Genomic DNA, 170,761 nt, shown 5'->3' with positions numbered 1-170,761 from the left:
GATGACAACGGCATCTCCATCGACGGCCACGTTGAAGGCTGGTTCACCGACGATACCGCCAAACGCTTTGAAGCCTACGGCTGGCACGTGGTGCGCGGCGTTGACGGTCACAACGCTGACGCCATCAAACGCGCGGTAGAAGAAGCGCGCGCGGTTACCGACAAACCGTCCCTGCTGATGTGCAAAACCATCATCGGTTTCGGTTCGCCGAACAAAGCCGGTACCCACGACTCCCACGGCGCACCGCTGGGCGACGCCGAAATCGCCCTGACCCGCGAAGCGCTGGGCTGGAAATACGCGCCGTTTGAAATCCCGTCTGACATCTATGCGCAGTGGGATGCCAAAGAAGCCGGCCAGGCGAAAGAAGCGGCATGGAACGAGAAGTTCGCTGCCTACGCCAAAGCTTTCCCGCAGGAAGCCGCCGAATTCACCCGCCGCATGAAAGGCGAGATGCCGTCTGACTTCGACGCCAAAGCCAACGAGTTCATCGCGAAGCTGCAGGCCAACCCGGCGAAAATCGCCAGCCGTAAAGCCTCGCAGAACGCCATCGAAGCGTTTGGCCCGCTGCTGCCGGAATTCCTCGGCGGCTCCGCTGACCTGGCGCCGTCCAACCTGACTCTGTGGTCTGGCTCTAAGCCGATCAACGAAGACGCTGCCGGGAACTACATCCACTACGGCGTGCGTGAGTTCGGTATGACCGCGATTGCCAACGGTATCGCGCTGCACGGCGGTTTCCTGCCGTACACCTCCACCTTCCTGATGTTCGTCGAGTATGCGCGTAACGCGGTACGTATGGCGGCGCTGATGAAACAGCGTCAGGTGATGGTCTACACCCATGACTCCATCGGTCTGGGCGAAGATGGCCCGACTCACCAGCCGGTAGAGCAGGTCGCTTCCCTGCGCGTGACCCCGAACATGTCCACCTGGCGTCCGTGTGACCAGGTTGAATCCGCAATTGCGTGGAAATATGGCGTTGAGCGTCAGGACGGCCCGACCGCGCTGATCCTGTCCCGTCAGAACCTGGCGCAGCAGGAGCGTACCGCAGAGCAACTGGCGAACGTGGCCCGCGGCGGTTACGTGCTGAAAGATTGCGCCGGCCAGCCGGAGCTGATCTTCATCGCCACCGGTTCGGAAGTTGAGCTGGCGGTGGCCGCGTGGGACAAACTGACTGCCGAAGGCGTGAAGGCGCGCGTGGTCTCCATGCCGTCCACCGACGCGTTCGACAAGCAGGATGCGGCTTATCGTGAATCCGTACTGCCGAAAGCCGTGACCGCGCGCGTTGCCGTGGAAGCCGGTATTGCTGACTACTGGTTCAAATACGTTGGCCTGAACGGGGCGATCGTTGGCATGACCACCTTCGGTGAGTCTGCGCCGGCTGAGCAGCAGTTCGAAGAGTTCGGCTTCACCGTCGACAACGTGGTCGCTAAAGCGAAAGCGCTGCTGTAAATCCCCACCGCTATCGCCCGGCCCGGTGTCGGGCGATACGCTCCCTGAGTAATGATCTTCCGGTCATGCGTTCGTCTTCTCCTTCCTGAACCATTTACCACTCTATTTTGTGCGTGACCGCTGATTTCTGTACGTTTTTTTGTGCAGACCGGCAAATGTAGACCAGATTCAATAGGCGCCCGCGCGATCGCGCCGCACCCCTCAATTCCGCCGGAAGTCTGCAAAGGAGACCCCGCCATGCCGTCACCGATGATTTATCAGGATCTCACCACCACCGCGCTGCTCAGCCATGCGGCGCAATACCACAGCGAGACCGAGATCGTCTCGGTGAGCGCTGGCGGTGAGAAGGAGCGCAGCAGCTGGGGGGAGGTGGCCAGCCGCGCTCAGCGGCTGGCGTCGGCGCTGGCATCATTGGGGCTGCCACCGGGCGCCCGCTGCGCCACCCTCGCATGGAACAACCGTCGCCACCTGGAGATCTATTTTGCCGTCGCCTCCGGCGGCTGGGTAACGCATACCGTCAATCCGCGGCTATCGGTTGACCATCTACTGTATATCCTCAACGACGCTGCCGACGAAGTGCTGTTCTTTGATCAGACCTTTTTGCCGCTGGTGACGCAGCTGCTGGCGCAGCTGCCGACGGTGAAACACGTCGTGCTGATGGAGCCGCGCAGCGAAGCGGCGCTCAGCCAGCTGCCCTCATTGCTGTTTTATGACGATCTGTTGCAGCAGGGGACAGTAGACTACCGCTGGCCGCAGTTGAATGAACTGACGCCGGCCTCGCTCTGCTATACCTCGGGAACCACTGGCCGGCCGAAAGGGGTGTTGAATACCCATCGTTCGCTGGTCCTGCACGCTTTGAGCGGCAATCAGCCGGACGCCGCCGGGATATCGGCCAGGGACAGCCTGTTGCCGGTGGTGCCGATGTTCCATGTCAACGCGTGGGGGACGCCGTTTATCGCCGCCATGGTCGGGGCGCGGCTGGTGCTGCCGGGGCCGCACCTCGATGGCGACAGCCTGCTGCAGCTGCTGGCTGCCGAGAAAGTAACCGTGGGGTTTGGCGTGCCGGTGATCTGGGCCGGCTTGCTGGCGGCGATGCGTCGGGCAGACGTGAGAATGCCTGAATTCAAACGTGCGCTGGTTGGTGGCTCCGCGCTGCCGCCGTCGATGGCCGAGGCCTTTCAGCGCGATTACGGCATTGCGCTGACCCACGCCTGGGGAATGACCGAAACATCGCCTATCGGCACCATCAACACGCTGTTGAGCAAACATGACGCCCTCCCGGCACAGGAGCAGCAAAAGCAGCGTACCGGTCAGGGGCGGCCTATTTTTGGCATCGAGCTGCAGGTGGTCGACGTGGATGGCGAACCGTTGCCCCGGGATGGTCAAAGTCAGGGGTATCTGCAGGTGAGGGGGCACTGGGTGGTAGAGCAATACTATGGTCAGGACGAAAGCGCCCTGACCGCGGCAGGCTGGTTTGATACCGGCGATATCGGTAAGCTCGACGCCAATGGTTATCTGGTGATCAGCGATCGGGCAAAGGATATTATCAAGTCCGGTGGCGAGTGGATCTCCACCGTTGAGCTGGAGAATATTGCCATCGCGCATCCGGCGGTACGCAGCGCGGCGGCCATCGCCGCCCGCCACCCGCGCTGGGACGAACGGCCGGTGCTGCTGTGCGTCCGCGCGGAAGGGGGGGAAGTGGAGGAGAGCGATCTGCTGGCCTGGTTTGAGAAACGGGTGCCTAAATGGCAGATCCCGGACCGGGTGATATTTGTCGATGCGCTGCCGGTCAGCGCCACGGGTAAGGTGCTTAAAAACCAGCTGCGCCAGGCCTACGGGGAAATTTTAATGAGTGAGGGACAATGAGCCACGCGCGACCCGGTCTGACGACCTGCTCTCAGTATGACGCAGCGCTGCACGCCTTGTCGGCGGCGCGCCAGCGCTGGGCGGAAACCTCAGTGAACCGTCGTCTGGCGCTCCTGCGCCAGATCAAGGATGCCCTGGCCAGCATAGCGCCGGCGTGGGTGGAGGCGGCGGCGAGGGCTAAAGGGCTGCCGGCGGGGGATCCGCTGACGGGCGAAGAATGGCTGGCGGGCCCCTGCGCGCTAATGGTCGGCTGCAACGGGCTTATCGCCACCCTGGAGCAACTGGAGGAGAAAACCTTTCTGCGGCGGATCCCGCTGAGGACGCTGGCGGACGGCCGGCTGGCGCTGCGGGTGGTGCCCGGCACGCTCTGGGATCGGCTGCTGCTCTCCGGTATTCGCGCTGAAATTTGGATGCAGCCGGGAGTCACCCGGGCCAATCTCGATCGCTGCGCGGCAGCCGCATACGACACCCCGCCGGCCGCGCGGCAGGGCAAGCTGGCGCTGGTACTCGGCGCCGGAAATGTGGCCTCTATCGCGCCGCTGGACGTGTTACACAAGCTGTTTATTGAAAATCAGGTCTGCCTGCTGAAGCTCAACCCGGTGAATGATTATCTGCACGATCTGCTGGCTCAGGCTCTGGCGCCGCTGATCGCCATGGATGCGCTCCGCATTGTCACCGGCGACGCCCGGGCGGGGGCGTGGCTGACCACCCATCCCGCTGTCGATGAGATCCATATCACCGGATCGCGGGAGAGCCATGACGCCATCGTCTGGGGCGACGGTGAGGCCGCTCGCCAGCGTCGGGCCGCCGGGACGCCGCTGAACCCGCGCCGGGTGACCTCAGAGCTGGGCGGGGTCAGCCCCACCATTATCGTCCCCGGGCCATGGAACGAGGCGGATATCGCTTTTCAGGCGCAGCAGCTGGCGACGCAGAAAATGAACAACGGCGGGTTTAACTGCGTGGCCAGCCAGGTGCTGATCCTGCAGCAGGGCTGGGAGCCGGCGTCGGCCCTGCTTAACCAGCTGTACCGGCTGATCGCCGCCAATACCCGCCAGGACTATTACCCCGGTGCGGAAAACCGGTTGACTAACTTTCGCCTGCGCGCCCGCCAGCCGCTGGAGATAGCGCGCGGCGATGCGCTGCCGTTGATTGTGGCGAACACCGAGGATGACCCCGACTTCTGCCAGCAGGAGGTCTTTGGTCCGGGGCTGTCGATCACCAGCCTTGAGGCCGACAGCGCGGAAAGCTTTCTGCGTCAGGCGATCGGCTATGCCAATCAGCGGCTGCAGGGCACGCTGGGAGCCAATATTGTGATCCACCCGCGCACCCGTAAAGCGATAGGGCGTAAGCGTTTTAACGCGCTGATCGCCGAGCTGCGCTACGGCACGGTGGCGATCAACTGCTGGAGCGGGGTAGCCTTCCTGTTAGCCCCTTGCCCGTGGGGGGCGTTCCCTGGCCATACGCTCGACGATATTCAGAGCGGGCGGGGCAAGGTGCATAACAGCTTTATGCTGGAGAAAACCGAGCGCACGGTGATTGAGGCGCCGTTTCGGCCGTTTCCGCGCAGTCTGTGGCATGGCGAACTGACGCTGATGCCTTTGCCGCCCTGGTTTATTACCCACCGGGGGCAGGAAGCGGTGGCGCAGCGGCTGGCGGATTTTTACCATCGGCCGCGCTGGCGCAAGCTGCCGGCGATCCTCTGGCGCGCGCTGAGAGGCTAAAGTGAGGGCAAAAAAAGGGCGGAACCGCGGTTCCGCCCTGCGGGATTAGCGGCCCGCTTTCAGCTTCTGGTAATACTCTTCATAAATGGTGCTGGCGCTGCCGACGTCATTCTGCCATTCGCCTTTTTCGATGGTGGCGGCGTCCGGATAGAGCGATTTATCGTTGGCCACTGCCGGGCTGAGCATTTTGCGCGCCGCCAGGTTTGGCGTGGGATAGCCGATGGTTTCCGCGACCTGTTTGGCGACATCCGGGCGCAGCAGGAAGTTAATCAGCTTCAGCGCGCCGTCGACGTTCTTAGCATTTGCCGGAATCGACAGGCTGTCCATCCAGAAGATGCCGCCTTCTTTCGGCCAGATCACTTCCAGCGGAGTACCGGCCTGGCGTGCGACGTAAGCCGAGCCGTTCCATACCATCCCGAGGTTCACTTCGCCTTCCATATACGGGTTCGCCGGGTTATCGGAGTTAAACGCCGCGACGTTGGGCATCAGTTTTTTCAGCTCGTTATAGGCGGCTTCAATCTCTTTCGGGTCGGTCGTGTTGCCGGAATAACCCAGCTTACGCAGCGCCATCTGGAACACTTCGCGTGCGTCGTCGGTTAGCAGCAGGCTACTTTTGTATTCCGGTTTCCACAGGTCGGCCCAGCTGGTGACGGTTTTCGGATCGATAGCGTCGCTGTTGACGCCGATAGCCGTCGCCCCCCAGATGTAGGGGATGGAGTAGTCGTTATTCGGGTCGAACGGTTTGTTCAGCATCTGCGGATCGAGGTTGCTGAAGTTAGTCAGCTTGCTCTTATCGATCTTCTGCAGCATACCTTCTTTGCGCATCTTGTCGACGAAGTAGGTCGACGGGACGACCAGATCGTACGCTCCGTCTTTATAGGTCTTGAGTTTGGCGTACATGGTTTCGTTCGACTCGTAGGTCGAGTAAATAACCTTGATGCCGGTCTCTTTGGTGAACTGCTCCAGCAGGCCCGGCGGCACATATTCGGTCCAGTTGTAGAAGTAGAGCGTTTTGCTGTCGTCCGCGTGGGCAGCGCTCATGCCGATTGCCAGAGCGCCCGCCGCGAGCAGGTGGCGTGACCATTTTTTCATTTTAACGTCCCCTGAGTTTTATCACGTGCAATTAACTGACTGGCGATGACCATCACCAGCGACAGAACCAACAGTATCGTTGCCAGGGCGTTCACCTCTGGCGAAACGCCGACCTTGACCATCGAATAGATCTTCAGCGGCAGGATTTCATACCCCGGACCGGTGACGAACGAGGAGACCACCACGTCATCCATCGACAGCGTGAAGCTCAGCAGCCATCCGGCGGCCACCGCCGGCAGGGCCAGCTGTAGGATGATTTTACGCAGGATGGTCATCTCGCTGGCGCCCAGATCTTTCGCCGCCTCCAGCATCCGCACGTCAAAGCCTTTCAGCCGGGAGTATACGGTGACCACCACAAACGGCAGGCAAAAGGTGATATGCGAAAACAGCAGCGACCAGAAGCCAAGCTGGACGCCAATCAGCATAAACAGCACCAGCAGGGAGATAGCCATGACAATATCTGGCGACATCATCACTACAAACAGCATACCGCTAACGAACGGTTTGCCGCGAAAGCGATAGCGATACAGCGCCACGGCGGTCAGCGAGCCGATAAGGGTGGCGAAGGTCGCCGAAAGCACCGCCATGGTCAGCGAGTGCTGGGCGGCCTGCAGCAGGCTATCGTTGTTCATCAGCAGGCTATACCAGTCGGTGGTGAACCCCTGCCAGTTGATGCCGAAGCGCGACCGGTTAAATGAGTTAACGATCAGGATAATAATAGGGATGTAGAGATACGCGTAGATGGCGGTCATAAAGCCGCCGCGCAGCAGTCGACCGATCATTCCAGCTCCACCTTTTTATTCAGCAGGCGCGCCGCGCGCCAGTAAATCAACAGCATCAGGCCCATCACCAGGGTTAAGGTAATGCTGGTTGCCGCGCCGAACGGCCAGTCGCGAATATTGAGGAACTGGCTCTTGATCACGTTGCCGATCAGCAGGTTCTTGGCGCCGCCCATCAGGTCGGAAACGTAGAATAGCCCCATCGCCGGCAACATCACCAGCAGGCAGCCGGCGATGATCCCCGGCATGGTTAGCGGAATGATGATGCGGATAAACGTCTGCAGCTTGCTGGCGCCGAGATCTTTCGCCGCTTCCAGCAGCGGACGGTCCAGTTTCTCAATGCTGGAGTAGAGCGGCATCACCATAAACGGCAGCAGGATGTACACCAGGCCGATAATCACCGCCGACGGGGTGAACATAATGCGTATCGGCGTGTCGATCACTCCCAGCCACAGGAGAAACTCGTTCAGGTAGCCTTTGGTGCTGAGGAAAATCTTCAGCCCGTAGATGCGGATCAACGAGTTGGTCCAGAAGGGAACGATCAGCAGGAACAGCAGCAGGGGGCGCACCTTCTGCGGCAGCCGGGCAAGGAACCACGCAAACGGGTAGCCCAGCGCCAGGCAGGCGAGGGTCGCCAGCAGCGCCATGTTCAGCGAATGCAGCAGCACGTCGTAATAGAGCGGATCCAGCAGCCGCGAGTAGTTGTCCAGCGTGAAGACCAGCTTGACGAAGTTAGCGTCGTCGCGGGTCAGGAAGCTGGTGGCGATGATCATCAGATTGGGCAGAAAGACAAACAGCACCAGCCAACCGACGATGGTGGCGATCACCACATTCTGGAATTTACTGGTGTTCTTCATCGGCCAGCACCACCTCCCAGCTCTCTACCCAATTGATAGACATTTTCTGATCAAGAGAGTGGTCGAAATCCGGGTCGTCTTCGTTAAAGAATTCGCTGACCATCACCATTTTGCCGTTTTCCAGCTCCACCACCGACTCGAGGGTCATGCCCTTATAGTTGCGCTCGCGGACATAGCCTATCAGGCCGTCGGCGTCGCTGTTGTGGTGGATCTCATCGACGCGCAGATCTTCCGGGCGCAGCAGGACATGCAGGCGCTGGCCGGCCTCCACCGCAAAATTGACGGTGATGTTGCATTCACGCCCTTCCACGCTGGCCCGCACGCGCTGTTCGTCGAGGCGTTCAATGACCGTGGCGTCGAAGATATTGATCTCGCCGATAAAGCTGGCGACGAACAGGTTTTTTGGCTCTTCGTAGATCTCGCGCGGGGTGCCGTCCTGCTCAATTTTGCCATCACGCATCACCACGATGCGATCGGACATGGTCAGGGCCTCTTCCTGGTCGTGAGTGACGAAGACGAAGGTGATGCCGAGCTTACGCTGCAGCGCTTTCAGTTCGTTCTGCATCTGCTTGCGCAGCTTGTAATCCAGCGCCGAAAGGGACTCATCGAGCAGCAGCAGGCGCGGTTTGTTGACCACCGCGCGGGCGATGGCCACGCGCTGCTGCTGGCCGCCGGAGAGCTGGTGCGGTTTGCGCTGGGCAAAGGCCTCCAGCTGCACCATCTTTAAGGCATCCATCACCCGCGGTGTGATTTCCGCCGCCGGGGTTTTCTGCATCCGCAGGCCAAAGGCGACGTTCTCGAACACCGTCATATGCGGAAACAGGGCGTAGCTTTGGAATACGGTATTAACGTGGCGGTTTTCCGCCGGAACATGAGTGATATCGTGATCTTCGAGATGGATCCGTCCGCTGTCGACGTTTTCCAGGCCGGCAATAAGGCGCAGAACGGTGGTTTTACCGCAGCCAGAGGGGCCAAGCAGGGTGAGAAACTCACCATTGTTGATGGTCAGGTTAAGGTTATCGATGACCGTTTTACCATCAAAGCTCTTGCGAATTCCCGCCAGATGCACCAGCGGCGAACGCGAACGCGGTTGTATATTCAATTTTTGACTCTGTCCCATGTAGACGCAACGGAAATTTCCGGCCGCTGCGGGGTTTGTGATTAACCACCTTTGGGGTTGCACGTTTTTAATAAGGGCCAGCATTCTACGGCAAACGAGGGTAATCGCCAATCCTTGATACGCCCGCATAGTCTACCTTTACACCATAACGTCGGTTCCGTTATTAAATTTCGCTTTACGGGCTAAAAATGACCTGACGCAATATTTGTCTTTTCTGGCTTATCAATAATGTTGTCACAAAAGAAGAGGGTGGCTACATGGATAAATTGCTTGAGCGTTTTTTGCAGTACGTTTCTTTGGACACGCAGTCGAAGCCTGGCGTTCGTCAGGTCCCCAGCACGGAAGGGCAGTGGAAGCTGTTACGCCTGTTGCAGGCGCAGCTGGAAGAAATGGGACTGGTCAAGGTAACGCTGAGTGAAAAAGGGACGGTAATGGGAACCCTGCCCGCCAACGTTGAGGGCGATATCCCGGCCATCGGCTTTATCTCTCACGTCGACACCTCCCCGGATTTCAGCGGCAAAAACGTTAACCCGCAGATTGTCGAAAACTATCGCGGCGGCGATATCGCGCTCGGCATTGGCGATGAGGTGCTCTCTCCGGTGATGTTCCCGGTTTTGCATCAGCTTTTGGGGCAGACGCTGATCACCACCGACGGGAAGACGCTGCTGGGGGCGGACGACAAGGCCGGCATCGCCGAAATCATGACCGCGCTGGCGACCCTGCAGGCGAAAAACATCCCCCACGGCGATATCCGCGTGGCCTTCACCCCCGATGAAGAGGTGGGAAAAGGGGCGAAGCATTTCGACGTCGAGGCCTTTGACGCCCGCTGGGCCTACACCGTAGATGGCGGCGGGGTCGGCGAACTGGAGTTTGAAAATTTCAATGCCGCCTCGGTGACCATTAAGATCGTCGGCAACAACGTGCACCCCGGCACCGCGAAAGGGGTGATGGTCAACGCGCTGTCGCTGGCCGCGCGCATTCATGCCGAAGTGCCGGCCGACGAGGCGCCGGAGACCACAGAAGGCTATGAAGGCTTTTATCACCTCACCAGCATCAAAGGCAGCGTCGATCGGGCCGAGATGCACTACATCATCCGCGATTTTGACCGCAAGCACTTTGAGGCGCGCAAGCGCAAGATGATGGAGATCGCCAAAAAGGTGGGCAAGGGGCTACATCCGGACTGCTATATCGAGCTGGTGATCGAGGACAGTTATTACAACATGCATGAGCAGGTGATCGCCCACCCGCACGTGGTCGATATTGCCCGCCAGGCGATGGTGGACTGCGATATCGAACCGCAGATGAAACCGATCCGCGGCGGTACCGACGGCGCGCAGCTCTCGTTTATGGGACTGCCGTGCCCGAACCTGTTTACCGGCGGCTACAACTATCACGGCAAACATGAGTTTGTCACCCTGGAAGGGATGGAGAAAGCGGTGCAGGTGATCGTGCGTATCGCCGAGCTGACGGCGGCACGAACAGGGAAATAACCTTCGCAACCAGACCGGTCATTCTGCTTGTCGCATAAGATGCCGGATGGCGGCTTCGCCTTATCCGGCCTACGGTCCAGCCGGTGAGCGCAGAACCCGTAGGCCCGGCAAGCGCAGCGCCGCCGGGCGGTGAACAGCAGAGCGGGCACCTGTCTACATGCCGGATGGCGGCTTCGCCTTATCCGGCCTACGGTCCAGCCGGTGAGCGCGGAACCCGTAGGCCCGACAAGGGCAGCGCCGCCGGGCGGTGAACAGCAGAGCGGGCACCTGTCTACATGCCGGATGGCGGCTTCGCCTTATCCGGCCTACGGTCCAGCCGGTGACCGCAGAACCCGTAGGCCCGGCAAGCGCAGCGCCGCCGGGCGGTGAACAGCAGAGCGGGCACCTGTCTTCATGCCGGATGGCGGCTAACGCCTTATCCGGCCTACGGTCCAGCCGATGACCGCAGAACCCGTAGGCCCGGCAAGCGCAGCGCCGCCGGGCAAAAGCAATAAGGCTAATACTGAGGAGGGAACCTCACATGTCTGATTATCGTCGCAGTTATATCCCCGGCGGCTGCTGGTTCTTCACCGTTAACCTGCAAAATCGGCGCAGCGATCTCCTGACGCGGCATATTGCTCATCTGCGTGCCGCTACAGCGTTTGTTAAAAGCAAAAAACCGTTTCTGATTAACGCCTGGGTCGTTTTACCAGAGCATATGCACTGCATATGGACCCTGCCTGAGGGGGATACCGATTATTCCGGTCGCTGGCGGGACATTAAAAAAATGTTTACCCGAGCGCTGGCGCAGCACCATATCTGGCAGCCGCGATTCTGGGAACATACCATCCGTAATGAAGAAGATTACCGGCGGCATATGGATTACGTTTATATCAATCCTGTTAAGCACGGTCATGTCCGTAGGGTGCAGGATTGGCCGTATTCGACCTTTCATCGCGATGTGCGTCAGGGAGGGTATCCGCCGGATTGGGCGGGTGAGGTAAGCGAATTTGATGCAGGCGAGAGGCGATAATGCTCGGGTAAGACATTGTCGCCATCGAAACCACAAAGTGCCGGATGGCGGCTTCGCCTTATCCGGCCTACGGTCCAGCCGGTGACTACAGAACCCGTAGGCCCGGCAAGCGCAGCGCCGCCGGGCAGGATGGAGACTCAGTCGCCAAAGAACCAGTAGCCGCTGTTGACCAGCGCCGCCAGCATGGCGAGGAAGGAAGGATCTTCCAGCGCATCGCCAAAATGGTCGGCGCGCAGCGTCAGGTGGGTAGCTAAGGCGTCCAGCGCCGGACGGTGCGGGGAGTTGATCTTCTCCCCATTGACGAACACCTCGCCGTCAATGCGCAGCACCCGCAGGCCGCCCAGGCGTTCCAGGGTATCGCCCTGCTGCAGGGCATCATAAATCTCGTCAGGCTGATACGGCGGCTCCGGCGGCGCGACGTCAAGTTCATGACGCGACTGGGTGATAAACTCGCCGAACCACTGCTTAAAGTGCTCCGGTTGGTTAATCAGCCCCAGCATCATCTCGCGCAGGCGGTCGAGTTCGGCCGGTAAAATATCCGCCGGATGGTCGCGCGACGGCACGTCCGGATCGGCGTAGCGCTGGCTGCCCAGTTCGCGCTGGAGAACGTAGTCGGCAAATCCGCTGAACAACTCGCGGGCATTCGGCGCGCGATAGCCGACCGAATAGTTGAGCGAGTTTTCCAGCGAATACCCCTCATGCGGGAATCCTGGCGGAATATAGAGAATATCCCCCGGCTCCATCTCTTCATCGATAATCGCCTCGAAGGGGTCAACCTGCAGCAGGTCCGGATGCGGGCAGTGCTGTTTCATCGGCACTTTTTCCCCGACGCGCCAGCGTCGACGGCCGGTGCCCTGAATGATAAACACATCATACTGATCCAGATGCGGGCCGACGCCGCCGCCCGGTACTGAGAAGGAGATCATCAGGTCGTCGATACGCCAGTCCGGCAGGGCGCGGAACGGATGCATCAGCGCCGCAGACGGCTCATGCCAGTGGTTAACCGCCTGCACCAGCAGGGACCAGTTGTTTTCGCTCAGGTGATCGTAGCTTTCGAAGGGACCGTGACTGACCTGCCATTTTCCATCCTGATGGCTGACAAGGCGGCTATCGACCTCGCTCTCCATGGCCAGTCCAGCCAGTTCGTCCGGGCTCAGCGGGTCGATAAAATTGGCGAAGCCGCGCTTCAATACCACCGGCCGTTTTTGCCAGTAGCGTTCGATAAAGTCGGGCCAGTTAAGCGTTAATTGATAATCCATATTGATATTCCACTGCAGGTGTCTGACAGGGATTATAACGGATGCGGCGCCCCGGCGATGCAGGCGCCGTGAAAAAACTCAACGATTAACTCTCTTTATCTTCCATCAGCTGGCGGCCAAACACCACCTCCATGCAGGCGCCGCCGAGCAGGCTCTCGCCGGCGATGATCTCCCCGTCATATTGTTCGACGATTTCCCGGGCGACGGAGAGCCCCACCCCCTGGCCGGGACGCAGAGTATCCGCCCGCTGGCCGCGGTCGAAGACGGCGCGGCGCTGGCTCGGTGGGATCCCCGGCCCATCGTCTTCCACCAGGATGTGCAGATGACTGTCGGTGGTCTGGCGCACGGAAACCTCCACGAACTCCAGACAGTACTTACAGGCGTTATCGAGAACGTTGCCCATCACTTCCATAAAATCGTTCTGCTCGCCGACAAAACTGATCTCCGGCGAGATGTCGAGCGAGATATTGACCCCCTTGCGCTGATAGACCTTATTAAGGGCGGAGGTCAGGCTGTCGAGCAGCGGGGCGATCGGGTGTAGTTCCCGGCTCAGCAGGGTACCGCCGCTGCGCATGCTGGCGCGATGCAAATAGTAACCAATCTGCTGCGAAATGCGGCTTATCTGCTCCAGCATCACCGGCTCCGCCTCGTCGACGCTGATCTTCTCGCCGCGCAGAGAGCGCAACGTGCTCTGCATCACCGCCAGCGGCGTTTTCAGGCTGTGGGTGAGATCGGTGAGGGTGGTGCGGTATTTGTCATAGCGTTCACGCTCGCTGCGAACCAGCCGGTTAAGGTTGCTCACCAGTCGGGTCAGCTCGCGGGTGGTGTTGGGATTGAGCTTCTCGCGGTGATGTTCCTCCAGCTCGCGCACCTCTTTGGCCAGCGACTCGATGGGGCGCAGGCTCCACCAGGCGGCGACCCACAGCAGGGGGATCACCAGCAACAGGTTGGCGGCCAGCACGTAGATAAACCAGCTCCACACCATATAGCTGCGCTTGAGCTCCACCGGGATGGTGTCGACCACCACGATACTGAGCTGGGGCATTTTGCTGGTGGCTGGGTAGAAGTTGATCGCCACCGAGTGGGTCATCTCCGAATCGTCGCCCTGTTCGCGGATGGCGTCCAGCTGTTCCTGAACCTCATGGTTATTGCGCAACAGCATACTGCTGCTGTCGACATCGGCTTCAATTTCATGGAAGCCATTGCGTTTCAACCAATCCGGTTGAATGCGCTTCGTCAGCCAGGGGACATCGCGCTGCGCCCACAGTAGTTTGCCCTTCTCATCGTAAATAAGGGTCACCGTCGGGCTTTCCATATTCAGATTTTCCGGGATATCGACATCAATGGCGCCGTTCTCCCATTTGGCCAGCATATAAAAGAGATTGCTCTCGCCGCGCAGCAGACGGAAGGTGGTTTTATCGAAGCTGACGCTGTAGCCCACCAGCGCCACCATGCCATAGGCCAGGGAGAGCACCAGCACCACCCCGGCGGTCGCCAGCAGGAAGCGAACCCGTAATGACAGCGGGAAAATATGCCGCAACAGTCCCTTCATCAGCGCAGTTCGAACAGATAGCCCTGGCCGCGCACCGTGGTGATGACGTCCTGCGGGTATTCAGCCTGAATTTTCTTACGCAGCCGGCCCATCAGCACGTCGATGGTATGGCTTTCACGCAGTTCGGCATCCGGGTAAAGCTGGAGCATCAGGGAATCTTTACTGACCACTTTGCCGCGGTTGCGGATCAGGGTTTCCATAATCGTGTACTCAAAGGCCGTCAGCTTGATCGGCTGATCGTTCACCGACAGCTCGCGGCGGGAGAGGTCGACCTGAAACGGCGGCAGAGAGATCACCTGCGAGGCCAGGCCGCTGTTGCGGCGCAGCAGCGCCTGCATGCGGGCGGCAACCTCTTCAATATGGAAAGGCTTAGTGACGTAATCATCCGCCCCGGCGCTCAGCACTTCGACTTTATCCTGCCATCCTTCGCGGGCGGTCAGCACCAGCACCGGCAGCGACACGTCATGGCTGCGCCAGCGACGGATCAACGATAATCCATCTTCGTCCGGCAGGCCGAGATCGACGATGGCGATATCCGGGAGATGTTCGCCCAGATAGTAATCCGCTTCCTTGGCATCCTCTGCGGCATCGACCTGATGGCCCAGCTCCTGGAGCTGAACTTTGAGGTGGTGACGCAGCAGGGCATTATCCTCAACCACGAGTACGCGCATGGCTGTTCTCCCTTGCAATTTCGAAAGTAGTCTGACGTTTATTATATACGCAAAATATAAACAGCTGTTAAATAAAGCTTTTTATACAAACGGCGTGGAGCATCGCCGGGCAGGCCGGCGTTGAGCGGCGCCTTTTGCGCAGCGGGTATGGAACTCCTTCATTCTATGCGTAATTTCAGCAAACGCCCAGCGGCTGGGCGCGGCAGTGAGCGGGTTGGTGATGTTAATTTTTTGTGTAATAGTGCTCGAATCCTCCCTCAAGAACGCCGCAGGTTATTCATTATGTCTCAGCAGCAGAGCGCGGATTGGGTCAGGCTGGCGCAATCGCCCAGCCGCACGGAGCGCATCGAAGCCTTCTTCGGCGGCCACGGCTACGAGCCGCACCGGCATGATACCTACGCCATCGGCCAGACGATCGCCGGCGTGCAGAGCTTTCACTATCGCGGCGGGCTACAGCACAGTCTGCCCGGCGGGACGATGGTCCTTCACCCGGACGAAATACACGATGGCGAGGCGGGCACCGAGGCGGGGTTTCACTACCGCATGGTCTACATTGAGCCAGCGCTGATCCAGAAGATACTCGGCGGCAGGCCATTGCCGTTTATCCCCGGCGGCCTGTCGGCGGATCCACGGCTAGGTCGCGCCGTGCAGCCGCTGTTGAAAGCGGTCACGGATACCTTCGAGCCGCTGGAGGAAGAAGACGCCCTGTACGACCTGGCGCAGACCCTGGCCGTGGTCGGCGGGCAGCGTTCCCGTCGCCAGGCGTTTGATTATCAGGCGGCGGAGAGGGCTCGGGAGTATATCCATGCCTGTTTTATGCAGGATATGACCCTCGACACCTTGTCGCAGGTCAGCGGCCGGGACCGCTGGAGCCTGAGCCGTGATTTCAGAACGCTGTACGGCACCAGCCCGTGGCGCTACGTCATGATGCGCCGGCTCGATTTTTGTCGCCAGCGGATGCGCGCCGGGGAGCGTCTGGTGGATATTGCCGCTGACGCGGGCTTTGCCGACCAGAGCCACATGACGCGCCAGTTTATCAGCCGCTTTGGCCTCTCTCCGGGGCGCTGGCTGCGGGCGATCCGCGGCTAAGGCGGCGCAGGTTGCACAATCGTTCAAGCGTCAACGCGGCGAGGCGAACTATGCTGACTGCCTTTATCACAAGGAGACAGCCTATGTATCAACTCGTTAATCTTGCTCAGAAATTTTCCCTGTTCAGCGAACAATGGCAGCCCAAAGTGGTGGCCGAAATGAATGACTATCAGTTCAAGATCGTGCGCATCGCCGGCGACTTTATCTGGCACAGCCACCCGGAAACCGATGAGACGCTGATGGTGGTGGAGGGGGTATTGCGCGTGGACTTTCGCGACGGACATGTGCTGGTTAAGGCCGGGGAGATGATCGTCGTGCCGCGCGGGGTGGAACATAAGACCTCGACGGAGACGGAAGCGAAGCTGATGCTGATTGAACCGCGCGGGGTGTTAAATACCGGCCACGAGGGCGGCGAGCGGACGGCGGTGAACGACGTTTGGATCTGATCGCTTTCCGGCGATAAAACGCCCCTCTTTCCGGCGGAAAGAGGGGCAGGGCGATTACTTCAGCTCGTCAACCATGGTGGTTGCCCGACCGATATAGTTGGCCGGGGTCATCGCTTTGAGACGCACTTTTTCCTCTTCCGGCAGGGCGAGGCTGTCAATAAACTGCTTCATCCCTTCCGCGTCCACGCGTTTGCCGCGGGTCAGCTCTTTCAGCTTCTCGTACGGTTTTTCGATACCGTAACGACGCATCACGGTCTGGATCGGCTCAGCCAGTACTTCCCAGTTGTGATCCAGTTCGTCCAGCAGGCGATCCTGGTTCAGCTCCAGCTTGCTGATCCCTTTGAGGGTGGACTGATAGGCGATCAGCGCATAGCCGATGCCCACGCCGAGGTTACGCAGAACGGTGGAGTCGGTCAGGTCGCGCTGCCAGCGGGAAACCGGCAGTTTGCTGGCCAGGTGCTGCATGACCGCATTGGCCAGGCCGAGGTTGCCTTCGGAGTTTTCGAAGTCAATCGGGTTCACCTTGTGCGGCATGGTGGAGGAGCCGATTTCCCCGGCGATGGTCTTCTGTTTGAAGTGGTTGAGCGCGATGTAGCCCCACACGTCGCGATCGAAGTCGATCAGAATGGTGTTAAAGCGCGCGATGCAGTCAAACAGCTCAGCGATATAGTCATGCGGCTCGATCTGCGTGGTGTACGGGTTCCACTGAATGCCTAGCGAAGTAACAAACTCTTCGCTGAACTGATGCCAGTCGACTTCCGGGTAAGCGGCGATGTGGGCGTTGTAGTTACCCACCGCGCCGTTGATTTTACCAAGGATTTCCACCTGGTTCAGCTGACGGTACTGGCGCTCCATACGGTAGGCGACGTTGGCCATCTCTTTACCCATGGTGGACGGTGTCGCTGGCTGGCCGTGGGTACGGGAGAGCAGCGGCACATCGCGGTACTGGGTCGCCAGATCTTTTACCGCGTCAATCAGTTTGCGCCAGTAAGGCAGAACCACTTCGTCGCGGGCGGTTTTCAGCATCAGCGCGTGGGAGAGGTTATTGATGTCTTCGGACGTACAGGCGAAGTGAATAAACTCCGACACGGCGTGCAGTTCGGCGATGTCAGCGACTTTCTCTTTCAGAAAGTACTCTACCGCTTTCACATCGTGATTAGTGGTGCGCTCGATGGTTTTGATGCGCTCGGCGTCTTCGACGCTGAAATCGGCAACGATTTTGTCAAGGAAACCGTTTGCGTCGGCAGCAAAAGCAGGAACTTCCTTGATCGCTGCGTGGGCGGCCAGTTTTTGCAGCCAACGTACTTCCACCTGAACGCGGAATTTCAGCAAACCGAATTCGCTGAAGATACCGCGCAGCGCGCTGACTTTATCGCCGTAGCGGCCGTCTACAGGGGAAACGGCGGTCAGTGAGGATAATTCCATAGATCACAACTCCGGGGTTAAATGAGCAAGAATTTGCTTTGCCTGGTTAACCAGACGATTACGGGAAAACATAAGCTGGAGACGTCCGCCGCCCACCTGATGCCAGAGCACCGCGGCGCGAATACCCGCAAGCAGCGCTGAGCGAACTTTCGCCTGCACCTGCGGGCTTTGCAGCACGGCAGGGGAGCCGGTCACCTGAATACGCGGGCCCAGCGGGCTTATCACATCGACATAGATGCCTGCCATGGCGCTGAGCAGCGTTTCGGACTGCAGGTCAAAGTGCTCCAGCTGACGGTGCAGGCCGGCGATGCGGTTGCCGAGCGTGTCCATCGCCCCTTTACTGGCGGCGAGCTTGCGCTCCAGCACCATCAGGCTCAGGGTATAGCGGGTGAGTTCCGCATTGAGGCCCTGACGGCTGCTGGTATTGAGCACCCCGAGCAGCGTTTCAAGGCCGAGGCGAAGATTGGCTTCACTGCCACCGAACACCGCCAGCGTCGACTCGGGATCGAGGTCGATGATGCTGTTCAGCGACACATGCAGGGCATCGCTGTCGCAATGTCCCTGATGCGCCAGTTGCTGAACCAGTCGCGCCGCCTGGCAAACGCCAGCCAGCGCCAGGGTGATGTCATAGTAATTCTTCGCCACACATACTCCTTGTCAGCCGCCGGGGCGGTTCGTCCCGGCGGAAATAACGCGCGTTCAGGACTGCAGAGGCAGTCGTTGTTCAATAATTCCGCCGCCGAGACACACTTCACCCAAATAGAATACCGCGGACTGGCCCGGTGTCACCGCCGCGACCGGCTCATCGAAGCGGACTTCGATACGGTCTTCATCCAGCGCGGTAACGGTGCAGGGGATATCGGTCTGGCGATAGCGGGTTTTCACCGTGCAGCGCAGGGTGCCCTGCAGCGGTTCACGGTTTACCCAGTGCAGCTGTTGGGCAATCAGACCGACGGACATCAGGCGCGGGTGGTCATGGCCCTGGGCGACGATAAGAATATTATTCTCAACGTCTTTATCGACCACGTACCATGGATCTTCGCTACCCTCTTTGGTGCCGCCGATACCCAGCCCTTTACGCTGGCCCAGGGTGTGGTACATCAACCCCTGATGGGTACCGATCTCCTCGCCGTCGACGGTGAGGATTTTGCCCGGCTGCGCCGGCAGGTAACGGCCAAGGAAATCGCGGAATTTACGCTCGCCGATAAAGCAGATGCCGGTGGAATCTTTTTTCTTCGCGGTGATCAGATCCAGCTCTTCGGCGATCTTACGCACCTGCGGTTTTTCCAGTTCACCCACCGGGAACAGGCTCTGGGCAATCTGCTCGTGGCTAAGGGTATAAAGGAAGTAGCTCTGATCTTTATTGCCGTCGAGTCCGCGCAGCAGCTGGCTTTTACCGTCTACATCGGCGCGGCGCACATAGTGCCCGGTGGCGATGTAGTCGGCGCCGAGGTCTTCGGCAGCAAACTCGAGGAAGGCTTTAAATTTGATCTCTTTATTGCACAGAATATCCGGGTTCGGCGTGCGGCCGGCTTTGTACTCTTCCAGGAAGAGCTCAAAGACGTTATCCCAATATTCGGCGGCAAAGTTAACGGTGTGCAGTTCAATGCCCAGCTTATCGCAGACCGCTTGCGCATCGGCAAGGTCGGCGGCGGCGGTGCAGTATTCCTCGCCGTCGTCTTCCTCCCAGTTCTTCATGAACAGGCCTTCCACCTTATACCCTTGCTGCAGCAACAGGTACGCGGAGACCGAGGAGTCGACGCCGCCGGACATGCCGACGATCACTTTTTTCTGGCTTTCTGACATGGAAATACTCGCTACATTGAACTTCGAGGCGGCGTATTCTAGCACGCGCTCACCGTTCATTCACCCCCTGTGAACGGCCAGTTAAATGCGCCAATCAGCGACAGCGGCTGCCGCGGGTCCTGCAGGTAGCAGCGAATGCTTTCGGCAACCAGCGGCGAGCGCAGGTTTGGCGCGTTAAGAATTTCCTCAGCACTGAGCCACAGGCAGCGATCGATATCGCTGTCGTGCGGTTCAGTGGCGCACGGATCGCTAAGTTCGATAGCGAACAGGAAGCGCAGAAACGGGGTGTTATCGGGAGCCAGCCACTGATGCATGCGGATGAAGTGCTGCGGCGTGGCGCGAATGCCGGTCTCCTCCCACAGTTCACGTTCGGCGGCCTGCAGCAGCGTTTCATTGGCCTCGAGATGGCCCGCCGGCTGGTTCCACAGTGCTTTGCCGTTAATGGTTTCTTCGACGATGAGAAATTTATCCTGGGCGTGAACCACGCAGGCAACGGTGACATGAGGTTTAAACATCGCTTTTCCTTTTCAGTTATTCGGCTTTGCGCCAGTCGCCGTTGGCCAGTCCGTCGAGTGTATAGCCGCCCATGGCGTAGCGGATCAGACGCAGGGTGGGGAAGCCGACGTGGGCGGTCATCCGGCGCACCTGGCGGTTGCGTCCCTCGTAGAGCGTAATTTTCAGCCAGCGGGTGGGAATCGATTTGCGCTCACGAATCGGCGGGTTGCGCGGCCACAGCCAGACGGGTTCCTCCACAAGTTCTACTTCGGCAGGCAGGGTGGGGCCGTCGTTGAGGGTGACGCCGTCGCGCAAGGCGGTCAGCGCCTCGGGCGTGGGTTCGCCTTCCACCTGAACATAGTAGATCTTGCCGGTGCGCTTACCCGGCTGGGTCAGCTTCGCCTGCAGTGCGCCGTCGTTGGTCAGCACCAGCAGGCCTTCGCTGTCGCGATCGAGCCGACCGGCAGCATAGACGCCCGCCACCGGAATAAAATCTTTCAGCGTGCTGCGCCCGGCCTCGTCGGTAAATTGCGGCAACACATCATAGGGTTTATTGAACAAGATCACAGTTTTTGGCTGGCGTTCTTTACGTTGTCTGGTGACTTGTTGTGTGCTGAATCGCTCAACGCGATGTTTTCTAAATGAAGTTTTCTGCATGGTATTTTCAGGCTCTATCAATTGCCGCATTATAGCCTAATTACGAATGCCTTTCATGGACGCAAACATTCAGGTAGTATTGACATGCTCATTACAAATTATTAACAAAAAATTGCTCAAACCGATTCGCACTACAGGCAGGAAGGCGACACGGACGCGATAGCTCCGGTTAGCGGGAAGACCCGGTACTCCGAAGCTGGCCGACTCAGCCAACACCAGGCTCGCGTGAAGAGGGAAGAGCAGAACCAGAAGCGCTCGAAGGAGAGGTTAATGGAAAGCAAAGTAGTAGTTCCGGCGGAAGGTCAAAAAATCACCCTGCTAAACGGCAAACTGAACGTCCCTCACAATCCGATTATCCCGTTCATTGAAGGTGACGGTATCGGCGTTGACGTTACCCCAGCGATGCTGAAAGTGGTTGATGCCGCCGTTGAGAAAGCCTATAAGGGCGAGCGTAAAATTTCCTGGATGGAAGTTTACACCGGTGAGAAATCGACACACGTCTATGGCCAGGATGTCTGGCTGCCAGCTGAAACCCTCGATCTGATTCGTGACTACCGCGTTGCTATCAAAGGTCCTCTGACTACCCCAGTCGGCGGCGGCATTCGTTCCCTGAACGTGGCGCTGCGCCAGGAGCTGGATCTCTACGTCTGCCTGCGTCCGGTACGTTACTACCAGGGCACCCCGAGCCCGGTTAAGCACCCGGAACTGACCGACATGGTTATCTTCCGTGAAAACTCCGAAGATATCTATGCAGGCATCGAGTGGAAAGCCGACTCTGCTGAAGCAGACAAAGTGATCAAATTCCTGCGCGATGAGATGGGCGTGAAGAAAATTCGCTTCCCGGAACATTGCGGCATCGGCATCAAGCCGTGCTCTGAAGAAGGCACCAAACGTCTGGTTCGTGCAGCCATTGAGTATGCGATCACCAACGATCGTGATTCCGTCACTCTGGTGCACAAAGGCAACATTATGAAGTTCACCGAAGGCGCGTTCAAAGACTGGGGCTACCAGCTGGCTCGCGAAGAGTTCGGCGGCGAGCTGATCGACGGCGGCCCGTGGGTGAAAATCAAGAACCCGAACACCGGCAAAGAGATCGTGGTAAAAGACGTGATCGCCGACGCCTTCCTGCAGCAGATCCTGCTGCGTCCGGCGGAATACGACGTTATCGCCTGTATGAACCTCAACGGCGACTACATCTCTGACGCGCTGGCGGCACAGGTTGGCGGTATCGGTATCGCCCCGGGCGCCAACATCGGCGACGAGTGCGCGCTGTTCGAAGCGACTCACGGTACTGCGCCGAAGTATGCTGGCCAGGACAAAGTGAACCCGGGCTCCATCATCCTGTCCGCAGAAATGATGCTGCGCCACATGCAGTGGTTCGAAGCCGCAGACCTGATCGTCAAAGGCATGGAAGGCGCTATCGCCGCCAAGACCGTGACCTATGACTTCGAACGTCTGATGGAAGGCGCTAAACTGCTGAAATGTTCAGAGTTTGGCGACGCGATTATCGCGAACATGTAATCCCGTTAGTGGATTAAGTTAAAGCGGGAGCCGATGGGCTCCCGTTTTTTTATCGCATTCAGGCCGTTATTTTGCCGGACGCTCGCTGCGCGGTGCCATGGTCGATTTCCCGCAACACAATGTCCATCAAAGCCATGCGCTTACAACAGGGCTAGCTCAGTTTACCGCGAGATCGCAAGTGGGTATGGATTGAACGCCAGGGGTCTTACTGATGGCCCGACCGGCTTAAACCGGTGCCGTTCGGCGAAAATGTGATGTAGCCTAAACTCAGGCTATCCACCCACCTTCAGATTAAACAGCCGGGACAGCGCCGCTCTGCCGCTATCCGTCACTTGCACTTCCCGATATCCCGGCGCACGGGTTATCCATCCTTTCTGCTCAAACAGCGCCATCAGCGCCGAACCGGCGTCGCCTCCCAGATGAAAACGTCTTTCGCTCCAGTCAAGACAGGGGCAACAAGGCTTACGTCGCGGGCGAGCGTTAAGTACCGCGCCCAGGCTTTCAAGCTGGGTTTTACCGGCTGACGTCAGGGACTGCCCATCGGCCGCCAGCCATTTTTCCCGCAGCATACACTCATAAATCTTCACCGCCAGCTCGCCCGCCAGATGATCGTAGCAGGTGCGGGCGTAGCGAAGCGTCACCGGCGTGCTGGTGGCCAGCGCCTTATGCGCCTGCATTGAGACGCCCATCAGGTTTTCCAGCAGCCCGGCGATATGCGGGCCCGCCAGGCGGTAATAGCGGTGGCGCCCCTGCGCGAGACACACTACCAGCCCGTTGCTGAGCAGCCGGGCAAGATGTCCGCTGGTGGTGGAGGCGGAGACCTCGGCGACCGTGCTGAGCTCGGTCGCCGTCCATGCGCGCCCGTCCATCAGCGCGCAGAGAATGCTGACCCTTGACGGGTCAGAGAGGGCAGAGGCCACCATCGCCATCGCGGTTTCCAGTGCCGCCTCTGGCTCACTGTCTTGCTGCGTTTTCAGGAGATTCATTCAGAAAGTATGGCCCATTTTTTGGTCACTTCCGCTGCCCGGGTGTCATCATCGGTAAGGAGAATGAGCCGGTTACGGTGGTCGCTGTACTGTACCAGAATATTAATACCGTTGCGGGCCAGGGTGTCGGCAATGTCCCCCAGCTCCCCGGGTCGTTCCTGGGGTAACTTGCGTATCAGAGGACGGCATACATCGCTGACCGTAAATCCGGCCTCGGTCAGCACCCTGCGGGCTGTCTCACCGTCTTCTACCAGAAAATGCGCATGTCCGGCATCAGGCGTGGTGAATACCCCACCACCTTCGAGACCCACACCGTTGTTGCCCAGCGCTATACCCATTGCGCCAAGCGAGCCCGGCGTGTTGCTGAGAATGACGTGAATATCATACATCTGGCTGTGCTCCCCGATCCGATGAGTAATCCCGGAACACGCGGGCAACGCGTATTCTGTAATATGAAAAAATCGATGCTTTGCCTTCGCGCTGGGCAGCCAGATGCCGCTCATTTTGCTGCCAGTTGGCCACCGATGCTTCATCTTCCCACCAGGATAGCGAAAGGATTTTGCCGGGTGAATTCAGGCTCTGAAAACGCTCGATGGCGATAAACCCCGGCGTGTCTGAAAGCAAAGGCGTCAGCCCGGCCGCCAGCTGAAGATATCTTTCCTGTGCTTCCGGTAAGGCGTCGGCCTCAAAAAGTACCGCAATCATAAGTCTGCTCCGTGGTGAATTTCCCTGCAGTCTAATGACGGCCAGAGCAGGATGCTTCGGTGTGCAGCGAAGTGTGGCTGAGGTTGGATACCCCAGCCACATTTCCTGCGCACCGGATGATCGCGCCAGAAACGAGTTACTCTGCGTTAAAGATAATAAATTCAGGCTGGTAGCTGACCGGGAAATTGACCGAGCGGGCGATAAAACAGACGTGATGGATCTGCTGATGAAGGGCCGCGGCGGCGTCGAGATCGGTACCTGGTAATACGGTGATTTTCGGCCGGAGGGTAGCAGAAATAAAGCGACCCGCGCCCCCTTTTAATACTTCGCCCGTTGCCACCGGCGAGTCCTGATATTCCATGACCGTAATGCCGGCATCTGAGGCCAGATGTAAGTACCACAGCATGTGACAGGCAGAGAGAGAAGAGAGCAGGAGATCTTCCGGGTTCATTTTGCCGGGATCGCCGCCCAGTAATGGATCATTTGAACAATGAATGGGTTCTTTTCCCTTTACCGCGATATCCCAGGTTCGTGCATAAGCCTTGTAACCCGAGGTACCCGTGCCCTGATTGCCGGTCCATGTGATATGACTGGTATAAGCGTGTTCCATTGGTTTGCCTTTCTCTATAGAGGGATGAATTTCTTCACTGCGGTATCGTCCAGTTGCATTGCCTGAACGAAGCCGCAGGTAGAATCGCAAGGTTGTCATGACGTTGGCTCGAATGGTATAATGGTATACCATTTATGAATGATGTAAAGAGAGCCAAATGAACGCTGCTACCCGTTCGACCGCCGATATCCTTGCCAGTGAGTTAAAAATCTTAATCAACAAGGGGGCATTGCGAGATGGCGACCGGCTTGTGGAGCGCGACCTGGCCTGCCAGTTTTCTGTCAGCCGTATCCCAATGAGAGAAGCGATACAGCAGCTTGAGCGCGAAGGTCTGGTTGAGATTTTCAGAAATCGTGGCGCGGTGGTGAAAACGCTGACGGCCGCAGATGTCGATGAAATTTATCAGCTGCGGGCACTCCTGGAAGGTGAAGCCATTTTTCATAGCCTGGAGAATATGGACCCGGAAACGCTTGCCCGGGCAGAGCTGGTGCATCAGCTGCTGAGTAGCGCTTCTGAACCCGAGCAGCAGGGGAGGTATAACCGGGAGTTTCATGAACTGCTGTATCGGAAGTGTAACAATCAGCGCCTGTTGAAGATGATCGGTGAATTGCGCGAGCAGATTGAAAGATATGAGCTTTTTCAGAACAGACTGCTGTCGGATACGCTGAAATTCCAGGATGAGCATCAGCAGATCCTGATGGCCTGCCAGCAAAATAATCCACAGGAGGCTCGGGCATATACTGTGAAACATATTCTTTCAGCAGGTGAAATCCTTCGCGCCTATATTGTAAGCCGTTAATGGTTGCGTAAAGCGGCTGCGTTGTTCACGCATAAATTGCCATCCGTCTCAGCTCAATGCTATAAGAAAAGAGCCGTTTTAATGGCGCTTATGTTTTATCTGTAAGGAATAAGTGAAGGTCAGATAATGATTACGTCAGTGCAGCCAACCACCACCGTCACCACCACGACCGTAACCTGCGGTGGTGTGGGCGTATCTGTGACCGGCTCCTGACAAACAGATCCTCACTCCCCGCCAATGTGGACGGGGAGAGACCTCTCCGTTCGTGACAGACTGAATGGAGACCCATCATGATTTCATCTGAGGATGCCCTGTTAATTATCGATATGCAGCAGGGGCTTTTCCGTGGCCCGGTTTCCCCGTATCAGGCCGATGCGCTTCTGGCGAACGTTTGCCTGCTGATTGAAAAAGCGAGACAGGCTGAGGTGCCCGTCTTCTTTGCCCGCCATACCGGAGCTGACGACTCTCCGTTCTCCGCGCAAAGTCCATTAACTCAACTGCTGCCTGAGATGGGTGTTAACGGCGAGCGGGATATCGTCTTTATTAAAAAGTACCCTTCCTGTTTTCAGCAAACTGACCTTGCGCATCAGCTCGCTCAGGCCGGCGTAAAACAGCTGGTTATTGCCGGGATGAAAACCGAATTCTGCGTGGACACGACCTGCCGAGCGGCATCGGCGCTGGGATTACGGACGGTGCTGATCTCAGATGCGCACTCAACCATGGATAACGAACGTTTATCAGCGCCTGACATCATTGGCCATCACATTGTCACCCTTGCCGGGCCATTTGTGACGCTGTCGACCGCCGCAGAGTGGCGCTTTTCGGCAGCGAAATAAGGATGAAGAAAGGGAGCCCGAGGGCTCCTTTTCGCTACGCCTGCTCATCCGGTTTTACTGCCCATGGCGGCGCAGGGTGGAGGCGGGGTGGCGCCGGAGCGCCTCTTCGGGACGCACCGGACGCCGCACTAGTTCGCCGCCGCAGTTCGGGCAATGGCCGTTAAGCCGCGCCGTCATGCAGTCCTGGCAAAAGGTGCACTCGAACGAACAGATAAACGCTTCGCGTGAGTCTGGCGGCAGATCTTTATCACAGCATTCGCAATTCGGGCGTAACTCGAGCATTTCCTTCCCCTGTGGTTAACGGCTGTATCAGCGACGGCCGGCCAGCGCATGCTGTTTTTATAGCACGGCGCAGACTGGCCTCCGAGGGATTTCGCTGCGTTAATCTCCGCCTCAAAGCGTTGCCTTTCCGGGCTGCATCCCCGGCACGAGGATCACTTTGCGGCATGCCTCTTCACGTTTCTCAAAGATCTGATAGCCGCGCGCGGCCTCCTCCAGAGGCATATGGTGAGTGACAATCTCCTCCGGGGTGAGCAACCCTTGCTCAATAAGCGCCAGTAGATCCGGCAACCAGGCATGGACGTGGGTTTGCCCCATTCTGAAGGTCAGCCCCTTATCAAAGGCATCGCCAAACATAAATCCGTGAATGAAACCGGCGTAAACCCCGGGCACGCTGACGATGCCGCCGCGGCGCACGGCAGCGATGCACTGGCGCAGCGCTTTCCCGCTGCTGCCCTCGATTTTCAGGGTGCTGAGGACGGTTTCCGTAAGGCTGCCTTTCGCCTCGAAGCCGACGGCGTCAATCACCGCATCGACGCCGCGATGGCCGGCGGTGTTGTCGATAATCCACTGCGCCGGATCGTCATGGTGGTCGAAGTTTATCGGGATCGCGCCATAGCGCCGCTGCGCGAAGTCGAGTCGGTAATCGTTATGATCGATGATAAATATCTGCTCTGCGCCATTGAGCCTGGCGCAGGAGGCACACAGCAGGCCAACCGGGCCGGCGCCAAAAATAGCCACGCTGCTGCCGGGTTTGACCTCGGCGTTTTTTACCGCCTGCCAGGCGGTAGGCAGAATATCTGACAGAAACAGCACCTTTTCATCGGGTAAGGTGTCCGGCACTTTAAACGGTCCGGTATTGGCTTTGGGAACGCGCACATATTCCGCCTGGCCGCCAGGGATCCCGCCGTACAAATCGCTGTAGCCGAACAGGGCCGCCGGTGGCGAAATGCCTTTTCGGTTGAGCGTCGCCCCCTGGCCGCTATTGGTGCTTTCGCAGGCGGCATATTGCTGCAGGCGACAAAAGAAGCAGTCTCCGCAGGCGATGACAAACGGGATAACCACCCGATCGCCTTTACGAACCGCGGTGACCTCGGAACCGGCTTCCACCACTTCCCCCATAAATTCATGGCCGAAAATATCACCATGGTGCGTGCCGGGGATCTTACCGCGGTAAAGGTGCAGATCGGAACCGCAGATCGCCGTCGCCGTGACGCGCAGAATAATATCGTCCGGCGCCTCAAGGGCCGGGTCGGGCATGGTGTCGACGCTGACATGATGGGGGCCATGATAAGTGAGTGCTTTCATAAAGTCTTCTCCTGGAGAGAATGGCTGATAGCAGCAGGCGAAAAGGCATTGTGACCTAACGTTATTGCCGCCGATAAACCACAGTAAAAATAAAGCGTAGAGTACTTATAATGGAACTGCGTGATATTCCACTCAGTGAATGTATTCCACGCTTCGCTTATTTAGCGGCTGGTTTGTTGAGGTTATTTTAGGTTATTTGCCTATTCCCCTTATGTATGCCAGGCTTAATCGGGCATGATATTCGCTCCGTTTTATTTTCCAGCCGCTTCCCCAGCGGCTTTTTTTTTGGCCTTAAAAAAAGAAAAAATCTGAATTTCAACCAGACTAAGGGCGTTACTGCCGCTTCGTTATATAACCCAACAGGAGTACTCCGCCGGTATAAATAATTCTTTGCCACAGTGGTGCTCTGTGTGCATTATTTCCCTGAACACAGTAAGTTAGCGGGAATGTACCGTCTGGTTATTTTTGATGTGTTTTGTAGAATTATTCCGAATTACTCCTAAAAGGCATCAAAAACACGGGATAATAATTTGACTAACCAGCATTACCCGCTAGATTTAAATATCGAGCGACGAGTGATACGGAATATTTTCGTATCGTACTGACATAACCGATATACATGAGGTGAAATATGGCAGAGCATCGTGGTGGTTCCGGAAATTTTGCTGAAGACCGTGAAAAAGCTTCTGAAGCAGGTCGTAAAGGTGGTCAGCACAGCGGCGGGAACTTTAAAAACGATCCGCAGCGTGCGTCTGAAGCGGGTAAAAAAGGCGGACAAAACAGCCACGGTGGTGGCCGCAAGTCCGATAATTCCTGATTATCCTTTTCCTTGCACCCTGAAGTGAAAGTATCTCCTGCGAGTCTGTCACAGACTCGCAGTTATTTTCTGACTCCAGAAGGTATTTCTATGAATATGAAAAGCATTGAAGATGTATTTATTCACCTGCTCTCAGATACCTACAGCGCAGAGAAACAATTAACCCGCGGGCTGGCAAAACTGGCCAGAGCGGCGTCCAGTGAAAAACTCAGCGCGGCGTTCAATGCTCATCTTGAAGAAACCCAGGGCCAGATTGAACGTATCGACCAGATTATTGAGCAGGAATCTGGTCTGAAAATAAAACGCATGAAATGCGTGGCCATGGAAGGATTGATCGAAGAGGCCAATGAAGTCGTTGAGAGCACGGAAAAAAATGAGGTACGCGATGCCGCGTTAATTGCCGCTGCGCAAAAGGTCGAGCATTACGAAATTGCCAGTTACGGTACCCTGGTTACCCTGGCGGAACAGTTGGGTTATAAAAAAGCGGTCAAACTGCTGGCCGAAACCCTGGAAGAAGAAAAGCAAACCGATGTTAAATTAACCGACCTGGCGGTAGGTAATATTAATAAAAAAGCGGAAAAATAAACGCTCCCTGACACGAGGAAATCACGATGAATCACATTGAACATTATCATGACTGGCTACGAGATGCGCATGCCATGGAAAAACAGGCAGAATCCATGCTGGAATCAATGGCTGGCCGTATCGATAATTATCCGGATCTCCGTGCCAGAATCGAACAGCATATTAATGAGACCAAACGGCAAATTACCGTGCTGGAAGAGATCCTCGACCGCAACGACATTTCGCGCTCGGTGATTAAAGATTCGATGAGTAAAATGGCGGCTCTTGGCCAGTCCATTGGCGGAATGTTTCCTTCCGATGAAATCGTCAAAGGCTCGATCAGCGGGTACGTTTTCGAGCAGTTTGAGATCGCCTGCTATACCTCTCTGCTGGCGGCCGCTGAAAAAGCGGGCGATACCGCCTCCATCCCAGCCATTGAGGCCATCCTGGCGGAAGAGCGGGAAATGGCCGACTGGCTGATCAAACATATTCCTCAGACCACGGAGCAGTTTCTCCTGCGTTCAGAAGCTGACGGCGTAGAAGCGAAAAAATAACCCAGGAGGCAGGCCTATGTTTCGTCATGTGAAACAACTGCAGTATACCGTGCGCGTTGCTGAACCCAACCCGGGGCTCGCGAATTTACTGCTCGAACAGTTTGGCGGCCCTCAGGGCGAGCTGGCCGCCGCGTGTCGTTATTTCGCTCAGGGATTAAGCGATGACGATCCCGGCCGTAAAGACATGCTGATGGATATCGCGACAGAGGAGCTAAGCCATCTGGAGATCATTGGCACCCTGGTCGGCATGCTAAATAAAGGCGCCAAAGGGGCGCTGGCGGAGGGCACCGAGAGCGAGGCGGAACTCTATCGTTCGCTCACCGCCAACGGCAACGACAGCCATATTACGTCGTTACTGTACGGCGGCGGTACCCCGCTGACCAATTCGGCGGGCGTGCCGTGGACGGCGGCCTACATTGATACTATCGGCGAACCCACCGCCGACCTGCGGTCGAACGTCGCGGCGGAGGCGAGGGCGAAGATCGTCTATGAACGGCTGATCAACGTGACCGACGATCCCGGCGTAAAAGACGCGCTGGCGTTCCTCATGACCCGCGAAGCGGCGCATCAGCTCTCTTTTGAGAAGGCGCTGCAGTCAATTCGCAACAACTATCCGCCGGGCAAACTGCCGCCCATTAGCGAGTACGCGAACACCTACTACAATATGTCTGAAGGTGGAGAAGTACGCGGCAGCTGGAACAGTGACAAACACTTCGATTATGTCAAGGATCCGCAGCCGGCCGTGGATGGCGGAGATGGCAGCGCCTCTGTCGGCCTGACGCCGGAGCAGGAAGCGCTGTGCAAAGCGATGCTGAAGCGAACAGAGTCTGACCCGCAGGGTGATCCTTTGACCGGCGCCGAACTCGGCGCCGGTAAGCAAAACACCTCATCATCGGCTAAGTGATGTTCGCATAAGCCCCGGCTGCGGCCGGGGCGTTTCATAATGATGGGTGCGGATTATGTTTGAATTTGACGCGTTTCATCTGGCCCGACTGCAATTTGCCTTTACCGTTTCCTTCCATATTCTGTTTCCGGCCATCACCATCGGCCTTGCCAGCTACCTTGTGGTGCTGGAAGGGATGTGGCTGCGAACCCGGGATAACGTCTGGCGCTCGCTCTACAACTTCTGGCTGAAAATTTTCGCCGTCAATTTTGGCATGGGCGTGGTTTCCGGATTAGTCATGTCCTATCAGTTCGGCACCAACTGGAGCGGATTCTCCCAGTTTGCCGGCAGTATTACCGGCCCGCTGCTGCTGTATGAAGTGCTGACCGCCTTCTTCCTCGAAGCGGGATTCCTCGGCGTGATGCTGTTCGGCTGGAGCAAGGTGCCGCCGGCGCTGCATTTTTTTACCACCTGCATGGTAGCCCTTGGCACCCTGGTCTCCACCTTCTGGATCCTCGCCTCCAATAGCTGGATGCAGACGCCGCAGGGTTTTACCCTCGAAAATGGCCACCTTATCCCGCAGGACTGGCTGGCGATTATCTTTAACCCCTCGTTCCCGTATCGCTTGTTCCATATGGCGATCGCCGCGTTCCTCAGCAGCGCCATGTTCGTCGGGGCCTCCGCCGCCTGGCATCTGCTGCGCGGCAACGACTCGCCGGCCATCCGCAAAATGCTGTCGATGGCGATGTGGATGGCGCTGCTGGTGGCGCCCATCCAGGCGGTGGTGGGGGATATGCATGGCCTTAACACCCTTGAGCATCAGCCGGCGAAGATTGCGGCGATTGAGGGGCACTGGGAAAACCGGCCCGGCGAGGCCACCCCGCTGCTGCTGTTTGGTCTGCCGGATATGGAGCAGGAGCGCACCCGCTATGGCCTGGAGATCCCGGCGCTCGGCAGCCTGATCCTCACCCATAGCCTGCATAAGCAGGTGCCGGCCCTGAAAGATTTCCCGAAAGAGGACCGGCCCTATTCGCCCGCCGTGTTCTGGTCGTTTCGCATTATGGTTGGGATGGGGGTGTTGATGATCGCCTTAGGGATCTGCAGCGCCTGGCTTCGCTATCGGCGGCGGCTGTACCATTCGCGTCCCTTCCAGTGGTTTGCGCTCTGTATGGGTCCCGCCGGTCTGATTGCGCTGGTCGCCGGGTGGGTGACCACCGAGATGGGCCGTCAGCCGTGGGTGATCTACGGTTTGCTGCGCACCCGGGACGCGGTGTCGTTGCACAGTACGCTGCAGATGGCTATTAGCCTGCTGGTGTTTATCGTGGTCTACTGCGCGGTGTTTGGCGTGGGGTATTACTATATCTTCCGGCTTATCAAAAAAGGGCCGCAGCCGGTGACGGAGCTGACCTCGCAAACCGCAGGCACCCCGGCGCGTCCGCTCTCGGCGGCAGAGCCGGTGCGGGATGAGGAGAACGCATCATGAGCATCGATATCTCGGTGATTTGGTTTGTCATCATTGTCTTCGCCACGTTGATGTATATCGTGATGGATGGTTTCGATTTAGGCATCGGAATGCTGTTCAGCGTGGTGCATGACGCCGAAGAGCGCGACGTGATGGTTAACAGCGTGGCGCCCGTCTGGGATGGTAACGAAACCTGGCTGGTGCTCGGCGGGGCAGGGCTGTTCGGCGCCTTTCCGTTGGCTTACGCGGTGATCACCGATGCGCTGGTTATCCCGCTGACGGCGATGCTCATCGGCCTGATTTTCCGCGGCGTGGCGTTTGAGTTTCGTTTTAAAGCGGTTCCCTCGCATCGCACCTTCTGGGACTATGCCTTCGCTGGCGGCTCGCTGCTGGCGACCTTCAGCCAGGGGATTGTTGTCGGCGCGTTTATCAACGGCTTTGCGGTGGCTGACCGCCGCTTCGCCGGCTCGACGCTGGACTGGCTTACCCCCTTCAATCTGTTCTGCGGCCTGGGGCTGGTAGTAGCCTATCTGCTGTTGGGCACCACGTGGCTGATCATGAAAAGCGAAGGCGCGTTGCAGCAACGGATGCGCGAACTGACCCGCAAGGCGCTGCTGGCGTTGATGGCGGTGATCGCGGTGGTCAGCGTCTGGACGCCGTTGGGCTGGCGCTATGTGGCGGAACGCTGGTTTACGCTGCCCAATTTCTTCTGGTTTGTGCCGGTGCCGATCCTGGTGCTGACCCTGAGCTTGTGGATCTGGCGCCTGAGCGCGCGCCCCGCAAGCCATGCTCGTCCCTTTATCCTGACGCTGGGCCTGATATTCCTCGGCTTCAGCGGGCTGGGAATCAGCGTCTGGCCGAACATTATTCCGCCGCACATCTCCCTGTGGGATGCCGCCGCGCCGCCCTCCAGCCAGGTATTTATGCTGCCGGGGGCGCTGCTGATCATCCCGGTGATCCTGATGTATACCGCCTGGAGCTATTACGTCTTTCGCGGCAAAGTGTCCGGCAGTGAAGGCTATCACTGAGCGAGATACGCGCCGGCGGCCCGGGAATGAACCAGATAGTCGCGGGCAGACCGGCGATCCGTTCCCTCCTTGCTTGGGCAGGGTGTCAATATGGGGGCGCACCGGCAGCCCGAAGCCGTCGGTCAGGTCGGCGCTTAAGATACCGATCGTTATCTTCTCCACCCGGATCACCGCGGGGTCAAAAAGGGTTCCGGGCGTGGAGACGGCGGCAAAGTTCAACAGGCGCAAGGTGTTACCCGCCAACAGGAAAGCGTACCCACGCGATGTGCGTTCAATCAGGGGCAGGCTGTGACTCCCTGCGAGCCACAGAGCCCGCATGATGCTGGCCTGACGCCCGCCGGGGAAGGCGGGCAGAGGCTTACGCTTTTGGCGACTTGATCTTAATAATAAATCGCTCATTCACCCGGGTGATCCTCGCGCCAATGTCGCCAAACTCGGTGGCGATTTTAAAAAAATCGTCTGCGGCGACGTCAAAATCGAGTTCGATTTTCTGATGTTGTCCTGTCGCCAGTAACTCATAGAAATGGTCAAGGCTGCGGGCTTTTTCGCTGGGCATCGTATTTCTCCATGGTCAACCAATCAGCAGGGCGTTTATGACTTATAGCGCATTCCGGATTATTCAGCAGAATGGTAATGGCGCCTGATATAAGATTATGCAATGACAGTAAGAGTGAGGTAGGGCGATATTATTCCGTGTTGTTAAACCGTGCGGTCGCGCGTTTGCCGGCGATACCATGACGGCAGGAACCATCCTGCGGCGTCGGCTGATGATAGACATTGTTTGATGACAATTTGATGTCAGTAAAATGAACCTGCAAGGGCTCGGGATTTCATATCGCTAAATAATTTTTAATCTGTGGCTGTTAAGGTAGTTCTTAACTACCTTATGGTGATGGGGCTTTATTTTTATGGCCAACGGCGAGGGAACAACGATGCAATTACTTGATTTATTCGCAGGCTTATTGTGGTTAAGCAGCGTTATTTTCCTGCTGTTTGTTCTTGATGTGGTCATCACCCGTTATCTTTATCGTAAATAACCGACAGAGGCGACGGCGCTGGGCATAGGGTACCGCGCCGGAGGATGATAGTATAACGCCGGGACTGATTCAGGAAGGAATGTGCAGTGCTCGGGAGAATTGATTACGATATTGAAAAATACCAGTTTACCGAAGCCGGTGAAACGTCGCGGCTGCGGGAGCAGTGGCGAGAAGTCTATCAGGAGTGCCGTCAGCTGCAGGCCGGGGCAGAGGAGCGTCTGCGCATTGCGTTGCTGAACGTCGACTATGTCACCAGCTTCGAGCTGCCTTTTCGCCTGCTGCTGGTGCGCGCGCCGCAGCTGATCGCCGACGTCCGCGAGACGTTGCAGCTCAGTCGTAAAGCCGCCGTTTTCAACGGCAAACGTTACGGCTGCGTCTACAGTTTGAAGCAGGATTTACAGGCTGTACCGGAGAGCTTTCATTACCACCTGACAAACCGTATTCGTCGCGTCGAGGCGACGGGCCAGACGGCGGCGCCGTACCAGCAGATCGCCCGGGAGATTAAACCAGCCCGGGATCGACTCCGGCAGGCATTAATCGCCGGCCTGCCGGTAACCGCGCTGGATGCCCTGTTCTGGTTCGGCTGTCAGCGGGTAGCGGCGGACATTGCCCAGCTGCGCCGGTCCGGTATGGCCATTATCACTGAGGAGGTGGAGGTCTGCGACACTCTGTTCAATACCACCCGGCGGGTACCGGTTTATCGTCTGGCCAGCGCGTGAGCGGGCCTCCCTTCGCCCAGCCGCTGCCTCTGCAGGCAGTCGACCATTGCTCCATCAAACCAGACGCACAGGCCTCTGGCGGCATGCCGCGGAGCCGGTTCCAGCCACGCGCTGGCGCTGAGCATGACTAGCATCAGCGCCAGCGGAACCCCGTATATTCTTCTCACTACCCTTTTCCCACTTCGCCTCTTTTGCCAGTAAGATAGCGGGAAAATATGACGTTTCGTTGACCCGTCTGCCTGATTTATCGCCTGCAGACGGCGTGGCAGGCGTGGCAGGCGGGCCGTGCCGGGTGATGCGTTATTGATCTTCGGCATAAAAATGCCAAAAACTGGCGGCTTGTTTTTTTCGGTTTTATTACTCCATGCTTTTTTCCCCGTAGGGAAAAAGCATGAAGCCGCAATGCCTGGTGATGGATTATTTTGTAACTGGCTGGTTTGAAACGATATTTTAATTTTGACTTAGGTGGGGATGACAGCGGTGGCAAATTTATATTAATTCACTTTACCGATCAATAAATTATATCTTGATAGCTTTTGGCTATCGAATGTTTCTTATCGATCATTTTAAACTATTTTTGTTGGCGGGAAATATATGACATGCTTTAACCCTTTCTTATTTCTGGTATTTTTTAAATGGTTAAAGAAAACGTGAAAAATACCTCTTATCGCTTCGTTCTGGAGCCCGCTATTAGCGATGATGGTGCCTACCACTCGTGGGAATTGCTCACTAAAGACATTATAGCACCCGCACAAAATAACACCTCCGCGCCCACGTTTTCTTTCTCCACGCTCACCGAACGCGACAAGCTTGCACTATTTACCCGGCAAATCGAATTGCTTTCCGTCTTTGATTTTTCCCAGGTCGATAATAAGCCGATATCGCTGAATATTGATGATTTATTAAGCCATTTTATTCTGACCGATCGCTATCTGTGTGATTTTCTGCGCGCCAGTAAATACATCGCCCTGGAAATAAATGAGAATTTTCATGAGTTTATCGCCGGTCGCGAACTGACGGCGCTGAGCACGCTGGCGGCGCTTTGTCCGGTCTGGCTGGATGACTTTGGACGCGGACGCACGACTTTCCGGCTGCTGGAGCGATTTCGCTTCGATTGCGTCAAAGTGGATAAAGATTATTTCTGGGACAAAGAAAACGATCCCGCTTTGCCTGGGCTGTTACAGGCTATTCATACCCTGACCGGGCATGTGATTGTGGAGGGGATCGAAACCGAAAAGCAAAAACGGTTAATCACTGCGGCCGGGGATATCATTGGTCAGGGCCGTTACTGGAAGGATGAATATATCTTTCTCTGCTGCTGAGCGCCACCGGGGCGAGGTTTCGGTGACCTGCCATTCTTTTCTTATCCAGTTTTAAACGAATGCTTTGTTACAGATAGGCTTTATTCCCGCGATGATAATCCCGTCTCTTTTACTTGCCTGAAGGATAACTCATTGTGAATACACGCTTGCGTAACACCCTGATCGCCATTGCGCTGACCACCTGCTTCACTGCCGCCAGCCAGGCGTCGACCTCGGCTGACGTGCCGTCTGTCTCGCAGGACCCGGTCGTCCAGCATCTGAAGCTGAGTGAGGAGCAGGTCGCCAAAATCCAGGCGCTGCGTCAGGGATTCGAAAACAATGTGAGCCAGATTAAAATCAGCGGCTATCAGGACGGCGCCCTGGCCGACGTTATTCACTCCGGGAAATGGGATGAAGCTAAAGTCAAACAGCAGCTGGCTGCTTTTGGCCAGCTGGATCAGCAGGTGCGCTACTATCGTGTGAAATACTACTTTGACGTCAGCCAGGTGCTGACTGCCGAGCAGCGTGAGCAGGTGAAAAAAGACCTCGCCGCGGCGATTAATTAACCCGGCCTTCGCCATCCGCTCCGGATGGCGCTGAATCGGGCGACAGACGCCGCGTGTCCGGCGCCAGTCGCCCAGCTTGACTGACTTACTGACCGTGGCCGTTTTCCAGACGGGCGAAATACTCCGGAGCAAACGGACGCGGGTCGACATCGGCAAACGGCGCACGCTCAAAGTGTGGCTTCAGCGCCCAGGGGACCGTGCAGTCAAAAATCGTCTTGCAGCTGATACCTTCCCCGCGGATCGACGGACTGTATTCCGGCGTCTGGGAAGGATCGAGCTGGTGACCGCGGATACCGGGGAGGGTGGTGATGCTGACATCCCCCTGCATGCGGGTGGTCATCGCCCACAGGATATCGTCGCTGTCAAAGATATCGACATCCTCATCAACCAGAATGATGTTTTTCAGTTCGGAATAGGTCGCCAGTGCCAGCAGCGCAGCCTGTCCCTGACGACCTTCGTCGGCGGGCTGACGTTTTTTCACCTGCAGGATCCCCAGAAATTTACCGCCGCCCGCGGTGTGGGCGTAGACATTTTGTAAGAAGCCCGGGATGGCAGCCTCGACGGCATTCCAGATACTGGCTTCCGTCGGCAGCCCAGCGAGGGTGGTATGCTCTTCCCCCGGTCCCACCAGCGTCTGCAGGATCGCATTGTGCCGCATGGTGACCGCTTTGACTTTGATCACCGGCAGCGACGGGTTGGCGCCGCCGCAGTAGCCGGGAAATTCCGGCATCGCGTGGCCGCTGTTGGTGTGCTGATCCTCTCTGACGCGCACGCCGGGCAGCAGTTCGCCTTCAATAACGATCTCGGCGCGGGCGATGGCTTTCTCCGGGACGCTGACGCCCTGCACCAGCTCCACCGGGCGCTGACGCAGCGCGCCAGCCACGCCCAGTTCGTTATAGCCAAACGGCGTGGTGGGGGCTTCGAAGCAGGCGCCAATATAGATGGCCGGATCGAGACCCATATTGATGGTTATCGGCAGCGGTTTTCCGGCAGCCTCGGCTTTCTGGCGAAACACTTCGATATGGCGGCCGGCGGCAAGAAACATCGACAGCTCATCCCGGCCCTGCACGCACAAGCGGTGGATGGTGACGTCGGTGAGCGAGGCGTCGTCAGGATCGCTGGCCAGCGCCAGGCCCAGGCAGAAGAAGGGGCCGGCGTCGATCGGGGTGTTGGTGGGCGCCGGGAGCAGAGTGCGCAAATCAAAGTCCGGATCGTCGGCCAGAAAGATCTGCTCCTGACAGGGGGCGCTGTCGGCCGGGACCACTACCGGCGCGACCGGTGTTTTCACCGCTTTACCCACCTCCAGCGCCAGCTGCGAAGCTTCGCAGCCCAGCAGCAGCGCTGCCCGCTGGCGGCTGGCGTGCATGCCCACCAGAATGCGCGAATGCGGATAGCCCTTAATATTGTTAAACATCATCGCCGGGCCAATGCGGGTGGGGCGCTTCACGGTGCCGCCGGCGCCGATATGGCGATAGACGCCGGCCAGCTCGGCGTTAGGGTCCACCGGATGATTGGTTTCGAGGTATTGATTGTCATGCTGTTGCAGCAGCGCGATGGCGTCGCGCAGATCCTGAATCGGTGCGGTCATGATGTTCTCCTTAGCGTGTCGATGCGCACAGTATGCTTCGCAGGCTAATGGTTATCAATTGCATCATTTATGCTTTATTGATAATATTTTTATTATCAATCAAACCCACCGGAGTCCGGCCATGTCCTTGCGAGCGTTACGCCACTTTGTGGTCGTTGCCGAAGAGTTACATATGCACCGGGCGGCGGAGCGGTTGCATATCGCCCAGCCCGCCCTCAGCCAGCAGATCAAACAGCTCGAGCAGCGTCTGGGGGTGGTGCTCTTCTCCCGCGCTAACCGCCGTCTGACCCTGACCGCCGCGGGCGAGGCCTTTTGGCAGAAGACGCGGCTGGCGCTGGAGATGGTCGACCAGGCGGCACTGGACGCCCAGCGCACCGCGCGGGGCGAGCAGGGAAGACTGCATCTGGGGTATGTCTCCAGCGCGATGTACGACAGCAAACTGCCGGGGCTCCTGCGCGAGCTGCGCGCCGACTGGCCGGGGATTGAGCTGTCGCTGGTGCATGGCGATGTGCAAATGCTCTACGAAGCGCTGCTGGATCTGCGCCTGGATATCGCCATCATCCGCGCGCCGCTGGCCTCGCCGCCGGACGCGCTGGTGGTCAGGCCGTTTGTGCGGGAAAAGCTCTGTCTGGCGCTCTATCAGCAGCATCCACTGGCAGGGGTAGGGGCGCTCAATCTGGCCTCATTGCGCGCGGATAACTGGATCTCTCTTAACGATCCGCAGGGCACCGGGCTGGAGCAGGTATTTATTGACGCCTGCCGCGTCGCGGGCTTTACGCCGCAGGTGGCGCAGCGGGTCAACGACGTCACCTCGATGATTAGCCTGGTCTCCGCCGGGGTCGGGGTGGCCCTGGTTCCGGTCTCGGCGCGGGCCTTACGCCTCGATAACGTGGTGTACATCGATCTTCAGGACCGGCTGGCGGAGAGTGAGCTGAGCATGGTTTACCACCGCCATATCCGTTCGGCGGTAGTACGGAAAGTCATCTCGCTGCTCAATGCGACTGAGCACTCACCCGGTTAACCGGTCTTCAGGCGGCCAAAGCTGACAATCCTTGAGCGGCCCAGCTCTTTCGCCCGGTACAGCGCGGCGTCCGCCGCGCGCAGCAGGCTGTCGCTTTGGGTATGCTGCGGATAGCTGGCGATACCAATCGACACATCCACCTGACCTATTTCGGTCAGACCATCGCGCAGCGTCATATTATGCACCTGGGTATAGATCTCGCTGGCGCACTGGTGCGCCTCGGCTTCGTCAATGCCGGGGAGCAGCACCAGAAACTCCTCGCCGCCGTAGCGGAAAGCCATGCCGATATCGCGCACCGCGCGCTGCACGATGGTGGCGACGCTCTTAATCACCAGATCCCCGGCCTCGTGGCCGTAGCGATCATTGATGGCTTTAAAATGATCGATGTCGATCATCAGACAGCTCAGCGGGGTGTGGGTATGGACCGCCAGCGCCATCTGTGAATGCAGCGCTTCGTCAAGATGATGGCGATTACGCAGGCCGGTCAGGGAATCGAACAGCGCTTTTTCCAGCAGGGCGCTGCGTAAACGCTGATTGGCCAGCGCCAGGCCCAGCGCTTCCGCCATCAGCTCAAGGTAGGCCCGGGAAGGGGCGTCACTGGCGGTAACGTTCTGAAAGGTCAGCAGCCCGATGGCTTCGCCCTGGGCGATAAGCGGTACGCAGAGCGACTGGCCGGCGTGCTCCTCCGGCAGATGATAGCAGGTGATATCGGGTTCGCCCTGCACCGGCGGATGGCTGAGTCCCCGACGTATCGCCCAGCAGTCGTCGGGTGAAAAGGGCGTCGTCTCCCCGGCGGGCGCCAGCCACTGCGCCACGCAGCGCATCTGCCAGGGATCGGTATCCAGAATATACAGTTTCCCGGGGATCGTCGGGGCGATATTCGGCGCAAACAGTTCTGCCACCTTAATCACATCCTCAATGGTTTCACAGCCCTGCAGCCGCTGGGTCATGCGCGCCAGCAGTTCGCGGATCGCCCAGTCGGCGTCGCGCTGCTGCTCCAGCTGCTGGCGGGCCAGGCCGTTCTCGCGAAAAATGCGGATGGCCTGGGCCATATCGCCAATCTCATCCACCTGAGTGAACTGCGGCGTCTCCACCGCATAGTCCTGGGAGGCGAGACGCTGCACCACGTCGCTCAGGCGAACCACCGGGTAGAGCACCCGGCGTTTGAGAATAAAGCCGAGGACGAACAAAAACATCAGGGCGGTCAGGCCGACCATGATTTCCGACAGGGTTCGCCAGATCCGCGAGCGGTCGGTGGCCTGGTCAATGGCAACGGCGGCGCGATTTTCGAGCATCTGGCGGAAGCGATCGATCTGCGTCTGCATACGTTCCAGCTCGGTCTCGTACGCTTTGCCATACAGTATCGCGATGGCCGCTGGCGCATCGCCGTTGGCGACATGCGCCAGGGCGGCCTGCTGTTCATCCTGAAGTTCAGCGGCAATCTGCAGGCCATCGTGCAGCAGCGCCAGCTCCTCGCGGCTGGCGCCGTTATCTTTCAATCTGGCCAGCCGCAGCTCAATGCTTTTGTCGCTCCGCTGCAGCTGCTGATACTGCTCCAGCGTCTCCGGCGAGGGCTTAACCACGTATAGCCGGGCGAGGTCAGACAGCGCCCAGGCGTCGTTTTCCACCTCGTCGGAGAGGGTATCAAAGACCTGGCGCTGCTGTACCGCCTGGCGTTCGACGCGGTCAGCGCTGGAGGCCATGAGCATGGCGCTCCCGGATGCCAGCGTCAGGCCGACGGTGATCCCGTAGGCCCAGTTGGTGATGGTGGCGATTCTCACCCTGTGTTTCCTTGCATGCAGATGAAGCGGTTTTAATTATAGAACCCGCCCCCGGTTATGACGGCGGCCCGCTTCAGGGACGGTGCTCGCTGCGGGGGTGTTCAAGGGTCTGAAGAATGATGGCGTGTAGCGTTTCCGCATGGTGGCGTAAAACGAGAAAGACATCGCGATCCAGAGCGCCATTTATAACATCCGTTTCCATAATCTGTAAGGCCTCCTGCCAGGCCATCCCTTTACGATAAGGGCGATTTTCGGTCAGGGCGGTGAAAATATCGGCGATGGAGATAATCCGGTCGGCGAGGGTCAGGTGATCCTTTTCGAGATGCAGAGGGTAGCCGCTGCCATCCAGTTTTTCATGATGATTCGAGGCCCAGTTGATAATGTCGCCAAGCTCGCTGTAGTCGCTCAGGAGATCTCCGGTCATGTAGCTGTGCTCGCGTACCTGACTCAGCTCGTCGTCATCCAGCTCCCCCTCTTTTTCCAGAATAGAAAGAGGGATATAAACTTTACCAATGTCATGCAGATAGCCGGCAACCTGTATTTGCTGGCAGGTGGGCTCTGGCAGCTGCATCCAATGGGCAAGCTGGCGGGCGATTTCCCCGACCATAATACTGTGGCTGGCGGTAAAGCTGCTGTAGGTGTCGACAATTTTGGCAATCAGCAGGCAGACATCTTTCAGACCGTCAATATCCAGATATAGCGTGTTGATGGGGGCAATAATTTCCAGCAGCCGTTGAATATGCCCGGGATGCAGGTGCTGCCAGAAGCTCGCATTTTCAGCGACCTCGCACAGGGTATCGCAGAGCAGCGGATCGATCTCCCGGTGCAGGGTGACGAACTGCTCCACCACTGCCCGCGTGGGCCACGCGGCCACGCGGCTATCCGCCGGCAGCAGCCGTTCAAAGGCATCGGCGAAATAGACAATATGCTGTTCGCGGCTGCCGCGGTGCTCCGGGCTAAAGTGGTGGTCGCGAATAAAGGGGACGATGGGCTGGAAGGTTGCTAACCCCTCAAGCATCGCCGCCCCCTGGCGCTGATGCGGATCGTGGATATTATCGATGGCATCCAGCGAATGGATGGTGCGTCTATCACCCAGTACGCCGATATCGTGCAGCAGCGCGGCGCAAAAAATGGTCTGCTGACGCTCGGCAGGCAGCTCCAGCCTTTGCGCCAGCGTCAGCGCGATTAAGGCCGTTCGTTGCATATGCCGGTGCAGTTCAGGGTTAATGATCTGAATGACGTTGGTGGTCAGCATCAGGGCCGACTTCAGGGCAATGCGCATTTCTGTTCTCCGTTCGCGTCACCTGGCGGGCATAAATGACCTTGAGGGTGACGGAAGTGTCGATAATCTGATCGCAATGCGTGTTGTGTGTTGCTGAACGGGTAAAATCTCATAATGTATGGGGTCATGGCGCCTGCCCGGTTCAGATCCAGTCATGCACCAGATTTGGGCGATGTTGAGGCGAGAACCTTATTATTGTCTGATAGTTAACCATTTACCCCCCGTAAAAGATATCAATTCTGGCAAGCCCTTTGCATTAAGCAAGCGTAAGTTTGATTAATGTCTATGAAGGGAGTGACCTGTATGAATTTTAGAGCATTACTTGCCATTGCGTTACTGACGATAAGCAGCCTGGCGTTTAGCGAGACGCGTTTACCGCATATTGTCATTTTAGCCACCGGCGGGACGATTGCCGGCTCGGCGGCCAGCAATACCCAGACGACGGGCTATAAAGCCGGGGCAATTGGCGTGCAGACGCTGATTAACGCCGTGCCGGAAATCAGTAAAATTGCCCACGTCGAAGGTGAGCAGGTGGCGAATATCGGCAGTGAGAATATGACCAGCGATATTATTCTGCAGCTCTCGAAGCGGGTGAATGCGTTATTAGCCCGGGATGATGTCGATGGCGTGGTGATCACGCATGGCACCGACACCCTCGATGAAACCCCTTATTTCCTCAATCTGACGGTGAAAAGCAATAAACCGGTGGTCTTTACCGCCGCGATGCGTCCGGCGACGGCGATCAGCGCCGACGGACCGATGAATCTGCTGGAAGCCGTCACCGTCGCCGCCGACCCGGATGCCCGCGGGCGCGGGGTAATGGTGGTGCTTAACGACCGCATCGGCGCGGCGCGCTTCGTCACCAAAACCAATGCCACCTCGCTGGATACTTTCCGGGCGTCGGAGGAGGGTTATCTTGGCGTCGTGGTGGGGGGAAAACCCCAGTTTGAAACGCGGGTGGATAAGATCCACACCCTGCGCTCGGTCTTCGATGTGCGTCAGCTGAAGGCCCTGCCGAAAGTGGTGATCATCTATGGTTACCAGGACGACCCGGAGTATATGTATGATGCGGCGATCGCCCATCATGCCGACGGTATTATTTACGCCGGCACGGGGGCAGGTTCGGTGTCGGTACGTAGCGCCGCTGGTATTAAAAAAGCGCAGCAGGCGGGTATCGTGGTGGTGCGCGCCTCCCGCACCGGCAGTGGCGTGGTGCCGCCGGACGAGAGCCAGCCCGGGCTGGTGGCCGATTCCCTCAATCCAGCGAAAGCGCGTATTCTGCTGATGACGGCGCTGACGCAAACGAAAGATCCGCTGCTGATCCAGCAATATTTCCACACCTATTGATCCTCTACGGCCAGAGCATTGTTCGCGCCCTGGCCGTGCTGTTCTCGCAATGACCCGACGCGAGTGCATACCGGCGCCGGGTCATTGTCCGTCATTCATCCCGCCTATTTTTGCGCGCGGGAGGTAAAGAAATATTTTTTTATCAGCCGGCGAGGGCGGCATTAAAATGCCTGCGCAAGGGAAGACGATTATTTTTAAAGCAGGCTTAAATAAGCCTATTCTTAATTATTCTCTTAAGGCGAATTTAATCTTCCTTATGCTGATTGATTACACATGATGCATTCCGCGGCGCACGCGCTTTATTTATCGCGTCCACAAACGACGACGCAACATTATGCACCACGCCGCTGTCCGCGCGGTTTGGCGGACGACAACGCCCCGTAGACAGGGCGTCGCCGGCGAAGGATTCGGTTTTTTCTGCTAGTAACGCGGATGATTAGCGTGAAAATGATATACATGATGAATATATTAAGAGGATATCAAGATTTAAGTTTACATTTGGTAACATTTGTGCCGCAATTATGTTTTTTTGTCAGCACGCTGTTTTTTACTTGCCGGAGGGAATTTCAGCGGATTAGTATTGTCCTACTTGCTGTACGTACCGCCTAATGATGATAAATGGATTCTGTTTTCCTTAAGCGTTACCACATAATTAATGTTTACAGGAAAAATCATGGCCTGCGTATTTAATAAACAACTTTTACACCCGCGCAACTGGCTGACCTGGTTTGGGCTCGGCATCCTCTGGTTGATTGTACAACTGCCTTATCCGCTGCTGCATTTTATCGGCACCAGCGCGGGTCGTCTTTCCCGACGTTTTCTCAAACGCCGCGAACATATCGCCCGGCGCAATATTGAACTCTGCTTCCCGGAGATGTCGCCGGCGGCGCGCGAGACCCTGATCGATCAAAACTTTATGTCGCTGGGAATGGGGCTGATTGAAACCGGCATGGCCTGGTTCTGGAGCGACGAACGGGTCAAAAAATGGTTTGATGTCGAGGGCTTTGCCAACCTTAATCATGCGCTTAGCGGCGGGAAAGGGGTGATGGTCGTCGGCGTGCACTTTATGTCGCTGGAGCTGGGCGGGCGCGCCATGGGGCTGTGTCGTCCAATGATGGCCACCTATCGTCCGCATAACAGTCCGCTGATGGAGTGGGTGCAAACCCGCGGTCGCCTGCGCTCGAACAAAGCGATGATCGATCGTAACAACCTGACCGGCCTGGTACATGCCTTAAAATCAGGAGAAGCGGTATGGTTTGCTCCGGACCAGGATTACGGCCCCAAGGGCAGCGTGTTTGCGCCGTTTTTCTCCGTCCCGCAGGCGGCAACCACCAACGGCACCTATGTGCTTTCCCGCTTATCGGGGGCGAAAATGCTGAGCATCAGCATGGTGCGCAAGCTGGATCGCCAGGGCTACAGCTTGCACATTAGCGAAGTGATGAATGACTATCCGGGTGAGGATAAGCAGATCGCCGCCGGCTATATCAACAAGGTGATTGAGCGCGAGATCCTCCGCGCCCCTGAGCAGTATCTGTGGGTGCATCGCCGTTTTAAAACCCGCCCGCTGGGTGAACCTTCCGTCTATTAACCTTCCCGCACAGGCTGCGCTTTCAAAATCCCGACAGTTGGGGTAACGTGAGCCGGATCATGTTTTAGTCGTGCGCGAAGGAGTGCAGAGTGTTCGCTGAGTTTGGTGTTCTGAATTATTTGACTTACCTGGTCGGGGCGGTGTTTATCATCCTCGTCCCTGGCCCTAATACGTTTTTTGTGCTGAAGACGGGCATTGCCCACGGCGTGAAGAAAGGCTATCTGGCGGCGGCGGGCGTCTTTATTGGCGACGCGGTGCTGATGTTTCTGGCCTTTGCCGGCGTGGCGACGCTGATTAAGACCACGCCGGTGCTGTTTAACGTCGTCCGTTACCTCGGGGCGATTTACCTGCTGTGGCTGGGGGGCAAAATGCTCTATGCGGTGCTGACCCAGCGTGACGGCCAGGCCGACGCCAGCGCAGAGCCGGCGAGCGCGATCCTCAAGCGTTCCCTGACCCTGAGCCTGACCAACCCGAAAGCGATTCTGTTTTATGTGTCGTTTTTCGTGCAGTTTATCGATGTCAACGCCAAAGCCCCCGGGGTGGCGTTCTTTATTCTGGCGCTGACCCTTGAGGTGATTAGCTTCTGCTATATGAGCTTTTTGATCCTCTCCGGCTCGTTTGTCACCCGCTACGTCAAAACCCGCAAGAAGCTGGCTAAACTTGGCAACAGCCTGATTGGCCTGGTTTTCGTTGGGTTCGCCGCGCGCCTGGCTACCCTGCAGTCCTGATCCCCACGGGCCGGTTACCCACAGACCGGCCCGCCGCCTCTTATTCTGTCCTGTAACAAAAACCCTTCATTTTTTATTGCATTGGTGTTACATATACAGCCGTTTATCGCTCAGCAAAAAGGAAGCCCGGATGATTCTGCAAAAACTCCTCAGCAATAAAAACTGCAAAAAATACTGTCTGTCGCTCGCGGCGGTGTTTGCTATCGCGCTGGCGGTGGTGGGACGGGCGACCTTTGGCGGCGTGGTGAGCGAGTACAATATGCCGTACTCGGAGTGGACGACGTCTATGTTCTTCCTGCAGGGGGCGATGGTGACAGTTTACAGCATCGTCTTTACCGCGCTCTTCGCTATTCCGCTCGGCTTTATTTTCCTCGGCGACGAGCGTCAGGATTAAGCGTCAACGGGCGAACCGCGGTTCGCCCTGTCTTATCGGCTCATCAACAGCGTGAAGCATTAATCATCGTCATGATAGTGGTGATGGTGGTGGTTGCGATGGTGGTGATACCCATCGTCAACAATGCATCCCGATAACAGCGTGCACAGCGCAATAATCAACGGTAACACGATCGGCTTTTTCATCCTTACTTCTCCCGCTATTTTTCTTTCCCCGTGGCCGAGAATGCCGCGGCGGATAACGTGAGTGTAAAGCGTTAACTTATTGATGGGATAGGACAACTCCGCAATATCGTCGCGGCGATCACCACCAGCCGAACTGGGCGCCGGCCACCGCCACGATGGCGACAACCAGCATAATAATGGTGCTTTTTTTCATTATGCCCCGCCCGGCGCCGCATAGCCGCCGACAAAAAACCAGCCGAGAAAGACGACGGCGATGATAAAGATCGCCACCGGGAAAAGAATACCCAATTTCATGATAGTGTCCCTGTACCCACGAATGATGCCCTGCATGATACTGGATATCGCGTGACTTTAGTCAATATGAATAAAATTCTCCTGCCGGCGAGACTTTTTATCCTGATACATCGCCTCATCGGCAGCGCGTAAGGCCGCTTCAACATCGATACTCTGCGGATCGCAGATGACCACCCCGAAGCTGGCGCCCTCATAGTTGATACGCTGTTCGCCGAGGAAGTAGACCCCGCACAGGGCCTGGCGCAGGGTGGTGACATACGCCTGCTGCGCTGCAGGCGGCTGGGCGCTACCGACGATCAAAAACTCATCGCCGCCAAGGCGGCCAACGATATCTTCACGGCGCGCGACGGCGGTGAGTCGTTCACCGACCTGCACCAGAAAGCTGTCGCCGCACGGATGGCCGAACCGATCGTTAATGGCTTTGAAACCGTCGAGATCGATAAAAATGAGCGCGACCTGTTGCTGCTGAGCGCGGGCGGAGGCAAAGCGTAGCGCCAGTTGCTTAAACAGCGCGCGGCGGTTAGGGAGCTGGGTGAGCTCATCGGTAGACGAGTGCAGCTCCAGCGCGACGTTTGCCGCCTGCAGCTGTTGCACCAGGGTGTCTTTTTCCACGTAGTGGGAAATGAGCTTCGCGAACAGGCCCATGACCTGTTCACCTTCAAGGTTATAAGGCTGTTGTTGCCGGCTGGTGGCGCAGAGGGTACCGAACAGAGATCCGTCGGCCAGGCGCACAGGAATGCTTAAAAAGGTGGCGATCCCCAGCTCCTGGGCGGCGATGCAGGAGTGCCAGCGACGGGCGACGTCATTGCTAAACGTACACTGATCCTCAAGGGCGCGTTTGCACAGGGATTCATCCCAGGGGACGGAAAACCCTTCCGGGATCTGCATTTCGCTGCTGTTGTGGGCGAACATGATCTGCTGCCGCTGGGCGTTGATATCGATGCGGGTAAGGTAGGTGGACTCCATTCGCGTCACCGCCTCCAGCATCTCCAGCAGCTGGCGCACCAGGGTTTCCAGGGACTGTTCCGTAGCGAGGGTTTGCGACACCCGGGCAAGAATAAAATCTGACATGAATAATACAGCTCCAGCACGCCAAACGTCACCCCAGCATATTGGGCTGCAAACGGACATCAGCGTCGAATAAACAGTGATATTTTTAAATTTATCACATCTTTCTGGGGAATACTTGTCGACTCGCCGGGAAAAAAGCCCCGTCGGGGGCGACGGGGAAAAACTCATTGATTATGGAATGATCTGTTCTCTGGTCAGTTCGAGAACAGGGGCTACTCTACGGGGGAAAAGTGCAGGCAAGATGGAGAAACCATGGAGATTCAGGCTAAAATCCCCGGGAATTGGAGAAAGGGAGAAAAGATGAAAAAGTTACTGGCTATATTGCCCCTGGCGCTGGCCGGCTGTGCCCAGCCGCAGCCCACCGCGCCGACGAAAACCATCGGCATGCCCAATCCCGCGGCGGTCTACTGCCAGCAATCCGGCGGCACCCGGGTGCCGGTGCAAACGCCGCAGGGCGTCAGCACCCAGTGCAAGCTGCCCAGCGGCGAAACCCTCGATGAGTGGGCGCTATGGCGCCGGGACCATCCGGCTAAATCGTAACCGGCAGGGCCGCCAGCCAGGCGGCCAGCACCCGGGCATGATTCTGCTCGGTGTTCTTCGCGGCGTACAGCAGCGTCAGCGTCTGGCGCTGCGCCAGCGCCGCCAGCCGCAGGCCCGTGTCGCGATGGGCGTCGAGCTCCTGACGATAGTGCTGGCTGAAGTGGTCGAAATCGATCGCCTCGCCGTGAAAGGCTTTCCGCAGCTCAGCGGACGGCGTTAACTCTTTACACCACTCATCACAGGCCAGCGCCTCTTTTTTAATCCCCCGCGGCCAGAGACGGTCGACCAGCACCCGGTAGCCGTCGCTGCTTTCCTGCGGATCGTACACCCGTTTACATTGAATCATCATCCTGCTCCCTCTGTGCCATCCAGGCGAGCAACTGCGGGATCTGCCCGTCGGAAAACACCGTGATGCCGTGGGCGCGCAGCAGCTCGGCGGCCACGCCGGCGCCCGCTTTGCGCCGCCCGCGAAAGGAACCGTCATAGATAAACTGGCTGCCGCAGGTGGGGCTGCCGTCGGTGAGTAACGCCGCCTGACAGCCCGCTTCCCGGGCGGCGCTGAGCGCCAGCCAGGCAGCCAGCTGATAATGTCCCGTGACGTCGCGGCCGTCGCTTTCCACGATCCGCGCCCGCCCGGCAAGCACATCGCCGCCGGCGCCGTCGACGATCTCCGCCGGCAGGCGGGGCGTCGGCAGACCGGCCGCCAGCTCCGGGCAGTGGATCACCAGACGATCCGCCTGCTGCCAGCGGGACAGGGTCGCCGCCAGCTGCGCTTTCTCGCTACCGTTATATCGCACCTGGAATCCCATCAGGCAGGCGCTGACCAAAAGCTTACTTTTCATCCTCTCTCCCTTTTGCGCTTGCTCCAGTATACCTCACCCGCCGGCCACGGCGGTGGGGTGAAAATAAGGATTGTGTTCCACAGAGGGGATCGCTATCCTGACGTGCCTTGTGCTGCTCGTCTCGTCCAGACATAAGGAACCTGCTATGAAAACTCCTTTACGCCTCGCCCTTGTCGGCGATTATCACCCCGATATTGTTGCCCATCAGGCCATTCCCCTGGCAATAGACGATGCTGCCGCCGTGCTGGAGCAGCCGGTGAAATATGACTGGCTCGCCACCCCGTCGATCGCCTCCGGCGACGCGCTGGCGGAGTACGATGCCGTCTGGGTCGTTCCCGGCAGCCCGTATCGTCACCCGGAAGGCGCGTTTACCGCTATCCGCTATGCCCGTGAAAACAGCATTCCTTTCCTCGGCACCTGCGGCGGCTTTCAGCACGCGGTGATTGAATACGCCCGTAACGTGCTCGGCTGGCAGGATGCCGGTCATGCGGAAACCGACAGCGAAGGGCGGATGGTGATCGCGCCCCTCAGCTGCTCGCTGGTGGAGGCTTCTGCCGTCGTCGAGCTGCGGGCGAATACGCTGATTGCCCGCGCCTATGGTCGGGAGAGCATTGAAGAGGGCTACCACTGCCGCTACGGTGTGGACAGCGCGTTTGCCGCGGAGCTGGAGCAGGGCGATCTGCGCGTCACCGGCTGGGATGAAGAGGGTGAGATCCGCGCCGTCGAGCTGGTGACGCACCCGTTTTTTGTCGCCACCTTGTTCCAGCATGAGCGCCACGCGCTGGACGGGCGTCCTGCGCCGCTGGTGCAGGCGTTGCTGCGCGCCGCGGCACAATAACCCTACCGGCAGCGCCCGCTGCCGGTCATCTTCAGGGATGAATCTCCCGGTCGCGCCCGGCGAGGGCGCCGCAGATCGCCATCACCAGCGAAATCAGCGCCACCGCCAGCAGCGGAATATGCCAGTCGCCATTGGCATCGTGGATCCTGCCCATCAGCGGCGGCCCGCAGGCGGCCAGCAGATAGCCGACGCTCTGCGCCATCCCCGACAGCGCCGCGGCCTGGTGCGCCGAGCTGGCGCGCAGGCCGATAAACGTCAGGCCGAGGATCATCGTGGCTCCGGAGCCAAAGCCGAACAGCAGCGTCCAGCCGATCGCCAGCCCTGGCAGTAGCCACAGCCCGGCGGCGCTGATGGCGCACATCAGGGCGACCAGCACCGCGATCCCGCGCTGGTCGCGCAGCCGATGCAGGATCAGCGGTATCGCCAGGCCGGGCGCAGCGGTCGCCAGCTGCAGCAGGCCATGCAGCGAGCCGGCCTGCGCTTCGCTATAGCCCATACTCTGCAGAATCGACGGCAGCCAGCCGATAATCACGTAATAGACCAGCGAGTTGATGCCGAGGAACAGCGTCACCTGCCAGGCCAGCGCCGACCGCCAGATCCCCCGGTTATGCATGGCGCCTGAGCCGGTCAGCGGGGCCTCCGCTTGACGCCGGGACTGCGGCAGCCAGCTGAGGAGCGCCAGCAGCGGAAAGATCATCAGCAGCAGCAGCGCCCCGCGCCAGCCGAATCCGGCCATCGCCACGGGGACCACCAGCGCCGAGCCTAGCGCCGCTGCGCCGCCCATCGTCAGGGAATAGGCGCCGGTCATCCGCGCGACATGCTGCGAGAAATCCCGTTTAATCAGCCCGGGCAGCAGCACGTTTCCCAGCGCAATGCCGCAACCGATCACCGCCGTGCCGATAAACAGCCATGCAGCGGAGGGCAGGGAGCGCAGGGCAATGCCGGCGCAGATCAGCAGCATCGCCAGCAACAGGCTGCGCTCCATGCCGAACCGGCGGGCAACCCCTGCCGCCAGCGGCGAGACAAGGCCAAAGGCCAGCAGCGGCAGGGTGGTGAGCAGCCCGGTCTGCGCGGTGGTCAGGCCATAGTCGCTACGAATCGCGTCCAGCAGCGGCGCCGCGCCGGTAAAGACCACGCGCAGGGTGGTGGCGATGAGCAGGATACCGGCAATCAGCAGCGCGGAGCGGCGGCCGGTGGAGGAGGTCACAGAAGACATATCATTCTCAAGGTAACTAAAGAGGGGGGTTACGATAGCGACTTTGTCCTCTGTTTAAATCAAGCTAAAATGACAGATTATCGCTAATATCGGACAACATGATGATCGGACTGGGTCTGGATGGTTATGAACCGGACAGTGGCCACGAATCGGCCATTGCCTTTCGTATTCGGGTGGTGGAGGCGGAGCAGTATATTCCGGCGCATTCCCACCGTAAGGGGCAGCTGATCCTCGCCCTGCACGGCGCCTTAACCTGCGAGGTGGAGAACGCGATGTGGATGGTGCCACCGCAGTATGCGGTGTGGGTCCCGGGGCAGCTTTCCCACAGTAACCGCGCCACCCCCGGCGCCCTGGTGTGCTTCCTGTTCATCGAGCCGGGCGCCGCGCCGATGCCGGACCGCTGCTGTACGTTAAAGATTTCCCCGCTGGTGCGGGAGCTGATCCTCGCCCTGGCGGAACGCGGCGGGGAGTCGCTGGCCGCCCCCGCCACGGCCCGGCTGGTGCAGGTTCTGTTTGATGAGCTGCCCCGTCAGCCGCAGGAGCACCTGCAGCTGCCGGTATCGAACCACCCGAAAATTCGCCAGATGGTGACGATGATGGCCGAGGATCCGGCGCGCTGGCAGACCCTGAGCCAGTGGGCGGCGGAGTTCGCGATGAGCGAGCGCAATCTGGCGCGGCTGGTGGTGCGTGAAACGGGGCTGAGCTTTCGCCGCTGGCGCCATCAGCTGCAGCTGATCCTTGCACTGCAGCTGCTGATCCGCGGGCAGACGGTGCAGCAGACGGCCCAGGCGCTGGGCTACGACTCCACCACCGCCTTCATCACCATGTTTAAGAAAGGGCTGGGGCAGACGCCGGGCCGCTATCACGGCAGCCTGGCTACGACTTCCCAATAAACAGCGAGATGATCCCGGCGGCAATCAGCGGCCCGACCGGGACGCCGCGAAACAGGGCGACGCCAAGCACCGTACCGACCAGCAGCCCGGCCACCAGATGCGGCTGGGAGCCCATCAGCGAGACGCCGCGTCCGCCAAGCCACGAGACAAACACCCCGACCGCAATCGCCAGCAGCGATTTCCAGTTCATAAAGGAATGGATCAGCGTCGATGGCGGCAGCGTGCCGCTGGCGATGGGCGCCATCACGCCGATAGTCAGAATGATGATCCCGACGGTCAGGCCCTGCTTCTCAATCCAGGGAAAGAAGGCGTTCAGCGGCGTGACGCGCACGATAATCAGCACGAGGATGGAGATTGCTACGGTGGTGTTATGACTGATAAAGCCGAGCGCCGCCAGACCCAGCAGGATCAACAGGGTGGTATCAAACATGTACAGAGGTCCTTGCCAAAAAAAGAATGCCAAAAAATATCCTGCTGACTCTACGCATCGTGGCGTGAATAAACAGGATTTTTACGCCATGCGGCGGAAATCAGGGCCGATGCCCGGTTAGCTAAGACGGCGAAAGGTCGCGATCTCCGGTCGGGCGATATGTAAATAGTCTTCGGTATCGAGAATGATCGATCGGTCCAGGCGCCCGGCGTTAAAGGCGATTTGTGGGAAGCGCTCAAACAGCAGCGGGTCGGCCACCAGCCGCAGCGCCGGATGGAAACTGAAGGGGGGAATGGCGCCGAACGCGCAGGCGGTGAGCGCTTCCACTTCCGCCGGGCTGGCCAGCGAGGCTTTGCTGCCGCCGATATGCCGGGCCAGGCTGGCGAGGTCGGCCTGCCGATCGGCGGCGAGGATCGCCAGCACATGCTGGTTGACGCCGTTTCCTTTGACTTTACAGACTAACGCTTTCGCGCCCTGGCCAAGCGCAGTGCCGCGGATCGCCGAGACGGCTTCGCACTGGCCGACCGCCTCGTGCGCCATCACCCGATAGCGCGCCTGATGTTCGTCGAGCAGCGCGCACAGCCGCTGATGGATATTACCTTCTACTGCTTCAAGCATAGCGTCCTCCTGACTTCATAAAGCAGCCAGCTTAGCGCTGTTGCGCCGGCCTGCCAACGGTGGGCCGGCAAATTCACGATTCACTCATTATTGCTTCACAGTGCTGTGGTGCAATCCCGCAGGGCTGGATGAGTTTTGTAAATAAAAAAAAGAATGATTTTCATTTTCAATCGAACTTTTTTTATTTCGCTCAGTCTCTATCGGACGACACAGAATATTAATGATTGCCGTAATGAGGTTAGGATGATGCACGATGCAACCATGCAGGGTTCCCCACGCAAGAAGTTTAATAAAATAAGGGAGCTCAACAGACGGCGAAATTACTTTACTAAGAAAGTACGTAATGCCCTGCGGGTGGGCGTGGCGAAAGCGCTCTGGGATCTCCGGCGCCGTCAGCCGGTGGATTTGTCGTCCGCGAAAACCGTCTTACTGATGCGCAATGAGGGGGCGGTCGGCGATGTGGTGGTGGATTCCGCGCTGGTGAAATGCCTGCATCAGTCAGGCTATATCGTTGATTTCCTGCTGACGACCTCTAATAGCCAGGTGATGCGTTATAACCCGCGGATCCGCTATATTTATGAAGCTGAACCGGTTACGTCCGCCGATTTTTTGCGAAAATTTAATCATAACGTTCCCCGCGATGTTATTAATGAACTGGCTAATAATAAGTACGATATTATTATTGACCCTTCGCTGTTCGATATTCCCGTGCATCGCCTGCGGCTTTTCCGACAAATAAAAGCGAAATCGGTGCTCGGGTTTAATAAATGGCCGTCGATTAAGCATTATTCCCACTCTTTTGATTTTGACTGCCAGCGCTGGCACGTGACGAAAACGTTCGAGTTGATCGCCGATTATCTCAAACTGGACACCCGCGGGCTGGACGCTTACGACCTGGCGGTGCCCGGGCCGATTATGCAGGAGGTGGCGCAGTATCTGGCGTCGCTGAGCAGAAAAGCGGTAGTGATTAATATTTTTGCCGGCCATGGCGACCGCAGTCTCTCGCAGACGCAGTTGGCCGAACTGCTTGACAAGCTGCTGGCTCGCCATCCGGGGATCGCGGTTATTCTGCTCGATCACCGGCGTGAGATCCGCATCCCGCTGCCGCCGGAGGTGGTGATTAACCCATTTAACACGTTACACCATGCGATGGCGCTGATTGCCCAGGCGGAGCTGATTATCTCCCCGGACACCTCGGTGGTGCACATGGCGGCGGCGTGGAACAAACCGCTGATCGCGGTCTACAAGGACGTTCTGCTTAATAATCGGCTGTGGGCGCCGGGCTATGACAACGCCAGACAGATTATTGTTAAATGCGGGAAGGTGCATGAGCATCGCGAACTGGTGGATAAAATTATAGCGGCGCTACCGGAGACGCTGTGAGGGCGATGAGGAAAGGTCGGCAGGCATGCCCGGGAAGCTCACCTGCTGGCCGTATGCAAGAGCCAGCAGGTGAGCGAAGGTTGCATTGCCAGTCTGCAACCGCCGCTATTGTACTGTTGCCCGTGGCTCTGCCACATCCGGGAAAGCTCTTAAAGAGGGGGGCGCCGCGACTAACGGGCGGCATTACTCTTCAGTGAGCCACATGTCCGCCTCTTCAAACATCTCCTGCACCGTGCGGCTGATCAGCTCTTTTTCATGCTTGCTGGCGTCGGTGTTGATCGCCGGCAGCGTCATCATCGGCTTCACGCGCACTTCCGCCTCCGGGAAAATGCGCTGCATGCGTTTGGTCAGCTCGTTAAGAATGGTCTCTCTGGCGCCCGGCAGCCCGGCAAAATTGCGCTTGTCATAAATCAGTTCCACAAACATCTTCTGTCCTCTGTATGCTGATCGCGGGCGTTAGTTTTACTGTATTAATGTACAGTGTCAAGCGAATGCCGCGGCGCGGCGCATCTACCACCTCGCGCGGCGGGCGGGCTGCGCGCAAAAGCAGCAAACGGTTCGCGGGCGCTGAAGAGGACCCCCATTGACATCAAGGAGTTATTTCAGTGCTGGCGATTGATAGCTGGAGCCGATATTGACCGGCAAAACAGGCAAAACTACTGTATATATATTCAGTTTTATGTGGTGGGTTAAAAAATGAACTTTTACACGCCGGTTGAGCTACGTCAGATTGTCTCCTTTCCCTTTTTTGCCGACCTGGTGCAGTGCGGCTTTCCCAGCCCGGCCCAGGACTATGTCGAGAAGCGAATCGACCTCAACGAGCTGCTGGTGCAGCATCCCAGCGCGACCTATTTTGTCAAAGCCGCAGGCGACAGCATGATCAATGCCGGCATTGACGAAGGCGATCTGCTGGTGGTGGACAGCGCGCGTAAAGCGGAGCATGGCGATATCGTCATTGCCGCCGTCGGCGGCGAATTTACGGTAAAAAAGCTGCAACTTCTGCCCCGGGTGCAGCTTAACCCGATGAACCCGGCCTATTCGCCCATCGTGGTCGGCCGCGAGGAGACGCTCGATATTTTCGGCGTGGTGACCTACATCATCAAGGCGGCGGGTTGATCATGTTCGCGCACTGTGATGTGAACGCCTTTTATGCGAGCTGCCAGACCGCCTTCCGGCCAGACCTGAAGGGGCGGCCGGTGGTGGTGCTGTCGAACAACGATGGCTGTGTGATCGCCCGCTCGGCGGAGGCGAAGCCGTTTGTGAAAATGGGCGAACCCTACTTTAAGCAGAAGGCGGCGTTTCTTCGCCACGGCGTCGTGGCGTTCAGCAGCAACTATGAGCTGTACGCCGACATGTCCAACCGGGTAATGACCACCCTGGAAGAGCTCGCCCCGCGCTGCGAAATTTACAGTATCGATGAAGCCTTTTGCGATGTCAGCGGCGTGCGCCACTGCAAAGATCTGACCGACTTTGGCCGGGAAATCCGCGCCACGGTGCAGCAGCGCACCCATCTGACGCTGGGCGTCGGGATCGCCCCGACCAAAACCCTGGCGAAGCTGGCCAACCACGCGGCGAAGCAGTGGCAGCGGCAGACGGGCGGGGTGGTGGATTTATCCTGCCCGCAGCGGCAGCGGAAGCTGATGGCGCTGTTGCCGGTGAGTGAGGTCTGGGGCATCGGGCGGCGGATCGGTAAAAAGCTCGAGGCAATGGGGATCGGCACGGTACTCCAGCTGGCGGAGAGCGATATCCGCTTTATCCGCAAGCACTTCACGGTGGTGCTTGAGCGAACGGTACGGGAGCTGCGCGGCGAGCCTTGCCTGGCGCTGGAGGAGTTTGCTCCCGCTAAGCAGGAAATTATCTGCAGCCGCTCGTTCGGGGATCGCATTACGGCCTATGAGGATATGCGCCAGGCGATCTGCAGCTATGCCGCGCGGGCAGCAGAAAAGCTGCGCGGTGAGCATCAGTACTGCCGGTTCGTCTCCGCCTTTGTCAAAACCAGCCCCTTCGCGCTGAATGAACCCTATTACGGCAACAGCGCCTCACTGAAGCTGCTGACGCCGACGCAGGATTCCCGGGATATTATCGCCGCGGCGACAAACTGCCTGGATGCCATCTGGAAAGCGGGGCATCGCTATCAGAAGGCCGGGGTGATGCTCGGCGATTTCTACAGCCAGGGCGTCGCCCAGCTGAACCTGTTCGACGAGCTTGCCCCGCGGCAGAACAGCGCCAGGCTGATGCAGGTGCTCGACCAGCTGAATGCGAAAAACGGCAGGGGGGCGCTCTATTTTGCCGGCCAGGGGGTCCAGCAGCAGTGGCAGATGAAGCGAGAGATGCTATCGCCGCGCTACACCACGCGATACGGCGACCTGCTCCGCGTCAGATAACGCGCGCTATCCCTGCACCGCAGACGGAAAAACCGCCGCCAGCCAGTCAATAAAGACGCGGAGCCGGGGCGGGACGTGCCGGTGCCGGGCATAGACAACGTGAAAAGGATAGGGGGCCGGGCGCCAGGCGCTGAGGATCTCCACCAGCTTGCCGCTCGCCAGCGCCGGTTTCAGCGAATAGGTAAAGGTCTGCACAATGCCTAAGCCCGCCTCGCCGGCGGCAATATGCGCGTTGCTCTCATTGATGCCGAGATGGTGCTCCGTCTTCAGCTCGGTGCTGACGCCGTGACGGGCAAAACGAAACGGAAACGCTCTGCCGCTGGCCGGCGACAGGTAGCTGATGAGCCGGTGGCCATGGTTCAGTTCATTCGGTGAGGCGGGCGTACCATAGCGCTGAAGATAGCCCGGGGTGGCGCAGGTAACCAGCGCCGCCTCGCCGATTTTACGGGCAATCAGCGTCGAGTCTTCCATCGGTCCGCCGCGGATGGCGCAGTCAATATTGCCGCCGATCAGGTCCGAGGGCTTATCGGCCACTTGCAAATCGATACGGATATCCGGCCAGGTGGTCATAAAGTCCGCCAGCAGCGGGATCAGCACATCGCGCGCGGTCGACCCGCCGATGGCGATCCGCAGATGGCCCTTTGGCTTATTGCGGGCGGTATTGAAGGCGGCGTCGATCTCTTCCAGGTCTTCCAGCAGGCGCCGGGCCTTTTCATAGTATTCCCGTCCTTCCGGCGTCACGGTGATACGCCGCGTAGTGCGCTGCAGGAGAGAAACCCCAAGATGCGCCTCCAGTTGCTGAATGGTTTTGCTGAGGGTGGCGTTGGGCATATTCAGCGAGTCCGCGGCGCGGGTAAAGCTGCCGGCTTCGACAACGCGGGTGAAGGCTTTAAGAGCTGAAAACCGGTCCATTATTCGCTTTATCCTGGTTACTGGAGGTGATTATCCACCGAGGGGAAGAGTGTTTTTCAGATTAGGCCATTTTTCCGCCTCGCCGGGACGATTACAGTGCTTTCCATACCCGGCGGGCGCTTTCGCGAGCCTGGCCTGTTTATACTCTAACCAAGGAAATGCACCATGAGCAAAAAACTTGCGGATAAAGTGGCGTTAGTCACCGGCGGCAGCGCCGGGATTGGCCTGGCGTCGGCGAAAGCGCTGGCGGAGCAGGGCGCGAAGGTGTACATCACCGGCCGCCGTCAGGAGGAGCTGGATGCGGCGGTAAGATTCATCGGACCCGCCGCCCGCGGGATCCGCGCTGATGCCGGCGTGTTAAGCGACCTTGACGCGGTATTTGCGACCATTGCCGACGAGTCCGGCCGGCTGGATGTACTGTTCGCCAATGCCGGCGGCGGAGAAATGCTGCCGCTCAGCGCCGTTACCGAAGCGCACGTTGACCGGATTTTTGCCACTAACGTGCGCGGGGTGGTGTTCACCGTGCAGAAAGCGCTGCCGTTGCTCACCGACGGCGCCTCGGTGATTTTGACCGGCTCTACGGCGGCGGTAAAAGGGACGGCTAACTTCAGCATCTATAGCGCCAGTAAGGCCGCAGTACGCAGCCTGGCGCGCTCCTGGGCGCTGGAGGTTAGCGACCGCGGGATCCGCATTAATGTGGTCAGCCCGGGGCCGGTACGTACCCCGGGTCTGGGAGGGCTGGTGGCGGAGGCGGATCGCCAGGGCTTGTTCGATGCTCTGGCCGCCGGCGTACCGCTCGGGCGGCTGGGCGAGCCGGAGGAGATTGGCCGGACGGTGGTGTTTTTAGCGTCGGATGAGTCGAGCTTTATTAACGCCGCAGAGATCTATGTCGACGGCGGGCTGGCGCAAATCTAAGCGCCGGCTGACGCCAGGCGAGTCGTCCCAGCGGAGACCGGGGCGGCTCGCCGTGTTGGCGATCGCTGACGCACCGTCCGGAGGCAGCTTATTGCGCGCCCAGCTGTTTCATCAGCGTCAGGTTATCTTCAATATGCCAGTTGGCGGTAATTTTACCGCCGCGGATCTGATAGATATCGGTGGCGATAAAATCGATATTTTGTCCCTTACCCTGCCGGGTGCCGAAGGTCCCGGTAAAGTGGCCATGAAAATGTAAGTGTGAGACCACCCGGTCACCGGCCACGATCATTTGTTCGACATCACAGCGTAAATCCGGCACCGCCTGGCGAAACGCTCTGGAGGCGAGGATCGCCCCTTCCGGCCCCTGTCGGCGACCTTCCGGGGGCGTTTTATCGATAAAATTCTCCGCCAGCGCCGCCCGGGCCAGCGCGGCATCACCGGTATTCCAGAACGTGGCATACTGCCTGGCGACATATTCATTGGCGGCGCGTGTGGCCGCGGGAAGGCTGCCGTCAGCGATGAGTTGCGCCGGCTTCAGCAGATCCTGTTGGGCTGCATACGCGGAGCCGGACATTGCGACAAGCAGCAGCGCGGTGGCGCAGCGATGGCGCGTGAGGCCGCGTCTGGCCAGCGTGCGGGCAACCGCGACACCACGGCCGGCAGGTAACATTTTGCGGGTCATTTTCACTCTTTATGCTCCGTATAGAAGGGATAGTCGGTATAGCCCGCCTCCGTGCCGCCAAACAGCGTGCCGGGATCGCTGACGGTAGCCAGCGGCCAGCGATGCAGAAGCCGCTGCGGCAGGTCGGGATTAGCAATAAACGTCCGGCCGAAAGCCACGAGGTCGGCGAGACCGGCGTCAAGAATGCGCTCCGCCTTCTGCTGATCGTAATTCCCGGCCACGATCAGCGTGCCGCTGAAGGTCGCGCGCAGCGCGTCGCGGAAGTGTCGGGGAACGGCTGGGGCATCGTCCCAGTCCGCCTCCGCCAGATGGATAAAGGCGATGCCCTGCTGTTCGCACCAGGCCGCCAGGGCAAGGATGGCATCGATCACCTGCGGGTCATTCATCCCGCGCTGGGTAATGAAGGGGGAAAGGCGGATGCCCGTCCGCTCGCGGCCGATTGCGTCGCCGATGGCGGTCAGCACCTCCTGGGCAAAACGGATCCGGTTGTTCAGGCTGCCGCCGTACTCATCGGTACGCTGGTTGGCGGTCCGCCGCAGGAACTGGTCGATCAGATAGCCATTGCCGCCGTGTACTTCCACGCCGTCAAACCCCGCCGCGATCGCATTGCGCGCTGCCTGACGGTAATCGGCGACAATACGCTGGATATCCGACCGGGAGAGCGCCCGCGGCGGTGAACAGTCCACCATCTGGCCCCGGCCCTGCTCATCCACCACCCAGACCTGGGCGTCCGGCGCCAGCGCCGAGGGGGCCACGGGTTGACCATCCGTATGAAAACGGGCGTGCGACATGCGTCCCACGTGCCAGAGCTGAGAAAAAATAACGCCGCCGGCCTGATGTACGGCGCGGGTCGTCAACTGCCAGCCGGCAATCTGGTCTGCGGAATGCAGGCCGGGCGTCCAGGAATACCCCTGTCCCTCGGGAGAGATTTGCGTCGCTTCCGTAACGATCAATCCCGCGCTGGCGCGCTGGCGGTAATACTCCGCCATCAGCGCGGAGGGGATATTTCCCGGCTGCAGCGCGCGCGCCCGGGTCATGGGAGCCATGACGATACGGTTTTTCAGCGGCAGCGTACCGATGCGATGACGATCAAAAAGTGAGAGCGTGTTCATAGTGGTGTCCCTTGCGAAGTGGAATGGAAATCACTTTACAGTCGGGAGCTGATTTTGATAATTAGACGAAAAATAGATTCACTTTTCGGGATATACGAAAAATGGGCAAGCTGGAAGATATGGCGCTACTGGTGGCAGTCGCCGAGGCGGGGGGACTCTCCGCCGCCGGTAGACGGTTGTCGCTTTCGCCGGCCACCATGACGGCCCGCCTGAAGGCGATGGAAGAGCGTTACCAGACCCGCCTGTTCCATCGCTCCACGCGCGCTATCACCCTGACCAACGCGGGGGAAGATTTTTATCATGCCGCGCGGCGCGTACTGGAGGAGGCGCGCCACGCCGAGTCGTTGCTGACGCAAAAAGAGGGCGTCCTGAGCGGCGATATTCGCCTTTCCGCCCCCTCCGACTTTGGCCGACAATACCTTAGCCCGGCCATCGTCGACTTTACCCGCCGTCACCCGGAAGTGACCTTTTCCGTCTACTTAGGCGAGCGTGTGGAGGATCTGGTCGCCAACCGGCTGGATATGAGCATTCGCGTCGGTAATCTGCCGGACAGCAGCCTGGCCATCCGCCACATCCGTCCTAACCACCGGGTGCTGGTGGCCTCGACGGCTTACCTTGCCGCCCGTGGAACGCCGGCTTCGCCCGAGGCGCTGCATCATCACCGCTGCCTGGCGCTGGAGCGGCATGGTGTGGTGATGAACGAGTGGCGCTTTGAGGAGGCGGGAAAAGAGCAGATCATCCGGGTGACGCCGGCGATGGTCTGCGACGATGGGGCGCTGCTGCGGCAGTGGGCGCTCAGCGGGTCGGGGATCGCCGGTAAATCATGGTGGGATGTGAAGAGGGATGTCGAGGAGGGGCGGCTTCAGGTGCTGTTTGCCGATCGCTTCACCGGATTCAGCCCCTTAGACCGCAAGGAGGTTGGGCTGCAGTTTGTCTTTCCCCAGCGAAAGCTGCAACCGCCGCAGGTGTCGGCGTTTATGGCGTTTTTTATCGACTGGCTGGAGAAGTGACGGGCAGCGCGGTTCGCCATGCTCAGGAGCGCAAAGGATGGCCCCCGGGTGTTAGACCAGCCTATAGAGTCTTGATCTCAAATATGATTAGATAGCTTTCACTTAAAACCAGTCAGTGGCTGCCATGAATCTCAGGGAAAAAATCATTAATGAATTCGGCGGGTTGTCGCCCGAGCTGCAACGCGCCGCCGAGTTCTCACTGCAAAATGCCAGTCAGCTGGTGGTGTTATCAATGCGTGCCTTCGCGGCGGAAGCCGGGGTAAAACCGGCGACGCTGCTGCGTCTGGCGCAGCGACTGGGCTACCGCGGCTGGAGCGAGCTGAAAAGTGATTTCATTGACGATCTGGGGCTGCGCAATGATACATACGTATCAAAAGCGGAAAAAATGATGGCCCGCGGGACGCAAACGCAGCTGTATAAAGAGGTTTTTCAGGCGCATCAGGCGAATCTGACCTTTACGCAAAATGAAAATGCCCAGGAGATGGAGCAGGCGGTGACCTTGCTCGATAGCGCGGAGAATGTCTATATCTGCGGATTCCGCGCCAGCTTTCCGATCGCGTGGTCGCTGTTCTATGTCTATCGACTGTTTAACCGCCAGGTGTCATTGATCGATGGCCTGGCCAGCAATATCGAAGTTTTTACCCGCGAACTAACCGCCCGGGACTGCGTCTTACTCACCAGCTTTGCTCCCTATTCACGCGAATCACTGGATGTTTTACAGGCAGCCCGGCAGGCCGGGGCGAAGATCCTCGCCATTACCGACTCGCCGGTTTCCCCCTTAGCGCAGGCGGCAGACTGCACGCTGCTGTTCTCCATCGACAGTCCGTCATTTTTCCCTTCCGTGGTCTCCGGCATGGGCCTGGCGGAGTGCCTGCTGGCGATGCTGGTGGTGCGCCACGGTCGGGAGGCGGTGAGTAAAATTGAAAATGCCGAACGCTATCTTATTGAGTCTGGCGCCTACGTGATCCCCGGTAAGTCCTGATAAATGATTCAAATGTATCAGTTATAAGAATAACGGATGCATTTATATCTTTAATTCGTTGACGTGATCCAAATGGATCCTGCAAGATACGCTCAATTCATGTAGCGGATTCAGGAGCAGAACCCAGTATGAGTCATGTCATTCACCGCAGCCTGCGTAGCACGCCGATGGTGGCTTCACGTGCGCAAGGGGCCTATATCTTTGATGCCCAGGGAAAACCGTATCTTGATGCCTGCGGCGGGGCGGCGGTTTCCTGCCTCGGACACGCGCATCCTGATGTGCTGGCGGCGATGCACCGCCAGATCGATCGGCTGGCCTATGCGCATACCAGCTTTTTCACCAGCGATGCCGTCGAGCAGCTTGCCGAACATCTCACCCGTACGGCGCCCGGCGAGCTTAACTACGCCTACTTTGTCTCGGGCGGTTCTGAGGCGGTAGAGACGGCGCTGAAGATGGCGCGGCAGTACTTTGTGGAGATCGGCCAGCCATCGCGCACCCGCTTTATCGCCCGTAAACAGAGCTATCACGGCAATACGCTGGGCGCGCTGGCGGTGGGGGGGAACGAATGGCGCCGTCGTCAGTTTGCTCCCTTATTAATGGATGTTATCCGCGTCTCCGCCTGCAATGAGTACCGCGATCGTCGGGCTGACGAGACCCAACAGCAATATACCGAGCGCCTGCTTAATGAGCTGGAGCAAGCCATCCTTGAGGCCGGCCCGGAAACGATCATCGGTTTCTGTGCCGAAACCGTGGTGGGGGCGACGACGGGAGCCACGCCGCCGACGCCGGGCTATCTGCAAGGGGTCCGCCGCCTGTGCGACAAATACGGCATCCTGTACATCGCGGATGAGGTGATGTGCGGTATGGGGCGGACCGGGACGCTGCATGCGTTTGAACAGGATGACGTGGTGCCCGATTTAGTGACCATCGCCAAAGGACTCGGCGGAGGCTATCAGCCGATTGGGGCGGTGCTGGCGAGTGAGACTATCGTCTCCGCGCTGAAGGCGGGCAGCGGGTTGTTCCAGCATGGTCACACTTACATTTGTCATGCCACCGCCGCGTCGGCAGCCCTGGCGGTGCAGCAAGTGATCGCGCGGGATAATTTGCTGGACGCCGTCAAACAGCAGGGCGCCTATCTGCACAAGGCGCTGCGCGAGGTGCTGGGGGAGTTACCGCATGTCGGTGATACGCGCGGACGCGGCCTGTTTGCGGGGGTCGAGCTGGTGCGTGATAAAGACGACAAAACGCCGTTCGATCCTTCCCTGAAGCTGCACGCTGCGATCAAAGCAAACTGCATGGCGCGTGGACTGATGGTCTATCCCATGGGCGGCACCATCGATGGCCAGTCTGGCGACCACATTCTGATTGCACCGCCGTTTATCATCACCCCGGCGCAGCTCGATTTTGTGGTCGATACCCTGAACTGCGTGATCCGTGAAGAGACGGGGAAATTATGAGCAATCGTTTACCGCCCCTGGCGGAACAGGAATGGGACGTTCAGCAGCGTCAGTTAGCGGAAGAGATTATCAACGGACCGCGCGGCGCCTTGCTGCCGCCCTTTGAACCGCTGCTGCGGAGCCCCGAGCTGATGGCCCATGCCCAGCGTATGGGGGAGTACCTGCGCTATCGCAGCGCGCTGGGCCAGCGTCTTTCTGAACTGGCGATTTTGCTGACCGCGCGGCACTGGTCGCAGCCGGTTGAGTGGGCGATCCATGCGCCGATAGCACGCGAGAAAGGGATTGCTGCCGCGGCGGTGCAGGCGATTAAGGAAAGGCGCCGGCCCGTGGATCTCCGGCCCGATGAGCAGACGGTCTATGACTTCTGTCAGCAGCTGCATCAACAGCAAAAGGTCAGCGATGAGACCTGGCAACAAGCCATTGAGTTATGGGGCGAGAAGGGCGTGGTGGATCTGATTGGAATAAACGGTTATTACAGTTTTCTCTCCATGGTGATGAACAGCGCCCAGACGCCAGCACCGGCTACCTCTGACTCTCTGTTTTCTGCATAAGTTATCGTTTTTATTCGGGCGCATAAAACTGCGCCCGGTATATCAACTCTTGTTATTGGTTCTTCCGGCGAGATATTTCGCAGGGTGACGTTCGTTGTAGGCTATCTCACTGACGCTGAGGGTAATTATGAGTGGATTATTTAAGAAATTAAAGCTGACGCTGGCATTAGTTATTTGTTCAGCCAGTTTTGTTACAGCAGCAGAAGATAAAATAACGGTGGGTGTCGATACTGCCTTTGTTCCATTTGAATTTAAACAAGGCGATAAATATGTCGGCTTTGATATCGATCTGTGGGACGCGATTGCGAAGAAAATGCATATCAGCTACGAATTAAGGCCGATGGATTTCGGCGGCCTGATCCCCGGTCTGCAGTCGCGTAATCTGGACGTGGCGATGGCGGGAATAACGATTACCGATGCGCGCAAGCAGGTCGTGGACTTCAGTGAAGGATATTATAATGCCGACCTGTTAATAGCCGTGAAAAGTAATGATAATTCCATTGTTAAATTCAGTGATTTGACCGGGAAAAAAGTCGGCCTTAAGCAGGGGACGGCGGCGGCCAGCTTTATGAAAAGCAAATATAAAGCGAATTATATCGAGTTCCCGAATATTGATAACGCTTACCTTGACCTGCAGGCCGGTAATCTCGATGCCGTCGTTCATGATTCGCCGAATGTCCTTTACTACGTGAAGACGGCGGGTAATGGCAAGGTCAAATCCACTGGTGAGACGGACAGCATTCTGCCACAGCAGTATGGCTTTGCGATGCAGAAAAACAGCAGCCTGACGCCAAAAGTCAACCAGGCCCTGCAGGCCCTGCGCGCCGATGGTACCTACGACAAGATTTACGTAAAGTGGTTTGCTAAACAGCCGAAATAACCCTGCCAGGTCGGAGCGATCCGACCTCATATTTTCTTTACGGGTAGAAGCATGAACTTTGACAGTCGCTATATTTGGGATGCATTGCCGCTGCTGATGCAAGGCTTGCAGCTGACGCTAATTATTTCGTTATCAGGTTTGTTAGGTGGATTAATCATTGGTTTGCTGGCCGGGACCTGCCGCGCATTAGGTGGGACAATATCCAAAACGGTATCGCTGGTGTTTGTGGAATTAATCCGCGGGACGCCAATTATGGTGCAGGTGATGTTTATCTACTTCGCCCTGCCGATGGTGTTGCCGGTGCGTATTGACCCGGTTCCTGCCGCCATTATCACCATTGTGATTAACTCCGGGGCTTATATAGCGGAGATCACCAGGGGCGCGATTCTGTCGATCAATAAAGGATTTAAAGAAGCCAGCCTCGCGATGGGGTTATCGCCGCGCAGCACCCTGTGGCATGTCATTATGCCGCTGGCTTTTCGGCGGATGATCCCGGCATTAGGCAATCAATGGATTATCAGTATTAAAGATACGTCGCTGTTTATTGTGATTGGCGTGGCAGAATTAACCCGTCAGGGACAAGAGATTATTGCCGGCAACTTTCGGGCGCTGGAGGTGTGGACGGCGGTGGCGATGATTTATCTGTTTTTGACATTGTGCCTGAGCTTCCTGCTAAAACAAGTTGAGAAAAGGATCCATATTTTATGAGCATGGTTGAATTTAGCGCGGTGGCGAAAAACTTCGGCGCCACTCAGGTGCTGCACGATATCAATTTAAAGATTGAAGCGGGCGAGGTGGTGGTGATCATCGGTCCTTCCGGCTCGGGAAAATCGACCCTGCTGCGTTGTATTAACAAGCTGGAAGAGATCTCCTCCGGCACGCTGCTGGTGGCGGGCATGCATATTACGGATCCGCACGCGAATGAGTGTGATATTCGCCGCGAAGCCGGTATGGTGTTTCAACAGTTTCATTTGTTCCCGCATCTGACCGCCCTGGAGAATGTCATGTTCGGTCCGCTTCGCGTGCGCAAGCAGAGCAAGGCCACAGCGCGGGAGCAGGCGCTGGCGTTGCTGGATCGCGTGGGGCTGCGTGAACGCGCTAACCACTATCCTGCCGAGCTCTCGGGCGGTCAGCAGCAGCGTGTGGCGATAGCTCGCGCCCTGGCGGTGAAACCCAAAATGATGTTATTTGATGAGCCAACATCCGCCCTCGATCCTGAACTGCGGCATGAGGTGTTAAAGGTCATGCGCTCGCTGGCCGACGAGGGCATGACGATGGTGATTGTGACCCATGAGATTGGCTTTGCCAGAGAGGTGGCTTCCCGGTTGATTTTTATTGATGGCGGCACTATTGCCGAAGATGGTTCACCTGAGCCGCTGCTCACGGCCAGCAGCAATCCGCGTCTGCAAGAGTTTTTGCAACACGTATCCTGAACATAAGTGAATAATGACAATATGAAAACAATCGCAATCCGAGGTTCCGCTTTTGCGGTCGGTCAGCAGCTTGGCGCGTTTGGTCGTGAGGCCTGGCAGACAAAAATCAGGCAAACGGCGCTGTGGCAAACGGTGGCCGCCCTGAAAACGACGGAACAGACCCAGCGCATGCGCGCAGCCGTGCAGGCTCAGTTCCCGCTGATCTGGCAGGAGCTGGAGGGCATGGCGGAGGGGCTGCAGGCGCCGGTGGATGAGGTGTTCGCCTGGAACTGTCGCGGCGATCTGGTGCGTTCGACGTCGGATGGCTGCACCACCCTGGCGGGGAGAAGCGCAGAGGGCGAGTTGATCATTGCGCACAATGAAGACGGCTTCCCGCAGCTGCGTGAAGACTGCGCCATCGTCAGCATAACCCCGGACGTGGGCCTCGCCTTTACCAGCTTCGCCTATCCCGGCTCCCTGTGCGGACATACCTTCGCAGTGAATGAGAAGGGGATAGTCAATACGGTCAACAATATTCGCGCCGTGCATCGTCCGGACGGGATGCCGCGCCAGATTCTGGCCCGCGCCTCACTGAACGCCACCACCTTAGAGGAAGCCGTCACTCTGCTGAGCGCCACGCCGCGCGCGGGCGCGTTTCACCACACCCTGGGCCAGATGGGCGATAGCCGTCTGTTTAGCGTGGAAGCCACCGGCTCCGGCAGCTCGGTGCTCGCGTTGTCCGCCACCAGCGGGCATGCCAACCATCTGATCCATCCCCAGCTTGCGGTCATTGAACAGATCGTGACCGGCAGCTCCGGCTCGCGCCAGCGGCGCCTGGACGCGTGGCTGGCGACGGACCCGCCGCTGGATGGCGTGACAGCGAAAGCGATGCTCTCCGACCAGCAGGATCCGTTGTTACCGATTTACCGGCTGTCTCCCGACGATCCTGATGAGGAAAATACGCTGGCGACGGCCATTTTTACCTTGAGCGCGACCCGCGTCGTGTGGCAGGTCTTCACGCTGGACCGTGAAAACGCGGTTTTACAGGGCAGCGTTTAGCGGCCCGAGGGCGCTTTCAGCAGAGCGATCAGCAGCGTACTGCCCACCATGATCCCCGCCGCCAGCCACACCATTCCCGACAGGCCAGCTGAGGCGATCAGCTGGCCGCCGACAAGCGCCCCGGTGCCGATGGCGGCATTAAAAATGGCCACGTAAATGGCTGACGCCGGCTGGGCGACCGCGCCCGCGCTGCGCAGTAGCCAGGTCTGTAAGCCGACGAACACAATCGCGATGCCGGCGCCCCACAGGGCTAACAGTAGCCCGCTAAAACAGAATGGCAGTGGCGCAAAACGGGCGGTACCAAGGATCGCCAGCGCGCCCCCGCTCAGCAGCAGCGCAGCGAAAATCAGCCCCTTCAGATGACGATCAATGAGTTTCCCCGCGATAACGTTACCCAGCAGCCCGGAAACCCCTGACAGCAGCAGCAGGCCGGAGAGGGCGGTCGTCGGGACTCCCTGCAGATTTATCAGCAGCGGTTCAATGTAGGTGAAGGCGGCAAAGTGAGCGGTAATGATGCATGCCGTGGCGCCATACAGGCCACCGAGCAGCGGATTGCGGAAAATATCACGATAAACGCGCAGCCTGACGGGGGCTGGGGCGGCCAGCGCGGGCAGCGTCGAGCACAGCACCGCAGCGGCGGCCAGTGACAGCAAGGCCATCGCCATAAACGCGTATCGCCAGCCCGCCAGGGTGGCGATAAAGCTCGCCAGCGGCACCCCCACTACGCTTGCCGCCGACACGCCGCCAAAAATGATCGCCGTGGCCAGCCCCAGCCGGTGCGGCGGCACCATCTGCGCGGCGACGATGCCAATTAAGGCCCAGAAGGCGCCATGCGCCAGGGCACCAATCATGCGGGCGCTCATCAGGGCGAACATCGAATAAGACCGGGTTGCGGCGAGGCAGGAAAGCGCGAGGATCAGCATCAGCCCGACCAGCAGCGCCTTGCGGGAAATACGCGCCGGCATTGCGCCGGAAAGCAGAGCCGCCAGGGCGCCCACCCAGCCATAGGCGGTGACGGCGAGACCCATGCCAGATTCAGTCTGGTGAAAATCCGCCGCCAGGGCGCTGAGCATGCCCACCGGCGCCAGTTCGCTGGTGACGATTGAAAAGGCGCAGATCCCGAGCGCAACGACGGCTATCCAGACGCGCGCCGGTGCCGGGTGGAGGGGTAAAGCAATCTCTTTCATATCAGGCGTATCCTTAGGAAAGGAGCGTTCCGCGCGGTACACGGACGTTCAGGTGAGGAGAGAGCAGGCGACCGGATGGCCTGGTTGTCTCCGCGAGTGGCGTGCAGTATCATCCCTGCGAAAATGATAAAAAAGAGTGGAAAACGGATAGCCATTTTCCATAAATGGAAAATAGATGACTGCAGAATTTAACTGGGATGATGCGCGCATATTCCTCGCCATCGCCCGGGCGGGAACGCTGAGCGGCGCCGCCGACAAGCTTAACATGGGCATTGCCACGGTCTCCCGTCGGCTGGATCGGCTGGAGCAAGCGTTGAACGTTCCGCTCTTCAGCCGCCATCAGAGCGGCTATCGCCTGACCGATGATGGCGAAGCCCTGCTCGCGCGGGCCGAGGCGCTGGAATACGCAGGCCTGGCGTTTGGCGAAGCGGCGCAACTGCAGGGGCATGTCGCCGGGGTTGTCCGCCTGGCCACCTCGGATAACCTGGCCACGCATTTTATTCTGCCCTCCCTGAAAGGGCTCCTGGACCATTATCCCGAGCTGCGGGTGGAGGTGCTGAGCGGCGTGCAGCCGGTGAACCTGCACCGTCGGGATGCCGATCTGGCGATCCGCATGGTCAAGCCTGAGGCCGGGCATTTGACGTTAAAGCGACTGGGGACGGTGGGGTTTGGCGTCTATGGCGCCGCCGGCTATCTGGCCGGTGCGGAGGGCCTGTCGCTGAGCGAGGCGGACTTTGTGGGGTGGCCGGAAACTCACCAGCACCTGCCGGCCGCCCAATGGATCGCGCGCACCCTGCGCGGCCGGCCGTGTAAAGTCGAAGCCAATACGCTCGTGGCCCAGGTTTCCGCGGTATCCGCGGGCCTCGGACTGGGCGTTCTGCCGCACTTTATGGCACGGGCCAGCGGCCTGCAGTGCCTGCAGCCGGAGATCGGCGCGGATCAGACTCTCTGGCTGGTGATGCATTCCGACCTGGCCGGGTCCAGACGCGTGCGGGTTATCGCCGACCATCTCATCACCCTCTTTGCGGCCCATCAAGATCGGCTGGCGATGCCCTGAAGGGGCGCGGCTTGGGCGTGTAGCGATACGACTGCCCGAGGCTGACGAGCCACGATTTTTTCCGCGCCAGCTAACAGCGATACTCGCCGCGCAATATTCGGCCCAATGCTGCTCCGCAGTCAAAAATAGTGCAGAGTGAGAGGATATCCCCGTCCGGCAAAATAATTTTGTGTTGTGGCCAGCGCCGCATTGTTGCGCTCCCCCAGAAATGCCTGTCGATGTTAGGGTGAGATGTTTATCACCACAGGAGAATGCAAATGATTGTCAGGACCTGGCACGGCTGTGTGCCATTGCAGCATGCTGAGGGGTTTGCCCGCCACCTCGAGCGGACCGGCGTGGAACACGCTCAGAGCATCGCCGGCAACAGAGGCGCCCTGGTGCGCCGGGAAAACCAGGGCGAATGGGCGCATTTCTTTCTCGCCACCTACTGGCAGGATCTCGCGGCGGTCAAAGCCTTCGCAGGCGAAGACTATCACGTCGCGGTCACCTATCCGGACGATGAAGTATTCGAACTCCTCTCCGACCCCTACGTGTTTCAGCATGAAGTTGAGGCCGTGTCGCCGCTGTAGACTGATGACCGGGCAGGTGGAAGATCGGCCAGCAACAGACGGTTGCTGGCCGCGTGAGATCGACTGACGTCACCGGTTAATTAACCCTGGACCGCTCAACTGCGCCAGCGTTTAACAGGTCGGGCTATGTCGAAACCGCCGATGCTCAGACGGCAAACGGCGTCAGGCGCATCAGAGGAAATCGTTTATGGTTACGTTAAGAGGTATCCTGCCTGTTCTGGGAAACGGCAAAGAGGATGTCATAAGATGCTGGCTTATATCACGATAGGTACCAATGATTTTCAGCGCTCAGTAGATTTTTATGACGCTATTTTTAATGTTCTTGGCTACTCACGTCTGCCTGCCTGGACAGACAGCTGGGCAATGTGGGGAGATAAAAATAATCCGGATAAGGCGTTCAGCTTTTGTATTTGCCCTCCTTTTGACGGACATTCCGCAACGGCGGGAAACGGGACAATGTTTGCATTCCAGGCTGATAACGCAGAGATTGTCAGACAGTTCCATGCCGCAGGCCTTCTTGCAGGAGGGCAAAATGAAGGCGCACCGGGCACACGCCCCGCCTATGGCCCCGACTTTTATGTGGCCTACCTGCGCGATCCTGACGGGAATAAGCTGGCATGCGTTTGTCAGCATTATTCTCCCGCAACTGATAAGTTCGTCAACCAGAAACAGGCGCTTCGCATATAGCATCTTACGGTTTTGCGCGTTTACAGCCCCTGACGTGAAATAGGGCGTTCCGGCGACAGCTGGCGCGGTCGGCTACAGGCCAGGAACCAACATCTATCTTGTATGGGCAGACAGCCACCGTTGGGTGAACGTGGAATGACTGCACACTCAGCGCTTGAGGGCGGCAACAATGGAAGCCTCCATTTTCTCCGGTGTCGTGAACGGCGCAAAACGCGTGAGGGGTGTGCCGTCGCGACCGATGAGGAACTTGGTGAAATTCCACTTGATCCGTCCGCCGAGCACGCCGGGCAACGCTTGTTTCAAATAACGAAACAGCGGGTGTGCAGCGGGGCCGTTGACGTCCACTTTCGCAAACATCGGGAAGCTCACGCCGTAGTTAACGTGACAGGTCTGCTCGATTTCATCCGCACCGCCGGGTTCCTGCTTGCCAAACTGGTTGCACGGAAAACCAAGCACCACCAGCCCCTGAGCCGCGTACTTTTTGTAGAGCGCTTCCAGGCCAGCATACTGTGACGTGAAGCCACAATGGCTGGCCGTATTCACCACCAGAACCACCTTGCCAGCATAGTCAGCCATGGAGAGAGGTTGGCCGCGCAGGCGGGTGGCGGTCAATTGATAAAAAGGGGTCATAGCAGGCTCCTGAGAGTGGAAACAGTGCAACGCTGACGATCGCGTGAATGTTTGAAGCAGATTAGGCAGTTATAATACACAGGGTTAGGGATTTGTACCTGGAATGTACAACATGGGGGAAAGAAGCATTTTGCGATGAGGCAGTTGCATCTATTCTGCACAAAAAATGAGCGTATTGATTAATAGAGAAATAAAAGCATTTAAAAAATAAATCAGCCAGCAGGTGACGCTAACTGGCTGATTTTATTTAACTACGCTTCACTTTTAGAGGACTGCTTGTGAAACAGTTCGCGGAATACCGGGTAGATATCCTCCTGGTCGCGAATATGCTGCATGGCGAAATTATCAAAGGTCGCCTGCAGGTGTTCATACTCGCGCCACAGGGTCTGGTGCGCCCGGCGGGTAATTTCGATATAGCTGTAATAACGCACCACCGGCAGAATTTTCTTCGCCAGCAGTTCGTGGCACAGTGGGGAGTCATCGGCCCAGTTGTCGCCATCCGACGCCTGGGCGGCGTAGATGTTCCACTGCGCCGGGTCATAACGCGCCTGCACCACCTCATCCATCAGCTTGAGGGCGCTGGAAACGATGGTGCCGCCGGTTTCCTGAGAATAGAAGAATTCGTGTTCATCCACCTCTTTCGCCTGGGTGTGGTGGCGGATATAGACCACATCGACGTTTTTATAGGTCCGGCTGAGAAACAAATACAGCAGGATATAAAAGCGCTTGGCCATGTCTTTGGTGGCCTGGTCCATCGAGCCTGAGACGTCCATCAGGCAGAACATTACCGCCTGGCTGGAGGGCTCTGGCCGTTTTTCATAATTTTTGTAGCGTAAGTCAAAGGTGTCGATAAACGGCACCCGTTCAATTTTAGCCCGCAGTTCGGCAATCTCTTTGCGCAGGCGCTCCTCCTCCAGCAGCTGCACCGGCTCGCTGCGGCTGATGGTCTCCAGATCCTCCTCCAGAGCGCGTAGTTCACGGCGCTTGCCGGCGGTCATCGCCGTCCGGCGGGCCAGCGAGTTCTGCAGCGAACGCACCACGCTGATGTTGGCCGGCACCCCGTTAGAGGTAAAACCCGCGCGATGGGTTTTAAACTCGTTTAGCTGCCGGTGCTGATTTTTCTTCAGGTTCGGCAGGGCGAGATCTTCAAACAGAAGATCCAGGTACTCATCTTTTGAAATCTGGAAGACAAACTCATCCTTCCCTTCGCCATCGGCGCTGGCTTGCCCCTGACCGCTGCCACCGCCGCCGCCGCCCCCTTGCGGGCGTTCGATCCGATCGTTTTGCACGAAATGGTCATTACCCGGGTGGACGCGGTTGCGTAGTCCGCCGCGACCCTGATGAAACATCGGCTCGTTGATATCGTCCGTCGGGATCGAGACGGATTCTCCGCTCTCAATATCGGTCACCGAGCGCTTGTTGATGGCCTCGGAGATTGATTGTTTAATCTGCGCCTTATAACGGCGCAAAAAGCGCTGACGATTGACGGCGCTTTTGTTTTTCCCGTTCAGGCGTCGGTCTATGAACCAGGTCATATGCCCTCCTGTACTGCATTAGCCAACTTTACTTATCATCATTCAGCTGCAGTTGACCCGGCGGCGCACCGCCGGGCTGGACGCATCAGGACGATTTACGAACCCGCAGGTACCACTCGCACAGCAGGCGAACCTGTTTGCGGGTGTAGCCTTTCTCCATCATGCGGTCGACAAAGTCGTCGTGTTTTTTCTGCTCATCGGTTGAGGTTTTGGCGTTAAACGAAATGACCGGCAACAGCTCTTCGGTATTGGAGAACATTTTCTTCTCAATAACCGTGCGCAGTTTCTCATAGCTGGTCCAGTTCGGATTACGTCCGCTGTTGTTGGCTCTGGCGCGCAGCACAAAGTTGACGATTTCATTACGGAAGTCTTTCGGGTTGCTGATCCCGGCCGGCTTCTCAATTTTCTCCAGCTCGGCATTCAATGATTCACGGTCAAACAGCTGGCCGGTGTCCGGATCGCGGTATTCCTGATCCTGGATCCAGAAGTCAGCGTAGGTGACATAGCGATCGAAAATGTTCTGCCCATACTCGGAGTAGGATTCCAGATAGGCGGTCTGGATCTCTTTGCCGATAAACTCGGCGTATTTCGGGATCAGATAGCCTTTGAGGAACTCCAGATAGCGCTCGGCCTGCTCCTGCGGGAACTGTTCGCGCTCAATCTGCTGCTCCAGGACATAGAACAGATGCACCGGGTTGGCCGCCACTTCAACATGGTCGAAGTTAAACACCCTTGAGAGGATCTTAAAGGCGAAGCGGGTGGAGAGCCCGTTCATCCCTTCATCCACCCCGGCATAGTCGCGATACTCCTGATAGGATTTCGCTTTCGGGTCGGTATCTTTCAGGCTCTCGCCGTCATAGACCCGCATTTTCGAGTAGATACTCGAGTTTTCCGGCTCTTTCAGGCGCGACAGAATCGAGAAGTGCGCCAGCGTTTCCAGAGTGCCCGGGGCGCATGGCGCATGAGTCAACTCGCTGCTGTTGAGCAGTTTTTCATAGATACGGATCTCTTCGGAGATCCGCAGGCAATAAGGCACTTTGACGATATAGACGCGGTCGAGGAAGGCCTCATTGTTTTTGTTATTACGGAAGGTCACCCATTCCGATTCGTTAGAGTGGGCAAGGATGATCCCGTTAAACGGCAGGGCGGAGATCCCTTCGGTCCCGTTGTAGTTACCTTCCTGAGTCGCGGTCAGCAGCGGATGCAGCACCTTGATCGGCGCTTTAAACATCTCGACGAACTCCATGATCCCCTGGTTGGCGCGGCACAGCGCACCGGAGTAGCCGTAGGCGTCCGGGTCGTTCTGCGCATAGTGTTCCAGCTTGCGAATATCCACTTTACCCACCAGCGCCGAAATATCCTGGTTGTTTTCATCGCCCGGTTCGGTTTTGGCGATGGCGACCTGTTCGAGAATCGATGGCCAGACTTTGACCACGCGGAATTTCGTGATATCGCCGCCAAACTCATGCAGGCGTTTGGCCGCCCATGGCGACATAATAGTGCCGAGATAGCGGGTAGGGACGCCATACTCTTTCTGAAGGATCTGCGCATCCTCCTGCGGATTGAACAGGCACAGCGGGTGATCGTTAACCGGGCTGCGCTCGCCGTTGGCGCTCAGTACATAGATAGGCACGCGCTGCATCAGGGCTTTCAGCCGTTCAGCCAGCGATGATTTACCCCCGCCCACCGGTCCCAGCAGATAGAGGATCTGTTTCTTCTCTTCCAGCCCCTGGGCGGCATGCTTGAGGTAGGAAACGATCTGCTCAATGGCGTCTTCCATACCGTAAAACTCTTCAAACGCCGGATAGCGTGCGATAACCCGGTTTGAAAAGAGACGGGATAGCCGCGGCTCGAGAGCCGTATCAACCATGACGGGTTCACCAATGGCCATCAACAGACGTTCTGCCGCATTGGCATAGGCACTGCGATCTTGCCGGCAGATGGTAAGAAACTCCTGCAGTGTGAACTCTTCGTCCTTGGCAGCTTCATAGCGCTGGCGATAGTGATCGAATATATTCATGGCATGCCGTCCTTTCGTTTTTTAGCACAGGTTGAGAGCCGTTCATATGAATAGTGGGGGCCCCCGGAAGACATAAGCTGAACATCGCTCTCCTGGTATCCAGCAACCCTTATGCCAGGTTGCGGGTGGGGTAGCGTGAATGTGCCCTGCAATTACACCTTCTAAATTTAAGCGTAGATGCATTTAGAAATCTTGCATGACGCAGAAAATCAATTTCAATGACATATCAATAACTCATCCTGAAAAAGACGCTTTTTGCTTCGCCGGGACGTGAAGCTGTCATCGGGCTGTCACCAGATGGTAAGAGAAGGGTGGGAAAGTGAACGATTTGTGTCATATCGGGTAAAGAATTTGAGGCATGAGACCTACGACGGTAAACTGCACGGGCTGATTATTTGACAACGGGAATATGGATTGTGACTAAAATCAAACTTCTGGCACTCGGCGTGCTGATTGCGACCTCCGCCAGCGCGGCGCATGCCGATGGGAAGTTCACGCTTGGCGCTGGCGTCGGCATCGTTGAGCATCCGTACAAGCAGTATGATGCGGATGTGTATCCGGTGCCGGTCATTAGTTATGAGAGCGATAACTTCTGGTTCCACGGTCTGGGTGGGGGTTACTACCTGTGGAATGACACCAATGATAAGCTGTCGATAACGGCTTACTGGTCGCCGATGTACTTCAAGCCGGGCGACAGCGATAGCGAACAAATGCGTCGCCTGGATAAACGTAAATCAACCGTGATGGCCGGTCTTTCTTATGTCCACAACACGCCCTATGGTTTCCTGCGCACGACGATTGCCGGCGATACGCTGGATAACAGCAACGGCATCAACTGGGATCTCGCCTGGCTGTACCGCTACACCAACGGGAACCTGACGCTGACGCCGGGCATCGGCGTGGAGTGGAACAGCGACAATCAGAACGAATACTATTATGGCGTCTCGCAGCACGAGTCCCGTCGTAGCGGCATGCGCAGCTACGATCCGGACAGCAGCTGGAACCCGTATCTGGAGCTGTCGGCCAACTATCGCTTCCTCGGCGACTGGAGCGTATACGGTATTGCGCGCTACACCCGTCTGTCGGATGAAATTACCGATAGCCCGATGGTGGACAAATCCTGGAGCGGTCTGATCTCAACCGGGATCACTTACACCTTCTGATTGTGCATTATTACAGTGCGCTTTATGCATCAAAACAGGGCTTCGTGCCCTGTTTTGCTTTATGGTGGTGCAGGGCGCTAAGGAGGAGACGATGGTGAAAAAAACAGTATGCTTTGGCGAGCAGGCGGCAGTTCCGGCCATCGGGCTGGGGACCTGGTATATGGGCGAGAACGCGGCGCAGCGTCAGCAGGAGGTGGCTGCACTGCGCGCGGGCATCGACCATGGCCTGACGGTAATCGATACCGCTGAGATGTATGCCGACGGCGGGGCGGAGGAGGTGGTGGGCCAGGCGGTCCGCGGCCTGCGCGACCGGGTGGTGCTGGTCTCCAAAGTCTATCCCTGGCACGCCGGCGGCGCGGCGATGCCCCGCGCCTGTGAAAACAGTCTACGCCGGCTGCAGACCGACTATCTGGATATGTATCTCCTGCACTGGCGGGGCGATATCCCGCTAGAGGAGACGGTCGAGGCGATGGAAAGGCTGGTGGCCGAGGGTAAAATCCGCCGCTGGGGCGTCTCCAATCTGGACACCGACGATATGCAGGCGCTGTGGCGCACGGCGGGTGGCGAACGCTGCGCCACCAATCAGGTGCTCTATCATCTCGCGTCGCGGGGCATTGAATACGATCTCCTGCCCTGGTGCCAGCAGCACACCCTGCCGGTGATGGCCTATTGTCCGCTGGCGCAGGCGGGGCGCTTACGTGATGGACTTTTTCAGCATACCGATATCATCAAAATGGCTAACGAGCGGGGCGTGACGGTGGCGCAGCTGCTGCTGGCCTGGGTGATTCGTCATCCGGGAATGCTGGCGATCCCGAAAGCGGCCAGTATTGAACATGTGGTGCAGAATGCCGCCGCGCTTGATCTCGTTCTCAGCCCGCAAGAGCTTGCGCAGCTGGACCGCCTCTATCCACCGCCGCCGCGGAAAACCCGGTTGGATATGGTTTAACCCACAGCGCATCCTGGTGGAGAAGAGAAAAAGCCCCGTGATAAACGGGGCTTTTTGCGCTTAGCGTTTTTTCACGCTGATGGTTTGCGCCAGGCGAGACGGGGTCTCTTCACTGGCTTTCTGCGGCTGGGTCACGCAGCAGGTTTCGACGCACACGAAGGTTTTGTAGCCATCGTCCGGCATGTCGCCCATGCTGACGGACAGCGCCGGGCCCGGGTTCCAGGCCACCACGTTGTGCTGATGATGATGCACCACGTCGATAGTGCGACTGAGCGCGTCGTCGTGGATCACGCTGCAGCCTTCGGCGTCGAGATAGACGCGGTCGGTACGATCCGGGAAGGTCTGCACGCCGTTGCTCAGAACGCCTTCTTCGGCATTTTTCACTTTATCGATATAGCGCTCGCCAAGACCGCTCACTTTCACCGCCGCGATATCGCCGACGTTGAAGTAGCTGTGCAGGGCAGAGGTGGTCTCAAATTCGCCGTGGGCTTCCAGCTCGATTTCGCAGGTCTTGCCCAGCTTGAAGCGGGCATAGAGGGTGAACTCATGCGGCCACAGCTTCATGGTTTCGGCGCTGTTCTGCAGCGCAAAGGTCAACATCACGCCGCCGTCGTCTTCATCATGGCCTTCCAGGGTCCACGGCAGGTTGCGGGCAAAGCCGTGCGACGGCAGGCCCTGCTGCGCCGATGGGCCAAACCAGGGCCAGCAAATCGGCACGCCGCCGCGCAGGGCGACGCCCTGTTTAAACGGGGTGTTGTTGCTCAGCCACAGGACTTCTTCTTCACCGGCGGGTTTCCAGGAGAGCAGATGCGCCCCCTGCAGCGCCACAGAGGCTTTCACCTGCGGATGGTCGATGACAATCAGCTCCAGGTCGTCCAGCTGGCGACGGGAGATAACGGGCGAAATGGTTTCATTCACCGGGAGAGCAAAAATTTTATTTATCATTGTGCAATCCTATCTCTGCAGACAAAAAAAAGAGCGACCGAAGTCGCTCTTACAGATTACTTTTTCATCTCAACTTATTTGGAGATGTGGGCAATCAGATCCAGAACTTTGTTGGAGTAGCCAGTTTCGTTGTCGTACCAGGAAACCAGTTTAACGAAGTTGTCGTTCAGTGCGATACCCGCTTTAGCATCGAACACGGAAGTGCAAACTTCGCCGTTGAAGTCGGTAGAAACAACGTCGTCTTCGGTGTAACCCAGAACGCCTTTCATTGCGCCTTCAGAAGCGGCTTTGATAGCTTTCTTGATTTCTTCGTAGGACGCTGCTTTTTCCAGACGAACGGTCAGGTCAACAACGGATACGTTCGGAGTCGGAACGCGGAACGCCATACCGGTCAGTTTGCCGTTCAGTTCTGGCAGTACTTTACCTACTGCTTTAGCAGCGCCGGTAGAGGACGGGATGATGTTCTGAGCTGCGCCGCGGCCGCCGCGCCAGTCTTTGTGAGACGGGCCATCAACGGTTTTCTGGGTAGCGGTGGTAGCGTGGACGGTGGTCATCAGGCCTTCAACGATACCGAAGTTGTCGTTGATGACTTTAGCCAGCGGCGCCAGGCAGTTGGTGGTGCAGGATGCGTTGGAAACGATGTCCTGGCCAGCGTAAGTGTCGAAGTTAGCGCCGCGAACGAACATCGGGGTGTTGTCTTTGGACGGGCCAGTCAGAACGACTTTTTTCGCGCCAGCGGTGATGTGTTTACGAGCGGTTTCGTCGGTCAGGAAGATACCGGTTGCTTCAGCAACAACGTCAACACCAACTTCGTCCCACTTCAGGTTAGCCGGGTCACGTTCAGCGGTAACACGGATTTTTTTACCGTTAACGACCAGATGACCGTCTTTCACTTCAACGGTGCCGTCGAAACGACCGTGAGTGGAGTCATACTTCAGCATGTAAGCCATGTACTCTGCGTCTAACAGGTCGTTGATTGCAACGATCTCGATGTCAGAACGTTTCTGAGCAGCACGGAAAACAATGCGACCGATACGGCCAAAACCGTTGATACCTACTTTGATAGTCATATATTCCACCAGCTATTTGTTAGTGAATAAAAGGTTGCCTGTAAAATTACAAAAACCTTACGCAGCGTCAAGCGGAATCGTGTCAATCATTGCGACAAATCAATCCTGAGCAGACCTTTGCGCGATTGATTTGCCTCACTCTCCCTTTGAGCCCAATTCCATATGGGGGCTGCGCGCGGAATTTTAAAGGGCATTTAAGATAAAAACGTGATTTAAGTCACAATTATCTGGCTGCCTGTGGGCACCGGATAAGTTTAGAACAAAAGTGTACGCTTCATTGTTAATGTTTTGTTAGAATTGGGGCGAAAGTTGTCCATTGCAAAGCGAGATGTAAGCCCATGGCAAATAAACCCTCCCCGGAAGAGCTGAAAAACGGCTTGAGCGAAATGCAGTTTTACGTGACCCAACATCATGGTACCGAACCGCCTTTCACCGGACGGCTGCTGCACAACAAGAAAAATGGCGTGTATCACTGCCTGGTGTGCGATGCGCCGCTGTTCAACTCCCAGAGCAAGTACGACTCCGGCTGCGGCTGGCCGAGCTTCTACGAGCCGGTAAGCGAAGAGGCCATTCGCTATCTGGACGACAGCTCCCACGGCATGCAGCGCATTGAGATCCGCTGCGGAAATTGTGATGCCCACCTCGGTCACGTGTTTCCGGATGGCCCGCAGCCGACCGGCGAGCGCTATTGTGTGAATTCGGCGTCGCTCAGCTTCACCGATGAGCAGAACGGCGAGCAGATCAAGGGTTGAAGAAACGATTCAGCAAATTATTCCTGGTGGAGATGAGCGGAAGATGGATATTGAGCAAATTATCGACAGCATGACCCCGGAAGTGTATCAGCGTCTGGCGACGGCGGTGGAGCTGGGAAAATGGCCGGATGGCGTGGCGCTGACGCCGGAGCAGAAGGAAAATAGCCTGCAGCTGGTGATGCTGTGGCAGGCCCGGTATAACACCGACGCCCAGCATATGACCATCAATACTCGCGGGCAGATGGTGATGAAGAGCAAACAGCAGCTGAAGGAAGATTTCGGTATCGTGCCGAAGCCGATCGCCACCGTGAAGCTGCAATAAACCGCCGGCCGGCGGGGAGAGGTTCCGGCGTCGGGTGATCCGGCGCCGGAAGGGTCAGCGTCTACGACCGCGCTCGACGGTCAGCCGCTTTGCTTACTTTTTGTTCATCATCGCTTTCAGGTCGGCAAACGGATTGTAGGTGGCCTCGCCGACGCTCTTTTGTGCATCTTCGCCGGCCACCACCGTGGAGCCATACTGATCGGCTTCGGTGTACTTGGAGTGTTCGTGATCGTGACAGTAGAGGCACAACATCTCCCAGTTGCTGCCATCTTCCGGGTTATTGGAGTGGTCGTGATCGATATGGTGCACCGTCAGCTCGCGCAGATTGGAGTAGACAAACTCCCGCGAGCAGCGTCCGCATACCCAGGGAAAGAGCTTGAGCGCCTTTTCGCGATAACCCACTTCCAGACGTGCGTAATTTTTGGGGATATAGGCCATGGCCCCCTGCCTCCTGTCAAACGGTTAAGCTGCGCCAGCCCCTGGCGCAGCGGATAACAGGCATCATAACCTATCCCGGGCGGCGCGATATACCTGCATTGCAGGCGATGCTGCCTGCGTCACGCCGCCCGGCGGCGGCGATGCGGCGAAACAGCCGCGATTAGTGTTTGATCCCCAGGGATTCCGCCAGCTGGCGGGCCAGCTGGTTCTGGTCATCGGCGCCATACTCCCAGAACATCGCCCCGGCGAGGCCCTTCGCCTTGATGTAGTCCGCCTTGATGGCTACCGAGCGCGGGTTCTCATAGGAGAGGGCGAACAGCGGCTTGCCCTCCGCGGACTGCACCGACAGCCACGGAACTTTCGCCTCATCGTCCCAGTGCTCGGTAAAGCGTTTCTGCGGATCGTTGAGCAATTTGCCCACGATATCATTGTATTTCACGTAGGTGTCTTTGCTCAGGTCATAGCCCAGCGAGGCAAACAGCGCGATCTGCTGTGGACCAAAATAGGGCTGGGTGACCGGGTTCTTTTGCGCATCCGCTTTACTCCAGTCGATCCCCGGCTCGACCGCCCGTTTTGGTACCCGGCCATAAAAACCAATCCCGAGGTTCATCTGGCTGGGTTTAAGCCCGGCGGCCAGGTAATTGTTGACCACAAAATCGGCGCTGTATTTATCCGCCGCGGCGACCGTCGGCCAGTGGCTGGAGTCATACAGGTTCGAGTTGAAGTACTGCGTGCCGTAGGCCATGTCGTAGGTCATCAGGTTGATGTAGTTCAGCACCGGGGCCACCGCTTTGACATCCACCCAGCTTTTCGGGCTCTCGGCGTTGGCGCCCACGGCAATAGTAACCAGTTTCTTCGTACCAAACGCTGCGCGCAGCTCTTTTAACAGCGCGGTGAAGTTATCGCGATCGGCCGGTTGACTGGCAACCAGCCCCCACGCGCCGTTGACCGGAAACTCCCAGTCGAGGTCAATCCCATCCAGACCATATTTTTCAACAATTTCCTGCGCAGACTGAATAAACACCTTACGGGTTTCTTTGCTTGCCGCCGCGCCGGAGAAACCGCGCGCCCCCCAGCCGCCGACCGACAGCAGGACCTTGAGGTCCGGGTTCTGTTTACGCAGGGCAGGGAGCTTTTGCAGATCCGCCTGCACCTTTGGCGACAGCCAGATCTCGTGCAGATGGTCAGGATCCTTCAGGGCCGCATTGGTCTCGTCTTTTTCATCGTTATAGATAAGGCCAAACGAGTAGTTGAGATGGGTGATCTGCCGGACGTCCAGCTTGTCGATATCCCCGCCCGGCCCGGCAGTGACGTCGCCGCCGCCGTTGAAATAGCCGACGGACATCAGCGGTTGGGCAGAGAGCGCGGAAGCGCAAAGCAGGGGCAAGGCTGCCAGCAAGGGCAAACGTTTCATAGTGGTTCCTCTTTGACATAAAAAAATAACCGCGCCACGGAAATGGCGTGGCGAAAAAACAGCCTTGCCAGACTACCAGCAATAACTTGTTGAAACTGCGAGAGAGTTCAATTTATGGACGATAACGAAGCGGCAGAAGAAGACCCGGCGCGGAAGCGCCGGGTGAAGGATCAGGCGTGGGTTTCCCGCCAGTCATCAAGGGCATAGAGCGTGGCGCCTGCAGCGGCCATCTCCATAAACGCCTGGCTGCTGTCCTGCGGCTGAAGGTTCACCCCGCGGCAGCCGTCGGTAATGACGTTGACCGCGTAGCCGAGCGCCAGAGCATCCAGCACGGTAAACTTCACGCAATAATCAGTGGCGAGGCCGAGAACGGTCAGCTCCACGATCCCCTGACCACGCAGCCAGCCGTCCAGTTCGGTTTTCTGCCGGTGACCGTTGTCAAAAAAAGCGCTGTAGCTGTCGATGACCCGGTTTTGCCCTTTGTGGAACACGGCGGCGATCGCCTGCTGCTTGAGCAGGGGATGCAGCGCCGCGCCTTCGCTGTGCTGAACGCAGTGATCCGGCCAGAAAGTTTGCGCCAGGCCGTCCAGGTCGCCCACAGTGTAGGGCTCCACCTGGTGCTGGCTGGCGAAGCTGCCGTGATCCGCCGGATGCCAGTCCTGACTGGCGACGATGGGCTCGCCGCGCGCCAGGCTCCAGTCGATAAGCGCGTTGGCCACCTCGACGGTGCTGTCGCCTTCGGGAACCGCCAGCGCGCCGCCGGCGCAGAAGTCGTTCTGCAAATCAACCAGTAACAGCGCTCGATGTGCCATACGTCCTCCTTAAGCTTCGTCAGGGGTCAGTTCGCCACGCAGATTCTGCTGCATCGCCGCGCGAATGGCGTCAACGTCCAGCTGCTGGCTCAGCAGATAGTGTAGCTTGGTCAGCGTCGCTTCCACCGTCATATCGAAACCACTGATGACTCCCGCCTGGGCGAGGGCATTGCCGGTGGCATAGCCGCCCATGTTCACTTTGCCGGACATACACTGCGTCAGATTGACCACCACAATGCCGCGCTGGCTGGCTTCCGCCAGCACCTGAATAAACTCGCCATTCTGCGGGGCATTGCCGACGCCGTAGGAGCGGAGGATCAGCGCTTTCACCGGCTGGCGCAGGAAATTACGCACCACGTCGGCGGAGATGCCGGGGTAAATCGTCACCACGCCAATCGGCTGCGGGGTGATGGGGTGCACAATCAGCTCCCCACGGCCCTGCGGCGCCGGCGGGGTACCGAGACGGCGAATATGGATCCCGGCCTCCAGCAGCGGCGCGAGGTTGGGCGAGGCGAAGGCGTCAAAGCCGTCGGCATGGGCTTTAGTGGTACGGTTGCCGCGGAACAGTCGATTGTTGAAGAACAGCGCCACTTCGTTAATCGGATAGTTGGCGGCGACGTACAGGGCATTGAGCAGGTTGATCTGGCCGTCGGAACGCAGCTCGGCCAGCGGGATTTGTGACCCTGTCACAATCACCGGTTTGCCGAGATTTTCCAGCATGAACGACAGCGCTGAGGCGGTAAACGCCATGGTGTCGGTACCGTGGAGGATCACAAAGCCATCATACTCCGCGTAATGGCTGCGGATATCGTCGGCGATGTGCTGCCAGTCCTCAGGGGTCATATCGGATGAATCCATCAGCGGATGGTATTCATGGATCGTGAAGTCCGGCATCTCCGGACGATGGAACTCCGGCATCAGCGCCAGCTGACGCTGCAGATGGCCGGAAACGGGTACATAGCCGTGTTCGGAGCGCTGCATACCGATGGTCCCACCGGTGTAGGCAACGTAAATCGATTTTTTTTGCATAGCATCGCTTAGGTTGGTCGTAGACAGGCGCAGTATAAAGAGACGGAGGAAAAAATACAGTGTTGGCCGCTCGCTTTGTGGCGACGCTGGCAGGTGCGGAAAAAAGGCTGCCCCGTGATACGGGGCAGCCGCTGCGTATTAACGAATGTTGGCGCAGGTCAGGCAGAAGGCATAGCGGTTCTGCGGGTCGTTGAACGCCGCCAGCTTGTCGCTTTCCGCTTTCACCGTCTCGGCCGCCGCGGCCACCGGCGCAGGCAGCCAGGCCTGAATGGCGGCCGGCAGCGAGGCGCGTACCGAGCCGGTCAGGCTGTCCAGCACCATCGAGAAGAAGGTTGGCTCTTCCTGATAGTAGTTAAGGTGCCAGGTTTTCAGCTTCGCCAGCTCGGCGGCCTTGGCCACCGCGTCGTCGAAATCGCCGAGGCTGTCGACAAGACCGTTGGCTTTGGCATCTTCCCCGGTCCAGACGTGGCCCTGGGCTATCTGGTCGATTTTCTCCGGCGTGCTCTTACGGGCGTTAGCCACCAGGGTGATAAAGCGCTGATAGCCGTTCTCAATACTCAACTGCATCAGCTGCTGCACTTCCGGCGGCAGCGCTTTGGTGCTGGAGATATCCGCCAGCGGCGACGTGGCGACGCCGTCGGTGTGGACGCCAATCGACCCGAGGGTATTTTCCACGGTGTTGATCACCCCAAAGATGCCAATGGAGCCGGTGAGGGTGCTTGGGTTCGCCACGATGTAATCCGCGGGGGTGGAGATCCAGTAGCCGCCGGACGCCGCCATGCCGCCCATTGAAACGACCACCGGTTTACCCGCGGCTTTGGCTGCCGCCAGCTCTTCACGAATGATTTCCGAGGCGGTCACGCTGCCGCCAGGGCTGTTCACGCGAAGAACGATGGCCTTAATTTTCGGGTCGAGGCGCGCATCGCGAATTTGCGCTGCGGTGGTATCGCCGCCGACGTTGCCCGGGGTCTCCTCGCCGTCCATGATGGCGCCGTTGGCGAAGATCACCGCGATAGCGGAACCCTGGTCAGACGGCGTCTTCACGTTGTAGTCGTAATAGCTAATCGCCCGATAATTGTTATCCGCTTTGCTCCAGCCAAACTGTTTGGTCAGCGCTTTTTCCACTTCCGTGGAGGTCGCCAGCTCATCCACCAGCTTATTGTCCAGCGCATATTTCGCCGTATCGCCGCCCACTTTACGCAGGCCATCGATAATGCCCTGGGCGCCCGGGAAGAGCTGCTGGGCGGTGATTTGCCGGTTGGCGGCAATGGTGTTGAGGTAGTTCTGCCACAGTTCGCCAATCCAGCGGCTGTCCGCTTCGCGGGCGGCAGGGGACATGTCATCGCGAATGAAAGGCTCGACGGCGGATTTATAGGTGCCGACGCGGAAGACATGGGTGGAGACTTTCAGCTTATCCAGCAGCGACTTGTAATACAGCCCGTTGGTGGCGAAGCCGTGGAGGTCTACCTCGCCCTGCGGCGAGAGCCAGATTTTGTTGGCAAAGCTCGCCAGGTAGTACTGGCCCTGGCTGTAGCTGCTGCCGACGGCATAGACCGGTTTGCCGCTGTCGCGGAATTCGCGCAGCGCTTTACCGATGTACTGCATGGACGGCTGATCGCCGCCGACGAAGTTTTTCAGATCCAGCACAATACCGGTGATATTACGATCATCCTTCGCCTGACGGATGGTCTGCACGATATCGAACAGAGAATTCTCCTGCAAACGGTCCGAGCTGGCACCAAACAGCTGGCGGCCTATCACGCCGAGTTTGCTGCTGGCGGAAGGTTTATCCACCACCACGCCGGTAATATCCAGGAGCAGCGCGCCGCGGGCGGTATGTTCGCTGGTGGTGCTGCTGAACTGGCTCCAGATGCCGATACACACCAGCACCAGTACCAGGAAGATCGCATTGAGGGCCAGTTTGCGAATAAAGTTGAGTATCCGCCACGTCCATTTAAAAAAGCTGGCAATCAGTCGCCAAAGGGTTCGCATGTCTTCTCCCTAACGTTATCTAAAAATGGGCAGGCCGCAGGGGCCGCCGCGTCTGGCTATCCTAAAGAGTGAGCCGTCGGTTGTCAGCAGGAATCACCGACCGCGCTGTAACAAAATCCTTGTGCATGTTAATTTTATGAAAAATGACATCACAGGAGTTATACAGATGGATGCTCTCGACCTACTGCTTAATCGCCGCAGCGCTTCCCGCCTGGCGGAACCGGCCCCGGCCGGCGAACAGCTGGAAAACATACTGCGCGCCGGGCTGCGCGCCCCGGATCATGGCACCCTGCAGCCGTGGCGCTTTTTCATTATCGCCGATGACGGCCGCGAACGCTTCAGTCAGCTGCTGGAAAAGGGGGCCAGGGAGGCCGGTCAGGATGAGAAGGGCATAGAGAAAGCCCGAAATGCGCCGTTCCGCGCGCCGCTAATCATTACCGTCGTGGCGCGTTGTGAAGACCACCCGAAGGTGCCGCGCTGGGAGCAGGAGATGTCCGCTGGCTGCGCGGTGATGGCGATGCAGATGGCGGCCCTGGCTCAGGGATTCAACGGCATCTGGCGCAGCGGAGCATTGACCGAGAGCCCGGTGGTGCGCGCCGGTTTCGAGTGCCGCGAGCAGGATAAAATCGTCGGTTTCCTCTATCTGGGCACGCCGCAGCTGAAAGCCTCAACCACCATTGCCCTGCCGGATACCGCGCCGTTTGTGACGCGATTCTGAGTCAGCGGGTGTTATGCCGGGCTGCGGCTTGCGCCTTACCCGGCCAACGCATCCGGCTCTGACTGTCTGTAGGCCCGCGCAAGCGCAGCGCCGCCGGGCAAGGACAGCGGGTACGGAGCCGATTTTGTGCCGGGTGGCGGCTGTCGCCTTACCCGGCCTACGTTCGTACGACCTGTCGTTAATTTATTCACTTTTCTTGCTGAAACTGCCGGTGCTGGCGGCCTCAAAATCGCTGAGACGTTCCCGGCAGGCCGGGGCAGCCCGCATGGATGCGGGCTGAGGGCCGTGTTTTGCATGGACGCTGCCTCGGCCCGACCCGAAGCCTGCAGGGATAAGTCGAAGGGACCGCGCAGCGGCGATTTTGCTGGCCGGAGCCCGGGGGTACAGGGGGCGGCGGCGACTGGCCGCCCCCTGTGCGCTCCCGGCGCCATGAGTGACATAACGCAGACGATTAACCGGGAGCGCAAACTACGCTGAAGCCACAGATAACATAAACAACCACACTGCAGTGCTTCCCCTCACCCTGGCCCTCTCCCGGAGGGAGAGGGAACCGTCCGGCTGGCCGCGCAAGCGCAGCGCCGCCGGGCGACGGCAGCAAGCTCGGAGCCGCATCTATGCCGGGCGGCGGCTGGCGCCTGACCCGGCCTTCAAACCCTACCCTTCGAATCAATCGCGATTTGTCGCCCGGACAAGGCGCGCCAGGCGCCGTATCCGGGAGTTCAGCGGCGATGACGTTACTTCTGCGTTTTGGCGAATTCGTCTTTGGCTTTCTGCAATTGCTGCTGGAAGGCCGGGTTGGTGTGCAGCGTGGCGACCACCGCGGAGCCGACGATGCGCGCCGCATCGACATCGCTCTGCCAGTGATAGCCGCAGATCACCCGGCTCTCGCCAAGCTCATAGCCGCGCTTCAAAATTTCGTTCTGCCGCTGCGGGTTGATCTCCGCCAGCACCAGGGCGGTGGCCCAGCCGATGGAGGTATGCCCGGACGGGTAAGAGCCGTTTTTCGCCAGCTTGTCCTGCTCGGTGGTGTTGCAGGTGGAGACGCCGTAGAAGGCAAACGGGCGAATGCGCATATACTTCTCTTTCGCGCCGCGGGTCGCCAGATCGCCGGCGTCTTCAATCATATTGGTCAGCAGCTTATGGAGCTGCGGCGCGTCTTTTTCGGTGATCGGCGAACCAAAGGCGCTGGAGAAGGCGTTAGCCACGCCGCCCGCGCTGAGGTTGGCATCCTCTGCCGCCAGCTTCCCGCGCTCGGTGTTGCGCAGCAGGCGCCCCTGCTCATACATCGCCTGATCGTTTAAGAACGCGATACTGCCCACCGCCGGCGGCGGCGGCAACAGCGCCAGGCTGTCGATGGCCTGGGCATTGGTCAGATAGTAGAGATCGGGCTTGGTGGTGACATCGTTACCGGGGGGAACCAGTGCGAAGGCGTTGACGGAGAAGAAACTGGCCAGGCAAAGGGCAAGAACACGCTTTTTCATTAGAATTTCCTTACGTCATAATCATTCCAGAGAAGACAGTCCTGTGTTGTCACATTTCTGTCATCTTTAAGTAAAAGTGAAAATGGTCGGGAAAAAATTGCCGCGTCTCGCAAAAACGGCTTTTTGTCTGCTTAATGAGCAACCATACGCGATTTCAGACTGTCGTACTTACCACCCTGGCGTTTGGGCGCTAACATAGCGGGATTGCAATGACAGGAGATGTCCATGAGCGAGCAAGCCATTCGTTTAACGCAATACAGCCACGGAGCCGGTTGTGGTTGTAAAATTTCCCCGAAAGTGCTGGAAACCATCCTGCATAGCGAGCAGGCGAAGTTCGTCGACCCGAACCTGCTTGTCGGCAACGAAACCAGCGATGATGCCGCCGTTTACGATCTCGGTAATGGCACCTCAATCGTCAGCACCACCGACTTTTTTATGCCGATTGTCGATAATCCGTTCGACTTTGGCCGCATTGCCGCCACCAACGCCATCAGCGATATTTTCGCCATGGGCGGGAAACCGATTATGGCGATTGCCATTCTCGGCTGGCCGATCAACACCCTGGCACCGGAAATCGCCCGCGAAGTGGTGGAGGGCGGGCGCTTTGCCTGCCAGCAGGCGGGGATCGCGCTGGCGGGCGGCCACTCCATTGACGCCCCGGAGCCGATCTTCGGTCTGGCGGTCACCGGCGTGGTGCCCACCGAGCGCATCAAGAAAAACAGCACCGCGCAGGCGGGCTGCAAACTGTATCTCACCAAACCGCTGGGGATCGGCGTGCTGACCACCGCAGAGAAAAAATCGCTGCTCAAGCCGGAGCATCACGGGCTGGCGACGGAGACCATGTGCCAGATGAACCTCGCCGGCGCCGCGTTTGCCGCTATCGACGGGGTGAAGGCGATGACCGACGTCACCGGCTTTGGCCTGCTCGGCCACCTCAGCGAAGTGTGCCGCGGAGCCGGCGTGCAGGCGCAACTGCGCTATGCCGATATCCCGAAACTGCCGGGGGTGGAGGAGTATATCGCCGCCGGCGCGGTGCCGGGCGGCACCGGGCGCAACTTTGCCAGCTATGGCCATCTGATGGGCGAGATGCCGACGGAATGGCGCGATCTGCTCTGCGACCCGCAGACCTCCGGCGGTCTGCTGCTGGCGGTGACCCCGGAGGCGGAGGCGGAAGTGCAGGCTGCCGCAGCGGAGTTCGGTATTAAGCTGGCCGCCATCGGCGAGCTGGTGACCGCCCGCGGCGGACGACCCATGATCGAGATCCGTTGATTCGATGCGGTTGTTTATTGCAGAAAAACCGAGTCTCGGTCGGGCTATCGCCGATGTGTTGCCTAAACCGCATCGCAAAGGCGATGGCTTTATTGAGTGCGGCAATGGGCAGGTGGTCACCTGGTGTATCGGTCACCTGCTGGAGCAGGCGCAGCCGGACGTCTATGACAGCCGCTATGCCCGCTGGAATCTCACCGATCTGCCGATTGTGCCGGAGAAATGGCAGCTGCAGCCAAAACCTTCGGTCACCAAACAGCTGAATGTCATCAAGCGCCTGCTCGGCGAGGCCGAGGAGGTTATCCACGCCGGCGACCCCGACCGTGAGGGGCAGCTGCTGGTGGATGAGGTACTCGACTACCTGCAGCTGGCGCCGGAGAAGCGTCAGCAGGTGCAGCGCTGTCTGATAAACGATCTCAACCCGCAGGCGGTTGAGCGGGCGATCAACCGCCTGCGCGCTAACAGCGAGTTTGTGCCGCTTTGCGTGTCGGCGCTGGCGCGGGCGCGCGCCGACTGGCTGTACGGCATCAATATGACCCGGGCCTATACCCTGCTGGGGCGCAACGCCGGCTATCAGGGGGTGCTCTCCGTGGGGCGGGTGCAGACCCCGGTGCTCGGCCTGGTGGTGCGCCGCGATGAAGAGATTGAAAACTTCGTCGCCAAAGACTTCTTCGATGTCAAAGCGCATATCGTCACGCCGCAGGAGGAGCGCTTTGTCGCGACCTGGGTGCCGAGCGAAGCCTGCGAACCTTACCAGGATGAAGAAGGGCGCCTGCTGCATCGTCCGCTGGCCGAGCACGTGGTTAAGCGTATTGAAGGCCAGCCGGCGCTGGTGACCGGCTATAACGATAAGCGCGATTCCGAACCCGCGCCGCTGCCGTTTTCGCTGTCGGCGCTGCAGATTGAGGCGGCCAAACGTTTCGGCTTCAGCGCGCAAAACGTGCTGGATATCTGCCAGAAGCTGTATGAAACCCACAAGCTCATCACCTATCCGCGCTCGGACAGCCGCTATCTGCCGGAAGAACATTTCGCCGGCCGCCATGCGGTGCTGAATGCGATTGCCGTCCATGCGGCGGATCTGCTGCCGCAGCCGGTGGTGGATCCGGAGATCCGCAACCGCTGCTGGGATGATAAAAAGGTCGACGCGCACCATGCGATTATCCCGACCGCCCGCAGCAGCCAGGTCAAACTCACCGATAACGAAGCGAAGGTCTACACCCTGATCGCCCGCCAGTATCTGATGCAGTTCTGCCCGGACGCGGTGTTCCGTAAATGCCAGATTGACCTCGAGATCGCCAACGGTAAGTTTGTCGCCAAAGCGCGTTTTCTGGCCGAGGCGGGCTGGCGGACGCTGCTTGGCAGCAAAGAGCGCGATGAAGAGAACGACGGCACGCCGCTGCCGGTGGTGGCCAAAGGCGATGAACTGCTGTGCGAGAGGGGCGAAGTGGTGGAGCGCCAGACGCAGCCGCCGCGCCACTTTACCGACGCCACGCTGCTGTCGGCGATGACCGGGATTGCCCGCTTCGTGCAGGATAAAGATCTGAAGAAGATCCTCCGCGCCACCGACGGCCTCGGCACCGAAGCAACCCGCGCCGGGATTATCGAGCTGCTGTTTAAGCGCGGTTTCCTGACTAAAAAGGGGCGCTATATCCACTCCTCGGAGGCCGGAAGGGCGCTGATTCATTCCCTGCCGGAGATGGCCGGTCGACCGGACATGACCGCCCACTGGGAGTCGGTATTGACGCAAATCAGCGAGAAACAGTGCCGCTATCAGGACTTTATGCAGCCGCTGGTGGGCACGCTGTATCAGCTAATCGAGCAGGCGCGCAGCACGCCGGTGCGCCAGTTCCGCGGTCTGGTGGCGCCGGGCGGGGCGAAAAAATCGTTCAGTAAAGGCAAAGGCAAAGGCAAAGCGAAAGGCAAAAAAGCGGCAGAGGATGCCGCGCCGCCGCCGCAATAACCCGCCCGGCGGCCGTGAGGAGGCCATTCCCCACGGCCGCCGTTTCTCCGCCAGACTGGTCAATGGTCTACACTAAACAGCCGGGAAGGGGGGGACGATCGCCCCGCAGAACGGGGGCGCCCATTGCCCTTCCCGATGCCTTGCTTAATTCTCTGACAGGCGATAAGGAGGACCCGTGAAATATATCGCTATCAGCCAACCGGGTGGCCCGGAGGTTTTACAGATCCGCGAAGGTGAGATCCCCACTATCGGGGAGCATGAGGTGCTCATCGAGGTGAAAGCGGCGGGCGTCAACCGGCCGGATATTCTGCAGCGCCAGGGTCTGTATCCCATGCCTGAGGGGGTTACCCCCGTGCCCGGCCTCGAGGTGGCGGGCGTGGTCGTGAAGGTTGGTGCGCAGGTTGCGGCCTTTGCCCCCGGGGATCGCGTCTGCGCGCTGACCAACGGCGGCGGGTATGCCGAATACTGCGCCGTCCCGGCAGGCCAGACGCTGCCGATCCCGGCTGGCCTCAGCTTTAGCGAAGCGGCCGCCATTCCGGAAACCTTCTTCACGGTGTGGGCGAACGTTTTCCAGCTCGGTAAGCTGCAGCCCGGCGAGAGCATTCTGATCCACGGCGGCGCCAGCGGGATTGGCACCACCGCGATCCTGTTGTGTCACGCGCTGGGGATGACCGTCTATGCCACCGTCGGCCAGGACGAAAAAATTGCCGCGCTGCGGCCCTACGCCACGGCGATCAACTACAAAACCGAAGATTTCGCTGAGAAAATTCATCAGCTGACCAACGATGAAGGGGTGGATGTCATTCTGGATATCGTGGGCGGCCCTTACTTTAACCGCAACCTGGGGCTGCTGAAAAAGGACGGGCGGCTGGTCATCATCGGCTTTATGGGCGGGCGAATGGCCCATGAGGTCGACATTCAGACCCTGATGCTCAAGCGGGCCACCGTCACCGGCTCCACCATGCGCGGCCGGACGGCGGCGGAGAAACAGGAGATTGCCGAGGCGCTGCGGCGCCACGTCTGGCCGCTGCTTGAGGCTGGGAAATGCAAGCCGATGATCTACGCCAGCTACCCGATGGCGGAAATTGCCGAGGCGCATGCCTGTCTGGACAGTGGTCAGCATCTGGGGAAAGTGGTGATCACGATGTCATCGTGAGAGACATCCCGGCGGGCAGCCGCCGGGATGGCGTGAGGGGAGGTTAAATCACGCCCTGGGCCAGCATGGCGTCCGCCACCTTGACGAAACCAGCGATATTGGCGCCGCGCACGTAGTTGGTCTGCTTCGCTTCACCGCCGTACTGCACGCAGGCGTGGTGGATATCCAGCATGATGTGATGCAGACGGGCATCCACTTTTTCCGCTTTCCAGCCCATGCGCGCGGCGTTCTGCGCCATCTCCAGACCGGACGTCGCCACGCCGCCGGCGTTGGCCGCTTTGCCCGGGGCAAACAGCACGCCAGCTTCAAGGAACAGATCGGTCGCGGCGATGGTGGTTGGCATGTTGGCGCCTTCCGCCACGGCCTTCACACCGTTGGCAATCAGCTGGCGAGCGGCGTCGGCATCCAGTTCGTTCTGGGTGGCGCAAGGCAGAGCGATATCCACCGGCACTGACCACGGCTGCTGGCCTTCGAGATAGGTGAGGCCAAATTCGCGGGCGTAGTCGGCCACCCGGCCGTGGGCACGCTCTTTGATGTCGATCAGGCGGGCCAGTTTTTCTTTGGTGAAGCCCGCTTCGTCAACGACGGTGCCGTTGGAGTCGGAGGCGGTGACCACCCGCGCGCCAAGCTCCATCGCTTTCTCAATGGCGTATTGCGCGACGTTGCCGGAGCCGGAAACCGCCACGCGAGCGCCTTCGAAGCCGAGGCCGTGACGTTTGAGCATCGCTTCGGTGAAGTAGATCAGGCCGTAACCGGTGGCTTCCGGACGGATCAGGCTGCCGCCGAATGAGAGGCCTTTACCGGTGAAGACGCAGGCGCTGTTGTTGGAGAGCTTACGCATCATTCCGGCCATAAAGCCGACCTCGCGGCCGCCGACGCCGATATCGCCCGCCGGTACGTCGGTATCCGGGCCCAGATGGCGATAAAGCTCGGTCATCAGCGCCTGGCAGAAGCGCATCACTTCGCCATCGCTCTTGCCTTTAGGATCGAAATCGCTGCCGCCTTTCCCGCCGCCCATCGGCAGCGTGGTCAGGGCGTTTTTGAAGGTCTGCTCGAAGCCAAGGAATTTGAGAATCGACAGGTTTACCGACGGGTGGAAGCGCATTCCGCCCTTATACGGGCCGATGGCCGAGTTGAACTGCACGCGCCACGCGCGGTTGACCTGGACCTGATTGCGGTCGTCCACCCACACCACGCGGAACTGGATCACGCGCTCCGGTTCCACCAGACGTTCCAGCAAAGCAAGCTGACGATAGCGCGGATTTTCCTCAAGGAAAGGCCACAGGGTGGTCATGACCTCCCGGACGGCTTGAGCAAATTCGGTTTGATGGGGATCGCGCTGTTGAACGCGGGTGAGAAAGCCTTCCAGAGTGCACGTCTGATCCATAGATATAAGTTCCCCTTATGGTTGTGGTTGCATGTATTTATTATGATTCGGTCCTTGAAAAAACCGATTTTCCGACTATAACACCGCTAATCCTTAGGCAAGCAAGGAAAAATTAAGCCGTCAGCAAAATTTATAATTGCCCGCCCGTCATAACTAAAAACGATGACGAGGCGGCGAGCGGATCAGCGGAGGGAAAGGGACGGGCGCCGGGCGATAAAGGCGTGCAGGAGGGGGATATCGGCCGGGGCGAGATCGAGGGTTAAGGCGTCGGCAGGAAGGCACCAGCGCAGCTGGCTGTGATAGTGGGCCAGCGGCACGCCCTGAAAATCCGGCACCCACCAGGCGTGCAGATGGATCTGACGACCGGAGACTTCCCGCTGATGGCTGGCGATATAGCATGCCGGGTGGGCGATGATGCCCATTTCCTCCTGCAGTTCCCGGGTCAGCGCCTGCGGTTGGCTTTCACCTGGCTCCACTTTGCCGCCGGCGAACTCCCACATTCCCGGCTGGTCGGCGTGGGGCGGGCGCTGCGCCAGCAGAATTTTGCCATCCTGTTCAATAATGGCGGCGACAACTTCAATCATTTTTAGCATAAGCATCAACGTTAATAAGGCCAAACTGGCCTATTATCACCGCCATAGACCTTCACTGACAACCGCCAACTCTGCTGGAGATCCTCGTGCTTGATAGCCACCTGCATCCTCGCCTCAAACCCCTCCTTAACGCTGTCGCCGGCGCGCTTGACCGCCCGGGTATTTCACCAGACAGGCTGACGCTGCTCGGTTTTGCCATCGGCGTGCTGGCTCTGCCATTTCTGGCATTAGGGTGGTATGGCGCGGCGCTGGCGGCCATTCTTCTCAACCGCCTGCTGGACGGCCTGGACGGCGCCCTGGCGCGGCGGCGCGGGCTGAGCGACGCCGGCGGTTTTCTCGATATCTCACTGGATTTTCTCTTCTATGCCCTGGTGCCGTTCGGTTTTATCCTGGCGGATCCGCAGAATAACGCCCTGGCGGGCGGCTGGCTGCTGTTTGCCTTTATCGGCACCGGCAGCAGCTTTCTCGCCTTTGCCGCGCTGGCGGCAAAGCACCAGATCGCCAATCCCGGCTATGCCCATAAATCGCTGCACTACCTCGGGGGGCTGACGGAGGGGACGGAAACCATCCTGCTGTTTGTCCTCAGCTGCCTGTTTCCGGCACATTTTGCCTGGCTGGCGTGGCTGTTTGGCGCGCTATGCTGGCTGACGACGGCGACGCGTATCGCCAGCGGCTACGAGACCTTAAAGCGGGTGGCGTGAGCGGGAAAGCGCGCGTCGCCGGCTGGGGACGCGCGCTGGTGGGGTGTGTTACTGACTGCTTTCCGGGCCGCGCTCGCCGCGGGCGACCGGATTGTGCGGGTTGCTGCTCCATTCGTACCAGCCGCCGTCATAGACAGCGACGTGCGGCCAGCCCATGGCCCGGGCATACATGAAGGTTTCCGAGGCCCGCCAGCCGGTCCCGCAATAGAACGCCACCTGCTGGTTCGGCAGGATGTTCCACTGGCGCCACAGGGCAGCGATATCGTCGGCGCTGCGCATGGTGCCGTCCGGGTTATGGAAGTCTTCCATGTGCGTGGAGTCGCTTCCGGCATGGCCCCAGCGGGCGCCGGCGATGTCGCCCTTCGGTTTGATATAGCTGTAGCCGCTGGTTGTGCCGATAAACTCCGGCCACGAGCGGACACTGACCAGCGAGGCGTCCTGACGGTGGAGCAGGCCGCGGGCCTGCTCGGTATCCAGCATCAGCTGCGGCTGGCCGGGGATCGGCGCGCCAAAATCTGGCGCCGGCTGCGGCGTCGGCGGCATGCCGCGCTCCACCGGCAGACCGGCGTCGGACCAGGTCTGCCAGCCGCCGTCCAGCAGGCGCACGTCTTTGACGCCGGCGTACAGCATGATCTGCGCCACACGCGCCGCGGCGTAAACGTCGCGACCGTAGAGGATCACCGTGGTGTCATGGCGGATGCCGTGCTTCGCCAGCATCGCCTTCAGCTGCGCATCGGACACTTTATTCCACAGCGGTTCGCTCTCCACCTCATTGGTATCGATATAGCCCGCACCCGGGATATGGCTCAGCAGATAGAGCTTCGGCGCCCCCCAGGCGGCCTCAACTACTTTCCAGTCACCGGCCGGGGCGGCGGCCACGCTTTTCCCTTGCTGCAGGTCGTGCAACCATTGCGGATAAACCAGCTGTTCAAAGTGCGGCAGCTTTTGCAGACGGTCTCCCTGGCTCAGGGCGTCGCTCAGGGTGTTAAGCCGGGTGAAGCCCGCTTGTTTCAGTCGCGCCGCGACGCTGGCGTTATCCTCAGGACTGCCGTACAGCGCGAGGGGGGTATCGGCCTGGAGCTGGTGCTGCTTAGCCCAGCCGCGGAGCTGCTCGTCGCTCATGGCGCCGAGCCAGTGGGCGGAAAGATTCAGCGCCTCCGGCTCATGCCCTTCCGGGCCGTTGGCGCGCTGCGGCCAGCCGTTGTAATAAGCGCTCAGGCGGGTGTCGATGGCCACGCCGTGCTGCTGTTGCAGGTGGGAAAGAGTGAGCGCTGGCATGGTTTCAGCGGCGAAGGTGGTGGAAGCAGCAAGCCCCATGAACAGGGCGAGTGCGGTCAATTGAGAAACACGTTTCATCGAAATGCCCGACGGTAAAAAGTGGAGGGCGTATTCTCCGCTTGCCAGGCGTTGATTTCTTTGCGGTAACGCAGGTTTGCACGCTATTGCTCTTCATTGCCAGCGCTCCATCGTCAGGCAGCGCCCCGTCGGCGGACAGTCCTCGCGATCGTGGGTCACCAGGATCGCCGGAATGGCCTGGCGGGCCAGTTCCTCAAATACCCAGCGGCGGAACGCGGCGCGCAGGGCGGCATCCAGGCGGCTGAAGGGTTCATCCAGCAGCAGCGCTTCGGGGCGCGCCAGCAGGGCGCGCAGCAGACTCACCCGCGCCCGCTGTCCGCCGGAGAGCGTGGCCGGATCGCGCGCGGCGAAGCCATGCAGCCCGGCGCGACTGAGCGCCTGCTCCACCGCGGCTTTTCGCGCCTCGCCGCGCACGCTTTCCGGTAGCGCCAGCTGTAAATTTTGCCCGACGCTGAAATGGTCGAACAGCAACGGGTCCTGAAACAGGATGCCGATGCGCCGGCGCTCCGTGGGCAGCGTATCGCACAGCCGCCCGTTGAGCCACAGCTCGCCCTCGGCGCGGAAGTCGCCGGCCAGGGCGCCAATCATCCACGCAAACAGCGTCGATTTTCCGCTGCCGGAAGGGCCCATCAGCGTCAGCACTTCACCCGGGGCCACCGAAAAGTCGACCTCCCGCAGCAGCGGCTGACGGTTCACGCTCAGGGTCAGATGGTTTACGGTTAGCACTAGCGAAGTCCTCGTCGATAGCGGCCTGCCAGCCAGGCCAGCAGGGCCGTCAGGATAAAGCATACCGCCGGCAGCAGTAATTGCCACAGCGCCTGGGCGGCAAGCGTCTGCGCCTCGCCGCCGCTGCTGAGCGCCACCGCCTGGCTGGTGAGCGTCGGGATACGGCCTGCCCCCAGCCATAGCGTTGGCAGATACTGCGCGATGCTCACCGAGAAGCCCACCGCCAGGGCGGTCAGCAGTGGGCGGGTCAGCGAGGGCAGAGTCAACAGCCAGAAAATACGCGTGGGTCCCCAGCCGAGCGTGCGGGCGATCACCGTCATCCGCGGATCGTGCTGGCGCCAGGCCGGGCGCAAAATAAATAGCATCCACGGCACCACCCACAGCAGATGGCCCCACAGGACGGTCCACCATTCGCCGTCTAGCCAGGCGTACAGCGCCAGCCGGTACTGGCCATCGGCCAGCGGCAGGGCCGGCAGCACCAGCGGCAGCCAGACCCAGCCATCTCCCCGCTTCGGGCCGCAGGCCAGCCACAGCAGGCAGACGGCCGCGCCGAGGGCGCAAGCCATCAGCGCGAGGCCAAGGCTGTTGCCCAGGGCATCCATCTGCGGCGGCGCCGAGCGCGCCAGCCCCGCCAGCAATAGCGCGCACAGCAGGCCGCTCAGCGGCAGGACACTCGCCAGCAGGCGGCCGGGCAGGGCGTGGGGATGGGGATGCCGAATGCCGCGCAGATCGGGCAGACGCCGACGCTGTAGCCGCCATCCGCCCCAGGCGACCAGCGCCAGCCCGCCGAGGATCGCCAGCAGCAGCAGGTTGGCCAGCGCCCCTTTCGCCTGCTGCATGTCATCGCCCTGGCTTAACCACTGCCACGCCAGCACGGCAAGGGTGGGCGGATTGCCGGGCCCCAGCACCAGGGCGACGTCTACCGTCGACAGGCTCCAGGCCGCGGCGGCCAGCAGCACCATGCCGAGGGCGGGCAGCAGCGCAGGCAGCACCAGCCAGCGCAGGCACTGCCAGCGGCCGTAACCGAGGCTCTTTAGCGCTGTCGCCTGGTCGGCGAGGCGCGCCTCCCCCAGCAGGCCGTAGATCACCCATAGCACAAAGGCGCTCTCTTTAAGGGCCATCGTCAGGCCAAGCCCGATGCCGTACCGGTCGACCGGCGGCGTCAAAAACGGCAGCCGCTGCCAGATCCAGCCGCCTTCGGCGAACAGCAGCAGCGCCGCTGTCGCCAGGGCAAGATGGGGCACCGCCAGCAGCAAAGGCAGGCGGGAAGCCAGCCGCCGCCAGCGGGCCGAAGGCCAGAGAGCGGCGACGATGGTCAGGGCGATCAGTAGCGCACCGCCGACCGACAGCAGCGTGGAAACAAGGGTGGCGGCCAGCGCCTGGCCCAGCTGCGGGTCGGCGAACAGCGCCCGCCAGTGGACCGGGGAGAGCGCCGGCCACATCAGCCCTGCGGCGGCGGGGAATAAGGGCAGATAAATGGCCGCCATCGTCCCCCAGGCCAGCAGGATCAGTGGGTACCGTAGCGGCGCAGCCATTCCTGCTCCAGCGCGTCAACCCACGCCGCATGTGGCTCGGCAAGCACCGGCGGCAGATCCTGCGGCAGGGTGGCCGCCAGCGCCTGACGCTGTTTGTCAGGCAGACGCTGCGGGTCCAGTACGCTTGGATCGCCCCAGACGGCGGCATCCGCCTTGCGCAATTGCGCCTCAGGGGAAAGCAGGAAATTGGCGACCACTTTGGCCGCGGCGACGGCGCGTGCGTTGGCCGGGATGGTAACGAAATGGACGTTGCCGAGGGTCCCTCCGGTAAAGCCGAAGCTGTAGCTGTCCGCCGGTAACTCCCCGCTGACGGCCTTCTGGCGGGCATGGAGCGGGTTAAACGTCAGCGACAGGCGGAGGATGCCCTGGTTGAACATGGCGTCCATCCGCGCCGGCGACGCCGTGAAATCCTTACCCGCCCGCCACAGCGTCGGGTGCAGCGCATCGAGATAGCGCCACAGCGGGGCGGTGACCGCCGAGAAGGTCGCCGTCTCCGGCGGCTGGCGCAGGACGGCAGGCTGGTCGGTGAGGGCGATCAGCAGCTGCTCCAGCAGGGCGGTACCCGTAAAGTCCGGCGGCCGCGGGTAGGTCACGCTGCCGGGATGGGCTCTGGCGAAGGCCAGCAGCGCCTGCGGGCTGGTGGGTGGCTGCGGCATTTGCCCGCGGCGGGCGATAAACGTCAACTGGGCGCTGCCCCACGGCGACTCCGCGCCCTCGGTGGCGACAGAAAAATCTTCCTGAACCGGCTTTTGCAGATCGACATAGCGCCAGTTGGGCAGCGATTCTGCCCAGCCGGTGAGCAGCAGGTTGGCCTGTTTTAGGGTGTGAAAGTTCTCGCCGTTGATCCACAGGAGATCCACCGACCCGCCGCGGCGACGGCCGGCCTGCGCCTCAGTCTGGATGCGTTTCACCGCGTCGGCGGCATCGGCGATAGGGACAATACGCAGGTCGATCGCGTAGTGGCGTTTGACCTCCTCGCTGACCCACGCCAGATAGCGGTTGACGGCCGGGTCTCCACCCCAGGCGTTAAACCAGACGGTCTGGCCGCGGGCTTCCGTCTGGGTCTGCCGCCAGCTGTCGTCGGCTTGAACCACCAGCGGCCAGAGAAGCAGCAGGCACAGACAGAGGCTGAAATCACGCAAACGGCGCATCGTTACTCCTTATGGTGCGGGGAAGAACCAGGTATCTTGCACAGCCCCTGGGCAGGGATCGCCATCGCGGCATTGAACCGCGCCGATAAATTTTGCAGGCCAATCAGGGCGGTCAGCTCGGTGAGCGCCCGGGCGTCAAAATGCGCGGCCATCGCGCTACGCAGGGCATCATCCACCTCCGGCGGCGTCTGGGTGACGGCTTCGGCATAGGCCAGCGCCAGACGCTCTTTTTCGCTGAACAGCTTACTGCTGCGCCAGTCGGCGACCGCCAGCAGCTTGTCCTGGCTCCCGCTCCGCGCCGCGAGGGTCATGCTGGTGATATCGATGCAGAATTCGCAGTGGCACAGCTGGGCGATGCGGGCGCTGACCAGCGAGCGCAGCACTGGATCCAACGGCGAGCGGCGGCGTTCAATATAGCCCACGAACAGCGAAACCAGGTAAAACAGCCACGGGATCCGTCCCCACCAGCGAATGGGGCTCAGCACCTGGCCGTAATGCCGGCGGTGCAGCCAGGCCTGCGGACGAAGGATCAGGGGGACAGTATCCAGCGGGGGTAAGCTCATGGCGACGATCTCTTATGACGTTCACGGTAAATATTTTTGGCGATGGAGATGACCACCGCCAGGGCCAAAAGCAGCGAAAGGCCGGTGGCCAGCCAGAAGGCGCCTCCGGTCAGCAGGCTCCCGGCCCAGGAATAGACGATGGTCGCCGGCAGCTGGCCCACGCCGGTGGCCAGCATAAAGGGCCAGAAGCGCAGCGAGGTCAGTCCGGCGGCATAGCTGACCGGATCAAAAGGGACAAACGGCAGCAGGCGGCAGATCAGGATCGTCTGCGCGCCATAGCGGGCGAAATAGCCGTCGACGCTGCGCAGCACCGTGCGGCCGGTGAGCTTCTCCACCATCTCGCGCCCCAGCGCTCTGGCGATGCAAAAGCAGAGCCCGGCCCCGACCATGGCGCTGAACCACGACAGCATGCCTCCCCAGAAGGCGCCGAACAGCGCGGCGTTCGCCAGGGTGATCAGGAAGGCCGGCAGCGGGGCGACGATCGCCTGGAGGATCATTAGCGCAAAAGAGACCAGCGCCGCCTGCGTCCCCCAGGCGGCGATAAAGTTTTTGACATACTGGGGATCCAGCGACGCTAACGCCGTCAGGCTGTGTTGCAGAAAGGCTCGCCCGTCGGGGAACCACAGCCAGGCGGTCAGCCCGGCGACAGCCACCACGGCAAGGGCCAGCCTGGCGCGGCGCAGGTGACGGCGATCAGGTCGGGTCATGGCGCACCTCCTCGCCGGGCGTTGCCACACGGCGGGCGCGGGCAAACCGTTTGCCCATCTGCACCAGGGCAAACAGCAGCCCGCCGGCGAGGCTCAACTTGAGCGCGAAAGCGAGGGTCGCTCCTTCGCGGGCCAGTTCGCTGGCCATCACCGAATAGATGACCAGGCCCGGCAGGGTGGTCACGGCGGAGATCAGAGTAAAAGGCCAGAAGGGGATCGCCGTCAGGCCGTAGGCGTAATTCTGAATGTTGTAGGGAAAGAGTGGCACCAGGCGGGTGAGGATCAGGAAATCGCTGCCGCTGCGGGCGATACCGCGCTCAATGGCCTGGAAGACGGCGGTATGGCCTACATAGCGCTGCAGCAGATCGCGCCCCAGCCAGCGGGCGATCAAAAACGACAACGAAGAGGCGACGGTGGCGGCGGCAAACGAGAGCAGAGAGCCGGTCAGCGGGCCGAAAAGCACCCCGCCGGCGATCACCAGCAGGCTGCCGGGGATCAGGCACAGGGTGGCAATGATAAATAGCGCAACATAGACCAGATAGCCCCAGGCGCCATGATGGCGGAGGGTCTCCTGCAGCAGATGCAGGTGAGTCAGCAGATCGTGAAGACCAACGCGGTGGCTGATAACGGCCAGCGTGGCCGCCAGCGCGAGAAGTACCAGCCCTTTACCAATGGCCGGATGATGGCTTCTTTTTCATGAAGGGGTCTCCTGTACAGCCTGGACGCGGTGGACGTCAAAAAGTGCGCGCGACAGTATCCTGTTCCGACGACGGTCACAATGGTTTACCGTCGCTTTGTTGATTTTGCTCAGGAAATTCTGCCCCCCGCGCGGCGGGAGGCGAGAGAAGGACGTGACTTACGGCCGGAAGGTGGCCCACACCGGCGCGTGGTCGGATGGTTTTTCCATCCCGCGGATCTCATAATCGATCCCGGTCTCCACGCAGCGCTGGGCCAGAGGCTGACTGGCCAGCAGCAGGTCGATGCGCAGCCCACGGTTATCGTCAAAGCCTTTGGAGCGGTAATCAAACCACGAGAAGTGCTCATGATTGTCAGGGTTAGCCTGACGCCAGGTATCTACCAGGCCCCAGCCCAGCAGGCGATCCATCCATTCCCGTTCTTCCGGCAGGAAGGAACATTTGCCGGTGCGCAGCCAGCGTTTGCGGTTCTCTTCACCGATACCGATGTCGAGATCGGTAGGGCTGATGTTCATATCGCCCATGATCAGTACCGGATTCTCTTTATTGAGCTCGCTCTCCAGGTAGTTCTGCAGATTCTGATAGAACGCCGCTTTGGCCGGGAATTTGGTCTCATGATCGCGGCTTTCACCCTGCGGGAAATAACCGTTAATCACCGTGACGTTACCGAAGGGCGACGGGATCTCCGCCATGATGATGCGGCGCTGAGCCTCTTCGCCATCGTTAGGGAAACCGCGGCGGACGGCAATCGGCGTCTCTTTGGTCAGCAGCGCGACGCCATAATGGCCTTTCTGGCCGTGATAAAAGACGTTATAGCCGAGTCTGGCGACCTCTTCGAGAGGGAACATGTCGTCGTGAACTTTGGTTTCCTGCAGGCCAATCACGTCCGGCTGGTGTTTTTCGACGATGGCGGCCAGTTGGTGTGGGCGGGCGCGCAGGCCGTTGATATTAAAAGAGACGAATTTCATAGTCGCTGCCACTGTGCAAGGTGAATAGTGCAGGGATGGTAGCAGAAATTCGCCAGGCTGGCTGCCATCCGATGCGTCATTCTGCCAATCGCTGCGCATGATCGTGCCGTGGGTGCCCCTTTTGCGGGCACGCCGCGCCAAAAAAGGGCAAATATCTACGATAAATTTCGCAGAAGATCACAATTACAGAATTATATCTTACCGTTGCATAACTTATCTTCTTTAATCACTGTTCATCCCCCTTTATCGGATAGTTATTCACTAAATATGCATTTTATATGAATAGCGTTAGGTTGTAACTCGTTGATATTGCGTTATCTCATCCGGTTTATGCATTTTTATCGCTGGCTGGCACGAACCGTGCAATCTACATTTACAGCGTAATAACTCATATTTATTAACATTATTGCTACTTTTAATTTACCGGAAGAGGTCGATATGTCTCAGTCAATTACGCGTAACCACTTTGATGAATGGATGATGCCGGTCTACGCGCCAGCGGCGTTTATTCCGGTGCGGGGCGCCGGGTCGCGGCTGTGGGATCAGCAGGGCAAAGAGTATATCGATTTTGCCGGCGGTATCGCCGTGAACGCGCTGGGGCATGCGCATCCGCGTCTGGTGCAGGCCCTCACCGAGCAGGCGGGCAAGTTCTGGCATACCGGCAACGGGTATACGAATGAGCCGATCCTGCGGCTGGCCAAAATGCTTATTGATGCCACTTTCGCCGATCGGGTCTTCTTCTGTAACTCCGGGGCCGAGGCTAATGAGGCGGCGCTCAAGCTGGCGCGTAAATATGCCCACGATCGCTTTGGCAGCGAGAAAAGCGGCATCGTCGCCTTTCAGAACGCTTTCCACGGGCGGACGCTGTTCACCGTTTCGGCGGGCGGTCAGCCGGCCTACTCCCGGGATTTTGCTCCGCTGCCGCCGCAGATCCAGCATGCGGTGTTTAACGATCTCGAGTCGGCAAAGGCCTTAATCAATGACCAAACCTGCGCGGTGATCGTCGAGCCGGTGCAGGGTGAAGGGGGCGTGGTGCCGGCCAGCGTCGAGTTTTTACGCGGCCTGCGTCAGCTTTGCGACCAGCACAACGCCCTGCTGATTTTCGATGAAGTGCAGACTGGGGTCGGGCGCACCGGCGAGCTGTACGCCTATATGCACTACGGCGTGACGCCCGATGTGCTGACTACCGCCAAAGCGCTGGGCGGCGGCTTCCCCATCGGCGCGCTGCTGGCCACAGAGGCCTGCGCCAGCGTGATGACCGTCGGCACCCACGGCACCACCTACGGCGGCAACCCGCTGGCGGGGGCGGTGGCCGGCGAGCTGCTGTCGATCGTCAACACCCCGGAAGTGCTCTCCGGCGTCAGACAGCGCCATCAGTGGTTTTGCGAACGTCTGCAGGCGATCAACGCCCGCTATGGCCTGTTCAAGGAGATCCGCGGCCTGGGGCTGTTGCTCGGCTGCGTGCTGAACGACGCCTGGGCCGGGAAGGCGAAAGCCCTCAGCAACCTGGCGGCGGAAGAGGGGGTGATGATCTTGATCGCCGGCGCCAACGTGGTGCGTTTCGCTCCGGCGCTGAACGTCAGTGAAGAAGAGGTGAACAGCGGTCTGGATCGCGTCGAGCGGGCCTGCGCACGTTTCCTGGCGGGAGTCTCATCATGATGGTTATTCGACCGGTGGAGCCGGGCGATCTGCCCGGGCTGCTGAAGCTGGCAGCGGAGACCGGCGGCGGGCTGACCTCGCTGCCGGTGGATGAAGCGACCCTCGCGGCGCGGATTGCCCGTTCGCAGCAAACCTGGCGCGGCGAGCTGCCGAAAAGCGAGCAGGGCTATGTCTTTGTGCTGGAGGAGAGCGAGAGCGGCACGGTGGTGGGCATCTGCGCGATAGAGGTGGCGGTGGGCCTCAACGATCCCTGGTACAACTACCGGGTCGGCACTCAGGTCCATGCCTCGAAGGAGCTTAACGTCTACCAGGCGCTGCCGACGCTGTTTCTCAGCAACGACCACACCGGCAGCAGTGAGCTGTGCACCCTGTTCCTCGACCCGCAGTGGCGCAAAGAGGGCAATGGCTATCTGCTGTCGAAATCGCGCTTCTTATTTATGGCCGCTTTTCGCGAGCGCTTCAATGAGAAGGTGGTCGCCGAGATGCGCGGGGTGATTGACGAGCACGGCTATTCCCCGTTCTGGGAGAGCCTGGGCAAACGCTTTTTCGCCATGGAGTTTTCCCGCGCCGACTACCTGTGCGGCACCGGACAAAAGGCTTTCATTGCCGCCCTGATGCCCAAGCATCCGCTGTATATCGATTTCCTCACCCCCGAGGCGCAGGCGGTGATCGGCAAGGTCCATCCGCAGACCGCCCCGGCCCGGACGGTGCTGGAGAAAGAGGGATTCCGCTACCTGAACTACATCGATATTTTCGACGGTGGCCCGACCCTGGAGTGCGATATCGACCGGGTGCGGGCGATCCGCAAAAGCCGTCTGGTGACCACCGAGGCCGGCGAAACGCCACCCGGCGACTGGCCGTTGTGCCTCGTGGCGAACGAACAGTATCACCAGTTCCGCGCCCTGCTGGTGCGTGCCGACCCGGATGGCGACACCCTGACCCTCAGCGCCCGCGAGCTGGATATGCTGAAGTGTCATGCTGGCGACCAGGTGCGCATGGTGCGCTTGATCCCTGAGGAGAAAACCGCATGAGTCTGTGGATTAACGGCGAATGGCGGCCCGGCGATGGGCCGCGCTTCAGCAAACAGGATCCGGTCAACCTGAAGATTGTCTGGCAGGGCGAGGCGGCGGATGCCGGGCAGGTTGCCGAGGCGGTCGCGGCTGCCCGCCAGGCGTTCCCGGCCTGGGCGCGGCTGCCGTTTGCCGACCGCCAGGCCATCGTCGAAAAGTTTGCCAGCCTGCTGGAGGCCAGCAAGGCGGAGCTGACGGCGATTATCGGCGCCGAGACCGGAAAGCCGCGCTGGGAGGCGGCCGGGGAAGTGACGGCGATGATCAACAAGGTGGCGATCTCGGTGAAGGCGTATCACACCCGCACTGGCGAACAGCACAGCGATCTGCCCGATGGCGCCGCGACGCTGCGTCACCGGCCGCATGGCGTGCTGGCGGTCTTTGGTCCCTATAACTTTCCCGGCCATCTGCCGAACGGGCATATCGTGCCGGCGTTGCTGGCGGGCAATACCGTGGTATTTAAACCCAGCGAATTAACCCCGCACAGCGGCGAAGCGGTGGTGAAGCTGTGGGAGCAAGCTGGCCTGCCCGCCGGCGTGCTCAACCTGCTGCAGGGCGGTCGGGAAACCGGCGAGGCGCTCAGCGGCCAGGCGGACATCGATGGGCTGCTGTTTACCGGCAGCTCGACCACCGGTTTTCATCTGCATCGCCAGCTGGCCGGGCAGCCGCAAAAGATCCTCGCGCTGGAGATGGGCGGCAATAATCCGCTGATCGTTGACAACCCACGGGACGTCGATGCCGCGGTGCATCTGACCATCCAGTCCGCCTTTATTACCGCCGGCCAGCGCTGCACCTGTGCCCGACGTCTGCTGGTCCGGCGCGGAGAGGCGGGGGATGCCTTCCTCTCCAGGCTGGTGACGGTCAGCCAACGGCTGATCCCCGCGGCGTGGGACGCTGAGCCGCAGCCGTTTCTCGGCGGGCTTATCTCCGAACAGGCCGCGCAGAAAGTGCATCAGGCCTGGCTGCAGCGGGTCGCTGCTGGCGCGGTCACCCTGCTGGAGCCGCGGTTATTGCAGGCCGGGACGTCGCTGCTGACGCCGGGGATTGTCAACATGAGCGACATGGCCCAGGTCGAGGATGAAGAGGTGTTCGGCCCGCTGCTTGGCGTCTGGCGCTACGATACTTTCGAAGAGGCGATTGCCCTGGCCAACGCCACCCGCTTCGGCCTCTCCTGCGGGTTAATCTCCCCGGAACGAGAGAAGTTCGATCGGCTGCTGCTTGAGGCACGAGCCGGGATAGTCAACTGGAACAAACCCCTGACCGGGGCGGCGAGTACCGCGCCGTTCGGCGGCACCGGAGCCTCAGGCAATCATCGCCCCGGGGCCTGGTATGCCGCAGATTATTGCGCCTGGCCGATGGCCAGTCTCGAATCGCCGACCCTGACGCTGCCCGCCAGTCTCAATCCGGGGCTCGACTTCCGGGCCGGGGAGGCGTCATGACCGCCCGCGAAGTCAACTTTGACGGTCTGCCCGGGCTGACCCATCACTACGCAGGGCTCTCCTTTGGCAATGAGGCCTCCACCCGGCACCGCTATCGGGTGTCGAACCCGCAGCTGGCGGCGAAGCAGGGGCTGAAAAAAATGAAAGCCCTTGCCGACGCCGGCTTTCCGCAGGCGGTGATCCCCCCTCAGGAACGACCCAACGTGCCGCTCCTGCGTCAGCTGGGCTTTAGCGGCAGCGATGAGCAGGTGGTGGCCCGTGCGGCCCAGCAGGATCCGGATCTGCTGTCGGCGGTGAGTTCGGCCTCGGCGATGTGGGTGGCGAACGCCGCGACGGTTTGTCCCTCCGCCGATTCGCTGGATGGCCTGGTGCATCTGACGGTGGCGAATCTGCAGGATAAATTCCACCGCGCCAGTGAGGCCCCCACCACCGGAGCGCTGCTGCAGGCGATATTCCCGGACCGCACGCGATTTGCCATCCACCCGGCGCTGCCTGCCTCTGCCTGGTTTGGCGACGAAGGGGCGGCGAACCATAACCGTCTCGGCGGCGAATATGGCGCCCCCGGCGTCCAGCTATTTGTCTATGGCCGCCGTCGGGGAAGCGAGGAGGCGCCGCGTCGCTATCCGGCGCGGCAAACCCTTGAGGCAAGCCAGGCGGTGGCGCGCCTCAATCAGGTCAATCCCCGCCAGCTCATCTTCGCCCGCCAGCATCCGGCGGCGATCGATAAGGGGGTTTTTCATAACGACGTCATCGCGGTGAGCAACCGTCAGGTCCTGTTCTGCCATGAGCAGGCCTTTGCCGACCAGGACGCGGTTTTGCAGCAGCTTGCGCAGCAGGTGCCGGGCTTTACCCCGTTGGTGGTTCCCGCCAGCCGGGTCACGGTGGAAGAGGCGGTTGCTACCTATCTGTTCAACAGTCAGCTGTTGAGCCGGGCGGACGGCAGCATGGCGCTGATCCTGCCCCAGGAAGCCCAGGCGCATCCGGGCGTGTGGAACTATCTTAATGAGCTGCTGGCCGCAGATAACCCCATCGCCGCGCTGCAGGTGTTTGATCTGCGCGAGAGTATGGCCAACGGCGGCGGTCCGGCGTGCCTGCGCCTGCGGGTGGTGTTGACGGCCGAGGAGTATCAGGCGGTCAATCCGCACGTCCTGATGAACGATACGCTGTTTGCCACCCTCAATGACTGGGTGGATCGCTACTATCGCGACCGCCTCACCCAGGCCGACCTCGCCGACCCACAGCTGCTGCGGGAAGGGCGCGATGCGCTGGATCGGTTGACCCAGATCCTGCAGCTCGGTTCGGTTTATCCATTTCAGCAATAAGGGGGCGCGGTGGAACACTTTCTGGCATTAACCCTGGCGGGGCGATTGCCCCATCACTTTCACGGCGAGACGGCCCATTTCCGCTGGCACTGGCTCGGCGAGGGGATCCTCGAGCTGACGCCGCATGCGCGCTGCGAGCGCGGGCTGGTGCTTTCCTGCGCCATCCATGGCAACGAAACGGCGCCAGTGGAGATTGTCGACCGGCTGGTGCAGCGGTTGGTCCGGGAGGCACTCCCCCTGCGCTGGCGGCTGCTGGTGATCGTCGGTAACCCGCCGGCGCTGCGGGCGAATAAACGCTATCTGCACAGCGATATGAACCGGATGTTTGGCGAGCGCTGGCGGCAGTTCCCGGCCAGCGAGGAGACGCAGCGGGCGCAGCGGCTGGAGCAGGCGGTGGCCCGCTTCTATCGCGACCATGATGGTCCGCGCTGGCACCTCGATCTGCATACCGCGATCCGCGGGTCGCTGCATCCGCGCTTCGGCGTGCTCCCGGCCCGCGATACGCCCTGGGAGGAGGATTTTCTTCACTGGTTGGGCGGCGCCGGGCTGGAGGCGCTGGTGTTTCATCGCCAGCCGGGCGGGACCTTCACCCATTTCAGCTGCGAACGGTTCGCGGCGCTGGCCTGCACTCTTGAACTGGGCAAAGCGCTGCCGTTGGGGGAAAACGATCTAACGCAGTTTGCCGCCGCCGAGGGGGCTATCTCCCGGTTGCTGGTGGGGGATCTGGCCATTGCCGACGCCCCGGCGCCGCTGCGCTACCGGGTGGTGCAGCAGATCACCCGCCATAGCGATGATTTCCGCTTGCATATGGCGGAACAGACGCTGAACTTCACCCCCTTCGCCCCAGGCACGCTGCTGGCGGAGGAGGGGGAGACGCGGTATGTGGTGGGGGCAGAGCCGGAGTATGTTCTGTTTCCCAATCCGGCGGTGGCCAGGGGGCTGCGCGCTGGCCTGATGCTGGAAAAATTATCCTGAGGGCAAGCCGTCCGCCGGGCGGCCTGCTTTATTTCGCGCGTCGTTATTCATCTTCTTATTTTTTCGTGCGCCAGTGTAAATTTGCAGATTATTCCTGGTAAAATGCTTTGTTTTTAATCTCCTCTTCTTTATACTCTCCATAATTGCTCTTCAAAACAGTAGGTTATTTATTTTTTATTGCAATTCTTCCGTCAAATTCCTTATTTTCTCCATAATTGGTGAGAAACTGTTTTTTACACTTTCATTGTTTTACTCTTGCTCTGACTAATTGACGATTAACGTCGTAAAGTTAATCTCGTCAACACGGCAACGCGCCGTAAGAATAACGTAAAGTAAGGATTGAATGATGAAGAAACTCACTGCACTGTTTGTTGCCTCTACTCTGGCTCTGGGCGCGGCTAACCTGGCACACGCCGCCGATACCACCACCGCGCCGAGCGACAGCAAGCCGATGATGATGCATCATAAAGGCGGCCCGGGTCAGCATGACATGATGTTTAAAGGGCTGAACCTGACCGATGCGCAGAAGCAGCAGATCCGCGACATCATGAAGAGCCAGCGCGAAAACATGAAGCGTCCGTCCCTTGACGAACGTCGCGCGATGCACGAGCTGATCGCCAGCGATACCTTCGACAAGGCGAAAGCGGAAGCGCAGATCGATAAGATGGAAGCGCAGCACAAAGCGATGGCGCTGTCCCGCCTGGAAACGCAGAACAAGATCTACAACATTCTGACCCCAGAGCAGAAAAAACAGTTCAATGCCAATTTTGAGAAGCATCTGACAGAACGCAACGCGCCGGCAGGTAAAATGCCTGCACCCGCTGAATAATGTAGCGCACTGAATCAAGACCGCCGGTCTTGCCCAATAATGCCATCAGGCGTTGGGCAGGGCCGGCGGTTTTTCTTTCTGGTCTTTCAGCCAAGCGGATGCAACGGGTAGTTGCCGCTGAGCAGAGGCTTACAGAGGATTTTGTAACCATCCTGGTCGAATCCGGCGGGCAGGCGGGTCAGCGCAGCGGCCTCATTGAGCGAGTCGACGGCTCCCAGCCACAGCCAGTTATGAATGACATGATACTGCGTCATATCCGGGCCGCGCTCCTCCAGCGCCACCGGTCCTGCCCACGGCCAGCACACCAGCTGCAGCTTGCTCATCTGCGCCAGCAGACGCTGACGGTGCGCCTCCACGCTCTCCTTTCCACAGCAGGCGCCGGCGCAGCGGCCCAGTGCGGATCGAAAGCAGGCGCGGCCGCGGCTGAGCGGCTCCAGACCGAGCAGGCCGTAACAGAGGCGCTGTTCGTCAGCAAGGCTCTGCAGCATCTGCAGCGCCGCCCGCCGGTTGGCGAACAGACCATAGAGATGCTGCTGGTGCGAGAAATCAACCTCGCGGGCATAGACAATCTGCGGCCGGTCGTCCGCAAGCAGCCAGGCGCAGAGTTGCTTGTTACGCCGTAGCCGCTTGTTAAACAGCGGCTGCTGCTCTTTAATCAACCGCGCCTCCAGCAGCAGCGCTCCCAGCTCGCCAGCGGTGCGCTGCCAGGTGATACGCCGGGACTGACGCAGCATCGCCGCCTCTTCAGGGGTGCGCAGGTGGGAGAGCACCCGGCTGCGGAGGTTGACGCTCTTGCCGATATAGAGCGGCATCGTGTCGCTATCGCCGTGAAACTGATAGACGCCCGGCAGCTTCGGCAGCGCCTCCAGCCACGGGCGAAGGTGTTCGGGATATTCATAGATCGCCGCCGCCTCAAACTCCAGACGCGGGGCAGATTGCTTTCTGGCCACAATAACTCCTGATACTGTCTATCTATCCAGTATAGCAGGCGGTTTTTGCGGCGAAAAGCGCAAAAAACAACCCCGGCGCGGGCCGGGGCGGGGGAGGGACTATTTTTTCCAGAAATCGTCAAAGACGGTGATCGGTGGCCGACGCTTGTGTTCGGTTTTCAGATACCAGCCTTCGATCGTTTTGGCGATGCTGGGGTCCAGCGTTTTGCCTTCCAGATAGTCGTCGATATTCTCATAGGTCACCCCCAGCGCCACTTCATCCGGCAGGGAGGGGCGATCGTCTTCCAGATCGGCGGTCGGTAACTTCTTATACAGATGTTCCGGGCAGCCGAGATGGGCCAGCAGCTGTTTGCCCTGACGTTTGTTCAGGCGGAAGATCGGGTTGATGTCGGTGCCGCCGTCGCCATATTTGGTGAAGAAGCCGGTAATCGCCTCCGCTGCATGGTCGGTGCCGACTACCACCCCTTGGGTCATCCCGGCGATGCTGTACTGGGCTTTCATGCGCTCACGGGCTTTTTCGTTGCCGCGAACGAAGTCGCTCAGTTCGATCCCCGCTTCGCGCAGCGCCTGTTCGCTTGCCAGTACCGAGGCTTTGATATTCACCGTCAACACCCGGTCAGGCTGAATAAAGGCGATGGCATCCTGGCAGTCCTGCTCATCCGCCTGCACGCCGTAGGGTAAACGGACGGCGATAAACTGCAGGCTGCTGTCGCCCGTTTCGGCGCGCAGTTCATTGATCGCCATCTGGCACAGTTTCCCCGTCAGGGTCGAGTCCTGGCCGCCGCTGATACCCAGCACCAGCGATTTAATAAAAGGGTAAGTCTGCAGATAGGATTTCAGGAAATCGACGCTGCGACGGATCTCGTCTGCGGCATCAATCTGCGGCTTCGCGCCCAGCGCCTGAATAATCTCTTGTTGTAGCGTCATCGCGCCCTCCGAAAGTGAATCTGTTTGGCAACCTGTTGGCTTAAAGCTACCTCTTTGCCGCTGAAACGACAAGGACCGGGGTTTTGACTGCCGGAAAAGAAGGCAATCAATGACATAGGATTTCATTATAGATGCCACCGCGCAGGAGAAAGCGCCGGTCGGCAGCGGAGCGTCAATCCTGTTTACGTAATAACACAATCAGACATGATTTCGCTGTTCGGCTTGAAAAATAACACTATTTATTCCAGGCTTATCGTTACACAGTGGAAGAGAGGAACCAAAATGAACAAAAGCTTAGCAGGAATACTGGGCGTCACCGTCGCGTTAACCTTACTCGCGGGCTGTACCGCTTACGATCGTACCAAAGACCAGTTTACCCAGCCGGTGGTGAAAGATGTGAAGAAAGGGATGTCGCGTCAGCAGGTGATGCAGATCGCAGGCAAACCTTCAACGGAAGTGACGATGGTCCATGCCCGCGGCACCTGCCAGACCTATATCCTCGGTCAACGAGATGGTAAAGTGGAGACCTACTTTGTGGCCCTCGACGAAACGGGGCACGTGATGAACTCCGGCTACCAGACCTGCGCCGAGTATGATACGGATCCGCGCAACGCTAAGTAAGCGCCCTACTGTTGACTGAGTTGTACGTAAGCCCGACCACTGGTCGGGCTTTTTTGTGAGTCCTGATGCTTATTTAATTGCGCGAATTATTTGGGTGAAAATGTGAGGGTAGTCAAAACCGGAGGTCAATGAGAGACAATTCTGTTCAACAGGGAATTATCACGACGGCTCAGCTTGCCGTATACTCAACCCATAAACAGAATTAACCGGATGTTACCAGTCTTACCGGCTCTCAGCGGTTACTGAAGGCCCTGGTCTCACACATTGAGGAAGCGTTCATGGAAAAGAAACACATTTATCTGTTCTGCTCGGCAGGCATGTCCACGTCACTGCTGGTCTCCAAAATGCGGGCGCAGGCGGAAAAATACGAAGTCCCGGTCATTATTGAAGCCTATCCTGAAACTCTCGCGGGTGAAAAGGGACCGGAAGCCGACGTTGTATTATTAGGGCCACAAATTGCGTATATGTTACCGGAAATTCAGCGCCTGCTGCCGAATAAACCGGTAGAAGTCATCGATTCTCTTCTGTATGGCAAGGTGGATGGTTTAGGAGTATTGAAAGCCGCCGTCGCGGCCATTAAGAAAGCTGCAGCACAATAATTTTAAATTTTAAAACTCGATGTATTTTGACGCCTGGCGGCATTCTGTTGCCGGACGTCAAAAAATAAAGAGTTTATTTTCCCGTCAAAGAGTAATTTCATACATCATCGCCGTAATAGTTTATTGCGGCTTTTAAGGGTATTGACTATGAGTAAAGTGATCGACTCGCTTGAAAAGGTACTCCTTCCTTTTGCAGTGAAAATAGGAAAGCAGCCGCATATTAATGCGATTAAAAATGGATTTATTAAACTCATGCCGTTGACCCTCGCCGGGGCCATGTTTGTATTAATTAACAACGTTTTTCTGAGCTTCGGCGAAGGCTCTTTCTTTTACTCCATGGGCATTCGCCTGGATGCCTCTACCATTGAAACCTTAAACGGTTTTAAGGCTATCGGCGGCAACGTCTATAACGGCACCCTCGGCATTATGTCGCTGATGGCGCCATTCTTTATCGGCTCCGCGCTGGCGGAAGAACGCAAAGTCGACCCGATGGCCGCTGGCCTGCTGGCGGTAGCGGCCTTCATGACCGTGACCCCATACAGCGTGGGCGAAGCCTATGCCGTCGGCGCCAACTGGCTGGGCGGGCAGAACATCATCTCTGGTATGATTATCGGTCTGGTCGTCGCGGAACTGTTCACCTTCGTGATCCGTCGCAACTGGGTGATCAGACTGCCGGACAGCGTGCCGGGATCGGTATCGCGCTCTTTCTCTGCGCTGATCCCTGGCTTCTTGATCCTCTCCATCTTCGGCATTATCTCGTGGGCCCTGTCGAGCTACGGCAGCAACTTCCACCAGATCATCATGGACTCCATCTCTACGCCGCTGGCGGCGATGGGCAGCGTGGTCGGCTGGGCATACGTCATCTTTAACTCCCTGCTGTGGTTCTTCGGGGTGCACGGTTCGCTGGCGCTGACCGCGCTGGATAACGGCATCATGACGCCGTGGGCGCTGGAAAACATCGCCCTGTACAACCAGTACGGATCGGTTGATGCGGCGATCGAAGCGGGTAAACAGTTCCACTTCTGGGCCAAGCCGATGCTCGACTCCTACATCCTGCTGGGTGGCTCCGGGGCGACGCTGGGTCTGATTATCGCCATCTTTATCGCTTCCCGCCGCGCTGACCATCGTCAGGTCGCGAAGCTGGCGCTGCCGTCAGGCATCTTCCAGATTAACGAACCGATTCTTTTTGGCCTGCCGATCATCATGAACCCGGTGATGTTCATCCCGTTCGTGCTGGTCCAGCCGATTCTGGCGGCCATTACTCTCGCCGCCTACAGCCTGGGGATTATCCCACCGGTGACCAACCTGGCGCCGTGGACCATGCCAACTGGCCTGGGGGCGTTCTTTAACAGTAACGGCAGTGTCGCCGCTCTGCTGGTCGCCCTGTTCAACCTTGGCGTCTCCACCCTGGTCTACCTGCCGTTTGTGGTGCTGTCGAATAAAGCGCAGACCGTTATCGAGCAGGAAGAGAGCGAAGAAGACATCGCCAACGCACTGAAATTCTGATACCGCGCGGTACGGGCAACGTCCTGTACCGCCTGAGAAATGAGGGAAATATTATGTTTGATCTGGACAACATCGAGGCGGTAGAGACCCCGGAAAACGACCTCGAAGAGGTGGTGATGGGGCTGATTATCAACTCCGGCCAAGCGCGTAGTCTGGCCTATGCCGCGCTGAAGCAGGCCAAGCAGGGGGATTTTGCCGCGGCGAAAACGATGATGGAGCAGTCGCGTCAGGCGCTGAGCGAGGCGCATCGGGTGCAGACCCAGCTTATCGAAAGCGACGAGGGCGAGGGGAAAATGAAGGTCAGCCTGGTGCTGGTGCATGCTCAGGATCACCTGATGACCTCCATGCTGGCCCGCGAGCTGGTAGCGGAATTGATTGAGCTGCACGAGAAGGTACAATAGGCCATCGCGACGATGAGGCAGCCCAGGATGATGACCACCGAGATCAGTACCGCCAGAGAACAGCAGTTGTTCAACGGGAAGAACTTTCATGTGGTCATCTATAACAAAACGGAAAGCGTGAGCGGGCTCCACCAGCATGATTACTACGAATTTACCGTCGTATTAACCGGGCGCTATTACCAGGAGATCAATGGCAAACGGGTGCTGCTGGAGCGCGGGGATTTTGTCTTTATCCCGATGGGTTCGCACCACCAGAGCTTCTATGAATTTGGTGCGACGCGCATCCTTAACGTCGGCATCAGCAGGCGCTTCTTTGAGAAACATTATCTGCCGCTGCTGCCGTTTGGCCTGGTGGCGTCGCAGGTCTACGCCGTGCAGAGCGCTTTTCTCGGCTACATTGAGTCGGTCATCGCCTCACTCAATTTTCGCGAAACGGAATTTGACGAATTTATCGAGCTGGTCTCCTTTTATGTCATTAACCGTTTACGTCACTATCGCGAAGAGCCGGTTGCAGACGTCGTCCCGCAATGGTTAAAAAATACCGTTGAGGCTATGCACGATAAACTGGAGTTTGGCGAGAGCGCCCTCGAGAATATGGTTCGGCTATCGGGCAAAACGCAGGAATATTTAACCCGGGCGACCCAGCGCTATTATGGTAAAACGCCGATGCAGATAATTAACGATATCCGTATCAATTTTGCCAAAAAGCAGCTGGAAATTACCAACTATTCGGTGACGGATATTGCCTATGAATCAGGGTACAGCAGCCCGAGCCTGTTTATTAAAACCTTTAAAAAGCTGACCTCGTTTACACCGAGTAGTTATCGAAAACATTTGACCAGTATTAATTAAGCCCAGGCGGTATTAGCCGCCAGGCTTACACCATAACTAATTTAAGTTAACTGTCCGCATTTATGCGGAGAGCGGCCTGCGTCTACACGCAGCGTCTAAGGGAGAAAAAGATGAGCCAGAAATTAAAAGTCGCCACCATTGGCGGCGGTAGCAGCTATACCCCGGAATTACTGGAAGGTTTCCTGAAACGTTATCATGAACTGCCGGTGACAGAGCTGTGGCTGGTGGATGTGGAAGAGGGCCAGGAGAAGCTCGATATTATCCATGCGCTGTGCGAGCGGATGGTGGAAAAAGCCGGCGTGCCGATGAAGGTTTATAAAACGCTGGACCGCCGCGAGGCGCTGCAGGGCGCTGATTTCGTCACTACCCAGCTGCGCGTGGGCCAGCTGAAGGCGCGGGAAAAAGATGAGCGCATCCCGCTGAGCCACGGTTATCTTGGCCAGGAGACCAACGGGGCGGGCGGGCTGTTTAAGGGGCTGCGCACCATCCCGGTGATTTTCGACATCGTGAAAGATGTGCAGGAGATCTGCCCGGACGCGTGGATCATCAACTTCACCAACCCGGCGGGCATGGTCACCGAGGCGGTCTATCGTCACACCAGTTTCAAACGCTTTATCGGGGTGTGCAACATTCCCATCGGCATGAAGATGTTCATCACCGACGTGCTGCAGCTCAGCCCGAGCGATGAGCTGCACATCGACCTGTTCGGTCTGAACCACCTGGTGTTCGTCCGCGACGTGCTGGTTAACGGCGTCTCGCGCTTCGATGAACTGCTGGACGGCGTCGCCTCCGGCCGCCTGACCGCGAACTCGGTAAAAAATATCTTCGACCTGCCGTTCAGCGAAGGGCTGATCCGCTCCCTGCGCCTGATCCCATGCTCCTATCTGCTCTATTACTTTAAGCCAAAAGAGATGCTGGCGATTGAGATGGGCGAGTACTATAAGGGCGGCGCGCGCGCCCAGGTGGTGCAGAAAGTGGAGAAGCAGCTGTTTGAGCTGTATAAAAATCCGGATCTCAAGGTCAAGCCGAAGGAGCTGGAGCAGCGCGGGGGCGCCTATTACTCCGATGCCGCTTGCGAAGTGATCAACGCTATCTATAACGATAAGCAGACTGAGCACTATGTGAATATCCCACATCATGGCCATATCGATAATATCCCGGCGGACTGGGCGGTCGAGATGAGCTGCACCTTAGGTCGCGATGGCGCGAAGCCGACGCCGCGCATCACCCATTTCGACGAGAAGGTGCTGGGGCTTATCTACACCATCAAAGGGTTTGAAGTGGCGGCCAGCCAGGCGGCGATCAGCGGTGAGCTGAACGACGTGCTGCTGGCGCTGAACTTAAGCCCGCTGATCCATTCCGATCGTGACGCCGAGCAGCTGGCGCGGGAGATGATTTTGGCCCATGAAAAATGGCTGCCGAACTTTGCGGCGACGATCGAAAAACTGAAAGCGTAACGGGAGCGGGTAATGGAACGCGTATTGATCGTCAATGCTGACGACTTCGGCCTCAGTAAAGGGCAGAACTACGGCATTATCGAGGCCTGCCGCAACGGCGTGGTGACATCGACTACGGCGCTGGTCAACGGCGCGGCTATTGACCACGCCGCCCAGCTGAGCCGCAGTACGCCGGAGCTGGCGGTCGGGATGCACTTTGTGCTGACGCTGGGCGAACCGCTGTCGGCCATGCCGGGGTTAACCCGCGACGGCCGGCTGGGCAAATGGATCTGGCAGCAGGCGGAAGAAGATAACCTGCCGCTGGAGGAGATTGCCCACGAGCTGGCGTGTCAGTACCGTCGTTTTATCGAACTCTTCGGTCATGAGCCGACGCATCTCGACAGCCATCACCATGTGCATATGATCGCTCCGATCTACCCCATCGTTGCGGCTTTTGCCCGCGACAAGGGCATCGCGTTGCGTATCGATCGCCAGGTAGCGGCGCAGAGCGGTCTCGATCAGCAGGCGGCGCGCAGCAGCGCAGGCTTCAGCAGCGAGTTTTACGGGGAAGCCGTCTCTGAGGCGCTGTTCCTGCAGACGCTGGACGCCTCAATCGCCCGCGAGGAGCGCTCTCTGGAGGTGATGTGTCATCCGGCCTTTGTCGACCAGACCATCATGGGCAGCGCCTACTGCTATCCGCGGCTGGGCGAGCTTGATGTGCTGACGTCCGCCTCGCTGAAAGCGGCGGTGGCCGACCGGGGTTATCGCCTGGGAACCTACCGCGACGTGTAAACCCGACGGGGAAAGGAAAGTGAGTCAAGCCCGGCACACCGTGCCGGGCTTTTTGCTACGCCGGTATAGCGGCGATTTTCGGGCTTCTCGACCACACCCGGTGGGCCGTCATCAGGGCGAGCAGTTTATCTGCCGCCGGGGTGTCGAGAGCATCGGTGACGATGACGCCCTCTTCGCCCTGGGCCGGGACCTGCAGAACCGACGTTAACTGCCGCGCATCGCCTGCCAGCAGGATCGGCTTCAGATGCTTATAGGCCTCCAGCAGGTAGTAGCGCGCGTCGCCGCTCTGGCTCAGGGCGCTGAGATCGCCGCCGGGCACCACCACGGCATCCACCGTCAGCGACGGGGAGCCGGCGAAGGTGCCGGCGATCGGCAGGGGAGAGCCATCGTCGGCGACGACTTCCCCCATCCGCGAATAGAGCAGTTTACTGTGCACGCCCCGGGCCTGTAGCGCCTGCAGGAGATGGACCAGATCCTGCGCCGAGGTACGCTCATTGAGCAGCACCGCCACCACACGACCTTTCACATCCCCTTCGGCATCCGCGTAGAGGCTGAGGGTGGGATCTTTCTCCACGCCGTTGACCGGGGAGGGCAGAGTGAGGCTGCGCTGCTCATCGCTCAGTTCGATACCTAAATTCGCCCCGACCGCTTCCGCCAGCCGGGTATCAATATGGGCCAGGTGATCGACCACCCGCTCGCGGATCCAGGTGCGGACCACTTTGCTAAGCTCGAAGCTGAAGCCATCGATAATATGCTGCTGCTCAATCGGCGTCTGGCTCAGCCAGAACAGACGCGGCTGGGCGTAATATTCGCCGAATGACGGGCTGCGCTGGCGGATCTTCTCGCCGTCGACGCGCTCGGCGAGGGACTCAAAACCGCCGCGTTTGGCGGCTGGCGGCGTCTCGCGCGGCCAGTTGTCGTTGATCGAGTTGGGTTCGTAGTTGGCCGGGTTGGTGTCAATCTCCATCCGGTGCATACCGTCGCGCTGGAAGTTGTGGTACGGGCAGGTCGGCCGGTTGATCGGGATTTCATGGAAATTCGGTCCGCCGAGGCGGCTTATCTGGGTATCGGTGTAGGAGAAGAGGCGCCCCTGCAGCAGCGGATCGTTGCTGAAATCGATGCCCGGGACGATATGCCCGGGATGGAAGGCCGCCTGTTCGTTTTCGGCAGAGAAGTTGTCCGGGTTGCGGTTGAGGACCATTTTGCCGACCCGTTGCACCGGCACCAGCGCCTCGGGGATCAGTTTGGTGGGATCTAACAGGTCGAAGTCAAAATCAAATTCATTCTCTTCGGGGATCAGCTGCAGGCCGAGCTCAAATTCCGGGTAGTCCCCGGCTTCAATGGCCTCCCACAGATCGCGGCGATGAAAATCGGGGTCACGGCCGGTCAGCTTCTGCGCTTCATCCCATACCAGCGACGCCTTGCCGGCGACCGGTTTCCAGTGGAAGCGAACAAAGGTGGCTTTGCCCTCGGCATTGATCAGGCGGAAGGTGTGGATGCCAAAGCCTTCCATGGTGCGATAGCTGCGCGGGATGCCGCGATCGGACATCGCCCACATCACGTTGTGCAGCGTTTCCGGCTGCAGGGAAACATAGTCCCAGAACGTATCGTGAGCGCTTTGTCCCTGGGGAATGGCCCAGTGGGGTTCAGGCTTCACGGCGTGGACAAAGTCGGGAAACTTCAGCGCGTCCTGGATAAAGAAGACCGGGGTGTTGTTGCCGACGAGGTCAAAAATCCCCTCGTCGGTGTAAAACTTGGTGGCGAAGCCGCGAATATCGCGAACGGTGTCCGCCGACCCCGCGCCGCCCTGCACGGTGGAGAAGCGCACAAAGACCGGGGTGATTTTATCGGCTGCCGAGAGAAAATCGGCTTTGGTCAAGGCTGTCAGGCTTTTGTAGGGCTGGAAGTAGCCGTGGGCTGCTGAGCCGCGGGCATGAACGATACGCTCCGGAATTCGCTCGTGGTCGAAGTGGGTGATCTTCTCCCGCAGAATGAAATCTTCCAGCAGCGTTGGGCCGCGGGTACCGGCGCGCAGCGAGTTCTGATCGTCGGCAATGCGCACGCCCTGGTTAGTGGTCAGCGGATAGTCTTCTCCGCCTTTGCGCTGTGGCTCCAGGGCATCGAGTTTTTTGCTGTGGGTATCAGGCGTTTTCAGGCTGCCAGGGGCGGTCGGTTCAGCGCCAGGGGCGGTGGGTTTCGGCGTGGGGCGCCACTCCCTGTCATCCGGCGCCAGCGAGTCGAGACCCGGCTGTGCTTCCTCGCTGCCGTGGACCGGTGCCTGCTGGTGGTGAGGGTTTGGGTGCTTATCAGACATTGCTCGTCTCCTGCTTTCATTGCTAAAAGTGGTCGTTGATAAACCAAAACCCTTCTAACTATAGAACATTACGCTGCCTGCGCCCGGCAAGGGGGCAGGGAGTTATCCTAAAATGCGCATCGGCGGCAGGGGGGCGACGAACGGGGCCACGATCGGCTATGATAGAGGTTTCTGTTTCCCGCTTTGCTTAGTGAATCCATTTGTTATGAAACCATTGCGCCAACAAAATCGCCCTGTCATTAGCTACGTGCCGCGCGTGGAGCCTGCGCCCCCGGAACATGCCGTGAAAATGGACCATTTTCGCGATGTCTGGATTTTGCGCGGGAAGTATGTCGCCTTTCTGCTGATGGGAGAGCATTTTCGCCGTTCACCGGCGTTCAGCGTGCCGGAGTCGGCGCAGCGCTGGGCTAACCAGGTGCGTCAGGAAGGAGAGATTGAAGCCTGAGTCTGCTGCAGAAATAAAAAAACCGCTGATTATCAGCGGTTTTTTTGTGCTTACCGTTTAGCGATGCGCCAGTTCGGCTTCTTCTTCGCTATCGAAAATCGACTTGTCGGTCTGGCGCAGCCACTGGCTGGTCAGCGTCCCGGCGGTCATGGAGCCGTTAACGTTCAGCGCGGTACGTCCCATATCGATCAGCGGCTCGACGGAGATCAGCAGCGCCACGAGGGTCACCGGCAGGCCCATCGCCGGCAGGACGATCAGCGCGGCGAAGGTGGCCCCGCCGCCCACTCCGGCGACGCCCGCCGAGCTGACGGTGACGATGCCCACGAGGGTGGCAATCCACATCGGATCCAGCGGGTTGATGCCTACGGTCGGTGCGACCATCACCGCCAGCATGGCCGGGTAGATACCGGCGCAGCCGTTCTGACCAATGGTGGCGCCAAAGGAGGCGGAGAAGCTGGCAATCGACTCCGGTACGCCGAGACGACGGGTCTGCGCTTCCACGTTCAGCGGAATGGAGGCGGCGCTGGAGCGGCTGGTGAAGGCGAAGGTGATCACCGGCCAGACTTTACGGAAATACTTCAGCGGGCTGACGCCGTTAATCGCCAGCAGCAGGCCGTGGACGATAAACATGATGCCCAGCGCGATGTACGAGGCCACCACGAAGCCGCCAAGCTTGATGATATCCTGCAGATTCGACCCGGCAACCACTTTGGTCATCAGCGCCAGAACGCCGTAAGGGGTCAGCTGCATCACCAGACGAACCAGCTTCATCACCCAGCCCTGCAGGGTATCAATGGCGGTCAGGACGCGCTGGCCTTTTTCCACATCCTCTTTCAGCAGCTTCAGGGCTGCGACGCCGAGGAACGCCGAGAAAATGACGATGCTGATGATCGAGGTCGGGTTAGCCCCGGTCAGGTCAGCAAACGGGTTCTTCGGCACAAAGGAGAGGATCAGCTGCGGGACGCTGAGATCGGCCACTTTACCCACATAGTTGCTCTGAATGGCGTTCAGACGAGCGGTCTCCGCGCTGCCCTGGACCAGTCCCTCGGCGGTGAGGCCGAACATGTTAGTCACCAGCACGCCAACCAGAGCGGCGATCAGGGTGGTGAACAACAGAGTCCCGATGCTCAGGAAGCTGATTTTCCCCAGCTGCGAGGCATTGTGCAGGCGGGCGACCGCGCTAAGGATTGACGCGAAGACCAGCGGCATAACGATCATTTGCAGCAGCTGGACATAACCGTTGCCGACGATATTAAACCACTGGATGGAATCCTTCAGCACCTGGCTGTCAGACCCGTAGATCAGCTGTAGCGCCAGACCGAAGATCACGCCAATCGCCAGGCCGACCAGGACCTTCCTGGCCAGGCTCCACTGTTTATGGCGCGTTTGCCCCAGCGCAAACAACAATACGGCGAACACGACTACGTTCGCTATTAATGGAAAGTTCATCCCCGTTCTCCTGATATTTTTATAACCTGGGCTGGTGGATAACCAGCTCTTATGACCGCAAGGTTAGCAGAAGGCGTTATCAAGGACTTATATTCAAATGGAATGGGTTATAACCAAAAGGTGTTTTCTGCCGGTTTATCGCCCACTCTGGTGACTTATGAAGCGATTGAAGGTGATCTGCAGGGAATTAATCACCCCGGAAGACCAGCGTATCGCGGTGTTGTCCGCCAGCGTCTGCGGCATCCAGACGGCATAGACGAACAGCGCCATGCATAAGGCGCGCTCCAGCTGGTTGCCTTTGCGCGGCGCAAGGATCGGTAGCCGAAAGCGCCAGCGGCAGGGCCACAGCAGCGGCACCCCGGCTGGGGTGAGCATATCGGCAAGGATGTGGCTGAGATAGCCCAGCACCAGGCCCTGGAGGGCGTCCGCCGGGACAATCCAGCTGTCAGGCACCTTGAGGTAGAATAGCGTCAGCGCACCAAACACCGCCAGCAGGCTGTGGGTGAAGCCGCGGTGGCCAAAGGCCCGCGCCACGGGCTTTGAGATCCAGCTCAGCCGCTGGCCAAGAAACGACTTTGGGTGATCGATGTCCGGCAGCAGGCAGGTCAAGACCGCGGAGGGCACAATATGCCACCAGTCGCCCTGCGCCAGCACCGGCGTTAACTCTGCGTTTTTGGCAAATACTGCGCAGGCGATTGAAAAGAAGAGATGGCCTTCCGCCGTCATGATAACACACCCTAAACTGTCGATTCATACAGTATAGGGTTTTTATACAGTGTACGGAAGAGGTGACGGTGTAACTCTTTGTCACAAATTCTCAGCGCGCCAGCCATCCGCCGTCGACGGCCAGGGTATAGCCGTGAATATAGTCGGCGGCGGACGAGGCGAGAAACACCACCGGCCCCTGCAGGTCATCTGGCACACCCCAGCGACCGGCGGGGATACGCTCAAGGATTGCCTGGTTGCGCTCCTCATCTTCGCGCAGCGCCTGGGTGTTATTGGTGGCCATATACCCGGGCGCAATGGCGTTGACGTTGATACCCTGACCAGCCCATTCGTTAGCCAGCAGGCGGGTCAGCCCCAGCACGCCGCTTTTCGAGGCGGTATAGGAGGGGACGCGGATCCCGCCCTGAAACGAGAGCATCGAGGCGATGTTAACGATTTTCCCGCCTTCACCCTGGCGAATGAACTGCCTGGCGACCGCCTGGCAGAGGAAAAAAACTGCTTTCAGATTCAGATCGATCACCGCATCCCAGTCACTTTCCGTGAAGGTCAGGGCATCATGGCGGCGGATAATCCCGGCGTTGTTGACCAGAATATCGACCCGGCCCATCGCCGCCACCGCCTGGTCGACCAAAACGGTCATATCATCCTGTTGGCTGAGATCCGCCTGAATGGCATGAAAGCGGCGGCCCAGCGCCTGAACCTGCGCGGCAGTGTCGTGGGGAATTTTGCGGTTGATGCCGACGATATCGCATCCGGCCTGCGCCAGGCCCAGCGTCATTCCCTGTCCCAGGCCGGTATCGCAACCGGTCACGATGGCGACCTTACCCGTCAGGTCGAAGGCGTTCAGTACCATATTCACCTCTGTGTGCTGATCTTCAGGCGTACGATAACGCCACCTGTACCCAGCATAGAGGCAGGAAAACAAAATTACAATTAAAATGAAACGATGTTTTGATTTCCTTTACTGGCGGGTGACGGCGATCGCGTCACCCGCCAGCGGCCTTACCCGAGCAGCGCCTCGACGGTCAGGGCCTGCAGTGACGGCAGCTTGACGTCCGCCAGCACGAAGCGCGGGTCGCGGCTGTTCTCTGCTTCCGGCACGACGATAGCGCGCATGCGCGCAGCTTTGCTGGCGATCATGCCGTTGACCGAGTCCTCCAGCGCGACACAGCGCTGTGGGTCGACCCCGAGGGCGGCGGCGCAGTTGAGATACACCTGCGGGTGCGGTTTGCTCCAGGGCAGATGCTCCGCCGAGGCGAGGGCATCAAACTGGTCGCGCAGCTCGAACATATTGAGCACTTTCTCCAGCATCACCAGCGGCGAGGCTGAGGCCAGCCCTACCTTCAACCCCTGGGCTTTGCACAGGGCCACCGCCTCGCGCACCCCCGGCAGCAGCGGACGTGAGGCTTCCACCAGTTCGATGGCGCGACGGATAATGCGCGCGGTGGCTTCTGCGCGGTCAACGCCGCGCCACGGCTGCTGCGCGTACCACAGATCCACCACCAGGTCGATTCGCAGACCCAGCAGGTCGGGCAGTTCATCGCGGCGGCGGGTATCCACCCCCAGGCTCTCCATGACCTCGACCTCCGCCTGATCCCAAAGCGGCTCAGAGTCAATCAGCAACCCGTCCATATCAAAAATCGCAGCCTCAATGCGGCGCTTCGCTGACATATGTCCTTCTCCTGTTGCGTAATCAGATAAACGAATCGGCATTCATGGTATATCATACCGCGCGTTATTGGGCGAAATTCGCCGTGGAAGATAGACTTATACCCGACACATTCGGGTAAGCGAGGGGCGCCTGCGCCACGCAACGGGCGGCAGGCGAACCACTAACGCGTCTTTAACAAGGGGAACTCATGACGTACCAACAAGCTGGACGCATTGCGGTCATCAAACGTATTTTGGGATGGGTCATCTTTATTCCCGCCGTGCTGTCGACGCTGATTTCTGTCCTCAAATTTATGTATGAGCACAGTGAAAAGAAACCCGGCATTGACGCGGTGATGATGGATTTTGCGCACGTCATGATTGAGATGATGCGCTTTAACACGCCGTTCCTGAACTTTTTCTGGTACAACTCACCGCTGCCGGATTTTCACCATAGCCTGAACATCGGCTTCTGGATTATCTTCATTCTGGTGTTCGTCGGCATGGCGCTGCAGGCCTCCGGCGCGCGGATGGCGCGGCAGGCGAAATTTCTCCGCGAGGGGATTGAGGATCAGCTGATCCTCGAGCAGGCGAAAGGCGCGGAAGGGTTAACTCGCGAGCAGCTCGCCGAACGCATTGTGGTGCCGCGACATACGATCCTGGTGCAGTATTTCCCGCTGTACGTGCTGCCGGTGATGGTGATTGTTATCGGCTACTTCTTCTTCTCGCTGCTGGGCTTTCTCTAAGCCAGGTGCCCGGTTAGCCGGGCGCCATCTTATTCGGCCGGCAGAGGGCGGGGTTTACCCTGATTATCGACGGCAACGTAGATAAACAGCGCTTCCGTCGCCTTGTAGCGCTGGCCAATTGGTTCTGACGAGACTTTTTTCACCCACACTTCGATGTTAATGGTGACCGAGGTATTGCCGCGCTTCACGCAGCGGGCATAGCAGCACACCACGTCGCCGACGGCCACCGGGCGTAAAAAGGTCATCCCATCCACGCGCACGGTCACCACGCGACCCTGGGCGATCTCTTTGGCCATAATGGCGCCGCCGATATCCATCTGCGACATCAGCCAGCCGCCAAAAATATCCCCGTTGGCATTAGTATCCGCCGGCATTGCCAGGGTGCGTAAAACCATTTCGCCCTTCGGGGCGAGATCTGTTGTTGTCATGCTCTACTCTGTTGTGGTCAAAGACGATCAGCGGGATGCTACTATGAAAACGGCGGAGAGAGAATAGGGCTGGCGCCCGCGGAGGCGGGCGCAGTGGTTCAGAAAGAGAGGGTCACTCCGGCGTAATACGCGCGTCCAGGCTCATTGTAGGTCGAGGCGCCGGCATTTTCGCGATACAGTTGCTTATCAAAGAGGTTACTTATGCCGGCATTCAGGCGAATATCCCGGTTGAGCTGATACTGGGTGCCGATCCCCACGATGGAATAGGCGCCAACCTCGGTGGTGGCAAGGGTTCCGGTTTCGTTGCGGATCTCTGCATACTGACGCGGCTTCTGACGGCCATAAAGCGTCCAGTTGACATTCGCCGACAGGGCGTCATTTACCTGCCAGTCGAGCATCGTGTTAACGGTATATTTCGGGATAACCGACAGCGGGTTGCCTGTCGCTTTACTTTCAGATTTGAACATCCAGGTGGCATTGGTCCGCCAGCTTAGGATATCAGCCAGCACCGGGATCAGCAGATTGCCTTCCAGCCCCTCGACCACTGCTTTGCCGCCGTTCTGCCATTGCAGGATATTATTGCCGCTGGAGGTATAGCCCAGCACCTCGGTTCCGGAGACGATTTTGTTTTTGTAATCGTTGCGGAACCAGGTGACCCCGGCAGCGTAGCCATTAAGGTTAAATTCGATACCGATCTCTTTGTTAATACTGATTTCCGGGTCGAGGTCAGGGTTGCCCAGCAGATAGCAGCTGCCTTCGGCGATAGTGTTTGGACAACCGTTGCCGCGGGTGGAGAGCAGATAGCCTTCACTGGATTGATAGAGGTTAGGCGCTTTAAACACCCGCGCGATACCGGCCTTCAGCGTGAACATATCGCCCAGCGCCTGAGACAAATTGAGGCTTGGGCTCCAGTTGCTGCCAAACTGATTATGATAATCGAAACGAATGCCGGGGATCAGGTTGGTGCCGGGCACGGCTTCGATATTATCCTCCAGATAGATACCGGTGAGGGTGGCGCTGTTTTTGGTACGACGTTGCGCAGGGTCGCCGGAGGTCCCAGGGATAGTCTCCCCATTGCTGTTAGTGGCCTGCATCGATGCCGGGTCGTCGAGCTGATCATGGTTCCATTCCATGCCCAGCGTCAGCGTCTGATCCGCCAGCCAGAAGAAAGGCACATTGAATTCGGAGGTAGTACGCCAGGATTCCAGTCGGCTGGTGGCATAATCCTCACTGTTGATCATGCCTTCGACGCGGCCGGTGGAGCCTTCCTGCAGGCGGGTATTGTTGGTTTTCTCGTAGTAAACCCCCGCTTTGGACTGGCCCCAATCCCAAAGACCGTTGTAGGTCAATCCCCAGGACTGGCGATAGAGGCGATTCGTTTCATGGCCGTACAGGGAATCCACCAGCCCGTTCGGGCTAAGATTGCCGTTGCTGTACTGGGTATCACCGGCATAGATATTCCCCTGACGGCTATAGGCGTAGCTGAAATCGAGAATTTGCTGCGGGGTCATTTTCCATGACAGCAGGGCGTTAATATCTTTATTGCGTACCCCTTCGCGTCCCGCAGCGTAGGAGCCGTTTTGCGCATGGTTAATATCCCAGGCGTCGGGTTCCGTTTTATTGATATTGCCATACAGGCGCATCGTCAGCGCCTCGCCGGCGAGTGGGCCGCTGAGATTGAAGTTAGCGCGATTAGTCGTGCCTTCCTTGTTGTTTTCCGGCTGATTGGTAAAAAAAGACAGGGAACCGTGCCAGTTGTTGGTCGGGCGTTTGGTAATAATGTTGACCACTCCGCCGGCCGCACCGGAACCATAACGCGCGGCTGCCGGGCCGCGGAGGACTTCAATTCGCTCGACCATCTCGGCAGGGACCCAGTTGCTGTCGCCCCGGGTATCGCGTTCGCCGCGCCAGCTATAGCGAACCGAGTTACGTGACGTGGCCGGTACCCCATCTATCAGGATCAGGGTGTTCTCCGGCCCCATGCCGCGGATATCAATCTGGCGGTTGTTGCCCCGACTGCCGCTGGCGCTGTTGCCGGTCAAATTTACCCCGGGCATTTTACGGATGATGTCTGAGAGATCGTTGACCGGTGGCTGTTTTGCAATATCATCTGCCGTGATAATCGACACCCCGGGCTGTTGCTTGAGCGCCTCTTCCGCCGTACTGCGCACAATCATTGTTTCGGTATCTTGTTCTGACTCTTCTGCAAAGGCGTTAGGGGCAAGGAGACTGGATATGACCAGCGCCAGGGTCGTGGGGACATAATATTGCGGCGATCTCATGTAAATATCCTTTTCAAAACAATTCAAAATGAGATCGAGAATATTAATGATAACAATTATCATTACAATGTAACGAAATGAATCTCCATAAAATCCTCACAATTAGCGCAATTTTTTACGCTGCCGATTGAAATCGTGAAGGGAGCCTGCGCTGTGGGGCCGGGAAGCTGTCAGGTTACGCGCGGAGGTGGTGGTGGCAGGGACGGTTGGCCAGCGCAGCAAGGGTACCCGGGGCGAGCGCGGCGCGCGGGTGGCGCGCCGGTGGAGGCGTTAGTGGTGGTCGTCCTGCGGCATATGACGGTAGATGTAGATCCCGCTCAGCAAGGTAAAGACCAGCGTGAGGGCAGTTAAACCGAAGACCTTAAAGTTAACCCAGATATTCTGCGGCAACCAGAAGGCGATATAGATATTAGCCAGCCCGCAGAGGATAAAAAACGCCGCCCAGGCCAGGTTAAGGCGCGACCAGACCTGCTGCGGCAGGGTCAGCTCTTTACCCAGCATGCGCTGGATAAGCGGCTTTTTCATCACCCACTGGCTGAAGAGCAGCGCGCCGGCGAACAGCGCATAGATCACCGTCACCTTCCATTTAATAAACTCATCATTGTGGAAGAAGAGGGTTAATCCACCGAAGACGGCCACCAGCACGAAGGTGATCAGCGCCATTTTTTCGATTTTACGGTAGCGCACCCAGCTGTAGATCAGCACGATGGCGGTCGCCACAATCAGCGCCGTGGTGGCGGCGTAGATATCGTAAAGCTTGTAGAAGGCGAAGAAGACCACCAGCGGTAAAAAATCCAGAAACTGCTTCATACATCGATCCCGTCTGTCAGGACGGACCGGGAAATTCCCCGGTCCAGGTTAAAATTAGCTACGGATAAGCATATACACGCGGAATAAATAGATCAGCAACAGGGCGGAAATCAGGTTGCTGAGGGTATTAATCACCACCGCGCCGACGTTTGGCGTCAGGGCGGCAAAGCTGGAAGCAAACAGTAACAGCAGAGTTTTCGCCACCAGCCAACCGATAATGGCCGGCGCCACCAGCCGCAGATTGGCCCACGCCAGGCGCATGCTGCTGCGCATGGCGCCGAGGATGCCCATTTTGTCCTGCACCAGCATGATTGGCGCAAAGGCCAGCACAATGGCCAACAGGACGCCGGGCACCAGCACTAACATCATCCCCATCTGCACCAGGAAAGTGGTGAAGAGGATCAGCAGCAGCAGCTTTGGCAGCACCGGCGCCGAGGCGCCGATGGCGCGCAGGGCGCTGACACGATGACCGGCAGAGACCAGCTGGATGAGCAGCAGGACGCCGCCGGCGAGGATCGCATTGCCCACCAGACCCGAGAAGGTTGATGCCGCCGAGGCGCGCAGCAGAACCTGCTGCTGCTCCGGCGTCATATTCTGCACCAGTTCGAACAGGCCTGCGCTACCGGCGAGGTTGTCGCCTTCGCTGAGTATCGACAGCTGCTCGTCGCTGGGTGAAAAGGCATGGCCAAGTACTACCGTAATGAACGCGCACAACAGCGCAATCAGCAAAATGGTAATGAACTGATTACGAAAAAAATTCCCGGTGTCACGGTAGACGGACTTCGCCGTGATAGACATGCATTCTCCTTGAGTGTCGCAGGTGTTAACTAGCCGGCGATTGTACCGCAAATCCTTCCGTCGTAGCACTCTCTGCGCCGGTCAGGGCAGGTATATCTTTGTAAAGAGGCCGCAATGGCGGCAGCCCATAGCGCGCTCGCGCCCGGTTGCAGGCGTCGTTTTCCTCGCCGTTTTCCCCGGACATGGCGAATTCGCGACATGGCGAAGGACGGTTTTCATAGATAGTGCAGTGGACGGCGTCGCCGATCTCGCCCGATAGCGCCGCACAGCGGCTCTGACGTTGATTAGTGCCGCTCATACAGCGCAGGAAGGGGGTCAGCGGCTCGGTCAGCGCGGCGGGCACCAGGCCGCCCGCGTCGTCGGCTTCCGCCCAGTAGAAAGAGACTCGAAAATACGCACAACAGGCACCGCACGTCATGCACGGGTTGATTTCACTCATAATTACACCTGAAAAAAACGCATCAACACAGATTGTCGGCAGTTAACTTATCCAGCCGCCTCAGCGGCGGCAAGAGGGGCAGAAATAATTTTTTTTGCGAAAAGTGAAAATTGATGTGCGAAGGATTTAGCGTATTGCGATCGGTATCAAAAATTAATCTGGATCAATAAATGTTAAATCTAAGGTTTTAGTGTGATCTAAAACAGATCAAACGTAACTCGTTATAGGTATATTTGGCCGCGCTGAAAAACCATAATGAGGAAGTGGATATGAAGAAGTTAGCAGCGGCGGCATTGATTCTAAGCACTCTTACTACCGGCAGCGTCTGGGCGCATGAAGCGGGTGAATTTTTCATTCGTGCCGGGACCGCCACCGTCCGACCGACGGAAGGCTCTGACAATGTGCTGGGCAGCCTGGGCAGTTTCAACGTCAGTAACAATACTCAGCTGGGTTTAACTTTTACCTATATGGCGACCGATAACATCGGTGTGGAACTGCTGGCGGCTACGCCGTTCCGCCATAAGGTTGGTACCGGGCCAACCGGCACCATCGCTACCGTGCATCAGTTGCCACCCACCCTGATGGCGCAGTGGTACTTTGGCGATGCGCAAAGCAAGGTGCGTCCGTACGTGGGGGCGGGGATTAACTACACCACCTTCTTTAATGAAGACTTTAACGATACCGGCAAGGCGGCCGGGCTTTCCGATCTGAGCCTGAAGGACTCCTGGGGCGCGGCAGGACAGGTCGGCCTCGATTACCTGATTAACCGTGACTGGCTGCTGAATATGTCGGTGTGGTACATGGATATCGATACCGATGTGAAATTCAAAGCCGGCGGCGTGGACCAGAAAGTCAGCACCCGCCTGGATCCGTGGGTGTTTATGTTCTCCGCAGGCTATCGGTTCTAACGCCTGCTGCAAACTGGCCAGCGGACGGCCAGTCTGTTGCCTCCTCACCCCTGCCTGCGATAAACCTTCGCCTGCGGATCACACTTCAGTCCACTGGCGCAGCAGGTTGTGATACATATTGAGCAGGGAGAGGACCTCTTCCCCGTCGCCAAAGCGGGTTTTGAGAGACTGGATCGTGCGGTCCAGGTCGTAGAGCATCGCGCGCTGCTTATCGTCGCGGACCATCGACTGGATCCACAGGAAAGAGGCCTGGCGAACCCCGCCGGTGACCGGGGTGACGCAGTGCAGGCTACTGGCGGGATAGAGCACCAGATGTCCGGCCGGGAGCTTCACCCGGTGCTGGCCATAGGTATCTTCAATCACCAGTTCGCCCCCTTCATAGCTTTCCGGCTCGCAGAGGAACAGCGTCGCCGAGAGGTCGGTCCGTATCCAGCCCGCATCCCCGTTCTGGCGCACCGCGCCATCGACATGAAAACCGTAGGTCTCCCCCGGCCCGTAGCGATTAAACAACGGCGCGGAAATCGTCCGCGGCAGCGCGGCGGAAAAAAACTGCGGATGGCCGCGCAGCGCGTCGAGTACGGCGGCCTGCAGACGGGCATACAGCGGCGTGCGGGTATCGATCTGCTGGTTTTGTTTGACGGTCGCCCCTTGGCTGCCGACGGTAACCCGCCCGTCAACCCATTCGGCCTGCGCCAGCAGGCGGCCATATTCAGCCACCTGGTCCGCCGTCAGCACGTCAGGAATGTGATACATCATTGCGGTGTTCTCTCAAAAAGGTGGGGCGCGATGGCCCCACGTACAGACTCAGAAATGGACGTTCGCCGTCAACATAAAGGTACGGGGTTCGCCCGGATGATAGCGATAGCCGCTCTTGTTGATGGAAGCCACATAATCGGTATCAAACAGGTTGTACATATTGAGTTGCAGATCGAGATTGCTGTTGACCCGATAGCCCAGTTTGGCGTCGGCGACCCAATAGCCCTCGGTGTGATCCGGGGTACCCACCGCGCCATCGCTGCCCCGGCGCAGGCTTCCTACATAGCGCACGCCGCCGCCGACGGACAGATCGCTGGTGGCCTGATACTGCGTCCACAGCGTAAAGGCATGTTTCGGGGTGTAGGCCAGCGCGGAAGAGCCATCCTGCGCCACATTCTGACCCTCTGTCACCGTGGCATGCTGCTGGGTGTAGCCGGCGATGATTGTCCAGTCCGGGGTCAGGTTCCCGGTTGCGGAGAGCTCATAGCCTTCCACGCGCTTTTTGCCGTACTGCGACCAGGTTCCGTCATCGTTGGCGGCCACTTCGTTTTCAATATCGGTGCGGAATAACGCCGCGCTGAGCAGCAGGCGCTTGTCGAGGATCTGCCACTTGGTGCCCAGTTCGCTGGATTTCGCTTTCTGCGGTTTAAAGTCGGTCCGGTTGGCGCTGTTGCCGCTACCGCTGGCAGCCAGCGCGAAGCTGCTGCCCCCCGGCGGTTGCTGCGAGATGGCATAGTTGACGTAGATATTGCCCTGCTCGGTTAAGCGATACAGCGCCCCGGCCTTCCAGTTAACCAGGTTACCGGATTTAGCGGTATCGACAGTGGTGACCGGGCTGCCGGTCGACTGTCCTGGCGGGCAGGCGACAGCCCCGCGTCCGACAAATTTCATAAATTTTGAACAAAAAAGGCGGATTAGCTCGGCGAAGGTGGCGGGACAAAGCGGTACATAGCGTGGTGACCCTGGGTCAATGACGCCGGGCGGGCGCCGGAGGATGCCCGGAGGCAGGCGTCCCGGCGGGCTTACCAGGGCACCGTGCGGCCCTGGTAAGCCGGAAACTCCAGTCCCGGGCGCCGCTGCTTGTCGAGCAGGATGTTCACCAGGCATGGGATGGTCTCTTCGATGGTCAGGGGGCGTCGGCCCCGCCGAGCTCGGTGCGGATCCATCCCGGAGCCATCACTACCAGCGGGTGGCAGGCTGAGGTGGGGCGAGCGGCGAAGCTGCGCATGAACATATTCAGCGCGGCTTTACTTCCGCGGTAGAGCTCCCGCTGGCCGCCGAGATTGTTCGTCAGACTGCCCTGGCCGGAGGACATCACGCCCAGCAGCCCCTGCGGCTTGACCGCCGGCTGCGGCAGCTGGTGCGTGAGGTGTGTTGTGAGTAAAAAAAAAGCCCGCACAAGTGCGGGCAAAAATACTGGAAGCAATGTGAGCAATGTCGTACTGAATACCTGAGTTATTTACTCAACTATTCAGTAATGAGAAAGATAATATTTCTCATTTAAGATATCAACCCCATCTTTTGTGCGGAAGCGATTTTTATCCAAGGGTAAAGACCGTGCGCTGCTGGATATCATCAGCGTGATGAACCAGCCGGTGCGCGATGAGCAGATCCTCCAGGCGGCCGGCGTCCAGCTGGAACAGATGCTGTTTCCGCTGCTGGTGGCGGTAGGGCGCCATGGCCCGGTGGGGGGGGCTGGCGGATCATTTAGGGCGCGATAACACCACCGTCAGTCGCCAGGTGAAGAAACTGGAAGCCCAGGGGCTCGCCTGTAAGCAACCGAACTAAATTCTCGCGTGTTGCCGCCCCGGCGCAACAATCATCTTTTTCCGTCACAAATCACGGGTCAGCTCGTCGATGTTGTCGGAAAGTATCTCCAGTAGGGATCGCAAATAGATAGTGTTATTTCCCTGATGCCACATCGCGCTGAGGGGAAGGCCTTCGATATGTTTTTTGGGCGCGAGCTTAAGGTATTTCACGCCGTCCGCATTCATATCTTTATATGACGCAGGTACCAGAGCGATGCCCAGTCCAGCGGCAACAAAACTCAGGATAGTCTGCTTCTCTTCGGCATACTGCGCGATGACAGGCATGCTGCCACCCTCCTTGAAAATATTCATTGTCAGGTCATGGCTGTGACGCCGGGTGCCTCTTTCCGGCACGATAACCGGCTCGTGTCGGAAGTCATCGATACTGACTTCGTCATAACTGACCAGGCGGTGGTTAGCGGGCACGGCGAGCACGCAGGTTTCATTGGCGATAAAACGTGTTGTCAGCGTGGCATCAATATGTTCCGGCGGACGTACAAAGACCACATCCAGCCATCCTGAAATGAGTCGGGGGATAAGTTTATGAGATTTATCTTCCGTAAGATGAATGTCTGCCTCCGGAAAACGCCTGACGAAAAGATTAAGCAGTTCAGGAAGTAATCCTTTGGCTGCGCTATCGATAGCTCCGATCCGCAACGTCCTTTTCTGCAGCAGGCTATTTTTACGGAATCGCTGCCGTAGCGCATCGAAATCAGCAATGACCGTTTTGGCCTCATTTAAAAAGGCGGCACCTTCAGGCGTTAGCGACACATTGCGGGTCGATCGATTCAGTAGTCTTATCCCCAAATCATCTTCCAGCAGTTTGATGAAGCGACTCAGTGACGCAGGCATCATTTCAAGTTTACGGGCAGCACGGCCGAAGTGAAGCTCATCACCCAATACCACAAAGCAACGTAGCTGATTTATATCCATTTTTTCACCAAAACCTGATTATGCAAATTATTTATATAAAGCCATGCCGATGATAAAGCGGTTCAAAACTTCATACTGGGTTTATTACAAAACGATAACAACCCTACATCACTATGGAGCATCCGTCATGAAAAACGACCTCGAAAAGAAGGTGATGCGCAAGGTTACCCTGCGCATTATTCCTTTCATCATGCTGCTGTACTTCATTGCCTTCCTCGACCGTGTCAACATTGGCTTTGCCGCCCTGACCATGAATCAGGATCTGGGTTTTTCACCTACCGTTTTTGGGCTGGGCGCCGGCATCTTCTTCCTGGGGTACTTTCTGTTTGAGGTGCCGTCAAACTTAATTCTCCATAAAGTAGGTGCCCGCATCTGGATTGCCCGCGTCATGATCACCTGGGGCCTGGTCTCTGGCTGCATGGCTTTTGTGCAGGGTACGACGAGCTTCTACATTCTGCGTTTTCTACTCGGTGTAGCGGAAGCCGGTTTCTTCCCAGGAATTATCCTTTATCTCAGTTATTGGTTCCCGGCAGCCAGACGCGCGCAGGTTACCGCCATCTTTATGGCCGCAGCCCCGCTCTCTACAGCATTGGGATCGCCTGTTTCTGCCGCCCTGCTGGAGATGCATGGCTTTCTCGGCTACGCCGGCTGGCAGTGGATGTTTGTGCTGGAAGCCTTGCCAGCGCTGATACTCGGCGTTGTGGTTCTGTTCTTTCTTACCGATCGTCCGGCCAAAGCCAAATGGCTGACTGACGAAGAGCGTGCATGGCTGGAAAACACCATGCAGGCCGAGGAGCTGGCCCGGGCGGCAAAACAGAACCACAGCAGCGCATGGAAAGGACTGGCGGATAAGCGGGTACTGGCTCTGGCGCTGGTCTATTTCGGTACTTCTGCCGGCTTGTACACACTTGGCATCTGGTCCCCGCAAATCATCCGCAGCTTCGGTGCTACCTCACTGGAGATTGGCTTCCTCAACGCCTTCCCGGCGGTCATCGGCGTCATCGCCATGATCCTGTGGGCGCGGCATTCTGACCGCACCAGAGAGCGCAGCTGGCATGTGATTGGTGCCTGCCTGCTGGCAGCAGCCGGTCTGATTTACGCCGGTAACGTCAGCACACTGTTTACCGTGATTGTTGCCTTAACCCTGGTCACCGCAGGCATCAGCGCCTCGAAACCGCCCCTGTGGAGTATGCCTACCGTGTTCCTCAGCGGCCCGGCTGCGGCCGCGGGTATTGCCACGATTAACTCCATCGGCAATCTGGGCGGCTTTGTCGGCCCGATGATGATTGGGGTGATCCGCGAGCAGACCGGTAGCTACACCTGGGGCCTGTACTTTGTCGCCGGACTGCTGGCTATTTCGGCCCTCATTGTCCTGATCCTTTCTGCCAGGGCGGGTAAACCGCAAACGGCAGAACTCACTCATCCTCATACTCATTAACCGGAGAATTTACTATGCGTAACTATAAAATTGCCGCCATACCTGCCGACGGTATTGGTCCTGAAGTCATCTCGGCAGGTGTTGAAGTGCTGCATGCACTGACACGCCACGATCCGCAGCTGAAGTTTGATGTGGAGACCTTTGACTGGGGGTCGGACTATTACAAAAAACATGGCGTGATGATGCCGGAAGAAGGGCTGAACACACTAAAAAAATTTGATGCCATTTACTTCGGCGCGGTGGGCGCACCGGATGTCCCTGACCACATCACACTCTGGGGTCTGCGCCTGCCAATTTGCCAGGGGTTTGACCAGTACGCCAACGTGCGTCCAACCAAAATCCTGCCGGGTGTCACCTCACCGCTGCGCAACCGCGGGCCCGGCGATCTTGACTGGGTGATTGTGCGCGAAAACTCCGAAGGTGAGTATTCCGGTAACGGCGGTCGTGCACACCGTGGCTTACCGGAAGAAGTCGGCACCGAGGTGGCCATCTTCACCCGCGTCGGGGTTACTCGCATTATGCGCTATGCCTTCAGACTGGCGCAGTCTCGTCCACGTAAACTGCTGACCGTGGTGACTAAATCCAACGCCCAGCGCCACGGAATGGTGATGTGGGATGAGATTGCCGCCGAGGTGGCGCAGGAATTCCCGGATGTGCAGTGGGACAAGATGCTGGTCGATGCGATGACGCACCGCATGACGCTGCATCCCCAGACCCTGGATACCATCGTTGCCACCAATTTGCATGCCGATATCCTTTCCGATCTGGCCGGCGCGCTGGCGGGCAGTCTGGGCGTAGCGCCGACCGCCAATATTGATCCGGAACGCCGCTTCCCTTCCATGTTCGAACCTATCCATGGTTCAGCTTTTGATATCACCGGCAAAGGCATTGCTAACCCGATAGCAACCTTCTGGACTGCGGTACAGATGCTTGAACATCTGGGAGAGCGTAACGCCGCGGCGATGATTATGGAAAGTATCGAATATGTTTGTGAGAAAGGCATTCTGACGCCAGATGTCGGTGGAACGGCCAGTACCGCGGACGTCACCCGCGCTGTAGTGGAATTTATCGAAGCCAGAGCAAATATCGCCGAGACCGTATAACCATGATAAATGAACAGCCTGCAGAGATCCTGCAGGATATTTTTCAGCATGCTGTCGACAGCGCCCGAGCCGGGCCTGCGATCCTGTCTAACCTGCCGGAAAAACCGCGTGGCCGCTGCGTGGTAATCGGTGCCGGTAAAGCCTCGGCGGCAATGGCAGCGGCTGTGGATGCAGCCTGGCCGGATGTGGATGTGTCTGGCGTGGTGGTGACGCGTTACGGTTACGCGGTGCCTGCTGGTCGCATCCGGATTATCGAGGCTGCTCATCCGGTATCGGATTCGATGAGCGAAGTTGCCGCCATGCTGATTGTGGAAGCGCTGCGCGGATTGACCTCTGATGACCTGGTGCTGGCGCTCATTTCCGGTGGCGGGTCGGCGTTGATGGCGCTGCCCGCACCAGGATTAACATTGAAAGATAAGCAGGCCATTACGCGCGCGCTACTGCACAGCGGTGCCAATATCAAAGAGATGAATCTGGTACGTCGTCATCTCTCCGCGGTGAAAGGCGGCAAGCTGGCAAGAATGGCGCAACCGGCCCGTATTGTGTCACTGATTATCAGCGATGTGCCGGGGGATAACCCGGCAGATGTGGCATCAGGTCCTACTGTCGCCGATGACAGTACGCCGCTTGATGCGCTTCGGGTGCTTCAGCGCTACGGTATTCAGACCCCGGAACCTGTTCATAAACTGCTAAGCCAGCCGGCAGGCCCGGTTGAAAGCACAGCGAACAGCGAAGTAAAACTCATTGCCACGCCGCAGCGGGCTTTGCAGGCTGCCGCGCTGGTTGCGTGCAGACACGGACTGACGCCGCTTATTCTCGGCGATGCGTTAGAAGGCGAAAGTCGTGAAGTGGCCATTGTTATGGCCGGGATTGCTAAATCCGTGAAGCAATATGGTCATCCGGTTTCCGGTCCGGCAGTGCTGTTGTCGGGTGGCGAAACCACCGTGACGGTAAGTCAGGGTCAGCACGGGAAGGGTGGTCGTAATACTGAATTTGCGCTCAGTCTGGCCTGTGCGTTGCAGGGAGAAAGCGGTATATGGGCAATCGCCGGCGACAGTGATGGTATCGACGGAACGGAAGATGCAGCAGGTGCGCTGGTATTCCCGGACACGCTAACACGCGGCAAAATGGGTGGTCTAAATGCGGCTAGTTATCTTGATGCACACGATAGCTATAGCTATTTTCATGCGCTCGATGACCTGGTAATGACCGGCCCAACGTTAACCAACGTCAATGATATTCGGGCAATATTGATTGCCTGACCTATCGCTCTCCTGTACCAGGGAGAGCGATATTTTTACTTTCAACATGGTGCAAATCTTCGGTATCCGCCCGCCATCAATTTCCACGTTAAAGCGCATCGCCTGGCGTCAAGGTGTCGATCATCGTTCAGTCTGATGTGCAGGCGTGCAAGATGACGTGGAGGGGGAGCTAACGCGAGGAAATCGCCGCCTGGCGCGATGCCAGGCGGCTGACGGTCAGGCGGTTTTGGTCGCCGCCTTCAGGCTCTGGACGAAGGCTTTCAGCTCGTCGAGCATGGTTTGCGGCTCATCAAGATGACGTTCGATGATTTTGACGATGGCGGAACCGGAGATCGCCCCGGCGGCCCCGGCGTCAATGGCGGCGCTCACCTGCTCCGGCGCGGAGATGCCAAAGCCCTGCAGCGGCGGCGCAGCGTGATATTCCGCCAGCTTCTCCACCAGATGGTGCAGCGGCAGCGCAGCGCGATTTTCCGCACCCGTCACCCCGGCGCGCGACAGCAGATAGGTGTATCCGCGACCATAAGAGGCAATCTGGCGCAGTAAATCGTCATCCGCATTGGGCGGGCAAATGAAAATTGGCGCGATGTTATGGCGCATCGCCGCCTGGCGGAACGGGGCGGACTCTTCCACCGGCACGTCGGCTACCAGCACCGAGTCGACGCCGACGCGGGCGCACTGGGCATAGAACTCATCGATACCCGGGCTGAAGACGAGGTTCGCGTACATCAGCAGGCCGATTGGGATCGTTGGATGCTTCTGGCGGATCGCCGCCAGCATCTCAAAGCACTGCGCCGGGGTTACCCCCGCGGCGAAGGCGCGCAGGGCCGCGCCCTGGATGGTCGGGCCGTCCGCCAGCGGGTCGGAGAAGGGGATCCCCAGCTCAAGGGCATCGGCGCCGCCTTCGATCAGCGCATCGATAATTTTCAGCGACTGCTCCGGTCCCGGATCGCCAAGGGTGACAAAGGGGACGAAAGCGCCTTCCTGGCGGTTTTTCAGTTGGGCAAACAGCGTCTCATAGCGTTCCATCAGATTTCCCCTCGCGCTTTCAGGATGTCGTGTACGGTGAAAATGTCTTTATCGCCGCGGCCGGAGAGGTTAACCACCAGCAGCTGCTCTTTTTCCGGGTTCTCGCGCATCATTTTCAGCGCATGGGCCAGAGCGTGAGAGGACTCCAGCGCCGGGATGATCCCTTCGTGGCGGGAGAGCGCTTTAAACGCCTCCAGCGCTTCGTCATCGGTGATCGACACATAGTCGGCGCGCCCGGTGCTGTTAAGAAACGCGTGCTGCGGCCCAACGGACGGGAAGTCCAGCCCGGCGGAAATGGAGTAAGATTCCTCGATCTGGCCGTCGGCGGTTTGCATCATCGGCGACTTCATCCCGAAGTAGATCCCCACACGACCATGCTTCAGCGGCGCGCCGTGCTCCCCGCTTTCGATACCGTGCCCGGCAGGCTCCACGCCGATCAGGCCGACGCGGGTTTCCTCGATAAAATCAGCGAACATGCCGATGGCGTTTGACCCGCCGCCGACGCAGGCGATCACCGCGTCCGGCAGACGGCCCTCTTTTTCGAGGATCTGCGCTTTGGTCTCTTCGCCGATCATGCGCTGGAATTCACGCACGATGGTCGGGAACGGGTGCGGACCGGCGGCGGTGCCCAGCATATAGTGCGCCTTCTCGTAGCTACCGGACCAGTCGCGCAGCGCCTCGTTACAGGCATCTTTCAGCGTGGCGGAGCCGCTGTGCACCGGGATCACCTCGGCGCCCATCAGGCGCATACGGAAGACGTTCGGCGACTGGCGCTCGACGTCCTTGGCGCCCATGTAGATACGGCATTTCAGACCGAGCAGGGCGCTGGCCAGCGCTGAGGCGACGCCGTGCTGACCGGCGCCGGTCTCGGCGATAATTTCGGTTTTGCCCATCCGTTTGGCCAGCAGAGCCTGGCCCAGCACCTGGTTGGTTTTGTGCGCGCCGCCGTGCAGCAGATCTTCGCGTTTCAGGTACAGGGTAGTGCGGGTCCCTTCGGTCAGGTTCCGGCATTTGGTCAGGGCCGTCGGACGACCGGCGTAGTTTTTCAGCAGGTCGGTGAATTCCGCCTGAAAGGCCGGGTCCTTCTGCGCGCTGACAAAGGCCTCTTCCAGCTGGCGCAGGGCGGGCATCAGGATCTGCGGCACATACATGCCGCCGAATTCGCCGAAGTAGGGGTTCAGTAAAGTGCTCATTATTGCTCCTTAATATGCGCGCAGCGTCTGGAATACGGAGGCCAGCTTGCTGGCGTCTTTAATCCCGGGTTGCGACTCTACGCCTGAATTGAAATCGAGTCCGGCACAGCCGCTTTTGGCCGCTTCCACACAGTTATCGGCGCCGAGGCCGCCCGCCAGCATGACGTTGCGCAGGTCCTGGCCCTGCAGCAGGCTCCAGTCAAAACGCTGGCCGCTGCCGCCCTGGCCGTTGTCGAGCAGATACTTATCGACATGGCGGAGTGTACGGGACGGCAAGGTTTCGCCAACGCTCAGCGCTTTCCAGATGCGGACGCTATCCGCGAGGGCGTCGCGCAGCGCGTCGATATAGGCCTGGTCTTCATCACCGTGCAGCTGTACGGCGGCCAGCTCCAGGGCCTGGGCGCGGGCGACCACCTCATCCAGCGGCGCATTGCGGAAGACGCCGACGTACTGCAGCGGCGCGGCGGCGATCACCGCTTTGGCCTGGGCGTCATTTACCGCCCGCGGCGAGGTCGGGACGAAGATCAGCCCACCGTAGATGGCGCCAGACTCCCAGGCCACCTGCGCATCCTGCGGGCGCGTCAGGCCGCACACTTTGTTCTCGCCGAGCAGCACGCGCTTGACCGCCGCTTCCAGATCCGCCTGCTCCATCAGGGCGGAGCCGATCAGGAAGCCGTTGGCGAAGTGGCTCAGCTCACGCACTTCGGCATAGGTATGGATGCCGGATTCGCTGATCACCGTGACATCCGGGCCGAGACGCGCCGCCAGCTGACGGGTGCGGTTGAGGTCAATCGACATATCGCGCAGGTCGCGGTTGTTGATGCCTACCACCTTCGCCTTCAGGGCGATGGCGCGCTCCAGCTCCTCATCATTGCTGACTTCGGTGAGCACGCCCATATTCAGGCTGTGAGCCACCGCCGAGAGCTGACGATACTGTTCATCGTCGAGCACCGACAGCATCAGCAGGCAGGCGTCGGCCTGATAGTAGCGCGCCAGGTAGATCTGGTAAGGGTCGATGGTGAAGTCCTTACACAGGATCGGCTGCGGCGCGACCTTGCTGACGATCGGCAGAAAATCGAAGCTGCCCTGGAAATATTTCTCATCACACAGCACCGAGATCGCCGAGGCGTAGTGTTTGTAGATGCTGGCGATCGCCGCCGGATCGAAATCTTCGCGAATCAACCCCTTCGACGGCGAAGCCTTTTTGCACTCGAGAATAAACGCGGTGCGGGTGCCGGCCAGCGCGTCATAGAAATTGCGCTGCGTCGGGACGACCTCATTCTGAAAACTGGCTAACGGTTGTTGTTGTTTGCGGGCTTCCACCCAAATCGCTTTGTCGGCAACGATTTTTGCTAAAACGGTCTGCATTCTTTACCCTCTTGCCGCTAAGGCGGTCACTCTGTCATAGGCCGCGCCGCTGTGCAGCACATCCAGTACCTGCTGAGCGTTAGCTTTCAGATCTTCATGCCCGTGTAAACGCATCAACATGGCGACGTTGGCGGCGACGGCGGCTTCGTGAGCGGCTTCACCTTTACCTTGTAGCAAGCGCGTCAGAATGTCACGGTTTTCTTCCGGCGTGCCGCCCGCCAGCTGCGCCTGATGGTAAGGCGTCAGGCCGAAATCGTCGGCGGTCAGCTTATAGCTTTTAATTTCCCCGTTATGCAGCTCGGCGACCACCGTGGGCGCATGCAGCGAGACTTCATCCATCCCGCCGCTGTGCACCACGGCAGCGCGCTGATAACCGAGTACGCGCAAGGTTTCCGCAATCGGCAACACCAGTTCCGGGCTGTAGACGCCAATCAGCGCCAGCGGCGGATGCGCCGGGTTGATCAGCGGCCCCAGCACGTTAAACAGGGTACGGGTCTTCAGCTGCTGACGGACCGGCATCGCGTGGCGGAAACCGGTGTGGTACTTCGGCGCGAACAGGAAGCAGACGCCCAGCTCATCGAGCGCCGCGCGGGATTTATCGGCGTTCATATCGAGATTAATGCCGAAGGCCGCCAGCAGGTCAGAAGAGCCTGATTTACTGGAAACGCTGCGGTTGCCGTGCTTCGCCACTTTCAATCCACAGGCGGCGGCGACAAACGCGCTGGCGGTGGAGATATTAATGCTGTTGCTGCCGTCGCCACCGGTGCCGACGATGTCGGCAAACAGGTAGTCCGGGCGCGGGAACGGCGCGGCGTTTTCCAGCAGCGCGGTGGCGGCGCCGGCAATTTCCTGCGGCTGCTCGCCGCGCACTTTCATACTGACCAGCGCGGCGGCCAGCTGTTCAGGCTTCACTTCGCCGCGCACGACGGCGGAGAACAGCTGGTGGCTCTCCTGCTGGCTCAGGGTTTCCGCCTGGTACAGCTTCTCAAGGATCGGCTGGAGGGTGTTGGTATGCTCCAGCTTCTGCAGCGCCCAGGCCAGGGTCTGCTCCAGCAGTCGCGCGCCCTGGGTGGTGAGGATCGATTCCGGGTGGAACTGGAAGCCGCACACCCGATCCGCATCGTGACGCACCGCCATCACCATGCCGTTGAAATTGGCGTTAATCGTCAGCCCGGCAGGAATATTGCTGCCGACCAGCGAGTGGTAGCGCGCCACCGGCAGCGGGTTAGCCAGACCGGCAAACATCGCTTGGCCGTCGTGCTCAATGCTGGAGGCTTTGCCGTGAAGGATCTCGCCCGCCTGGCCGACATAGCCGCCGTAGGCTTCGACAATGGCCTGGTGGCCGAGGCAGATGCCGATGATCGGCAGCTTGCCCCGCATGCGGGTCAGCAATTCCGGCATGCAGCCGGCTTCGCTTGGCGTACCCGGGCCAGGGGAGAGCATCAGCACCGGATTGTCCATGGTGCCCAGACGCTCAATCAGCGCCTGCGCCGGAACGGAGTTACGGTAAATCACCACGTTATGGCCGTTGGCGCGCAGCTGGTCTGCCAGGTTATAGGTGAAAGAATCGATATTATCGAGCAGCAGAATGTCAGCCATCAGAAAATCTCCTTCGCGTGATGGGCCTGGGCAATGGCGCGCAGCACCGCGCGGGCTTTATTTCGGGTCTCATCCGCTTCCGACTGGGGAACCGAGTCGAGCACAATGCCGGCTCCGGCCTGGACGGTAGCGATACCCTCCTGTACGTAGGCGGAACGGATGACGATGCAGGTGTCGAGGTCGCCGTGGGCAGTGAAATAGCCCACCGCGCCGCCGTAGCTGCCGCGTCGTTTACCTTCGGCGGCGGCAATCAGCTGCATGGCGCGAACCTTCGGCGCGCCGCTGAGAGTGCCCATGTTCATGCAGGCGCGGTAAGCGTGCAGCACATCGAGATCCTGACGCAGTTCACCCACCACCCGGGAGACCAGATGCATCACGAAGGAGTAACGGTCAACCTTGGTTAAATCGGCGACATAGCGGCTGCCCGGGGTACAGATGCGGGCCAGATCGTTGCGCGCCAGGTCCACCAGCATCAGGTGCTCGGAAAGCTCTTTGTGATCGGTACGCATTTCCAGTTCGATACGGCTGTCGAGATCGCGATCCAGCGAACCGTCGGCGCGGCGGCCGCGCGGCCGGGTGCCGGCGATGGGGTAGATCTCAATCTGACGGCTGACGGCATCGTACTTCAGCGAGCTTTCCGGCGAGGCGCCGAACAGGGTGAAATCGTTGTCCTGCATAAAGAACATGTACGGGCTGGGGTTGCTCTTCTTCAGCACATCATAGGCGGCCAGCGGCGACGGGCAGGGCAGCGAGAAGCGGCGGGAAGGGACCACCTGGAAGATTTCCCCGGCGCGGATCGCGCGCTGCATTTTGCGCACCACCGCGCCGTACTCTTCATCGCTCTGGTCAACGTCGCAGCGCATTTCGGCCACGGTGGTAACCGGTAGCGGCGCCGGCGGCTCGTTCAGCTGCTGACGCAGCTGGCTCAGGCGCTGCTCCAGGCGCTGTTTTTCACTCTCCAGCGGGGTGAACAGGCTCGCCTGGATGCGGGTATGCTTGGCCTGATGGTCGATGACCAGCAGGGTCTCCGCCAGATAGAAGCAGTAGTCCGGGCAGGCGGTGTCGCTCTGCAGGGGCGGCAGATCTTCAAAGCCGGCCACCAGGTCATAGGCGAACAGGCCGCCGAAGAACATCGCTTCACGCTCGTTGGCCGGGACGGTCACCAGCTCCTGCAGGAGACGGAATGCGTCAAACACTGACAGCGAGCAGAGGCGGGCGTCTTCATCGAGCAGGGAACTGACTGCCGGGAAGGTCAGGATCCGGCCGTTGGGCTGGCGCTGATTGGCGATCCCGGAGGGCAGCGCACCGTCCAGCAGCTCCAGCAGCGCGGCGCCGTTGGCGGAGAGGGCCTGAATGGTGACAGTGTCACCAAGAGCGGTGATGCGCAGCGCGCTGTCCACCAGCAGCAGGCTTTTTAAGTCATCTTTGCTGTCGATGTCAGCCGATTCCAGCAGCAGCGTGGCCGGACGGGCGCCGCACAGTTGGTGGAATAACGCCGTCGGGTTCTCCCGGTAGATGGCGTCGCTGGTGAGAAGCTCGAGTGCCGGTTTGGATGTTTGCATTATTGTTCTCGCCTGTTCGTATTATTTTTGTCCAATAAAAAGCCCGCTCATTGGCGGGCCGGGTATCTGTATGCTGAATGCAAAACGCGATCACGCCGCCCGTTATCAGGAGGTGCGCCACCAGCTGTGCAGAGTGATAAAGTGCATTTTCATCGTGATACCCCTTCATGTGAACTTGCGTACTAGTTAACTAGTTCAATGGAATAAAGTCAACCCTTGTTTGCAGATTTTCTCTGCCTGTCGGTATGATAATGCGCTTATTTACGTTGATGTCCAGCAGGAGTCCTTTTGAGCGACAGCCAATACGCAGTGATTTACGATCTGCACAGCCATACCACCGCCTCTGACGGGCGGCTGACTCCGCAGGAACTGGTCCATCGCGCCCATGAAATGCGCGTAGGCACGCTGGCGATCACCGACCATGACAGCGTGGCGGCGATCCCCGCGGCCCGGGAGGAGATCGCCCGCGCCGGATTACCCTTGACCCTGGTGAACGGCGTCGAGATTTCCACCCTCTGGGAAAATCACGAGATTCATATTGTGGGTCTCAATATTGATATTGCGCACCTTGCGATGACCGCCCTGCTGGAGGAGCAGAAAGCGCGGCGCCAGCAGCGCGGCCAGATGATTGCCGAGCGTCTGGAGAAGGCGCGCATCCCCGGCGCCTGGGAAGGGGCGCTGCGGCTGGCGGACGGTGGCGCCGTCACCCGCGGCCATTTTGCCCGTTTTCTGGTGGAGGCCGGCCACGCGAAGAACATGGCGGAGGTCTTCAAAAAATACCTTGCCCGCGGGAAAACCGGTTACGTGCCGCCGCAGTGGTGTACAATAAAACAAGCAATTGATGTCATTCATCATTCTGGCGGTAAGGCGGTGATAGCCCATCCCGGGCGTTACGATCTTTCCGCCAAGTGGCTTAAGCGGCTGTTGGCCCACTTCAGCGAGCAGGGCGGTGATGCCATGGAAGTGGCCCAGTGCCAGCAGGCGCCCCATGAACGCGCCCAGCTGGCCGCCCTGGCCGTGCAGTTTGGTCTTCTGGCGTCGCAGGGTTCCGATTTCCATCAGCCCTGCGCGTGGATCGAACTTGGCCGTAAGCTCTGGCTCCCTGCCGGCGTGGAAGGCGTCTGGCACAGCTGGGAAGCGGCCACCGAATAAAAATTGAGAGGGAAGTATGAGCCAGTTTTTTTATATCCATCCGGATAACCCGCAGGCGCGGTTGATTAACCAGGCGGTGGAGATTGTGCGTAAGGGCGGGGTGATCGTATATCCTACCGACTCCGGCTACGCGCTGGGCTGCAAAATTGAAGACAAGGGCGCGATGGAGCGGATCTGCCGCATCCGTCAGCTGCCGGACGGCCACAACTTCACCCTGATGTGCCGCGACCTGTCCGAACTGTCAACCTACGCTTTTGTGGACAACGTGGCGTTTCGCCTGATGAAAAACAATACGCCGGGCAACTACACCTTTATCCTCAAAGGAACGAAAGAGGTACCGCGCCGGCTGCTGCAGGAGAAGCGTAAAACTATAGGTATGCGCGTCCCGTCCAACCCCATCGCTCAGGCGTTGCTTGAGACCTTAGGCGAACCGATGCTCTCTACCTCGCTGATGCTGCCCGGCAGCGACTTTACCGAATCCGACCCGGAAGAGATCAAAGATCGTCTGGAGAAAGTCGTGGACCTCATTATCCACGGCGGTTTCCTGGGGCAGCAGCCGACCACGGTTATCGACCTGACGGAAGATACCCCGGTGGTGCTGCGCGAAGGCGTGGGCGACGTGAGGCCGTTTCTCTGACACTACCTGCCGGGCGGTGCCTCATGCGCCGCCTGGTACCCTCTCTTTTCTCCCCGACGGCACGACCATCATCCACAGCGCCAGGCAGACCAGCAGCGCGCCGAGAATTAACCCACTCTCCACAATCTCTCCAAGAAAAAGATAGCCCCACAGCACCGCAAAAGGCGGGATCAAAAAGGTCACGGACAGTGAACGCAGCGGTCCAATATCAGCGATCAGGCGGAAATAGAGGATATACCCTGCCGCCGTGCAGACGACACCCAGCATAAGCATTGCCATCCACGGCAGGCCCTGACCCCAGTCCACAGCCAGCCCATGCCCGCAGGACCAGAGAAAGAAGGGGCATAAAAACAGCGTGGCGCCGATTTGGCTGCCCAACGCGACGCGCTCCGCTTCGAGGCCGCCGCGCTGTTGGATCCAGCGGCGGGTCAGAAAGCCGGCCAGGCCATAGCAGGCGGTGGCGGTCAGACAGGCGCCGACGCCCGGCAGCAGCTGGGCGGCGCCGAGGCCGGTAGTCGGGCGCGCGATCACCGCCACGCCAATAGCGCCCAGCGCCGCGCCAGCGCCTTTGCGCAGGGTCAGCGGTTCCGCAAAGCAGAGTGCGCCAATCAGCACCCCCATCATCGGCGCCGTGGCGTTGAGCGTGGCGGAGTACCCTGCCGGTAGCCATTGCGCGGCAAGGCAGTACATCAGAAAAGGGAGGCCGGAATTGATGACCCCCAGCTTCAGAGTGGCGATGAATTTACCCTCATACCCGCCCCATTTTCCGCGCGCGCCGGCCAGCAACCCTAAAGCGACGGCGGCGAACAGCACGCGCAGAAAGGCGCTGTTTACCGCGCCGAAAGCCGGGGTGGTGATGCGCATAAACAGAAAGCTGGCACCCCAGAGGGCGGCAAGCAGCAGCAGGCGACCACAGTCGATAACACGCATGATTGACTCCTTGTGAACGGTAAGGAAGCTAACTGTAGAGCTCTCGTGCAATGGCCGACAAACGCGTTATGCTTACATGATTAAGTTTTTCTTAACTGAGGTTCTATAGCCATGAAACTCCCGCCGCTGAATGCGTTGCGCTGTTTTGAGGCGGCGGCGCGGCTGCTCAGCCTGAAGCTGGCCGCCAGTGAACTTTGCGTCACACCCAGCGCTGTCAGCCAGCAGATTGCCCGCCTGGAGGAGGCGCTGAATGTCCCGCTATTTATCCGTACCCCCCGACGGTTACAGTTAACGGAGTTGGGGGAGATCTACCTCCGGGCCGTGCAGCCCGCGTTTCATCAGATAGCTGCCGCCACCCGGCGTCTGCAGGTGCCCCCGGGGCCAGAAAAAGTGACTGTCAGTTGTACCAGCGGCTTTGCTATTCAATGGCTGCTGCCGCGGCTGGCTGATTTTGAACAGCGCTATCCACAGATAGAGATCCTGATCGGCACCACCAACCGGCGAGTGGATTTGCTGAGCGAAGAGATCGATTTTGCCGTGCGGCATGGCGTCGGGGGCTGGCCGGAACTGCAGGCTTATCGTCTGCTGGATGACGATCTGATGCCGGTCTGTAGTCCGCAGCTGATTGCTCCGCACCAGACCCTCGCCGATGCCAGCGATCTACTAGAGTATCCGCTGCTGCACGATGAACATCGTGAGGACTGGGCGCTGTGGTGCGAGGCCGTGGGGCTGGAAGCGCACCGCGCGCGCCGTGGCCCGGTGTTCACTGATTGCAACGGCGTAACGGAGGCGGCATTAGCCGGTATGGGGATGGCTTTACTGCGACGTTCATTCATAGCGCCTGCGCTGACGCAGGGGCGGCTGGTGAATCCTCTGGCGCAGCCCATCGCCTGTCCGCTGGCCTATCATCTGGTTTACCACGAGACCGCGCTGCTGGCCCCTGCCAACCGCTGTTTTCGTGACTGGCTGCTCGCCCAGCGCTCTGCCGTCGCGCAAGAGCAGGCGTAGCGCAGGGAGGCGCTCTCTGTCCGACTAAGACCAACACAGGTGAGGGTAGACAGGAGAATAAGGAAAATCTGTTCCATACTAAAGGCGCGGTGTGGCGAACAGAAGCTTTCCCGGCGAAGTTAGTGTAGTATGTTCGGCCACGAATACGGGCTCGCGGCGAATGTTTTGCGCATGCCGGCGAGACTTTACGTAAAAAGTATATACGTAACAATGAGTTGCTGATACAGGCCTCATTGTTTCATAAAGCATACCAGACGCCTGGGAAGGCGACACCTTAAGGAAGCTCAATGAGCGAGAAACTGCAAAAAGTGCTGGCCCGCGCCGGCCACGGCTCCCGCCGTGAAATTGAAGCGAAAATCGAAGCTGGCCGCGTCAGCGTCGACGGCAAAATCGCCACCCTCGGCGACCGTGTGGAAATCGTCCCCGGTTTAAAAATTCGTATCGATGGCCATCTGATCTCGGTGAAAGAGTCCGCCGAGCAGATCTGCCGCGTGCTGGCGTACTACAAGCCGGAAGGCGAACTGTGCACCCGTAACGATCCGGAAGGACGCCCGACGGTGTTCGATCGTCTGCCTAAACTGCGCGGCGCGCGCTGGATTGCCGTTGGTCGTCTGGACGTCAACACCTGTGGCCTGTTGCTGTTCACCACCGACGGCGAACTGGCAAACCGCCTGATGCACCCGAGCCGTGAAGTCGAGCGTGAGTACGCCGTTCGCGTTTTCGGCCAGGTAGATGAAGATAAGCTGCGCCAGCTGTCGCGCGGCGTACAGTTAGAAGATGGCCCGGCGGCGTTTAAAACCATCAAATTCACCGGCGGCGAAGGGATTAACCAGTGGTACAACGTCACCCTGACCGAAGGGCGTAACCGCGAAGTGCGTCGTCTGTGGGAAGCGGTCGGCGTGCAGGTCAGCCGCCTGATCCGCGTACGCTATGGCGATATTCTGCTGCCGAAAGGCCTGCCGCGCGGCGGCTATACCGAGCTGGACCTGGCGCAGACCAACTATCTGCGCGAACTGGTGGAACTTACTCCGGAAACCAGCTCCAAGGTCGCCGTTGAAAAAGATCGTCGCCGGTTGAAAGCCAATCAGATCCGCCGGGCGGTGAAGCGTCACAGCCAGACCAGCGCTAACCCGCGCCAGGGTAATAACAGCAACCGCCGTTCCAGTACCCGCAATAAGACCAACGGTTAATGTTGCGCGTTCCGGTGGTTTTGCGCCGGAACGCGGACTTCCTTTCGCCGTATCCGGTCCTCAGTAGTCAATCCCCATCTGCGCTTTAATGCCGGCATCAAAGGCATGTTTCACCGGGCGCAGCTCGCTGACGGTATCCGCCATTTCAATAATATCGCGATGACAGCCGCGGCCGGTGATGATCACCGACTGGTGGGCAGGACGCTCACGCAGAGCGCTCAGCACCGCCTCCAGCGGCAGGTAATCGTAGGCCACCATATAGGTCAGCTCGTCCAGCAGCACCAGATCGAGCTGGTCGTCGGCAAGCATACGGCGGGCATGTTCCCAAACCGCCAGACAGGCGGCGGTGTCGCTGTCGCGGTCCTGAGTGTTCCAGGTAAAGCCTGTCGCCATCACCTGAAATTCGACGCCGTGGGGCTCCAGCAGATTACGCTCGCCGTTAGGCCAGGTCCCCTTGATAAACTGGATCACGCCGACTTTTTTGCCGTGGCCGACGGCGCGGGTCGCGGTGCCAAAGGCGGCGGTAGTTTTTCCTTTGCCGTTGCCGGTAAAGACCATCACAATGCCGCGCTCGTCCTGGGCCGCCGCCACCCGGGCATCCACTTTATCTTTCAGCCGCTGCTGGCGTTCGCGGTAGCGTTCATCACTCATTGGGCAATTCCTGGTTTACGCCCCGGTTGGGCGTCGAAGGTCATTCCCGTCTTGCGACGACTGTCGTCGCCCATCAGCCACAGATAGACGGGCATAATGTCAGCGGGGGTTTTCAGTTTCAGCGGATCTTCCGTCGGGAACGCGCTGGCGCGCATGCCGGTGCGGGTGCCGCCGGGGTTGATACAGTTCACCCGCAGGTGGCGGCTTTGGTACTCGTCGGCCAGCACCTGCATCATCCCTTCGGTGGCGAATTTGGAGACGGCATAGGCGCCCCAGTTGGCGCGACCCTGACGACCGACGCTGGATGAGGTAAAGACCAGCGAACCAGATTCGGAACGGAGTAATAAAGGAAGAAGCGCCTGGGTCAGCATAAAGGTGCCATTGACGTTCACCTGCATCACCTGCTGCCAGACCTCCGGTTTCTGTTCATCCATCGGGCAGATGTCGCCGAGCAAGCCAGCATTGTGCAGCACGCCGTCAAGGCGGGGATAGTGGATGCTGATCTGCTGCGCCAGCTGCTGGCACGCCTGCGGCGTGCAGGTGAGCAGGTCGAGAGTAAACCAGCGGGGAGGAATACCGCCCTCACGCTCAATCTCCTCGGCGACGGCGCGCAGTTTGTCGTCGTTGCGACCCAGCAGGATAACGCTGGCGCTGTAGCGGGCGTAGGTCAGGGCCGCTTCACGACCAATTCCATCGCTGGCCCCGGTGACCAGAATGATGCGATCTTTCAGCAAGTGGCGTTGCGGTTGATAATGCACGGCGACTCCTTTGGCGATCGGCTCTCGATCGCGCTTCATCTTTGGTATCTCACTTTTGCGCTGTTATGCCTGAAAGCGCCCGCCATTGCAATCGGCGAAGCGGAAAGTATTCACAAAATTAATATCTTGCAACGATTTCAGCCTCGCCTAAAAAAACGGAATCCGCTGCGCAGAGGACACAAAGCACAAAGACTTCTCGCCAGGGGCTGATGTACACTGTGAAGCAACGTCAGTGCTTTACACAAGGTGAAAACGTGGAATTACTTGCTCAATATGGCTTATTTTTAGCCAAGATCGCGACCGTTGTCGTCGCTATCGCGGTGATTGCCGCTATTATCGTCAACCTGGCCCAGCGCAAGAAACAGCGCGGCGAGCTGCGGGTAACGAATCTTAGCGAGCATTATAAAGAGATGAAGGAATCGCTGGCGGTGGCCCTGCTGGACGGCCCGCAGCAGAAGCAGTGGCATAAGTCGCAGAAGAAAAAGCAAAAACAAGAGGCGAAGGCGGCGAAAGCGCGGGCGAAGCTGGGTAATACCGAGCCGGAAGGCAAGCCGCGCGCCTGGGTGCTGGATTTCAAAGGCAGTATGGATGCTCATGAAGTCACCAGCCTGCGGGAAGAGATCACCGCGGTGCTGGCGGCGGCGAAAGCGCGCGATCAGGTGGTGATTCGTCTGGAAAGCCCCGGCGGGGTGGTGCACGGCTACGGGCTTGCAGCATCGCAGCTGCAGCGCTTGCGCGACAAACAGATCCCGCTGACGGTGGCGGTCGACAAAGTGGCGGCCAGCGGCGGCTATATGATGGCCTGCGTGGCGAACAAAATTGTCTCGGCGCCGTTTGCGATCCTCGGCTCTATTGGCGTGGTGGCGCAGATCCCAAACCTGCACCGTTTCCTGAAGAACAAAGATATTGATATCGAACTGCATACCGCCGGACAGTACAAACGAACGCTCACGATGCTGGGTGAAAACACTGAAGAAGGACGGCGCAAGTTTCGCGAAGACCTTAATGAGACGCACCATTTGTTCAAGGATTTCGTCCAGCGGATGCGCCCGGGCCTTGATATTGAGCAGGTGGCCACTGGCGAGCACTGGTACGGGGTACAGGCGCTGGAAAAAGGGCTGGTGGATGCGGTTGAAACCAGTGATGAGCTGCTGCTGGGACTCATGGAGAGCCACGAGGTGATCGGAGTGCGTTATCAACAGCGTAAGAAAATGCTCGACCGCTTCACCGGTAGCGCGGCGGAGAGCGCCGATCGACTGCTGCTGCGCTGGTGGCAGCGCGGACAGAAGCCGCTGATATAGATGATAAAACGCGAGGCTCTGCCTCGCGTTCTCATTTAGGGCGGTCTTAATCTCCGCCGGTCTTAATCGACCAGGTGATATTTGTCCGACAGCTCATGGGCGAGGTACTTAAACATATTAAATACCGCTGTACTCTTCGGCGTCGGCAGACCCTGCTCATCAAGATAAAACTCACCGCTAAACACCAGGACATTGTTGCGCTGAACGACGTCGGTAGCTTCGATACCGGCTAACGTATCCTCATGTTCGCGAATAAGTTTGTTGGCTTTTTCGAGCAGCGTCTGGCGATCGATTGGTTGGGTTGTACCTTGCATAACGGACTCCTCTTTTTCTCCACGCGTAGTTTACGCCGCGCGGCGGCACGGGGCAAATTTTCCATGGACAAAACAAGGGTAATCGTAACCAGTGGAGAAACAGCCGTTTACTGGCGTGATTCGCTTTTGCATGCTAATAAAGTTGCGTAACGAATTTTATCAGGTACAGTGTGACGCTTTCGGCGATCTGGCAACAGATTTGCTTGACATTCGGCCAAAAATTCTTCGTGCTATGTCACCTGACGAAAAAAGGTCAGTAAACTCAAGCGCCTGGTTTTACGGAGATGAAACAGGTGTTCTGGGTTGATATTCACCGACGGTGCCGCAACATATGAGGCAGTCGCCAGTGGAGGGTGTATGAATGTGCGATGTATTCCTGGATGAATCAAATTAGGTAAAGGTGAATATGGGTAAAGCTCTCGTTATCGTTGAGTCCCCGGCAAAAGCCAAAACGATCAATAAGTATCTGGGTAATGACTACGTGGTGAAATCCAGCGTCGGTCATATCCGCGATTTGCCGACCAGTGGATCAGCTTCCAAAAAGAGCACCGACTCTACCGCCACCAAAGGGGCTAAAAAGCCTAAAAAGGACGAACGTGGTGCTCTGGTTAACCGCATGGGCGTGGACCCATGGCATGACTGGAATGCGCACTATGAAGTACTTCCGGGTAAAGAAAAGGTAGTTTCAGAACTCAAACAGTTGGCGGAAAAAGCTGACCACATCTATCTCGCAACCGACCTTGACCGCGAAGGGGAAGCCATTGCCTGGCACCTGCGGGAAGTTATCGGCGGCGATGAACAGCGTTACAGCCGCGTGGTGTTCAATGAGATCACCAAAAACGCCATTCGTCAGGCTTTCGAAAAGCCGGGCGAACTGAATATCGATCGGGTTAACGCCCAGCAGGCGCGTCGCTTTATGGACCGCGTGGTGGGTTATATGGTTTCGCCGCTGCTGTGGAAAAAAATCGCCCGTGGTCTTTCTGCCGGGCGCGTACAGTCCGTCGCGGTCCGCCTGGTGGTGGAGCGTGAGCGTGAAATCAAAGCATTCGTCCCGGAAGAGTACTGGGAAGTTGATGCCAGCACCACCACGCCGGGCGGCGACGCGCTGCCGCTGCAGGTGACCCATAAGGACGATAAGCCGTTCCGTCCGGTCAGCCGCGATGAGACCATGGCGGCGGTATCGCTACTGGAAAAAGCCAGCTACAGCGTACTGGAGCGGGAAGACAAGCCGACCAGCAGCAAGCCGGGCGCGCCGTTCATCACCTCCACCCTGCAGCAGGCGGCCAGCACCCGTCTCGGCTTCGGCGTGAAAAAGACCATGATGATGGCTCAGCGCCTCTATGAGGCGGGGCACATCACCTATATGCGTACCGACTCCACCAACCTGAGTCAGGATGCGCTGAACATGGTTCGCGGCTACATCAGCGACAAGTTTGGTAAAAAATATCTGCCGGAAAGCGCCAATCAGTACGCCAGCAAAGAAAACTCACAAGAAGCACACGAAGCGATTCGTCCGTCTGATGTGAACGTGCTGGCGGAAACGCTGAAAGATATGGAAGCGGATGCGCAGAAGCTGTATCAGCTGATCTGGCGCCAGTTTGTCGCCTGTCAGATGACGCCGGCGCAGTACGACTCCACGACGCTGACCGTGGCGGCGGGTGATTTCAAACTGAAAGCGCGCGGTCGTACCTTACGCTTTGACGGCTGGACCAAAGTGATGCCGGCCCTGCGCAAGGGCGATGAGGACCGGACTCTGCCGCTGGTCAAACAGGGCGACCAGCTGAGCCTGGTCGAGCTGACGCCTGCCCAGCACTTTACCAAACCGCCGGCTCGCTTCAGCGAAGCCTCGCTGGTTAAAGAGCTGGAAAAACGCGGTATCGGTCGTCCGTCCACCTATGCCTCGATTATCTCCACCATTCAGGATCGTGGTTACGTGCGAGTGGAAAACCGTCGTTTCTACGCGGAGAAAATGGGCGAGATCGTCACCGACCGACTGGAAGAGAACTTCCGCGATCTGATGAACTACGACTTCACCGCGCAGATGGAAGATCGTCTCGATCAGGTGGCTAACCACCAGGCCGAGTGGAAAGAGGTGCTGAACCACTTCTTCGGCGATTTTACCGCCCAGCTGGAGACGGCGGAGAAAGATCCGGAAGAGGGCGGCATGCAGCCGAACCCGATGGTGCTCACCAGTATCGACTGTCCGACCTGCGGCCGTAAAATGGGCATCCGTACCGCCAGCACCGGCGTTTTCCTCGGCTGTTCGGGCTATGCCCTGTCGCCGAAAGAGCGCTGCAAAACCACCATTAACCTGGTGCCGGAAAACGAAGTCCTCAACGTGCTGGAAGGCGATGACGCCGAAACTAACGCGCTGCGCGCCAAACGCCGCTGCCAGAAGTGCGGTACGGCGATGGACAGCTACCTTATCGATCCCAAGCGTAAACTGCACGTCTGCGGTAACAACCCGACCTGCGATGGCTATGAGATTGAAGAGGGCGAGTTCCGCATCAAGGGCTATGACGGTCCGGTAGTGGAGTGCGAGAAGTGCGGCTCCGAGATGCACCTTAAGATGGGGCGTTTTGGGAAGTACATGGCTTGTACCAACGACGAGTGTAAGAATACGCGTAAGATCCTGCGCAATGGCGAAGTGGCGCCGCCGAAGGAAGATCCGGTGCCGCTCCCGGAGCTGCCGTGCGAGAAGTCTGACGCCTATTTCGTGCTGCGTGACGGGGCTGCGGGCGTCTTCCTGGCGGCAAACACCTTCCCGAAATCACGGGAAACGCGTGCGCCGCTGGTGGAAGAGCTGTACCGCTTCCGCGACCGTCTGCCGGAAAAACTGCGTTATCTCGCCGATGCGCCGCAGCAGGATCCGGAAGGCAATAAAACGCTGGTGCGCTTTAGCCGTAAAACGAAGCAGCAGTATGTGGCGTCCGAAAAAGAGGGCAAAGCGACCGGCTGGTCAGCCTTCTTTATCGACGGCAAATGGACGGAAGCTAAAAAGTAACTGACCATTATCAGGCAGGAAAAGGGCGCTTTTCCTGCTCTGGCGGCCGGCAGGGGCCATGGATGCCTCTGCCGTGTCGTTTTCCTTTCTCTCCGCGCTTTCCGCCCCCTTATAACCACCTATATTATTTTTCGTTACCGGCTATACACTGTTGGTATAAATGATATAGTGGTTATAGTTAATGCCTTTTTTATTATTAAAACGTCTTATACATCATCGCTTTCAGGATGCGTTGCGGCGCCACTATGGCCAACTGCCGGGAGGCCTGGCCTTCACAGGCGACAAGTTGCCTGAACGTAAAGTGTATTAAGCGGCTTCATTTTACGCGCAAACGGATATCAGCATGAAACTACAACAGCTTCGCTACATCGTTGAGGTGGTTAACCATAACCTGAATGTTTCATCCACCGCCGAAGGGCTTTATACCTCCCAGCCAGGCATCAGTAAGCAGGTGCGTATGCTGGAAGATGAGCTCGGCATCCAGATCTTTGCCCGCAGCGGCAAGCATTTGACTCAGGTGACCCCTGCCGGGCAGGAGATCATCCGTATTGCCCGCGAGGTGTTGTCAAAAGTCGATGCCATCAAATCTGTCGCCGGGGAGCATACCTGGCCGGACAAGGGGTCGCTGTATGTGGCGACCACCCATACCCAGGCGCGCTATGCCTTGCCGGGGGTGATCAAGGGCTTTATTGAACGCTATCCGCGGGTGTCGCTGCATATGCATCAGGGTTCGCCAACCCAGATCGCTGAAGCCGTGTCGAAAGGCAACGCCGACTTCGCTATTGCTACTGAAGCGCTGCATCTGTATGACGATTTGGTGATGCTGCCATGCTATCACTGGAACCGGTCGATTGTGGTGACGCCGGAGCATCCTCTGGCCTCCAGGGGCTCGGTGTCAATAGAAGAGCTGGCGCAGTATCCGCTGGTAACCTATACCTTTGGCTTCACCGGCCGTTCGGAACTGGATACCGCGTTTAACCGTGCGGGCCTGACGCCGCGCATTGTCTTTACCGCCACCGATGCCGATGTCATCAAAACCTATGTTCGCCTGGGACTCGGGGTAGGGGTGATTGCCAGTATGGCGGTGGATCCGGTCTCCGATCCGGACCTGGTGAAGCTGGATGCGAACGGTATCTTCAGCCACAGCACCACTAAAATAGGCTTCCGCCGTAGCACTTTCTTACGAAGCTACATGTATGATTTTATTCAACGTTTTGCACCCCATTTGACCCGGGATGTGGTGGATACCGCGGTGGCCTTGCGGTCGAATGAAGATATTGAAGCGATGTTCAAAGATATAAAACTACCGGAAAAATAACCCTGTAAAAAATAATGGCATTCCCTGTGGGGAGTGCCATTAACTAGCATGGTCTTTATTTAACAACTTAAACCTCGAACCAATCACAAAATTAATAATTTCTCGCAACACGTTTGTCATTATGCCCACCGCGATCAAATAACCGGTTAAATATATTCCATCAGACCTAATTTAGCTGGATTAATCTTTTATCCATAATTAAGATTTATCTGTACCTGATGATTTGAGCAATTGGTGGTGACAATATGATAAGTAATCTCGATTACATGAAACTGGCGATGTCATACGAAAATGACAAAACCGAAATCGATCCCGTTCTGCGTAGTCGCGTATGGGGCGTAGTGTTGGTAGGGCTGGCGATGTTCTGGAGTATCATCGCGCTCACCATCTGCAACATCTGGATTGTCAGCTAAAGCTGTAGGTCATCGTTGTAGATACATGTCATTTTTATGACAGTGAAAGGAAACTGTAATATAAAATCAGTGACCGGCAATACAGGGAGAATATATTTTGCCGTGGGATTCATCCAACCTGAAATCAATCACAAGAGCTAATCAGCCAACAGGCAATGATTAGCTCTTTTTTTGTCCTCGTGTACTAATACAATATCGCTTAAACGACTCCTCTGCACTATTTTGGTGCTATTTCCTCTGCGCTCTGATAATTGCCTTTTTATCCCTCTCCGTCCTATCGCATTTAGCAATTTGGGTTGTTATCAAAGTGTTATGCCCAGCATGTGTTATCTTTAATGGAGACCCTGAGGAGAATCGGGGTATGCCATCCCTGAGATAAAGGAGGAGCTATGTCGTCAACCCTACGAGAAGCCAGTAAGGACACGCTGCAGGTCAATGAGAAAACCTGGCATTACTACAGTCTGCCGCTGGCGGAGAAGCAGCTGGGCGATATCAGTCGACTGCCCAAGTCGCTGAAGGTGCTGATGGAGAACCTGTTGCGCTGGCAGGACGGTGACTCGGTAACTGAAGAAGATATTCGTGCCCTTGCCGGTTGGCTGAAAAAGGCCCATGCCGACCGGGAGATCGCCTACCGTCCGGCTCGCGTCCTGATGCAGGACTTTACCGGCGTGCCGGCGGTAGTGGATCTGGCCGCCATGCGCGAGGCGGTGAAACGCCTGGGCGGCGATACCGCGAAGGTGAACCCGCTTTCGCCGGTCGACCTGGTGATCGACCACTCGGTGACCGTCGACCGCTTCGGCGACGACGAGGCCTTCGAAGACAACGTCCGCCTGGAAATGGAGCGGAACCACGAACGCTACGCATTTTTGCGTTGGGGGCAGCAGGCCTTCAGCCGATTCAGCGTGGTGCCGCCGGGCACCGGGATTTGCCACCAGGTCAACCTGGAATATCTCGGACGGGCGGTGTGGAGCGAAGAGGTGAACGGAAAGTGGATGGCGTGGCCGGATACCCTGGTGGGCACCGACTCCCATACCACCATGATTAACGGGCTCGGCGTGCTGGGCTGGGGCGTGGGCGGGATTGAAGCGGAAGCCGCCATGCTCGGCCAGCCGGTGTCGATGCTGATCCCGGACGTGGTCGGCTTTAAGCTCAGCGGCAAATTGCGCGAAGGTATTACCGCTACTGACCTGGTGCTGACGGTCACCCAGATGCTGCGCCAGCACGGCGTGGTCGGAAAATTTGTCGAGTTCTACGGTGACGGTCTGGATACTTTGCCCCTGGCCGATCGCGCCACCATCGCCAATATGGCGCCAGAGTATGGCGCCACCTGCGGTTTCTTCCCGATCGATGACGTGACGCTCAGCTATATGCGTCTCAGCGGACGTAGCGAAGAACAGGTAGCGCTGGTGGAAGCCTATGCCAAAGCGCAGGGCATGTGGCGCTACCCGGGCGATGAGCCGGTCTTTACCAGTACCCTGGCGCTGGATATGGGCAGCGTTGAAGCGAGCCTCGCCGGGCCGAAGCGGCCGCAGGATCGCGTGGCGCTCGGCGATGTGCCGAAAGCCTTTGCCGCCAGCGGTGAGCTGGAGGTTAACCACCTTCAGCGTCAGCGCCAGCCGGTGGCGTATACGCTGAACGGGCATCACTATTCGCTGCCGGATGGCGCGGTGGCCATTGCGGCGATCACCTCCTGTACCAACACCTCCAACCCCAGCGTGCTGATGGCCGCTGGCCTACTGGCGAAAAAAGCCGTCGAACGCGGCCTGCAGCCGCAGCCGTGGGTGAAAGCTTCCCTGGCCCCAGGCTCGAAAGTGGTGTCGGATTATCTGGCCCATGCCGGCCTGACGCCTTACCTCGACCAGCTCGGCTTCAATCTGGTGGGGTATGGCTGTACCACCTGTATCGGTAACTCCGGTCCGCTGCCGGAACCGATTGAAGAAGCAATCAAAAAAGGCGACCTCACCGTCGGGGCGGTGCTCTCCGGTAACCGTAACTTCGAAGGGCGTATCCACCCGCTGGTGAAAACCAACTGGCTGGCCTCGCCGCCGCTGGTGGTCGCTTACGCGCTGGCGGGGAACATGAACATCGATCTCACCCGCGAGCCGCTGGGGCAGGGCAGCGACGGTGAGCCGGTCTATCTGAAAGATATCTGGCCGAGCGGGGAGGAGATTGCCCGGGCGGTGGAACAGGTCTCCACGGAGATGTTCCGCAAAGAGTACGCGGAAGTGTTTTCCGGCACTGAGGAGTGGAAGGCGATCAAGGTGGAGGCGTCAGATACCTACGACTGGCAGGAAGATTCGACCTACATTCGCCTGTCGCCGTTCTTTGACGAGATGGGCGTCGAGCCGCTGCCGGTGGAGGATATTCACGGCGCGCGGATCCTCGCCATGCTGGGCGATTCAGTGACCACTGACCACATTTCGCCGGCAGGAAGCATCAAAGCCGATAGTCCGGCAGGCCGCTATCTGCAGGAGCATGGGGTTGCCCGGCGCGACTTTAACTCCTACGGCTCCCGTCGCGGTAACCATGAGGTGATGATGCGCGGCACCTTCGCCAATATCCGCATCCGCAACGAAATGGTGCCGGGGGTGGAAGGGGGGATGACCCGCCATCTGCCGGACCGCGAACCGGTGGCGATATACGATGCGGCGATGCTGTATAAAGCCGAGGGGATACCGCTGGCGGTGATTGCCGGTAAGGAGTATGGCTCGGGTTCCAGCCGCGACTGGGCGGCGAAGGGGCCGCGCCTGCTGGGGATCCGGGTAGTGATCGCCGAGTCCTTCGAACGTATTCACCGCTCCAACCTGATCGGGATGGGTATTCTGCCGCTGGAGTTCCCGCAGGGCGTCACCGGTAAAACGCTACAGTTGACCGGTGAAGAGCGGATTGATGTCAGTAATCTGCAGTCGCTACAGCCTGGCGCCACGGTGCCGGTGACCCTCACCCGCGCTGACGGCTCGCAGGAGGTGATCGCCTGCCGGTGCCGTATCGACACGGCGACCGAGCTCACCTACTACCGCAACGACGGCATCTTGCACTACGTCATCCGCAATATGCTGTAAAACGAAGGGCCAGCATCGCTGGCCCTCTCTTTACTCTGTCGCCGGTATTATTCCGCCGGCTTGCTGTTGAGCAGGTGGCCCATCTTGGCGGCTTTAGTGTCGAGATAATGGGCGTTTTTCGGGTTGCGTCCGACGATCAGCGGCACGCGCTCCACAATGTTAATCCCGGCTTCGCTGAGGATTTCCACTTTTTTCGGGTTATTGGTTAACAGTCGCACCTGCTCTACGTTGAGCAGTTTGAACATATCGGCGCACAGGGTGAAGTCGCGCTCATCGGCGGCGAAGCCAAGCTGATGGTTCGCTTCGACAGTGTCATACCCCTGATCCTGCAGCGCGTAGGCGCGGATCTTATTCAATAAACCAATGTTGCGACCTTCCTGACGATGATAGAGCAGGATCCCCCGGCCTTCTTCGGCGATATGCGACAGAGCCGCCTCCAGCTGAAAGCCGCAATCACAGCGCAGGCTAAACAGGGCATCGCCCGTCAGACACTCTGAATGAACGCGGGCGAGCACCGGCGCCTGCCCTGAGATATCGCCGTACACCAGCGCGACATGATCCTGTCCGGTTGCCAGTTCTTCAAAACCCACCATCAGGAAATCGCCCCAGGGGGTTGGCAGTTTGGCTTCTGCCACACGTTTAAGCTGCATGTGATTCTCCAGATTCTGTCAGCACCTGAATGTGCTTTCTGTTTACCGCTATTTTGCCACAACGCCGGGACGTTCTCCTAATCGCGAACGGTTAGCCGCGCGGAAAGCGCACAAACGATCTACTTTCCGCTATGATGTTCATCTAAAAGGAGAAGGAGAGAAAATGCTGTTGATTGCCCGACGAACCGCTCTTGCGGCGGCGCTGCTGCTGGTCATGCCCCTCACGGTCTGGCTGTCTGGTTGGCTGTGGCAGCCAGGACTACCGGTGGCATGGCTGAAAAGCCTCTGGTGGGTGACGGAAACGGTGACCCAGCCGTGGGGAATCATCACCCATGTTGTGCTGTGCGCCTGGTTTCTCTGGTGCCTGCGCTTTCGCCTGCGCGCGGCGCTGATCCTGTTCCTCATTCTTGCCGCCGCCATCCTGGTGGGACAGGGGGCCAAATCCTGGGTCAAGGCGCGGGTCCAGGAGCCGAGACCGTTTGTCATCTGGCTGGAAAACACAAGGCAGGTGCCGGTGACGCAATTCTACGCGTTAAAGCGCAAAGAACGCGCTAAACTGGTGCATGAGCAGCTGGCGCAGGCGCAGGACATCCCGCCGTTTTTACGCAAACACTGGCAGAAAGAGACCGGGTTTGCATTTCCGTCAGGCCATACGATGTTCGCCGCCAGCTGGGCGCTGCTCGCTGCCGGGCTGTTGTGGCCGCGTCGGCGCTGGGGCACGATCGCGGTACTGCTGGCGTGGGCGATGGCGGTGATGGGCAGTCGCCTGGCGCTCGGCATGCACTGGCCGCTGGATCTTATTGTCGCCACGCTGATTTCCTGGGTGCTGGTCACGGTGGCCTGCTGGCTGACGCAGCGTCTTTGCGGGCCGCTCTCGCCGCCGGGGGAAGAGGCGCAGGATATTAAAAAAAGGATGCCTGAAGCGGAATAATGTTGATTTTAGCGGCATCCGACCGCATATCCTGTAGAGTTGCCGTGCTTTTTCGTTCCACCGCTGCGGCGAAAATGATACTTTATAGGGCTGAAAGCGGGCTTTTTTCGCGCAACCCACAGAACGGGAAGTCATGTGAAATATTTACTCATTTTCTTACTGGTATTAGCAATCTTCGTCATTTCAGTGACGCTGGGGGCGCAGAATGACCAACAGGTCACTTTCAACTATTTGCTCGCTCAGGGTGAATTCCGCATTTCGACGCTACTGGCGGTGCTGTTTGCCGCAGGCTTTGCCATCGGCTGGCTGATCTGCGGCCTGTTCTGGCTGCGGGTGCGCGTCTCGCTGGCGCGCGCGGAGCGGAAAATTAAGCGCCTTGAGCACCAGATTGCCCCTGTCAGCCCGGCGGCTGTCGACGCAGGCGTGCCTGCGGTGAAGGAATAACCTCTTATGCTGGAGTTGTTGTTTCTGCTTTTACCCGTTGCCGCCGCCTACGGCTGGTACATGGGGCGCAGAAGTGCACAACAGTCCAAACAGGACGACGCGAGCCGCCTGTCACGGGATTACGTGGCGGGGGTGAACTTCCTGCTTAGCAACCAGCAGGATAAAGCCGTCGATCTGTTCCTTGATATGCTGAAAGAGGATACCGGTACCGTTGAGGCCCACCTGACGCTCGGCAACCTGTTCCGCTCGCGCGGTGAGGTCGACCGCGCGATCCGTATCCACCAGAGTCTGATGGAAAGCGCATCGTTAACCTACGATCAGCGCCTGTTGGCCGTCCAGCAGCTGGGGCGCGACTATATGGCCGCCGGGCTGTATGACCGTGCGGAAGACATGTTCAAACAGCTGGTGGATGAGACTGATTTTCGCCTCGGCGCGCTGCAGCAACTGTTGCAGATCTACCAGGCGACCAGCGACTGGCAGTCGGCTATCGAGGTGGCTGAGCGGCTGGTGAAGCTGGGCAAAGAGAAGCATCGTGGCGAAATCGCCAACTTCTGGTGCGAACTGGCCCTGCAGCAGATGGCGGCCAACGATCTGGATAAGGCGATGGCGCTGTTGAAGAAAGGCGCCGCCGCGGACCGCAACAGCGCCCGGGTGTCGATCATGATGGGTCGGGTGTGGATGGAGAAGGGCGACTACGCCAAAGCGGTGGAAAGCCTCGAGCGGGTTATCGATCAGGATAAAGAGTTGGTGGGTGAGACTCTGGAGATGCTGCAGACCTGCTATCAGCAGCTCGGCAAAGCCGATGAATGGGAAGTTTTCCTGCGCCGCTGCGTGGAGGAGAACGCCGGGGCGACCGCCGAACTGATGCTGGCGCAGATCCTTGAGCAGCGGGAAGGGGTCGAAGCGGCGCAAAACTACGTCACCCGGCAGCTGGAACGCCATCCCACCATGCGCGTCTTCCATAAGCTGATGGACTACCATCTCAATGAAGCGGAAGAAGGACGGGCGAAAGAAAGTCTTGGGGTGCTGCGAAACATGGTCGGCGAACAGGTGCGTAGCAAACCGCGCTACCGTTGCCAGAAATGCGGCTTTACCGCTCATACTCTCTACTGGCATTGTCCGTCCTGCCGCTCCTGGGCGACCATCAAACCTATTCGCGGCCTCGACGGCCAGTAAGGTCAAAAAAACAGACGCTTTAGTTACAACATACTTATCATTTCTTTCCCGTCGCCGCCTGCAGCCCCGGCATCGCCGTCGTCCGCGCAGGGCAAAACAGCAGCCTGTTATTTTGTTAGCTTCACAGGTAGAATGCTGCCCGTTTACCTTTTTTGCGCCCTCTGGCGCCCATCAACACTAAGGTCTGGTCATGACGTCAACAGCTATCCCATCTTCCCGCGCTGTCACTTCCTCTCCCGTTGTGGTTGCGCTTGACTATGATAATCGCGATAAAGCGCTGGCATTTGTCGACCGCATCGACCCGCGCGACTGCCGCCTGAAGGTGGGCAAAGAGATGTTCACCCTGCTGGGACCGCAGTTTGTCCGCGATCTGTATCAGCGTGGGTTTGAGGTGTTCCTGGACCTTAAGTTTCACGATATTCCCAACACCACCGCCCGCGCGGTGGCGGCGGCGGCCGAGCTTGGCGTATGGATGGTGAATGTCCATGCCTCCGGCGGCGCGCGGATGATGACCGCGGCACGCGAAGCGCTGCTGCCTTTTGGTCAAGACGCGCCGCTGCTCATCGCCGTCACCGTCCTTACCAGCATGGAGTCCAGCGATCTGCAGGATCTGGGCATTACCTTATCTCCGGCTGATTACGCGGCGAAGCTGGCGGCGCTGACCCAACGCTGCGGCCTCGACGGGGTGGTGTGTTCAGCTCAGGAGGCGGTACGCTTTAAGCATGAGCTGGGACAGGCGTTTAAGCTGGTCACCCCTGGTATCCGTCCGCAGGGCAGCGACGCTGGCGATCAGCGGCGGATTATGACGCCTGAGCAGGCTCAGGCGTCAGGGGTGGACTATATGGTCATTGGCCGCCCGGTTACCCAGTCGATCGATCCTGCCGCGACGCTGCGGGCGATCAACGATTCTCTGCGCAAGGGGGCATAATGAGCGATTCCAACAGCCGCCTGGTCTACTCCACCGAAACCGGGCGTATCGACGAGGCGAAACCGGCGCCGGTGCGCCCGAAAGGCGACGGTATAGTGCGGATCCAGCGCCAGACCAGCGGCCGCAAGGGCAAGGGCGTCTGTCTGATTAGCGGGATTGATGCCGACGATGCGGCACTCACTGCCCTGGCGGCGGAGCTGAAGAAGAAATGCGGCTGCGGCGGCGCGGTGAAAGAGGGTGTGATTGAGATCCAGGGCGACAAACGGGATTTACTTAAGGCGCTGCTAGAGGCGAAAGGGATGAAAGTGAAGTTAGCCGGCGGCTAATCGTTTTTTCAACCCTAATTAATGGCCAGGTGAAATAACAAGGCCGCGGTGAATGCCGCGGCCTTGAATGATTTAACGTGCGTAAGTCAATTCGTATGAATTATTCTTTTATTTCGTCAGGTAATTATATTATTTGCCGACCTGGTGACCAATAATACCACCGACTGCTGCGCCACCCAGGGTACCGAGTGCGCTACCGTCAGTTAACACCGCACCGCCGATGGCGCCGGCGCCTGCACCGATTGCAGTGTTACGATCGCGTTTAGACATGTTAGAGCAAGCGCTCAGAGACATTGCTACAGTGACAGCCAGAACAACAGCAGCCATTTTTTTGCTCGTTGAAGTCATCATTTTTTTCTCCTGAATAATCTATTCATGGATTACAGCGCTCCTTTAAGCATAGCCTGATAAAGCAGCTTTAGGGCAATTCCATGAAGTTAGGGTGCGCAGGTATCACGAAAATCACGCAGGTGATAGTCACTTCCTGTTATATCGCTAATAATAATTCTACTTTTTTTTAAATTTATCGTCAGGTAAAAAATCTTAATTACCGGCTCGGAATACTCTCAGAGCGTAATTTCGCCCCGTTCGGCGCGGTGGCAGGGCACGGGGCGGGTGGAATATCAGATGTACGGCACAATATCGACGGTCAGGCCGCTGCGCAACAACTGCTCACGGCAGTCGTTCGGCAGACGATCGTCGGTGATAACGCGATTAAAGCGGCCGGCTGGGCCAAGCGGATAGGGGTGCACCGCGCTGAATTTTGAGCTGTCGCTGAGGATAATCGCTTCGCAGTGCTTCTCCAGAACGGCGTTAACCACGTCCGCACGCATCATATCGCGGCCGGTAAAGCCGGTTTCCGCCTGCCAGCCATCGATCCCGATGAAGGCCTTACTGAAATGCACCTGTTGAATGAACTGGCGGGTCAGTGGGCCAACCATACTTTCACTGCGTTTCTGGTAAATCCCGCCCAGCAGGATCACCTCTCCCGGCGTCTCTTTCAGCAGATGGGCGATATAGCTGCTGACGGTGATGATGGTGATATCGCCGCGTTCAGCCAGGGTGCGCGCCAGCAGGGCGTTGCTGCTGCCGTTTTCGATAAATACCGTTTCGCCGGCATTCACCAGCGCCGCGGCGCGGCTGGCCAGTTCACGCTTAATGGCGAAATGGGTCATCATGCGGGTTTCGACATCTTCACTGTCCAATGGGACGGCGTAGCCATGGGTGCGGCGCAGATAGCTCTGTTTCTCCAGCAGGTTTAGATCCTGACGGATGGTGACCTCTGAGACACCGGTCATCTTCGCCAGATCGGCGACGCTCATGCGGCCTTTATCGATGACCACTTGCAAAATACTTTGTTGTCGGGCGTTCATAGCAACATCACTGTTAGGGGGCTATACGGCGAGCAACCGGTCAGCATCGCCGGTTGCGGCATGTGGGCGATAATCAGATTTCCCAGGGCGCTTTGGGTGGTTTGTTTTGCTCGGCGTCGTCTGCCGCCAGCGCCAGCAGTTCCGCTTTGAGGATTTCCAGATTATGGATCGCAGAGTGGTAATCACCGGCAACCAGAATATCCAGCACGGTATCGATACGTTGGGCGAGCAGGTGGGCATTCACATCTGACATGGCATTATCCTGGTAACAAAAACGAATGAAATCAATGATGCTAAAAATGGGTGAAAAAGAGAAGCGAAAAAAACGCACAACCTTAATCGTTGCGACGGAAATGACGGGACAGGGAGGAAAGAAGGAGCGGTTCCCGAAGGAACCGCTGTGAAGAGACGTCAGGCTGCCGGACGAGCAATGATGCTACGCGTTTCCATGCGGACTTCAGCGATAGTGACATCGATAACATCGGTCACCTTGTAGACCACTTCTCCCTTGATCTGCACGGTGCCGTTTTCCTGGCTGCAGACCAGTTCGTCGCGCACGGCGTGGAGGAACGGGGCCGGAATAAAGGCGACCGCGCCATTGTCCACCAGACGTACGCGCATTCCACCGCGGCTGATGTCGATGATCTCCGCCGCAAAGCGGGTGTCGGTACCGGCTTTATCGTTGAGGAAACGGGCATACAGCCAGTCGGCGACATCGCGTTCGGCCATGCGGTTGAGACGACGGCGCTCCGCCATCTGCACGGTGGCTTCATCCTGTGGGCGCGCAATGGTTTCGCCTTTGATGATGGCCTTCAGCAGACGGTGGTTGATCATGTCGCCATACTTACGGATCGGCGAGGTCCATGTGGCGTAGGCCTCAAGACCAAGACCAAAGTGGGGGCCCGGCTCGGTGCTGATTTCAGCAAACGACTGGAAACGACGTATGCGGCTGTCGAGGAAACCGGTCGGCTGAGCGTCCAGTTCGCGGCGCAGCTTGCAGAAACCTTCCAGGGTGAGCACTTCCGTCGGATCAACGTGTACGTCGTGGGTCTTCAGCAGGGCCGCCAGCTGTTCGGTATTCGCCGGGTCGAAGCCGGTGTGGACGTTATAAACGCCGAAGCCAAGCTTGTCGCGCAGCACGCGGGCGGCACAGATGTTGGCGGCGATCATCGACTCTTCGACAATACGGTTGGCAATACGACGCGGCTCCGCGACGATGTCCAGCACTTCGCCTTTTTCGCCGAGGACGAAACGGTAATCCGGGCGGTCTTTAAACACCAGCGCGTGGGTCTGACGCCATTCGCTGCGGCGCTGACACACGTCCTTCAGCAGCGTAATTTGCTGCGCGATCGCCTCGCTGCCCGGCTGCCAGCTGCCGCGGCCTTCCAGCCAGTCAGAGACATCGTCATAGGCCAGTTTGGCTTTTGATTCGATGGTAGCGGCAAAGAACTCGATATTGTCTTCGATGGTGCCATCGGCCGCCAGAGTCATCCGGCAGGCCAGCACCGGTCGCACTTCATTGGCACGCAGGGAACACAGGTCGTCTGACAGTTCGCGCGGCAGCATCGGGATGTTGAAGCCCGGCAGATAGTTGGTAAAGGCGCGTACTTTTGCGGCGTTATCCAGCTTGCTGCCTTCGGCAATCCACGCGGTCGGGTCAGCGATCGCCACCGTCAGCAACAGTTTGCCGTCGGAGCCAGATTCGACATACAGCGCATCGTCCATATCTTCGGTACTGGCGCTGTCAATGGTGACGAAGTCGAGGGCGGTCAAATCGCGGCGAGTCAGCCCTTCGTCAAGCATCTCGGTGGCGACGCCGTCCGGTGCCTCTTTCTCAAGATTATGGCGCGCCAGCGTCACCCACCACGGGACGAAGTGATCGTCGCTGAAGGTAATGAACTGGGTCAGCTCCGCGTAAAATCCGCGGTCGCCTTTTAATGGATGACGGCGCATTTCTGCGACGGCCCAGTCACCCTGTTTGAAATCATGCTCAACGCCACGGGCGGCGCGGCAGGGAATGGCGTCTTTCAGCAGCGGATGGTCAGGAACGATAGCGAGGCGATCGTCTTTCTTCTGGACTTTACCGACGAAACGGGTCAGGAAGGGCTCAACCAGCGATTCCGGTTCGGCGCTTTCGCGTTCTTTTTCAGAATGGATCACCGCAACGATACGGTCGCCATGCATCACTTTTTTCATCTGCGGCGGCGGAATGAAGTAGCTCTTCTGAGCGTCCACTTCGAGGAAGCCAAAGCCCTTTTCCGTGCCCTTAACGACCCCTTCCGCGCGCGGCGTCTGGGAATGCAGTTGCTGTTTAAGCTGCGCTAGCAGCGGGTTATCCTGAAACATAATTAGGTATTTTCGTGGCTAAAAGAGCGGCTGACATTTTTACGCGATTATGCCTGTCGCAGCAAGCGCTGTTTCAGCAATTTACGTCTGCTGACGCACATAGCCGAGGGCGATTTTCAGACGATTCATCCAGCCGCATAGTCCGCTCCAGGTTAACAGATCGATCGCCTGTTCCGCTGAGAGTCCATATTCGCCGAGGGGTGTTAACTGGGCGGCGCTAAACCGGTCCGGGGAGCGGGTTAACAACTGTACCGCGGTAACGAGCGCGCGCGACCGCGGATGCTGCCCAAGCCAGCGATGGAGAGCCTGATCGCCCTCGCGCAAATGGCTGCCGAACGCTTCTTCACCGTGCCAGTGGGAGAGCCAGGCGTCAAAACAGGTGGCGCTGCCATTGGTGCGCGCGGTGAGTAAGGCGACCTGCGGGCCAAAGGTACCGTTGCCGCTGAGCTGGCGTAACAGCGTCTCCAGAGGCGCCATCAGCTGCGGGTCGCAGGCCAGCAACGGAGCCAGCGGGCCCAGGCCGGGCAGTGACTGCCAGCTGGCGATACGCCGCTGGCGCTCGTCATCGGCATACTGCAGATCGGGATCCTCAATGTCGGTTACCCACTCTCCTGGTGGGTTGACGAACAGGTCGGCGGGCGCCTCCTCTTGCTGCGGCATACCGGGGATCCAGCGCACCGGGAAGCCCTGGGCCGCCTGCAGCACGGCAATCGCCCGCGCCTGGAAGCCGACGAAACCGATAATCTG

Annotated in this window: 174 protein-coding genes, 5 pseudogenes and 1 other annotated feature (1 of these 180 cut by a window edge); of the genes and pseudogenes, 88 read left to right on the top strand and 91 right to left on the bottom strand. The window is 58.7% G+C overall.

Annotation, left to right across the window (positions count from 1 at the left end):
• The 3 genes from tkt to ACQUTP_RS22865 all read left to right on the top strand — a co-directional run.
• Window positions 1–1,446 (top strand): transketolase (gene tkt, locus ACQUTP_RS22875; RefSeq protein ID WP_428902442.1); only part of this gene is annotated, 1,446 nt, incomplete at its 5' end.
• A gap of 237 nt (window positions 1,447–1,683) precedes the next feature.
• On the top strand, window positions 1,684–3,312 hold the full coding sequence (locus ACQUTP_RS22870; protein ID WP_085846252.1) for a long-chain fatty acid--CoA ligase: 1,629 nt from the start codon (window positions 1,684–1,686) through the stop codon (window positions 3,310–3,312).
• On the top strand, window positions 3,309–5,033 hold the full coding sequence (locus tag ACQUTP_RS22865; RefSeq protein ID WP_285756127.1) for an aldehyde dehydrogenase family protein: 1,725 nt from the start codon (window positions 3,309–3,311) through the stop codon (window positions 5,031–5,033). The genes ACQUTP_RS22870 and ACQUTP_RS22865 overlap by 4 nt, the downstream gene beginning before the upstream one ends.
• Window positions 5,034–5,078: 45 nt before the next feature.
• Here ACQUTP_RS22865 and potD read toward each other — a convergent pair whose 3' ends face one another.
• The 4 genes from potD to potA are packed head-to-tail and all read right to left on the bottom strand — an operon-like array spanning window position 5,079 to window position 8,881.
• Complete coding sequence (gene potD / locus ACQUTP_RS22860) at window positions 5,079–6,125, bottom strand: spermidine/putrescine ABC transporter substrate-binding protein PotD (protein ID WP_032455835.1); 1,047 nt, start codon at window positions 6,123–6,125, stop codon at window positions 5,079–5,081.
• Window positions 6,122–6,907, bottom strand: coding sequence for a spermidine/putrescine ABC transporter permease PotC (gene potC / locus ACQUTP_RS22855; RefSeq protein ID WP_428902443.1), 786 nt, complete (start codon window positions 6,905–6,907; stop codon window positions 6,122–6,124). Before potC ends, potD begins: the two co-directional genes overlap by 4 nt.
• Window positions 6,904–7,761 carry a spermidine/putrescine ABC transporter permease PotB gene (gene potB / locus ACQUTP_RS22850; protein ID WP_004150812.1) on the bottom strand — a complete coding sequence of 286 codons (858 nt, stop codon included), beginning with the start codon at window positions 7,759–7,761 and terminating at the stop codon, window positions 6,904–6,906. The genes potC and potB overlap by 4 nt, the downstream gene beginning before the upstream one ends.
• Entirely contained in the window at window positions 7,745–8,881 is a 1,137-nt protein-coding gene (potA, locus tag ACQUTP_RS22845) for a spermidine/putrescine ABC transporter ATP-binding protein PotA (RefSeq protein WP_004150811.1), read from the bottom strand. Before potA ends, potB begins: the two co-directional genes overlap by 17 nt.
• A gap of 257 nt (window positions 8,882–9,138) precedes the next feature.
• Here potA and pepT point away from each other — a divergent pair, with 257 nt between their 5' ends.
• Window positions 9,139–10,371 carry a peptidase T gene (gene pepT, locus ACQUTP_RS22840; protein WP_004206633.1) on the top strand — a complete coding sequence of 411 codons (1,233 nt, stop codon included), beginning with the start codon at window positions 9,139–9,141 and terminating at the stop codon, window positions 10,369–10,371.
• Between the two features lie 520 nt (window positions 10,372–10,891).
• On the top strand, window positions 10,892–11,383 hold the full coding sequence (locus tag ACQUTP_RS22835; protein ID WP_048294486.1) for an REP-associated tyrosine transposase: 492 nt from the start codon (window positions 10,892–10,894) through the stop codon (window positions 11,381–11,383).
• A 137-nt stretch (window positions 11,384–11,520) separates the two neighbouring features.
• Here the strand turns inward: ACQUTP_RS22835 and ACQUTP_RS22830 are convergent, their stop codons facing one another.
• The 3 genes from ACQUTP_RS22830 to phoP form a co-directional block, all read right to left on the bottom strand.
• Window positions 11,521–12,642, bottom strand: a complete 1,122-nt coding sequence (locus tag ACQUTP_RS22830) for a cupin domain-containing protein (protein ID WP_004206634.1) — start codon at window positions 12,640–12,642, stop codon at window positions 11,521–11,523.
• A gap of 85 nt (window positions 12,643–12,727) precedes the next feature.
• A complete protein-coding gene (phoQ, locus tag ACQUTP_RS22825; RefSeq protein WP_004206635.1) occupies window positions 12,728–14,194 on the bottom strand; it encodes a two-component system sensor histidine kinase PhoQ in 1,467 nt (488 codons plus the stop codon).
• On the bottom strand, window positions 14,194–14,865 hold the full coding sequence (gene phoP, locus ACQUTP_RS22820; protein ID WP_004206636.1) for a two-component system response regulator PhoP: 672 nt from the start codon (window positions 14,863–14,865) through the stop codon (window positions 14,194–14,196). The genes phoQ and phoP overlap by 1 nt, the downstream gene beginning before the upstream one ends.
• A 282-nt stretch (window positions 14,866–15,147) precedes the next feature.
• On the opposite strand from phoP, the gene ACQUTP_RS22815 reads away from it, so the two are divergent.
• Window positions 15,148–15,954, top strand: a complete 807-nt coding sequence (locus tag ACQUTP_RS22815) for an AraC family transcriptional regulator (RefSeq protein ID WP_004206637.1) — start codon at window positions 15,148–15,150, stop codon at window positions 15,952–15,954.
• 83 nt (window positions 15,955–16,037) lie between these two features.
• On the top strand, window positions 16,038–16,400 hold the full coding sequence (locus ACQUTP_RS22810; protein ID WP_004206638.1) for a cupin domain-containing protein: 363 nt from the start codon (window positions 16,038–16,040) through the stop codon (window positions 16,398–16,400).
• Between the two features lie 54 nt (window positions 16,401–16,454).
• Here the strand turns inward: ACQUTP_RS22810 and purB are convergent, their stop codons facing one another.
• Genes purB through rluE form a run of 5 tightly spaced genes read right to left on the bottom strand, consistent with a single transcriptional unit; the run spans window position 16,455 to window position 20,813 of the window.
• Window positions 16,455–17,825, bottom strand: coding sequence for an adenylosuccinate lyase (gene purB / locus ACQUTP_RS22805; RefSeq protein WP_004150804.1), 1,371 nt, complete (start codon window positions 17,823–17,825; stop codon window positions 16,455–16,457).
• Window positions 17,826–17,828: 3 nt separating this feature from the next.
• The gene (gene hflD / locus ACQUTP_RS22800; RefSeq protein WP_004140557.1) at window positions 17,829–18,470 is read right to left on the bottom strand and encodes a high frequency lysogenization protein HflD; all 642 of its coding nucleotides are present in this window, start codon (window positions 18,468–18,470) and stop codon (window positions 17,829–17,831) included.
• Window positions 18,471–18,524: 54 nt separating this feature from the next.
• A complete protein-coding gene (gene mnmA, locus ACQUTP_RS22795) occupies window positions 18,525–19,631 on the bottom strand; it encodes a tRNA 2-thiouridine(34) synthase MnmA (RefSeq protein ID WP_004150803.1) in 1,107 nt (368 codons plus the stop codon).
• A 56-nt stretch (window positions 19,632–19,687) separates the two neighbouring features.
• On the bottom strand, window positions 19,688–20,146 hold the full coding sequence (locus ACQUTP_RS22790) for an NUDIX hydrolase (RefSeq protein WP_004206639.1): 459 nt from the start codon (window positions 20,144–20,146) through the stop codon (window positions 19,688–19,690).
• 16 nt (window positions 20,147–20,162) lie between these two features.
• Window positions 20,163–20,813 carry a 23S rRNA pseudouridine(2457) synthase RluE gene (gene rluE / locus ACQUTP_RS22785; protein WP_428902444.1) on the bottom strand — a complete coding sequence of 217 codons (651 nt, stop codon included), beginning with the start codon at window positions 20,811–20,813 and terminating at the stop codon, window positions 20,163–20,165.
• Between the two features lie 240 nt (window positions 20,814–21,053).
• On the opposite strand from rluE, the gene icd reads away from it, so the two are divergent.
• Window positions 21,054–22,304, top strand: coding sequence for an NADP-dependent isocitrate dehydrogenase (gene icd / locus ACQUTP_RS22780; RefSeq protein WP_004206641.1), 1,251 nt, complete (start codon window positions 21,054–21,056; stop codon window positions 22,302–22,304).
• A gap of 272 nt (window positions 22,305–22,576) precedes the next feature.
• Here icd and ACQUTP_RS22775 read toward each other — a convergent pair whose 3' ends face one another.
• The 4 genes from ACQUTP_RS22775 to ACQUTP_RS22760 form a co-directional block, all read right to left on the bottom strand.
• Window positions 22,577–23,290 carry an ArsR/SmtB family transcription factor gene (locus ACQUTP_RS22775; RefSeq protein WP_023317962.1) on the bottom strand — a complete coding sequence of 238 codons (714 nt, stop codon included), beginning with the start codon at window positions 23,288–23,290 and terminating at the stop codon, window positions 22,577–22,579.
• Window positions 23,287–23,679: an amino acid-binding protein gene (locus ACQUTP_RS22770; protein ID WP_017899009.1), complete on the bottom strand. Its 393-nt coding sequence runs from the start codon at window positions 23,677–23,679 to the stop codon at window positions 23,287–23,289. The genes ACQUTP_RS22775 and ACQUTP_RS22770 overlap by 4 nt, the downstream gene beginning before the upstream one ends.
• Window positions 23,672–23,995: an antibiotic biosynthesis monooxygenase family protein gene (locus tag ACQUTP_RS22765; protein WP_004203706.1), complete on the bottom strand. Its 324-nt coding sequence runs from the start codon at window positions 23,993–23,995 to the stop codon at window positions 23,672–23,674. Before ACQUTP_RS22765 ends, ACQUTP_RS22770 begins: the two co-directional genes overlap by 8 nt.
• Window positions 23,996–24,131: 136 nt before the next feature.
• Window positions 24,132–24,605, bottom strand: a complete 474-nt coding sequence (locus tag ACQUTP_RS22760; RefSeq protein ID WP_004203707.1) for an OsmC family protein — start codon at window positions 24,603–24,605, stop codon at window positions 24,132–24,134.
• 157 nt (window positions 24,606–24,762) lie between these two features.
• Here ACQUTP_RS22760 and ACQUTP_RS22755 point away from each other — a divergent pair, with 157 nt between their 5' ends.
• Together ACQUTP_RS22755 and ACQUTP_RS22750 are read left to right on the top strand one after the other, a co-directional pair.
• Window positions 24,763–25,404 carry a GntR family transcriptional regulator gene (locus tag ACQUTP_RS22755; protein ID WP_060657020.1) on the top strand — a complete coding sequence of 214 codons (642 nt, stop codon included), beginning with the start codon at window positions 24,763–24,765 and terminating at the stop codon, window positions 25,402–25,404.
• 290 nt (window positions 25,405–25,694) lie between these two features.
• Window positions 25,695–26,240 carry a cysteine hydrolase family protein gene (locus tag ACQUTP_RS22750; RefSeq protein WP_004203709.1) on the top strand — a complete coding sequence of 182 codons (546 nt, stop codon included), beginning with the start codon at window positions 25,695–25,697 and terminating at the stop codon, window positions 26,238–26,240.
• A 54-nt stretch (window positions 26,241–26,294) separates the two neighbouring features.
• Here ACQUTP_RS22750 and ACQUTP_RS22745 read toward each other — a convergent pair whose 3' ends face one another.
• Together ACQUTP_RS22745 and ACQUTP_RS22740 are read right to left on the bottom strand one after the other, a co-directional pair.
• Entirely contained in the window at window positions 26,295–26,522 is a 228-nt protein-coding gene (locus ACQUTP_RS22745) for a DUF1272 domain-containing protein (RefSeq protein ID WP_004203710.1), read from the bottom strand.
• 111 nt (window positions 26,523–26,633) lie between these two features.
• Window positions 26,634–27,827 carry a zinc-dependent alcohol dehydrogenase gene (locus ACQUTP_RS22740; RefSeq protein ID WP_004203711.1) on the bottom strand — a complete coding sequence of 398 codons (1,194 nt, stop codon included), beginning with the start codon at window positions 27,825–27,827 and terminating at the stop codon, window positions 26,634–26,636.
• Window positions 27,828–28,458: 631 nt separating this feature from the next.
• Between ACQUTP_RS22740 and ACQUTP_RS22735 the strand changes: the two genes are divergently transcribed.
• The 6 genes from ACQUTP_RS22735 (at window position 28,459) to cydB (ending at window position 33,135) form a co-directional block, all read left to right on the top strand.
• A complete protein-coding gene (locus tag ACQUTP_RS22735; RefSeq protein ID WP_004150795.1) occupies window positions 28,459–28,644 on the top strand; it encodes a general stress protein in 186 nt (61 codons plus the stop codon).
• 90 nt (window positions 28,645–28,734) lie between these two features.
• Window positions 28,735–29,229, top strand: a complete 495-nt coding sequence (locus ACQUTP_RS22730; RefSeq protein WP_008807707.1) for a ferritin-like domain-containing protein — start codon at window positions 28,735–28,737, stop codon at window positions 29,227–29,229.
• Window positions 29,230–29,255: 26 nt separating this feature from the next.
• Window positions 29,256–29,762 (top strand): ferritin-like domain-containing protein, encoded by a 507-nt coding sequence (locus ACQUTP_RS22725; RefSeq protein WP_285755383.1) that lies wholly within the window; start codon window positions 29,256–29,258, stop codon window positions 29,760–29,762.
• A 16-nt stretch (window positions 29,763–29,778) separates the two neighbouring features.
• Entirely contained in the window at window positions 29,779–30,666 is an 888-nt protein-coding gene (locus ACQUTP_RS22720; protein ID WP_285755381.1) for a manganese catalase family protein, read from the top strand.
• A gap of 55 nt (window positions 30,667–30,721) precedes the next feature.
• Window positions 30,722–32,128 (top strand): cytochrome ubiquinol oxidase subunit I, encoded by a 1,407-nt coding sequence (locus tag ACQUTP_RS22715; protein WP_004203714.1) that lies wholly within the window; start codon window positions 30,722–30,724, stop codon window positions 32,126–32,128.
• The gene (gene cydB, locus ACQUTP_RS22710; protein WP_023317966.1) at window positions 32,125–33,135 is read left to right on the top strand and encodes a cytochrome d ubiquinol oxidase subunit II; all 1,011 of its coding nucleotides are present in this window, start codon (window positions 32,125–32,127) and stop codon (window positions 33,133–33,135) included. Before ACQUTP_RS22715 ends, cydB begins: the two co-directional genes overlap by 4 nt.
• Before the next feature lie 132 nt (window positions 33,136–33,267).
• On the opposite strand, the pseudogene ACQUTP_RS22705 reads toward cydB, so the two are convergent.
• Window positions 33,268–33,453 (bottom strand): annotated as a pseudogene (locus ACQUTP_RS22705) (FUSC family protein); the annotation flags it as partial.
• Window positions 33,454–33,493: 40 nt separating this feature from the next.
• Window positions 33,494–33,691, bottom strand: a complete 198-nt coding sequence (locus tag ACQUTP_RS22700) for a hypothetical protein (protein ID WP_004203716.1) — start codon at window positions 33,689–33,691, stop codon at window positions 33,494–33,496.
• 567 nt (window positions 33,692–34,258) lie between these two features.
• On the opposite strand from ACQUTP_RS22700, the gene ACQUTP_RS22695 reads away from it, so the two are divergent.
• From ACQUTP_RS22695 to ACQUTP_RS22680, 4 genes are all read left to right on the top strand, one after another.
• A complete protein-coding gene (locus ACQUTP_RS22695; RefSeq protein WP_080841154.1) occupies window positions 34,259–34,891 on the top strand; it encodes a helix-turn-helix domain-containing protein in 633 nt (210 codons plus the stop codon).
• Window positions 34,892–34,936: 45 nt separating this feature from the next.
• On the top strand, window positions 34,937–35,092 hold the full coding sequence (locus ACQUTP_RS22690) for a hypothetical protein (protein ID WP_032425982.1): 156 nt from the start codon (window positions 34,937–34,939) through the stop codon (window positions 35,090–35,092).
• A 434-nt stretch (window positions 35,093–35,526) separates the two neighbouring features.
• On the top strand, window positions 35,527–36,213 hold the full coding sequence (locus tag ACQUTP_RS22685) for a KPN_01159 family EAL domain c-di-GMP phosphodiesterase (RefSeq protein WP_004203719.1): 687 nt from the start codon (window positions 35,527–35,529) through the stop codon (window positions 36,211–36,213).
• A gap of 134 nt (window positions 36,214–36,347) precedes the next feature.
• Window positions 36,348–36,758: a Spy/CpxP family protein refolding chaperone gene (locus ACQUTP_RS22680; RefSeq protein WP_017898654.1), complete on the top strand. Its 411-nt coding sequence runs from the start codon at window positions 36,348–36,350 to the stop codon at window positions 36,756–36,758.
• Window positions 36,759–36,843: 85 nt separating this feature from the next.
• On the opposite strand, the gene ACQUTP_RS22675 is transcribed toward ACQUTP_RS22680, so the two are convergent.
• Window positions 36,844–38,346, bottom strand: coding sequence for a UbiD family decarboxylase (locus tag ACQUTP_RS22675; RefSeq protein WP_004203721.1), 1,503 nt, complete (start codon window positions 38,344–38,346; stop codon window positions 36,844–36,846).
• A gap of 121 nt (window positions 38,347–38,467) precedes the next feature.
• On the opposite strand from ACQUTP_RS22675, the gene ACQUTP_RS22670 reads away from it, so the two are divergent.
• Complete coding sequence (locus ACQUTP_RS22670) at window positions 38,468–39,367, top strand: LysR substrate-binding domain-containing protein (RefSeq protein WP_017898653.1); 900 nt, start codon at window positions 38,468–38,470, stop codon at window positions 39,365–39,367.
• Here the strand turns inward: ACQUTP_RS22670 and ACQUTP_RS22665 are convergent.
• Window positions 39,364–41,148, bottom strand: coding sequence for a sensor domain-containing diguanylate cyclase (locus ACQUTP_RS22665; protein ID WP_004203726.1), 1,785 nt, complete (start codon window positions 41,146–41,148; stop codon window positions 39,364–39,366). The genes ACQUTP_RS22670 and ACQUTP_RS22665 overlap by 4 nt on opposite strands.
• Window positions 41,149–41,221: 73 nt before the next feature.
• Window positions 41,222–42,430 carry an HD domain-containing phosphohydrolase gene (locus ACQUTP_RS22660; RefSeq protein ID WP_004203727.1) on the bottom strand — a complete coding sequence of 403 codons (1,209 nt, stop codon included), beginning with the start codon at window positions 42,428–42,430 and terminating at the stop codon, window positions 41,222–41,224.
• A gap of 303 nt (window positions 42,431–42,733) precedes the next feature.
• Here ACQUTP_RS22660 and fraE point away from each other — a divergent pair, with 303 nt between their 5' ends.
• The 4 genes from fraE (at window position 42,734) to ACQUTP_RS22640 (ending at window position 46,487) form a co-directional block, all read left to right on the top strand.
• Window positions 42,734–43,777 (top strand): fructose-asparagine asparaginase, encoded by a 1,044-nt coding sequence (gene fraE, locus ACQUTP_RS22655; RefSeq protein WP_048323834.1) that lies wholly within the window; start codon window positions 42,734–42,736, stop codon window positions 43,775–43,777.
• Between the two features lie 673 nt (window positions 43,778–44,450).
• Window positions 44,451–45,365 (top strand): kdo(2)-lipid IV(A) palmitoleoyltransferase, encoded by a 915-nt coding sequence (lpxP, locus tag ACQUTP_RS22650; RefSeq protein WP_017898648.1) that lies wholly within the window; start codon window positions 44,451–44,453, stop codon window positions 45,363–45,365.
• 89 nt (window positions 45,366–45,454) lie between these two features.
• Window positions 45,455–46,093, top strand: a complete 639-nt coding sequence (leuE, locus tag ACQUTP_RS22645; protein ID WP_004203730.1) for a leucine efflux protein LeuE — start codon at window positions 45,455–45,457, stop codon at window positions 46,091–46,093.
• A 130-nt stretch (window positions 46,094–46,223) separates the two neighbouring features.
• Window positions 46,224–46,487 carry a DUF2534 family protein gene (locus ACQUTP_RS22640; protein WP_004203731.1) on the top strand — a complete coding sequence of 88 codons (264 nt, stop codon included), beginning with the start codon at window positions 46,224–46,226 and terminating at the stop codon, window positions 46,485–46,487.
• Between the two features lie 59 nt (window positions 46,488–46,546).
• On the opposite strand, the gene ACQUTP_RS22635 is transcribed toward ACQUTP_RS22640, so the two are convergent.
• The 4 genes from ACQUTP_RS22635 to ACQUTP_RS22620 all read right to left on the bottom strand — a co-directional run bounded on the left by ACQUTP_RS22635 (window position 46,547) and on the right by ACQUTP_RS22620 (window position 48,037).
• Window positions 46,547–46,672 carry a hypothetical protein gene (locus ACQUTP_RS22635; RefSeq protein WP_017898646.1) on the bottom strand — a complete coding sequence of 42 codons (126 nt, stop codon included), beginning with the start codon at window positions 46,670–46,672 and terminating at the stop codon, window positions 46,547–46,549.
• Between the two features lie 118 nt (window positions 46,673–46,790).
• A complete protein-coding gene (gene yoaJ / locus ACQUTP_RS22630; protein ID WP_137910537.1) occupies window positions 46,791–46,865 on the bottom strand; it encodes a protein YoaJ in 75 nt (24 codons plus the stop codon).
• Window positions 46,865–46,966: a YoaK family small membrane protein gene (locus tag ACQUTP_RS22625; protein WP_004150782.1), complete on the bottom strand. Its 102-nt coding sequence runs from the start codon at window positions 46,964–46,966 to the stop codon at window positions 46,865–46,867. Before ACQUTP_RS22625 ends, yoaJ begins: the two co-directional genes overlap by 1 nt.
• A 57-nt stretch (window positions 46,967–47,023) precedes the next feature.
• Complete coding sequence (locus ACQUTP_RS22620) at window positions 47,024–48,037, bottom strand: sensor domain-containing diguanylate cyclase (RefSeq protein ID WP_017898645.1); 1,014 nt, start codon at window positions 48,035–48,037, stop codon at window positions 47,024–47,026.
• A gap of 300 nt (window positions 48,038–48,337) precedes the next feature.
• Between ACQUTP_RS22620 and ACQUTP_RS22615 the strand changes: the two genes are divergently transcribed.
• Window positions 48,338–48,577 (top strand): putative hemolysin, encoded by a 240-nt coding sequence (locus tag ACQUTP_RS22615; protein WP_004203736.1) that lies wholly within the window; start codon window positions 48,338–48,340, stop codon window positions 48,575–48,577.
• Here the strand turns inward: ACQUTP_RS22615 and ACQUTP_RS22610 are convergent.
• Together ACQUTP_RS22610 and ACQUTP_RS22605 are read right to left on the bottom strand one after the other, a co-directional pair.
• Window positions 48,567–48,905, bottom strand: coding sequence for a DUF488 domain-containing protein (locus tag ACQUTP_RS22610; protein WP_074186551.1), 339 nt, complete (start codon window positions 48,903–48,905; stop codon window positions 48,567–48,569). The genes ACQUTP_RS22615 and ACQUTP_RS22610 overlap by 11 nt on opposite strands.
• Window positions 48,906–48,909: 4 nt before the next feature.
• Entirely contained in the window at window positions 48,910–49,419 is a 510-nt protein-coding gene (locus ACQUTP_RS22605; protein ID WP_004203740.1) for a DUF523 domain-containing protein, read from the bottom strand.
• A 145-nt stretch (window positions 49,420–49,564) separates the two neighbouring features.
• On the opposite strand from ACQUTP_RS22605, the gene ACQUTP_RS22600 reads away from it, so the two are divergent.
• Complete coding sequence (locus tag ACQUTP_RS22600) at window positions 49,565–50,257, top strand: CTP synthase C-terminal region-related (seleno)protein (protein WP_004203741.1); 693 nt, start codon at window positions 49,565–49,567, stop codon at window positions 50,255–50,257.
• A gap of 31 nt (window positions 50,258–50,288) precedes the next feature.
• Here the strand turns inward: ACQUTP_RS22600 and ACQUTP_RS22595 are convergent, their stop codons facing one another.
• Window positions 50,289–51,464 carry a CynX/NimT family MFS transporter gene (locus tag ACQUTP_RS22595; RefSeq protein WP_072140547.1) on the bottom strand — a complete coding sequence of 392 codons (1,176 nt, stop codon included), beginning with the start codon at window positions 51,462–51,464 and terminating at the stop codon, window positions 50,289–50,291.
• Between the two features lie 107 nt (window positions 51,465–51,571).
• On the opposite strand from ACQUTP_RS22595, the gene ACQUTP_RS22590 reads away from it, so the two are divergent.
• Entirely contained in the window at window positions 51,572–52,366 is a 795-nt protein-coding gene (locus ACQUTP_RS22590; protein WP_428902445.1) for an AraC family transcriptional regulator, read from the top strand.
• Here the strand turns inward: ACQUTP_RS22590 and ACQUTP_RS22585 are convergent.
• The 3 genes and pseudogenes from ACQUTP_RS22585 to ACQUTP_RS22575 form a co-directional block, all read right to left on the bottom strand.
• The gene (locus tag ACQUTP_RS22585) at window positions 52,350–52,796 is read right to left on the bottom strand and encodes a DUF441 domain-containing protein (protein ID WP_004203746.1); all 447 of its coding nucleotides are present in this window, start codon (window positions 52,794–52,796) and stop codon (window positions 52,350–52,352) included. The genes ACQUTP_RS22590 and ACQUTP_RS22585 overlap by 17 nt on opposite strands.
• A gap of 117 nt (window positions 52,797–52,913) precedes the next feature.
• Window positions 52,914–53,414: a YbaK/prolyl-tRNA synthetase associated domain-containing protein gene (locus tag ACQUTP_RS22580; RefSeq protein ID WP_004203748.1), complete on the bottom strand. Its 501-nt coding sequence runs from the start codon at window positions 53,412–53,414 to the stop codon at window positions 52,914–52,916.
• Window positions 53,415–53,509: 95 nt separating this feature from the next.
• Window positions 53,510–53,666 (bottom strand): annotated as a pseudogene (locus tag ACQUTP_RS22575) (hypothetical protein).
• On the opposite strand from ACQUTP_RS22575, the gene ACQUTP_RS22570 reads away from it, so the two are divergent.
• Complete coding sequence (locus tag ACQUTP_RS22570; RefSeq protein ID WP_074447347.1) at window positions 53,661–54,797, top strand: glycosyltransferase family 9 protein; 1,137 nt, start codon at window positions 53,661–53,663, stop codon at window positions 54,795–54,797. The pseudogene ACQUTP_RS22575 and the gene ACQUTP_RS22570 overlap by 6 nt on opposite strands.
• A 183-nt stretch (window positions 54,798–54,980) precedes the next feature.
• Here ACQUTP_RS22570 and ACQUTP_RS22565 read toward each other — a convergent pair whose 3' ends face one another.
• A complete protein-coding gene (locus tag ACQUTP_RS22565) occupies window positions 54,981–55,223 on the bottom strand; it encodes a DinI family protein (RefSeq protein ID WP_004203750.1) in 243 nt (80 codons plus the stop codon).
• 270 nt (window positions 55,224–55,493) lie between these two features.
• Between ACQUTP_RS22565 and ACQUTP_RS22560 the strand changes: the two genes are divergently transcribed.
• Both ACQUTP_RS22560 and ACQUTP_RS22555 read left to right on the top strand, forming a co-directional pair.
• On the top strand, window positions 55,494–55,913 hold the full coding sequence (locus ACQUTP_RS22560; protein WP_004203751.1) for a translesion error-prone DNA polymerase V autoproteolytic subunit: 420 nt from the start codon (window positions 55,494–55,496) through the stop codon (window positions 55,911–55,913).
• Between the two features lie 2 nt (window positions 55,914–55,915).
• A complete protein-coding gene (locus tag ACQUTP_RS22555) occupies window positions 55,916–57,181 on the top strand; it encodes a Y-family DNA polymerase (protein WP_004203752.1) in 1,266 nt (421 codons plus the stop codon).
• A gap of 6 nt (window positions 57,182–57,187) precedes the next feature.
• Here ACQUTP_RS22555 and ACQUTP_RS22550 read toward each other — a convergent pair whose 3' ends face one another.
• Window positions 57,188–58,093, bottom strand: a complete 906-nt coding sequence (locus tag ACQUTP_RS22550) for a LysR family transcriptional regulator (RefSeq protein ID WP_017898609.1) — start codon at window positions 58,091–58,093, stop codon at window positions 57,188–57,190.
• Between the two features lie 165 nt (window positions 58,094–58,258).
• Between ACQUTP_RS22550 and ACQUTP_RS22545 the strand changes: the two genes are divergently transcribed.
• The gene (locus ACQUTP_RS22545; protein WP_017898608.1) at window positions 58,259–59,008 is read left to right on the top strand and encodes an SDR family oxidoreductase; all 750 of its coding nucleotides are present in this window, start codon (window positions 58,259–58,261) and stop codon (window positions 59,006–59,008) included.
• 88 nt (window positions 59,009–59,096) lie between these two features.
• Here ACQUTP_RS22545 and ACQUTP_RS22540 read toward each other — a convergent pair whose 3' ends face one another.
• Together ACQUTP_RS22540 and ACQUTP_RS22535 are read right to left on the bottom strand one after the other, a co-directional pair.
• Window positions 59,097–59,690 (bottom strand): ester cyclase, encoded by a 594-nt coding sequence (locus ACQUTP_RS22540; RefSeq protein WP_032446977.1) that lies wholly within the window; start codon window positions 59,688–59,690, stop codon window positions 59,097–59,099.
• Between the two features lie 2 nt (window positions 59,691–59,692).
• Window positions 59,693–60,802: an alkene reductase gene (locus ACQUTP_RS22535; RefSeq protein ID WP_285755373.1), complete on the bottom strand. Its 1,110-nt coding sequence runs from the start codon at window positions 60,800–60,802 to the stop codon at window positions 59,693–59,695.
• 101 nt (window positions 60,803–60,903) lie between these two features.
• Here ACQUTP_RS22535 and ACQUTP_RS22530 point away from each other — a divergent pair, with 101 nt between their 5' ends.
• The 8 genes from ACQUTP_RS22530 (at window position 60,904) to ACQUTP_RS22495 (ending at window position 68,153) form a co-directional block, all read left to right on the top strand.
• Window positions 60,904–61,812, top strand: coding sequence for a LysR family transcriptional regulator (locus ACQUTP_RS22530; protein WP_004203758.1), 909 nt, complete (start codon window positions 60,904–60,906; stop codon window positions 61,810–61,812).
• A 124-nt stretch (window positions 61,813–61,936) separates the two neighbouring features.
• Window positions 61,937–62,794 (top strand): MurR/RpiR family transcriptional regulator, encoded by an 858-nt coding sequence (locus ACQUTP_RS22525; protein ID WP_004203760.1) that lies wholly within the window; start codon window positions 61,937–61,939, stop codon window positions 62,792–62,794.
• A gap of 128 nt (window positions 62,795–62,922) precedes the next feature.
• Window positions 62,923–64,251, top strand: coding sequence for an aspartate aminotransferase family protein (locus tag ACQUTP_RS22520; RefSeq protein ID WP_017898604.1), 1,329 nt, complete (start codon window positions 62,923–62,925; stop codon window positions 64,249–64,251).
• On the top strand, window positions 64,248–64,802 hold the full coding sequence (locus tag ACQUTP_RS22515) for a carboxymuconolactone decarboxylase family protein (RefSeq protein WP_023317981.1): 555 nt from the start codon (window positions 64,248–64,250) through the stop codon (window positions 64,800–64,802). Before ACQUTP_RS22520 ends, ACQUTP_RS22515 begins: the two co-directional genes overlap by 4 nt.
• Before the next feature lie 127 nt (window positions 64,803–64,929).
• Window positions 64,930–65,682 carry a glutamine ABC transporter substrate-binding protein GlnH gene (gene glnH / locus ACQUTP_RS22510; RefSeq protein ID WP_048294509.1) on the top strand — a complete coding sequence of 251 codons (753 nt, stop codon included), beginning with the start codon at window positions 64,930–64,932 and terminating at the stop codon, window positions 65,680–65,682.
• Window positions 65,683–65,733: 51 nt separating this feature from the next.
• On the top strand, window positions 65,734–66,390 hold the full coding sequence (gene glnP / locus ACQUTP_RS22505; protein ID WP_004203767.1) for a glutamine ABC transporter permease GlnP: 657 nt from the start codon (window positions 65,734–65,736) through the stop codon (window positions 66,388–66,390).
• Between the two features lie 2 nt (window positions 66,391–66,392).
• Window positions 66,393–67,115: a glutamine ABC transporter ATP-binding protein GlnQ gene (glnQ, locus tag ACQUTP_RS22500; RefSeq protein WP_064794861.1), complete on the top strand. Its 723-nt coding sequence runs from the start codon at window positions 66,393–66,395 to the stop codon at window positions 67,113–67,115.
• Between the two features lie 21 nt (window positions 67,116–67,136).
• On the top strand, window positions 67,137–68,153 hold the full coding sequence (locus ACQUTP_RS22495) for an acyl-CoA--6-aminopenicillanic acid acyl-transferase (RefSeq protein WP_048295789.1): 1,017 nt from the start codon (window positions 67,137–67,139) through the stop codon (window positions 68,151–68,153).
• On the opposite strand, the gene ACQUTP_RS22490 is transcribed toward ACQUTP_RS22495, so the two are convergent.
• Window positions 68,150–69,340: an MFS transporter gene (locus ACQUTP_RS22490; protein ID WP_049115125.1), complete on the bottom strand. Its 1,191-nt coding sequence runs from the start codon at window positions 69,338–69,340 to the stop codon at window positions 68,150–68,152. The genes ACQUTP_RS22495 and ACQUTP_RS22490 overlap by 4 nt on opposite strands.
• Window positions 69,341–69,515: 175 nt before the next feature.
• Between ACQUTP_RS22490 and ACQUTP_RS22485 the strand changes: the two genes are divergently transcribed.
• Window positions 69,516–70,397, top strand: coding sequence for a LysR family transcriptional regulator (locus ACQUTP_RS22485; RefSeq protein ID WP_117130116.1), 882 nt, complete (start codon window positions 69,516–69,518; stop codon window positions 70,395–70,397).
• Between the two features lie 70 nt (window positions 70,398–70,467).
• Here ACQUTP_RS22485 and ACQUTP_RS22480 read toward each other — a convergent pair whose 3' ends face one another.
• Window positions 70,468–70,587 carry a hypothetical protein gene (locus ACQUTP_RS22480; RefSeq protein WP_032425956.1) on the bottom strand — a complete coding sequence of 40 codons (120 nt, stop codon included), beginning with the start codon at window positions 70,585–70,587 and terminating at the stop codon, window positions 70,468–70,470.
• A gap of 67 nt (window positions 70,588–70,654) precedes the next feature.
• Here ACQUTP_RS22480 and ACQUTP_RS22475 point away from each other — a divergent pair, with 67 nt between their 5' ends.
• Both ACQUTP_RS22475 and ACQUTP_RS22470 read left to right on the top strand, forming a co-directional pair.
• Complete coding sequence (locus ACQUTP_RS22475; protein ID WP_004203773.1) at window positions 70,655–70,966, top strand: hypothetical protein; 312 nt, start codon at window positions 70,655–70,657, stop codon at window positions 70,964–70,966.
• A 246-nt stretch (window positions 70,967–71,212) separates the two neighbouring features.
• Window positions 71,213–71,653, top strand: a complete 441-nt coding sequence (locus tag ACQUTP_RS22470; RefSeq protein ID WP_004203774.1) for a VOC family protein — start codon at window positions 71,213–71,215, stop codon at window positions 71,651–71,653.
• 147 nt (window positions 71,654–71,800) lie between these two features.
• On the opposite strand, the gene ACQUTP_RS22465 is transcribed toward ACQUTP_RS22470, so the two are convergent.
• The 3 genes from ACQUTP_RS22465 to yeaG all read right to left on the bottom strand — a co-directional run bounded on the left by ACQUTP_RS22465 (window position 71,801) and on the right by yeaG (window position 75,838).
• Window positions 71,801–72,283, bottom strand: a complete 483-nt coding sequence (locus ACQUTP_RS22465) for a glutathione peroxidase (protein ID WP_004203776.1) — start codon at window positions 72,281–72,283, stop codon at window positions 71,801–71,803.
• Window positions 72,284–72,534: 251 nt separating this feature from the next.
• Window positions 72,535–73,818, bottom strand: a complete 1,284-nt coding sequence (locus ACQUTP_RS22460) for a YeaH/YhbH family protein (RefSeq protein WP_049115129.1) — start codon at window positions 73,816–73,818, stop codon at window positions 72,535–72,537.
• Window positions 73,819–73,903: 85 nt separating this feature from the next.
• The gene (gene yeaG, locus ACQUTP_RS22455) at window positions 73,904–75,838 is read right to left on the bottom strand and encodes a protein kinase YeaG (protein ID WP_428902446.1); all 1,935 of its coding nucleotides are present in this window, start codon (window positions 75,836–75,838) and stop codon (window positions 73,904–73,906) included.
• Window positions 75,839–76,254: 416 nt separating this feature from the next.
• Here yeaG and ACQUTP_RS22450 point away from each other — a divergent pair, with 416 nt between their 5' ends.
• Complete coding sequence (locus ACQUTP_RS22450; RefSeq protein ID WP_004203780.1) at window positions 76,255–77,001, top strand: MipA/OmpV family protein; 747 nt, start codon at window positions 76,255–76,257, stop codon at window positions 76,999–77,001.
• A 91-nt stretch (window positions 77,002–77,092) separates the two neighbouring features.
• Window positions 77,093–77,947, top strand: coding sequence for an aldo/keto reductase (locus ACQUTP_RS22445; protein ID WP_032455845.1), 855 nt, complete (start codon window positions 77,093–77,095; stop codon window positions 77,945–77,947).
• Window positions 77,948–78,007: 60 nt separating this feature from the next.
• Here ACQUTP_RS22445 and ACQUTP_RS22440 read toward each other — a convergent pair whose 3' ends face one another.
• Together ACQUTP_RS22440 and gapA are read right to left on the bottom strand one after the other, a co-directional pair.
• Entirely contained in the window at window positions 78,008–78,892 is an 885-nt protein-coding gene (locus ACQUTP_RS22440; protein WP_004203783.1) for a D-hexose-6-phosphate mutarotase, read from the bottom strand.
• A gap of 74 nt (window positions 78,893–78,966) precedes the next feature.
• Window positions 78,967–79,962 carry a glyceraldehyde-3-phosphate dehydrogenase gene (gapA, locus tag ACQUTP_RS22435; protein WP_004203784.1) on the bottom strand — a complete coding sequence of 332 codons (996 nt, stop codon included), beginning with the start codon at window positions 79,960–79,962 and terminating at the stop codon, window positions 78,967–78,969.
• A 338-nt stretch (window positions 79,963–80,300) separates the two neighbouring features.
• Here gapA and msrB point away from each other — a divergent pair, with 338 nt between their 5' ends.
• Entirely contained in the window at window positions 80,301–80,714 is a 414-nt protein-coding gene (gene msrB / locus ACQUTP_RS22430) for a peptide-methionine (R)-S-oxide reductase MsrB (protein ID WP_023317991.1), read from the top strand.
• A gap of 43 nt (window positions 80,715–80,757) precedes the next feature.
• On the top strand, window positions 80,758–81,036 hold the full coding sequence (locus tag ACQUTP_RS22425; protein ID WP_285755367.1) for a YeaC family protein: 279 nt from the start codon (window positions 80,758–80,760) through the stop codon (window positions 81,034–81,036).
• A 93-nt stretch (window positions 81,037–81,129) separates the two neighbouring features.
• On the opposite strand, the gene yajD is transcribed toward ACQUTP_RS22425, so the two are convergent.
• The 5 genes from yajD to sppA form a co-directional block, all read right to left on the bottom strand.
• A complete protein-coding gene (gene yajD / locus ACQUTP_RS22420; protein WP_002901254.1) occupies window positions 81,130–81,474 on the bottom strand; it encodes an HNH nuclease YajD in 345 nt (114 codons plus the stop codon).
• Window positions 81,475–81,634: 160 nt separating this feature from the next.
• Entirely contained in the window at window positions 81,635–82,888 is a 1,254-nt protein-coding gene (locus tag ACQUTP_RS22415; protein WP_004203789.1) for a glycoside hydrolase family 18 protein, read from the bottom strand.
• 170 nt (window positions 82,889–83,058) lie between these two features.
• The gene (gene pncA / locus ACQUTP_RS22410) at window positions 83,059–83,700 is read right to left on the bottom strand and encodes a bifunctional nicotinamidase/pyrazinamidase (RefSeq protein ID WP_208692706.1); all 642 of its coding nucleotides are present in this window, start codon (window positions 83,698–83,700) and stop codon (window positions 83,059–83,061) included.
• Between the two features lie 9 nt (window positions 83,701–83,709).
• Entirely contained in the window at window positions 83,710–84,729 is a 1,020-nt protein-coding gene (gene ansA / locus ACQUTP_RS22405; RefSeq protein ID WP_004203791.1) for an asparaginase, read from the bottom strand.
• Window positions 84,730–84,867: 138 nt separating this feature from the next.
• The gene (sppA, locus tag ACQUTP_RS22400) at window positions 84,868–86,721 is read right to left on the bottom strand and encodes a signal peptide peptidase SppA (RefSeq protein WP_049117586.1); all 1,854 of its coding nucleotides are present in this window, start codon (window positions 86,719–86,721) and stop codon (window positions 84,868–84,870) included.
• A gap of 166 nt (window positions 86,722–86,887) precedes the next feature.
• On the opposite strand from sppA, the gene ACQUTP_RS22395 reads away from it, so the two are divergent.
• Complete coding sequence (locus ACQUTP_RS22395; RefSeq protein WP_004176531.1) at window positions 86,888–87,439, top strand: NAD(P)H nitroreductase; 552 nt, start codon at window positions 86,888–86,890, stop codon at window positions 87,437–87,439.
• Window positions 87,440–88,173: 734 nt separating this feature from the next.
• Here the strand turns inward: ACQUTP_RS22395 and phoC are convergent.
• The gene (phoC, locus tag ACQUTP_RS22390; protein ID WP_004203793.1) at window positions 88,174–88,920 is read right to left on the bottom strand and encodes an acid phosphatase PhoC; all 747 of its coding nucleotides are present in this window, start codon (window positions 88,918–88,920) and stop codon (window positions 88,174–88,176) included.
• Window positions 88,921–89,145: 225 nt separating this feature from the next.
• Between phoC and selD the strand changes: the two genes are divergently transcribed.
• The 3 genes from selD to ACQUTP_RS22375 all read left to right on the top strand — a co-directional run bounded on the left by selD (window position 89,146) and on the right by ACQUTP_RS22375 (window position 93,302).
• Entirely contained in the window at window positions 89,146–90,189 is a 1,044-nt protein-coding gene (gene selD / locus ACQUTP_RS22385) for a selenide, water dikinase SelD (RefSeq protein ID WP_004203794.1), read from the top strand.
• A 4-nt stretch (window positions 90,190–90,193) separates the two neighbouring features.
• The gene (locus tag ACQUTP_RS22380) at window positions 90,194–92,146 is read left to right on the top strand and encodes a DNA topoisomerase III (RefSeq protein WP_080846560.1); all 1,953 of its coding nucleotides are present in this window, start codon (window positions 90,194–90,196) and stop codon (window positions 92,144–92,146) included.
• Window positions 92,147–92,321: 175 nt separating this feature from the next.
• Complete coding sequence (locus ACQUTP_RS22375) at window positions 92,322–93,302, top strand: NAD(P)H-quinone oxidoreductase (protein ID WP_004203796.1); 981 nt, start codon at window positions 92,322–92,324, stop codon at window positions 93,300–93,302.
• Between the two features lie 43 nt (window positions 93,303–93,345).
• Here ACQUTP_RS22375 and gdhA read toward each other — a convergent pair whose 3' ends face one another.
• Window positions 93,346–94,689, bottom strand: coding sequence for an NADP-specific glutamate dehydrogenase (gene gdhA, locus ACQUTP_RS22370; protein ID WP_004203797.1), 1,344 nt, complete (start codon window positions 94,687–94,689; stop codon window positions 93,346–93,348).
• Between the two features lie 182 nt (window positions 94,690–94,871).
• Complete coding sequence (locus ACQUTP_RS22365) at window positions 94,872–95,282, bottom strand: pyrimidine (deoxy)nucleoside triphosphate diphosphatase (protein ID WP_025999077.1); 411 nt, start codon at window positions 95,280–95,282, stop codon at window positions 94,872–94,874.
• Between the two features lie 86 nt (window positions 95,283–95,368).
• Here ACQUTP_RS22365 and ACQUTP_RS22360 point away from each other — a divergent pair, with 86 nt between their 5' ends.
• Window positions 95,369–95,983 carry a CDP-alcohol phosphatidyltransferase family protein gene (locus ACQUTP_RS22360; protein WP_032455852.1) on the top strand — a complete coding sequence of 205 codons (615 nt, stop codon included), beginning with the start codon at window positions 95,369–95,371 and terminating at the stop codon, window positions 95,981–95,983.
• Window positions 95,984–96,031: 48 nt separating this feature from the next.
• On the opposite strand, the gene ACQUTP_RS22355 is transcribed toward ACQUTP_RS22360, so the two are convergent.
• The 7 genes from ACQUTP_RS22355 to ACQUTP_RS22325 form a co-directional block, all read right to left on the bottom strand.
• Entirely contained in the window at window positions 96,032–97,339 is a 1,308-nt protein-coding gene (locus ACQUTP_RS22355; RefSeq protein WP_222690255.1) for a sulfurtransferase, read from the bottom strand.
• 93 nt (window positions 97,340–97,432) lie between these two features.
• On the bottom strand, window positions 97,433–98,065 hold the full coding sequence (locus ACQUTP_RS22350) for an ATP-binding cassette domain-containing protein (RefSeq protein ID WP_285755359.1): 633 nt from the start codon (window positions 98,063–98,065) through the stop codon (window positions 97,433–97,435).
• Entirely contained in the window at window positions 98,065–99,600 is a 1,536-nt protein-coding gene (locus ACQUTP_RS22345) for an ABC transporter permease subunit (protein WP_222690256.1), read from the bottom strand. The genes ACQUTP_RS22350 and ACQUTP_RS22345 overlap by 1 nt, the downstream gene beginning before the upstream one ends.
• The gene (locus tag ACQUTP_RS22340) at window positions 99,573–100,751 is read right to left on the bottom strand and encodes an ABC transporter substrate-binding protein (RefSeq protein WP_428902447.1); all 1,179 of its coding nucleotides are present in this window, start codon (window positions 100,749–100,751) and stop codon (window positions 99,573–99,575) included. The genes ACQUTP_RS22345 and ACQUTP_RS22340 overlap by 28 nt, the downstream gene beginning before the upstream one ends.
• A 2-nt stretch (window positions 100,752–100,753) precedes the next feature.
• Window positions 100,754–101,314 carry a carboxymuconolactone decarboxylase family protein gene (locus ACQUTP_RS22335; protein ID WP_032455855.1) on the bottom strand — a complete coding sequence of 187 codons (561 nt, stop codon included), beginning with the start codon at window positions 101,312–101,314 and terminating at the stop codon, window positions 100,754–100,756.
• Entirely contained in the window at window positions 101,311–102,021 is a 711-nt protein-coding gene (locus ACQUTP_RS22330) for a TVP38/TMEM64 family protein (protein WP_017898589.1), read from the bottom strand. Before ACQUTP_RS22330 ends, ACQUTP_RS22335 begins: the two co-directional genes overlap by 4 nt.
• A complete protein-coding gene (locus tag ACQUTP_RS22325) occupies window positions 102,008–102,646 on the bottom strand; it encodes a TVP38/TMEM64 family protein (RefSeq protein WP_224052166.1) in 639 nt (212 codons plus the stop codon). The genes ACQUTP_RS22330 and ACQUTP_RS22325 overlap by 14 nt, the downstream gene beginning before the upstream one ends.
• Between ACQUTP_RS22325 and ACQUTP_RS22320 the strand changes: the two genes are divergently transcribed.
• Entirely contained in the window at window positions 102,578–102,721 is a 144-nt protein-coding gene (locus ACQUTP_RS22320; protein ID WP_017898588.1) for a hypothetical protein, read from the top strand. The genes ACQUTP_RS22325 and ACQUTP_RS22320 overlap by 69 nt on opposite strands.
• 156 nt (window positions 102,722–102,877) lie before the next feature.
• Here ACQUTP_RS22320 and xthA read toward each other — a convergent pair whose 3' ends face one another.
• Window positions 102,878–103,684 (bottom strand): exodeoxyribonuclease III, encoded by an 807-nt coding sequence (xthA, locus tag ACQUTP_RS22315; protein WP_004203811.1) that lies wholly within the window; start codon window positions 103,682–103,684, stop codon window positions 102,878–102,880.
• A gap of 438 nt (window positions 103,685–104,122) precedes the next feature.
• Here xthA and astC point away from each other — a divergent pair, with 438 nt between their 5' ends.
• The 6 genes from astC (at window position 104,123) to spy (ending at window position 110,975) form a co-directional block, all read left to right on the top strand.
• Window positions 104,123–105,343 carry a succinylornithine/acetylornithine transaminase gene (astC, locus tag ACQUTP_RS22310; protein WP_004203812.1) on the top strand — a complete coding sequence of 407 codons (1,221 nt, stop codon included), beginning with the start codon at window positions 104,123–104,125 and terminating at the stop codon, window positions 105,341–105,343.
• On the top strand, window positions 105,340–106,374 hold the full coding sequence (astA, locus tag ACQUTP_RS22305; protein WP_032437637.1) for an arginine N-succinyltransferase: 1,035 nt from the start codon (window positions 105,340–105,342) through the stop codon (window positions 106,372–106,374). The genes astC and astA overlap by 4 nt, the downstream gene beginning before the upstream one ends.
• A complete protein-coding gene (astD, locus tag ACQUTP_RS22300; RefSeq protein WP_285755352.1) occupies window positions 106,371–107,849 on the top strand; it encodes a succinylglutamate-semialdehyde dehydrogenase in 1,479 nt (492 codons plus the stop codon). The genes astA and astD overlap by 4 nt, the downstream gene beginning before the upstream one ends.
• Window positions 107,846–109,171 (top strand): N-succinylarginine dihydrolase, encoded by a 1,326-nt coding sequence (gene astB, locus ACQUTP_RS22295; RefSeq protein WP_064177936.1) that lies wholly within the window; start codon window positions 107,846–107,848, stop codon window positions 109,169–109,171. Before astD ends, astB begins: the two co-directional genes overlap by 4 nt.
• Before the next feature lie 9 nt (window positions 109,172–109,180).
• Window positions 109,181–110,146, top strand: a complete 966-nt coding sequence (gene astE / locus ACQUTP_RS22290; RefSeq protein WP_004203816.1) for a succinylglutamate desuccinylase — start codon at window positions 109,181–109,183, stop codon at window positions 110,144–110,146.
• A 343-nt stretch (window positions 110,147–110,489) separates the two neighbouring features.
• Window positions 110,490–110,975: an ATP-independent periplasmic protein-refolding chaperone Spy gene (gene spy, locus ACQUTP_RS22285; RefSeq protein ID WP_072096650.1), complete on the top strand. Its 486-nt coding sequence runs from the start codon at window positions 110,490–110,492 to the stop codon at window positions 110,973–110,975.
• Window positions 110,976–111,061: 86 nt separating this feature from the next.
• On the opposite strand, the gene cho is transcribed toward spy, so the two are convergent.
• On the bottom strand, window positions 111,062–111,925 hold the full coding sequence (cho, locus tag ACQUTP_RS22280) for an excinuclease Cho (protein WP_043521266.1): 864 nt from the start codon (window positions 111,923–111,925) through the stop codon (window positions 111,062–111,064).
• 99 nt (window positions 111,926–112,024) lie between these two features.
• Complete coding sequence (nadE, locus tag ACQUTP_RS22275; RefSeq protein ID WP_004203821.1) at window positions 112,025–112,852, bottom strand: ammonia-dependent NAD(+) synthetase; 828 nt, start codon at window positions 112,850–112,852, stop codon at window positions 112,025–112,027.
• A 282-nt stretch (window positions 112,853–113,134) separates the two neighbouring features.
• On the opposite strand from nadE, the gene osmE reads away from it, so the two are divergent.
• From osmE to chbG, 8 genes are all read left to right on the top strand, one after another.
• Window positions 113,135–113,473: an osmotically-inducible lipoprotein OsmE gene (gene osmE / locus ACQUTP_RS22270; RefSeq protein WP_004203822.1), complete on the top strand. Its 339-nt coding sequence runs from the start codon at window positions 113,135–113,137 to the stop codon at window positions 113,471–113,473.
• A gap of 278 nt (window positions 113,474–113,751) precedes the next feature.
• Window positions 113,752–114,072 carry a PTS N,N'-diacetylchitobiose transporter subunit IIB gene (chbB, locus tag ACQUTP_RS22265; protein ID WP_002901547.1) on the top strand — a complete coding sequence of 107 codons (321 nt, stop codon included), beginning with the start codon at window positions 113,752–113,754 and terminating at the stop codon, window positions 114,070–114,072.
• Window positions 114,073–114,091: 19 nt separating this feature from the next.
• Window positions 114,092–114,208: a hypothetical protein gene (locus tag ACQUTP_RS22260; RefSeq protein WP_032425961.1), complete on the top strand. Its 117-nt coding sequence runs from the start codon at window positions 114,092–114,094 to the stop codon at window positions 114,206–114,208.
• 11 nt (window positions 114,209–114,219) lie between these two features.
• Complete coding sequence (gene chbC, locus ACQUTP_RS22255) at window positions 114,220–115,578, top strand: PTS N,N'-diacetylchitobiose transporter subunit IIC (protein WP_004203823.1); 1,359 nt, start codon at window positions 114,220–114,222, stop codon at window positions 115,576–115,578.
• A 53-nt stretch (window positions 115,579–115,631) separates the two neighbouring features.
• Entirely contained in the window at window positions 115,632–115,979 is a 348-nt protein-coding gene (chbA, locus tag ACQUTP_RS22250) for a PTS N,N'-diacetylchitobiose transporter subunit IIA (RefSeq protein WP_064187346.1), read from the top strand.
• A 27-nt stretch (window positions 115,980–116,006) separates the two neighbouring features.
• Window positions 116,007–116,831 carry a transcriptional regulator ChbR gene (gene chbR / locus ACQUTP_RS22245; protein WP_004203825.1) on the top strand — a complete coding sequence of 275 codons (825 nt, stop codon included), beginning with the start codon at window positions 116,007–116,009 and terminating at the stop codon, window positions 116,829–116,831.
• Window positions 116,832–116,941: 110 nt separating this feature from the next.
• Window positions 116,942–118,288 (top strand): 6-phospho-beta-glucosidase, encoded by a 1,347-nt coding sequence (locus ACQUTP_RS22240; RefSeq protein ID WP_428902448.1) that lies wholly within the window; start codon window positions 116,942–116,944, stop codon window positions 118,286–118,288.
• 12 nt (window positions 118,289–118,300) lie between these two features.
• On the top strand, window positions 118,301–119,059 hold the full coding sequence (gene chbG / locus ACQUTP_RS22235; RefSeq protein ID WP_017898664.1) for a chitin disaccharide deacetylase: 759 nt from the start codon (window positions 118,301–118,303) through the stop codon (window positions 119,057–119,059).
• Window positions 119,060–119,114: 55 nt separating this feature from the next.
• Here the strand turns inward: chbG and katE are convergent, their stop codons facing one another.
• Window positions 119,115–121,373, bottom strand: coding sequence for a catalase HPII (katE, locus tag ACQUTP_RS22230; protein WP_285755349.1), 2,259 nt, complete (start codon window positions 121,371–121,373; stop codon window positions 119,115–119,117).
• Between the two features lie 190 nt (window positions 121,374–121,563).
• Between katE and cedA the strand changes: the two genes are divergently transcribed.
• Window positions 121,564–121,818: a cell division activator CedA gene (gene cedA, locus ACQUTP_RS22225; RefSeq protein ID WP_008807754.1), complete on the top strand. Its 255-nt coding sequence runs from the start codon at window positions 121,564–121,566 to the stop codon at window positions 121,816–121,818.
• A 57-nt stretch (window positions 121,819–121,875) separates the two neighbouring features.
• Here cedA and ACQUTP_RS22220 read toward each other — a convergent pair whose 3' ends face one another.
• The 4 genes from ACQUTP_RS22220 to hxpB form a co-directional block, all read right to left on the bottom strand.
• The gene (locus ACQUTP_RS22220; protein ID WP_017898666.1) at window positions 121,876–123,267 is read right to left on the bottom strand and encodes an L-cystine transporter; all 1,392 of its coding nucleotides are present in this window, start codon (window positions 123,265–123,267) and stop codon (window positions 121,876–121,878) included.
• Window positions 123,268–123,402: 135 nt separating this feature from the next.
• Complete coding sequence (locus tag ACQUTP_RS22215; protein ID WP_032455865.1) at window positions 123,403–123,993, bottom strand: metal-dependent hydrolase; 591 nt, start codon at window positions 123,991–123,993, stop codon at window positions 123,403–123,405.
• Window positions 123,994–124,084: 91 nt separating this feature from the next.
• Entirely contained in the window at window positions 124,085–124,846 is a 762-nt protein-coding gene (gene kduD / locus ACQUTP_RS22210) for a 2-dehydro-3-deoxy-D-gluconate 5-dehydrogenase KduD (protein ID WP_032455866.1), read from the bottom strand.
• Window positions 124,847–124,995: 149 nt separating this feature from the next.
• Entirely contained in the window at window positions 124,996–125,664 is a 669-nt protein-coding gene (gene hxpB / locus ACQUTP_RS22205) for a hexitol phosphatase HxpB (RefSeq protein WP_017898668.1), read from the bottom strand.
• A 188-nt stretch (window positions 125,665–125,852) separates the two neighbouring features.
• On the opposite strand from hxpB, the gene ACQUTP_RS22200 reads away from it, so the two are divergent.
• Window positions 125,853–126,389 carry a YniB family protein gene (locus ACQUTP_RS22200; RefSeq protein WP_004203839.1) on the top strand — a complete coding sequence of 179 codons (537 nt, stop codon included), beginning with the start codon at window positions 125,853–125,855 and terminating at the stop codon, window positions 126,387–126,389.
• A 29-nt stretch (window positions 126,390–126,418) separates the two neighbouring features.
• On the opposite strand, the gene yciA is transcribed toward ACQUTP_RS22200, so the two are convergent.
• The 5 genes from yciA to ACQUTP_RS22175 form a co-directional block, all read right to left on the bottom strand.
• On the bottom strand, window positions 126,419–126,817 hold the full coding sequence (gene yciA / locus ACQUTP_RS22195) for an acyl-CoA thioester hydrolase YciA (RefSeq protein WP_002901629.1): 399 nt from the start codon (window positions 126,815–126,817) through the stop codon (window positions 126,419–126,421).
• A 98-nt stretch (window positions 126,818–126,915) separates the two neighbouring features.
• Window positions 126,916–129,099, bottom strand: a complete 2,184-nt coding sequence (locus ACQUTP_RS22190; RefSeq protein ID WP_080846968.1) for a TonB-dependent siderophore receptor — start codon at window positions 129,097–129,099, stop codon at window positions 126,916–126,918.
• Window positions 129,100–129,369: 270 nt separating this feature from the next.
• Entirely contained in the window at window positions 129,370–129,909 is a 540-nt protein-coding gene (locus ACQUTP_RS22185) for a septation protein A (RefSeq protein ID WP_004203842.1), read from the bottom strand.
• A 54-nt stretch (window positions 129,910–129,963) separates the two neighbouring features.
• Entirely contained in the window at window positions 129,964–130,707 is a 744-nt protein-coding gene (locus tag ACQUTP_RS22180) for a YciC family protein (RefSeq protein ID WP_004203845.1), read from the bottom strand.
• 25 nt (window positions 130,708–130,732) lie between these two features.
• Window positions 130,733–131,146 carry a YkgJ family cysteine cluster protein gene (locus ACQUTP_RS22175; protein ID WP_004203847.1) on the bottom strand — a complete coding sequence of 138 codons (414 nt, stop codon included), beginning with the start codon at window positions 131,144–131,146 and terminating at the stop codon, window positions 130,733–130,735.
• A gap of 269 nt (window positions 131,147–131,415) precedes the next feature.
• On the opposite strand from ACQUTP_RS22175, the gene ompW reads away from it, so the two are divergent.
• On the top strand, window positions 131,416–132,054 hold the full coding sequence (ompW, locus tag ACQUTP_RS22170) for an outer membrane protein OmpW (RefSeq protein WP_004203849.1): 639 nt from the start codon (window positions 131,416–131,418) through the stop codon (window positions 132,052–132,054).
• A gap of 78 nt (window positions 132,055–132,132) precedes the next feature.
• Here ompW and ybiX read toward each other — a convergent pair whose 3' ends face one another.
• The 3 genes and pseudogenes from ybiX to ACQUTP_RS22155 all read right to left on the bottom strand — a co-directional run.
• Window positions 132,133–132,810: a PKHD-type hydroxylase YbiX gene (ybiX, locus tag ACQUTP_RS22165; RefSeq protein WP_285755346.1), complete on the bottom strand. Its 678-nt coding sequence runs from the start codon at window positions 132,808–132,810 to the stop codon at window positions 132,133–132,135.
• 48 nt (window positions 132,811–132,858) lie between these two features.
• Window positions 132,859–133,689: pseudogene (locus ACQUTP_RS22160) on the bottom strand (TonB-dependent receptor domain-containing protein); the annotation flags it as partial.
• A gap of 143 nt (window positions 133,690–133,832) precedes the next feature.
• Window positions 133,833–134,161, bottom strand: a pseudogene (locus ACQUTP_RS22155) (short-chain dehydrogenase); the annotation flags it as partial.
• Between the two features lie 172 nt (window positions 134,162–134,333).
• On the opposite strand from ACQUTP_RS22155, the pseudogene ACQUTP_RS22150 reads away from it, so the two are divergent.
• Window positions 134,334–134,595: pseudogene (locus ACQUTP_RS22150) on the top strand (hypothetical protein); the annotation flags it as partial.
• Between the two features lie 47 nt (window positions 134,596–134,642).
• Here ACQUTP_RS22150 and ACQUTP_RS22145 read toward each other — a convergent pair.
• Window positions 134,643–135,551: a LysR family transcriptional regulator gene (locus ACQUTP_RS22145; protein WP_004203855.1), complete on the bottom strand. Its 909-nt coding sequence runs from the start codon at window positions 135,549–135,551 to the stop codon at window positions 134,643–134,645.
• A 127-nt stretch (window positions 135,552–135,678) separates the two neighbouring features.
• Between ACQUTP_RS22145 and ACQUTP_RS22140 the strand changes: the two genes are divergently transcribed.
• From ACQUTP_RS22140 to ACQUTP_RS22130, 3 genes are read left to right on the top strand one after another with little or no spacing between them, the layout of a single operon-like run.
• The gene (locus tag ACQUTP_RS22140) at window positions 135,679–136,989 is read left to right on the top strand and encodes an MFS transporter (RefSeq protein WP_004203856.1); all 1,311 of its coding nucleotides are present in this window, start codon (window positions 135,679–135,681) and stop codon (window positions 136,987–136,989) included.
• Window positions 136,990–137,003: 14 nt separating this feature from the next.
• The gene (locus tag ACQUTP_RS22135) at window positions 137,004–138,092 is read left to right on the top strand and encodes a tartrate dehydrogenase (protein WP_004203857.1); all 1,089 of its coding nucleotides are present in this window, start codon (window positions 137,004–137,006) and stop codon (window positions 138,090–138,092) included.
• A gap of 2 nt (window positions 138,093–138,094) precedes the next feature.
• On the top strand, window positions 138,095–139,354 hold the full coding sequence (locus ACQUTP_RS22130) for a glycerate kinase type-2 family protein (RefSeq protein ID WP_032455868.1): 1,260 nt from the start codon (window positions 138,095–138,097) through the stop codon (window positions 139,352–139,354).
• Window positions 139,355–139,570: 216 nt separating this feature from the next.
• Here the strand turns inward: ACQUTP_RS22130 and trpA are convergent, their stop codons facing one another.
• Genes trpA through ACQUTP_RS22105 form a run of 5 tightly spaced genes read right to left on the bottom strand, consistent with a single transcriptional unit; the run spans window position 139,571 to window position 146,102 of the window.
• Window positions 139,571–140,380 (bottom strand): tryptophan synthase subunit alpha, encoded by an 810-nt coding sequence (gene trpA / locus ACQUTP_RS22125; protein WP_004203859.1) that lies wholly within the window; start codon window positions 140,378–140,380, stop codon window positions 139,571–139,573.
• Complete coding sequence (trpB, locus tag ACQUTP_RS22120; protein WP_004203860.1) at window positions 140,380–141,573, bottom strand: tryptophan synthase subunit beta; 1,194 nt, start codon at window positions 141,571–141,573, stop codon at window positions 140,380–140,382. Before trpB ends, trpA begins: the two co-directional genes overlap by 1 nt.
• Before the next feature lie 9 nt (window positions 141,574–141,582).
• The gene (gene trpCF / locus ACQUTP_RS22115; RefSeq protein WP_004203862.1) at window positions 141,583–142,941 is read right to left on the bottom strand and encodes a bifunctional indole-3-glycerol-phosphate synthase TrpC/phosphoribosylanthranilate isomerase TrpF; all 1,359 of its coding nucleotides are present in this window, start codon (window positions 142,939–142,941) and stop codon (window positions 141,583–141,585) included.
• Window positions 142,942–142,944: 3 nt separating this feature from the next.
• The gene (trpD, locus tag ACQUTP_RS22110; RefSeq protein WP_285755342.1) at window positions 142,945–144,540 is read right to left on the bottom strand and encodes a bifunctional anthranilate synthase glutamate amidotransferase component TrpG/anthranilate phosphoribosyltransferase TrpD; all 1,596 of its coding nucleotides are present in this window, start codon (window positions 144,538–144,540) and stop codon (window positions 142,945–142,947) included.
• Entirely contained in the window at window positions 144,540–146,102 is a 1,563-nt protein-coding gene (locus tag ACQUTP_RS22105) for an anthranilate synthase component 1 (protein ID WP_043521239.1), read from the bottom strand. Before ACQUTP_RS22105 ends, trpD begins: the two co-directional genes overlap by 1 nt.
• 33 nt (window positions 146,103–146,135) lie before the next feature.
• Window positions 146,136–146,231: a sequence feature (Trp leader region), on the bottom strand.
• Between the two features lie 159 nt (window positions 146,232–146,390).
• On the opposite strand from ACQUTP_RS22105, the gene rnm reads away from it, so the two are divergent.
• Together rnm and ACQUTP_RS22095 are read left to right on the top strand one after the other, a co-directional pair.
• Entirely contained in the window at window positions 146,391–147,254 is an 864-nt protein-coding gene (gene rnm / locus ACQUTP_RS22100; RefSeq protein WP_285755340.1) for an RNase RNM, read from the top strand.
• Between the two features lie 16 nt (window positions 147,255–147,270).
• Entirely contained in the window at window positions 147,271–147,891 is a 621-nt protein-coding gene (locus ACQUTP_RS22095) for an L-threonylcarbamoyladenylate synthase (RefSeq protein ID WP_002901738.1), read from the top strand.
• A gap of 21 nt (window positions 147,892–147,912) precedes the next feature.
• Here ACQUTP_RS22095 and ACQUTP_RS22090 read toward each other — a convergent pair whose 3' ends face one another.
• The gene (locus ACQUTP_RS22090) at window positions 147,913–148,821 is read right to left on the bottom strand and encodes a DMT family transporter (RefSeq protein ID WP_053810527.1); all 909 of its coding nucleotides are present in this window, start codon (window positions 148,819–148,821) and stop codon (window positions 147,913–147,915) included.
• Between the two features lie 111 nt (window positions 148,822–148,932).
• Between ACQUTP_RS22090 and gcvA the strand changes: the two genes are divergently transcribed.
• Both gcvA and rluB read left to right on the top strand, forming a co-directional pair.
• Entirely contained in the window at window positions 148,933–149,829 is an 897-nt protein-coding gene (gcvA, locus tag ACQUTP_RS22085) for a transcriptional regulator GcvA (protein ID WP_043521236.1), read from the top strand.
• A gap of 287 nt (window positions 149,830–150,116) precedes the next feature.
• A complete protein-coding gene (rluB, locus tag ACQUTP_RS22080) occupies window positions 150,117–151,019 on the top strand; it encodes a 23S rRNA pseudouridine(2605) synthase RluB (protein ID WP_004203870.1) in 903 nt (300 codons plus the stop codon).
• Window positions 151,020–151,079: 60 nt separating this feature from the next.
• Here the strand turns inward: rluB and cobO are convergent, their stop codons facing one another.
• A complete protein-coding gene (cobO, locus tag ACQUTP_RS22075) occupies window positions 151,080–151,670 on the bottom strand; it encodes a cob(I)yrinic acid a,c-diamide adenosyltransferase (RefSeq protein WP_004203871.1) in 591 nt (196 codons plus the stop codon).
• Window positions 151,667–152,428 carry a YciK family oxidoreductase gene (locus ACQUTP_RS22070; protein ID WP_004203872.1) on the bottom strand — a complete coding sequence of 254 codons (762 nt, stop codon included), beginning with the start codon at window positions 152,426–152,428 and terminating at the stop codon, window positions 151,667–151,669. The genes cobO and ACQUTP_RS22070 overlap by 4 nt, the downstream gene beginning before the upstream one ends.
• 254 nt (window positions 152,429–152,682) lie before the next feature.
• Here ACQUTP_RS22070 and sohB point away from each other — a divergent pair, with 254 nt between their 5' ends.
• Window positions 152,683–153,729 carry a protease SohB gene (gene sohB / locus ACQUTP_RS22065; RefSeq protein WP_004203873.1) on the top strand — a complete coding sequence of 349 codons (1,047 nt, stop codon included), beginning with the start codon at window positions 152,683–152,685 and terminating at the stop codon, window positions 153,727–153,729.
• Between the two features lie 62 nt (window positions 153,730–153,791).
• Here sohB and ACQUTP_RS22060 read toward each other — a convergent pair whose 3' ends face one another.
• On the bottom strand, window positions 153,792–154,043 hold the full coding sequence (locus ACQUTP_RS22060) for a YciN family protein (protein WP_002901761.1): 252 nt from the start codon (window positions 154,041–154,043) through the stop codon (window positions 153,792–153,794).
• Window positions 154,044–154,449: 406 nt separating this feature from the next.
• Between ACQUTP_RS22060 and topA the strand changes: the two genes are divergently transcribed.
• The 4 genes from topA to acnA all read left to right on the top strand — a co-directional run bounded on the left by topA (window position 154,450) and on the right by acnA (window position 161,840).
• The gene (gene topA / locus ACQUTP_RS22055) at window positions 154,450–157,047 is read left to right on the top strand and encodes a type I DNA topoisomerase (RefSeq protein WP_004203874.1); all 2,598 of its coding nucleotides are present in this window, start codon (window positions 154,450–154,452) and stop codon (window positions 157,045–157,047) included.
• Between the two features lie 343 nt (window positions 157,048–157,390).
• The gene (gene cysB, locus ACQUTP_RS22050; protein ID WP_004203875.1) at window positions 157,391–158,365 is read left to right on the top strand and encodes an HTH-type transcriptional regulator CysB; all 975 of its coding nucleotides are present in this window, start codon (window positions 157,391–157,393) and stop codon (window positions 158,363–158,365) included.
• A 245-nt stretch (window positions 158,366–158,610) separates the two neighbouring features.
• Entirely contained in the window at window positions 158,611–158,778 is a 168-nt protein-coding gene (locus tag ACQUTP_RS22045) for a YmiA family putative membrane protein (protein ID WP_017898677.1), read from the top strand.
• Between the two features lie 389 nt (window positions 158,779–159,167).
• A complete protein-coding gene (gene acnA / locus ACQUTP_RS22040; protein ID WP_428902449.1) occupies window positions 159,168–161,840 on the top strand; it encodes an aconitate hydratase AcnA in 2,673 nt (890 codons plus the stop codon).
• Window positions 161,841–161,887: 47 nt separating this feature from the next.
• On the opposite strand, the gene ribA is transcribed toward acnA, so the two are convergent.
• A complete protein-coding gene (ribA, locus tag ACQUTP_RS22035; protein WP_004203877.1) occupies window positions 161,888–162,490 on the bottom strand; it encodes a GTP cyclohydrolase II in 603 nt (200 codons plus the stop codon).
• A gap of 163 nt (window positions 162,491–162,653) precedes the next feature.
• Between ribA and pgpB the strand changes: the two genes are divergently transcribed.
• The 5 genes from pgpB to yciH all read left to right on the top strand — a co-directional run bounded on the left by pgpB (window position 162,654) and on the right by yciH (window position 166,295).
• Window positions 162,654–163,421, top strand: a complete 768-nt coding sequence (pgpB, locus tag ACQUTP_RS22030) for a phosphatidylglycerophosphatase B (protein ID WP_274888532.1) — start codon at window positions 162,654–162,656, stop codon at window positions 163,419–163,421.
• 135 nt (window positions 163,422–163,556) lie between these two features.
• Complete coding sequence (locus ACQUTP_RS22025) at window positions 163,557–163,865, top strand: LapA family protein (RefSeq protein ID WP_002901780.1); 309 nt, start codon at window positions 163,557–163,559, stop codon at window positions 163,863–163,865.
• A gap of 6 nt (window positions 163,866–163,871) precedes the next feature.
• A complete protein-coding gene (gene lapB / locus ACQUTP_RS22020; RefSeq protein WP_004203879.1) occupies window positions 163,872–165,041 on the top strand; it encodes a lipopolysaccharide assembly protein LapB in 1,170 nt (389 codons plus the stop codon).
• A 190-nt stretch (window positions 165,042–165,231) separates the two neighbouring features.
• Entirely contained in the window at window positions 165,232–165,969 is a 738-nt protein-coding gene (gene pyrF / locus ACQUTP_RS22015; protein WP_285755337.1) for an orotidine-5'-phosphate decarboxylase, read from the top strand.
• Window positions 165,969–166,295, top strand: coding sequence for a stress response translation initiation inhibitor YciH (gene yciH, locus ACQUTP_RS22010; protein ID WP_004203881.1), 327 nt, complete (start codon window positions 165,969–165,971; stop codon window positions 166,293–166,295). Before pyrF ends, yciH begins: the two co-directional genes overlap by 1 nt.
• A gap of 129 nt (window positions 166,296–166,424) precedes the next feature.
• On the opposite strand, the gene osmB is transcribed toward yciH, so the two are convergent.
• From osmB to ACQUTP_RS21985, 5 genes are all read right to left on the bottom strand, one after another.
• Window positions 166,425–166,643 carry an osmotically-inducible lipoprotein OsmB gene (osmB, locus tag ACQUTP_RS22005; protein ID WP_002901783.1) on the bottom strand — a complete coding sequence of 73 codons (219 nt, stop codon included), beginning with the start codon at window positions 166,641–166,643 and terminating at the stop codon, window positions 166,425–166,427.
• 275 nt (window positions 166,644–166,918) lie between these two features.
• Window positions 166,919–167,668 (bottom strand): DNA-binding transcriptional regulator YciT, encoded by a 750-nt coding sequence (locus tag ACQUTP_RS22000; RefSeq protein ID WP_004203882.1) that lies wholly within the window; start codon window positions 167,666–167,668, stop codon window positions 166,919–166,921.
• Between the two features lie 73 nt (window positions 167,669–167,741).
• Window positions 167,742–167,921, bottom strand: a complete 180-nt coding sequence (locus tag ACQUTP_RS21995; protein WP_004203883.1) for a hypothetical protein — start codon at window positions 167,919–167,921, stop codon at window positions 167,742–167,744.
• Between the two features lie 158 nt (window positions 167,922–168,079).
• Window positions 168,080–170,014 (bottom strand): exoribonuclease II, encoded by a 1,935-nt coding sequence (locus ACQUTP_RS21990; protein WP_285755334.1) that lies wholly within the window; start codon window positions 170,012–170,014, stop codon window positions 168,080–168,082.
• An 81-nt stretch (window positions 170,015–170,095) separates the two neighbouring features.
• Window positions 170,096–170,761, bottom strand: the 3' portion of a protein-coding gene (locus tag ACQUTP_RS21985) for a CMD domain-containing protein (RefSeq protein ID WP_004203887.1). 492 nt of this gene lie beyond the right edge of the window; 666 of the gene's 1,158 nt are visible here — the last part of the coding sequence; its start codon lies beyond the right edge, outside the window; the stop codon is at window positions 170,096–170,098.

Source organism: Klebsiella sp. 2-CIP_Kleb., from assembly GCF_050378715.1.
In the GTDB taxonomy this organism is placed as follows: Bacteria; Pseudomonadota; Gammaproteobacteria; order Enterobacterales; family Enterobacteriaceae; genus Klebsiella; species Klebsiella quasipneumoniae.
This window is presented reverse-complemented; position numbering and strand designations above follow the sequence as displayed.

What these genes read in the sequence shown, in the direction of transcription:
- ACQUTP_RS22870 (WP_085846252.1), top strand. Translation starts at nt 1,684, where the DNA reads ATGCCGTCACCGATGATTTATCAGGATCTCACCACCACCGCGCTGCTC.
- ACQUTP_RS22865 (WP_285756127.1), top strand. Translation starts at nt 3,309, where the DNA reads ATGAGCCACGCGCGACCCGGTCTGACGACCTGCTCTCAGTATGACGCA.
- potD (WP_032455835.1), bottom strand. Translation starts at nt 6,125, where the DNA reads ATGAAAAAATGGTCACGCCACCTGCTCGCGGCGGGCGCTCTGGCAATC.
- potC (WP_428902443.1), bottom strand. Translation starts at nt 6,907, where the DNA reads ATGATCGGTCGACTGCTGCGCGGCGGCTTTATGACCGCCATCTACGCG.
- potB (WP_004150812.1), bottom strand. Translation starts at nt 7,761, where the DNA reads ATGAAGAACACCAGTAAATTCCAGAATGTGGTGATCGCCACCATCGTC.
- potA (WP_004150811.1), bottom strand. Translation starts at nt 8,881, where the DNA reads ATGGGACAGAGTCAAAAATTGAATATACAACCGCGTTCGCGTTCGCCG.
- pepT (WP_004206633.1), top strand. Translation starts at nt 9,139, where the DNA reads ATGGATAAATTGCTTGAGCGTTTTTTGCAGTACGTTTCTTTGGACACG.
- ACQUTP_RS22835 (WP_048294486.1), top strand. Translation starts at nt 10,892, where the DNA reads ATGTCTGATTATCGTCGCAGTTATATCCCCGGCGGCTGCTGGTTCTTC.
- ACQUTP_RS22830 (WP_004206634.1), bottom strand. Translation starts at nt 12,642, where the DNA reads ATGGATTATCAATTAACGCTTAACTGGCCCGACTTTATCGAACGCTAC.
- phoQ (WP_004206635.1), bottom strand. Translation starts at nt 14,194, where the DNA reads ATGAAGGGACTGTTGCGGCATATTTTCCCGCTGTCATTACGGGTTCGC.
- phoP (WP_004206636.1), bottom strand. Translation starts at nt 14,865, where the DNA reads ATGCGCGTACTCGTGGTTGAGGATAATGCCCTGCTGCGTCACCACCTC.
- ACQUTP_RS22815 (WP_004206637.1), top strand. Translation starts at nt 15,148, where the DNA reads ATGTCTCAGCAGCAGAGCGCGGATTGGGTCAGGCTGGCGCAATCGCCC.
- ACQUTP_RS22810 (WP_004206638.1), top strand. Translation starts at nt 16,038, where the DNA reads ATGTATCAACTCGTTAATCTTGCTCAGAAATTTTCCCTGTTCAGCGAA.
- purB (WP_004150804.1), bottom strand. Translation starts at nt 17,825, where the DNA reads ATGGAATTATCCTCACTGACCGCCGTTTCCCCTGTAGACGGCCGCTAC.
- mnmA (WP_004150803.1), bottom strand. Translation starts at nt 19,631, where the DNA reads ATGTCAGAAAGCCAGAAAAAAGTGATCGTCGGCATGTCCGGCGGCGTC.
- ACQUTP_RS22790 (WP_004206639.1), bottom strand. Translation starts at nt 20,146, where the DNA reads ATGTTTAAACCTCATGTCACCGTTGCCTGCGTGGTTCACGCCCAGGAT.
- rluE (WP_428902444.1), bottom strand. Translation starts at nt 20,813, where the DNA reads ATGCGGCAATTGATAGAGCCTGAAAATACCATGCAGAAAACTTCATTT.
- icd (WP_004206641.1), top strand. Translation starts at nt 21,054, where the DNA reads ATGGAAAGCAAAGTAGTAGTTCCGGCGGAAGGTCAAAAAATCACCCTG.
- ACQUTP_RS22775 (WP_023317962.1), bottom strand. Translation starts at nt 23,290, where the DNA reads ATGAATCTCCTGAAAACGCAGCAAGACAGTGAGCCAGAGGCGGCACTG.
- ACQUTP_RS22770 (WP_017899009.1), bottom strand. Translation starts at nt 23,679, where the DNA reads ATGTATGATATTCACGTCATTCTCAGCAACACGCCGGGCTCGCTTGGC.
- ACQUTP_RS22765 (WP_004203706.1), bottom strand. Translation starts at nt 23,995, where the DNA reads ATGATTGCGGTACTTTTTGAGGCCGACGCCTTACCGGAAGCACAGGAA.
- ACQUTP_RS22760 (WP_004203707.1), bottom strand. Translation starts at nt 24,605, where the DNA reads ATGGAACACGCTTATACCAGTCATATCACATGGACCGGCAATCAGGGC.
- ACQUTP_RS22755 (WP_060657020.1), top strand. Translation starts at nt 24,763, where the DNA reads ATGAACGCTGCTACCCGTTCGACCGCCGATATCCTTGCCAGTGAGTTA.
- ACQUTP_RS22750 (WP_004203709.1), top strand. Translation starts at nt 25,695, where the DNA reads ATGATTTCATCTGAGGATGCCCTGTTAATTATCGATATGCAGCAGGGG.
- ACQUTP_RS22745 (WP_004203710.1), bottom strand. Translation starts at nt 26,522, where the DNA reads ATGCTCGAGTTACGCCCGAATTGCGAATGCTGTGATAAAGATCTGCCG.
- ACQUTP_RS22740 (WP_004203711.1), bottom strand. Translation starts at nt 27,827, where the DNA reads ATGAAAGCACTCACTTATCATGGCCCCCATCATGTCAGCGTCGACACC.
- ACQUTP_RS22735 (WP_004150795.1), top strand. Translation starts at nt 28,459, where the DNA reads ATGGCAGAGCATCGTGGTGGTTCCGGAAATTTTGCTGAAGACCGTGAA.
- ACQUTP_RS22730 (WP_008807707.1), top strand. Translation starts at nt 28,735, where the DNA reads ATGAATATGAAAAGCATTGAAGATGTATTTATTCACCTGCTCTCAGAT.
- ACQUTP_RS22725 (WP_285755383.1), top strand. Translation starts at nt 29,256, where the DNA reads ATGAATCACATTGAACATTATCATGACTGGCTACGAGATGCGCATGCC.
- ACQUTP_RS22720 (WP_285755381.1), top strand. Translation starts at nt 29,779, where the DNA reads ATGTTTCGTCATGTGAAACAACTGCAGTATACCGTGCGCGTTGCTGAA.
- ACQUTP_RS22715 (WP_004203714.1), top strand. Translation starts at nt 30,722, where the DNA reads ATGTTTGAATTTGACGCGTTTCATCTGGCCCGACTGCAATTTGCCTTT.
- cydB (WP_023317966.1), top strand. Translation starts at nt 32,125, where the DNA reads ATGAGCATCGATATCTCGGTGATTTGGTTTGTCATCATTGTCTTCGCC.
- ACQUTP_RS22700 (WP_004203716.1), bottom strand. Translation starts at nt 33,691, where the DNA reads ATGCCCAGCGAAAAAGCCCGCAGCCTTGACCATTTCTATGAGTTACTG.
- ACQUTP_RS22685 (WP_004203719.1), top strand. Translation starts at nt 35,527, where the DNA reads ATGGTTAAAGAAAACGTGAAAAATACCTCTTATCGCTTCGTTCTGGAG.
- ACQUTP_RS22675 (WP_004203721.1), bottom strand. Translation starts at nt 38,346, where the DNA reads ATGACCGCACCGATTCAGGATCTGCGCGACGCCATCGCGCTGCTGCAA.
- ACQUTP_RS22670 (WP_017898653.1), top strand. Translation starts at nt 38,468, where the DNA reads ATGTCCTTGCGAGCGTTACGCCACTTTGTGGTCGTTGCCGAAGAGTTA.
- ACQUTP_RS22660 (WP_004203727.1), bottom strand. Translation starts at nt 42,430, where the DNA reads ATGCGCATTGCCCTGAAGTCGGCCCTGATGCTGACCACCAACGTCATT.
- fraE (WP_048323834.1), top strand. Translation starts at nt 42,734, where the DNA reads ATGAATTTTAGAGCATTACTTGCCATTGCGTTACTGACGATAAGCAGC.
- lpxP (WP_017898648.1), top strand. Translation starts at nt 44,451, where the DNA reads ATGGCCTGCGTATTTAATAAACAACTTTTACACCCGCGCAACTGGCTG.
- ACQUTP_RS22640 (WP_004203731.1), top strand. Translation starts at nt 46,224, where the DNA reads ATGATTCTGCAAAAACTCCTCAGCAATAAAAACTGCAAAAAATACTGT.
- ACQUTP_RS22635 (WP_017898646.1), bottom strand. Translation starts at nt 46,672, where the DNA reads ATGAAAAAGCCGATCGTGTTACCGTTGATTATTGCGCTGTGCACGCTG.
- ACQUTP_RS22625 (WP_004150782.1), bottom strand. Translation starts at nt 46,966, where the DNA reads ATGAAATTGGGTATTCTTTTCCCGGTGGCGATCTTTATCATCGCCGTC.
- ACQUTP_RS22620 (WP_017898645.1), bottom strand. Translation starts at nt 48,037, where the DNA reads ATGTCAGATTTTATTCTTGCCCGGGTGTCGCAAACCCTCGCTACGGAA.
- ACQUTP_RS22615 (WP_004203736.1), top strand. Translation starts at nt 48,338, where the DNA reads ATGAAAAAGTTACTGGCTATATTGCCCCTGGCGCTGGCCGGCTGTGCC.
- ACQUTP_RS22605 (WP_004203740.1), bottom strand. Translation starts at nt 49,419, where the DNA reads ATGAAAAGTAAGCTTTTGGTCAGCGCCTGCCTGATGGGATTCCAGGTG.
- ACQUTP_RS22600 (WP_004203741.1), top strand. Translation starts at nt 49,565, where the DNA reads ATGAAAACTCCTTTACGCCTCGCCCTTGTCGGCGATTATCACCCCGAT.
- ACQUTP_RS22590 (WP_428902445.1), top strand. Translation starts at nt 51,572, where the DNA reads ATGATGATCGGACTGGGTCTGGATGGTTATGAACCGGACAGTGGCCAC.
- ACQUTP_RS22585 (WP_004203746.1), bottom strand. Translation starts at nt 52,796, where the DNA reads ATGTTTGATACCACCCTGTTGATCCTGCTGGGTCTGGCGGCGCTCGGC.
- ACQUTP_RS22580 (WP_004203748.1), bottom strand. Translation starts at nt 53,414, where the DNA reads ATGCTTGAAGCAGTAGAAGGTAATATCCATCAGCGGCTGTGCGCGCTG.
- ACQUTP_RS22570 (WP_074447347.1), top strand. Translation starts at nt 53,661, where the DNA reads ATGCACGATGCAACCATGCAGGGTTCCCCACGCAAGAAGTTTAATAAA.
- ACQUTP_RS22565 (WP_004203750.1), bottom strand. Translation starts at nt 55,223, where the DNA reads ATGTTTGTGGAACTGATTTATGACAAGCGCAATTTTGCCGGGCTGCCG.
- ACQUTP_RS22560 (WP_004203751.1), top strand. Translation starts at nt 55,494, where the DNA reads ATGAACTTTTACACGCCGGTTGAGCTACGTCAGATTGTCTCCTTTCCC.
- ACQUTP_RS22555 (WP_004203752.1), top strand. Translation starts at nt 55,916, where the DNA reads ATGTTCGCGCACTGTGATGTGAACGCCTTTTATGCGAGCTGCCAGACC.
- ACQUTP_RS22550 (WP_017898609.1), bottom strand. Translation starts at nt 58,093, where the DNA reads ATGGACCGGTTTTCAGCTCTTAAAGCCTTCACCCGCGTTGTCGAAGCC.
- ACQUTP_RS22545 (WP_017898608.1), top strand. Translation starts at nt 58,259, where the DNA reads ATGAGCAAAAAACTTGCGGATAAAGTGGCGTTAGTCACCGGCGGCAGC.
- ACQUTP_RS22540 (WP_032446977.1), bottom strand. Translation starts at nt 59,690, where the DNA reads ATGACCCGCAAAATGTTACCTGCCGGCCGTGGTGTCGCGGTTGCCCGC.
- ACQUTP_RS22535 (WP_285755373.1), bottom strand. Translation starts at nt 60,802, where the DNA reads ATGAACACGCTCTCACTTTTTGATCGTCATCGCATCGGTACGCTGCCG.
- ACQUTP_RS22530 (WP_004203758.1), top strand. Translation starts at nt 60,904, where the DNA reads ATGGGCAAGCTGGAAGATATGGCGCTACTGGTGGCAGTCGCCGAGGCG.
- ACQUTP_RS22525 (WP_004203760.1), top strand. Translation starts at nt 61,937, where the DNA reads ATGAATCTCAGGGAAAAAATCATTAATGAATTCGGCGGGTTGTCGCCC.
- ACQUTP_RS22520 (WP_017898604.1), top strand. Translation starts at nt 62,923, where the DNA reads ATGAGTCATGTCATTCACCGCAGCCTGCGTAGCACGCCGATGGTGGCT.
- ACQUTP_RS22515 (WP_023317981.1), top strand. Translation starts at nt 64,248, where the DNA reads ATGAGCAATCGTTTACCGCCCCTGGCGGAACAGGAATGGGACGTTCAG.
- glnH (WP_048294509.1), top strand. Translation starts at nt 64,930, where the DNA reads ATGAGTGGATTATTTAAGAAATTAAAGCTGACGCTGGCATTAGTTATT.
- glnP (WP_004203767.1), top strand. Translation starts at nt 65,734, where the DNA reads ATGAACTTTGACAGTCGCTATATTTGGGATGCATTGCCGCTGCTGATG.
- glnQ (WP_064794861.1), top strand. Translation starts at nt 66,393, where the DNA reads ATGGTTGAATTTAGCGCGGTGGCGAAAAACTTCGGCGCCACTCAGGTG.
- ACQUTP_RS22495 (WP_048295789.1), top strand. Translation starts at nt 67,137, where the DNA reads ATGAAAACAATCGCAATCCGAGGTTCCGCTTTTGCGGTCGGTCAGCAG.
- ACQUTP_RS22490 (WP_049115125.1), bottom strand. Translation starts at nt 69,340, where the DNA reads ATGAAAGAGATTGCTTTACCCCTCCACCCGGCACCGGCGCGCGTCTGG.
- ACQUTP_RS22485 (WP_117130116.1), top strand. Translation starts at nt 69,516, where the DNA reads ATGACTGCAGAATTTAACTGGGATGATGCGCGCATATTCCTCGCCATC.
- ACQUTP_RS22480 (WP_032425956.1), bottom strand. Translation starts at nt 70,587, where the DNA reads ATGCGGCGCTGGCCACAACACAAAATTATTTTGCCGGACGGGGATATC.
- ACQUTP_RS22475 (WP_004203773.1), top strand. Translation starts at nt 70,655, where the DNA reads ATGATTGTCAGGACCTGGCACGGCTGTGTGCCATTGCAGCATGCTGAG.
- ACQUTP_RS22470 (WP_004203774.1), top strand. Translation starts at nt 71,213, where the DNA reads ATGCTGGCTTATATCACGATAGGTACCAATGATTTTCAGCGCTCAGTA.
- ACQUTP_RS22465 (WP_004203776.1), bottom strand. Translation starts at nt 72,283, where the DNA reads ATGACCCCTTTTTATCAATTGACCGCCACCCGCCTGCGCGGCCAACCT.
- ACQUTP_RS22460 (WP_049115129.1), bottom strand. Translation starts at nt 73,818, where the DNA reads ATGACCTGGTTCATAGACCGACGCCTGAACGGGAAAAACAAAAGCGCC.
- yeaG (WP_428902446.1), bottom strand. Translation starts at nt 75,838, where the DNA reads ATGAATATATTCGATCACTATCGCCAGCGCTATGAAGCTGCCAAGGAC.
- ACQUTP_RS22445 (WP_032455845.1), top strand. Translation starts at nt 77,093, where the DNA reads ATGGTGAAAAAAACAGTATGCTTTGGCGAGCAGGCGGCAGTTCCGGCC.
- ACQUTP_RS22440 (WP_004203783.1), bottom strand. Translation starts at nt 78,892, where the DNA reads ATGATAAATAAAATTTTTGCTCTCCCGGTGAATGAAACCATTTCGCCC.
- gapA (WP_004203784.1), bottom strand. Translation starts at nt 79,962, where the DNA reads ATGACTATCAAAGTAGGTATCAACGGTTTTGGCCGTATCGGTCGCATT.
- msrB (WP_023317991.1), top strand. Translation starts at nt 80,301, where the DNA reads ATGGCAAATAAACCCTCCCCGGAAGAGCTGAAAAACGGCTTGAGCGAA.
- ACQUTP_RS22425 (WP_285755367.1), top strand. Translation starts at nt 80,758, where the DNA reads ATGGATATTGAGCAAATTATCGACAGCATGACCCCGGAAGTGTATCAG.
- yajD (WP_002901254.1), bottom strand. Translation starts at nt 81,474, where the DNA reads ATGGCCTATATCCCCAAAAATTACGCACGTCTGGAAGTGGGTTATCGC.
- ACQUTP_RS22415 (WP_004203789.1), bottom strand. Translation starts at nt 82,888, where the DNA reads ATGAAACGTTTGCCCTTGCTGGCAGCCTTGCCCCTGCTTTGCGCTTCC.
- pncA (WP_208692706.1), bottom strand. Translation starts at nt 83,700, where the DNA reads ATGGCACATCGAGCGCTGTTACTGGTTGATTTGCAGAACGACTTCTGC.
- ansA (WP_004203791.1), bottom strand. Translation starts at nt 84,729, where the DNA reads ATGCAAAAAAAATCGATTTACGTTGCCTACACCGGTGGGACCATCGGT.
- sppA (WP_049117586.1), bottom strand. Translation starts at nt 86,721, where the DNA reads ATGCGAACCCTTTGGCGACTGATTGCCAGCTTTTTTAAATGGACGTGG.
- ACQUTP_RS22395 (WP_004176531.1), top strand. Translation starts at nt 86,888, where the DNA reads ATGGATGCTCTCGACCTACTGCTTAATCGCCGCAGCGCTTCCCGCCTG.
- phoC (WP_004203793.1), bottom strand. Translation starts at nt 88,920, where the DNA reads ATGAAAAAGCGTGTTCTTGCCCTTTGCCTGGCCAGTTTCTTCTCCGTC.
- selD (WP_004203794.1), top strand. Translation starts at nt 89,146, where the DNA reads ATGAGCGAGCAAGCCATTCGTTTAACGCAATACAGCCACGGAGCCGGT.
- ACQUTP_RS22380 (WP_080846560.1), top strand. Translation starts at nt 90,194, where the DNA reads ATGCGGTTGTTTATTGCAGAAAAACCGAGTCTCGGTCGGGCTATCGCC.
- gdhA (WP_004203797.1), bottom strand. Translation starts at nt 94,689, where the DNA reads ATGGATCAGACGTGCACTCTGGAAGGCTTTCTCACCCGCGTTCAACAG.
- ACQUTP_RS22365 (WP_025999077.1), bottom strand. Translation starts at nt 95,282, where the DNA reads ATGCTAAAAATGATTGAAGTTGTCGCCGCCATTATTGAACAGGATGGC.
- ACQUTP_RS22355 (WP_222690255.1), bottom strand. Translation starts at nt 97,339, where the DNA reads ATGAAACGTGTTTCTCAATTGACCGCACTCGCCCTGTTCATGGGGCTT.
- ACQUTP_RS22345 (WP_222690256.1), bottom strand. Translation starts at nt 99,600, where the DNA reads ATGGCTGCGCCGCTACGGTACCCACTGATCCTGCTGGCCTGGGGGACG.
- ACQUTP_RS22340 (WP_428902447.1), bottom strand. Translation starts at nt 100,751, where the DNA reads ATGCGCCGTTTGCGTGATTTCAGCCTCTGTCTGTGCCTGCTGCTTCTC.
- ACQUTP_RS22335 (WP_032455855.1), bottom strand. Translation starts at nt 101,314, where the DNA reads ATGAGCTTACCCCCGCTGGATACTGTCCCCCTGATCCTTCGTCCGCAG.
- ACQUTP_RS22330 (WP_017898589.1), bottom strand. Translation starts at nt 102,021, where the DNA reads ATGACCCGACCTGATCGCCGTCACCTGCGCCGCGCCAGGCTGGCCCTT.
- ACQUTP_RS22320 (WP_017898588.1), top strand. Translation starts at nt 102,578, where the DNA reads ATGGCGGAGGGTCTCCTGCAGCAGATGCAGGTGAGTCAGCAGATCGTG.
- xthA (WP_004203811.1), bottom strand. Translation starts at nt 103,684, where the DNA reads ATGAAATTCGTCTCTTTTAATATCAACGGCCTGCGCGCCCGCCCACAC.
- astC (WP_004203812.1), top strand. Translation starts at nt 104,123, where the DNA reads ATGTCTCAGTCAATTACGCGTAACCACTTTGATGAATGGATGATGCCG.
- astA (WP_032437637.1), top strand. Translation starts at nt 105,340, where the DNA reads ATGATGGTTATTCGACCGGTGGAGCCGGGCGATCTGCCCGGGCTGCTG.
- astD (WP_285755352.1), top strand. Translation starts at nt 106,371, where the DNA reads ATGAGTCTGTGGATTAACGGCGAATGGCGGCCCGGCGATGGGCCGCGC.
- astB (WP_064177936.1), top strand. Translation starts at nt 107,846, where the DNA reads ATGACCGCCCGCGAAGTCAACTTTGACGGTCTGCCCGGGCTGACCCAT.
- spy (WP_072096650.1), top strand. Translation starts at nt 110,490, where the DNA reads ATGATGAAGAAACTCACTGCACTGTTTGTTGCCTCTACTCTGGCTCTG.
- nadE (WP_004203821.1), bottom strand. Translation starts at nt 112,852, where the DNA reads ATGACGCTACAACAAGAGATTATTCAGGCGCTGGGCGCGAAGCCGCAG.
- osmE (WP_004203822.1), top strand. Translation starts at nt 113,135, where the DNA reads ATGAACAAAAGCTTAGCAGGAATACTGGGCGTCACCGTCGCGTTAACC.
- chbB (WP_002901547.1), top strand. Translation starts at nt 113,752, where the DNA reads ATGGAAAAGAAACACATTTATCTGTTCTGCTCGGCAGGCATGTCCACG.
- ACQUTP_RS22260 (WP_032425961.1), top strand. Translation starts at nt 114,092, where the DNA reads ATGTATTTTGACGCCTGGCGGCATTCTGTTGCCGGACGTCAAAAAATA.
- chbC (WP_004203823.1), top strand. Translation starts at nt 114,220, where the DNA reads ATGAGTAAAGTGATCGACTCGCTTGAAAAGGTACTCCTTCCTTTTGCA.
- chbA (WP_064187346.1), top strand. Translation starts at nt 115,632, where the DNA reads ATGTTTGATCTGGACAACATCGAGGCGGTAGAGACCCCGGAAAACGAC.
- chbR (WP_004203825.1), top strand. Translation starts at nt 116,007, where the DNA reads ATGATGACCACCGAGATCAGTACCGCCAGAGAACAGCAGTTGTTCAAC.
- ACQUTP_RS22240 (WP_428902448.1), top strand. Translation starts at nt 116,942, where the DNA reads ATGAGCCAGAAATTAAAAGTCGCCACCATTGGCGGCGGTAGCAGCTAT.
- chbG (WP_017898664.1), top strand. Translation starts at nt 118,301, where the DNA reads ATGGAACGCGTATTGATCGTCAATGCTGACGACTTCGGCCTCAGTAAA.
- katE (WP_285755349.1), bottom strand. Translation starts at nt 121,373, where the DNA reads ATGTCTGATAAGCACCCAAACCCTCACCACCAGCAGGCACCGGTCCAC.
- ACQUTP_RS22220 (WP_017898666.1), bottom strand. Translation starts at nt 123,267, where the DNA reads ATGAACTTTCCATTAATAGCGAACGTAGTCGTGTTCGCCGTATTGTTG.
- ACQUTP_RS22215 (WP_032455865.1), bottom strand. Translation starts at nt 123,993, where the DNA reads ATGACGGCGGAAGGCCATCTCTTCTTTTCAATCGCCTGCGCAGTATTT.
- kduD (WP_032455866.1), bottom strand. Translation starts at nt 124,846, where the DNA reads ATGGTACTGAACGCCTTCGACCTGACGGGTAAGGTCGCCATCGTGACC.
- hxpB (WP_017898668.1), bottom strand. Translation starts at nt 125,664, where the DNA reads ATGTCAGCGAAGCGCCGCATTGAGGCTGCGATTTTTGATATGGACGGG.
- ACQUTP_RS22200 (WP_004203839.1), top strand. Translation starts at nt 125,853, where the DNA reads ATGACGTACCAACAAGCTGGACGCATTGCGGTCATCAAACGTATTTTG.
- yciA (WP_002901629.1), bottom strand. Translation starts at nt 126,817, where the DNA reads ATGACAACAACAGATCTCGCCCCGAAGGGCGAAATGGTTTTACGCACC.
- ACQUTP_RS22190 (WP_080846968.1), bottom strand. Translation starts at nt 129,099, where the DNA reads ATGAGATCGCCGCAATATTATGTCCCCACGACCCTGGCGCTGGTCATA.
- ACQUTP_RS22185 (WP_004203842.1), bottom strand. Translation starts at nt 129,909, where the DNA reads ATGAAGCAGTTTCTGGATTTTTTACCGCTGGTGGTCTTCTTCGCCTTC.
- ACQUTP_RS22180 (WP_004203845.1), bottom strand. Translation starts at nt 130,707, where the DNA reads ATGTCTATCACGGCGAAGTCCGTCTACCGTGACACCGGGAATTTTTTT.
- ACQUTP_RS22175 (WP_004203847.1), bottom strand. Translation starts at nt 131,146, where the DNA reads ATGAGTGAAATCAACCCGTGCATGACGTGCGGTGCCTGTTGTGCGTAT.
- ompW (WP_004203849.1), top strand. Translation starts at nt 131,416, where the DNA reads ATGAAGAAGTTAGCAGCGGCGGCATTGATTCTAAGCACTCTTACTACC.
- ybiX (WP_285755346.1), bottom strand. Translation starts at nt 132,810, where the DNA reads ATGATGTATCACATTCCTGACGTGCTGACGGCGGACCAGGTGGCTGAA.
- ACQUTP_RS22145 (WP_004203855.1), bottom strand. Translation starts at nt 135,551, where the DNA reads ATGGATATAAATCAGCTACGTTGCTTTGTGGTATTGGGTGATGAGCTT.
- ACQUTP_RS22140 (WP_004203856.1), top strand. Translation starts at nt 135,679, where the DNA reads ATGAAAAACGACCTCGAAAAGAAGGTGATGCGCAAGGTTACCCTGCGC.
- ACQUTP_RS22135 (WP_004203857.1), top strand. Translation starts at nt 137,004, where the DNA reads ATGCGTAACTATAAAATTGCCGCCATACCTGCCGACGGTATTGGTCCT.
- ACQUTP_RS22130 (WP_032455868.1), top strand. Translation starts at nt 138,095, where the DNA reads ATGATAAATGAACAGCCTGCAGAGATCCTGCAGGATATTTTTCAGCAT.
- trpA (WP_004203859.1), bottom strand. Translation starts at nt 140,380, where the DNA reads ATGGAACGCTATGAGACGCTGTTTGCCCAACTGAAAAACCGCCAGGAA.
- trpB (WP_004203860.1), bottom strand. Translation starts at nt 141,573, where the DNA reads ATGAGCACTTTACTGAACCCCTACTTCGGCGAATTCGGCGGCATGTAT.
- trpCF (WP_004203862.1), bottom strand. Translation starts at nt 142,941, where the DNA reads ATGCAGACCGTTTTAGCAAAAATCGTTGCCGACAAAGCGATTTGGGTG.
- trpD (WP_285755342.1), bottom strand. Translation starts at nt 144,540, where the DNA reads ATGGCTGACATTCTGCTGCTCGATAATATCGATTCTTTCACCTATAAC.
- ACQUTP_RS22105 (WP_043521239.1), bottom strand. Translation starts at nt 146,102, where the DNA reads ATGCAAACATCCAAACCGGCACTCGAGCTTCTCACCAGCGACGCCATC.
- ACQUTP_RS22095 (WP_002901738.1), top strand. Translation starts at nt 147,271, where the DNA reads ATGAGCCAGTTTTTTTATATCCATCCGGATAACCCGCAGGCGCGGTTG.
- ACQUTP_RS22090 (WP_053810527.1), bottom strand. Translation starts at nt 148,821, where the DNA reads ATGCGTGTTATCGACTGTGGTCGCCTGCTGCTGCTTGCCGCCCTCTGG.
- gcvA (WP_043521236.1), top strand. Translation starts at nt 148,933, where the DNA reads ATGAAACTCCCGCCGCTGAATGCGTTGCGCTGTTTTGAGGCGGCGGCG.
- rluB (WP_004203870.1), top strand. Translation starts at nt 150,117, where the DNA reads ATGAGCGAGAAACTGCAAAAAGTGCTGGCCCGCGCCGGCCACGGCTCC.
- cobO (WP_004203871.1), bottom strand. Translation starts at nt 151,670, where the DNA reads ATGAGTGATGAACGCTACCGCGAACGCCAGCAGCGGCTGAAAGATAAA.
- ACQUTP_RS22060 (WP_002901761.1), bottom strand. Translation starts at nt 154,043, where the DNA reads ATGCAAGGTACAACCCAACCAATCGATCGCCAGACGCTGCTCGAAAAA.
- topA (WP_004203874.1), top strand. Translation starts at nt 154,450, where the DNA reads ATGGGTAAAGCTCTCGTTATCGTTGAGTCCCCGGCAAAAGCCAAAACG.
- cysB (WP_004203875.1), top strand. Translation starts at nt 157,391, where the DNA reads ATGAAACTACAACAGCTTCGCTACATCGTTGAGGTGGTTAACCATAAC.
- ACQUTP_RS22045 (WP_017898677.1), top strand. Translation starts at nt 158,611, where the DNA reads ATGATAAGTAATCTCGATTACATGAAACTGGCGATGTCATACGAAAAT.
- acnA (WP_428902449.1), top strand. Translation starts at nt 159,168, where the DNA reads ATGTCGTCAACCCTACGAGAAGCCAGTAAGGACACGCTGCAGGTCAAT.
- ribA (WP_004203877.1), bottom strand. Translation starts at nt 162,490, where the DNA reads ATGCAGCTTAAACGTGTGGCAGAAGCCAAACTGCCAACCCCCTGGGGC.
- pgpB (WP_274888532.1), top strand. Translation starts at nt 162,654, where the DNA reads ATGCTGTTGATTGCCCGACGAACCGCTCTTGCGGCGGCGCTGCTGCTG.
- lapB (WP_004203879.1), top strand. Translation starts at nt 163,872, where the DNA reads ATGCTGGAGTTGTTGTTTCTGCTTTTACCCGTTGCCGCCGCCTACGGC.
- pyrF (WP_285755337.1), top strand. Translation starts at nt 165,232, where the DNA reads ATGACGTCAACAGCTATCCCATCTTCCCGCGCTGTCACTTCCTCTCCC.
- yciH (WP_004203881.1), top strand. Translation starts at nt 165,969, where the DNA reads ATGAGCGATTCCAACAGCCGCCTGGTCTACTCCACCGAAACCGGGCGT.
- osmB (WP_002901783.1), bottom strand. Translation starts at nt 166,643, where the DNA reads ATGACTTCAACGAGCAAAAAAATGGCTGCTGTTGTTCTGGCTGTCACT.
- ACQUTP_RS22000 (WP_004203882.1), bottom strand. Translation starts at nt 167,668, where the DNA reads ATGAACGCCCGACAACAAAGTATTTTGCAAGTGGTCATCGATAAAGGC.
- ACQUTP_RS21995 (WP_004203883.1), bottom strand. Translation starts at nt 167,921, where the DNA reads ATGTCAGATGTGAATGCCCACCTGCTCGCCCAACGTATCGATACCGTG.
- ACQUTP_RS21990 (WP_285755334.1), bottom strand. Translation starts at nt 170,014, where the DNA reads ATGTTTCAGGATAACCCGCTGCTAGCGCAGCTTAAACAGCAACTGCAT.